Below are 227990 nucleotides of genomic sequence, written 5' to 3'. Positions count from 1 at the left end.
ATCGCCACGTACAACGGTCATGTGCGGGCCATTGCCGACCGGTACGGCTGTCCGGTGCTCGACCTGTGGTCCCTGAAGACCGTTCAGGACCGCCGGGCCTGGGACCATGACCGGCTCCACCTGTCTCCCGAGGGGCACACGCGTGTGGCGCTCCGCGCCGGCCAGGTACTCGACCTGGAGGTCCCGGCGGACCCGGACCAGCCCTGGCCCCCGCTCCCGCCCCGCGGCACGCTCGACATCCGCCGCGACGACGTCCAGTGGGCCCGCGAGTACCTGGTGCCCTGGATCGGGCGGCGCCTGCGGGGCGAGTCGTCGGGGGACCATGTCACGGCCAAGGGCGCGCTGTCCCCGGACGACATCAAGATGCGGATCGAATCGGTGGCTTGAGAGCGGTTCGCGAGCGACCCGTATGCGGTTCGCGGGTGACGTGCAGATGTGGGCCGTACCAACGTGTGATCGGTGCGGCCCACGCCTACGCCGGCGTCAGCGTGTCGACGCCGTCAACGCCTCCCGCTCCAGCCCCAGTTCCCGGGCGAGCGCCTCGTCCACCCACTCCTGGGCACGCGCGCGTGAGACCGCGCCGCGGTACGACGTCATCTGCACGGCGAGCCCGTCGAGGAGGGCCGTCAGGCGCAGGGCCGCGCCCATCGGGTCCGGGCAGTGGAACTCGTCCGCGGCCACACCCTCCGCGATGACCTCGGCGAGGGCCGCCTTCCACTGTCGGTCGAGGTCCCGCGTGACCTCCTGCAGCGCGGGTTCGCGCAGCGCCGCCGCCCAGCCCTCGATCCACAGCCGCCAGCCCTTGGCCTGGCCGGTCGGCGCGTACCAGCGCACGGCCGCCCGCAGTCGGCGCAGCGCTGTCGTACGACGTCCGAGGACCCGTCGCAGGCGGGCCAGGTCGTCCTGGGCCGCGTGCGTGAACGCGGCGGCGACCAGCTTCTCCTTCGTGGCGAAGTGATAGAGCACCAGCGCGTTGCTCACCCCGAGCGCCGCGGCCACGTCGGCGATCCTGACCGCCGCAACGCCCCGCGCCTCTATCTGCTCCACGGCGGCACGCAGCAACTCCTCACGCCGCTCCGCCACGCTCAACCGCACTCTTGCCACCCGGCCACCCTAAAGCCTTGCCGCCGGCAGCTCCCGGGCCACGGTCGAGTCGGGCCCCGGGGTCTTTGCCGTCACCGGAGTTGGCCGAACCGCTCGGCGATCACCGGCAACCGGTCCTCAGCGATGGCGTGCGCGGCGGCCCGAGGTGTCGTCCCGTCGGCCTCCGCGCGGGCCAGGGTGAGGTCGGTCAGGGCGCGCATCGAGCGTCGCGTGTGGGCGAACGCCTCGTCCGCGTCCGGGCCGACGTCGCCGAACAGCGTCCACCACCACCAGGCGTTCGTGGCCGAGTTGACCACGACGTCCGGCAGCACGGTGACGCCCCGCGCGGCCAGCAGCAGCTCCGCCTCCGGCCGTACGGGCATGTTGGCCGCCTCGGCGATCCAGCGAGCGGTGATCCGCCCCTGGTTGGCGGCGTCGATCACATAGGAGACGGCTGCGGGGACCAGCACCTCCGTCTCGGCCGACAGCCAGGCGTCGCCCGGCAGTTCGCGGTCGCCGGGCCGCAGCGCCGCGCGGTCGACCGTGCCGTAGGCGTCCCGTGCCGCCAGCAGTGCCTCGATGTCGAGGCCCGCAGGGTTGGCGATCGTGCCCTTGATGTCGGCGACGGCCACGACGGTGAGCCCCGCGCGCCTGAGGAAGCGCGCCGTGGCCCCGCCCATGGTCCCGAGCCCCTGCACGGCGGCCCGCGTCCGCCAGTACGGCACACCGGCCCGGTCCAGGGCGGTGAGCACCGCCTCGGCGACTCCGCAGCCGCCGACCAGCTCGTCGAGCCCGATGCCGTCCACCTCGACCGCGAACGCGTCCGCGAGCCGCGTACGGGCGCCGGCCTCGTCGCGGAGCAGCGGATACACGGCCTGGACGGACGACACGAGCCCCGCCTCGGCGGCCGCCCGGTCCACCACGTCCTGGGAGAGCCCGAGGTCCTCGCCCGTGGTCCAGAGGTTCTCGATGTAGGGCCGCATGGTCCGCAGATAGCGCACCAGAACCCCGTACGCCTCCGGATCGCGCGGATCGCAGTCGATGCCGCCCTTGGCGCCGCCCAGGGGGATGTACCGGGCCTCGGGGTCGTAGTGCAGGGCTTCCTTCATGCTCATGCCGCGGGCGAGCCCGGTGACCTCGTCGAGCGTGCAGCCCGGCCGCATGCGCAGCCCACCGCTGGACACGCCGCGCACCAGCCGGTCGATGACCAGGAAGCCCTGACGGCCGGTGACGTGGTCGGTCCAGGTGAGCGACAGCAAGGGCGTGGTCATGAGGTCTCCGGGGTGGGGGAGGGGAGCGAGCGAGGGCCGCGTGCCGCGCGCGGCTACTGAACGATGGGTCAGTATCCGAGGATGGGTGAGGACATGTCAATGTGGGGCGCCCGGGATTAGGGACAGGGGCGTCCGGGGTTGTCGGAGGGGCCGACCATAATGGAATTTCTCACCGACTCCACCTGGAGGTACCGTGGCCGGTTTCCGTTTCCCGAGCTCCGGGCTGCGTGCCCTGCGGCCCGAGGCCTTCGGGGTGGACCCGAGCGGTGAGCGCATGGCGCGCATCCGCAGATCACCGCACTTCCGGGACGGGGTCTTCCAGAACCCCGGGGGCGCCGCCCGCACCAGACCGTCCGGTTCGATGCTGGAGTTCGCCAAGGTCTTCTTCGACCGGGACACCCGGCCCCACCGCGTCCCCAAGGGCACGGTGCCGGTGCACCCCACCAGCTATGCCGACCTGGCCAAACCGCCCGTCGACGGGCTGCGCCTGACCTGGATGGGGCACTCCAGCGTCCTCGCGGAGATCGACGGCCACCGGGTGCTCTTCGACCCCGTGTGGGGCGAGCGCTGCTCCCCCTTCCCCTTCGCCGGGCCCAAGCGGCTGCACCCCGTGCCGCTGCCGCTCGCCCAGCTCGGGCCTGTCGACGTCGTCGTCATCTCCCACGACCACTACGACCACCTCGACCTGCCCACGATCAAGGCACTGGTCGGCACGGACACGCTCTTCGCCGTACCGCTCGGCGTCGGCGCCCACCTCGAACACTGGGGCGTCTCGGCCGACAGGGTGCGTGAGCTGGACTGGCACGAGACGACGAAGGTCGGCGGCCTCAGCCTGACGGCCACCCCCGCACGCCACTTCTGCGGCCGGGGGCTGCGCAACACGCAGCACACGCTCTGGGCGTCCTGGGTCGTAGCCTCGGACGAGCACCGGATCTACCACAGCGGGGACACCGGCTACTTCGACGGTTTCACGGACATCGGCGCCGAGCACGGCCCGTTCGACGCGACGATGATCCAGATCGGCGCCTACTCGGACTTCTGGCCCGACATCCACATGACGCCGGACGAGGGCGTCCGCGCCCACCTCGACCTTCAGGGCGGGGACCCGACCGTGGGCGTCATGCTGCCGATCCACTGGGGCACCTTCAACCTGGCGCCGCACGCATGGGCGGAGCCGGGAGAGTGGACGATGCGGGCCACGCACAAGGCGGGGGTCACGATGGCGGCGCCGCGCTGCGGTGAGCCGTTCGAACCGGCCTCGATGCCGCCCCTGACGCCGTGGTGGCGCGAGGTGGCCGAGACGCCCACCGAGGGATGGCCGACGTGGCCGCCGGTCGTGTCGGGGCCGGACGGGGCGCCGGTCGCGTCGGAGTCGGACGGGGCGCCGGTCGCGTCGGAGTCGGACGGGGCGCCGGTCGTCTAGCGCGGCTTCTGTCCAGGGCCGGCTGCCCTGTCGCAGCGCCCGCCGCACTGCAGCGCCCGCCACGGTGCCGGGCGCTGCAGTGGCGTCCGGCCAGATGGCGCGGGCGGTCAATGGCTCCGTGCGCTCTTGCGGGACGGTTCGCGCGGGGCGTGCGTGAGTGCGGTGGGGCGCCTGCGGAGCTTCGCGCGCCGCTACTGCCCGTGACGCTCTGGGGGGTGGACGGGCGGGCGCGCGGGGTGCTGAATCGTCCCGGCCAGGGGTCGGGCGCGGGCAAGGGTGTGGGGACCGGGTGTCGGCGCGGCGTGCGGCGTACGCGGTGCCCCCGCAGCCCGGCTTTTCAGCGTGACCACTTCTGACCAGGTCCGATCGTTCGATATCCGCTTATGGGCGAACGGTGGGGCCGGTTATCGGTCTGTCGTACGAGACCTCATACCAGAGCGGGACGCTGCCTGCGTGACTTTGTCAACTGCCCACCGCACTTGATGCGGAGGCGACTACTGTCAGTGTCCGTCGGGCGACGCGGAGCCGAATTCGTCGGTTCGGTCGACCGACATTGCGATGGCGCACGCCCCGGGCCGCGCAGACCGCGCGCATCCCAGGCCCCGACCGACGGACCAGTACGAGGACCCCGATGTCTCATCTCCGCGCCCCGGCCGCACGCGCTGACCGCCGTGAGGGCGGACGGCACGGGCGCCCGGCCGCCCGCACCGCAACCGCGCTGCCCGAGACCCACATACGGCCCCAACTGCTGCGTCTGGCCGTGCTTCCGCCGGTCGCGGTGACCCTCAGCGCCCTCGCGGCCGTGCTGTTCGTCGTGCGGTCCACCGGAGTAAGACCGAGCCTCACCCTGTGGGGCGTGCTCGCCGGAGCGGTCTCGGTGACCCTGGCGGGCATCCTGATCGCCGCGGTGGCCGCCAACCGCACCGCCAGGTCCGTGAACGACCGCATCGGCGCACTGCGCCGCAGGAGCGCGCGCGGCGAGGCCGATCTACGGGCCCTCGTCGAGACCCTGCGGCGTGGCGAGGCACCGCCGAAGCGCAGGCAGCGCAGCGGACCGCCCGACGGCGCCGACGACTTCGAACTGCTCGCCGCCGATCTGGCCCGCGCCCAGGACGGGGCCGTCACCGCCGTCGTCCAGGCCTCCCAGCTCTCCAGCCAGGCGGGCAGCGAACAGAAGCTCGAGGTCTTCGTCAACCTCGCCCGGCGTCTTCAGTCCCTCGTGCACCGCGAGATCTCCATCCTCGACGAGCTGGAGAACGAGATCGAGGACCCCGATCTGCTCAAGGGCCTCTTCCACGTGGACCACCTCGCCACCCGCATCCGCCGCCACGCCGAGAACCTCGCCGTGCTCGGCGGAGCCGTCTCCCGACGGCAGTGGAGCAACCCGGTCTCCATGACCGAGGTGCTGCGCTCCGCCATCGCCGAGGTGGAGCAGTACTCGCGGGTCAAGCTCGTGCCGCCGATCGACGGCACCCTGCGCGGGCACGCCGTCGCCGACGTCATCCATCTGCTGGCCGAACTGGTCGAGAACGCCACGGTGTTCTCCGCCCCGCACACCCAAGTGCTGCTCCGCGCCAACCTCGTGACCTCGGGGCTGGCCGTCGAGGTCGAGGACCGCGGGCTCGGCATGCCGGTCGGCGAGCAGAACCGGATGAACGCCCTGCTCGCCGACCCCGACCAGGTCAACGTCGCCAGCCTGCTGGCGGACGGGCGCATCGGGCTGTTCGTCGTCTCGCAGCTCGCCAAGCGGCACGGCATCCATGTGCGCCTGCAGACCAACATCTACGGCGGTGTCCAGGCCGTACTCGTCGTGCCGCAGGGGTTGTTGGGGGCGGAACCGGGGGCTCGCGGCGTCGCGGAGCGGGCGCCGGAACCGCAGGGAGTGGCGGGCACATCCGTACCGCCGCATGCCCCGTCGCCGGCACGCCCGCAGCAGCCGCGTCCGCCAGAGCCGCCGGTGCCACCGCAGCGGTACGGGCAGCATGCGTCGGCCGCGTCGGAGGGCGGGCACCGAGGTGCGGCCGAGGCATCGACGGGCGCTACGCGTCGGCAGCAGCCGCACGCCGCCGGGATGGGCGCGGACTCCGGAACCAACGGCACCGGGCCGGCACCGCTGCCCGTACGCGGCGCACATGAGGAGCGGGCCAACCCCGCGGAGGCCATGCCCGGCATCAGGCACGACGAACGTGGCCGCGTCGAGGAGAACGCGGCCGCGCCTCTGGCCCCCCGCACCGGACCCGTCCGCGGCACCATGGGCAAGCCCCAACTGCCCCGACGCCGCGCCCAGGAACACATCGCCCCGCAACTGCGTGACGGCCCCACACCGCGCCAGGAGTCCGACCAGCTCGCCGGACACGACCCGGGGCTGATGGCGGCCTTCCAACGGGGGGTCGGGCTCGCGGAGACGCAGCAGCACATGGAGTCGGCCCACATGGAGTCGGCCCACGTGGAGGCACCGCACATGGAGTCGGCCCATACCGCCGCCACGCAGGGCACCACTTCCTCCTACACCCCCTCGCCGCACCAGGCCTCCGACACGACGTCGTCCGACCCGGACCCCACAACCGGGGCTCACACGTCCCCCGAGCCCACCCGCCTGGAGTCCGTGCGCCCGGTGCCGATCCACCTGGAGCCGACGAGTCTCGACGCGGGGCGCCCGCAGTCCACACACCTGCGCCCGCCGGGCCTGGATGGACTGCACGCAGACATGACACCCATGACCCCCCGTCCCTCCATGGATGTATCACCCATGGACCCGGCCCACCCCACCGAGAGGCAGCCCGGGTCCGCGCCCGGCGCCGACCACACCCCCTGGCACGACGGGAGCGCACCAGCCGGATGACCACGTTCATGACCAGTTCGACGTCCGCCTGGAAGTCCACCCCCACCCCCAGCGCTCCCGCTGACCTTCGTACCTCAAGGAGTCGATCCATCATGGCGAGCGAAGCGCAGACCGCCCATGTGTCCGATCTCGACTGGCTGATGAGCGGCCTCGTGCAGCGCGTACCGCACACCACCAGTGCGGTCCTCCTCTCCTGCGACGGGCTCGTGAAATCGGTTCACGGTCTCGACCCGGACAGTGCGGACCACATGGCCGCCCTCGCGTCCGGCCTGTACTCCCTCGGCCGTAGCGCCGGCGTCCGCTTCGGCGACGGCGGAGAGGTGCGCCAGGTCGTCGTCGAGCTCGACTCGACCCTGCTCTTCGTGACGACGGCCGGTTCCGGCACCTGTCTCGCCGTGCTGGCCGGCCGCGAGGCCGACGCGGCCGTGCTGGGGTACGAGATGGCGATGCTCGTCAAGAGTGTCCGCCCCTACCTGGTCACCGCTCCCCGGCAGCACTCCGTCGAACCCTCGGCGTTGAGGCCTTGAACGTGACGGCGGCCGGTGACGGGCCCTGGCTCGACGACGCGGCCGGACGGCTGGTGCGCCCTTTCACCGTCAGCAACGGCCGCACCCGGCCCACCATCGCGCTCGACCTGATGTCGCAGGTCATGGCCACCGGGGCGACCCCCCTCGGCTACCTCGGCCCCGAGCACGAGCAGGCGCTCGACCTGTGCCGCGGCCCGGTGTCGGTCGCCGAGGTCGCCGCCCATCTGAAGCTGCCGGCGGTGGTCACCAAGGTGCTGCTGTCGGACCTCGTCGACTGCGGGGCGGTCACCACCAAGCCCCCCGAGTTCCACCACAACCCGACTGACCGGGCCCTTCTGGAGGCAGTGCTCGATGGACTACGACGACAGCTCTGACCCCTTCCCCACCGCGCTGAAGATCTTGGTGGCGGGAGGGTTCGGGGTAGGGAAGACGACCTTCGTCGGCGCGGTGAGCGAGATCGCGCCGCTCAGTACGGAGGAGCTGCTCACCACGGTCAGCGCCGCGACCGACAGCCTTGAAGGGATCGAGAACAAGGTCGAGACGACGGTGGCCATGGACTTCGGCCGCATCACGCTCGATCCGGAACACGTCCTGTATCTCTTCGGCACGCCCGGACAGGAGCGGTTCTGGTTCATGTGGGACGAACTCTCCGAGGGTGCGCTCGGCGCGGTCATCCTCGCCGACACCCGGCGACTGGAGGAATGCTTTGCCGCCGTCGACTTCTTCGAACAGCGGGGCCTCGGATTCATCGTCGCGATCAACGAGTTCGACGGCGGCTACCGGTACGACCCGGAGGAGGTCCGAGCCGCGATCGACCTCGACCCGCAGGTCCCCGTCGTCCGTTGCGACGCCCGGATCTCCAGCTCCGGTGTCCAGACCCTGCTGACCCTGGTCCGGCACCTCATCGCTCACGCGCCGGCACCCGCGCCGAGCCACGGCGCCCACATGTGACAGCCGCACACACCAGCACGGAGCCGCATATGACGTACGCCCACAGCGACGGAATCCGCCCATGAGCTACGGCCCACCCCATCCGGTCGCTCGCCTGCTGCTCACCCCCGAGGACAAGGAGGCCCCCGCCCGCGCGCAGCGGCTGCTTCGTATGGGCCTGGGGGAACACCCCGATCCGGCCCTTGACGTCTTCGCGGACCATCTGGCCGAGCACACCGGGGCGCCGTACGCCATGGTCAACTTCCTCGGCGAGAACCGTCAGTTCTTCGCCGGCCTGCATGTGCGGCATGCCCTGAACCTCGCCCGCGCCGACGAGAGCAAGCCCCAGCTGGGCCGCCATCTGGAGCGCGACCATGGGTTCTGCCCCCATGTGGTCGTCCGACGCAAGGCGCTGGTCCTGGAGGACGTCCGCGACTACCCGCGATTCGCCGGGAACCCGATCGTGGACGAGTTCGGCATCCGCTCCTATCTGGGCGCCCCGCTCATCGACAGCACGGGGATGGTGATCGGTACGGTGTGCGTCGTCGACGTGGAGCCGCGGCCCTGGGGGAGAGCCGGACTGGACACCATCAAGGCGTCGGCGGCGGACCTGGTCACCCGGCTGGAGCGGCGGGAGGCCGACGGGCTCCCGCTGCTGTGACTGCTCAAGGTCCGGGAGCGGCGGCTAGAAACCCCGCCACACGTTGTCGAACGCGGCGTCCTCGATCGCCCGCCGCTGCCGTACGGCCTCCAGCTCCACGACCGCGTTGCCGACGGCGGCCAGCACGGTCGTGACCGTCTCGTCGGTGAGGTCGTCAGCGGCGTCGTCCGGCATGTCGTACACCCCGGCGGCGGCAGCCAGGGCCACGAGGACGGGATCGCCCGACGCCCAGCGCTCCTCGGCCTGCTGCCGGGCCGCCGAGTCGACCGGCACCGATCGCCCGGCCCGCAGCGAGATCCGGTGGCCCCGGGGCCGGGCCGTGAGCCCCAGGCTCTCCAGTTCCGCGCCATAGGCCGAGGACAGTCCGCGCCCCCGGCGCCACAGCCAGTCCTCGACCGACTCGTACGGCTCCTGCCGTACGAGTGACGAGGCGGCCTCGTCCAGCAGCCGGTCGCCCGTCGGGGCCTGCGCGCTCGGCGTGATGCGTTCGTCGTCGAGGAGGAGAGCCCCGGCATCGAGGAGGTCGAACACTTCGGCCGCCGCGAGAGCGAGCGACAGTTCGCCCTGCCCCACGGGGTGGTCGGATGCCATGTCCAGCGCGACGATCGCGAGGTCACGTGCGGTGTTCATGAGCGACTCCAGGTCAGTCGGCCGAGTACGGGCGTGAGCACCGGGACCGGCCGCGACGGCGGTCCGGGGCACTACCTCGATTGTCACCGCCCGGAGGGCGTCAGGGGGCGCGAGTGGCGGGTGTGAAGGAAAGCTGTGACGCTGCTTAAGAAATCCTCGATGGACCGTGGCGCCGCCGTACGGCAGATTGCTAGGCGATTCCACCCCCCTCCCCGGCCGCGGGTGCCTTCGGCATGTCCGAGACCGGGACTCACCGTCAGGAGCCGTTGCGTGAAGGCGCTGGTCAAGGAGAAGGCGGAGCCCGGGCTGTGGCTCGCGGACGTCCCGGAGCCGGCCGTCGGACCGGGCGACGTACTGATCAAGGTGCTGCGCACCGGCATCTGCGGCACCGATCTGCACATCCGGTCCTGGGACGGCTGGGCGCAGCAGGCGATCCGCACCCCGCTCGTGCTCGGGCACGAGTTCGTCGGCGAGGTCGTGGAGACCGGCCGCGACGTCACCGACATCGCCATCGGCGACCGGGTCAGCGGTGAGGGCCACCTGGTGTGCGGCAAGTGCCGCAACTGCCTGGCCGGCCGCCGCCATCTGTGTCGTGCCACGGTCGGCCTCGGCGTCGGACGCGACGGCGCCTTCGCCGAGTACGTCGCCCTGCCCGCCACCAACGTGTGGGTGCACCGCGCACCCGTCGACCTCGACGTGGCCGCGATCTTCGACCCGTTCGGCAACGCCGTGCACACCGCGCTGTCGTTCCCGCTGGTCGGTGAGGACGTCCTGATCACCGGTGCGGGCCCCATCGGCCTGATGGCGGCGGCCGTGGCCCGGCACGCGGGTGCGCGCAATGTCGTGATCACCGACGTGAGCGAGGAACGGCTGGAGCTGGCCCGCAAGGTGGGCGTGAGTCTCGCGCTGAACGTGGCGGAGGAGAGCATCGCCGACGGACAGCGCGAACTCGGGCTGCGCGAGGGCTTCGACATCGGCCTGGAGATGTCCGGCCGGCCCGAGGCCATGCGCGACATGATCGCCAACATGACGCACGGCGGCCGTATCGCCATGCTCGGCCTGCCCGCGCAGGAGTTCCCGGTCGACTGGGCCCGCATCGTCACCTCGATGATCACCATCAAGGGCATCTACGGCCGTGAGATGTTCGAGACCTGGTACGCCATGTCCGTTCTGCTGGAGGGCGGCCTCGACCTGGCCCCCGTGATCACCGGCCGGTACGGCTATCGCGACTTCGAGGCGGCGTTCGCCGACGCGGCGAGCGGCCGCGGCGGCAAGGTCATCCTCGACTGGACCTCGTAACTCCCTTTCGGCGACGGCATTTTAGGAGAGCTTTCCCCATGTTCGACTCCGTGCGCGACGACCTGCGCGCCACCCTCGACGAGATCCGCGCCGCCGGCCTGCACAAGCCCGAGCGCGTCATCGACACCCCGCAGTCCGCGACCGTGAACGTCGCCGCGGGCGGCCGTCCCGGCGAGGTCCTCAACTTCTGCGCCAACAACTACCTCGGCCTCGCCGACCACCCCGAGGTGATCGCCGCCGCCCACGAGGCCCTCGACCGCTGGGGCTACGGCATGGCGTCTGTGCGCTTCATCTGCGGCACGCAGGAGGTGCACAAGGAACTGGAGGCACGGCTCTCCGCGTTCCTCGGCCAGGAGGACACGATCCTGTACTCCTCCTGCTTCGACGCCAACGGCGGCGTCTTCGAGACGATCCTCGGCCCGGAGGACGCCGTGATCTCCGACGCCCTCAACCACGCGTCGATCATCGACGGCATCCGGCTGTCCAAGGCCCGCCGCTTCCGGTACGCCAACCGCGATCTGGCCGACCTCGAGCGGCAGTTGAAGGACGCGTCGGACGCCCGGCGCCGGCTGATCGTCACCGACGGCGTCTTCTCCATGGACGGCTATGTGGCACCGCTGCGCGAGATCTGCGACCTCGCCGACCGCTACGACGCCATGGTCATGGTCGACGACTCGCACGCGGTCGGCTTCGTCGGCCCCGGTGGCCGCGGCACGCCCGAGCTGCACGGCGTCATGGACCGCGTCGACATCATCACCGGCACCCTCGGCAAGGCCCTCGGCGGCGCGTCCGGCGGCTACGTCGCGGCCCGCGCCGAGATCGTCGCCCTGCTGCGCCAGCGCTCACGCCCGTACCTCTTCTCCAACACCCTGGCCCCCGTGATCGCGGCGGCCTCCCTCAAGGTCCTCGACCTGCTGGAGTCCGCGGACGACCTGCGCGTCCGGCTCGCCGAGAACACGGCACTGTTCCGGCGCCGGATGACGGAGGAGGGCTTCGAGATCCTCCCCGGCGACCACGCCATCGCGCCCGTGATGATCGGCGACGCGTCCGAGGCCGGCCGGCTGGCGGAGCTGCTGCTGGAACGCGGCGTGTACGTGATCGGCTTCTCGTACCCGGTCGTGCCCCAGGGGCAGGCCCGCATCCGCGTCCAGCTGTCCGCCGCGCACTCGACGGACGACGTCAACCGTGCCGTGGACGCCTTCGTCGCCGCCCGGGCGGAACTGGAAGGCTGACGTCCGGTCCACTCCGGACCTTGCGATAATCGATCTCATGATCGAAGCGCGGCGGCTCCACATCCTCCGTGCGGTGGCCGACCACCGCACCGTGACGGCGGCTGCCGCCGCGCTGTATCTCACGCCCTCCGCGGTCTCCCAGCAGCTCGCGGCCCTGGAGCAGGAGACCGGCCACCGTCTGGTCGAGCGCGGCGCGAAGGGCGTTCGGCTGACCCCGGCCGGCGAGATTCTGCTCAGCCACACCAACGCCGTCCTGGCCCAGCTGGAGCGCGCGGAGGCCGAGCTCGCGGCGTACAGCTCGGGCGCGGCCGGCACGGTCACGGTCGCCTCCTTCGCAACCGGCATCGCCCTGGTCGTCGCGCCCGCGGTGGCCCGCCTCGCAGGGACGGCCCCCGGCATCCGCATCCGCGTCCAGGACGCCGAGGGCGACGCCAGCCTGCCGATGGTGCTGGACCGGCAGGTCGACATCGCGGTGGCCGTCGAGTACCGGGGGGCGCCGCCCGCCGACGACCCCCGCCTCGCCCACGTACCGCTGTACGCCGAGCCCTTCGACGCGGTCGTCCCGGTGAGCCACCGGTTGGCCGACGCGGCCGAGGTCCCGCTCGCGGAGCTGGCGAAGGACCCGTGGATCGGCCAGTACCCCGGCAATCCCTGCCACGACGTGGTCGTCCTGGCCTGCGAGAACGCCGGCTTCCAGCCCCGCCTCGAACACTCCTCGGACGACTTCCGCGCGGTCGTCGCCCTCGCCTCGGCCGACGCGGGCGTCGCTCTAGTACCGCGCTCGGCGCTGCGCGGCATGGACCTCACGGGGGTCGTCGTACGGCCCGTGGACGGCGTGGCGCCCACGCGCCGGGTGTTCGCGGCGGTGCGCCGGGGCGCGGAGGAGCACCCGTTGATCAGGCCGGTGCTGGACGCGCTCGGGGAGGTCGCGGGGGAGTGAGGCTCCCGTAACACTGCCGTTTCATATCTGGGATAGCGTCCCGGATATGAAACGAGAGACTTCCGGCGGTGGTGCAGCCCAGGACATCCAGGACACCTCCTTGGACGCGGTCGACGCCCGCCTCGGCGCCCGTCTGGCCGAGCTTCGGGCCGAACGCGACTGGTCGCTCGGCGAGTTGGCGGAGCGCAGCGGCATCAGCCGCTCCACCCTCTCCCGCGCCGAGCGGGCGGAGATCAGCCCCACCGCCGCGCTGCTGAACCGCCTGTGCCACGTCTACGGCCGGACCATGTCCCAGCTGCTCAGCGAGGTCGAGTCCGAGCCCGCGCTGCTGGTGCGGGCGGCCGAGCAGGCGAGGTGGGAGGACCGTTCCTCCGGGTTCGTACGACGGTCCGTGTCGCCGCCGCACGCCGGGCTGCGCGCCGAACTCGTCGAGGGCCGGCTCACCGAGGGCGCCGACATCGCGTACGACCGGCCACCCGTACCGGGACTGGAGCAGCACATCTGGGTGCTGGAGGGGGCCCTCGACGTGACGGTTCGGGAGGCGGAGCACCATCTCGCCGCCGGGGACTGTCTGCGGATGCGGGTGTGGGGGTCCACGCGGTTCCGGTGCGCGGGGCCCGGAGCGGTGCGGTACGTGCTGGCGGTGGTGCTGCCGTGATCGTGACGCGCCTGGACGAAGGCCAACTGCTGGCCCAGGTCGGGGACTTGGCCGACCTGCTGGTGGACACCGTGGCGGACGGTGCATCCGTCGGGTTCCTGGCCCCCCTTGACCGTACGGCTGCCATGGGCTGGTGGAAGGAGCGCGCGGCCGCCGTGGCCGCCGGGCAGTGGGAGGCGTGGGTGGCACGCGAGGGCGAGCGAACCGTGGGCACGGTCAGCCTGGCCTTCCCCGACAAGCCCAACAGCCGCCACCGGGCCGAGCTGGTCAAGCTGATGGTGCACCGGGACGCGCGGGGCCACGGCCTCGGCCGCAGACTCCTGACGACCGCGGAAGAGGCGGCGATCCGGGCCGGGATCACCCTCCTCCACCTGGACACCGAGACCGACAGCCTCGCCGAGCGGCTGTACGGCGCGGCCGGCTGGACCCGGGCCGGGGTGATCCCGGACTACGCGGCGAACCCGGACGGAGCGCTGCGGCCGACGACGATCTACTTCAAACACCTCTGACCGATCGCCCCGTTGTCAGTGCCGCGTGGAACACTCGCCGACGTTGATCGACCACGAGGGCGATCATCGGCATCGGAAGCGGCCGAACAAGCAGTACATCAAGGGGGATTGCCTGTCATGGGCGTCAGCATTTCGTTCATCAGCGCGACGACGGAGGAGCTGGACAAGGCGGCGAAGGACCCGAATTGGGCAGACGAATACATCTTTGAGTTGTACGGCGAGAACTCCCCGATGCCGGACCGTCCCTACGGAGGCCCGGACAAGGCGTTCGGCGGGCTCCAGTTCCTGTTCGACCAGGCTGAGGTGGGACTGGAGTTCCTGATGGACGGGTTCCAGATCCGGGACGACGGCACCCTGTTCGGATGGGACGCGGAGCAGATCGACAGCGTGGCACGGGAGCTGCGGGCGACCCCGTGGGAACGGCTGGCGGGCCACTACGACCCGGACCGGATGGCGCAGGAGAATGCGTACCCCAACATGTGGAAGTTCGACCCCGAGGGTCAGCTGGAATGGCTGGAGGGGGCCTACGAGGAGCTTGTCGCGTTCTTCGGCGCGGCGGCCGATCGAGGCCTCGGAGCGTTCATGACCTTCAGCTTCTAAAGAGCCCATCCGTCGGGCCGACCCCTCCCACCAGGTGGTTGTCAGTCGCTGCCGCTACCGTGCCTGTCATGCCGGATGCCGAAGACGTACGCCGTATCGCCCTGTCCCTGCCGGATACGACGGAGAAGATCGCCTGGAGCATGCCCACGTTCCGGGTCGCGGGCAAGATGTTCGCCACGCTGCCCGAGGACGAGACGTCCATCGCCGTGCGCTGCCCCAAGGAAGAGCGCGACGAACTGGTGCTGGCCGAGCCGGACAAGTTCTGGATCGCCGACCACGAGGCGCAGTTCGCCTGGGTGAGGGCTTGGCTCTCCGCCCTGGACGACGAGGACGAACTGCGCGACATCCTCGCCGACTCCTGGCGCCAGGCGGCACCGTCGAGCCTGCTGGAAGCGCACCCCGAGTTGGGGCCGCCGACCGGAGAGTGAGACCAGTGAGGCAGTGTCCGTGCCCCATGTCATGACCGGAAGGCGCAAGCGGATGAAAGGGCGGGCCGGATCACACCCGGTGTGGTCGCGGGACTTCGGCCTGTTCTTCGTCGCCCGGGCCGTCGCCCAACTCGGCGACACCATGCTGCCGGTGGCCCTCGCCGCGGGCCTGCTGCAGCACGGGTACGGCGCCGGAGCCGTCGGCCTCGCCCTGGCCGCGACGTCTGCCGCGTTCGCCGGGCTCATCGTCTTCGGCGGGGTCATCGCCGACCGCTTCAGCACCCGCAGGCTGATGATCGGCGCCGACCTGGTCCGCCTCGGCACCCAGTCCCTGGCCGCCGTGCTGTTCTTCACCGGGCATGTCGTGCTGTGGCAGATCTGCGCGATCGGCTTCGTCAACGGCGCGGCGGGCGCCGTGTTCCAGCCCGGCGTCGCCGGCACAGTGCCCCGGCTCGCCGCCGACGTCCAGGGTGCGAACGGCGCCATACGCGTCGCCGAGGCCGTGGCCCAACTCGCCGGACCCGCCCTTGCCGGTGTGCTCGTCGGTTTCGCGTCACCCGGCGGCGTGTTCGCGGCCCACGCGACCACATACGCGGTGAGCGCCCTGTGCCTCCTGCTGCTCCGCCTGCCCCCACTGGTCCGCCCACCCGGCGACCGCCCAGGCCGCGGAACCAGAGCCTTCCGGGCGGATCTGGCGGAAGGCTGGCGGGAGTTCAGATCCCGCACCTGGCTCTGGGGCGTCATCGTCATCTGGTGCGTCTACATGATCGCCGTATGGGGCCCGACCGTCCCGCTCGTGGCGACGGAGGTCGTCCAGCAGCACGGTCCGCGCGCCTACGGCCTGATCAACTCCGCCCTCGGTGCGGGGACAGTGGTGGGCGGCCTGCTCGCGCTGCGGCTGCGCCCGCGCCGCATGCTCCGCGCCGGCGCGATCGCGCTCTTCGCCTTCGCCGGCTTCCCCATGACGGTCGGCGCCGGCCTCGGCGTTGCGGCCATGGCGGCCGGAGCCGCTGTCGCCGGGGCGGGCATGGCCTTCTGGAGCGTGATGTGGGCGACCAGCGTCCAGACGCAGGTCCCGGCCGACGTCCTCAACCGCATCCACGCGTACGACGTGGCAGGCTCCCTGGCGATGATGCCGGTCGGCCAGGCCCTCGCGGGCCCGGCCGCGGCGACCATCGGCACGGACCACGTGCTCCTGGTCGCCGGAGGCATGAGCCTGGTCGTCGTGGCCGCCCTGCTCACCGTGCGTCCGATCCGTGACCTGGTGCGGGCCGACACCCCGACGACGGTGGGACCGGCACTGTCTCCGGCCCCGGCCGCGACAGGCGAGGGCGTGTGCCCCGAGCGGATCTGAAGCGGCCGGGCGCGCGGAAACGAGTGCGCGACCACCGACCCGAGTGCGGTATTGTTTCCATGCGCGTTCGGCCGGGGGAAACCCCAGGTCAGACGGCACCGGGACGTGGCGCAGCTTGGTAGCGCACTTGACTGGGGGTCAAGGGGTCGCAGGTTCAAATCCTGTCGTCCCGACGGTGCGAAGGGTCTTCGCAGGCGAGAGCCTGCGAGGGCCCTTTTTCGCTGGGTTCCCGGTGGCAAGGCCGGGCACTCAGCCGGCGGCGGCCCCGAACCACCTCGGCAGATGGCCGAGCAGCTCCTGCTGATCTTCGCCGGCCCAGGCCACATGGCCGTCCGGCCGCAGCAGCACCGCGGGCACGTCCAGTTCCTCGCAGGCGTCGACGACGTGGTCGACCCGATCCGACCAGCCCGCCACCGAGAGCCGTCCCGTCCGGTCGAGCAGGAGTCCGCGGCCGCCGCGCATCAGCTCAAAGAGGCGGCCCTGCTCCAGCTTCACGTCCCGCAGCCGTCGGCCGAGCAGTGCGTGGCCGTCGCCGAAGTCGTAGTGGACGCCGATCGCGGTGATCTTCTCGATCAGGTAGCGGTTCACCTCCTCGAAGTCCATCAGCTGCGACACCAGCCGGCGCACCGACTGCGGACCCGGTTCGGTGGACATCAGGTGCATCTGCGCCCGGGTGTTGTCCAGCACGTCGGCCGCCACCGGGTGCCGTTCGCTGTGGTAACTGTCCAGCAGCCCCTCCGGTGCCCAGCCGCCCAGCTCGGCGGCCAGCTTCCAGCCGAGGTTGAACGCGTCCTGAATGCCCAAATTGAGGCCCTGACCGCCGGTCGGCGGGTGGATGTGCGCCGCGTCGCCGGCCAGCAGCACACGGCCCGACCGATAGCGCTCGGCCTGCCGGGTGGCGTCGCCGAAGCGGGACAGCCAGCGCGGTGAGTGCACGCCGAAGTCGGTGCCGGCGACCGCCCGCAGCTGTTGCCGGACCTCCTCGAAGGCCGGCGGGACCGACCGGTCCTCGGTCAGCCCCTCGGCGGGCACGACGACGCGGTACACCCCGTCCCCGAGAGGCATGAAGCCGAACCGCTTCTGGGTCTTGCGGACTTGGGTCATCACGGAGACCAGAGTCTCCTGGGGTACGGCCACCTCCATCTCGCCCAGCAGCGTCTCCACCGTGGCGGGCTCGCCCGGGAATCCGATGCCGAGCAGCTTGCGCACCGTGCTGCGGCCGCCGTCACAGCCGACGAGGTAGCGCGAACGCAGCCGGGTGCCGTCGGCCGGCTCGACGGTCACACCGTCGTCGTCCTGGCTCAGGCCGACCAGCTCGCAGCCGCGCCGGATCTCGGCGCCGGCCTCGGTCGCGTGCTCGGCCAGCAGACGGTCGGTGATGGTCTGCGGGATCCCGAGGGTGTACGGATGCGCGGTGTCCAGCCCGTCGGGCCAGGGCTTGTCGATGCCGGCGAAGAAGCCGCCGACCTGGTACTGCCGCCCGTGTGCGAGGAACCGTTCCAGCAGACCGCGCTGGTCCATCACCTCGATGCTGCGCATGTGCAGCCCGAGCGAGCGGACCACCCTGGTCGGCTCCGCCTCCTTCTCCAGCACGAGCACGTGCACGCCGTGCAGCCGCAGCTCGGCGGCCAGCATCATGCCGGTCGGTCCGCCGCCCACAATGATCACGTCGATCATCACAACACTCATTTCCGCAGGTACTGGCTTCGGCCGGAGATTCTGCGGTGGGCGCCCGCCGGGTCAGATCACGCAGCCCACATGCGCCAGCGCCTGCTTGAGCAGCACCCCGTGGCCGCCCGGCATCTCGCTCTGCACCGCCGGGGACAGTGCCTCCTGAGGGCTGAACCAGACCAGGTCGAGCGCGTCCTGGCGGGGGCGGCAGTCGCCGGTGACCGGGACGACGTAGGCGAGCGAGACAGCGTGCTGGCGCGGGTCGTGGTACGGCGTGACGCCGTGCGTCGGGAAGTACTCCGCGACGGTGAAGGGCTGGAGGGAGGTCGGGACCCGGGGGAGGGCCACCGGGCCGAGGTCCTTCTCCAGATGCCGCAGGAGGGCGTCGCGAACGCGCTCGTGGTGCAGCACGCGGCCGGAGACGAGGGTCCGGCTGACCGTTCCGTCCGGTCCGATGCGCAGCAGCAGGCCGATGCTGGTGACCTCGCCGCTGTCGTCGACCCGCACCGGCACGGCCTCGACGTACAGGATCGGCATGCGCGCGCGTGCCATCTCCAGCTCGTCGGAGGACAGCCAGCCGGGCGTGGTATCGGTCATGTCAGACATTGCTTGATCATACTTTCCGGGAATTGCGAACGCTCAGTCGCGATGCGGGCGGGGCTCGTGGGCGGGGTCGGGGTCGGGGGCGGGAAGTCCGTAGAGGCGGCGGGCGTTGTCGCCGGCTGCCCACGCCGCGATCCGCAGCGCGTCCGGCAGGCTCAGTTCGTCGGCGTCCACCCGGTCCTGGAGCAGTTCGCCCAGGCCGCGACGGAAGGCCAGCGCGCCGAGCTGGTAGAACTCCGCCAGACCATACGCGTCGGAGCTGTACAGCAGTTTGCGGAACGGGGTGATCTCCATCGCCTCCGCCAGGATCGCCCGGGACCGCGCGGGGCCGACGTGGTGCAGGGTGAGGCCCACGTCGAGATACACCTCCTCGAAGACAGCCGCCAGAAAGGCGGCCTGGCGCTGGTAGGGCCAGCAGTGCAGGAGCAGCACGGGAATGGTGCCCTTGATCAGGTGCAGCCAGTCCGTCAGATACGTCGGATCCACGCGGTGCAGTCGGATCTCGTTGTCGCCGAACCCGGTGTGGAGCTGCAGCGGGCGCCCCAGGTCGACCGCCGTCCACAGCAGATGGCGTACCAGGACCGGGTCGGCCAGCCGGCCGCCGTTCTCCAGCCACTGCCGGGCCGCCGCACTGACCAGCGCGTCCGAGGGGCGCGCCGGGTCCAGGTCGAAGCCGGTCCGGTAGGCGGCCACCGACTTCACGGCCACGACGCCCGGACGCCGTACGGCTTCCTCGGCGGCCGTACGGAAGGCGGTGGCGTAGGCGTCCGGTTCCACTCCGTGTGCCGCCACCGCCTCGGCGACCGCCTCCAGCCGTACGACCTCGTACGCGGTCGCGTCGGCGGTCTCCGCCAGCTCCCTGGGCGTGGTGAGTGGCTGCGGCGTGTAGCCCGTGTCGACGCAGAACACCTCCGTTCCGGCGGCGGCCAGCAGCCGCCGGTCCACCTCGCGCCGGCCCAGCTCCGCACGCCGGGCCAGATACGCGTCGGCGGACGCGTGCCGCGGCAGATCCAGCAGGGGTGCGCAGTGGCGGCGTACGGCCACGCCGGCCGGGGTGTCGAAGGAGGAGATGCCGGGCCAGGGCTCGCCCTCGGTGAGCAGGGACTCGAAGCCGTGCCGGTCCAGGTCGGCGGTGACGATCCCGTGGCAGTGGTGGTCCACCAGCGGCAGCGCCGCGAGCGCCTCGTGGACCGGCCCTGTCCCTGTGGCGCCCACGTCAGTACTTCCAGCGGTACGCCGCCGCGACCTGGTCGTCGTCCAGCCCGGCGACGGCATCGACCTCGCCTCGCCGTACGGCGATCACGGCGTCGGCGAGGACCGGGCCCAGCGCGGCCCGCAGCGGCTCGTCCGTACAAAACTCCTCCACAGCCTCCACGAGCGACGTCGGCAGCCTGCGGACACCTCGGGCCGCCGCGTCCTGAGCGCCCAGATGTGCCGGATCGCCGGTGATCTCCTGCGGCAGTCGCGCGCCGGACGTCAGTCCGTCCAGCCCGGCGGCGATCAGGCAGCCGATGGCGAGGTACGGGTTGGCGGCCAGGTCCACCGGCTTGACCTCCAGGTTGGCCGCCTCGGCGCGATGGCCTGCCATGCCGGTGACGACACGCAGCCCGGCCTCTCGTGTCTCCCGGCCCCACGCGGTGAACACCCCGGCCCACTGCGAGGGCCTGAGCCGCAGCCGGCTCGCCGGGCTCGGCGCGGTCACGACCGTGAGGGCGGGGAGGTGGGCGAGGATGCCGGCCGCGAAGGACTCGGCCTCGGGCCGCATGCCGTGGCGGCGGTCACCGCCCGCATGCAGATTGCCCCCCTCGCGCCAGGCGGAGAGGTGGACATGGCCGCCGTTGCCGACACCCTGCCCGAGGACCGCCGGGGCGAAGGACACCGCGAGCCCGTGGCGCCGCGCCACCGCCCGGATGGTCTGCCGCACCAGCACGCTGCGGTCGGCCGCCGCCACCGGGTCGAGCGCGGCCACCGACAGCTCGAACTGCCCCGCCGCGTACTCCGGATGGAACTGGTCGACCTCCACGCCCTGCCGCGCCAGCGCCGCCAGCAGCTCGGCGGCGCAGTCGCTCAACTCGACCTGGCGGGCGGCGCTGTATGCCGGCCCTGAGACCGCCGGCACGAACTCACCCTCGGGGCCCGGGGGTTGGGCGACCGCCCACTCGATCTCGATGCTCGCCTTGAAGGTGACGTCGTGCTGCTCGGCGGCCTCCAGGACCGTCCGCCGCAGGAATGTACGGCTGCACGCGGGATGCCGCTCGCCCTCCTGGGTGATCCGGTCGACCGGCGCCCACGCCCAGCCCGGCTGCGCGGACAACTCCACCAGCAGGTCGAGGTCGGGGTAGAGGCGCAGGTCGCCGTCCGGGGAGCCGAGGACATCCGTGGTGACGATGGAGTCGTCCGCCAGGAAGGTGTCGAACACCGGCGACATCCCGACGCCCCAGGCCGCCGCGGAGGCGAGCTTCGCCGTCGGGATCGTCTTCACCCGGGCGATGCCCGCCGTGTCGACGTAGGCCAGGACGATCCCGTGCACGCCCCGCCCGGACAGCTCCTCGCTCAGCGCGCCCGCCCGCTCGACGTCACCCGGACGCCCGCCCGGGACGGGATCGGCAAGGGTGGTCATACGGTCTCCTCGACGAGCTCGGCCGGTCGGTTCGGTCCGTTCCGGTCCGTGCCGATCCGGTCCGGTCGGCACGTGTGGTGCACCTGCTGGGCGTCAGGGTTTCACGGCGACCGCGCCGTACTGCGGCACCGCGGCGGGAGCGTCGGGGGCGCGCCACTGCGAGCAGGACACCATGCCCGGCTCCAGCAGCTCCAGCCCTTCGAAGAAGGCGGCGATGTCCGTGCCGCTGCGGGCCGTGATCGGCGGCGTGGCGTTCTCGTTCCAGAACTTCATCGCCGGGATCTGGCCCTCGCCGCCGAGTTCGGAGTCGAACGTCGGGTGCGTCAGGACCAGATGGCTGCCGGAGGGAACCGCGGCCAGGAGGCGCCGTACGATCTCGCGGGCCTTGTCGTAGTCCAGGACGAAGTTGAGGATGCCCAGCATCATCACCGCGACCGGTTTGGTGAAGTCCAGGGTCTGCGAGGCGCGTTCGACGATGGCGTCGGGATCGTGCACATCGGCGTCGATGTAGGCGGTGACGCCCTCGTGGGTGCCGGTCAGCAGCGTGCGGGCGTGCACGAGCACGATCGGGTCGTTGTCGACGTACACGATCCGTGAGTCGGGGGCGACGCGCTGGGCGATCTCGTGGGTGTTGTCCGCCGTCGGCAGTCCTGTTCCGATGTCCAGGAACTGCCGCACGCCCTGCTCCTCGGCCACAAAACGCACTGCCCGGCCGAGGAAGTCGCGGTCCGCGCGGGCGATGTCGCGGATGATCGGGAACATCCCCGCGACCTGCTCGCCGACCTGCTGGTCGACCTCGTAGTTGTCCTTGCCGTCGATCCAGTAGTTCCACACGCGCGCGTTGTGCGCCACACCGGTGTTCAGCCTCGCCGACCCGCCCGGCGGGGTGTGGCCATCACTCACGACTCGTCCTCTCCTCGCACGCACGACCGAAACCGGCCATCGCCGCCATTGTGCCGCTCCGTTGATCACGCTGTCCCGGGAATCGGCAGAGCCGGGAGGGCTGTTGGAGGCGGCGGTTCGGAGTCGGGTCGCGGGAGCGCGGCGGGCGCGAGGGAGGCGCCGGGTGTGTTACTCGATCTCGCTGGGGCTCGCGGCCGGCGACTTCCCGGCCAGGACGTCCTTCAGACGCTGGGTGCCGAGCTTGACCGCCTGCTCCACGGAGTCGTGCTCGTTCCCGTCGAGGCCGCCCGCCGTGACGGTGATCGCGTCGTTGCCGACACGTACGGCGGCGACGTCCAGGGTCAGCGTGGCCTGCTCGCCGCCGGTCGTGCCCTGCACCGTCACGCGCAGGCCCTCACGGGCGTCACCCACATTGGGCAGCGAGGTCTCGATGACCTGGACGGTGCGCTCCTCGCCGTTCTCGGTCATCGTGAACTGGTCGCACTCGTTCGGCAGCTTCGCCATCCAGTTCAAGGAGTCCTGCGGGTCGCTGCGGTCGTAGGACGCGACCTGGTACAGCAGCCGCGAGTCGTCCTGCGTGAAGCCGCGCAGCGCGTTCGCTCCCGACGGCCTGCCCAGCAGGTCGTCGTCGTAGAGCGAGTCCATGAGCCGCTGGCAGTCGGCGGCGTCGGCCTTGGCGGTGAGGAAGTCCGAGACGTCCACCGTTCCGATGAGCAGGCTGTCGTGCCAGTTCTCGGCCTCGGTGTCCTTGACCTGGGTCCAGTCGTCCTCGATGTCCGCCTCGGTGATCAGCGCGGTCTGCGCGCCGGACTCGGTGAGGGCGGCGCCCCCGGTGGGAGAACCCGTCGTGGTGGGCGAGCCGGTCGTGGTGGGGGAGCCGGTCGGCTGCTTCCTGGCGGCGGGGGACGCGGTGACACCGGAGGCCCGCGAGCCGTCTTTGTCGCCGTCGTCCGAGCAGGCGGCGGTGGCCAACAGCGTGCCTGCCGCCAGGGCCGAGGAGAGGACGCGGACGAGTCGGGACGTACGACGGGTCATCGGGGTGCCTCCTGAGAACGTGACGAGTGTCCTCAGCGCACCATCGGAGCCCTCGGCACACCACCGGCACCGGCCCGTTCGAGTGACCGCCCCCGGGAGCGCACCGAGGCCTCCCTTGAGCCATTGCAGTACCGCGCATGCTCCGCGCACTGTTCAATGAGAGCGAACAGTCCTGCCTGAGAGAGGAGCCCTCATGCCCCCCGCCGCCGTCCCGCCGGTAGGCACCCGCATCCGGCAGGCCCGCCTGGCGCGGGGGACGAGCCTGCGGGCGCTCGCCCGGGAGGTCGGGGTGTCGGCGAGCCTGATCTCGCAGATCGAGAACGGCAAGAGCCAGCCGTCGGTCAGCACCCTCTACGCCATCACCACGGCCCTCGGCATCTCCATCGAAGCCCTCTTCGAGGCGGGCGAGGTGACAACTGCCTCCCCGGCGGTGGCAGCCCCCGGCACCGTCCTGCACGCCCTCGCCGCCTTCGCCGCCGACCCCGGCCGCCGGATCGGCCCGCTGGTCACGCCGGACGAGCGGGAGGTGCTGGAACTGGACTCGGGTGTCGTGTGGGAGCGTCTCGGCCATGTTCCCGGCAGCGATGTCGACTTCCTGCTCGTGACGTACCGTCCCGGCGGGGCCTCCTCCAGCTCCGGTGGCCTGATGCGCCACACCGGCACCGAATACGGCTGCCTGACCTCGGGCGAACTGATCCTCACCCTCGGTTTCGACGAGTACACGCTGCGTCCCGGCGACGCCGTCTGCTTCGAGTCGACGACCCCGCACCGCTACCGCAATGATGGGGACGTACCGGCTACGGGCATCTGGTTCGTGTCCAGTGTTGTTCAGTGACACTTGACACTCACCGCGTACAGTCGTTGACTCCCAAGCGGGGGTGGTCGCCATGGCGATCCGCACTTTCGGACCCAATGCCGTTGACTGGGAAGAACGCGTCGACCTCGACCGGCTGCGCAAACAGCGGCTGGCCCGCCTGCGCGAGACCCTGAACCGCTCCGATCTCGGCGCGGTGCTCAGCTTCGACTTCGCCAACATCCGCTACATGACGGCCACGCACATCGGCACCTGGGCGATGGACAAGCTGATCCGCTTCGCCCTGCTGGTGCGCGGCGGCGAGCCGATCGTCTGGGACTTCGGCTCCGCAGCCCGGCACCACCAGCTCTACAACCCGTGGCTCGACTACAGCGACGGCAAGGAAGGCAGCCCGCCCACCGGCGCCCGCGCCGGCATCTCCACACTGCGCGGCGCCTTCCACCCGCACGCCGGGGTCGCAGCGGACGTCGCCGCGAAGATCGCCACCGAGCTGCGCGCCCACGGTCTGGCCGACGAGCCGCTCGGCATCGACGTCGTCGAGATGCCGGTCCTCACCGCCCTGCGCGCCGAGGGCATCGAGGTCGTCGACGGACAGCAGGTCTTCCTGGAGGCCCGCCGCATCAAGACACCGGACGAGATCGCCCTGCTCACCCAGGCCTGCGCGATGGTCGACGCCGCGTACGAGGAGCTGTACGGCTACTTGCGTCCCGGCGTGCGCGAGAACGAGTGCGTCGGGGTGGTGAGCAAGGTGCTGTACGACCTCGGCAGCGAATACGTCGAGGGCGTCAACGCGATCTCCGGCGAGCGCTGCTCACCCCACCCGCACGTCTACAGCGACCGCCTGATCCGTCCCGGCGACCCCGCCTTCTTCGACATCCTGCACAGCCACCTCGGCTACCGCACCTGCTACTACCGCACCTTCGCCGTCGGCAGCGCCTCCCGCGCCCAGCGCGACGCCTATGTGCGCTGCCGTGAGTACATGGACCAGGCCATCGACCTCGTCCGCCCGGGCGCCACCACCGCCGACATCGTGCAGGTCTGGCCGCGCGCCGAGGAGTTCGGCTTCGCCGACGAGACCGCCGCGTTCGCCCTCCAGTACGGCCACGGCGTCGGACTGTCGATCTGGGAGAAGCCGATCTTCAGCCGGCTGGTGTCCCTGGACCACCCCGAGGTCCTCGAGGAGGGCATGGTGTTCGCGCTGGAGACCTACTGGCCCGCCGCCGACGGCTGGTCCGCCGCCCGCATCGAGGAGGAAGTGGTCGTCACCGCCGAGGGCTGCGAGGTCATCACGAAGTTCCCGGCGGAGGAACTGCTGGTGGCGGGCCGCAAGTACTGGACGGTCGGCGGCGAGCTGAACACCCGGCGCGAGTCGCAGTCCCACCTCAACACGTCACGCGACTCCTCTCGCAGCACATCCTTTGACGACGGGGCGCGCTGATGGAACCGGCCGAACTCCTCGCCGCCTACGAGCGGATGACCGTCATCCGCCGCACGGAGAAGGCCGCCCACGACCTGTTCCTGCGGGGCCTGGTCAAGGGCACCACCCACCTCGCCGCCGGGCACGAGGCCATCGCCGTGGGCGCGAGCGCCGCCCTGCGCCCCGACGACTATGTCTTCGCCACCTACCGCGGACACCATCACGCGCTGGCGCGCGGCGCCACTCCCGAGGAGTGCCTCGCCGAACTCATGAGCCGGGCCACGGGGTTGTGCGGGGCCAAGGGCGGCTCCATGCACCTCACCAAGGCGTCCACGGGCATGCTGGGTTCGTACGCCATCGTCGGCTCCCACCTCCCGATGGCGGCCGGCGCCGCCTGGTCGGCCCGGCTGCGCGGCACCGATCAGATCGCGGTCGCCTTCTTCGGCGACGGCGCCACCAACATCGGCGCCTTCCACGAGGCACTCAACCTGGCCGCCGTATGGAATCTGCCGGTGCTGTTCGTCTGCGAGAACAACCTCTACATGGAGTACACGCCGATCGCCGACGTGACGGCGGTGCCCCGGCCCGCCGCCGACCGGGCGCCCGCCTACGGCATCCCGGGCGAGGTGGTGGACGGCAATGACGTCCTCGCGGTCGAGGAGGCGGTGGCCCGGTTCGCGGCTCGGGCCCGGGCAGGAGACGGGCCCGCGCTGCTGGAGGCGCTGACGTACCGCCACTTCGGACACAGCCGCTCCGATCCGGCCACCTACCGCCCGGCCGAGGAGGTCGAACGCTGGCTGAAGCACGACCCGTTGGACCTGGCGCGGGGCCGGCTCGTCGAGATGGGGGTGTCGGAGGCGGTGATCGAGGAGGCGGACGACCGGGCAACCTCCCTCGTCCATAAGGCGGTCGAGGCCGCGAAGGCGGCGCCCGCGCCCGATCCGGACGAGGCGCTCACCGACGTATGGGCGGACGGGGGTGCGGCGTGGCGGACGTGATCAGTTATCGGGAGGCGGTCGCCGAGGGCATCGCGCGGGAGATGCGGCGCGATCCGTCCGTCGTGTGTCTGGGCGAGGACATCGGTGCGGCGGGCGGGGTGTTCAAGACGACCGTCGGACTGTTCGAGGAGTTCGGACCCGAGCGGGTGTGGGACACGCCGATCTCCGAACAGGCCATCGTGGGGGCCGCCATGGGTGCCGCGATGACCGGGATGCGGCCCGTCGCCGAGATCATGTTCTCCGACTTCCTGGCCTGCTGCTGGGACTATCTCGCCAACGAGATCCCCAAGGTGCGGTACATGACGGGCGGCCAGGTCACCGTCCCGCTCGTGGTGCGCACGGCCAACGGCGGCGGGCTCGGCTTCGGCGCGCAGCACTCCCAGGCCACCGAGAACTGGGCGCTCACCGTGCCCGGTCTGAAGATCGCCGCACCGGCGACCCCCGCCGACGTGATCGGCATGACGGCGGCCGCGATCCGCAGCGACGACCCGGTCGTCTTCTTCGAGCACAAGGCGCTGCTCGCCGCCAAGGGCGCGCCCGCACCCCCGGACCACGTCGTCGAGCTGGGCCGCGCCGAAGTCGTCCGCGAGGGCGCCGACGTGACCCTCGTCGCCCTCGCCTCGATGGTGCCGCTCGCGCTGCAGGCCGCCCACCTGCTGTCCGGCGAGGGCATCGAGGCGGAGGTCATCGACCTGCGCTGTCTGGTGCCGCTGGACATGAGCACCGTGCTCGCGTCGCTCGGGCGGACCTCCCGGCTCGTCACCGTCGAGGAGAACCCGTACCAGGGCGGCTGGGGCGCGACGGTCGTCTCCGTCGTCGCGGACGAGGGGTTCGGCCTGCTGGACGCCCCGGTCAGGCGGGTGGCGGGGGAGTGCGTCCCGCTGCCGTTCGCCGACGCGCTGGAGGATCGGGTGATCCCCACCGTCGACAAGGTCGTCACGACCGTGAGGACCCTCACCGCCTATTGAACGTCCCGTCCGAAACACCGCATGGGAGGAAGAGCGATGCCCGATCGGATACTCCTGCGAGCCGGTCACGTGCTGTCGATGGACCCCGCTGTCGGGGACCTCCCCCAGGGGGACGTCCTCATCGAGGACGGAAAGATCACGGCGGTGGAGCCGGACATCAGCGCCGACGCGGACGTGCTCGACATGACCGGCCGTATCGTGATCCCCGGCTTCGTCGACACCCACCGCCACACCTGGGAGGCGTCGATCCGCAATGTCGCCCCCGACGCCACCCTGGACGACTACTTCGTCGACATCCTCGACTCCTTCGCGCCGCTCTACACCCCCGAGGACGTGTACGCGGCCAACCTCGCGGGATCGCTGGAGTGCCTCAACGCCGGCATCACGACCCTCGTCGACTGGTCCCACATCAACAACACACCCGCGCATCCGGACGCCGCGATCCAGGCGCTCAAGGAGACCGGCATCCGCGCGCAGTACGCGTACGGCAGCGCCAACACCTCACTCGCCGACTACTGGTTCGACAGCAAGATCGCGATCCCGGGCGACGACGTACGACGCATCCGCAGCGCCTACTTCTCCTCCGACGACGGTCTGCTGACCATGGGACTGGCCACCCGCGGCCCCGGATTCTGTACGAACGACGTCGTCACCGCCGAGTGGGCCCTCGCCCGCGAGCTGGGCATCCCGATCACCGTGCACGTGGCGATGGGCCGCCTGGCGGGCCGTTTCGGCATGGTCAAGCAACTCCAGGGCCTGGGGCTGCTCGGCCCCGACACCACCTATGTGCACTGCTGCTACTTGAGCGAGGAGGAGTGGCAGCTGGTCGCCGACAGCGGCGGCACGGTGTCGATCGCGCCGCAGGTCGAGGAGCAGATGGGGCACGGCTGGCCGCCCGTGATGAAGGCCATCGAGTACGGACTGCGGCCCTCTCTCAGCATCGACGTCGTCACCACCGTGCCCGGCGACATGTTCACCCAGATCCGCGCGGCCTTCGGTGCCGAGCGCGCCCGTGTCAACGCCGACTGCTGGAAGGCCAACCTGCCGGTCCCCGAAACCATGTTGACGGCACGTCAGGTGCTGGAGACAGCGACACGCAACGGCGCCCACGTCGCGGGCGTCGAGGACCGCGCCGGCTCCCTGACCCCCGGCAAGCGCGCCGACGTCGTCGCGATCGACGCCACCGCGCTGAACGTCGCCCCGGTGCACGACGCGGCTGCCGCGGTGACGCTGTCGGCGGACGTCTCCAACGTCGACACGGTCATCGTCGACGGCGTGATCCACAAGCGTGCCGGCCGGCTCGTGGCCGACGTCGACCGGGCCCGCCGACTGGTCCAGGAGTCCCGCGACCGGCTCCTGGCCGCGAAGGAGGCGAAGAGCGCCGCATGACCCGACACCTGGTGCGCCGGGCCGCCGACGTCCCGGTGCCGCCCTACGACGAACTCGGCTACCGGCGGCGGGAGTTGGTCGGCGAGGGCGACGGCAGCGTGCACACCGGCTTCGGCCTGAGCGAGATACGGCCCGACGGCCGGGTCGGCGCGCATGTGCACTCGTACGAGGAGAGCTTCCATGCGCTCGACGGGGCAGTGATCCTCGACGTCCCCGACGGGTCGTACCTCCTCGAAGAGGGCGACTACGGCGTCCTCCCGACCGGCGTCCCGCACGCCTGGCGCGGCGCCGGGGACACCGCCGGACGCTGGGCCGACATGCTCGCGCCGGTGCCGCGGGCCCGCTACGGCCACGACACCCAGGCGGTGCCCGCGCTGCCGGACCGCGACCCCGTCCGCATCGACGTCCGCGACCCGCGCACCCGGTCCTTCGGCCACTTCGAGCCCGCGCAGATGGACCCCGGCAAGCAGGCCCAGGACCTGCTCGCGGTGTCGGCGAGCATGCGCACCGCCCTGCTCGTGTACAGCGGGATCACCGTGAAGATGATGGTCGACAGCGATCTCGGCGCGGTCGCCTCGACCATGTTCATGGTGCAGTACGCCCCGGACGGGACGGCCGGCACCCACGACCATCCCTTCGAGGAGACGTACCTGTTTCTGGAGGGGGTCGCGCACGCCACCTTCGACGGCGAGCGGTACCGGCTCGGGCCCGGCGACCTCGCGTGGGCGGGCGCCGGTTGTGTGCACGGGTTCGCCAACGCGGGGGCGGGGCCGCTGCGTTGGCTGGAGACGCAGGCGCCGCAGCCGCCGCCGCGGCACTCCTACCGGTTCACGCGGGACTGGGAGTATCTGAGGGAGGCGCTGGGATCATGAGCAGTGTGCTCGTCGTGGGCGGCACCTCCGGGATCGGCCGCGAGTTCGCCCGCTCCCGCGCTGAGCGGGGTGACGAGGTGGCCCTGACCGGCCGCGACGCCCATCGCGCCGACACGGTGGCCAAGGACATCGGCGCTGCTCAGGGCCTCGCCCTGGATCTGTCGCAGCCCCGGGAGATCGCCGCCGCACTGGCCGGCGTCGGGCGCCTGGACCACCTGGTGATCGCGGGCGTCTCCCGGGACGACAACCGGGTCACCGAATACGACATCGACGCCGCCCTGCGTCTCGTCACGCTCAAACTCGTCGGCTACACCGAGGTCGTGCACGCCCTGCGTGCTCGGCTGCACGACGACAGCGCGATCGTGCTGTTCGGCGGACAGGCCAAGGAGCGCCCGTACGTCGGCGCGACGACGGTGGCGACCGTCAACGCCGGCGTCGGCGGGCTGGTGAACACCCTTGCCGTCGAGCTGGCGCCCGTACGGGTCAACGCCGTGCATCCCGGGGTCGTGGGGGACAGCCCGTACTGGCTGGCCAAGCCCGGGGAGGTGCTGGCGGGGCTGCGCGCCAGAACGCCCACGGCGCGGCTCGCCACGATGGCGGACGTCGTGGACGCGGTGGACTTCCTGCTGCGCAACCGGTCGGTCAACGCGGTCGAACTCGCGGTGGACGGAGGGTGGTTGCTCGGGTGAGCGGATTCGAACCGAGGGCTGGGTCGGGGCCTATTGTCGTCAGGGCTTCAGGCCGACCGCGCCGTACAGCGACACGGGGATTTCGTTGGCCCCGAGCTCGCCCGCGCCCGGCCGCCAGTCCGACAGGGAGACGATCCCCGGCTCCAGCAGCTCAAGTCCCTTGAAGAAGCGGCTCATTTCGGCGTGCGAACGCGCCACGAGCGTCACCCCGCTCGCGTTGTAGGCCTCGATGCCCCGGCGGACGTTCTCCGGTTCGAAGTCCGCCGTCATCGCCGACAGCACCAGACAGCTGCCCGGTGCCAGCGCGCCGACCAGCGTGTCCACGAGCCGGTGTGCGCCGTCGTCGTCCGCGATGAAGTGCAGCAGCGCGATCAGGGACAGGGCGACGGGCCGGTCGAGGTCGAGGACGGAGGCGGCCTGTTCGAGAATCCGCTCCGGCTCGCGCGCGTCGGCCTGCACATAGTCGGTCGCACCCTCGGGAGTGCCGCGCAGCAGGGCCTGCGCGTGAGCGAGCACGATCGGGTCGTTGTCGACGTACACCACCCGTGCGTCCGGCACGACGGACTGGGCGATCTGGTGCAGGTTGGGCTCGGTCGGGATCCCGGAGCCGATGTCGAGGAACTGCCGGATGCCCGTCTCCTCGACGACCGCACGGGTGGCCCGCTGCATGAACCGGCGGTTGGCCCGCGCATGCCGCGGAGCATCGCCCTGCATCGCGGTGATCCGGCGCCCGAGCTCCTCGTCGACCGGGTAGTTGTCCTTGCCGCCGAGGAACCAGTCGTACACCCGGGCCGGATGCGGTCTGCTCGTGTCGATACGAGATACGGCCGACTGGGTCCCCGACTCGGTTCCCGACTCGGTCCCCGTCACCAGTCCTCCTGTGCTCGACAACGTGTGCTGCGAGCAGTCTTCCACGATCATGCGGCCCCGCGGAGACTGTCTTCGGCCACCTCCTTGTCGAGCGAGGCTCGCACCAACGCGGCGGCGAGCACGGCCGGTTCGGCGTTCCCGGCCAGGTCGGCCACCCGTTCCGGGTCCTTGGGGAGACCGAGCCGCTCGGCGCCCGAGAGTGCCTTGGCGTCCAGGTAGGGCGCCACTTCCGGCCAGACCCGCTGGGCCTCGCGCAGGAAGATGTCGGCGCCGGCCGGGCCCATGCCGGGGAACTCCCGCAGCAGGCTGCGCAGTTCGGCGACGTCACCGTCCCCCTCCTTGCGCAGCCGCCGCAGGTCGCCGCCCCACCGGTCGTTCAACAGCTCGGCGCCTTCGCCGAGTTGGGTGGCCGTGCGCTCGTCGTAGCGCCGGTAGCCGCCCCGGCCCAGCGCATCGACCCGCTCCTGCCAGTCCGCGCCGGCCATCCGGCGAGGATCGCGCAGCCCCGCCTCATACAGGGCGCGGGCGGTGTCGACGGCCATCGAGCCGCGGATGCGGGCACTGAGCAGGTGTGCGAGAACCAGCAGCCGGTACAGCGGCTGCGGGGTGTTCCGCAGCGGGATGCCGGCCTCCTCGGCGAACGTCTGCCCGTGCGCGCGGACGAGTTCCCGTACGACCCGCTTGTGGTTGCTCATGGCCTCAGCGGGTCGTGTCCGATGGTCATCAACTGATGCCGACGGCGGGTCTGTTCGGGCTCGGGCTCATTCTCGATGTCCGCCTCTTCGGTGACGGTGTCCACGACGTCGTACATGATCTGGACATCGTCGTCCGTGAGGTCCGTGCGCCGTTTCTGGAGGATCGCGAGGACGTGCTGCCCGGTCGGCGTGCCCGCCTGGTCCGGCAGCGGCTCGGTCTCCTCGTCCGCGTCACTGACCCGCAGCCAGGTGGCCAGCTCCTGTGAGGTCATGTTCACGACGCGGTGGAACTCCTGCCACAGCACGTCGAGTTCGAGGGCGTCGGTCACGGTGTGCCCCTTCTTTCCAGGGTTCGTCTGTGTGCGATGGGCGGATCGCGAGGTCACTCGTCGCGTGGCCAGTTCTCGGCGTCGAACATCCAGCGCTGCTTCTCCAGCTCGCTCGTGATGCCGATCAGCAGGTCCTGCGTCACCGGGTCCGGCTCCGCGGTCGCGTCGATTCGGGCGCGCAGCCGCTCTATGGCCGCCGCCAGGGAGTCCACGATGAGCTGGACGACCTCGTTGTCGCGCACCCAGCCCTCCTTGGGGCCGGGCAGTGTGTAGGCCGCGGCGATGGTCTCCGGCCGGCCGTCGGGCGGCAGGCCGAGTGCCGCGGAGCGTTCGGCGACCGTGTCGGCGAACGAGCGGGCCACCGAGACGACCTCGTCGAGCTGCAGATGGATCGACCGGAACCGCGGGCCCACGATGTTCCAGTGCACCTGCTTACCGATCAGCGAGAGTCCCAGAAGATCGATGAGCGTGCCCTGCAGGGCCTCCCCGGCGACCCGGCGAGCCGGTTCGGGAAGCGTGCTCTTGACGACAGTCATACCGAGCTCCTCCATTTCTGGCGTGGTCGTGGCCAGTACGGAGCGGTGCGACGCAGGCGCGACGCTGGTACCGCCCCATGCGGGCGCGGGTGCCCAGGGCGAACCGGTGCAAAACGCGTCGCGTCTCAGCGTGCGAGCACAGCGTCCAGGAAGTGGACCAGGTCCGTGAAGACGTCCGCCCTGTTCGTCTCGTTGAACACCTCGTGCCGGGCTTCCGGATAGATGTGCTCGGCAGGGAGCGCCTCGCCCCCGCGCAACTCCTCGATGCCGACGCGGCTGCCGGCGAGCGGGACCAGCCGGTCGTCGGCGCCGTGCAGCCACAGCAGCGGCAGGCCTCCGATGTCGCCGCCCTTGGACACGGTGTCCAGCATCCGCGCGAACGCGTCCACCGTCGGCCGCTTCATCGGGCCGTGCCAGACCAGCGGATCCGCCACGTACGCCGCGCCCACCCCGGGATCGCGGGAGAGCGCGGCCGGGCTGATGGGCGTGTCGGGGATCTCGTCGAGGGCGAGCAGCCGGCGGGGCAGCTCCCAGTCGCCGATCACGGGCCCGGACAGCACCAGGGCGGCGAGCCCGTCCCCGTGGAGCTGGGCATAGCGGGCCGCGATCAGACCGCCCATGGAGTGCCCGACCATGACGACCGGCACATCCGGATGCGCGGTCCGGGCCAGTGCGGCGACCGCGTGCACATCGGCCACCACGTCCTCGAAGTCCTCGATCACGACACGCTCACCCGCCGACCTGCCGTGCCCGACGTGATCGGGCCCGAAGACGGCCGCACCGTGCCTGACCAGGACGTCCGCCACCTCGGCGTACCGGCCGACATGCTCGCCGTAGCCGTGGATCACGAGGGCGAGGCAGCGGGGCCGGTCGCGGCCCGGCCACTCGCGTACGACGATCGATCCCCGGCTGCCGTCGAGTACGTGCTCGCGGGCGTCGGCCATGGCTCCTCCGGCTGCATCGGTGGCGGTTTCCAGGGGATCTTCCCAGCGGGCGGCAACCCGGTCTATAGTCCAAAACTAGCGGTGCTAATTAACAGGGTGCCGATCCATACGGCCCGGTCAGGAGTCCTGTCGTGCGTCCCGTCCACTTCGCGGCCGCCCGCCGCACCCCCATCGGAAAACTGCGCGGAGCGCTGTCGTCGGTACGGCCCGACGACCTCGCCGCGACCGTGATCCGGGGCCTCGTCGCCGAGGTGCCCGCACTCGACCCGGCGCGCATCGACGACGTCTACTGGGGCGCCGCCAACCAGGCGGGCGAGGACAACCGCAACGTGGCCCGGATGGCCGCGCTCCTCGCCGGGCTGCCCGAGTCGGTCCCCGGCGCCACGGTCAACCGCCTGTGCGCGTCCGGCCTGGAGGCGGTGACGTCGGCCGCCCGGACCATCGCGGCGGGCGAGGCCGACATCGTGCTCGCCGGCGGCTCCGAGTCGATGAGCCGCGCCCCCTTCGTCCTGCCCCGCCCCGACGAGGCGCTGCCCCACCGCATCGAGACCGTCGACACCCGGCTCGGCTGGCGCCTGGTCAACCCGGCGATGAAGGAGCTGCACGGCCTGCTGTCCATGGGCCAGACGGCCGAGGAGGTCGCCGCGCGGTACGGCATCCCGCGCGAACGGCAGGACGACTTCGCGCTGCGCAGCCACCAACGGGCCGCCGAGGCCCGCAAGAACGGCCACTTCGACGACGAACTCCTGCCGGTCGAGCGCCCGGACGGCGTGCTGGTCGACAGCGACGAGTGCATCCGCGAGGACACGTCGTACGAGAAGCTGGCCCGGCTGAAGCCGGCCTTCCGGCAGGGCGGCACGGTCACCGCGGGCAACGCCTCACCGATGAACGACGGCGCGGCAGCACTGCTCCTCGTCAGCGAGGAAGCCCTCAACGAACTCGGCCTTGAGTCCCTGGGCCGCTATGTCGCCGGCGGTTCGGCGGGCGTCCACCCCGACGTGATGGGCATCGGCCCGGTCCCCGCCACCCGCAAGGTCCTGGCCCGCGCCGACTGGACGATCGGCGACATCCAGGAGGCCGAGTTCAACGAGGCGTTCGCGGCGCAGGCCCTCGCGTGCGTCGACGAGCTCGGCATCGAACCCGAGCTGGTCAACGCGAGCGGCGGCGCGATCGCGCTGGGGCATCCGCTGGGCTGCTCGGGCGCGCGGATCCTCACGACGCTGCTGCACCGGATGCGGCGGACGGGGGCCGAGCGGGGGCTGGCGACCATGTGTGTCGGCGTCGGGCAGGGAAGTGCGGTGCTGGTGGAGAGGCATTAGCAATCTCCCAACTGGCGAGACGGTCCTTACCAGTACCTGTTGTCTGCACATACCATCGGTCTCCGCATGGACACGATGACGCTTTGGCACATAACAGGCTGGGAGTTCGCCGCGCTCGCCTTCGCGGCCCTGCTCGTCGGCTTCTCCAAGACGGCGGTGAGCGGGGCCAACACGGTCAGCCTCGCGATCTTCGCCGCCGTACTCCCCGCCCGCGCCTCCACCGGTGTGCTGCTGCCGATCCTGATCGCCGGGGACGTCCTCGCCGTCCTCACCTACCGACGGCACGCCCACTGGCCCACGCTGTGGCGGCTGTTCCCCGCGGTCGCGGCCGGCGTCGTCTTCGGCACAGTGTTCCTCGTCTGGGCCGACGACGGCCTCGTCCGTACCTCGATCGGCGCGATCCTGCTGATGATGGCGGGCGTGACGGTGTGGCGCCGCCGTACGGCCGAGCAGGAGGCGGAGCCGGACTCGGTCACCAGCCGGGCCGGCCGGGTCAAGGCCCGCTCGTACGGCGTCCTCGGCGGCTTCACCACGATGGTCGCCAACGCGGGCGGCCCGGTGATGTCGATGTACCTCCTGTCGGCCGGCTTCCGCAAGCTCGGCTTCCTGGGGACGTCCGCCTTCTTCTTCCTGATCGTCAACGTCTCCAAGGTGCCCTTCAGCGCCGGACTCGGCCTGATCGACGGCTCCTCGCTCCTGCTCGACGCGGCGCTGGTGCTCTTCGTCGTGCCGGGTGCGTTCCTCGGCAAATGGGCGGTGAACCGGATCAACCAGCGGCTGTTCGAGCAACTGGTGATCGCGGCGACGGTCGTCGGCGGCCTCCAGCTACTGCTGCGCTGACCCCCGCAGTTCCCTCAGCAGCGCGGGCAGATCGGCGAAGGAGTCGATCACGTCGTCGGGCGTGCCGCTCGCGGCCCGGTGCGTTTCCGGCAGATACTTCCCCGTCCTGACCAGCACGCCCCGCACCCCGGCCCGCTGCGCGGCCAGCACATCGGACTCCACGTCGTCCCCGACCATCACCGCCTCGCCCGCGCCGACCCCCACATGCGCAAGGGCCGCCTCGAAGAACGCGGCGGACGGCTTCCCCGTGATCTCCGCCTCGACCCGCGCCGCCTTCTCCAGGCCGACCAGGAACGCGCCGGTGTCCAGCTGCAACCCGTCATCGGTACGCCAGTAGAGATTCCGGTGCATGGCCACCAGCCGCGCCCCGCGCTGCAGATGCCCGAAGGCCCGGTTCAGCGCCGCATAGCCGAACTCGGGCCCGGCGCCCCCGACGACCACGACGTCCGGAACGGACCGGTCGTCCGAGCCCGCGCCTTCGCTCCCGTCCTCGTCATCTCCGACGAGAGCGACTCCCTCCAGGTCCTCCCCGATGTCCCCGCTGTTCAGCAGCACACACCGCGCCCCCGGACAGTGCTCCGCCAGATACGCGGCGGTGACGGCGGGCGCGGTCAGGATGTCCTCGGCGGACACCGGGAACCCGGCGTCCGCCAGCGTCCGCGCGATCGACGCCCGGGTCCGCGAGGTCGTGTTCGTGACCAGCGCGACGCCGAGCCCGGCCTCGCGGATCTCCCGCAGCGCCTCGACGGCACCCGGCAGCACCTGCCACGAGACGGTGAGGACCCCGTCGATGTCGATCAGGGCGGCACGCAGGGACTCCACGCCACGTACGGATTCCATGCCAGGACCATAGCCATCGATCCTCCCGGTTCAGGTCAGGGCGCGATCCCGACACCCTCGATCCTGCTCCACGCCCGCTCCTGCGCCGACGTCATGACGGGCCACCGCAGGCCGCCCGGACGCGGCTCGACGCGCGTGGCGTACGGGGCGGGGCGGAACGCCGGGTCGTAGAAGCAGCCGGTGCCGTACGTGCGGTCGAACGCCGCGCACGACGCCGCCACGGACCCGGCCGCCGGCTTCTTGCCGCTGCGCACCCACTTGTCCAGGGCGGCAATGGAGTTGGCGTACTCGGCGTCGCTCAGCTCACTGTGCTCGGCCTCCCGCGTGAACGTCTGCACCAAGTGCCCATCCCGCCGGGCCCCGTGCAGCGTGGCCCGGTAGGCGGCCTCGTGCTCGATGAACGCCGTCGGGTCGTCGATCGCGTGCATCGTCAGCACCGGGATCGAGACCTTGCCCGTGAGATCGCTGTCGTAGGACAGATCGCGTACGGCCGTGGGGTCGGGGGCGAAACGCTCGACACCGGCGTTGAGCGCCTCGTCGTCATGCGAACCGGAGTACCGGACGCCCTGGTTGCCGAACGGGTTCCGGTCCCCGAGGCGGTCGTGCACGATGTCCCGGAACGTGAAGGTCGCGAACCTCAGGTGCGACTCCAGCGTGCGCTCCGGGATCCGGGTCACGGCGAGGATGTCGTCGAGGTTGCGCTGCTGGAGCACGGTGCGCTCCTCGGGCGCCGACGCGTAGCCCGTGCACTCCTGCAGGCGGGCGCGCAGCCCGGCGCTGGTCATGGTCGAGCCGGCGCGCAGGCCCTGCCACAGGGGGTACTGCGGCTCGGTCGGGCGCGGGTGGTTGCCGCAGTAGTACTGGTAGACGACGCGCAGGTCGACGCGGTAGTCGTAGCCGCGCGAGCCCCCGCCGAGGACGCCGTTGGTGAGCAGCGCCCCGTCGTACGCCCCGCGCCGGTTGCCGTACGTCTCCACGACCTTCGCGGCGACGTTCCCGCCCCACGACTGGCCGTGCACGAACGTCCGCCGGGGCTTGCCGAACTCACCGACGAACAGTCGGCGCACGCTCTCCGTGTCCGCGGCGGCCATCCGCGTCCCGTAGCCGCCGCGGCGGTACGACGAACCCGCCCAGGCGTAGCCCTCCTTCACCATCACCGACCAGCGGCCCAGATCGTCGAGACTGCGGCCGGGGTCGGACTCCGCACCGAGGTCGGGGCCGCCGTGTGCGTGCACGACGAGGGAGCCGTTCCAGTCGTTGGGCACGGCTATCGCGTAGTAGGCGCCGTTGGGATCCCGGCCGGTGTAACAGGTGGCCTTGTCGGCGACGGCCGCGGGACAGTCGGCGCGAGCCGGGCCCGCCGTCCCGCCCGTCTCTCCCCGCGCGTTCGACGCGCCGACGAGGAGGCCGGCGGCGAGGGCGCCTGCCAGCAGGGCGGTCAGCGTCGTACGCCGGTGGGAGGTCGATGGGACAGACCTGCGGATCACTGCGTTGGTTCTCGTCCAGTCCAAGACGCTGCTCCTCGTTCCTCGTCGGCGCGTCGTCGAGCCGTGCGCCGCGATGCTAGGGAGCGGCGGGGCGAGGAACCACGGGTCTGATCGTTGTGTTCATAGTGTTCGCGCTGTACGCGCCGTTCGTGGTGCTCAGGGCGCCGGCATCGCAGCGGCCGGCACGACGTACGCTCGCCCCATGTCCCCCCGCCACGTCCTGATCCTCGGCGGCACCACCGAGGCCCGCGAGCTCGCCGCCGCGCTGACGGCGCACCCCGGCGTCCGCGTCACCACCTCGCTCGCGGGGCGCGTGGCACGGCCGGGCGCGGTCGCGGGGGACGTACGCGTCGGGGGCTTCGGCGGCGAGGAGGGGCTGGCCGACTGGCTGCGCGCCGAGCACGTGAGCACCGTCGTCGACGCCACGCACCCGTTCGCCGAGTCGATCACCGCGAACGCGGTCCGCGCCGCCACGGCGACCGGCGTACCGTCGCTGGTCCTGCGCCGGCCCGGCTGGCGCCCCGGCCCCGGGGACCGCTGGCACGAGGTCGCGTCACTGGACGAGGCCGCGGCCCTCCTGCCCGGCCTCGCTCACCGCGTCCTCCTCACCACCGGCCGCCTGGGCCTCGCGGTCTTCGCCCACCTCACGGACCTGCATTTCGTCGTGCGCTCCGTCGACCCGCCCGAGCCACCGATGCCCCCGCACACCGAAGTACTCCTGTCCCGCGGCCCGTTCACGCTCGCCGAAGAGTCGGCCCTCCTGCGCGACCACCGCATCGACACCCTCGTCACGAAGGACAGCGGCGGCACGGCAACCGCGGCCAAACTCACAGCCGCCCGCCAGCTCGCCCTACCCGTCGTGCTCGTACGCCGCCCGCCGCTCCCGGAGGGCGTGGAGACGGTGCCGGATGTGGCGGGGGCTCTGGAGCGGCTCGGCCTCAGCCCCTGACGACGGAGGCGCGGAGACGGTCGATGGCGCGCAGGACCTCGTCGCGGTTCTTCGCGCGCTTGATCCAGGCGGGCAGCCGTCCGATGTAGGTCATCTTCCGCCCGTGCTCGTACCAGGGCGGCCGTTCCCGCAGCGAAGCCGCCACGAACCGCCTCAGCAGATCCAGATGTTCGAGGTTGTAGGCCCACACCACGCCGTGCCTGGTCTCGGTCCGCAGCCACAGATCCGGCCGGTCACATCGCCCGTCGGCACGACACGAGAGCTGAGCCAGGCCGCAGGACCGGCAGACCAGACGGCGCTGAGGGGGCGTCGTGCCGTGAGCGTCGGGTGTCACGATCGACCGACGCTCGTAGTGTGCGATTCCCTCGCAGCGAGGGCAGCGCACCAGGACCGAGCCAGCGAACTGGTACAGCTCGGCGAGAGGGTCGCGGAAACGCGCTGGTGCGGACATACGGCGAGTATCACGGCGGACTCCCGCGCGCCGCATCCGCATTTCGGCGCGGCGGGCTGAGGCCGTTGGCCGGCCGTGGTCCCAGTGGCACGGGGGCGTAACGCCTACTGCCCCTTCGGATTCCGGCGCAACAAGTACGTGTCCATGATCCAACCCTTGCGCTCCCGTGCCTCCGCGCGCAGGCTCTCGATGCGTGGTGCGGTCTCGGCGATCGGGCCCGAGGCGAGGATCTCGTCCGGGGTGCCGATGTAGGCGCCCCAGTAGATGTCGATGTCCTGGTCGGCGTACTGCCGGAAGGTCTGGTGGGCGTCGAGCATCACGACGACGTCGTCCACGCCGTCGGGGAAGCCTTCGGCAAGGCGCCGGCCGGTGGTGATCTGCACGGGGCGGGCGACCCGGTTGAGTCCCGTCCGGTGGCGGGCGACCAGTGCGGAGACGCTGCTGATGCCGGGGACGACGTCGTACTCGAAGGCCACGGCGCCCTTGTCCAGGACCTCCTCCAGGATCCCGAGCGTGCTGTCGTACAGCGCGGGGTCGCCCCACACCAGGAACGCCCCGGTCTCGTCCTCGCCCAGCTCCTCGGCGATCAGCTGCTCGTAGATCCCGGCGCGCGCACTGCGCCAGTCCCCGACGGCGGGGGAGTACGCGGTGCCACCGGCGGACCGGTCCCGCTCGGGGTCCCGGGCCTCGACCACCCGGTACGTCCCCTCCGGTATGTGCGCGTCCAGCATGTCCCGGCGCAACTGCGTGAGGTCCGACTTCACCTCGCCCTTGTCGAGGATGAAGAACACGTCCGTACTCCGCAGCGCCCTGACCGCCTGCAACGTCAGCTGCTCAGGGTCGCCCGCGCCGATACCGATGACATGAATCTTTCGCACACCCCGAGTCTGCCCCACGCCACTGACACCACCGACACCGCGTCCGGGCCGACGGGGGGAGGCCCGCAGACACCGACCGGCCCCTACACCCCGCCCCGCAGCCTCGGCGCCCGCCCCCGCGCGTCCACGGCCTCCCCGCTCTCCTCCACGCCCCGCGCCAGCTCCCGCGCCCACGCGCTCAGCCCCGCGAGATCCACCCCGTACGGCGTCCGCTCCCCGGCTCCGGACGCCCACTCCTCCACGGCCCCGGCGCCCCGCCGCAGCAGCCGCGGCCCGCCCGTCACGTTCCCCCGCGCCGAGTGCGTGAGCCCCACCGCGAGCTGCGCCAGCCCCCGCCACAGCGCCCGCTCTCCCTCCGGCCCCGCCTTCCACGCGTCCTCGAACACCTCATGCGCATGGAACGGCTTCCCCGCGTCCAGCAGCTCCTGCGCCTCGGCGACGGTCTGCTCCGGCGTGCGTACGACGCCCTCGGGCTGGCGGTCGACGCCGTCCGCGTCGTACGGCAGGGGGCGCCCGAGACCGTCCCGGGGCCGTGCGTTACGTGCCCGCCCCTCGCTGTCCCGGTCCCGCGCTTCGGCCTGGTGTCCTGACGATGTGCTGCCCATACACCGATTGTCCATCGCCCGGCCTCTCGCCGGATGCCCCCCTTCGGCGCACTCGTCCCCGTACGGTAAAGTGCTGTCCGCGCGATCACGTGGTTCACCGCGTGAGAGGCACCGGGACGTGGCGCAGCTTGGTAGCGCACTTGACTGGGGGTCAAGGGGTCGCAGGTTCAAATCCTGTCGTCCCGACGGTGCGAAGGGTCTTCGCAGGTGAGAGCCTGTGGGGGCCCTTTCTCGTGTGCCCGGTCGAAGGTCAACGGGACCGGGTGCACGCGCTGTTCGGAACGTAGGCTCGCGCCGAGAGATCTTCCACAGCGAAGGGGCCCGGCATGACCACCGTCTTCTCCCGCATCATCGACGGAGAGCTTCCCGCCCGGTTCGTCTGGCAGGACCCGCACGCGACGGCGTTCCTGTCCATCGCGCCGCTGACGCCCGGCCACACCCTCGTTGTGCCCCGGCGTGAGGTCGACCAATGGACGCAGGTCGACGGTGACCTGCTGTCCCACTGCATGCAGGTGGCCCAGGCCGTCGGCCAGGGCGTGCAGCGGGCCTGGGACGCTCCGCGGGCAGGGCTGCTCATCGCCGGATTCGAGGTGCCTCACCTGCACATTCATGTGGCGCCCATGTGGGGTCTTGGCGACCTGAACTTCGCCCACGCCAAGCCGGAGGAGGACATGTCGGCACTGGACGAGGCGGCCGACAAACTCCGCACGGCCCTGAGCGACCTCGGCTTCGAGCATGCCGTGCCGCCGGGGGCCTGAACAGGCCCGACAGCGGCGGACAAGGGCCCCGGACGGAGTGCTCGGGGCTGGTAGGCTCCCGCTGCCGATCATGAACATGGTCATTTCGGTGAACGGGGAAACGGGAACGGGGAACCGGGAACGGAGCGGGGGCAATGCGGACGATTCCCATGACAGCGGCGCTGGCGTGTCTGTTCACCGCAGCCGCGCTCACCGGGTGCGGGGCCGGTGACGGCGGCGCGGAGAAGTCGGGGGCGGAGCTTCTCGACGAGGCCAACAACGCGATGCGCGACCTGCGTCACGTGACCGTCGAGATGACCAACACCGCGGACAGCGGCAAGGTGACGATGCGCCTGAGGACCGATCTGAAGAACCGGTGCACGGCGAAGACCACCTGGAGCGACAAGGGCAGCCTCGAACAGATCAGGATCGGTGAGACGGACTACGTCCGCCCGGACGCGACGTACCTCGAGAACTGGCGCGGCAGGCCGGTCGCCGACGTCCGTCCGAAACAGTGGGCGAAGGTACCCGCGGACGAGGCGCAGCCGGGCGACGGACTGGCCGCGTGCACCTGGCCCTTCGAGTCCTTCGGCAAGGTGAGGAAGGGCGAGGCGACCCGCGTCGGCGACCGGGAAGCGATCGCACTGCACGTCACGGACAAGGCCGACAAGGAAGGGACGTACACCTTCTACGTGGCCACCGGGGGCGAGCCCCACCTGCTGAAGACCGTCTACAAGGGCGGCGGGAACGTCACCACCACGTCGTTCAGCGCCTTCGACGAGCCGGTGGACGTCCGGCCTCCCGCGTCGGCGCAGGTCCTGGACAAGGGGGGTGTCGCGGGCTGACGCCCGGATGTCCCGCCCCCCTCACGTTCCCGCGCGACGTACGCCATGCCGGGGTGGTAGAAGCGGGCCATGACCAACTCGCTCATCCACCCGGCCGGTGCCCGATGACCGCCGGCATCGACACCCCCGACCGCCGTGGCCGCACCGGACTCGACCGGGCGGGCCGGGACCTGACCGGCAATCCCCGCATCAAGGTGCGGGACGTGCGACTCCTGTCCAGCCACTGGTACGTCGAGCGCGCGACGACCTTCGACTTCCAGCACGCCGACGGCACCTGGAGCACTCAGCAGCGCGAGACGCACGACCGCGGCAACGGCGCGACCATGCTGCTGTACGACGCCGAACGCGAAACCGTCCTGCTCACCCGCCAGTTCCGCTTCCCGGTGTACGTCAACGGCCACCCCGACGGCATGCTCGTCGAGACGCCGGGCGGGCTGCTCGACGACGATGACGAACACCCGGAGATCGCGGTACGGCGCGAGGTCGTGGAGGAGACCGGGCACACCATCGGCGAGGTCCGGCACGTCTTCGACGTCTACATGAGCCCCGGCTCGGTCACCGAGCGCGTCAGTTTCTACGCCGCCGCCTACGGCCCCTCGACCCGCACCCACGAGGGCGGTGGCCTGGACGAGGAGGGCGAGGACATCGAGATCGTCGAGCTGCCCTTCCGCCGGGCCCTGGAGATGATCCGCGGCGGGGAGATCGCCGACGCCAAGACGATCATGCTGCTGCAATGGGCGGCACTGGACGGCCCGTTCGCCGAGTGACGCCCAGGAACGCCAAGTGCGCGCCCACGCCCTTGACTTGAAGTGCGCTTCAAGATGAACACTCCCGTTCGTGCCCCGAATTCCGGGCGCACGAACGGGAGGGAAGTCATCCATGAAGTACCGCACCATAGGCATCGCCCCGAACACCCGCCGCGAGGTGAGCGTCCTCGCGCTCGGTGCGATGCTGTTCGGCTCCCGCACCGACGAGGAGACCTCCTTCGCCGTCCTCGACCGCTATGTCGAGGCGGGCGGAACCTTCATCGACACCTCCGACAACTACGCCTTCTGGGAGGACGGCGGTCAGGGCGGACAGAGCGAGGAACTGCTCGGCCGGTGGCGCCGCAGCCGAGACGTCGGCGACGAGATCGTCATCGCCACCAAGCTCGGGGCGCGGCCGCTGGCCCCGGGCACCGGCTACGTCGACAACGCGGAAGGCCTGTCGGCGAAGGTGATCCGCGAGTCCGCCGAACGCAGCCGCGACCGGCTCGGCGTGGCCAGGCTGGACCTGCTCTACGCCCACATCGAGGACCAGCAGGTCCCCCTCCAGGAGACCGTCGAGGGGTTCGCCGAACTGGTCGCCGAGGGCACGGTCGGTCTGCTCGGCGTCAGCAACCACGCCACCTGGCGCGTCGAGCGGGCCCGCGCCCTCGCCGCCGCGGCGGGCCTGCCCGGCTACGAGGTGCTCCAGTACGCCCACAGCCACCTGCGGCCCCGCCTCGACGTCCCCGAGGGCCTGTTCCCCGACGGCAGCCTCGGCCACGCCGGCCCCGACCTGCTCAGCTACCTGCGCGCCGAGCCGGGCCTCACGCTGGTCGCCTACTCGCCGCTGCTGAAGGGGGCCTACACCCGCCCGGACGTCGCGCTGCCCGGCGACTTCGACCACCCGGGCACCCCGGCCCGTCTGAAGGTGCTCCGCGAGGTCGCGCAGGAGACCGGCGCCACCGTCAACCAGGTCGTCCTGGCCTGGCAGATCGGCGCCGAGCTGCCGATCGTCCCGCTGGTCGGAGCGTCCTCCGTGGCCCAGCTGGAGGAGAGCCTGGCCGCCGTGGACCTGGAGCTGACCGCCGACCACCGGGCCCGGCTCGACGGGGCCCACTGACCCCTCCCGGAGTACGCTCCGAAGAGGAGCCGAAGGAGAGTGGCCATGCCTCTGTTCCCCACCGAGCGGCACGTCCGTACGACCCCCGAAGGCCTCCTGTGGGAGCCCAGCGAGCGCTGGGTGCGAGGCCTCAAGGGCGACGTCACCGTCGTCGACAGCCGGCACCCCGTCCTGGTCTGGGAGCCCGATCTGCCCGTGCCGTGCTACGCGTTCCCACGCGAGGAGGTCCGCACGGACCTCCTCCGCCCCGCCAAGAACCCGCAGCCGGGCAAGCACACCGGCTCGCAGATCTTCTACGACCTCGAGGTCGACGGCGAGCCGGTGGAGAACGCGGCGTGGACCTTCCCCGCCGCCGACCTCGCCGGACACATCGCCTTCGAGTGGTTCTGGCGCTGGGGCACCGGCCTCGACCACTGGTACGAGGAGGAGGAAGAGATCTTCATCCACCCTCGTGACCCGCACAAACGGGTGGACGCCATGCCCAGCGGCCGCCATGTCCAGGTCAAGATCGGCGGCACGGTCGTCGCGGACACCCACCGCCCGGTGCTGCTGTTCGAGACCAGCCTGCCGACGCGGTACTACGTGCCCCGCGAGGATGTCCGGCTCGACCTGTTCGAGCCCACCGACCACAGCACCGGGTGCCCGTACAAGGGCACGGCCCAGTACTGGAACTGGCGCGGCGAGGGCGAGGTCCCGCGGAACATCCTCTGGAGTTACGCCGAGCCGCTGGCCGCGGTGGCGCCCGTCAAGGGGCTCCTGGCGTTCTACAACGAGGCGGTGGAGATCACCGTGGACGGCGAGCGGCTGGAACGGCCGGTCACGCCGTTCACCGCGAGCCTCAAGGCCTGACCAGCAGCTGGAAGTCGAACGCGTACCGGGACGCACGGTAGATGTGCGTCCCGTACTCGACCGCCCGGCCCGTGTCGTCGTACGCCGTGCGCTGCATGGTCAGCAGCGCGGCGCCCTCCTTCTCGTCGAGCCGCCCGGCCTCCTCGGCGGTGGCGCAGCGGGCGCCGATGGTCTGGCGGGCGCTGTGCAGGGTGATGCCGACGGCCCGCATCATCCGGTACAGGCCGGTCGACTCCAGCCGGGCCGTGTCGAGGTCGAGCAGGCTCGCGGGCAGGTAGTTGCAGAGGATCGCGACCGGCTGGCCGTGTGTGCAGCGCAGCCGTTCCAGGACCGTGACCTCGGCGCCCTCCGCGAGGCCGAGTGCGGCGGCGACGTCGGCGGCCGCCGGGACGCGCTCGTTGCGGACGACCTGCGTCGTCGGACCCTGCCCGGCCGCCTCCAGATCGTCGTAGAGGCTGCTGAGCTCCAGCGGGCGCTTCACCTGGCTGTGCACCACCTGGGTGCCCACCCCGCGTCGCCGGACCAGCAGCCCCTTGTCGACGAGCGACTGGATGGCCTGCCGGACGGTGGGCCGGGACAGGCCCAGCCGCACCGACAGGTCCACCTCGTTGCCCAGGAGGTTGCCCGGTGCGAGGGCTCCGTGCTCGATAGCCGCCTCCAGTTGCTGGGCGAGCTGGTAGTACAGCGGCACGGGACTGCCCCGGTCGAGGGCGAAGTCCAGCGAGGCCAGCGCGGAGCCGGACCCGGCACGTGCCGAGCCGCGGGGCTTCGCCATGGGACACCCTCCCTGTCGCGTTGTCAGGAATTGCTGGGGAAACCGAGGTTGATGCCGCCGTCGGACGGGTCCGGCCAGCGCGTGGTGATGACCTTGCCCTGGGTGTAGAAGGCGATGCCGTCGTTGCCGTAGACGTGCAGATCGCCGAAGAGCGAGTCCTTCCAGCCACCGAAGGAGTGGTAGCCGACCGGCACCGGGATCGGCACGTTCACACCGACCATGCCCGCCTTGACCTCCAGCTGGAAGCGGCGGGCCGCGCCGCCGTCCCGGGTGAAGATCGCGGTGCCGTTGCCCCAGCGGGAGTCGTTGATCAGCTTGATGGCCTCTTCGTACGTCTCCGCACGCACCACCGCCAGCACGGGTCCGAAGATCTCGTCCCGGTACGCGTCCGCCGTCAGCGGCACCCGGTCCAGCAGCGAGACCCCGAGGAAGAAGCCGTTCTCGTGGCCCTCGACCGAGTAGCCGGTGCCGTCGACGACGACCTCGGCGCCCTGCTCGGCGGCCGAAGCGACATAGGACGCCACCTTGTCGCGGTGCTCACGCGTGATCAGCGGGCCCATCTCGGAGGCGGGGTCGTCGCCGGGGCCGATGCGCAGGTTCTTCGCCCGCTCGGCGATCTTCCCGACCAGCTCGTCGCCCGTGTCGCCGACCGCGACCACGACCGACACGGCCATGCAGCGCTCGCCCGCGGAGCCGTATGCGGCGTTGATCGCCTGGTCGGCGGCGAAGTCGAGGTCGGCGTCGGGCAGGACGAGCATGTGGTTCTTGGCGCCACCGAGGGCCTGCACGCGCTTGCCGTGCTCAACCGCCTTGAGCTGGATGTACTTCGCGATCGGCGTCGAGCCGACGAAGGACACCGCCTCGATGTCCGGGTGCTCCAACAGCCGGTCCACGGCGACCTTGTCGCCCTGCACGACGTTCAGCACACCCTCCGGCAGCCCGGCCTCGGTGGCGAGCTCGGCCAGCCGGTACGACGCCGACGGGTCCTTCTCGCTCGGCTTCAGCACGAAGGTGTTGCCGCACGCGATGGCCAGCGGGAACATCCACATCGGCACCATGGCCGGGAAGTTGAACGGCGTGATGCCGGCGACCACGCCCAGCGGCTGCCGGATCGAGGCCACGTCCACCCGGTTCGACACCTGCGTCGACAGCTCGCCCTTCAGCTGCACGCTGATCCCGCAGGCCAGCTCCACGATCTCCAGACCGCGCGCGACCTCGCCGAGCGCGTCGGAGTGCACCTTGCCGTGCTCGGCGGTGATCAGCTCGGCGATCTCGTCGCGGTGGGCGTCCAGCAGTTCGCGGTACTTGAACAGGATCGCGGTGCGCTTGGCCAGGGAGGACTGACCCCAGCTCTCGAACGCGGTCTTGGCGGAGGCGACGGCGGCGTCCACCTCGTCGACGGTCGCGCACGCGACCTGCTTCTCCTGGGCGCCGGTGGCCGGGTTGTAGACGGGTGCGAAGCGGCCGGAGCCGGCCTCCACGGGCTTGCCGTCGATCCAGTGGGTGATGGTCTTCATGGTGCGCAAGGGCCTTTCAAGTGCGGTTCGTGTGCGGGGAGTTCAGAGGTGGCGGCGGCGGTCGGTGACGTGCTGGTCGTACCGTGCGCGGGCTTCGACGGCGGCCTCGCGGGAGGCGACCTCGGCCACGGGCACGTCCCACCAGGCCTCGGCGCCCGGCGCGTTCGGGTTCCTGATGTCGGTCTCGACGTACACGCAGGTCGGCCGGTCGGAGGCGCGGGCGGTGGCCAGCGCCTCGCGCAGCTCGCCCACCGTCTTGGCGCGCAGCACGTCCATGCCGAGGCTGGCCGCGTTCGCGGCGAGGTCGACCGGGAGCGGGGCGCCGGTGAAGGTGCCGTCGGCGGCCCGGTAGCGGTAGTCGGTGCCGAAGCGCTCGCCGCCGACCTCGTTCGACAGCCCGCCGATGGAGGCGTAACCGTGGTTCTGGATCAGGACGATGTTGACCGGCAGGCCCTCCTGGACCGCGGTCACGATCTCCGTCGGCATCATCAGATAGGTGCCGTCGCCGACCAGCGACCACACGGCCGTGTCCGGGGCGGCCTGCTGGATGCCGATCCCGGCCGGGATCTCGTAGCCCATGCAGGAGTAGCCGTACTCCAGGTGGTACTGGCGCGGCGAGCGGGACCGCCACAGCTTGTGCAGGTCGCCCGGCAGTGAACCGGCCGCGTTGACGACCACGTCGTCGTCCCCGACGACCCCGTCCAGCGCGCCCAGCACCTGGGTCTGCGTCGGTACGGCGCTCTCGTCGTCGGCGCGGTAGGCGCCCTCGACGACGGCGTCCCAACGCTCCTTGCCGGCGCCGTACTCGGCCTCGTACGCGCTGTCCACGCGGTGGCCGGAAAGGGCCTCCGTCAGGGCCGTGAGGCCGGCCCGCGCGTCGCACACCAGCGTCCGTGCGGCCAGCTTGTGCGCGTCGAAGCCGGTGATGTTGAGGTTCAGGAAACGCACGTCCGGGTTCTGGAAGAGCGTGCCGGAGGCGGTGGTGAAGTCGGTGTATCGCGTGCCCACGCCGATCACCAGGTCGGCGCCGCTGGCGATGTCGTCGCTGACCGAGGTCCCGGTGTGGCCGATGCCGCCGAGGTCGGCGGGGTGGTCGTACCGCAGCGAGCCCTTGCCGGCCTGGGTGGAGGCGACCGGGATGCCGGTGGCCTCCACGAAGGCCTTCAGGGCCGCCTCGGCCTCGCTGTGGTGGACGCCGCCGCCCGCGACGATCAACGGGCGCTCGGCGGCCCGGATCGCCGCCACGGCCGCCGTCAGCTCGACCGGGTCGGGCGCGGGACGCCGTACGTACCAGACGCGTTCGGCGAAGAACTCCGCCGGCCATTCGTACGCCTCCGCCTGGACGTCCTGGGGGAGGGCCAGCGTGACCGCGCCGGTCTCGGCCGGGTCGGCGAGGACGCGCATGGCGTTCAGCGCGGACGGGATCAGGGCCTCGGGGCGGGTGACCCGGTCGAAGTAACGGGAGACCGGGCGGAGGGTGTCGTTGACCGACACGTCCGCCTCGGTCGGGTGCTCCAGCTGCTGGAGCAGCGGGTCGGGGGCGTGGGAGGCGAAGTAGTCGCCGGGGAGCAGGAGGACGGGCAGACGGTTGATCGTCGCCAGGGCCGCACCCGTCACGAGGTTCGTCGCGCCCGGTCCGATCGACGTCGTCACCGCCTGCGCGGAGAGCCGGTTGAGCTGCCGGGCGTGGCCGACGGCCGCGTGCACCATGGACTGCTCGTTGCGGCCCTGGTGGTACGGCATGACGGCCTCGCCCGCCTGGAGCAGGGCCTGGCCGATGCCGGCCACGTTGCCGTGGCCGAAGATGCCCCAGGTGCCGGCGATCAGCCGGTGCCGTACGCCGTCGCGCTCGGTGTACTGCACGGACAGGAACCGCACCAGCGCCTGGGCGACGGTCAGGCGGATCGTGGGCTGGCTCATCTCGGGGGACCTCACTGGGACTCAGCGGTGTAGAGGGGCAGACGGGGGTCGACGGGCTGGTCCGGCCAGGTGCCGCGGATCCAGGCGTGGTCGGGGTGGTCGCAGATCAGCCAGGCGCGCTCGGCCTCGGGGCCCGCCATGACGTTGAGGTAGTACATGTGGTGGCCGGGCACGGCCATGGACGGCCCGTGCCAGCCGTCGGGGATCAGCACCACGTCGCCGCCGCGCACCTCCGCCAGGACGTCGGTGTTCCGGCCGTGTCCGGACGGGGAGACGCGCTGGTAGCCGAGGCCGGGGGTGCCCTCGTGGCCGGCGAACTCGAAGTAGTAGATCTCTTCGAGGACCGACTCCTCGCCGGGCCGGTGCTCGTCGTGCTTGTGCGGCGGGAAGGACGACCAGTTGCCGCCCGGCGTGATGACCTCGACCGCGATGAGCTTGTCGCACTCGAAGACCCCGGCCGCACCGAAGTTGTTCACCTGGCGGCTGCTGTTGCCCGTGCCGCGCAGCTCCACCGGCACCGACGACCCCGGACCGTAGCGGGCGGGCAGCCGCCGGGAGCACCGTGCGCCGGTCAGCGCGAACCGTCCGCCGGTGGGCGACGAGACGGTCGTACTGGCGTCGCGCGGCACATAGGCGAAGTCGGTGACGGCGCTGAACACGCTGTCACGGCCGGTGAGTTGAAACGTGTCATGGCCGAAGTCGTCGGTGGCCTCGACCGTGCAGCCGCCGTTCAGCGGCAGCACGATCCACTCGCTGTCGCCGGTGTCGAAGCTGTGCGAGCCGCCGGGCGGCAGCTCCAGGATCCGCAGGCTGGAGTAGCCCCAGCCGGCCTTCTCGGGCGTGACGTCCACGACGTACGGGCCGCCGAGCGCCTTTCCCGCGGGAAGGTGATACGTCATCGTGTTCCTCCGGGTCACAACAGGCCGACGGCCGTGTCCACCGCCGTCTCCACGCTGCCCTCGGCCGGGTAGAGCAGCGAGCGGCCGACGACCATGCCCTGGACGGTCGGGAGCCGGAGCGCCTTGCGCCAGCGCTCGTAGGCACCCTCCTGGTCGTCCCCGACCTCGCCGCCGAGCAGGACGACGGGCAGTGTGGACGTCTGAAGAACTTCGGCCATGTCGTCGGGGTCATGGGTGACGGGCAGTTTCAGCCATGTGTACGCCGAGGTCCCGCCCAGTCCCGACGCGATGGCGATCGACTTGGTGACGGCCTCGGCGGACAGGTCGTTGCGTACCTTGCCGTCGATCCGCCGGGATATGAAGGGCTCGACGAACAGCGGCAGTTGGAGCGCGGCCATGGCGTCGATGGCGCGGGCCGTGGCCTCCAGGGTGGTGAGCGAGCCCGGGTCGTCGTAGTCGATGCGGACCAGCAGCTTGCCCGCGTCGAAGCGCAGCCGGGCGATGTCCTCGGCGCGGTGGCCGGTGAAGCGGTCGTCCATCTCGAAGGACGCTCCGGCCAGGCCGCCGCGGTTCATGGAGCCCATGACAACCTTGTCGTCGAGGACGCCGAGCAGAAGCAGGTCCTCCAGGATGTCGGCGGTGGCCAGCACCCCGTCCACGCCGGGCCGGGACAGCGCGGTGCAGAGACGTTCCAGCAGATCGGCCCTGTCGGCCATGGCGAGCCGGTGGCCGCCGACGCCCAGGGCGCCGCGTGCCGGATGGTCGGCGGCCACGATCATCAGGCGGCCGCTGTCGCCCATCAACGGGCGGCGCACCCGGTTTGCCGCCGCCTCCGCGATCGCCTCGGGGTGCCGGGCTCTGACCGCGGTGAGGTCGGGGATGGTGATGCTCAAGGAAGGCTCCGTTCGGGGATGGCTCGGTCGGCCGTCATGACGCCTGGGCGAGGAGGCTCTCGACCTCGGACTCGGTGGGCATCGCGGAGGAGCAGGCGAGGCGGGAGGCGACGAGGGCACCCGCGGCGTTGGCGTACCGCATGGTCTCGGCCAGGTCCCACCCGGACAGCAGCCCGTGGACCAGTGAGCCGCCGAAGGCGTCGCCCGCGCCGAGGCCGTTGGCCACCTCGACCGGCACCGGGGGCACCTCTGCCCGAGTGCCGTCCCGGTGGACCGCAAGCACGCCCTTGGGGCCCTGCTTGACCACCGCCAGCTCCACGCCGGCCGCCAGCAGGGCCTCGGCGCAGGCGTGCGGCTCGCGGACGCCGGTGGCGATCTCGCACTCGTCGAGGTTGCCGACCGCGACCGTCGTGTGCCGAAGGGCCTCGGCGTAGTACGGGCGGGCCTCGTCCGGGTCGCGCCAGAACATCGGCCGCCAGTCGAGGTCGAAGACCGTCGTGCCCGCCTTGTCGCGCGCCTTGAGGGCGGCGAGGGTGGCCGAGCGGCTCGGCTCCTCGCTCAGACCGGTGCCGGTGATCCAGAACACCCGGGCCGAGCGGATGGCCCAGTAGTCGAGTTCGTCGGAGTGTATCTCCAGGTCAGGGGCCTTAGGCTGCCGGTAGAAATACAGCGGGAAGTCGTCCGGCGGGAAGATCTCGCAGAACGTCACCGGCGTCGGATACGCCGCGACGGGCGTCACCCAGCGGTCGTCGACACCGAAGTCCTTCAGGGCTTCGTGCAGGTAGGCGCCGAACGGGTCGTCGCCGGTGCGCGTGATCACGGCGGTGTCCCGACCGAGCCGAGCGGCGGCCACCGCGACGTTCGCGGCGGAGCCTCCGAGGAATTTGCCGAACGTCTCCACCTGCGCAAGAGGTAGGCCAGACTGCAGGGGGTAGAGATCGACTCCTATCCTTCCCATCGTGATCAAGTCGAAGGACTTGGCTGACTCGGCCATGCGCGACGCTCCTACAGCTGGACTGGGGGTGCGGGTCCCATCGGGCCTGCCGCCCCCCAGATGTAGGTCGTGGAGGCCGACGCTGTCAATAGTTTGTACTTACATTCGGACCTGAGCGTGAAATGATGTCTTAACAAAGTATTGACAGCGGGCGCATCCAGGGATTGGATCCCGTGTCAGCGAACCCGCCGTGTTCCACGACAGACGACCCGGACTTCCCAAGGGTCCGGGTCTCGGATCCAGTGATCATCCCTTTCCCCCCGTCGCACACCCGTCGCACAGTGAGGTGCTGGAAAGATGGACCGCTACTACCCCCGCTCCCGCAAGCTGGCCCCCATGGTGGCTCTGGCTGCCGCGGCTGCGCTGACCCTCGCAGGCTGCTCCAGCAGCTCCGGTGGCAAGCAGGCCGAGGAGGGTGGGGAAAACGCTTCTGCGGGCAAGGCCACCACTCCCCGTATGACCGTCGCCCTGGTGACGCACCAGGCGCCCGGTGACACCTTCTGGGACATCGTCCGCAAGGGCGCCGAAGCGGCCGCCGCGAAGGACAACATCAAGCTGGTCTACTCCGCCGACCCGAACGCGGGCAACCAGGCCAACCTGGTGCAGAACGCGATCGACCAGAAGGTCGACGGCATCGCGATCACCCTCGCCAAGCCGGACGCCATGAAGGACGTCGTCAGCAAGGCGAAGGCCGCGAACATTCCTGTCGTCGGTCTCAACTCCGGTGTGAGCGACTGGCAGAAGCTCGGCCTGATGGAGTTCTTCGGCCAGGACGAGACGGTGGCCGGCGAGGCGCTCGGCAAGCGCCTGAACGAGGAGGGCGCCAAGAAGGCCGTCTGTGTCATCCAGGAACAGGGCAACATCGGCCTCACCCAGCGCTGTGACGGAGTGAAGAAGACGTTCGAGGGCACGATCGAGACCCTGAACGTCAACGGCACGGACATGCCGTCCGTGAAGTCCACGATCACCGCCAAGCTCAAGACGGACAGCGACATCGACTACGTCGTCGCCCTCGGCGCCCCGTTCGCGCTGACGGCCGCGCAGTCGGTGGACGAGACGGGCAGCAAGGCGAAGGTCGCCACCTTCGACCTCAACAAGCAGCTGACCGGAGCGATCAGCAAGGGCGACATCGAGTTCGCCGTCGACCAGCAGCCCTACCTCCAGGGCTACCTGGCCATCGACTCGCTGTGGCTCTACAAGAACAACGGCAACTACATGGGCGGCGGCGAGGCACCGGTGCTGACCGGACCTGCCTTCGTCGACAAGACGAATGTCGAGACGATCGACAAGTTCGCCGCGAAGGGCACCCGGTGATGAGCATGACCCGACAGGCTGAGCCGGCGGTGACCACACCGCCGGCCTCCGGCCCCGGCAAGGAATCCGACGGGCGGACCAAGGAGCGCCCCCTGGCGCTGCGCCTCCTCGCCCGTCCCGAGGTCGGTGTCTTCCTCGGCGCCGTCGCGGTGCTGATCTTCTTCCTCATCACGGCCCCGGCCGTGCGTGACGGCAGCTCGATGGCGAACATCCTGTATCAGTCGTCGACGATCGGGATCATGGCCCTGCCGGTCGCGCTGCTGATGATCGGCGGCGAGTTCGACCTGTCCGCCGGTGTCGCTGTGATCACCTCGGCCCTGACCGCGAGCATGGTCGCCTACCAGCTCAGCATGAACGTCTGGGTCGGTGTGATCGTCGCCCTGATCGTGTCCCTCGCGGTCGGTCTGTTCAACGGCTGGCTGCTGGTCAAGACCGGTCTGCCGAGCTTCCTGGTCACCCTCGGCACATTCCTGATCCTCCAGGGCGTGAACCTCGCGGTCACCAAGCTGATCACCGGCAACGTCGCGACCGACGACATCAGCGACATGGACGGCTTCGACCAGGCCAAGGCGCTCTTCGCCTCGTCGTTCGACGTCGGCGGGGTCAACGTGAAGATCACCGTGGTGTGGTGGCTGGTCTTCGCGGCGCTGGCCACGTGGGTGCTGCTGCGGACCAAGTACGGCAACTGGATCTTCGCGGTCGGCGGCAACAAGGCGTCCTCCCGGGCCGTCGGTGTGCCGGTGACGTTCACGAAGATCTCGCTGTTCATGCTGGTCGGCTTCGGCGCCTGGTTCGTCGGCATGCACCAGCTGTTCTCGTTCAACACCGTGCAGTCCGGTGAGGGTGTCGGTATTGAGCTGATCTACATCGCCGCCGCGGTGATCGGTGGCTGTCTGCTGACCGGTGGCGCCGGTTCCGCGATCGGCCCGGTCTTCGGCGCGTTCATGTTCGGCCTGGTGCAGCAGGGCATCGTCTACGCCGGCTGGAACCCCGACTGGTTCAAGGCCTTCCTCGGCGTGATGCTCCTCGGCGCCGTCCTCATCAATCTGTGGGTCCAGCGCACGGCGACCCGGAGGTGACCCGAATGACAAGCAACGAAACCGGCACCCACGGTGCCGTCCTGCAGGACAAGACCCCGCAGAAGGACGCCCCGGTCGTCGAACTGCGCAACGCAGGCAAGTCCTACGGCAACATCCGCGCCCTGCACGGCGTCGACCTGAAGGTGTTCCCGAGCCAGGTCACCTGTGTTCTCGGTGACAACGGCGCGGGCAAGTCGACCCTCATCAAAATCATCTCCGGGCTGCACCAGCACACCGAGGGCGAGTTCCTCGTCGACGGTGAACCGGTGCGCTTCTCCACTCCCCGCGAGGCGTTGGACAGGGGCATCGCGACGGTCTACCAGGACCTCGCCGTCGTCCCCCTGATGCCGGTCTGGCGCAACTTCTTCCTCGGTTCCGAGCTCACCAAGGGCCCCTGGCCCGTACGCCGTCTCGACATCGACAGGATGAAGAAGACCGCCGACCAGGAACTGCGCAACATGGGCATCGTCCTCGACGACCTGGAACAGCCCATCGGCACCCTCTCCGGCGGCCAGCGCCAGTGCGTGGCCATCGCCCGCGCCGTCTACTTCGGCGCCCGCGTCCTCATCCTGGACGAGCCCACCGCCGCCCTCGGCGTCAAGCAGTCCGGCGTCGTGCTGAAGTACATCGCCGCCGCCCGCGACCGCGGACTCGGCGTCATCTTCATCACCCACAACCCCCACCACGCCTACATGGTCGGTGACCACTTCAGCGTCCTGCGCCTCGGAACGATGGAGCTCAACGCCTCCCGCGACGACGTCAGCCTCGAAGAACTCACCAACCACATGGCCGGCGGCACCGAACTCGCCGCCCTCAAGCACGAACTGGCCCAGGTCCGCGGCGTCGACGTCGAGGAACTCCCCGAAGCCGCAGACCTCACCGCGCCCGTGGCATCCTCCGAAGGGAAGTCCTGACATGCCCCCTGTGCTGGACCGCATCCGGGTCGGCTCGGCCCCCGACTCCTGGGGCGTCTGGTTCCCCGACGACCCCGTCCAGGTGCCCTGGGAACGCTTCCTCGACGAGGTCACCGAGGCCGGCTACGAGTGGATCGAGCTGGGCCCGTACGGCTATCTGCCGACCGACCCGGCCCGCCTCACCGACGAGGTGAACAAGCGCAACCTCAAGGTGTCCGCAGGCACGATCTTCACCGGCCTGCACCGCGGCCCCGCCGTCTGGGAGTCCACCTGGGAGCACGTCAGCCAGGTCGCCGGTCTCACCCAGGCCATGGGCGCCAAGCACCTGGTCGTCATCCCGTCCTTCTGGCGGGACGACAAGACCGCCGAGATCCTGGAGCCGCCGGAGCTCACCGGCGAGCAGTGGGCCCACCTGACCAAGGGCATGGAGCGGCTCGGTCACGAGGTGAAGGAGCAGTTCGGCCTCGACATCGTCGTGCACCCGCACGCAGACACCCACATCGACACCGAGGCCCACGTCGAGCGCTTCCTCGACTCGACCGACTCCGACCTGGTCAACCTCTGCCTGGACACCGGCCACTACGCCTACTGCGGTGGCGACAGCGTCAAGCTGATAGAGACCTACGGCGAGCGCATCGGCTATCTGCACCTCAAGCAGGTCGACCCGGAGATCCTCGCGGACGTGGTGAAGAACGAGATCCCGTTCGGACCCGCCGTCCAGCGCGGCGTGATGTGCGAACCCCCGGCGGGCGTACCGGAGTTGGGCCCGGTCCTGACGGCCGCGCAGAAGCTGAACGTGGACCTGTTCGCGATCGTCGAGCAGGACATGTACCCGTGCGAGCCGGACAAGCCCCTGCCCATCGCGGTCCGTACCCGCAAGTTCCTGAGGTCCTGCGGCGCCTGACGACCCGAAAGGACGGCCGATCACCATGACTCAGCGTCCGCACACGCTCGGAGTCGCAGTCATCGGTACCGGAAAGATGGGCGCGGACCACGTCCGCCGTGTCCAGGAGGTCATCAGCGGGGCACGGGTGACCGCAGTCGTGGACGTCGACGCGGAACGCGCCAAAACGGTGGCCGCCCGCGTCGACGGCTGCACCGCCCACACCGACCCGGCCGCCGCGATGGCGTCGGCCGACGTCGACGCGGTGATCATCGCCTCGCCGGGGCCCGCCCACGAAGCGGCACTCCTCACGGCCTTCGAGCACGATCTGCCGGTGCTGTGCGAGAAACCCCTCACCCCGGACGCCGCGTCCGCGCTGCGCGTCCTGAAGGCCGAGCAGGAGCTGGGCCGCCGCCGGGTCCAGGTCGGCTTCATGCGGCGCTACGACGCCGAGTACACGAAGCTCAAGGCCCTGCTGGAGACAGGCCAGTTGGGCCGTCCCCTGATGCTCCACAACCGGCACCGCAATGTCGCCAGCCCGCCCGGCTGGACGTCCGAGATGCTGATCAACGACTCGGTGACGCACGAGATGGACGTGACCCGCTGGCTGCTCGGCCACGAGATCACGGCCGTCACCGTGCTGGCCCCGACCCCGTCCGCCAACGCGCCGGACGGCATCCGCGACCCGCAGTTCGTCGTCTTCGAGACCGACGGCGGGGCGATCGTCGACGTCGAGATCTTCGTCAACTGCGGCTTCGGCTACCAGGTCCAGGCCGAGGTCGTCTGCGAGCGCGGCACCGCCCGCGTCGGCGACGGCCACGCCATGGTCACCAACGCCGCCGGCCGTTGGGGCGGCATCATCGCCCAGGACTACATCGAGCGGTTCGCGGACGCCTACGACCGTGAGGTGCAGGCCTGGGTCGACGCCACCCGGCGCGGTGAGGTCACCGGGCCCAGCGCGTGGGACGGGTACGCCGTGGCCGCGGTGTGCGAGGCGGCCGTACGGGCGCTGGAGGAGGGCGGCCGGGTCCCGGTGGACCTCGTCGAACGGCCCGCGCTGTACCGCTGACAACGAACCGAAGGGCCGGGGAACCTCCCCGGCCCTTCGTTCGGTCTCCGTACTCAGCGCACGAGCGCGCTGCGCGGCCGCAGCTCGAACCCCGCCGCCCGGTAGGCCTCGTCGATCAGAGACATCGTCGCCAGCGCGTCGTCCGCGTCCAGCGCGAGCGGGGCGTCCCGGCGGATGTGCGCGGCGAGCGCCTCCAGTTGGTAGGTGTACGACGAGCGCGTGCCCTGCCGCTCCGTCCGCTCGCCCTGCGCCGTACGCACCACGACCCGGTCGTCGCGGTGCGGCAGCACGAAGTTCGGCGCGAACGCCTCGCCGCGCGAGCCGACGATCCGGCAGCTCATCTCCAGCTCGCCGTACGCCATGTGACACCGCGCGGACGCGGTCGCCCCGCCGGGGAACTCCAGCTCGGCGTCCAGCCACTCGTCGACGCCCGGAGCCCCGGCCCGCTCCCCGCCGCGCGCGGAGACGAGGCGCGGCGCACCGCCGGCCCAGGGCGCGAGCATCCGCACCGCGTGCAGGCTGTAGCAGCCGAGGTCCATCACGGCGCCGCCCGCGAGGGGCAGCGACCAGCGCGGGTCCGGGTCGCCCGGTGCCGGGATCGCGACGAGCGTCTCCACCCGCTGCAACTCGCCCAGTTCGCCGCTCTCCACGATCTCGTGCAGGCGCCGGGTGACCGGGTGGAAGAGGTAGTGGAACGCCTCCATGAAGACGCTTCCGGCCTTGGTGACCGCTTCCCGTACCTCGGCCGCCTCCTCGGCGTTGCTCGCCGACGGTTTCTCCGTCAGGACGTGCTTGCCGGCCGCGAGCGCGGCGAGATTCCAGGGCCCGTGCAGGCCGTTGGCGAGCGGGTTGTAGACGACCTCGACCTCGGGGTCGGCGAGCAGGTCGGCGTAGGAGTCCACCACCCGCTCCACGTCGTGCTCGTCGGCGAACGCCGAGGCGCGGGCCCGGTCGCGCGCGGCCACCGCCACGAGGCGGTGGCCGGTCGTCCGGGCCGGACCGACGAGGGAGAGCTCGGTGATGCGTGCCGCGCCCAGCACCCCGATGCGCAGCGGTTCCCGGCCCGAATCGTTCATCCCTGCCGTACCTCCTCGATCGTCACCGGACGGTGCTCGTGCAGCGACAGTGTGCAGGCGTCGGCGATCCAGCCCGCCTCCAGGGCGTCCTCGATCGTGCACGGCGAGGGCCGGGTACCCGCCACGACTTCGGTGAACGCGGTGAGTTCGGCGCGGTACGCGGCGCTGAAGCGGTCCATGAAGAAGTCGTGCGGCGTGCCCGCCGGGAAGGTCACGCCCGGCTCGACCGAGCGCAGCGGCAGCTTGTCCTCCAGGCCGACCGCGATGGAGTCCGTGAAGCCGTGGACCTCCATGCGGACGTCGTGACCCCGGGCGTTGTGGCGGGAGTTGGAGACGACCGCGATCGTGCCGTCGTCCAGGGTGAGGATCGCGCCGGTGGTGTCGGCGTCCCCCGCCTCCTTGATGTAGTCGGCGCCCTTGTTGCCGCCGACGGCGTACACCTCCCTCACCTCGCGGCCGGTCACCCAGCGGATGATGTCGAAGTCGTGCACCGAGCAGTCCCGGAAGATGCCACCGGAGGCGGCGATGTACGCGGCGGGCGGCGGCGCCGGGTCCAGCGTGGTCGAGCGGACCGTGTGCAGCTTGCCGAGCTCACCGTTCTGCACGGCGGCGCGGGCGTTGACGAATCCGGCGTCGAAGCGCCGGTTGTAGCCGATCTGGATCGGCACGTCCCTGCCCCGGACGGCGTTGAGCACCTCGACGCCCTCGGCCATGGTCCTGGCGACCGGCTTCTCGCAGAAGACGGGGATGCCGGCCTCGACCCCGGCCAGGATCAGCGCGGGGTGGGCGTCCGTCGCCGCCGCGACGACGATGCCGTCCACGCCGGCGGCCAGCAGGGCCTCGGGCGAGTCCACGACCTCGGCGCCGAACCGCTCCGCGGCGGCCTTGGCGGCGTCCGCGAACGGGTCGGTGACGACGAGGGAGTCGACCGCGTCGAGTCCGGAGAGGGTCTCGGCGTGGAAGGCGCCGATGCGGCCGAGGCCGAGGATTCCAATACGCATGGTTCTGCTTCCTTGGGTACGGGGCTTGCGGGGGGAGAGGCCGGAGCGCTGACGAAGATCTAGTCGAGGCCGCCCAGGACGTTCTGGTCCCAGTCGATCACCGATCCCGTGACCACCCCGGACCGCTCCGACAGCAGGAACACCACGAAGTCGGCGATCTCGTCCGGTTGTCCGAGCTTCCCCATCGGCAGCCCGGCGGCAGCCGACTCGCGCCAGCCGTCGTCGGCACCGTGGAAGGCCTTCTGCGTGGCGTCCTCGCCCTCGGTGGCCGTCCAGCCGATGTTCAGGCCGTTGATGCGGACCCGGTCCCAGCGGTGGGCGTGCGCGGCGTTGCGGGTCAGGCCGATCAGGCCGGCCTTGGCGGAGACGTACGGGGCGAGGAACGGCTGCCCGCCGTGTGCCGAGGACGTGATGATGTTGACGATCGTGCCGGGCGCCTTGCGGGCGACCATGTCCTGGACGGCGGCCTGCATGGCGAAGAACGGCGCCTTGAGGTTGATCGCGATGTGCTGGTCGAACAGCTCGGGCGTGGTGTCGAGCAACGTGCCGCGGGACGTCAGCCCCGCCGAGTTGACCAGGCAGTCGACCCGGCCGTACGCGTCGACGACCTCGGCGACGGAGGCTTTCGCCTGCTCGGCGTCCGACAGGTCGGCCCGCACGAACAGGGCCTTGCCCCCGGCGGCGGCCAACTCGGCCACCAGGGCTTCACCGAGTTCGGTGCGCCGCCCAGTGACGGCCACGACCGCCCCCTCGCGCACGGCGGCACGCGCGATGGCGGCGCCCACGCCCTGGCTTCCGCCGTTGACGAGGACGACCTTGTCGTCGAGAAGTCCCATGGCTTTTTCGGGTCCTTTCAGCTCTGGCGCCGCTCGGCGCCGGCCCGCAGCTCGTCCCGCAGAGCCTCGGGAGTCCATGCCTCGCGCAGCGCGCGCCGTACGACGTCCGCCTGGGAGGGCGGGGCCAGGCCGTCGACCGGCGGGTCACTGTCGAGGTTCGTGGGGAAGGGGTAGCCCTCGGCGCTCGCGGCGATGACGTTCGCCGTCCACGCCTCGTCCACGCCCGCGCGCGTCAGCAGCACGGGGTAGACGGCGTTCGCGACGGCCTCGCGGTCCACCGTCTCCATCGCCCGGCCGAACGCGGCGGACACCTGGAGGAGGTTCGCCATCCGCCTGATGTCCGCCGACCGGTTGGTGCCGGCCGCGTGGAACAGCGCCGGGTTGAAGAAGGCCGCGTCGCCCTTGGCGAGGGGAAGCTGGACGTGGTGCGCCTCGAAGTACTCCTGGAACTCGGGCAGTCGCCAGGCCAGGTAGCCCGGCTCGTACCTCTGCGAGTACGGCAGGTACATCGTCGGCCCGGACTGCACCGGCATGTCGCAGTGCGCGACGGCGCCCTGGAGGGTGAGCACGGGGGAGAGGACATGGACATGGGCCGGGAAGGCGGCCGCGACCTCGTTGGAGAGGAAGCCCAAGTGGTAGTCGCGGTGCACGGTCTGCGCCGCGCCGCCCGGGTTGACGACGTTCACCTGCGAGGTCACCTGGTAGCCGGGGCCGAGCCAGGCGCGGGAGACCAGCGCGAGGATGTCGTTGGCGTAGTAGTCGGCGAACGCCTCGGGGTCGTAGAGGGCCGCCTTCTCCAGCGCGTTCCAGACCCGGTCGTTGGCGCCCGGCTTGGCGAAGTGGTCCCCGGCGTTCGCGCCCGAGGCGCGCTGCTCGGCGATCAGGGCGTCGAACACGGCGCTCAGCCGGTCGACGATCCCGGGGTCCGGGAAGGCGCCTTTGAACACCACGATGCCCGGCCCGTCGGTGAGGGCGCGCACCAGCTCGGCCCGCACCGCCCTGGTGTCCTCTGCCTTGCGGAGGCGGTCGCTGTCGTAGATCAGGACGTTGCGCTCCACGAAGGAGGCGTATGGGTGGTCGGCGAGGTCCGTGGTCCGCTCGACCACCTCACGGAAGTCGGCGAGGTCGCAGTCGTGCTCGGACAGCCAGGCCCGGCGGTGTACGGGGGTGAAGGACATCGGCGTCCTCTCGGTGACAGGGGCGACTCAGCGATGCCATTCTTGTCATGACAATCCCCTCGAACAACCAGCAGGCGACCATCAAAAACCCCTCAAGGAGCCGTCGCATGGGCCACCCGTTCCCGATCCGCGAGATCGCACGTCAGGCGGGACTGAGCGAGGCCACGGTCGACCGGGTTCTGAACGGGCGGGGAGGGGTGCGGGAGAGCACCGCGCGCGAGGTCAGCCAGGCGATAGCCGACCTGGACCGGCAGCGCACACAGGTCCGGCTGGTGGGCCGTACCTTCATGATCGACATAGTGATGCAGACGCCGGAGCGGTTCTCGACGGCCGTACGGGCCGCCCTGGAGGCCGAGCTGCCGGCACTGCATCCGGCCGTCGTGCGTTCGCGTTTCCACTTCCGGGAGACGGGCCCGGTGGAGGAGCTGACGAGGACCCTGGACCGGATAGGCCGGCGCGGTTCGCAGGGTGTGATCCTGAAGGCCCCGGACGTTCCCGAGATCACCGCCGCCGTCGGGCGGCTCACGGAGTCCGGCATCCCCGTGGTGACCCTCGTGACGGACCTGCCGTCCACGCCGCGCCTCGCGTACGTCGGCATAGACAACCGGGCCGCCGGGGCGACCGCCGCCTACCTCATGGGCCAGTGGCTCGGCGACCGTCCCGGCCATGTCCTCACCAGCCTCAGCAGCGGCTTCTTCCGCAACGAGGAGGAGCGGGAGATGGGCTTCCGCAGCGCCATGCGTGCCCGGCACCCCCAGCGCACGCTGGTCGAACTCGCCGAGGGGCAGGGCCTGGACGCCACCCAGTACGACCTGGTGCGGGCTGCCCTGGAGCGCGACCCGGAAATCCGCGCGGTCTACTCGATCGGCGGCGGCAACATCGCCACCCTGCGGGCCTTCGAGGACCTCGGCCGACAGTGCGCGGTGTTCGTCGCGCACGACCTCGACCACGACAACACCCACCTGCTGCGCCAGCACCGCCTGTCCGCCGTCCTCCATCACGACCTGCGCCAGGACATGCGCGAGGCCTGCCACATCGTCATGCGGGCCCACGGCGCGCTGCCGCCCGCGGGGCCCGCGCTGCCGTCGGCAATCCAGGTGGTGACCCCGTACAACATGCCCGCGCCCATCGGATGACGATCGCGGCCGTGCCCCTGGCGTGTACGCCCGCTCGACGCGCCCTGGCTCCCTACCGTCGTGCGCATGTGGAAATCGCACCCCGACGGTGGGCCCGAACGGCTGCTGGCGCTCGCCGACGGCGTGTTCGCCATCGCCATCACCCTGCTCGTCCTCGACCTCACCGTGCCGCGGGAGCTGACCGAGCGGCAGTACCACGACGCGTTGCGCGACGTGATCCCGGACTTCGGCGCCTACGCCCTCAGCGTGGTGGTGCTGGGCAGCTTCTGGCGCGACCACCGCAGCATCTTCCGCACCGTGCGCGAGGTAGACGGACAGCTCATCACCCTGTCCGTCTTCGGCCTCGGCATCGCGGCGCTGCTGCCGTTCCCCACCAGACTGATCTCCGAGTACGGGCGTGACCCCGTCTCGGTGGCGATCTACGCCGGGTCGGTCGCGGCGCTCGGCGCCGCCCACCTCGCCCTGGTCGCCGTCCTGGCCCGGCGCCCGTGGCTGCGCGGCGACGTCAGCCCCGTGGGCGGCTTCGGGCTCTACGCCCTCGATCTCGCCGTGACGGTGACGGTGTTCCTCCTCACCATTCCGCTCACGCTGGTCGCCGGGGCCGCCGCCGTGTGGTGGTGGCTCGTCCTGGTTCCGCTCAAGTTCTCCCTCGGCCGGCGCGCCCGCCGGCGCGACGACTCCTGACCGCCCGGGCTACGCGTCCAAGGACACCCACGCGCGGCTCTCGGCCGAGCGCGCCATCGCATCCAGTACGGCGGCGCTGTGCACCGCGTCCTGAAGGGTGGCCCCGTGCGGGGCGCCCTCGGCGACCGAGCGCAGGAAGCGGTACGCCTCGATGACCTTCAGGTCGTCGTAGCCCATGGCGTTCGCAGCGCCCGGCTGGAAGGCGCCGAACTCGCCGTCGCCCGGGCCGACGTACACCGTGCTGACCGGCTGGTCCTGGTAGGTCGTGCCGCGGCTGATGCCGAGTTCGTTCATCCGGCGGAAGTCCCAGAAGACCGCGCCCTTGGTGCCGTGCACCTCGAAGCCGTAGTTGTTCTGCTCGCCGACCGAGACCCGGCAGGCCTCCAGCACGCCGCGGGCGCCGGAGGCGAAGCGCAGCAGGCAGTTGGCGTAGTCCTCGTTCTCGACCGGACCGAGCTCGCCCCCGGTAGCGCGGCTGTGGCCGGCCGTCGCGCCGGTGGGGCGGGCCCGCTCCGGGAGGAAGATCGCCGTGTCGGCGGTCAGGGACGCGATGTCGCCGAGCAGATGGCGGGCCAGGTCGGCGCCGTGCGAAGCCAGGTCGCCCAGTACCCCGCTGCCGCCGCGCTCCTTCTCGTACCGCCAGGTCAGGGCGCCCTCGGGGTGGGCGGCGTAGTCGCTGAAGAGGCGGAGTCGGACGTGGGTGACGGTGCCGATCTCGCCGGACGCGATGAGGTCGCGGGCCGCCTCCACGCCCGGCGCGTTGCGGTAGTTGAAGCCGACCGCGCCCTGGACGCCGGCTTTGGCGACGGCGTCGGCGACCGCCTGGGCGTCCGCGACGGTCAGGCCCACCGGCTTCTCGATCCAGATGTGCTTGCCGGCCTCCGCCATCGCGACGCCGATCTCGCGGTGCAGGAAGTTCGGCGCGGTGATGCTGACGGCCCGCACACGCGGGTCTGTGGCCACCTCGCGCCAGTCACGGGTCGTCGACGTGAACCCGAACTGAGCGGCTGCCTCCTCGGCCCGCCCCGGCACCTCCTCGGCGACGGTCACGAGCTGCGGACGCAGGGCCAGCTGCGGGTAGTGGTGCGGGACACGGGCGTACGCCTGGGTGTGCACCCGCCCCATCCAGCCGAATCCGATGACGGCGACACCGAGCGTATCCACCATTGCAGCCCCTCGTCGGACTTGTTTTGGACCGGTCCATCTACTGTCCGAATCACCTTGAGTGCGGTTCGGCGCCGGTGTCAACCCTTTCCCGGTCCCTTTGACAAGGTGAGCACCGCATGGAACGGTCCATGTTCATGAGGGCGCCGACGATCCGTGATGTGGCCGACCGGGCCGGCGTCTCCAAATCGCTCGTCTCGCTGGTGCTGCGCGGTTCGGACCAGGTGCGCCCGGAGAAGCGGGAGGCCGTCCTACGGGCCGTGCGCGAGCTCGGCTACCGTCCGAACGCCGCCGCGCGCAGCCTCAGCGAGCAGCGCACCCGCACGGTCGGCGTCCTCCTGAACGACCTGCGCAACCCCTGGTTCGTCGACATGCTCGACGGGCTGAACTCGCTCCTGCACGACAACGGCCTGCACATGCTGCTCGCCGACGCCCGGCTCAACCGCCGTACCGGACAGGACCCGACCGGTCCCTTCCTGGACCTCGGGGTCGACGGCCTGATCGTCGTCGGCACGCTGCCCGACCCTGCCGCGCTCGGAACAGTCGCCGAGCGCCTCCCGGTGGTGGTGGCGGGCGCGCGGGAGCCGCGGCTGCCCGGCGTGGACGTCGTCGCCAACGACGACGAACGGGGCGCCCGCCTGGTCACCGAGCACCTCATCGGCCTCGGACACCGGCGCATCGCTCACATCACGGGGTACGGCGCGGTCGGTGAGCTGCGCCGGCGCAGCTTCGAGGCGACCATGCGCGAGCACGGCCTCGCGACCGAGGCGGTCGTCGAGCCGAGCGACATGACCGAGGAGGGCGGCTACCGCACGACGGTCCGTCTGCTGAGCCGGGCGGACCGGCCGACGGCCGTCTTCGCCGTCAACGACATCGCCGCCATCGGCGCCCTCTCGGCGGCCGACGAGTCGGGCCTGCGGGTGCCGCGCGACCTGTCCGTCGTCGGCTACGACAACACGAGCATCGCCCGCCTGCGCCATGTCTGGCTCACCAGCGTCGACAACGCCAGCCACGAGGTCGGCCGGCGCGCGGCCCGCTGTCTGCTCGAACGGTTCGAGGGCGGTGGGGGAGCGGGCGAAGTCCGCCTCGCGGCACCGACGTTGGAGATCCGGGGTTCGACGGCGCCCCCGCTCACTGATTGATCGCGTACGCCTTGCGCAGCGTCTCGTGCACCGTCCAGGTCGTACGGTCGCCCTCGCGCAGTACGGCCATGTCGCCGGGTCCCACCGTCAGCGTCGGCCCGCCCTCGAACTCGATGGTGGCCGACCCGCTGATGACGACGAACAACTCGTCGGCCTCCGTGTCGGTGACCACGCCGGGCGTGATCTGCCAGATGCCCCGGATCTGACGTCCGTCCTCCGACTCCCAGACCACCTTGCCGGTCACCTCGGGCGTGCCGGAGACGATCTGCCCGGGGTCGAGGGGCTCGGGTTCGAGCTCGGCGTCGGGGATGTGCAGTACGAAGCTGTGCGTCATGCGGCGACCCTAACCGGGGTGAGCGGGGCGGGGGCGTGGACAGGGTGTGGGGTGTCGGCGGCGCCGGGCGGACACTCCGTCGTCACCGCGGCCCCCCCCGACTGCGCTCGGCCGCCCTTGCGCTCAATACGGCGGACAAAATTGTTGACAATTATGTTTGGCTAGATTTACGTTCGACAGGCACTCACTCAGGGAGGGCACATGCCGAAGGAAGCCCGTCCGAGCACCGGAGAGCAGGCCAAGCAGCATGCGCTCGCGCAGCTGCGGCAGGCGATCCTGCACGGCGAGATGGCACCGGCACAGCGGCTGGTGGAGAACGAACTCGCCGAGCAGTTCGGTGTGACACGGGCCAGCATCCGCGCGGCACTCATCGATCTGGAGGCACAGGGACTGGTCGAGCGGATCCGCAACCGCGGCTCGCGGGTGCGGGTGGTGACCGTGGAGGAAGCGGTCGCCATCACCGAGTGCCGCATGGTCCTGGAGGGGCTGTGCGCGGCCAAGGCGGCCGTCGCGGCCGGCGACGAGCAGCTGACCCGACTGGCGGACCTCGGAGCGGCGATGACCAAGGCCGTGGCCGACGGCGAGCCGATGACGTACTCGGAGCTGAATCAGGAACTGCACGCCAGAATCCGGGAGTTCTCCGGCCAGCGCACGGCCGTGGAACTGCTGGAGCGGCTCAACGCACAACTGGTGCGCCACCGCTTCCAGTTGGCGCTCAGGCCGGGGCGTCCCCAGCACTCCCTGAACGAGCACCTGGCCATGATCGAGGCGATCCGGTCCAGGGACCCGCAGGCGGCCGAGGCGGCCGTCCGCGCCCACCTCACCAGCGTGATCGAGGCGCTGCGCGACTGAGTCGTACACGTCGCAGCGCGACGGCGCGTCAGGGGCGGGCGCACACCTGTCACCCAAGGAGAAGACCCGTAATGACGCACGCCGATGCGCCCCCGACCGCAGCACGCTCGACCCTCGTCATCACCGCTCATGCCGGCGACTTCGTGTGGCGGGCGGGCGGAGCCATCGCCCTGGCCGCCTCCCGCGGCGAGAAGATCACCATCGCCTGTCTGACCTTCGGCGAGCGCGGCGAGTCCGCCAAGGCCTGGCGCGAGGGCAGGAAGCTGGAGGAGATCAAGGCGATACGCCGGGGCGAGGCCGAGCGTGCCGCCGCCACCCTCGGCGCCGAGGTCCGCTTCTTCGACGCCGGCGACTATCCGCTGCTCGCCACCGCCGAGCTGACCGACCGGCTTGTCGCCGTCCACCGCGAGACGCAGCCCGACGTGGTGCTCACCCACCCGGCCGAGGACCCGTACAACGGCGACCACCCGGCCGCCAACCGCATGGCCCTCGAGGCCCGGATCCTCGCGCAGGCCATCGGCTACCCGGGGGACGGCGACATCATCGGCGCGCCGCCGGTCTTCTACTTCGAGCCGCACCAGCCCGAGATGAGTGGCTTTCGCCCCGAGGTCCTCCTCGACATCACCGAGGTGTGGGAGACCAAGCGCGCGGCGATGGAGTGCCTCGGCGCCCAGCAGCACCTGTGGGACTACTACACCGACCTCGCCGTCCGCCGCGGCGTCCAGCTCAGGCGCAACGCGGGACCCAACCTGGGCCTGGCCCACCGGACCATGGCCGAGGCCTACATGCGCCCCTTCCCGCAGATCGCGAAGGAGCTGGCATGAGCGGCGTGATCGTCACCGACCCGCCCAGGGCGGAGCGCAGGGACGTCGACGCGCTGGCCGGCTTCGGCGTGGCGACCGTGAGCGAGGCGATGGGCCGAACCGGCCTGCTGGGACCGGGGGTTCGACCCGTCCAGCAGGGCGTACGGGTCGCCGGCACGGCCGTCACTGTGCTGAGCTGGCCCGGCGACAACCTCATGATCCACGCCGCCGTGGAGCAGTGCGGCGAGGGCGACATCCTGGTCGTCACGACGACCTCCCCCTGCACGGACGGTTTGTTCGGAGAGCTGTTCGCGACCGCCCTCCAGCAGCGCGGCGTGCGTGGTGTCGTGCTCAACACGGGCATCCGTGACACCCAGGAGCTGCGGGACATGGGCTTCGCCGCCTGGTCCCGGGCGGTGTCCTCACAGGGCACGGTCAAGGCCACCGGCGGCTCCGTGAACGTGCCGATCGCCATCGACGGCCAGGTCGTCCGCCCGGGCGACGTGATCCTCGCCGACGACGACGGCGTCGTGGTCGTACCCCGCGAGCGCGCCGGGGAGACGGCGGTGCGGGCCGAGGCACGCGAGGCCAAGGAGGCCGCGACCCGCGCCGCCTTCCTGGGCGGCCAACTGGGCCTGGACCGCTATGGGTTGAGGGAGACGCTCGTACGGCTCGGCGTGACGTACAAGTCCCATGACGAGTACGTCCGTGGGGAGGCACAGCCGTGACCGGGCAGGTGGAGGTCCGCTGCATGCTGATGCGCGGCGGCACATCCAAGGGCGCCTACTTCCTGGCCACGGACCTGCCCGCCGACCCCGGCGCTCGCGACGAGCTGCTGTTGCGCATCATGGGCAGCCCCGACGAGCGGCAGATCGACGGCCTGGGCGGCGCGCACCCGCTCACGAGCAAGGTCGCCGTGGTGTCGCCGTCGTCGGCCCCGAGAGCCGATGTCGACTACCTCTTTCTCCAAGTGGCCGTCATCAAGCCCGAGGTGAGTGCCCGTCAGAACTGCGGGAACATCCTCGCGGGCATCGGGCCGTTCGCCGTCGAACGCGGTCTCGTCGCAGCGGGGGAGGAGCGGACCTCGGTACGCATCCGCATGGTCAACACCGGCGACTTCGCCACAGTGACCTTCCCGACTCCTGGTGGCCGCGTGGACTACACGGGGGATGCCGAGATCTCGGGCGTCCCCGGCACGGCAGCCCCCGTGGTGATCGAATTCCCGCCCGGTACACGGCAGTTGCTCCCCACCGGGAACGCCCGTGACGAGGTCGACGGCATCCCCGTGACCTGTGTGGACAACGGCATGCCGACCGTCCTCGTCCGGGCCGCCGCGCTCAAGGTCACCGGCTACGAGACGCCCAAGGAGCTGGAGGAGGACCTGGCTCTCGCCGCCCGCCTGAGGAAACTCCGCTCGGCGGCAGGCAAGTTGATGGGCCTCGGTGACGTCTCGGACGCCACCGTCCCCAAGGTCACGCTCCTCGCCCCGCCCCGCCACGGCGGCACGGTCACCACCCGCACCTTCATCCCGGTCCGCTGCCACACGTCGATCGGCGTGCTCGGCGCGGCCGGTGTCGCCGCCGGACTGCGCCTCGAAGGAGGCGTCGGCGCTGAGCTCGCGGAACTGTCTCCCGAGGGCGACCGGGTCCGCATCGAACACCCCACGGGCTTCCTGGACATCGAGAGCAGCCTCGGCACCGACTCGGCGGGCCTGCCCACGGCCCGCCGTACGGCCGTTGTCCGCACCGCCCGCAAGATCCTCGACGGCACCGTCCTCCCCCGGCCCGCCGAGCCGGCCCCACTCCCCGAACCCACCCCCGGAGGCCCCCGATGACCCCGCCGCTCGGCGACATCGCCCACATCGGCCACGCCCAGCTGTTCACCCCGGACCTGGACGCCAGCGTCGCCTTCTGCACCGACTACCTGGGCCTCACCGTCAGCGGGCAGGACGGCGACACCGTCTACCTGCGGACCTACGACGACTACGAGCACCACAGCCTGGTCCTCACCGCCCGCGAACAGCCGGGCCTCGGCCGGCTCGCCCTGCGCACCTCCAGCGAGGAGGCCCTGCACCGCCGTATCAAGGCGATCGAGGCGGCGGGCGGCTCCGGCAAGTGGGCCGAGGACGAGCCCGGCATCGGCAGGCTGTACCTGACCACCGACCCCGACGGCCACGAACACGCCCTCTACTGGGAGAGCGAGCACTACCGGGCACCGGCGGAGCTGAAGCCCGCGCTGAAGAACCAGCCGCAGGCCAAGCCCAACCGGGGCGTGGGCGTACGGCGGCTGGACCACGTCAACTTCCTGGCCGCCGACGTGCTCGCCAACGCCGAGTTCCAGGAACAGGTGCTGGGCGCCCGGCCCACCGAGCAGATCCGGCTCGACTCCGGGAAGGTCGCGGCCCGTTGGCTGACCTTCACCGACAAGTCGTACGACGTCGTCTACACCTCGGACTGGACCGGCTCCACCGGCCGGCTGCACCACATCGCCTTCGCGGCCGATACCCGCGAGGACATCCTGCGCGCCGCCGACCTCGCCGTCGACACCGGCGTGTTCATCGAGACGGGCCCGCACAAGCACGCCATCCAGCAGACGTTCTTCCTGTACGTCTACGAGCCCGGCGGCAACCGCATCGAGCTGTGCAACCCGCTCACGCGGCTGGTGCTGGCCCCGGACTGGCCGCTGATCACCTGGACCGAGGCCGAGCGGGCCAAGGGACAGGCGTGGGGCCTGAAGACGATCGAGTCCTTCCACACCCACGGGACGCCGCCGGTCGCCTGAGAAGGCGCTCCGCTCCGCGCCTGGCGCTTTCTTAAGCAACCCTGGATTGTCGCTGAGATTGTTGACAAAACTGTTGACTATCTCACTCTCCGCTCCTTAGCGTCTGGCGCACAACGCACGAGAGGAAAACAAGGATGTCCTCCTCCCCCTCCCCAGCCGCTCGCGTCGGCAGACTGGCCGTCCTCGCCGTCGGCCTGTGCTGGCTGGCCGTCCTCTTCGACGGCCTGGACATGTTCATCTACGGCTCGGTGCTGCCCCACATGCTGGAGCAGAAGGCCCTCGGCCTCACCCCGGACCAGGCCGGTGACCTGGGCAGTTACGCCACTTTCGGCATGCTGGTCGGGGCCCTGGCCGCGGGCACGGTCGCCGACCGGATCGGCCGCAAGAAGCTGATGGTCGCCTGCGTCGCGCTGTTCTCGCTGGCCTCCGGGCTGTGCGCGACGGCGGGCAGCGTCGGGGTGTTCGGCCTCGGCCGCACGCTCGCCGGCATCGGCCTGGGCGGTCTGCTGCCGACCGCGATCAGCATGGTCTCCGACTACGCCCCGCGCGGCCGCGGTGCTCTCACCATCGGCATGCTGATGACCGCCCACCACGCCGGCGGCATCCTCTCCGCCTATGTCGCCCTCTGGGTCGTCGAACCCCTGGGCTGGCGGGCCGCGTTCTGGTTCTGCGTGCTCCCCCTGCTGTTCGTGCCGGTCCTGGTCAGGTTCCTGCCGGAGTCGCTGAGCTTCCTGGTCGCCAAGGGCCGCAGCGAGGAGGCCGGCGACCTGGCCCGGCGCTACGAGGTCGCACTGCCGGCCGCTCCCGCCGCCCCCTCCGCCGACAATCAGGCCGCCGCAGGCCGCTTCAACTCCCTGGCCGGCCTGTTCCGCGGCGGTGAGTGGAGCCAGACCCTGCTGTACTGGTCGGCCTCCTTCGGCGGGCTCCTCCTCGTCTATGGCGTCGCCACCTGGCTGCCCACCCTGATGCGAGGTGAGGGCTACAACCTCGGCTCCGCACTGACCTTCGTGGTCCTGTTCAACCTCGGCGGCATCGTCGGCATGCTCGTCGCCGGCCGCGCCTCCGACCGGTTCGGCGCCCCGCGGATCTCGGCGATCTGGTTCGCGCTGACCGCCGCCGGTGTCTTCCTGCTCAGCGTGCACATGCCGCTGGCGCTCACCTTCGGGGTGGTGTTCCTCACCGGAGTGTTCCTGAACAGCGCGCAGACCATGATCTACGCGACCGTCTCGATCCGCTCCCGCCCCGAGAACCGCGCCACCGCCGTCGGCTGGACCTCCGGCATGGGCCGCTTCGGCGCCGTCTTCGGGCCATGGCTGGGCGGCCAGTTGCTCGCCGCGAACAAGGGCGACTGGGGTTTCACCGCGTTCGCCCTGGCCGGCCTGTCGTCCATGGCCTTCATCGGGATCGCCGCACTGCGCGGCTCGAAACGGACCACTGGGAGTGACAGCGAGCAGAAACTCGTAGGAGCACACTGACCGCCCGTCATATGTACTGACGAACCATATGTACAGATGAGCCGAACTGGGTTATACGACGGTCTCGCGTATTGTTGCGTCATATGCCCGTAGTGATGGAGGGCACCTCTCGGTGCGCCCGGGGCTGTTGAGTTGTTCGGTAAAGGGGGAGCAGGGACGTGACGGCACTTCTCGCGCTGGCAGCCGTCGTCGCGTTCATGGCCAAGGCGGGCCTGCCGTGGTGGGTGGTCGTGGCCGTGGCCCTGCTGATGTCGGGGTTCGGCATGGGGAGGTCCGGGGGCCCGGGGCGAGGGTCCCGGACCACCCCGACATCCGGCCCGGCGGCTCAGCCCATCTGGCCCTCGGCCGACCGGAGTTCGGTTGTCGTGCCGGTGGTCCCGGTGAACGTGCGCGTCCCGTCCCCGGACGCGTACCGCGTGCCGGTGGCGAGCGCCGGGACCCGCGCGGGCGCGGAGAGGCAACCAGTGGTCGCCAACGGGCAGAGCGGGCTGGGCTCTTAAGCCCGCGCCCCGCCGCCCCGCGGTTCCGTCAGACCTCGACGGCCTCCCGGATCCGCCGCGTGATGATCGTGTAAACGTCCCGCGCCTTCTGGTCGTCGGTCCCGTCGTACCCGTGATCGGCGCCGCGCACCTCATGGTGGTCGACCAGCGCACCGACGCCCCGGAGCCGCTCCGCGTAACGCACGCCCTCGGCCCGGAGCAGGTCGTGTTCGGCGGTGATCACCAGCGCGGGCGCGATGCCTTTCAGATCCGCGGTGTCCGAAGGGTGCGCCGGGGACACGAGGGGATCGAGGCGCCGCCGGACATCCGGGACGTACGACGTGTCGAAGACGTCGCCCATCCAGGGCCGCAGCATCGGCTCGGCGATTGCGGCGCGCTTGTTCCGGACGCCCGTCGCCAGGTCGAGCGGCGGATAGTGCAGCACCTGGAGCGCGATCGACGGCCCGCCCTCCTCGAAGGCCTGCCGCGCCACGGCCGCCGCGAGCCCGCCGCCGGCGCTCTGCCCGCCCACGGTGAGCCGTCCGCCGTCCCACCCCTCCTCGGTGCCGTGCGCCGCGACCCACCGAACGATCTCGTAGGCCTGCCGGGGCGGCGCCGGGAACGGATGCTGCGGCGCGACGACATAGTCCACGTTGATCACGACCGCCCCCGCCTCGGCGGCGAGGAACCGGCACAGCGGATCGTCCAGCTCGGTCAGTGTCATGACGTAGCCGCCACCGTGGAAGTTGACGTGCACGGGCGGGGCCGGCTCGTCATGGGCGGGCAGATATACCGTGGCCCGGGCGGGAGCGATCGATGTGGGGATCGTCAACTCCCGTATCCTGCGCGGACATTCGGGGAAGCGGGCGTGCGAGGCGGCGGCCGAGCCCCGGCCGCTGGAACGCCGGTCCGCCATGACGGTCACCCGCTGCATGACCTTGGCGACGAGGCCGGCCACCGCAGGCCGGGTCAGGAGGGACATATGGCTTCCGTTCGGTCGCGGCCCGTGGGCCTGCCCCGCAGTGGACCGGCCCTCCTTGAGTTAGGCAATTATAGATGGCGGCAATAATTGGTCAAGAGGTCGGACCGGCTGGGCGGGGCAGCCCATGAGGTAGGGTTGACCTGCATGATCACGCGGTTCGCCGCGGGGCAGGCATCGGGACGTGGCGCAGCTTGGTAGCGCACTTGACTGGGGGTCAAGGGGTCGCAGGTTCAAATCCTGTCGTCCCGACTGGAGACAGTCACAGGTCAGGGCCGGTTTCGGAGGCATCCGAAACCGGCCCTGACCATTTCGCGAGCGCGGTGCGCCCAGCACAATCCTGCGCAGGACGTGGAGTTGGACTCCGGCGTCGGCGAACCAGGTGGGCGCACTTCCTGGGGGTGTTTCACCGGGACTGTTGCGGACGGCGTGCGGCGGTGGACCCGCGGGGGCCAAGGGGGCGGCGTGCGACCGACAGTGGGCAGTGGGCAGTGGGGCCGCGATCCGCGGAGTCGGCTCGGTCCGCCCGACCTGGCCGGCTCGGTCTGTCCAGGCATTGCTCGGCTCGGTCATCCCGGCCCAGTTGGGGCCTGCCTCGGCCGTCTTGGTCTTGGCTTGATCTAGCCTGGCGCGACCTGGCATGGCTCGTCCGACGCTCGGTCCGGCCCGGACCCGGGCTCGGCTTGGTCCAGGCAGCTTCGGTGCGGCCCAGCTGGGGGCTGCCTCAGTTGCCTTGGTCCGGCTTGGCTCGATCTCGCCTGGTCCGACCGGGGTATGGCTCGTTCCGGCTCGGTCCGGCCCGGACCCGGGCTTGCCTCAGTTCAGGCAGCCTCGGTTCAGAATAGCTAGGGCCCTCGGCCGCCTTGGTCCGGCTGGCTCGATCCAGCCTGGTTTGACCCCGGGCTTGGCTCGGCCAACCTCGGCCCAGCCCAGCCCAGCCCAGCCCAGCCCAGCCCAGCCCAGCCGGCCCAGGGCCCGCCGCACTGCGGCACCCCCGTGCGGCCGCCGCCGTCGAGGCCCAGCCCCACCGCCCCTTCAGCGAGCCACCAACAGCCCCCGCCCCCGCAGCACCCGCCGCTCCAGCGGGCTGAAGATCAGCAGGTCGATGGCGATTCCGACGAGGAGGATCAGGAAGATGGCCAGGAACACCTGAGGCATGCTGCTGTTGTTGCGGCCGTTCTCCAGCAACTGGCCGAGGCCGACTCCGAGATCGGGGGAGGAGGCGATGATTTCGGCGGCCATCAGTGACCGCCAGGAGAACGCCCAGCCCTGCTTCAGGCCGGCGAGATAGCCCGGGAGCGCCCCCGGCATCACGATGTGCCAGGCCTCGCGCAGCCCGGTCGCGCCCAGGGTCCTTCCGGCGCGCAGGAACAGCGGGGGGATCTGGTCGATGCCCGCGACGAGGCCGTTGGCGATGGACGGGACCGCGCCGAGCAGGATCACGGCGTACATCATCGAGTTGTTGAGGCCCAGCCAGAGCACGGCCGGCGGCACCCAGGCCACCGACGGCAGCGACTGAAGGCCCGACAGGATGGGGCCGATGGCCGCCCGGACGAACCTCACCCGGGCGACCAGCAGACCGAGCGGCGTACCGATGGCGAGAGCGAGGAGGAATCCGATGAGGCCGCGAGAGACGGATGTCCAGATGTAGTCGAGCAACGTGCCCTGGAGCCAGGCCTCGCGGACCTCGCCCCACACGTCGGACGGCGAGGCCAGCTTGTAGTCGGGGGCGACCTCGGCCCACACCAGCAACTGCCAGACCACCAGCACCAATGCGACAGCGGTGACGGGCGGCAGCACCTTGCGGACCAGGGTCTCGCGCAACGGCGTACGGTCCACCCGCACCGCATCCAGCGCGTCGAGACCGGCCTCAAGTCCCGCCAGATCACTGGGATCCTGCGGCGCCCCGGCGGTCTCGGGGCCGTCCTTGGTGACGTCGACCTTGATGTCGACGCGGTTGTCAGTGCCGGCCATGGCGGCGGATCTCCCCACGCAGTTCTTCGGTGATCTCGACGGACAGCTCGGCGACCGCCGTGTCCTCGATGCGTCGCGGGTGCGGGATGTCGACCGTCCACTCCCGCGCGATCCGGCCGGGCCGCGAGGACAGCAGCACCACACGCTGGGCCAGGCGGACCGCCTCGCGCACGTTGTGCGTGACGAACAGGACGGACACGCCCGTCTCGCGCCAGATGCGGGTGAGCTCGTCGTGCAGGACGTCACGGGTGATGGCGTCGAGTGCGGCGAACGGCTCGTCCATCAGCAGCAGCCGGCTGTCCTGGGCCAGCGCCCGGGCCAGGGCAACCCGCTGCCGCATCCCGCCCGACAGCTCGTGCACCCGCTTGCCGTACGCGCCCTTCAACCGGACGAGTTCGAGCAGCCGCTCCGCCTCGGGGCGGCGTTCCGCCTTGGCGACCCCGCGCAGCTTGAGCGCGAGCTCGATGTTCTTGCCGGCGGTCAGCCAGGGGAACAGCGCGTGTTCCTGGAACATCAGGGCGGGCCGGCCGTCCGTGCCGATCGAACCGGCGGACGGCCGATCCAGCCCCGCGACCAGGTTCAGCAGCGTCGACTTGCCGCAGCCGGAAGCCCCCAGGAGGGTGACGAACTCGCCGGGCGCGACATCGAGGGTGATGTCGTCGAGGACGAGTTGCTGCCCGGCGGGGCCGGCGAAGGACTTCGAGATATGCTCGACACGGGCGGCATACGTCACCGCCGCGGCGTCCTCGGCGACCTTCGCGGTCGTGGCCGTCAGGGTGGCCATGGTCGTCACCTCCTGGGAACTGGGCGGACGCGGTGGTTACTTGGCGCCGAGACCGGCGTCGTCGACCTCGTCCTTGCCGTCGGCCTTGAGGACCTTGTTGAGCGGCGTGAGGTCGTAGATGCCCTTCAGGTCGGGCTCCTCCAGCAGGCCGGCCTTCACCGCGTGCTCCGCCTCGCTGTCGAGGGTCGCGGCCAGCGGGTCGTCGAGGAAGGTGATCGACTTCCACGCCGGGTCGATGACCTCGGCGGGCAGGGCCTTGCCGGAGAGCTCCTCCAGGGCCTTGTTCGCGGAGGCCTTGGCCTTGTCCGGGTTGGCGTTGATCCACTCGTTGGTCTTCACCGAACCGCGCAGCAAGGCCTCGACGACGTCCGGGTGCTCCTTGAGGAACTCCTGCCGCACGATGATGTTCGTGATCACGAACTTCTTGTCCGGCCACAGGTCGGCCTCGTCGAGCAGCACCTTGCCGCCCTCGGCGACCAGCTTGGACGCGGTCGGCTCCGGCACCCACGCGCCGTCGATCGAGCCGGACTTGTAGGCGTCAGGCGTGATCTTGTTGTCGGTGCGGACGACCGAGACGTCACCCTTGCCGCTCTCCGCGTCGACCTTCCAGCCCTGCTCGGAGATCCAGTTGAGCAGCGCCACGTCCTGCGTGTTGCCGAGCTGCGGCGTGGCGATCTTCTTGCCCTTGACGTCCTTGAGGGACTTGATCTTCTCCGGGTTGACGACGAGCTTCACCCCGCCGGAGGCCGAGCCGGAGATGATCCGCAGGTTCTTCCCGGCCGCCTTGGTGTAGCCGTTGATCGCGGGGGACGGGCCGATCCAGCCGATGTCGATGGAGCCGGAGTTCAGCGCCTCGATCTCCGAAGGCCCGGCGTTGAACGTCGAGGGCTTGATCGTGGTGCCGCCGAGCTCCTTCTGGAACAGGCCCTCCTGGACGCCCACCAGCGCGGTGGCGTGCGTGAGGTTGGGGAAGTAGCCGATCTTCACCTCGTCGACGGAGAGCTTCTTGGCGTCCGCCGCGACCTCGGCCTGCTTGCCGTCGTCGGTGGAGTCGGCGCCGTAGCCGCAGGCGGTCAGCAGCAGAGGGAGCGCCGCTATGGCGGCGAAGGTGCGCAGGGTGGTGAGCGGTCTTGCGGCAGACACGGAGGTGTCCTCTCGGAATGAGTGACAGGGGAGTGCGGGAGTACGTCGGAGAACGGCGGCGCTTGCGCGGAGCACGGGCACGCTCCGCGAACGGCTTCAGACGAGCCGACAGATGGCGCTGGACGTACGCGCGAAATCGATGTGGCGACGCGAGGTCAGAAGGGGCCGGACGAGGCTTGCGTGAACGCGCACAGTCATGGCCACCCCCACTCCACCGATTCCTAGTTTTCCTACCTGGTTGATGGGGATCGTGGCAGAAGGTGGCGCTCACCCCAAGAGGGATTTCACATAGTGGACCTTGCCATCTCTCCCTTTGGGAACTGCGAGCTCAGGGGCGCACAGCAGCGCACGCGCCACCGCGTCGTTCTGGCGGAAGGCGGGGGCGTTCGTGCGCGGGCGGGCGAACGCGGCGACGGCCCGGCTGTTGGTGGGGGCGCCGAGGGCGATACGGCGTGGGTGCGTGCGGCCGAGGGACGGGTCGAGGACGTGGCCGTCCGCGGCGGAGACGGCCAGCAGGCCGGACTGGTGGGTGTGCGTGGGGTCGGCGATGACCTCCTCGGTGAGGGCGCCCGCCCGGTGCAGGTCACGCAGGAGGGGGTACTCGGTGCGGTCGAGGGAGGCGCGGGGCAGATACGCCTCGATCAGGGCGGTCGCGTGGAGCGTGTACCCGGGGACGGTGGCGCCGGCCGCGGTGAAGGTGCCGGTCGCCTCGTCGGTGCCGATCCGGATGCCGGCGCCCAGGAAGCGGACGACCCCGGCCCGGGACAGCGCGAGCAGCTGGCGCAGCCGGAAGCCGGGCGGCCCGGAGGCCAGGAAGCTGAAGAACCCGTGCCACCAGCCGTCGAGCTGCTCGGCGACGGACCGAGCGGTCAGCCGTCCGCCGGCCAGCAGGCGGGGCAGCTGCTCGTAGATGGAGAGCAGCGCGAGGAACGCCCAGAGGTCGGCACTGAACTCCGGGTCCTCACGGCGGGCGACGTCCCGGGCGATCCGCTCCCGCAAGTGCGCCTGGACGGCGTCCGGCGCGGGGAAGGCGAGACCGTCCAGGGGGTGGTCAAGTGTCTCGAAGTCCAGCTGGTCCGCCGGGTCGGGTACGGCCGCGGCGACGAGGTCGGCCATGTCGTCGGCGTACCAGTCCAGACGGTCGTAGGCGGCGACGAAGTCCGGCCAGGGGACGGCGGTGCGCTCCGGGTGAGCGTGGAAGAGCTCGTGGTAGTGGCCGAAGCCGATCTCCTTGGCCATCAGCGGCCACACATCGCGCCGCAGATCCAGCGGGCGCCCCTCGGCGAGCAGCGCGTCGACCGCTTCGGGACCGAAGTGCCGGGGCATCGGTGGCCTGGGTCCCTGGAGCTGGTAGCGGGTCTTGGAGTGGTACGGCACTCCCCGCCGCGATCCGACGTGGAGTACGGGCTCGCGGCCCGACGGCAGGTAGGTCAGGCTGCCGTCGGTCTCGGTGCGGTACGTGCCGCCGCGGCCCTCGGTGAGCAGGGCCATCAGGTCGATGAAGGCGAGCCCGAAGCCACGCAGGACGACGTGCTCGCCGGGCCGCAGTGCGGACAGGTCGGCGTCGGCGGAGAACTCGGGCGGCAGGTGGAAGCGGCCGTGGCGGCGGGCGAAGGCGGCGTGGGCGCGGTGTTCCGCGGCGGGGGTGGAGCCGATGTGTCCCTGGGCCAGGACCACCAGGTCGGCGGCGAGGGGTGTGGCGCGGTCGGCCAGGTGCACGTGCTGCGGGCCGTCCGGGGGACGGGTGACCGCGGTCGCGGTCGTGCGGTGCCACTCGACCGTGACGGTGGGCGGCAGCTGGGCCAGCGCCCTGCGGAACGCCAGAAGCACGTCGGTCGCGTCGCCGGCGAGCGGCCGTACGGTGATCGCGCCCCGCCGCGAGCGCAGCGAATGGGGGTCCCCCGGCCGAAAGCTGGGGAGGGTCCCCGATGACACTGAAGTCGGGCAGCACGGTCGCCCCCAGTCCCTCGGCGACCATCAGGTTGCCCATCTCGGCGCCGTCGGTGGAGTAGGAGAAGGACACCACCAGCGGTTCGGCGAGCAGGCTGTCCGCGTCCACCGCCTCCAGGGCGGCCGGCGGACTGTCCGGACGCACGCACACCACCGGCCGGCCGCGCAGCGGTTCAGTGGGCTCGGGGTAGTTCACCAGCCCCAGACCGAACGCACCCTCCAGCAGCCCACGCTGGATCTCGGGCTGCTGCGCGCCGACCAGTTCGACCCGGGTGGCCGGGTGCGAGGCCCGGAACTCCCGCACCGTCGGATTGACCAGCGAGACGGTGGCCGTGTCGACGGTGCCGAGCCGGACCATCCGGCTGATGCGGTGCTGGTCGCCAGCCGCGCCGCGCAGCCGGTCGACCGCGGCCTGCACGCTCATGACCCGGGCCGCGCGCCGCGTTCAAGGGAAACCCCGTCACAACCTCGTGAATACCGACTCTCAGAATGTGGAATCCCAACCGGGCATTCTTGACCTGCCTGAGTACCCGCTGCTTTGATCGATGGCATGAAGCGACAGGACCTCACGCGGCGACGCCATGTCGACCTCGCGCGTGTCTCCAGCTCCTGCTGTCGCTGTCGGGTCTGAGCGCACCGAGGGAATCCCCTCGCACTCGCGCCGCTCTCTTCGCGCATTTCACTGCCGGCCGATTTCCGCGGTGATTTCGGCTTTCCCCGGGACGGCGATTCCGCACGCCTGAATCCCGATCACTGAACACGTTTCCCTGCCACGCACGCGCCCATTTCGCGTGCGCAGTCATGCCAGGAGTTCCCCATGCCCGTATGGCCCGGATCCGACCCCCTGCGCTTCGCCTACTGGGTGCCGAACGTCAGCGGCGGCCTGGTCACCAGCACCATCGAGCAGCGCACCGACTGGGGCTACGACTACAACCGCGAGCTCGCCGTCCTCGCCGAGAACAACGGCTTCGACTACGCCCTCAGCCAGGTCCGCTACATGGCCGGCTACGGCGCCGAGTTCCAGCACGAGTCGACCAGCTTCAGCCTCGCCCTGCTCCTCGCCACCCAGCGCCTGAAGGTCATCGCCGCCGTACACCCCGGTCTGTGGAACCCCGGCGTCCTCGCCAAACTCGGTGCCACCGCCGACCACCTGTCGAACGGCCGCTTCGCCGTCAACGTCGTCAGCGGCTGGTTCAAGGGCGAGTTCACCGCCCTCGGCGAACCCTGGCTGGAGCACGACGAGCGCTACCGGCGCGCCGAGGAGTTCATCAGCGCGCTGCGCAGGATCTGGACCGAGGACCACGCCGAACTCGCCGGGGACTTCTACCGGGTACGCGACTTCACCCTCAAGCCCAAGCCGCTCAACACCCCCGAGCGGCCGCACCCGGAGATCTTCCAGGGCGGCAATTCCACCGCCGCCCGCGCCATGGCCGGCCGTGTCTCCGACTGGTACTTCAGCAACGGCAAGGACTTCGACGGCGTCACCGAGCAGATCAACGACGTCCGCGCCTCCGCCGCCCGAGCGGGCCGCAGCGCACCGAAGTTCGGGCTCAACGGCTTCCTCATCGCCCGCGACACCGAGGCCGAGGCCCGCGAGACGCTCCGCGAGATCGTCGCCAAGGCCAACACCGAGGCCGTCCACGGCTTCCGCGACGCCGTCCAGCAGGCCGGTCCGTCCACCGCCGACGGCAAGGGCATGTGGCAGGACTCCAGCTTCGAGGACCTGGTCCAGTACAACGACGGCTTCCGCACGGGTCTGATCGGCACGCCCGAGCAGATCGCCGAGCGGATCGTCGCCTACAAGCGGCTCGGCGTCGACCTCTTCCTCCTCGGCTTCCTGCACTACCTGGAAGAGGTCGAGTACTTCGGCAAGCGGGTGTTGCCCCTCGTCCGCGAACTGGAGGCCCAGGAGGCCGAGTCGGAGCCCGTCGCCGCCGCCCACGCCTGACCGCCACCCGCATCCGCGCCCCCACCCGAGACGAAAAGGTTCCCATGAGCACCGCCGCACCGGCCGACTGGAAGACCGCCCCCGCCCCGAAGGACACCGAGGGCTGGCTCGCCCGTGCCGCCGAGGTCGCCGCAGTCCTCGCCACCGACGCCGCCGCCCGCGACAAGGCCGCCGCCACCCCGTACGCCGAGGTCCAGCTGCTGAAGGACGCCGGCCTGGTCACCCTCCTCGGCCCCGTCGAGCACGGCGGCGCGGGCCAGGACTGGCCCACCGCCTACCGCGTCGTCCGCGAGGTCGCCAAGGCGGACGGCTCCATCGGCCAGCTGCTCGGCTACCACTACCTGTGGAACTGGGCCGCCCGCCTGGTCGCCACCCGCGAACAGTGGGAGCACGTGGCGGCCGAGGCCGCCCGCAACCAGTGGTTCTTCGGAGGCGCGGTCAACCCGCGCGACGAGGACGTGGTGGTGAAGGACGAGGGCGACACCCTCACCTTCAGCGGCCGCAAGTCCTTCTCCACCGGCAGCAAGGTCTCCGACGTCACCGTGCTCGAAGGCGTCCTGGAGGGCACCGACGACCACGTGTTCGCCATCGTCCCGTCCGACAGCGAGGGCCTGACCTTCCACGACGACTGGGACAACATCGGCCAGCGCCTCACCGAGAGCGGCGGCGTCACTCTCGACGCCGTACGCGTCCCCTGGTCGGCCGCCGCGGGCTATGCGGGCAAGACGTTCCGGCCGCGCGTCTACAACACCCTGAACGTGCCGACCATCCAGCTCGTCTTCGTCAGCTTCTACCTCGGCATCGCCGCAGGCGCCCTGGAGACCGCCGCCGGCTACACCCGGACCAAGTCCCGCGCCTGGCTGCACGGCGGCCACGAGCACGCCGTCGACGAGCCGTACGTCATCGACACCTATGGCGACCTCACCGCCAAGCTGTGGGCCGCCGAAGCGCTGACCGACGCCGTGGCTGCCGAGGGGCAGAAGCTGCACGACGACCCCGACGCGGTCACCGAACAGGCCCGCGGCGGGTTCGAGGTGCGGGTGGCCGCGGTGAAGGCCCGCGCCACCGATGTGGCCCTGGAGGTCACCAACCGCATCTTCGAGGTGACCGGCGCCCGCGCCACCGCCTCCGCCGAGGGCCTGGACCGCTTCTGGCGCAACGTCCGCACTCACACCCTCCACGATCCCGTCGCCTACAAGCGCCGCGAGATCGGCCGCCACGTCCTCACCGGCGAACTGCCGCAGCCCACCTGGTACTCCTGAAAGGTCCTCCCATGGCCACCATCCTCTCCGTCTCCGGCAGCCCCTCCGCCGCCTCCCGCACCGCGCGCCTGCTGCGTCACCTGGACGACCGGCTGATCGCCCAGGGCCACGACGTGATCCCGCTCGACGTCCGCGCGCTCCCGCCGGAGGCCCTGCTGCACGCCCAGTTCCGGCACCCGGCGATCGTCGAGGCCACCGCCCTCTTCGAGCAGGCGGACGGCATCGTGATCGGCACTCCCGTCTACAAGGCCGCCTACTCCGGCCTGCTGAAGTCGCTGCTCGACCTGCTCCCGCAGTACGCGCTGGCGGGCAAGACGGTCCTGCCGCTGGCCACCGGCGGCACCACCGCCCACGTCCTGGCCATCGACTACGCCCTGCGCCCGGTCCTGAACTCCATGGGCCCCGCTCACATCACGCCGGGCTGGTTCACGCTCGACAAGGAGATCACCGTCGCCGACGACGGCACCCTGACCGTCGCGCCCGGCGCCGCCGAGGCCCTGGCCCAGGTCACCGACCAGTTCTCGCTCGCCCTCGGTGGCCGTCCGACGGTCCTGGCGGCCACCGGATGACCGCGGCGACCGTGGTCGCCGGCGACGCCGAGGCCCTCGGCGTCGCCGCCGAATTGGCCGCGGACTTCCGCAAGGACGCCGCCGAGCGGGACGCGCGGCGCCGGCTTCCGCACCCGGAACTGGAGCGGCTGTCCGCCTCCGGGCTGCTGGGTGTGACGGTGCCCGCGGAGTTCGGCGGCGCGGACGTCCGTACGGAGACCCTCGCCGAGATCTTCCGGCTGGTGGCCTCGGCCGACGCCAGCCTCGCCCAGATCCCGCAGAGCCACTTCGTGTACGTGGGCGTGCTGCGCCGGCAGGGGACGCGGGAGCAGCAGGAGTTCCTCTTCGGCGAGGTACTGGCGGGAAAGCGGTTCGGCAACGCCCAGTCCGAGGCGGGCACCAGCCACGTCCAGGACATCCGTACCCGGCTCAGGCGCCGCCCGGACGGTTCGTACGTCCTCGACGGCGTCAAGCACTACTCGACCGGCGCCCTGTTCGCCGACTGGATCCCCGTCCTCGCCCGCGCCGACGACGACAACCTGCACGTGGCGTACGTGCCGCGGGACGCACCCGGCCTCACGGTCGTGGACGACTGGGACGGCATGGGCCAGCGCACCACCGCCAGCGGCACCGTCCGCCTGGATTCGGTGCCCGTGCCCGCCGCCCACGTGGTGCCGCACCACCTCACCTTCCGGGGGCCCCAACTCCACGGGGCAGTGGCCCAGTTGCTGCACGCTGCCATCGATGCGGGGATCGCCTCCGGAGCGCTGGCCGAGGCCGTGGAGTTCGTCCGCACGAAGAGCCGCCCCTGGTTCGAGAGCGTCGACGAAGGCCACGCCACCGCAGCCGACGACCCGCTGCTGATCCAGCGCTTCGGCGAACTGGCGATCCGGGTGCGGGCCGCCGACGCGCTGCTCGTCACCGCGGCACGCTCCGTGGACGCCGCCCGCGCCGACCTGACCGACGACTCGGCAGCCGAGGCCTCCATCGCCGTGGCAGCCGCCAAGGTGACGGCGGCGGAGGCGGCCCTGGAGGTCGGCAGTGCCCTCTTCGAGGTGGCCGGCACCCGCTCCGCCCTCGACTCCCTTGGCCTGCACCGCCACTGGCGCGACGCCCGCACCCACACCCTGCACGATCCGGCCCGCTGGAAGGTCCAGTACATCGGCCGCTACGTGCTGAACGGCACCAGGCCGCCCCGGCACGGCCTGCTCTGACGGCCGTTCCCCTCAACCGCCTCCCCGATCGGAGCCCCGCGTGTCCCTGACCTTCCACTGGTTCCTGCCCACCAACGGCGACAGCCGCCACGTCGTCGGCGGCGGCCACGGCACCCCCGCGACGGCATCCGGCCGGGACCGGCCGCCGACGGTCGCCTACCTCAGCCAGATCGCCCGCGCGGCAGAGGATCTGGGCTTCGTCGGCGCGCTCACCCCCACCGGCGCCTGGTGCGAGGACGCCTGGCTCACCACCGCCATGGTCAGCCGGCACACTGAGCGCCTGAAGTTCCTGGTCGCGTTCCGGCCCGGCTTCGTCTCGCCGACCCTCGCGGCGCAGATGGCGGCCACCTTCCAGCGCCAGTCCGGCGGACGGCTCCTGCTGAACGTCGTCACGGGCGGCGAGACCCACGAGCAGCGCGCCTACGGCGACTTCCTCGACAAGGACGACCGGTACCGCCGTACCGGTGAATTCCTGCAGATCGTGCGGGAGTTGTGGGAGGGCAAGACCGTCGACCTGGTCGGCGAGCACCTCCAGGTCGAGGACGCGAGGCTGGCCCGGGTGCCCGACCCGGTCCCCGAGGTGTACTTCGGCGGCTCCTCACCGATCGCCGGGGAGATCGCCGCCCGGCACGTCGACGTCTACCTCACCTGGGGAGAGCCGCCGGCCGCCGTCGCCGAGAAGATCGCCTGGATCCGGGCGCTGGCCGAGAAGGAGGGCCGCGGCGTCCGCTTCGGCATCCGTCTGCACGTCATCACCCGGGACACCGCCGGGCAGGCGTGGGCGGAGGCCGGGCGGCTGCTGGCCGGATTCGACACGGAGACCGTGCGGGCCGTACAGGCCGGCCTCGCCCGCAGCGAGTCCGAGGGACAGCGGCGCATGCTCGCCCTGCACGGCGGCGGCAGTGACGACCTGGAGATCTACCCGAACCTGTGGGCCGGTATCGGGCTGGTGCGTGGCGGGGCGGGCACCGCGCTCGTCGGCAGTCACGACGAGGTCGCCGAGCGGATCGCCGAGTACCACCGGCTGGGCATCGACGAGTTCGTGCTCTCCGGCTATCCGCACCTGGAGGAGGCGTACTCGTTCGGCGAGGGCGTGTTGCCGCGACTGGAGGCGCAAGGGCTGTGGAGCCACCCGTTCCGCAGCGCGACGGCACCTCGCCCCGAGGCTCAGATCCCCTTCGCTGAGCGGTAATCGGCCACGAGGGGCATATATTCCCTAGATTTCCTATCGAATTACTAGGGAAGTGTTGACCCTGGTCGGTGGAGCGAGTGAGGATGACGCTGACCCGGTCGGCCGGGCAGCCAGACACCGCGTTCTCTTCGGCCATGAAGGAAGTCCGCCATGACAACCGAAACAGGAACGAGGTGTGTCGACTGGCTGCACACGGCCCGTGAGCTGGCGGACGACCTCGCCACGGACGCGGTCGAGCGCGAGCAGGCCGGCAAGCCACCCCTCGACGAGGTCGCCCGGCTGCGCGAATCGGGCATGCTCACGCTGCTCGTACCGGCCGAACGCGGCGGAGGCGGCGCGGACTGGCGCACCGCCTACACCGTCGTCCGGACCATCGCCGCTGCCGACGGGGCCATCGGCCACCTGTTGGGCAGCCACTACTTCCTGTCCTTCTGCGTCCGGTTCTTCGCCGGCCCCGACCGCGCCGCGCGGATCGAGCGGGCCTTCACGGCGGGGGAGTGGTACTGGGGCGGCGGTATCGCCTCGCAGGAACCGCCGCTCATGCTGACCCCCACGGCCAACGGCTATCTGCTGGACGGCCATCAGCGGTACGGCTCCGGAGTCGGGGTCGCCGACCGGCTGGTGGTCCGCGCCGCCGTGCCCGGCATCGGCGAGCCCCTCGCCGTCCTGGTCGACCCCGCGCACCCGGGCCTCGTGAGCGGCAGCGGCGGCGACACCTTCGGCCGGCGGCTGGCAGCCGCCGGCGATGTCGGGTTCGACGCCGTGCCGGTCGTGGCCGACGACGTGCTCGGCTCCCTCTCCTCCGACGAGGGCGCTCTGTCACCCTTCGCCGGCCTCGCCGCACCGACCGCACGGCTGGTCTCCGCCCACTTCTGCCTCGGCGTCGCCGAGGGGCTGCTCGGCGAAGTCCGCGAGCACGGACGGGCGGTGCGGTCCCCCTGGCAGCCGTTCTCCCCGCAACCCTGGCCGGGGCACCCGCCACAGGACCCGTACGTGCTGACGGCCTTCGGTGAGCTCGCCGTTGGCGCACGTGCCGCCTCGGCCCTCGCGGACCAGGCGGTGGACGCCCTGAACCGCGGTCTGGCGCGGGGCGAGGACCTCGACGACGAGGAGTGCGCGGAGATCGCCGTCCTCGCGAGCGCTGCCGAGGCCGCCGCCTCCCGGGCCGCGCAGGAGATCACCGCCCGGGCCCTGGACGCCGTCGGCGCGCCCGCCGCCTTCGCCCGGCACGGCCTGGACCGCTTCTGGCGCGACACCCGCACGCACACCCTGCGTGAGCCGATCGCCCACAGACTGCGCGAGGTCGGGGACTACTTCCTCAACGGGGCGCACCCGCCGTTCAGCCTTCCCGCCTGACCCGACGGGTCGGCCGGTGGGGACGAGCGCGGCAGTGATGGATAATCTCAGCATGCGGATCTCGGCGAGGGCGGACTATGCGGTGCGGGCGGCGTTGGAGCTGGCCGCGGCCGGTGACGACACCTCGCTCAAGGCCGAAGCGATCGCGGCGGCCCAGGGCATCCCGCACAAGTTCCTGGAGGGCATCCTCGGGGACCTGCGTCGCGGCGGACTCGTGGTCAGTCAGCGCGGCGGCAAAGGCGGCTACCGGCTCGCCCGTCCGGCCGACTCGATCCCCATCGCGGACGTGATCCGCGTGGCCGACGGCCCCCTGGTCTCGGTGCGCGGCGTACGCCCGCCGGACCTCTCCTACATCGGCCCCGCGGAGTCCCTGCTGCCGCTGTGGATCGCCGTACGCGCGAACGTCCGCAAGATCCTCGGCGAGGTCACTCTGGCCCACGTGGCAGCGGCCAAGCTGCCTGACGACGTCCTGAGCCTCGCGGACGACCCCGATGCCTGGACGAACCCCTGACCGGCGTCCCACAGCTCGTCGGCGGCGCTCGCATCAGTCAGCCGGCTTCTCCCACACCGACACATGCTTGCCGCTCTCGCTCGTGAACGGCTCGCGCGTCCAGTTCTCCCACCGGTCGCGCAGCCGCAGACCGGCGAGCCGGGCCATCAGGTCCAGCTCGGCCGGCCAGACGTACCGGAACGGGATGGACCAGTGCTCGGCACGGCCGTCCACGATGGTGACGTAGTTGGAGCTCATCGCCTGAGTGGCGACGTCGTAGGTGTCGAACGCCCACTGGGTGTCGCTGATGTGGAACGGTACGGCGCTCTGCCCGGGCGGCAGCCTGCGCAGAGCGGGCATGCCCACCTCCACCACGAAGCAGCCACCGGGCCGCAGATGGGCGGCGGCGTTGCGGAAGCAGTCGACCTGGGCGTCCTGGGTCGTCAGATTGCCGATCGTGTTGAACACGAGGTAGGCGAGCGCGAACTCGCCCGCCACCCGCGTCGTCGCGAAGTCCCCGATCGTCACCTCGACGGCGTCACCGCCGGGCTTCGCACGCAGCCGGTCCACCATGGCGCGGGACAGGTCGATGCCGTGCACCGGGACCCCGCGGCCGGCGAGCGGCAGCGCGATCCGGCCGGTGCCGATGCCGAGTTCGAGCGCCGGGCCGTCGCCGGCGAGTCCGGCCAGCAGGTCGACCGCGGGGCTCACCACGTCGGCGCGGAACATGTCCGCCACTGACGTGTCGTAGGTGGCCGCGATGTTCTCTCCGAAGTAGCCGTCTTCATCGATCACACCGGGACGGTACTGCCGACCGCCGTCGCGAGGCACGTGAATTTCGCCGTCGGCCGTCGCTCGATCGGGGTGCTGGCACCACCGTGAACCGGGGGGCTGGGACGACTGCCCTCGGCACCTTCACCGCCTAGCTTCGTGGCAGGAGGAAGCCAGGAATTCCAAGGGACTTGGGGGAGCGGTCATGGGGGCAATGAGCAGGAGGAACGTGCTGCGCGGCGGCCTGGTCGCCACGACGGCGGGGGTCGTGGCGCCCGGGACGGTCGCGGGAGCGGTCGCGGCTGCGGACGAGGTGTCCTGCCCCCCGCCGCCCGGACCGGCGATGGTCGGGCAAGGTGATCCGCGGTACCGGTCCCTGGCGTCCCGGGGGTACAACCGACGGTTCGTGGGCGAGCCGGAGCACGTCTGGGTGGTCGGTACGACCGCGCACGTCGTCCGGGCCGTGCAGCAGGCGGTCGACAGCGGCCGCCGGATCACGGTCCGCAGCGGCGGCCACGGGTTCGAGAACTTCGTCGCCGACCCGGCCGTGGAGGTGGTCGTCGACATGTCCGCCATGACAGGTGTCTCCTACGACCCCGGCCGCCGAGCCTTCGCCGTCGAGGCCGGCGCCCTGCTGGGTGAGGTGTACCGGAGGCTGTATCTGGGCTGGGGAGTGACGGTTCCGGCCGGCTGGTGTGCCGACGTGGGCGTCGGCGGCCATGTCCTGGGCGGTGGCTACGGTCCGCTGTCCCGGCTGATGGGGCTGTCCGTCGATCACCTCCACGCGGTCGAGGTGGTCGTCGTGGACCGGGCGGGCAGGGCACGCAGTGTGGTGGCCACCCGCGAACTCTCCGATCCCCACCGGGACTTGTGGTGGGCGCACACCGGCGGCGGACCCGGCACCTTCGGCATCGTCACCCGCTACTGGTTCCGCACCCCCGGCGCCGCCGGCGACGACCCGTCCGGCCTGCTGCCCGCGCCGCCGTCGAGCGTGCTGAGCTTCTCGGTCACCTGGGACTGGCGGAAGCTGGACAGGACGTCCTTCGCCCGGCTGGTCCGCAACCACGGGGAGTGGGCCGAGAAGCACAGCGCCCCGGACTCGCCGTACCTCGCCCTCTACAGCGAACTCGCGCTCACCCGCCGCCCGTCGGGGACGGTCCTCATGATCGGGCAGGTGGCAGCGGACTCCGGCGCCGAGCGGATGCTGGACGAGCACCTCGCCGCGATCAACCGGGGCGTGCCGGTCCAGCCCGTGCGCAGCGTCCGGAACCAGGCCCGGTTGGCAGCCGCCCTGGCCGGCTCGCCGGGCGACCCCGGCCCCCTCTACCGGCTGAAGGTCAAGTCCGGCTACCTGCGCCGCCGTTTCAGCGACCGGCAGATCGACGCCCTGCACCACCACCTCACCCGCTCCGACTACGACCACCCGGCCGGCAGCGTGAGCCTCTACACCCACGGCGGCAAGGTCAACGCCGTGGCGCCGGACGCGACCGCGACCCCCCACCGCGACGCGATCATCAAGATGTTCTTCGTCAACGGATGGGAGGACGCCCGGGACGACGCCCGGCACATCGGCTGGCTGCGCGAGCTGTACGAGGACCTGTACGCCGACACCGGCGGCGCCCCGGCGGCGGCCGACGGCGCATTCATCAACTACCCGGACACCGACCTCGCCGACCCCGCCCGGAACACCGGCGCTCCCTGGCAGACTCTGTACTTCGGCGACAACCACCGCAGCCTCCAGCGCGTCAAGGCGAAGTGGGACCCCCGCGACGTCTTCCGCCACGCCCTGTCGGTACGCGCGGCGTGAACGTGACTGCTCAATCCGCGGACGCCGTCTTGACGTGGGCCGCGCGCGGACCGACACTCTCATCAGGTTGCCTAGTGAATTGGTAGGGAAGCATGGGGCGTCCTGAGTCGGTCACCGGTCGAGTGAGCCGTACGCCCCTTCTCACATCCCGCCGTCACATCGACCTGCTCCGCGTCTGCAGCGCGATCTGACCCCCTGAGCCGAGCCTCCACGTCGCTTCCGTACGTGTACGTCCACACGCCTGCCCCGGGGAGAGTCATGTCCGTCACACCGCTGGCCGCCCATCCGTCCGCACCGGCCGCTCCCGCCTTCCGGGGCCGGATCGGCCGGGACGAGCGCAGCGGCCACTACGCCGTGCCGCGTCGCTACCGCCTCCACCTGACGACCGCCTGTGCGGACGGCCTGCGCATCGCCGTCGCCCACAGCCTGCTGGGCCTCGACGACGTGTGTCCGGCGACCTTCCTGCCCGCGATTCCCGACTGCACCGACGGCGGGCACGCAGCGCTGCGTCCGCTGTACGACGCCAGCGTCCACCGGTACGCCGGACCGGCCCTCGCGCCGGTCCTCAGCGACGACTGGTCCGGGCGCATCGTGAGCACACACGCCCCCGACATCACCCGCGACCTCGCCCGGCGCTTCGGCGGCTGTCACCTGGAGCTGTACCCGTGCGGCGCGGAGTCGGAGATCGAGGCAGTCGAGCGGATGTGCGCGCAGGACATCGAGGAGGCCGCACAGGCCGCGGGGGCGGCCGGCGCCGAGCGGGCGGAGCGTGACGAGGCGCTCGGGACGCTGCTGCGTGCGCTGGGCGCGCTGGACCGGTGGCTGGACGGGCGCGCATACCTGATTCGCGATCAGATCACGGCCGCCGACGTCGAGTTGTGGGTCACCCTCGTCCAACTCGACACCGTGCACCGGCACCACCTGGACGCCGCAGCGGTGCAGCGCGTCGCCGCGCACGCCACCCTGTGGGCCTACGCCCGCCGGCTCGCCGCGCACCCGGCCTTCGGCGCCCATCTCGACCTCGACGCCATCTCCCGCCGCCACCACGCCCGTTGCCGGGGCCTGGAGGACGCCGGAGCGGCCGTCCAGATCCTGGACTGGGCGGCCCACGCGGTAGCCGGAACCGGGGCGCGAGCGCAGTTCGAGCGGCAGTGAGCCGGTCCGCGCAGTGGACCGCCGTTGACATCCTTTCGGGCAACTGTCCTGATTCCACGCGGACCGGGTGCGGTCGTACGAACTGCTGGCGCGGGAGTGGCGTCGTAGGTGAATCGGCCGGCCCGGCGTGCGGGAGACCGCCGGCGGTGCTTCCCCTGGTTGCCACCCCCCCAGAGCCAGCCTGGTTCTTCTGGTCCAGCACGTCACCGCCAACGGCCGCCGCCTCGCCCGTCAGTGCGGTCGGACTCCGTCCACGCCCAACCCCTGCTCGCCAACGTCCTCAACCCGAAGGCGGCCTCCATCTACTTGACCCTCGTTCCCCAGTTCATCGAAGCCGATGACTCCTTCGACGGTCAGATCCTTACACCGGCCACCGCCCACGCGTTGCTGATGACGCTCTGGCTCCTCGCCTGGACCGTGCTCATCCGGCGTGCCTCACGCACCCTGCAGAAACCCCGCTTCAAACGCACGGCCGCCAAGATCACGGCCGTGGTGTTTCTCGCCCTCGGCATGCGAACCGCCGCAACGTAGGCAGCGGCCCCCTGAGTGCAGGGTGAGGTCAGCCCGTGCGCAAGCTGTGCCCAGACGTCGGCGTGGGCGGGACGTCACCCTCCCCCGAAGGTGGCGTCCCGCCCACTTCCCCGGCGCCGGACTGTGGACTCTCACGTCCGAGCGCGTCAGCCGATCCGTGCCGTCACCAGCACATGACCGCTGTCTCTCCCGAACCCCAGCTGGAGTAGAGGCGCACTCTGACGTGATAGCGGCGGCCCTTGACGAGGCGGGCCCTGACGGTGGCGTTGTCCGGGGTGCCGCCGTCGTCCTGGGCGGTGAGGTACCGGGGTTCGCCGTCCCGTTCCTCGAAGACCACGACGACGGTGTCGCTGTCGCCGAAGGTGCCCACCGTGTACTCGCGGGTCTCCGGCGGCTCGACGACGAAGTCGGCCTGCTCCGCCGGACCCAGCCGCAGCGGCACCGAACGGAACGGCACCAGCTCCCGCGGCCCCGGCGTCTCGGCCGGCGGGTACCAGCGCTGGACGAACTCCCTGTCGGCCTTGGACAGCACACCCGGCGGGTTCAGACCCGCGCGGAACTGCTCCGGCTCCAGGATGAGCCCGGCCGAGAAGGGATACTCCATGATCGAGTGCGGATCCCAGGCGGAGCCGTTGACCTCGTTCGGATCGAGCTTGCGCAGGATGTTGAAGAACGTCCGGTCCCGGCTCCAGAAGTTCGGCGGGCCCGCCAGATCCGCGTACACGGCCTCGTCGTCCCAGTGGATGCCGGCGAACGGGCTCTGGTGCTCGTGCAGCATGCCGAGCGCGTGCCCGATCTCGTGCAGGGCCGTTCCGCGTTCCCCGGGCACGGTCAGGTCCCAGCCGAAGTTCATGGTGCGTTCGTTGAGGCCGACCCGGAGCGAGTCCTTGCCCACGGTCGACCAGGAGCCGTCGCCGAGCTGGAACCCGATGCGCAGCTCGGCCTCCGACCGGTCGCCCACCTCCACGAACGACAGCCCGATGCCGAGGCCCTGCCACTCCTCGAAGCACTCGCGCACGACGTCCTGCTGCTCCTTGCTGCCGACCCACGACACGCGCCGGGTCTCGCCGGTCTCCGGATCGGGGATCACGGACCCGTCCGAGTCCCGGTCGAAGAAGCAGTAGTGCAGCACGGTGCCGTTGACCCACATCCGGCGTCCGCCGATGAGCGCACTGAGCCGCTCGGCGGCCAGCCCCGGGGCGAAGGCGGGGGCCGACTGCTGCGCGAGGGAGCAGTAGCGAGCGGTCATGCGGACAGCCTGCCGTCGGCCCGCCCCGGGCGCCTGAGTCGAGGGCTACTCAAGTACCCCTGTATCAAGGGCGAGTCACCGCGCTCCTATTGCCGTGACGAACTTCGAACGTGACGCGAAGACCCTGGAGTTGCCCTGGTCGTTCACCGGCCGGGAGGACGAGATCGAGCTGGTGCGGGGCTCCTTGACCGCCGGCCGCCAGGGCCTCGTGATCACCGGTCCGGCGGGCTGCGGCAAGACCCGCCTCGTCACCGAGGCCGTCCGCGGCACCGAATGCGCCCGGGTGGCCGGCACTCCCGGGACGCGCCGGATCCGCTTCGCCGCGTTCGCGCACCTCGTACCGGAGTCGGCCTCCCTGCACGGGGCCTTCCAGCACCTGTCCGGCGTACGGCTGCTCCTGGTCGACGACGCGCACCTGCTCGACGACGCCTCCGCCGCCCTCGTCCACCAGTTGGCGGTGCACGGACGCACCCGTCTCCTGGTCGTCACCACCGACGGCGCCCCGGTCCCGGGCGCGGTCTCCCGGCTGTGGACCGGCGAACTCCTGCCCCGCCTCACCCTGGAGCCGCTGCCCCGCGAGGAGACCGCCCAGCTGCTGGCGGCCGGAACCGCGGTCGGCGGCGGTGGCCTCGAACCCCTCACCGTGAACCGGCTGCACCGCCTGTGCCGGGGGGACCTGCGGCTGCTGCGCGCCCTGGTGGGCGCGGTGCGCGAGCGCAAACTGCTCAGCCGGGTCGCCGACTCGGGCCCGGACTCGGACTCCGACGAGTGGGCGTGGCGCGGCCCGGTGCCGGTCACCGCTACGGTGCGCGAGCACACCGGACAGATCCTCGACCGTGCCTGCTCCGAAGAGCGCGAGATCCTCGAACGCCTGGCCTTCGCCGAGCCGTTGCCCCTGGATCTGGAACCGGCTCCAGAAACGAGTCCGGAACAAAGTCCGGAACAAGGTCCGGAACAGGGGCGGGAACAGGGCTCGGAGCCGTACCGACTCGATCTTCGCGCCCTCGAACGCCTGGAGGCCGACTCCCTGGTCCACGTCGACGACCGGGGCGCGGTCCGCCTCGCCCACCCCCTGCACGGCCCGGTGCTGCGGGCCGCGGTCGGCCGGCTGCGGGCGAGGCGGCTGTCCAGTACGCCGGATCGGTGCCGGCCCGCCCTCGACGCCGAGCAGGCCGCACTGACCGACGCCATCGAACGAGCTGACGTACGGGCGCTGCCGACGCCGGTGGGGGAATGGCTGGTCGCGGAGGGCGTACCGGTGCCGTCCGGGTACGCGGCCGTGCGCGCCGGGTTCGCGCGGTTGCGCGGCGAGTTGCGTGAGGCGGCGGCATGGGCGCGGGAGGGCCTGCTCGACGGCCGTGACGATCCGTCCTGCCGTCTCGAACTCGCCCTCGCCGCGGCCCAGTCGGGCGATCCGACGGCCGCGCACAAGATCCTGGGTGGCCGCCCCCACGGGGGTGGGGCGGTCATCCGGCCGACAGCGGCCCGCGGCCACGCCGACGGGACCGTCGAGGCGAGGGGCGGCGACCTCGACGGGAGTGTCCAGGCACTCTCCGGCGATGCGTACGACGCCGTCCGCCTCGGCGACCCGGAGCGCGCCGCGGGCCGCCTGACCGGCGTCTTCGCCGAGCACGCCGCCGCGCTCGACCGTGGCGACGGCCCCGCCCTTGACCGAGTGGCCCAGGAGCTGGAGCAGCGCGGCTTCCTGCTGTTCGCGGCCGAGGCGCACGCCCATGCCGTACGGGCCCACCGCGACCCGCGTGCCGCCCGCACCGCACGCACGCGTGCCGTCGCCCTGGTCCGCCGCTGCCAGGGCGCCCGCACCCCGGCCCTGTCCGGCCTGGTCCTCGGCGAACTGACCACCCGGCAGCGGCAGATCGTCACCCTCGCCGCAACCGGCCTGAGCAACCGCCAGATCGCCGAGAAACTGACGCTCTCCGTCCGCACGGTCGGCAACCACCTGTACAGCGCCTACGCCCGCCTCGGCGCCAGCGACCGAGGCGCCCTGCCATGGCTGGTGGAACTACCGGACGCGCAGCCGGCGTAAGGCAGTTGTTCAGGAGGGAGTTGTTCGGGCCGTACCGGGATCACGCTGTATCGGGATCAGGCCAAAGCCGGATCAGGCCGCTCCGAAGGCCGAGAACGCCCACCCCGTCGCCTGATGCAGCGCGTCCCCCGGCAGGGCCGCCCGCGCGTCGCGCAGCGCCTCCGCCAGGGAGAGCCCCTGGCTCAGCCCCTTGTGCAGGGCGAGCATCAGCGGCACCACCGCGGCGTCGTTGACCGGCGCGCTGCTCGCCACCACGCCCGCCGTGCCCAGCGGCAGCAGGGCGGTGACCAGGCCGAGCAGTTCGTCGGCGCCGACGGAGGCGAAGCGGGCGGTGTCGCAGCAGGACAGGATGATCCGGTACGGGCTGCGGTCCAGGCGCTCGAAGTCATGGACGATGAGCGGACCGTCGGCCATCCGCAGGTCGGAGAAGAGCGGGCTGTCCGCACGGAACGTGCCGTGCGCCGCGATGTGCGCCAGCTCGGCCCCGTCGAGCTCTTCGAGGACACGCGGTACGCGCGCGTCCGCGTACTCCAGGACGACCGATCCGCCGTACCGGCCGGCCAGGTGCGGCACCTCCGCGCCACCGGTCGCCAGTCCCGGACCGCGTACCAGCACATGCCGGCCGGCGGGCGGCGGTTCGGTCTCCCGGGCGCGCAGCCAACTGCTCGCCGACGGCGACACGCTGAGCACCCGCTCCCGCAGCGACGGCAGCAGCGCCCACGGCACACGGTGCAGCCTGGCCGGCGGCACGACCACCACGGGGCCGTCGCCCAGATGGGCCGCGGCCGGCCCGAGCAGCAGCTCCTCCAGATGCCGTCCGGCAGCCTCCACCACCGGAAGCCGCCCCTCCGCACCCGGGTGGGCCAGCCGCCGCAGCCCGGCCTGGACGTGCTCGGCCTCCCTCTCCGCCTCGGCCAGGAGCCCGGCCTCGTACCGACGTACCCGACCCTGCCCGCACAGCAGCACCTGAACGCGCCCGTCCAGCACGGCGAGTTCGACCAGCCGTACGTCGTCGCCCAGCCGCTCCAGCAGCCGGACCGGGTCGAAGCGGTGGCCGTCGCCGGGGGTGTCGCCGCGCATGTGAAGGGTCCGGGAGCGTATCTCCCGCTCCAGACGCCGCTGTTCGCGCTCCAGTGCCGGCACGGGACGCGCCTCCATGCGGGCGGCCTCCGCGCGGGCCGCGATCTCCCGGAACGCAGTGAGGTTGCTCTGCAGCTCCGGGTCCGCCGGCGGCCGGGTCGGTGGGGTGGACAGGGCGGTGGCCCGCCAGCGCTCGCTCCACACCAGCAGCCGGCGTGGACTGCCGGAGTCGAGGCTGGCCTGCTGGGCCAGCGCGGCCAGCTCCGCGCCCTGCTCGGTGGCGCGGGCACGCAACTCCGAGGCGCCCAGCGTCATCCGGTGCGCATCGAGCACGTCCAGGCCCCGCCGGCAGGCCTCCAGGACGCCGCGCCCCGACCCGGCCGCCCGGGCCCGCAGCGCCTGCGCCGCCCAACCCGTCATCCGCGCCAGCGGCGGCCCGCTGTGCCTGCTGCGGGCGGCCACCGCCAAATGCTGCTCGGCGTCGGCCCGCCAGCCCAGGCCGAGCGCGATCCGGCCGGCGAGCAGCGAGGCCTCCGGCGCGGCCGGCGCGCCGAACGACGCCAGCCGTTCGGCGACCGCCGCCGTGTCGGCCACCAGCCGCCCCGAACTGCGCCCGGCGGCCACCCGTGCCTCTATCAGCACCAGCCGGGCATGCGTCTCCCACCAGCCGCGGCGCTGCCCCGCGAACAGCCGTACGGCCATGTCGGCGCGCGCGATCGCGGTGTGCGCCTGGCCCGCCAGCCGGGCGGCGCGCGCGGCGGCCAGCAGGAGCTCGGCCTTGCGGGTGGACTGACCGCCGATGCCGTCGAGCACGGCGATCGCCGCGTCGGCCTCGGTCAGCGCCTCCCGGGCCAGGCCGGCGGCCATGAGCACCTCGCAGCGGCGGATGTTGAGCATGAAGGTCGGCGTGCCGAGCTTGGCGTACCGCTCCTCGGCCTCGTCGAGCAGCCGCAGCGCGGCCGGGATGTCGCCCGCCCGGAACGCCGCGAGACCCCGGCTCTCCACCGCGTCGGCCTTGTCGTGCTCCTGGCCCGTGGTGTCCCACAGTGCCTCGGCCGCGGTGAAGTCGGCATCCGCCCGGTCCACCGCGCCGACCGCCAGATGCACGGTCGCACGCAGGGTCAGCGCCCGCGCCGTCCAGATGACGTCCTCCATCTGCCGCAGCACGGGTATCGCCTTGCGCACGTCATCCAACGCCTCCCGGTGATGGCCCAGCACCCAGCGGGCGTAGGCCCGGCGGAACAGCACGCGCGCGCGTGTGTGCCCGCTGCCGCGCACGACGCCGCGCTCCAGCGCGGCCAGCCCCTGCTGAGTGCGCCCCGCGTGCACCAGCGCGACCCCGAGCGCGGCCAGGACGTCCGCCTCCCGGTCGGCCGACTCCGCGCGCGCCGCGAGGTCCCGGGCACGCCGCAGGTGGTACAGGGCGATGCGCATGTCGCCCCAGTCCCGCTGCCAGATGCCGATCACCTGGTGGGCGACGGAGGCGTGCAACGGCGTCGGATCGGCGTCGAGCACCCCTTCCGCCCTCGCCAGGGCGTCGTTGGGGGCGGCGAACACCATCGGCAGCAGTTCGAGAACCGATTCGCTTCCCGCTGTCACTCCACGGATGGTAGTTGCCCCAGGACCGTGCCACACAGGTTTGGCGCTGTATCAATCAGTGACCGCACGGCTCTGATTGACGACCGTCGCCTCAGTGGGAGGACACGCCATGGCACCACAGCGATTCCACGAGCAGTTCGAGCACATCCAACGCTCCATGCCCGACGTCCCCCTCGCGATGGGACCGGACGACTCCGCCGAGTTCATCTACGAGAAGGGCTACGTCCTGGTCCGCGACGGCGAGGACGCCCGCCTCGTCGAGGACACCGTACGCGCGCACTTCACCGCCGAGCCCGACCTCGTGCAGGACAACGTGCGGCGCATGAGCCCGCAGACGAACCGCTCGGGCATCACCCGCATCCAGGTCGGCGACCCCGGCGAGGGCGACCGCGCCGGCGACCGCCCGGTCGCGCACGCCCTGCGTGCCCTGCGCGAGACGGAGGGCCGGGCCGGACGCCGCCTGGTCAGCCGCAACCACCTGGTCTCGATCGCCGTCAACTCCTGCCCCGGCGACGAGCCCGTGCCCGTCCCGGCCACCGAGCAGCTCAACCCCGCGGTGGCCGAGGGCGCCCACGACCCGGACACCGCCGTCGGTGTCCTCGTCATCGACACCGGCCTCATGAACGACTTCCGGTCCGCCCCGCTGCTCGCCCACACCGACGGCGACGCGCAGCTCAAGGAGTGCGACGACGACGGCATCCTCCAGCAGTACGTCGGCCACGGCACGTTCATCGCGGGCCTCGTCGCCGCCGTCGCGCCCAACACGAACGTCACGGTTCGCAACTCCCTCAACGACGCCGGCGCCATCCTGGAGTCCGAGTTCGGCGAGAAGCTCTTCGATGCCGTCGACGCGGGCGGCTGGCCCGACATCCTCAGCCTCTCCGCCGGCACCTCCAACGGCCGCACCGACGGCCTGCTCGGCGTCGAGGCCTTCATGCAGGAACTGCGCGGCCGGCGCACCCTGCTCGTCGCCGCGGCCGGCAACAACGGCAGTGCCACGCCCTTCTGGCCCGCCGCCTACGCCGACCTGCCCGACTACCAGGACACCGTGCTGTCGGTCGGCGCGCTGCGCGGCGACGGCGAGTTCGGCGCCTGCTTCAGCAACCACGGCTCCTGGGTCAAGGTGTACGCCCCCGGCGAGCGCCTCACCAGCGTCCTCACCGGCTTCGACACGCCCGTGCCGTACGTGTACCAGCACTCCACCTACGACGCCTGCCGGTACGGCTTCGGCTACTCCTGCTCCTGCGTCTCCCCGCGCCACACCGGCCTGTTGAGCGAGACGGGCGGGAGCAGCGGCACCAAGCCCGACCAGGTGATGTTCGAGGGGTTCGCGCACTGGAGCGGCACCTCGTTCGCCACTCCCGTCGTCGCCGCGATGATCGCCACCCACATGAGTTCGCAGCAGGAGAACGACCCGCGGGTCGCCCGGTACAAGATGCTCGCGGCGAACACCGGGTTCGCGGAGGTGCGGGGGGCGCATGTACCCGCGCTTCGCCCCCCGACCTGGCGCCCTGTCCCCGTCGCACCGCCGGCTCCTCGCTCATGAGGGTCGGAACCGCCCCCTCCGCGGCGTACGATGACTTGCCGTACACGAGGGGTGGGGCTGTGGACCGTGCAGATGTCGGTGCGTTGGTCCAGTCCGCCGTCGACGGCGACGCGGCGGCCTGGAAGGCGCTCGTGGAAGGAATGAGCCCACTGGTGTGGTCCGTCGTGCGCGCGCACCGGCTCAACGACGCCGATGCCCACGAGGTGTACCAGACCGTGTGGTTCCGTTTCGCCCAGCACCTCGGGCGCATCCGTGAACCCGAGAAGGCCGGGTCCTGGCTCGCGAGCACCGCACGGCACGAATGCCTGAAGGTGCTCAAGAGCTTAAGGCGGCTGACCGTGACGAGCGATCCGCAGCTGCTGGACCGGGTCAGCGAGGAGCGTACGCCCGAACAGTCGCTCCTGGACTCCGAGGAGGCCGCCGCCGAGTCCGAGCGCATCCGCTGGATGTGGCAGGAGTTCGAGGAACTCGGCGACCGCTGCCGCCAGTTGCTGCGCGTGCTGATGGCCTCGCCGCCGCCCAGCTACCAGGAGGTGTCCGCCGCACTGGGCATCGCCGTGGGCAGCATCGGGCCGCTGCGCCAGCGCTGTCTGCGCCGACTGAGGGCCCGACTCGACGCACGGGGAGCGTTGTGAACGACGACATGCACGACGAAGCGACCGGCGAGGAGCCCGTCGACCACAACGGGTCCGGCGACGACGGGTTCGACATCGAACTGCTGGAGGAGGAACTCCGCCAGGCCGCCGCCATCCTGGACCCCGTGCCGGCCCAGCTGCGGCAGCTCGCCGTCGAGGCCTTCGCACTGCACGACCTCGACGCCCGGATCGCCGAGTTGACCTTCGACTCGGTGGTGGACGCCATTCCGGTCAGGGGGGCCACGGACGTGCCGCGGATGCTGACGTTCCGCGCGGGCGAGGTGACCGTCGACGTGGAGGTGACCGCGCAGGGGCTGATGGGGCAGGTACTGCCGCCCCAGCAGGCACGGATCGAGGTGCTGGGCGGCCCGCAGACGGCCATCCCGGTGGAGGCCGACGACATGGGCCGTTTCACCAGCGACACACCGCCGAACGGCCCCTTCGCGCTGCGGCTGCGGACGGGCGCGGAGGTCGTGGTCACGGAGTGGCTGCGGGCCTGACCCGCCGGGTCAGCGTGCGGCGGCGTCCACCAGCGCCGCCAGTGCCGCCGAGAGCCGGGTGAGTCCCGCACCTGCGGGGCCGCCCGGCTCGGTCATGTACGTGTCCCGGCGAATCTCGATCATCAGGGCGCCGACCCGGGGCTCGCTGCCGTAGAAGTCCAGCGGTACGTACGTACCGCTGAACGGACTGTCCAGCCCCGTCTCCCCGCACGGCGCGAACGCCTCCCGGGCGGCGTCGAGCAGTCCGGGCGGCGTGTGGTACGAGTCAGTGCCCAGGCAGACGGGCGGTCGCGGGCCCTCGCCGTGCAGTTCGTAGGGGAGCCGGGCGGTCGGATAGGAGTGCACGTCGATGATCACGGCCCGGCCGGTGGCGGCGAGCCGGTCGGCCACGGCTTCCGTCATCGCCTTCGCGTACGGCCGGAAGTACCGCTCGACCAGCGGTTCCGGGTCTGTGCCGGCGGGCCGCAGCTCCGCGCGATGCGTGGTCCGGGTGTAGACGGCACCCATGCCCACGGCCAGCATCTCCTCCCGCTCGTCCGGGAACCGCTCCGGATCGACGACCAGCCGGGACAACCGGTTGACGAACCGCCAGGGCGTGAGCGACGCCCGTTCGGCCGCCGCCTCGGCGAGCTCCGCGGTGTGCGCGTCGGTGATGTGGTCGAGCTCGCGCTCCAGCGCCCGGTCGTCCAGCACGATCGAGGTCCGCGCGTCGGCCGGGATCTGCCGCGCGGAGTGCGGTACGTGCAGGATCACGGGGGAGTCGGCGGCGCCGGGCAGCAGCTCGAAGGAAGCAGGCATGGGTCTCTCAAGGTGTTCTGGTCAGGGGTTGCCGGGTGATCCGGCGGGGTGCGGGCATGGAGACCTGCTGCACCTTGACGTCGACGAGGGAGTGCCGGCAGTCGTACGCCGGTGCCGTGTCCACGAGCAGGAGGTAGGTGATCGTCGTGCCGCGGCCGATGAGGCCGGGTCCGATGCGCAGCAGCGAACCGCACACCTCCGTCTGCGGGGCACGGGCCGCGCCGGGGCCGGCCTCGGTGCGCAGCACTTCCAGACAGGGCACGCCCAGGTCGACCTGGAACGGGTCCCCCCGGTCGAACGCTTCGCTGGGGATGTCCCACCGCCCGGGGTTGGTCAGCACCAGCCGAACCACGTGTGGATCGGTGAGCAAGGCACCGTTCCACCGGATCTCCAGGCTCCCGTACATGACCTGCTGCACCAACGGCTGGTGGCTCACGGTGTAGTTGAGCCGCCGCTTGGGATGGGTGGAGCGGAACGCCGTCCACATCGCGAGGAACCCGACGAGTACGGTCCCGGCTACGCCGGCCGCCGTCCAGAAGGTCTCCCCGGTGTAAAAGGCACCGGACGCGACGGGCGGGAGAGAGGCGACCTCGTTCATGGGCAGCCCGACGCGCCAAGGGGCACTCCTCCGCCGAGGAAGGCCTGCCACTCGTGCGGTGTGAACACGAGTGCCGGTCCCGGAGCGATCTTGGAGTCCCGGACCGCGACGAGGCCGGCGACTGCCGCGACCTCGACACACGCTCCGTTGCCCGAACTGCGGCTGCTCCTGCGCCAGTCGGCCCCGTCCAGTTCGACCCGCGACAGCCTCCGTCCGTCGTGCGCGCTCATGACCCCTGCATCTCCCTTGCGATCCGCTCCAGCGTGGTGGGTGTCTCCTGCGGGTCGGGAGCGGCGGCCCGCACGAGGTCGAAGGTCTGGATGAAGGTGCGGACATCGCGTTCCTTCTCCAAGTACACGTTTCCGGCGATGGAGTTGACGTAGACGACGGTGGGCTCGCGCGGCCCGAACTCCAGCAGCGAGAAGGTCCCGGCGAGGGCCGCGTGGGCGCCCTTCGCGGTCGGCATGATCTGGATGGTGACGTTCGGCAGCTCGGTCGCCCTGGCCAGGTGCTCCAGCTGGTCCACCATGGCCTCGGTGCCGCCGACGGGCCGCCGCAGCGCGCTCTCCTCCACCACCACCCACAGCTCCAGCGGCTCGGGAGTCCTGGTCAGCAGCGCCTGCCGCTCCTTGCGGAAGCGCACCAACTGGTCCACCTCGTACGGCTCGTTGGGCCGGACGGCGGCGATCACGGCACGGGCGTAGTCCGCGGTCTGCAACAGGCCGTGCACGAAAGTGGGTTCATAGCTGCGCAGGACACTGGCGTCCGCCTCCAGGCCCGCGTAGGTGGCCATGCCGGAGGGCAGCACCTCGTTGTAGTGCGCCCACCAGCCCTGCTGCTGGGCGCCCTTGTGGATCAGCATGACGGCCTCGGTGAGCTCCGGCTCGGTCACGCCGTACCATTGGAGCAGATCGCGGACGTCCCGGGCCTTGATGGGGGCCTGTCCGGTCTCCACCCTGCTGATCTTGGACATCGAGCACTCCAGGTGCGCCGCGACGTCCTCGATCCGCTTGCCCGCGTGTTCGCGCAGGCGGCGGAGTTCGGCGCCGAGCTGGCGCCGCCGTAGCGTGGGTCCGCCGGCCGTGGCCATTGCCTCACCCCTCGCGTCTGTTGCGCCGGGCAAGTGCGTCCGGCCGTCAATTTCCTTGTACCTGAGGATAGTTGAGATCATGCACATGGCTCACGCAATTGCGTGAGAGAAATCGCCTGACTTCGGAACACCCTCGTCAACGACTCCGGAAAGAGCCCCCGGACATGACTCCGCCCCGGCCGGGCGGTGCACCGGTCGGGGCGGAGACGGCGAGGCCCGCAGGCCCGATGGGTCAGCTCAGCGAGGCGAGCGCCTCGTTCCAGGTGGCCGACGGGCGCATGACCGCGGCGGCCTTGGCCGGGTCGGGCTGGTAGTAGCCGCCGATCTCGGCCGGCTTGCCCTGGACGGCGTTCAGCTCGTCGACGATCTTCTGCTCGTTGGCGGTGAGCGTCTCGGCGAGCGGGGCGAAGGCCTTCGCCAGGTCCGCGTCGTCGGTCTGCTTGGCCAGCTCCTGCGCCCAGTACAGGGACAGGAAGAAGTGGCTGCCGCGGTTGTCGATGCCGCCGACGCGACGGGTCGGGGACTTGTCCTCGTTGAGGAAGGTCGCCGTGGCGCGGTCGAGGGTGTCGGCGAGGACCTGCGCGCGGGTGTTGCCCGTGGCCGTCGCGTACTGCTCCAGGGACGGCACCAGCGCGAAGAACTCACCGAGGGAGTCCCAGCGCAGGTAGTCCTCCTTGACCAGTTGCTGGACGTGCTTCGGTGCGGAGCCGCCGGCGCCCGTCTCGAACAGGCCGCCGCCCGCCATCAGCGGGACGACCGACAGCATCTTGGCGCTGGTGCCCAGCTCCAGGATCGGGAAGAGGTCCGTGAGGTAGTCGCGCAGGACGTTGCCGGTCACCGAGATGGTGTTCTCGCCGCGGCGGATGCGCTCCACCGACAGCTTGGTGGCGTCGACCGGGGCGAGGATGCGGATGTCCAGGCCCTCGGTGTCGTGCTCCGGCAGGTACGCGTTGACCTTGGCGATCAGGTTGGCGTCGTGCGCGCGGGTCTCGTCCAGCCAGAAGACGGCCGGGTCGCCGGTGGCGCGGGCGCGGGTGACGGCCAGCTTCACCCAGTCCTTGATCGGGGCGTCCTTGGTCTGGCAGGCGCGGAAGATGTCACCGGCGGAGACCGCCTGCTCGATCACCACGTCGCCGGCCTGGTCGACCAGGCGGATCGTACCGGCGGCCTTGGCCTCGAAGGTCTTGTCGTGGGAGCCGTACTCCTCGGCCTTCTGCGCCATCAGGCCGACGTTCGGGACCGAGCCCATGGTCGACGGGTCGTAGGCGCCGTTCGCACGGCAGTCGTCGATCACGGCCTGGTAGACGCCGGCGTAGGAGGAGTCCGGCAGCACGGCCAGGGTGTCGGCCTCCTGACCGTCCGGGCCCCACATGTGGCCGGAGGTGCGGATCATGGCCGGCATCGAGGCGTCGACGATCACGTCGGACGGCACGTGCAGGTTGGTGATGCCCTTGTCGGAGTCGACCATGGCCAGCTCCGGGCCCTCGGCGATCTCCGCCTCGAAGGACGCCTTGATCTCGGCGCCGTTCGGCAGCGCGTCCAGGCCCTTGAGGATGCCGCCCAGACCGTCGTTCGGGGACAGACCGGCGGCGGCGAGGGCCGCGCCGTACTGCTCGAAGGTCTTCGGGAAGAAGGCGCGCACCACGTGGCCGAAGACGATCGGGTCGGAGACCTTCATCATCGTGGCCTTGAGGTGCACGGAGAACAGCACGCCCTGGGCCTTGGCCTCGGCGATCTGCGCGGTGAGGAACTCACGCAGCTCGGCCACGTGCATCACGGAGGCGTCGACGACCTCACCGGCGAGGACCGGTACGGACTCGCGCAGGACGGTGGTCGTGCCGTCCTCCGCGACGTGCTCGATCCTGAGCGTGCCTGCCTCGGAGATCACGACGGACTTCTCGGTGGAGCGGAAGTCGTTGCGGCCCATGGTCGCCACGTTCGTCTTGGACTCGGCGGACCAGGCGCCCATGCGGTGCGGGTGGGCCTTGGCGTAGTTCTTGACCGAGGCGGGGGCGCGCCGGTCGGAGTTGCCCTCACGCAGGACCGGGTTCACGGCGGAGCCCTTGACCTTGTCGTAGCGGGCCTGGATCTCCCGCTCCTCGTCGGTCTTCGGGTCGTCCGGGTAGTTCGGCAGCGCGTAGCCCTGGCCCTGGAGCTCGGCGATCGCGGCCTTGAGCTGCGGGATCGACGCCGAGATGTTCGGCAGCTTGATGATGTTGGCCGTCGGCGTCTTGGCGAGCTCTCCGAGCTCGGCCAGGGCGTCCGGGATGCGCTGGTCCTCGGTCAGGTGCTCCGGGAACACCGCGATGATGCGGCCGGCCAGCGAGATGTCCCGCGTCTCCACGGCGACACCCGCCTGCGAGGCGTAAGCCTGGACCACCGGCAGGAACGAATACGTCGCCAGGGCGGGGGCCTCGTCAGTGTGCGTATAGATGATGGTCGAGTCAGTCACCGGGTGCTCCGCTCCACGTCTGCAACATTGCTCGACATCAAGATATCTCGTGACCGACCCGTACTCGACAGGGGTCCGCACTGAGGTGCGGGATATCTGCCGCGATCTCGAATCCGCGCAACCGGACCGACCGCCTCCGTGCAACCGGATCGCCGGTCCCACAGTCATGTAAGGCGATCACCACCGATCCGGCGGCCGGCCATGACCATCCGGCCGCCCGAGCGAAAGCGGACCATGAGATATCGCAGCAGAGTGACGGCCCCCGCGGCCGCCCTGATCGGCACGGCAGCGGCCCTGGCCGCCGCCCCCTCCGCCCACGCGACGCCGACGCTGACGGGGGCGTCGGCCGCCAAGACCTCCGGCACCCCGGGCCCCGAGACCCTCGGTGACCCGGTCTACCCGGCCCTCGGCAACGACGGCTACCGCGTCGGCGCCTACCACCTCGACTTCTCCTACGACGCCACGACCCGCCTGGTCGACGCCACCGCGACCCTGAAGATCCGCACCACCCAGGCCCTGAGCCGCTTCTCCCTCGACTCCCTGGGCCTCGACATCCGCTCCGTCCGCGTCGACGGCCGCAAGGCGGCCTTCGAGCAGGTCGACGAGAAACTGCGCATCACGCCCGCACGGACCCTGCCGGCCAAGTGCCGGGTCACCGTCTGCGTCGAGTACGCGGCGGACCCTCGTCGTATTCCGCAGCCGCACACCGGCTGGGTCGACACGCCCGACGGGTTCGCCGTGTGCTGCCAGCCGAACTTGGCCCGCACCGTCTTTCCCTGCAACGACCACCCGTCCGACAAGGCCGACTTCTCCTTCCGCCTCGTCGTCCCGAACGGGCTGAGCGGCGTGGCGACCGGCCGGCTCGTGCGCACCCAGCGTCTGGACGGCGACCGTACGGCTTACACGTACCGCTCCCGCGAGCCCATGGCCACGGAGCTGATCCAGATAACGGTCGGCGACTACGTGGTGAAGCAGCGGCAGGGCCCGAACGGCCTCCCGCTGCGGGACGTCGTCCCGACCGCACGCGCCGAGGCGCTGGAGCCGGCACTGGCGCTCACGCCGGGGATCGTGGCATGGCTGGAGACGCGGCTCGGGGCGTACCCGTTCGAGACGTACGGACTACTGCCCTGCAACTCCGACGACCCGAACGCCTTCGACTTCACGGGCCTGGAGACCCAGACCCTCACCATCTACAAGCCGAACTACCTGCTCCAGGCGGAGCCGAAGATCGGCTCGCACATGATGCACGAGCTGGTCCACTCCTACTTCGGCAACAGTGTCAGCCCCGCCACCTGGGCCGACCTGTGGATCAACGAGGGCCACGCCGACTTCTACGGGCTGCTCTACCGCTACGAGCGCGGCTGGGCCGACTCCCTCGGCCTCACCTCGATGGAAGCGCGGATGAAGGACACCTACGCGCGCGGCGACCAGTGGCGCCACGACTCGGGGCCGGTCGCGGCGCCGAACGCGGTGAACCTCTTCGACAGCCAGCGCTACCTGGGCGGCGTCCTGGTCCTGTATGCGCTGCGCAACCTCGTCGGCGAGCAGGCCTTCAACGCCCTTGAGCGTGCCTTCCTCGACCGGTTCCGCAACTCCTCGGCGTCCACGGAGGACTACATCGCCGTGGCCTCCGAGGTCTCCGGCCAGGATCTGACCGGATTCCTTCGGGACTGGTTGTACGGCACGAAGACGCCGCGGATGCCGGGGCACCCGGACTGGACGGTCACCCCGGTGAACCCGGCCCTCGCCGCGCCGCACAGCCGCAAGGGCAGCCGGTCCCACGACAACTCGGCCACCCTCTAGGCACGTCCGAGCAGGTCAGTCGAGGCGGACGGGGGTCACCTCGTCCGCCTCTCCGGGGAGGCGCGGATGCGGTATCGACTGCTGCGGTATCGACACCGCCCCCTGCTGGATCGCCACCGTCCGGGTGGGCGCCGGAATGCGGATACCCTCCGTGCGGTAGCGCTTGTGCAGGCGCTTGATGAACTCGTGCTTGATCCGGTACTGGTCGCTGAACTCGCCGACGCCCAGGATGACCGTGAAGCCGATCCGGGAGTCGCCGAAGGTGTGGAAGCGGATGATCGGCTCGTGGTCCGGGAGGGCGCCCTCGACCTCGGCCATCACCTCGGCGATGACCTCGTTGGTCACCCGCTCGACGTGGTCCAGGTCGCTGTCGTAGGCGACGCCGACCTGGAGCAGAATCGTCAACTCCTGCTCCGGCCGCATGAAGTTGGTCATGTTCGTCTTGGCGAGCTCCCCGTTGGGGATGACGATCAGGTTGTTGGAGAGCGCGCGCACGGTCGTCTGGCGCCAGTTGATGTCCTCGACGTAGCCCTCCTCGCCGCTGCTCAGCCGGATGTAGTCGCCGGGCTGGACGGTCTTGGAGGCGAGGATGTGGATGCCCGCGAAGAGGTTGGCGAGCGTGTCCTGCAAGGCCAGCGCGACCGCAAGACCGCCCACGCCCAGGGCGGTGAGCAGGGGCGCTATGGAGATGCCCAGGGTCTGGAGCACCACCAGGAAGCCGATGGCCAGGATCAGCACCCGGGTGATGTTGACGAAGATCGTGGCCGAGCCCGCGACACCGGGGCGGGACTGGGTGACCGTCCGCATCAGCCCGGCGATCCCGCGGGCCACCGACAGCGTCACGACGAAGATGAGCAGCACGGTCAGGATCTGATTGACGTTGTGCTGGACCGTCTTCGTCAGCGGCAGCGCGGCGCCCGCGGAGGCCGCGCCGCCGAGGAACGCCGCCCACGGCACCACGGTGCGCAGGGTGTCCACGATGAGGTCGTCGCCGCTCCAGCGGGTGCGGTCGGCGTGCTTGCCCAGCCAGCGCAGCAGCATCCGCAGCAGGACGGCCGCCAGCAGCCCCGCCGCCAGCGCTATCCCCGCGATGACCAGGTCGTCCACAGTGAGCGCGCGCTTCACCGGTCACCCCCGAGGAGAAATGCTGCGGCGAACCCCTTCGCCGACGGCCGGATGTGAAGTCTCGTCACGTTGTCACCTGCTCGATTCCGCGATGTGCCGTCGCACCGGCCACCCCATCCCCCGAGACCGGCGCGAGGGCTCATCCTGCCGTATCGGGTACATGTGTTCGCACCGGGAGCGTCGGCCGGACGGCCTCATCGGCCGCTTTCGGGCATTCTCCCTCGAACTTCCGGCACCCCGAGGGCGGAACGACCGCCTCCGCAGGCGCGCTTGATGCGCGAGCGTCGCTCAGGGGGCGCTCCACGCCGCGCACGCTCCCGGGGCGACGGCCACGGGATGGGGTAGCGGATGCGGTACGGATGCCTCAGCGGTGAACCCCGTCACATGTCCGAGAACGACCCGTGGCGCCCCGCACCGGAGGCGAAACGGGACGCGCCCTCCAGGCTCTGCGTCAACACGCCCATGCCGTGCCGGAGTTCGGCACGCATCGCGGCCGGCTCGGCCAGCCCCTCCTGGTCGAGCACGGAGGCGCGGTCGGCGCGCAGGCAGGCCTGCGGGAACCGCGCGATCGCGGCGGCCAGTTCCTCGGCCTCGGCGCGGGAGCGTCCGCTCGGCACCACACGGTTGGCGAGCCCCATCTCGTACGCCTCGCCGGCCGGCACCGGACGTCCGGTCAGGATCATGTCCATGGCGCGGCTCGTGCCGATCAGCCGGGGCAGCCGTACCGTGCCGCCGTCGATCAGCGGTACGCCCCAGCGGCGGCAGAACACCCCGAAGACAGCGTCCTCCTCGGCGACCCGCAGATCGCACCACAACGCCAGTTCGAGACCTCCGGCCACGGCGTGTCCCGCGACCGCGGCGATCACCGGCTTGGACAGCCGCAGCCTGGTCGGCCCCATCGGGCCGTCCCCGTCCTCCGCGACCTCGTTGCCCTGGCCGCTGCCGAGCGCCTTGAGGTCGGCGCCCGCGCAGAACGTGCCACCCTCGCCCCACAGCACCGCCACCCGCGCCTCGTCGTCCGCGTCGAACTCCCGGAAGGCGTCGGCGAGATCGGCGGCCGTGGGCCCGTCGACCGCGTTGCGGACCTCCGGACGGGAGAGGACGACGGTGGTGACGTGCCCCTGACGCTCGACGCGGACCGGCATGGCGGGGGTCCTTTCCGTGGGTCGGACCCCGTACGTTACTGACTGGTCACATGACCTTCCACCGGAACCGATCGGTCGGACCGCCTTGATCGGACCGTCTTGATCGGGCCGCCTGCATCGGGCGGCCTTGATCAGATGACCTTGAAGCGCACGAGCGCCCCCAGCGTCAGTGCCCCAGGCAGCAGCGGCAGCCACACCGTGATGATCCGGTACGCCAGCACGACCGCCGTCGCCACCGCAACCGGGCCGCCCGCCGCCACCAGCGCCACTATCAGTGCCGCCTCGACCGAGCCGAGCCCGCCCGGCGTCGGCACCAGGGCGACGGCGACGGTCGCCGCGAGATAGGCGAGCGCCATGTGGGCCGGCGGCACGTCGAGCCCCAGGGCGAGCCCGACCAGGACCAGGCCGGACGCCTGCAGGGCGGGGAAGGCCAGCGAACCGCCCCACAGTGCCAGTGCCCGGGACGGACGGGTGTGCACCGAGCGCGCTTCGTCCAGTGCGGTGCGCAGGAACGAGAACACGGCGGTGCGCAGCCGGCGTACGAGTGCGAAGACGGCCACGATCACGACCGCCGCCGCACCGATGATCAGCAGCAGCGGGCCCCACGCCCCCTCCGGCAGGAGCGGCCCGAGTTGCAGCGCGTGCGGGAAGGCGATCAGCAGGGCGGCCAGCAGGCCTACACGGGCCACGCTCTCCGCGAGCAGATACAGGGCCAGCGCGGCCGAGGAACGGGCGAGCGGCAGCCCGCACACCGTCATGAAGCGCAGGTTGACCGCGCTCGCGCCCAGCCCCGTGGGCAGCAGGTGGTTGGCGGAGCCCGCCGCGAACTGCGTGACGAGCAGCCGCAGTCTGGGCAGCCGGTCGATCACGGCGCCCTGCCGCGTGACGGCTGCCGCGACCCAGGTGAGGCAGGTGGCGCAGGCCGCGGCGAGCAGCCACGGCCACTTGGCCGTCGCCAGATGACCGATGCCCTCGGCGAGCACGGAGCGGTGCTGCACCGCGACCACGATGACGAGGGCGAGCGGAAGCAGGACCAGTATCCGGCGGACCGGGAGACGTCTGAGCAGGCGGCCCGCGGGAAGTCGTACGGCTGTCACATTCGGAGAGGTTCTCCACGCTGTGACAACTGCGGGTAGCGACAGCGGGGACGGCGCCTTACGGACCGGCTGCGGACGGACTTCGAGGTTGACCTCAACATTGCTTGAGGTTCTACGTTCTCTCGCATGAGCATGGAGACCACAGCCTGGACCCAGCTGCACAGCGTCATGAACGCCGAGCAGGAACGCCGCCCCTTCGCCCGCGCCACGCTGCGCCGCATCGCCGCCTTCGCCCGCCCGCACCGCCGCCGGATCGCGTTCTTCGTCGTGCTCGGGGTGATGACCGCGCTGCTCGCCGTCGCGACCCCCGTACTCGCCGGACGCGTCGTCGACGCGATCGTGACGGGCGGCGACGAGCGCACCGTCGTCCGCCTGGCCCTGCTGATCGCCCTGATCGCTGTCGCGGAGGCGGTGCTCGGGATCATCGCCAGGCGCCTGTCGGCGACGCTCGGCGAGGGCCTCATCCTCGATCTGCGTACGGCTGTGTTCGATCATGTGCAGCGCATGCCGGTCGCGTTCTTCACACGTACTCGTACGGGAGCGCTGGTCTCCCGTCTCAACAACGACGTCATCGGCGCCCAACGCGCCTTCAGCAACACGCTGTCCGGCGTGGTCAGCAACCTCGTCACCCTGCTGCTCACCCTCGCCGTCATGCTCACCCTGTCCTGGCAGATCACCCTGCTCGCCCTCGTCCTGCTTCCCGTCTTCGTGATCCCGGCCCGCCGCATGGGCCACCGCATGGCCCGCATGCAGCGGGAGGCCGCCGCACTCAACGCCGCGATGGGCACCCGCATGACCGAGCGCTTCTCGGCGCCCGGCGCCACACTGATCAAGCTCTTCGGGCGCCCGGGGGAGGAGTCGGAGGAGTTCACGGCGAGGGCCCGCAGGGTGGCCGACATCGGCGTACGGACGGCCGTCGCCCAGTCGGTGTTCATCACCGCGCTCACCCTGGTGTCGGCCCTGGCCCTCGCCCTGGTCTACGGCCTCGGCGGCTGGTTCGCCCTGCGCGGCACCCTGGAGCCGGGCGCCGTCGTCTCACTGGCGCTGCTGCTGACCCGTATGTACGCGCCGCTCACCGCGCTCGCCGGCGCCCGCGTCGAGGTCATGAGCGCCCTGGTCAGCTTCGAGCGCGTCTTCGAGGTGCTCGACCTGAAGCCGCTGATCGAGGAGAAGCCGGACGCGAAGGAGGTCCCCGAGGGCCCGGTGTCGGTGGAGTTCGAGAACGTCCGCTTCGGCTACCCGTCCGCCGACAAGGTCTCCCTCGCCTCCCTGGAGGAGGTCGCGACCCTCGACACGCGCGGCGGCGCCGAGGTGCTGCACGGCATCTCCTTCCGCGCCGAACCCGGCCAGACGGTCGCCCTCGTCGGCTCGTCCGGCGCGGGCAAGTCGACCGTCGCCCAACTCCTCCCGCGGCTGTACGACGTCGACGAGGGCACCGTACGCGTGGCCGGCACCGACGTCCGCGACCTCAGCGCCGAGTCCTTGCGCGCCACCCTCGGCATGGTGACCCAGGACGGCCACCTCTTCCACGACACCGTCCGCGCCAACCTGCTGCTGGCCCGCCCCACCGCCACCGACGCCGAACTCTGGGACGCCCTGCGCCGCTCCCGCCTCGACGAGCTCGTACGGTCCCTGCCCGACGGCCTCGACACGGTGGTCGGCGAGCGCGGCTACCGGCTCTCCGGCGGCGAGCGCCAGCGGATGACCATCGCCCGGCTGTTGCTGGCCCGCCAGCGCGTCGTCATCCTGGACGAGGCCACCGCCCACCTCGACAACACCTCCGAGGCCGCCGTCCAGGAGGCGCTCACCGAGGCGCTGGAGGGCAGGACCGCGGTCGTGATCGCCCACCGGCTGTCCACCGTGCGGGCGGCGGACCTGATCCTGGTCGTCGAGGCGGGTCGGATCGTAGAACGCGGCACGCACGACGAGCTGCTGGCGGCGGGCGGACGCTACGCCGAGCTGCACCGGACACAGTTCGAGCAGCTGGATTCGGCCAAGGTCGACGGCCGTACCCATCAGGAACACACAAACCTCGACAGCATCATTGCTTCCACTGTGTTCACAACCTAGTGTGCGTTGGGTTTCCGAACAGCACCGCACATGATCTGACGCTCCCTCAAGCCGCGCAGCGCCGCACTGTCGTCCCGAGGAAGGCCGCCGTCGATGCCGCTCACCCCCGTGCCCCCCACCGGCCCGTCCCGCACGCCGGGCGTACCGGTCAGCCGCCGCCGTCTCCTGGAGGGAGGAGCCGCCCTGCTCGGGGTGCTCGCCGTCGCCGGATCGTCCGCCACGGTGCACGCGGCCGACGGGGCCGGAGCGGCGGCCGGCACCCCGGAGTGGAACGGCCACATCGACGTCTTCCGGATCGGCACCCAGCCGCCGCACACCACCCTCATGCCGTACGCGGACGTGAGGCAGGCGCTGGACGCCGACCGCACCCGCTCGCCGTACCGGCTGAGCCTCGACGGCAAGTGGAAGTTCGCCTACGTCGACCGCCCCGACGACCGGGACCCCGACTTCCACCGCACCGACGTCGACGACAGCGACTGGGACAGCATCCCCGTCCCGTCCGTCTGGCAGATGCACGGCTACGACCGCCCGATCTTCGTCAACATCACCTACCCCTGGTGGGGCCCGAACGGCCTGGGCGAGGAGGCGCAGCCCCCGGCCGTGCCGACCCGCTTCAACCCGGTCGGGCAGTACCGCCGTACCTTCACCGTGCCGCGCGGCTGGTCGGGGCGCCGCACCTTCCTGCACTTCGAGGGCGTGAAGTCCGCGCACTACGTGTGGATCAACGGGGAGTTGGTGGGGTACGCCGAGGACTCCTTCACCCCCGCCGAGTACGACATCACCCCGTACCTCAAGCCCAGCACCAACCAGATCGCCGTCGAGGTCTACCGCTTCTCCGACGGCGACTGGCTGGAGGACCAGGACATGATCCGGCTGAGCGGCATCTTCCGCTCGGTCTACCTCTACTCCACGCCCGAAGTCCGCCTGCGCGACTTCAAGCTGGACACCCCGCTCAGCGACGACTACACGGCCGCCGAGCTGTCCGTCACCGCCAACGTGCGCTCCTACGGCGGGACGGCCGAGGGCGGCTACTCCGTGGAGACGCAGCTGTACGACTCCCGCGGCCACGCCGTGTGGTCCAGGCCGCTCCAGCAGGCCGTCGACCTCGCGTCCGCCCCCGCGGGTGAGGACGTGACCGTCCGGGCGAGCAGAGCCGTGCCCGAGCCGAAGCTGTGGTCCGCCGAGCACCCGAACCTCTACACAGCCGTGCTGCGGCTGCGCGATCCGGCCGGCCAGGTGATCGAGACCCTGTCGCACCGCGTCGGCCTGCGTGAGTTCGCGCTCAGGGACGGCCTGATGCGGATCAACGGCAAACCGGTGTCCTTCCGCGGCGCGAACCGGCACGAGATGCATCCCGACAGCGGCATGGCACTCACCCGCGCGCACATGGTCAAGGACATCGAGATCATCAAGCGGATGAACATGAACTCGATCCGCACCTCGCACTACCCCAACAACCCGCTCTGGTACGAACTCGCGGACGAGTACGGCCTCTACCTCGTCGACGAGACCAACCTCGAAACCCACGGCATCCGCGGCGAGTACCCCGGCGACCATGCCGACTGGACCAAGGCATGCGTCGCGCGCGCCCAGGCCATGGTCCACCGCGACAAGAACCACCCCTCGGTCGTCATCTGGTCGCTCGGCAACGAAGCCGGAGGCGGCAGCACCTTCGTCGCCATGCACGACTGGATCAAGTCCTACGACACCACGCGCGTGATCCAGTACGAGGGCGACGACCGGCCGACGATCAGCGACATCCGCTCCGAGATGTACGACAGCCCGTCCCGCGTCGAGCAGCGCGCGAAGGACACCGCCGACACCCGGCCGTACGTCATGATCGAGTACGCGCACGCGATGGGGAACTCGAACGGCAACTTCAAGGAGTACTGGGACATCGTCCGCCGCTACGACGTCCTCCAGGGCGGCTGGATCTGGGACTTCGTCGACCAGTCGCTGAACTGGCCCGTGCCGACGCGCAAGTTCCTCACCGAGGCCGGGCCGGGCGCCCTGCGCGGTGAGATCCTCACCGCGAGCGGCACCTTCGACCGGGCCAAGGGCGTCTCCGGGGCCACCGTATTCCCCCGCGACGAGCGCCTCGACCTCACCGGCTCGCTCACCCTGGAAGCCTGGGTCACCCCGCACCACACCGGCTACCACCAGCCGATCATCGCCAAGGGCGACACCCAGTACGCCCTCAAGCAGTCGGACGACACCCTGGAGTTCTTCATCCACGGCGACGGCCAGTGGATCACCGCCAACTGGGCCCTCCCGGCCGACTGGACCGGCCGCGAGCACCACATCGCCGGAGTCTTCGACGCGGACACGGGCGCGCTGACCCTCCGCGTCGACGGCGAGGTGAAGTCCACCCGCACCACCACGCGCAGGCCCGCCACCACCACCGCGCCCCTCGCCCTCGCCACCGACGTGGACAACCCCACACGGGAGTTCAGCGGCACGATCCGCCGAGCACGCGTGTACGCCCGCGCGCTCAGCGCCGCCGAACTCGGCCGCGACAGCCGGGGTCCCGGTGACGAGGGCGTGCGTTTCTGGTTCGACGCGGCCACCGTCGGCCTCACCGAGAAGCGGCCCCGCGCGAAGACCTTCTTCCCGTACGGGGGCGACTGGGGCGACAACCCCAACGACGGCACCTCCAACGCCGACGGCATCGTCACCGCCGACCGCCGCCACACCGGCAAGGCGGCCGAGATCAAGCAGATCTACCAGGCGGTCAACGCGGCCCCGGCGTCCGGTGACTCACTGACAGCCGGCGCCGCCATCACCCTCACCAACGAGTACCTGTTCACCAACACCCGCGAGTTCGACGGCCGTTGGGAGCTCGTCGCCGACGGCGAGGTGGTGATGCGCGGCAGGCTGAGCCGCGCCCAGCTGGACGTCCCGCCGCTCGGCAGCAAGGACATCACGGTGCCGGTGAAGCTGCCGGACGACCCCGCGCCGGGCACCGAGTACTTCCTCCAACTCTCCTTCACCACCAAGGAATCCACCCCGTGGGCGAAGGCGGGCTTCGAGGTGGCAAAGCAGCAACTCGCCATCAACGCAGACATCCCGGCCGTGACGCCCGTGCCCCTGGCGAACGTGCCGGCCCTCCGCCACGAGGAGGGGGACAAGGTCCTCACCGTCAGGGGAGAGGGCTTCTCGGTCACCGTCGACAAGACCAGCGGCGTCATCACGTCGTACGAGTCCCGCGGCACACGACTCCTCACCTCCGGCCCGGTGCCGAACTTCTGGCGGGCACCCACCGAGAACGACCGCGGCAACGGCCAGCACACCCGCAACCAGACCTGGCGCGACGCGGGCGAGAACCGCAAGGTGACGGACGTGACGGTGCGCGCCCTGCGCGACAAGGCAGTGGAGATCAAGGTCAGCGGCACACTGCCGACTTCCGTCGAGTCGACGTACACCACCACCTACACGGTGTTCGGCAACGGCGAGATCAAGGTCGACAACACCCTGCACCCGGGCGCCGCGTCCCTGCCGTACATCCCGGAGGTCGGCACGCTGCTGTGCCTGCCCGGACGTTTCGAGCGGCTGCGCTACTACGGCCGCGGGCCGGAGGAGAACTACGTCGACCGCCGCGACGCCACCGACGTGGGCGTGTACGCCGGAACCGTCTCCGAGCAGTGGACCCCGTACATCCGCCCGCAGGAGAACGGCAACAAGACCGACGTCCGCTGGATCGCCCTGACCGACGCCAGGGGCACCGGCCTGCTCGTCTCCGGCGAACCCCTGCTGGAGGTCAACGCCTCGCACTTCACCCCGGAGGACCTGTCGTCCGGCGTCCGCCACGACTACCAGCTCACCCCGCGCGACGAGGTCGTCCTGCGCGTGAATCACCGTCAGATGGGCCTGGGCGGCGACAACAGCTGGGGCGCGCACACCCACGACCAGTACAAGCTGTTCCCGAGCCGCGACTACTCCTACACCTACCGGCTGCGCCCGCTGACGGACGTCAACGAGGCGATGGCGGCGTCCCGCAGGCCTACCGCGGTGGAGTGACCCGACGCGACCTCGGCCCCCGATCGCAGTGTGATCCACCTGTAACACCCGCAGGCGCAACCGGTGATGTTGTATTGAGCGTCGGGCTGTAGTGCGATGCTGAGCCGAGGGCACTCGGGGCTAGAGAAACAGGGGACGAAACCGTCATGGAGAACTTGCGGCCCGGCGATCCCACACAGGTCGGGGACTACCGGTTGCTCCGACGGCTCGGAGCCGGGGGCATGGGGCGGGTGTTCCTCGGCCGGTCGCAGCGGGGGCGCACGGTCGCCGTGAAGCTGGTCCATGCGCAGTTGGCGTACGACGCCGAGTTCCGCCGCCGGTTCCGCGCGGAGGTGGCCGCGGCGCGGCAGGTGGGCGGGGAGTGGACGGCCCCGGTCCTGGATGCCGACACCGAGGCGGACACGCCCTGGGTCGCGACCGGGTACGTCGCCGGTCCCACCTTGCACGAGGCGGTGACCGAGATGGGCGGGCCGCTGCCGGAGCAGTCGGTGTGGCACCTTGCCTCCGGTCTGGCCCGTGCGCTGCAGAGCATCCACGGCTGCGGGCTGGTGCACCGGGACCTCAAGCCGTCGAACGTCATGCTGACGGTCAACGGCCCCCGGGTGATCGACTTCGGCGTCGCCCGCGCGGCGGAGGCCAGTGTGCTGACCCGCACCGGTGCGATGGTCGGCTCTCCGGGGTACATGTCGCCCGAGCAGATCCTGGGCAGCGAGATCACCGGACTGAGCGACGTGTTCAGTCTCGGCCTGGTGCTGGCGTTCGCCGCCACGGGCCGACAGGCATTCGGCGGCACGGACAGCGGCGCCCACGCGATCATGCTGCGGGTGACCGAGGACGAACCGGACCTGGAGGGGATGCCCGAGCCGCTGGCCGACTTCGTGGGGCGGTGCCTCGCCAAGCAGCCCGAGCACCGGATTCCGCTGGCGGAGATCGTGGCGACGGCAGAGGCGGCCACGGCGGATGCCCCCTCGGACGCGTGGCTTCCGGGCGCCCTGATGGCGGAGCTCGGCCGGCATGCCGCCGCCCTCCTCGACCTCGAGGACGCGCCGCCGCCGACCCGGGTCGACAACCCGGCCCCGGGTCGTGTGGGGGACGACGTGCACGCTCTGCCGACCATGCACGGCGGGCGCGTCCCTGCCCCGCCGCCGGGCACTCCGACGCCGGTACCGATGCCCCCCGTACCCACGCCGACGCCGTCCCCGATGCCGCCGATGCCGACGCCGACGCCACGGACAACGGTGACCACACCGCCGATGCCGCCGGTACCGGGCGGCTTCCCGCCGGGCGGCAGCCGAGCGAGCCGGGTCGGCCCCGTGCTGCTCGCTTTTGCCGCCGTCGTCGTGATCGCCATCGTTCTGTCCGTGGTGCTACCCGGCCTCGGAGGAAAAGGGGACCGAGCCAACTCCGGGGCGTCCGGGGCGGGTTCCTCCACGAACTCCCCGAAGGCGTCCCCGGCCGACTACAAGGGCAAGTGGACCGGGAACGTGCGCGAGTCGGACGGCAGCCTCTACTCGATCCAGGTGAACTACAAGGGCGGGAAGATCGGCGACCAGGTGGCCACCGTCGAGTACCCGTCACTGGCGTGCAGCGGCCGATGGATCCTCACCATGGACACCGGGCATTCGGTGCAGGTCCGAGAGGAGATCACCAAGGAGAGCAGCCCGATGAACTGCGTCGACGAGGTCGATCTCATCCTGACGCCCTCGGGCGACGGCGCTCTGCGCTACGAGGTGACGAGCGTGGAGGACACCGGAACGCTGCAGCGCAGCAAGTGAACCGACACAGATCAGGAGGTCAGTCCGGGAGGGGCAGCGGCGGAAGCTGCTGGTACTCGGACCGGCCACGGTTGAGCACGGAGATCGTCGCGGCGGTCAGCCACGGCACGGTCGGCCCGGCCAGCCGCATCGGCTCCCACTGCTGGTAGTCGGTGAACAGTGCCCACTGTTCGAGCACCGGAAGAAAGCTGATGATCTCGTGGTGCCGAACCGTCACCCAACGGTTCTCCGCCGCGACATGCAGCAGCATGCGGCGGTCGGTGAGTATCGCGCGGCAGGAGGAGAAGTCGCGCCACTGCGCCTGAGCCATCGCCTGCGCCCGGTTGCGGGCGCTGTTGTTGGAGAGCGCGTCTCCGACCAGCCCGGCGGCGACGAACATCGGTGACCCGAAGTAGAAGCCCGAGCGCTGGTTGTAGGTGACGTTCGTGCCGTAAAAGCGCGAGTAGTCCGCCGCCACGTCGCCGTATGCGATCTCACCCTGTTCGAGCAGCACACCTGGAGTGGCGATCGGGGCCAACTCCCCTCCGCCGCGCAGGTGTCGGTGGAGAGAACATGCGGCTTCCCATCCCTGCTGGTGAAGGGCGCGCAAGTGATCGTCAGCTGAATTCCGTTGTGGCACTGCCTCTAGCCCCCACTGCGACACAGAACGGGTGGATCACCGTCCGCTCCCATAATGCCAGGTGGGGATGGATCGGGACCCGAGTATCGCGTGCTGAGCGCAGGACCTTCACGGGTGGGCATGAGGTCGGCTGAGACGCGGCGGGCACATTTTCCCACGTACGCCTTACCTGCGCTCCCGATGCCGGTGGGTCGAGGCGAGGGCGTTTACCTCGCCTTCTCCGGGTCACGCGCCATATGGGAAAAAAGTGTCGGCTGGGACCGTCTATGCCGCGTCCGTACGGGAGTCGCGACCTGGCCGCCGGTACACCAGGAAAGGGACGACTCATGACGGAGATCCGACCCGCCACCACCTCCGATTCCGGCGCGCCGGTGGAGAGCGACGAACACTCGCTCACCGTGGGCCCCGGGGGGCCGATCCTGCTGCAGGACGCCTATTTGATCGAGCAGATGGCGCAGTTCAACAGGGAGCGGATACCCGAACGGCAGCCGCATGCCAAGGGAAGCGGCGCCTTCGGTCACTTCGAGGTGACACACGATGTCAGTGCGTACACGAAGGCGGCCCTCTTCCAGCCCGGTACGCGCACCGACCTGGTCATCCGCTTCTCCACCGTCGCCGGCGAGCGCGGCAGCCCGGACACCTGGCGTGACCCGCGCGGCTTCGCGGTGAAGTTCTACACCAGCGAGGGCAACTACGACATGGTCGGCAACAACACGCCGGTCTTCTTCGTGAAGGATCCGATGAAGTTCCAGCACTTCATCCGGTCCCAGAAGCGCCGCGCGGACAACAACCTGCGCGACCACGACATGCAGTGGGACTTCTGGACCCTCTCCCCGGAGTCCGCCCACCAGGTCACATGGCTGATGGGCGACCGCGGCATCCCGCGGACCTGGCGCCACATGAACGGCTACACCTCCCACACCTACATGTGGATCAACGCAGCCGGCGAACGCTTCTGGGTGAAGTACACCTTCAAGACCGACCAGGGCATCGAGTTCTTCACCCAGCACGAGGCCGACCAGATGGCCGCGGCCGACACGGACTACCACACCCGGGATCTCTTCGAGCACATCCGGGACGGTGACTACCCCAGCTGGACCCTGTACGTGCAGGTGATGCCGTACGAGGATGCCGCGGGCTACCGCTTCAACCCGTTCGACCTCACCAAGGTGTGGCCGCACGGCGACTACCCGCTCATCCCGGTCGGTCGCATGACGCTCGACCGCAACCCCACCGACAACCACGCGCAGATCGAACAGGCGGCGTTCCAACCCAACAACTTCGTCCCCGGCATCGGTCCGAGCCCGGACCGCATGCTGCTGGCCCGTCTGTTCTCCTACGCGGACGCCCACCGCCATCGGATCGGCGGCAACTACCAGCAGCTTCCGGTGAACGCCCCCGTCGTCGACGTCCACACCTACTCGAAGGACGGGGCGATGGCCTACCGGAACACCACCGACCCGGTGTACGCCCCGAACTCCAAGGGCGGCCCCGCGGCGGACACCGAGCACTACGGATCCCCGCCCAGCTGGACGGCCGACGGCGAGATCACCCGGGCCGCCTACGTCTCCCACCCCGAGGACGACGACTGGGGCCAGCCCGGCACCATGGTGCGCGAGGTCCTGGACGACGCCGCCCGCGACCGCCTGGTCGACAACGTCGTCGGACACCTCCTCAACGGAGTGAGCGAACCCGTCCTCGAGCGAGCCTTCGCGTACTGGTCGAAGATCGACGAGACCATCGGCAAGCGCATCGCCGACGGCGTACGGGCCAAGGCCGACGAGAAGGACCCCAAGGCCGCCGAACAGGGCAACCCGGCACGGAGCTCCATGCAGCACAAGGCCTGAAAGGCCCCATCGGGCCCCACGACAAGGACGGCTGACGCCGACGGCCCGGCGGGAGAGCGCTCCGGCTCTCTCTCGCCGGGCACGGCTGTGCCGTGATCCGGAGGCCCGCCGCTCACTCCCCGGCCATCCGAGAGACGTGGACGCGCCGGAGGCTGAGCAGTTCGGCGACGGCCTCCAACCAGCGGGCGGCGTCCTCGTCGCCGTCCACCCCGCCGACGGCGGTGGCCGCAGACTCCAGCCACGCGCGCACCATGGAGACCGCTTCATCGCCCGGCACCGGCTCGCGCAGCTCGGCCGCGTACCGGACGCCCCCGCGGCGTACCACCTTGGCGAGGAAGGCCACCGCCCGCGGCTGGATGCCGATGCGGTCCAGCAGGACGGCGGCGCCCACCGCGCCGTCGCCGAACAGGGCGGTGCGGTGCGGTCCGGCGAAGGAGAGGCCGTAACGCAGCATCGCCGGGATGTCCGACTGCGCAAGCTCGTCGTCGGTCCGGCCGGGGGGCGGGGTGTGCGGGGTCTGCGGTGCGGAGGTCATGGCTTGCTCACGGTGACGGTGTAGGTGTGGATGGTGGCCCGGTACTTCTTGTCGGGGGTGGGGCTGCCGCTCGGGACAGGGGACGGCGTGACGGGACCGCCGGCATCGCCGCCGCCGGCGCAGGCACCGTGCGGGCACTGGATGAGCCGGATCTTCGTCGTGCCGGGACCGACGGCCTTGAAGTCGAAGAAGTCCGTTCCGCTCCCGCTGCCGACGGCGTCGTCGTCGGCTTCGATGTCCTCCCGCTTGTCCGTCTTCCGGACGACGTCGGGGTCGGGCTCCGGCGACGTCAGGTACCACCATTCCCCCATCGCGGTGTCGACCGGGACGGACAGCGTGAACTCCTCACCCTGATCCACCTGTATGTCCTTCTCACCCAGCTCGTAGGTGTCCGGTCCGGTGAGGCCGCAGCCCGCGAGCAGGGTCATCAGCAGGGCGGGAAGGGCGAGTCGGCGCAGGGCGCTGGTCATGACGCTCACTTATCGGTCGGCGGGCAGGTGGATGGCGTATGCGTCGGGCATGCGGGAGTCGGATGCCTTGTTCATGTGGCCGTTGACGAAGTCGTCCTCGCTGACCCAGGTCGTCTGGCCCCACGGGTTGTAGATCTGGAGCATGTCGCCCTCCTGGCCGATCACCATCATCTGGTGTCCGTGCCGGCCGTCCTTGTCGTACCCCTCCACTTCGATGGGGACGGGTCTGCCCTCGGCAACGGACTTCTCGATGTCCGGCAGCACGTCACGACGCTCGTCCGCACCGCGAACCTGCTGGTACTCGTACTTACTGCCGGTGTGCGGGCTGATCTCGTCGTTGGCGATCTCGTTCTGCCCGTCGCTGTCCATTCCATCCGGAACGTCGGACCACCAGTGCGTGTTGTCGCCGTCGCCTTCCTCGTGCAGGCGCAGCTGTTCGTCGTGGAGACGGTCGCGGAAGGCGTCGGGGTCGTTCTCCTGCCCGGACGGTCCGCCGGTCAGCTCCAGGGCGTAGACGGGATCGACCATGGCACGGGCGGTCACGGTGCTGGACGGCACACAGGTGTTGCCCTCCTGGGACCACTTCTCGTCGCCGAACCACTGGTAGTCGGTGTTCTTGTTCGACCCGTCCGCGTTGACCCCCTCGTTCACCTTGCTGTCGCCGGCCGTGACGATCGGGCTGAGGTGCTGCTGAAGCCAGGCCGGGTCCCTGCCGTGGATTTTGTCGCGGAACTGGCCGACCTCGTCCACGTCGTAGCCCGCGGCCAGTGCCTTGACCAGATACGCCCGCTCCTGCGGCGTCCTGGCATCCGCGAGCATGCGCTCGAAGCGGGCCTCGTCCCGCGCGTTCATCTTCTCCATGAAACGGCCGGAGCGTTCGAGGTCCCCCGCGGTGAGGAGTTCGTTCTGTTCCCGCGGCCCGCCGAACACGCCGGCGTCGGCGAGGACGAGGCGGTCGGCGGCGGAGATGTTGTCGGTGTGCATCTGCCCGGCACGGGCCTCGGCCGCGTACTTGTTCAGTTCCCGCGCAGCCGTCCGCGCCGCGTCGTCCGCCTCCTGCGCGGCGGCGTAGCGCAAGTTGGCCCCCGTTCCCGCGATGTCCTGGGCCCGTTCGCGGTCGGCTTCCTCGGCGTCCTTCTCGACCATGTCGTCGAAGAAGCCGTCCTCGCCGCCGAGTATCGTGCGGGCCTTGTGCAACTGCTCGCGGCCGTCGGCGTCCTTGGACTGGGCGGAGGTGAGCGCGTCAGAGAGCTCGTAGAGGGCCTTGGACGCCTTGCGGAACGCCTCGGCCATCTGCTCGGCGGAACGGCTGGCCGCCGCCACCACCTCGGCCGCCTTGGCGCCGGTGCTGCCCACCCATACCGACGGAAGCCCTGACGCGGCGACCTTCTCGACCCGGTGCTGCACGTCCGCGGCGTCGTCGGCCTGGCTCTTGTAGCGCTGGGCGATGGCGTCCAGGGTGCTCGGGGAACCGACTGGCGCGGAGACACCGAGGAGGTTGCCGATGGCCTCCAGGACCTCGTTCTTGCTGCCGGCCGTCGCGAGGTCTCCCGTGTAGCGGTCGATCTTTTCCTTGCGGTCGGTGGTGGATTCGCCTGCGTCAGCCATGTGGTGAGAGCCCCGTTGTCCTTGCTCAGGTGTCAGGTGGAAACACACACGCCGGCCGGGCGCGCGCGGTCGCCGGTGTGTCGGTCTGTGTGGCGTGCGCCGGTCCGTCAGTCGAAGTCGGCGAGGCTCGGCGGAGGCCCGCCCGGCGTGGGCTGCGTGCCGATGGGCGGCGCGCCGAGGGTGGCGGGGCGCGCCCCCGGGGTGAGGCCCGTGCTCATCCCCGGCTGGGCGGCGGCGGGTGCGGGCATGGTCGTCAGGCCGCCGTTCGCGCCCGCCGAGTGCAGCGCGACGATGGTTTCGTGGTCGGCGCCCTCGTAGTTCCGCTGGGAGATGCCGACCTTGTCGGCGAGTTCGTGCAGCGCGGCTTCCAGCGTCTTCGCCTCGGCCTGCCAGGCGGCGGCGAAGTTGTCGTATGCGGGGCCGGAGTCGGAGCCGCCGAGAGCGTCCGGTGCGTAGCACATGGGGTCTTCCACGGCCTTGCGTATGGCGCCGACGTCGTCGCCCGCCCGGTCGAGCTTTCCGGCTTCGCCGTCCATGCCGCTCGCGTGGATCCTGTAGCCGTCCGAGCCCGTACTGGACATGCTCCGCGCCCCCTGATCCGAACGGCCGAACACTCCCGTGCGGTCCATGCCTTCTGGCCGGTGATGATACCTGATCTTGTGTCATGAGCACGTGGCCTCGGAGGTCGCTGTCCGGGCCGACGGACCGGGTTTGCGCCTCGGCGTCATACGCGAGCGTTCGGCTCTGCTTGCCGCGTCGACCGGTGAACGCCCGGCGGCATCGCCGTCGCCGGGGGCATGCCTGATCCACCCGTCGCCCTGGGGCGTGGCGGACCGCCGGCGTGTACACCCGAACCTGCGGGCACCAGTGGCGAAGGTCACGGAGGCCGGCGAAGGCTGATGCGTAGGCTGGTCGCCGCCGTCGTGGTGACAGTCCTGGGTGAGCGGAAAGACCCAGGGTGTGGCCCGTCGGTGTCTCGGGAAAGTCGGCAACTGGTCAGCACGAGTCCCCGCCATCCTGCGAACGCCGGCCGACCCCGCGACTCGTCATAAGGTAAGGAAACAGCCCTTGACCTGCAATAACGCAGGCAGGGAGCCTAGGTCCGGGAGTACCTCCATGCTGCGAACCATGTTCAAGTCCAAGATCCACCGCGCCACCGTCACCCAGGCCGACCTGCACTACGTGGGATCGGTGACCATCGACGCCGACCTGCTCGACGCCGCCGACCTGCTGCCCGGTGAGCTCGTCCACATCGTCGACATCACCAACGGCGCCCGCCTGGAGACCTACGTCATCGAGGGCGAGCGCGGGTCCGGGGTCATCGGGATCAACGGCGCCGCCGCCCATCTCGTCCACCCCGGCGACCTGGTGATCATCATCAGCTACGCTCAGCTGACCGACGCCGAGGCACGGGAGTTCGAGCCGCGGGTCGTGCACGTGGACGGCGCCAACCGGATCGTGGCCCTGGGCGCGGACCCGTCCGAGCCGGTGCCGGGCTCGGACCAGGAGCGCAGCCCCCAGGCCGTGCCGGTGGCCTGACCGCACTCATCCTCAGCCTGACGACGGACCAGGAGCGTGCCATGAGCGACATCGAGATCCGTGACGACCGGGCGGCGGGCCGCCTGGAGGCCCTCCTGGGCGACGAAGTCACCGGCCGCATCGAGTACTTCGTCCTCGAATCCCCGGCGCGCGCCCTGGTCCCCGTCCACACCGTCGTGGAGCCGGCCCACGAGGGGAAGGGCATCGCGGGCTCCCTGGCACGCGAGCTGTACGGCATGGCGGCGCGCGAGGAAGCCGTCGTCGCGCCGCTGTGCCCGTACGTCGTGACGTGGGCCGAGCGTCACCCCGACGAGGCCCCTGCGGCCGACCCGGGGCTGCTGGAGGCGGCGATGGACTGGCTGCGGGAGCACCCCGAGCGCTTCTGACGCCCACCTGGGCGCCCCGGTCGAGGCGGGGGAGTGACTGACGGCGCGGCCCTCGGGTACGCGGGGGAGTAGTCCAGAGCCGACGCGCACCGATTGGCCGGAGGACGCCATGACGAACCCGTATCCGGACCCCGTCCCGCCGGGACCGACCCCGGGCCCGGAGCCACAGCCTCCCGACCCCCATCCGGTACCGCCCCCGGAGCCCTCGCCGGCTCCCGAGCCGCCTCCGGCCCCGGGCCCGACCCCGCCATCACCGCCGACCCCGCCCGCACCCCCGGACCCGTCCCCGTCTCCGATCCCCCCGGGCCCGGAGCCGGTACCGAGCCCGGAACCGGGCCCGCCACTCAGCTGAGCCGGGCAGGAGAAAGCGGTGGGCGCTTCTCAATGCCGCCCACCGCTTTCTCCTGAGGGGCCGGGGCCCTGTCGATCTGCGGCTCCGCCGCGTGGGCGCGACCAGCCCTCACACACCCGCACCCGCCATACGACCGCCCCTACCGAGCTACTGGGCGGAAACCTCCGAGCGGTCCCCACCCCACAGCGTGTGGAACGACCCGTCCCGGTCGGTCCGCCGATACGTGTGCGCCCCGAAGAAGTCCCGCTGCCCCTGCGTGAGCGCCGCAGGCAGCCGCTCGGCACGCAGCGCGTCGTAGTACGCCAGCGCCGCAGCGAACCCCGGCGTGGGCACACCCTGCCGCGTGGCCGCGATGATCACCTCACGCCAGTCGTCCTGCGCCGCGGCGATCTCCTGCGCGAACGTGTCGTCGGACAGCAGGCTCGGCAGGTCGGCCCGGGCGTCGTACGCCGAGCGGATCCGGTCCAGGAACGCCGCGCGGATGATGCAGCCGCCGCGCCAGATCGCGGAGACGGCGCCCAGGTCGATGTCCCAGTCGTACTCGGCGCGAGCCGCGTCGATCTCGTGGAAGCCCTGCGTGTACGACACGATCTTCGACGCGTACAGCGCCTGCTCCACCCGGTCGGCGAACGCCCCCGCCTCCGCCTCGCTGAGCGGCGACGCCTTCGGGCCCACCAGCTCCCGCGAAGCGTCCCGCAGCGCCGCGTGCCCGGACAGGGAGCGGGCGAAGACCGCCTCCGCGATGCCGGAGACCGGTACGCCCAGGTCCAGGGCGATCTGGACCGTCCAGCGGCCGGTGCCCTTCTGCTCGGCCTGGTCGACGACCACGTCCACGAACGGCTTGCCCGTCGCCGCGTCCACGTGCGACAGCACCTCGGCGGTGATCTCGATCAGGTAGGAGTCCAGCCGGCCCTCGTTCCAGGTGCGGAAGATGTCCGCGATCTGCGCGGGCTCGTACCCGGCGACATCCCGCAGCAGCTGGTACGCCTCGCCGATGAGCTGCATGTCGGCGTACTCGATGCCGTTGTGCACCATCTTCACGAAGTGCCCGGCGCCGTCGGGGCCGACGTGCGTCACGCAGGGCGCGCCGTCCTTCGCCTTCGCGGAGATCTTCTCCAGCATCGGGCCCAGCGAGTCGTACGACTCCTTCGGGCCGCCCGGCATGATGCTCGGGCCGTGCAGCGCGCCCTCCTCGCCACCGGAGACACCCATGCCGACGAAGTGAATGCCCTGCTCACGCAGGTCGCGCTCACGGCGCCGGGTGTCGGCGAAGTGCGCGTTGCCCCCGTCGATGATCATGTCACCGGGCTCCAGCAGCGGCGCGAACTCCTGGATCACCGCGTCGGTCGGCTCACCGGCCTTCACCATGATCACAAGGCGCCGCGGCCGCTCCAGCGCCGCCACGAAATCCTTCGCGGTCTCGGCCGCGATGAAGTCGCCCTCGCTCCCGAATTCCTCCACCAGCGCGTGCGTGCGCGCCGACGTCCGGTTGTGAACCGCGACCGTATAGCCGTTGCGGGCGAAATTACGGGCGAGGTTGCGGCCCATGACCGCGAGACCCGTGACGCCGATCTGCGCCGAAGTGCTCATGCGTTGGCTCCTAGTGATCTCGATACAGCAGCGGTACGGGTACCGCTCATGCCCGCCAGTATTGCCCCTCGTCCATCCTGACGTGCCGGTACTCCGACCGCACATCCGGGTGGCGCGATGTCGCGCAGGCAGATACGGACGGAAGGCACCGGCGCACTCAGTCGTCCCGGAGCGCCGGGCAACGCGCGCCGGTCGCGCGCCACTTGGCGTGAAGAGGCGGCTGATTTGCTGTCTTGTCATGGCTCGTTCGCAGCGCTTACTTTTGCCCCTCCTGACGCATGTCAATGGGGGGCTCCTTCATGGCCGTACGCGGCCGGCACCGCCGGTACCAGCCGAACAGGATCAACCGCGCCTCACTCACCGTCACCGCGGGCGGCGCCGGTATCGCGCTCCCGCTGATCGGCACCGGTGCCGCGCAGGCGGCCGACGTGAGCACCTGGAACAAGGTCGCCGCGTGCGAGTCGACCAGCCGGTGGGACGTCAACACCGGCAACGGCTACTACGGCGGGCTCCAGTTCGCCCAGTCGACATGGGAGGCGTACGGCGGCCCGCGGTACGCGGCGCGTGCGGATCTGGCCACCAAGGACCAGCAGATCGCCGTCGCGGAGAAGGTGCTGGACGGGCAGGGGCCCGGCGCCTGGCCGGTGTGCTCGGTACGGGCCGGGCTGACGCGGGGCGGCGACACGCCCGACATCCACCCCGCCGGCAGCGGCAGGAAGACCTCGGTGCAGGACGTCCAGCCGCAGACACCGCCGCAGTCACGGGCGGGCACCGCCGAGATGTACACCGTCGTGCACGGCGACACCCTCTCGGGGATCGCCGAGTCGGAGCAGGTCAAGGGCGGCTGGCGGGGCCTGTACGCCGCGAACCGGAAGGCCGTCGGCGCGGACCCCGACCTGATCCTGCCGGGCCAGCGGCTCGCACTGCGCGGCAAGGCCGCCACGACGACGCCCCCGAAGACGGACCGGCCGACGGCCACCCCGAAGTCCTCGCCCGGGAAGACATCTTCGGAGAAGACCACTCCGAAACGGGAAGAGCAGGCGACGACGACCAGTCGCTCCATGGTCTCCCCGGTGAGCGCCCCGTCGGGCACCCCGTACCGCAAGGCGGGTTCGGCCTGGTCGAAGGGCTACCACACCGGCCTCGACTTCCCCGTGCCGACCGGGACGTCCGTGAAGTCCGTCGGCGCCGGGCAGGTCGTGAGCGCCGGGTGGGAAGGCTCCTTCGGCTACCAGGTCGTCATCCGGCACTCCGACGGCCGCTACACCCAGTACGCGCACCTGTCGGCCATCTCCGTCAAGGACGGACAGTCGGTGGGCGCCGGGCAGCGCATCGGCCGCTCCGGGTCCACGGGCAACAGCACGGGCCCGCATCTGCACTTCGAGGTGCGGACGGGGCCCGGCTTCGGCGCGGACATCGACCCGGTGGCCTATCTCCGGGCCGGAGGCGTCAGGATTTGACGCGGATGCGGTGCCGGTCCAGGACCGGCGTCGGGACGTACGGGCCGCCGTAGAACGGACCGTAGAGGTAATGGGGCCCGCTCTCGGCCTGCGGCGACTCGTCCTCGTACGCGCCTTCCGCGATCTGGGCCGGTACGAGGATGTCCTCGATCCCGTCCGGTACGCGGATCTCGGATCCGTCCGCTTCGAGGAGCTCCTTCTCCGGTACGAGGACACCCTCGTGCGGCATCGCCGCGACCTGCTCCGGAACGCCGGCGAGCAGCTCCCCGGCGGGCACCGGAGCCGCGTCCGGCTCGGGCAGCGCGGCGGAGCCGGCCGGCGAGGTCTGCGCCTCGGGCAGAGCCGCCGAGTCAGCGGTCTCCGTACGCGCGATCCGCTCCGTGGTCAGCAGGATCAGGCCACCCGCCGCGACCACACCGCAGCCCAGGGCGAGCACGGTGCCCGTGGTGCCGTACCGGAAGGTCTCGCCGAACATCGTGATGCCGACCGCGGCCGCCACCACCGGGTTCACGACCGTCAGCGTGGCCAGCGGCGCCGCGAGGCCCGCGCCGCGGTAGGCGGCCTGGGACAACAGCAGACCGGCCGTTGCGAAGACGCCTATCGTCGCCAGGGCGGGCACGTCGGCCGCCGACACCCCGCCGTTCCAGTCGACCGCGACGATCTTCGTGAACACCGAGGACATGCCGAACGCTATGCCGGAAGCGATCGCGAGCAGCATGCTGCGCACCGCCGGATGCCGGTGGGCCGCCCGCCCCGCGATCATCAGCGTCACGACGACGGTGCCGGTCACGAGAGCGACGACCACCCGCTCGGCCGTGGCCAGCGACTGCGACTCCGAGGCGCCGACCAGGGACAGCAGTCCGGCGAGACCCACGGTCGCCATGATGGCGCCCCGCCAGGCCGTCGACCCGGCCTTGCGGCCCACGAACAGCGCCGCCATCGGCAGCGCGAACACGATCGTCAGGGCGCCCAGCGGCTGCACCAGACTCAGCGGACCGAAAGCCAGCGCCACCACGTGCAGCAGACCACCGAGGCCGTTCAGCGCGACCGCCGCCCACCAGCCCGGCCGACGCATCGGCGCGAACTGCTGTCCCGGAGAGGACACCGCGACACGCTCCTGTACGATCGCCCCGCCCGCGTACGCGACGGCGGAGACGAGCGACAGAAGCACGGACAACGCGAGGGCGCTCATGAGCTGGTCCTCTGCGTGAGGCGGGGCCGCTGACCCCGGCGCGGCGAACGGTCGGCTTTCATAATCAACACGATGCCGCGAAAACCTCTTCCCGTCGTCGTACCAGAGCACGCACTGTGTCGTACTACCGATGGAGTACGACGCCTGCGGAGTCATCCCCAAGACGGGTGACCCCGGGCGGAGACCCCCAGGTGATAACCCCGACGGGCCCTGGTACTACTGCCCTTCGTGGATCTCGACCCCCATCTCGCCGCGCTCCGGCCCCTCGGTGCCTTCTTCGTACTACGCACCCCCGGGGAAGCAGCCCGGCCGCTCCCGACCCTGGCGGAGACCTACCGGGAAACCTCGTCAAGGACCGAAGGGGACCCGCTGGACTTCCGCGTCCGGAAGGTCGCGAACGCCCTGCGCGCCCCCGAGTTGCGGATCGCCGCCTCCGTGGCCCAGCAGGGCCTCGCGGCCCGGCTCTGGTCGGTGACCCTCGGCTGCGCCGCCCTGTACGGCCGCATCCCCGACCTCGACCCCGGCCTGCTGCACTGGGACCCCGACGGCAGCGCCCCGGACGACCTGTGGCTCACCGAGGCGCACCCGCTCCCCGCGGACCCGGCGACCGTCGCGGACGTCGTCCTGCACCGCCACCTCCAGCCGCTCACCGAAGCCGTGCACGCCCGCTACCGGGTGGCCGCCGGGCTGCTGTGGGGCAACGCGGGATCCGCCCTCGCGGGCGCCGCCCGGCAACTGGACCAGTGGGCACGCACAGGCGGCCGTACGGACACCGCAGCCCGGGCCCACGCTCTGACCGCGGAGCTTTTCGGCCATCCCCTCCTCGCCGGCACCGGCACCCTCTCCGGGACCGCGTTCCGGCGCCGCAGCTGCTGCCTCTACTACCGCGTGCCGGGCGGCGGAGTGTGCGGTGACTGTTGCTTCACACGAGCCCCGCGCTCTTCCCCACGCGCCCCATCTGGGTGACCATGAAAGGGCAACAAGCCGCTGAGAACAGGGGGTTCCGGGTGCGTGTGGGACTGCTGACCCGGGAGTACCCGCCGGACGTGTACGGCGGCGCGGGTGTCCATGTCGAGTTCCTCGCCCGGGAGCTGCGGGACCTCGTCGACCTCGAAGTGCACTGCTGGGGCGAGGGCCGCGCGGTGGGCGTGCTGCGCCACCGCCCCTGGTCGGCGCTCGACACCTCGAACGACGCGCTGCGCACCTTCTCCGTGGACCTCGCCATGGCCGCCGGCCTCGAAGGCCGCGACCTCGTCCACTCCCACACCTGGTACGCCAACCTCGGCGGCCACCTCGCCAAGCTCCTGTACGGCATCCCGCACGTGATGACCGCCCACTCGCTGGAGCCGCTGCGCCCCTGGAAGGCCGAACAACTCGGCGGCGGATACGCCCTGTCGAGCTGGGCCGAGCGCACCGCGATCGAGGCCGCCGACGCGGTGATCGCCGTATCCGGAGCCATGCGTGAGGACATCCTCAGCTGCTACCCGGCGCTCGACCCGGCCCGGGTCCACGTCGTGCACAACGGCATCGACACCACCCTGTACCGGCCCGACCACGGCACCGACGTCCTCAACCGGTTCGGCCTCGACCCCGACCGCCCCTACGTCCTGTTCGTCGGCCGCATCACCCGCCAGAAGGGCGTGCCCCATCTGCTGCGCGCCGTACGGGACATCCACCCGGCCGCGCAGGTCGTGCTGTGCGCCGGGGCCCCGGACACCCCCGAGATCGACCGGGAGTTCCGCGATCTCTACCAGGAGCTGAGCCGGGTCCGCGAGGGCGTGCACTGGATCCCGCAGATGCTGCCCCGCCCGGAAGTGATCCAACTCCTCACACACGCCGCCGTGTTCGTCTGCCCCTCGGTGTACGAACCCCTCGGCATCGTCAACCTGGAGGCGATGGCCTGCGGAACTCCCGTGGTGGCCTCCCAGGTCGGCGGCATCCCCGAAGTCGTCGACGACGGCAAGACGGGCCTGCTCGTCCCGCTCGACGACGACTTCGAGGCGGGCCTCGCGCGGGCGCTGGACTCGCTCATCGGCGACCCGGGGACCGCCGCGCGGATGGGGGAGGCCGGACGGGAGCGCGCGGTGGGGGAGTTCGGCTGGGACGCGGTGGCACGCCGGACGGCCCGGCTCTACGGGGAGATCCTCAAACAGGCTTAGCGCACGGTGCTCAGGGGCAGGCTGGGAGCAACCAGGGTGAGGGGAGCGGCCATGCGTCGATGGGGGTACCCCCGGTCGAGCGAAGCCGAGACTGGGGGAGGACCTTCGGTGCTCGGAATCGTGCTGGCTGGCGGTGAGGGTAAACGCCTGATGCCCCTGACCGCGGACCGCGCGAAACCGGCGGTCACCTTCGGTGGCACGTACCGTCTCGTCGACTTCGTCCTCTCCAACCTCGTCAACGCCGACATCCTGCGCATCTGCGTCCTCACCCAGTACAAGTCGCACTCCCTGGACCGCCACGTCACCACCACCTGGCGGATGTCCAGCCTGCTCGGCAACTACGTCACCCCGGTCCCGGCCCAGCAGCGGCTCGGCCCGCGCTGGTACCTGGGCAGCGCGGACGCGATCCTGCAGTCCCTCAACCTGGTCTACGACGAACGCCCCGAGTACGTCGCGGTGTTCGGCGCCGACCACGTGTACCGCATGGACCCGCGCCAGATGCTCGCGCAGCACATCGAGTCCGGCGCCGGCGTGACGGTGGCCGGCATACGCGTACCGCGGAGCGAGTCGTCGTCCTTCGGCGTGATCAGCCCCGGCTCGGACGGCCTGAGCGTGGAGCGCTTCCTGGAGAAGCCCGCCGACCCGCCCGGCCTCCCGGACGACCCGGAGTGCGTGTTCGCCTCGATGGGCAACTACATCTTCACCACCAAGGTCCTCATCGAGGCGCTCCAGCGGGACGCCGAGGACGAGAACTCCGTGCACGACATGGGCGGTTCGATCCTGCCCCAGCTCACCGACCGGGGCGAGGCCCAGCTCTACGACTTCAGCGCCAACCACGTCCCCGGCGAGACCAACCGCGACCGGGGCTACTGGCGGGACGTCGGCACCCTGGACGCCTACTACGACGCCCACATGGACCTCATCGCCGAGCGCCCCGCGTTCAACCTCTACAACCGCAGCTGGCCCATCTACACCCACTCCAACCAGCTCTCCCCGGCCCGCTTCAACGCGGGCGGCATGGCCAGCGAGTCCATCATCAGCGCAGGCTGCCTGATCCGCGGCCAGGTCACGCGGTCCGTGCTCTCGCCGGGCGTGGTGGTCGACCCGGGGGCGGTGGTGCAGGGGGCGGTGCTGCACGACAACGTGCGCATAGGGCGGGGCGCGGTGGTGCGGGGCGCCGTACTCGACAAGAACGTCGAGGTGCCGCCGGGCGCGACGATCGGCGTCAATCCGGAGCGGGACTCCGACCTGTACACCGTCTCCAAGGGTGGCGTGATTGCGCTGGGGAAGGGGCAGCGGGTCCCCTAGCTACTGCGCGGGACGCAGCGGCGGCGTCGCCCGGCGTACGACGACACCGGCAGACGGGCTCCCGAGGATGGTGACAACCGTCCGGAAGGAGCCGACGCCATGTCCCGCATCCTGCCCGTTCTCACCGCTGCCCTGGTCGCCTTACCCGTTCTGGCCGTCGCCCCGGCGCACGCGGCGACCGGAGCCCAACGCCTCTCCACCGACAGCCCGTTCGCCGACTGCGCGCCGGGCGCGCTGGACCCCAGAATGGCCGACGGCGCCATCGAGCCGCAGCTCGCCGTCGACCCGCACGACCCGCGCCGACTCGCCGCCGCGTGGCCGCAGGACCGGCAACGTGGTGTGGTCCTCGCCGTCAGCGACGACCGCGGCCGCTCCTGGACCCGGACCGTCGTCCCCGGCCTGACCCGGTGCTCGGGCGGCACGTACGACTACGTGGACGGCCCTGCCGTGACCTTCACCGGGGACGGGGCGCTGCTGGTGACCGGCGGTCTCTTCATGGCCGACGGCTCGGCGAGCGCGGCCCTGTCCGTGCGCTCGGCCGACGACGGCCGGACCTGGACCCGTCCCGCGGTCGTCGTCGAGGCGACGGACCCGGACCAGGGCGGACACGGGGGCGGTACGGCCGTGACCGACCCGCGCGACCCGGAGGTGCTGTACGTCGTCACCCCGCGCTTCCCCGCCCAGAGCCGCACCCGCAACGACGCCTGGATCAGCCGCAGCACCGACGGCGGACGCAGCTGGGCGGCACCCGTGCTGGTGGCGGACGCGGGAGACGGCCATCTGATCTCGGGGCACCGGCTGAGCGTGCTCGACGACGGCACGCTGGTCGACGTGTACAGCAGGGTCAGGTTCGGCGAGGGCCCGATCACCAGCCGGCTCACCCTGCAGGCCGTACGCTCCACCGACGGCGGCCGTACCTGGTCCGCACCGGTGAAGGTGGCCGACCAGCGCACAAGGTGGCTGTTCCAGGACCCCGAGTCCGGCGAGCAGGTCTCCCACACCACCAGCCTGCTTTCGGACACCGCCGTCGACCGGCGCACCGGCCGGATCTACGCGGCCTGGCAGGACTCGCGGTTCAGCGGTGGCGGCGCGGACGCGGTTGCCCTGGTGGCGTCGGACGACGGCGGCCGTACCTGGTCCGAGCCGGTGAAGGTGAACCGCACGCCCGCATCCGTCCCCGTGCCGAACCAGCAGGCCTTCACGGTGACGCCGGCCGTCGGCCGTGACGGCACGGTCGCCGTGGCCCATTCCGACTTCCGCCACAACGACGAGGGCACCCCCCTGCTCACCGACCGCTGGCTGGCCCGCTGCCACCCGAAGCCGGTCGACTGCGGATCCGGCAGGGCGACTTGGCGGGAGACCCGGCTGACCCCGACCTCGTTCGACATGCGCAAGGCCCCGCGCATCCCCGACGAAGCCAGCCCCCGTGGCTACTTCCTGGGTGAGCAGATGGGGCTGGCCGCGACCGGGCACGGCTTCACCGCCGTATGGGCGAAGCCGGACGCACCCGGCCGGGCGGCGGTGTACGCGTCCGTCGTGCGGTGACCGAGGGGAGAAGGGATCCGTGACGCCTCCCGGGTGACAACCACAGGATGCCCGGTGCCGCTACCTGTGCTGGAGTGACCTCATATGCACCATGAGTCCCGCCCCTTTCACAGGGGCGGGACTTAATCTGCCGTTAACTGAGCGTAGCTTGATCGTACTTGACTGTAATCGCCAGAGAGCGATTGACTGCTGGTCCACCCTTCGTCGACGCGAGGCAAGCCATTGACTTCTGACCTGCTCGCACCTCTCGACCTGGCGTTCTGGAACATCGAGTCCGCCGAACACCCCATGCACCTGGGCGCCCTCGGCGTCTTCACGGCGCACTCGCCCACCGCCGGCGCCCACGCGGCCGACCTGCTCGCCGCCCGCGCCGCCGCCGTGCCCGGACTGCGGATGCGGATCCGCGACGCATGGCAGCCGCAGGGCCTGCTGCGGCCGTTCTCCTTCGGAGGCGCCACCCGCGAGCCCGCGCCCGACTTCGACCCGCTCGACCACGTCCGGCTGCACGCCCCGACCGCCGACTTCCAGGAGGTCGCGGGCCGGCTGATGGAGCGCCCGCTGGAGCGCGGCCGGCCGCCGTGGGAGGCGCATGTGCTGCCGGGCGAGGACGGCGTGTCGTTCGCGGTGCTGTTCAAGTTCCACCACGCCCTCGCCGACGGCCTGCGGGCGCTGACCCTCGCCGCCGCCGTTCTGGATCCCATGGACATGCCCGCACGCAAGCCTCGTCCCGAGGCGCCCCGCAGCGGCCGCGTTCCGGATGTGCGCAAGCTGCCGGGTCTGGTGCGCGGCGCCCTGTCCGACGTGGGGCGCGCCCTCGACATCGGTGCCTCGGTCGCCGTGTCGACGCTGGCGATGCGCTCGTCGGACGCCCTGACCGCCGAGCCGAGCGGCACCCGCCGCACCGCCGGGGTGGTCATCGACATCGACGACGTGCACGTGGTCCGCAAGGCCGTCGGCGGCACCGTCAACGACGTCCTGATCGCGGTCGTCGCGGGCGCCCTGCGCCGCTGGCTCGACGAGCGCGGCGACGGCAGCGAGGGCGTCGCGCCCCGCGCCCTGATCCCCGTCTCCAAACGCCGCCCGCGCACCGCGCACCCGCAGGGCAACCGGCTCTCCGGCTACTTGATACGGCTCCCCGTCGACGACCCCGACCCGCTGCGCCGCCTCGACACGGTCCGCGCCGCCATGGACCGCAACAAGGACCTCGGCCCCAACCGGGGCGCGGGCGCCGTCGCCCTGCTCGCCGACCACGTACCGGCGCTCGGCCACCGGATCGGCGGACCGCTGGCCGGGCAGGCCGCCCGGCTCTGGTTCGACATCCTCGTCACCAGCGTGCCGCTGCCGGGCATCCCGCTGAAGCTCGGCGGCCACCCCGTCACCGAGGTCTTCCCCTTCGCCCCGCTGGCCCGCGGCCAGTCCCTGGCGATCGCGATCTCGACGTACCGCGGACAGGTCCACTACGGCCTCGTCGCCGACGCCAAGGCCGTACCGGACCTCGACGTGCTCGCCAAGGCCGTGTCCGAGGAGGTGCAGTCGGTGATCACCGCCTGCGGCCCCTGAGCCCTGCCGCCGCGGGCCCGCTTCGCCGGATTTTGGAGGACCGGCCCGGCGCTCCGTAGAATTCCCCGTTCGAAAGCGGGCGCGGTCGGCGCGCCGCTCCGGTGATCAGGGAAACGGCAGCGCGATGACGGTGACAGAGGAAGGCCCGGCGACCACGGACGAGGTCGTGCACGAGCCCGGTGACCAGGTCGTGTACGGCCCCGGCATCGACCCGGAGCGGCTCGCCGTGTGCCTGAGCGTGCTGGACGAGCTCGACAAGCTGGAGGTCGACCACCCCGACGCGATCGCCGTGCGCCGGGCCACCGCCGGCGTCTACCGCACCGTCAAGCAGCGCCGCCGCCAGGAGCGCCGGGCCGCCAAGACCGCCCACGACAAGGCGGTCACGGAGGCCACGGCGACCGGCTCCGCCCAGCGCATCGACGACGAGACCGAAGGCATCCTGCCGTCGTCGGCGACCGAGGAGGGCAGGATCGCCGGGATACTCCAGCGCCCGCGCTCCTGCTACACCTGCAAGACCCGGTACGTGGAAGTCGACTACTTCTACCACCAGCTCTGTCCCGACTGCGCCGCCCTTAACCGGACCAAGCGCGACGTCCGCGCCGACCTCAGCGGCAAGCGAGCCCTGCTCACCGGCGGCCGCGCCAAGATCGGCATGTACATCGCGCTGCGGCTGCTGCGGGACGGCGCGCACACGACGATCACCACGCGCTTCCCGAAGGACGCCATCCGCCGTTTCAAGGCCATGGACGACTCCGCGGACTGGATGCACCGCCTGGAGGTCGTCGGTATCGACCTGCGCGACCCCGCCCAGGCCGTCGCCCTCGCCGACCAGGTCGCCGAGGCGGGCGCCCTCGACATCCTCGTCAACAACGCGACGCAGACCGTGCGCCGACTGCCCTCCGCCTACGCCGCCCTGGTCGACGGCGAGAGCGCCCCGCTGCCCGCCGGTGAACTGCCAGCCCACCACGTCATCGGCGCCTTCGGCTCCGGCGCGGTCGACGGACTGGCCTCCCTGCCCGCCGGAATCTCCGGCATCGACGCGCAGCAGGTCGCCGACCTCGCCCTGGTCGCGGGCAACGCCAGCGTCGCCCGGCATCTCGACGGCACCGCCATCGACGCCGGCGGCCTGGTTCCCGACGTCGTGGACAGCAACACCTGGGTGCAGACCATCGAGCAGATCTCCCCGGTGGAGCTCCTCGAAACCCAGCTGTGCAACTACACGGCGCCGTTCATCCTGATCAGCAAGCTGCGGCCGGCCATGGCGGACGCGGCGCGGAAGGCGACCAGCGGACGCGCGTACATCGTGAACGTCTCCGCGATGGAAGGCGTCTTCGGGCGCGGCTACAAGGGCGCGGGGCACCCGAACACGAACGCCGCCAAGGCCGCCATGAACATGGTCACGCGGACCAGCGCGCAGGAGATGTTCCAGAGCGACGGCATCCTCATGACCTCGGTCGACACCGGCTGGATCACCGACGAGCGCCCGCACTTCGACAAGCTGCGCCTCGCCGAGGAGGGCTTCCACGCGCCGCTGGACCTGGTCGACGGCGCGGCTCGGGTCTACGACCCGGTCGTGCGGGGCGAGGCGGGCGAGGACGTGTACGGGGTCTTCCTGAAGGACTACGCGCCCGGCAAGTGGTGAGCGGTCACCGGGGCCGGCCGGTGCGCTGCTCGCACACTCGTGCCGCCGTCCACCAGTAGGTCGGCTCCCGTTATCCACCGTGCCGCGTCCGACGCCAGCCACAGCACCGCCTGTGCGACGTCGTCAGGCTCCCCGATGCGGCCCAGTGGCAGCCCGCTCGCGACCTCCCGCTCGCCCGGCTCCCACACGAACCGCGCCATCTCGGTCCGTACGAGGCCGGGGGAGACGGAGTTCACCCGTACCCCCGGGCCCAGCTCGCCCGCGAGCTGCTGCGTGAGGTGCAGGAGCGCCGCCTTGCTGGTGCCGTAGGCCCCGACGCCGGGGCCCACGTGCCCGGCGCCCTCCGTGCAGATGTTGATCACCGACCCGCCGTGCTCCCGCATCCAGGCGCGCCACGCGCACTGCACCAACCGCAGCGCGGCCTCGACGTTCACGGTGAAGGCCGCGCGCCAGGCGTCCGGGTCGGCGTCCATGAGCGGCCCGAACGGCTGGTTGGTCGCCGCGTTGTTGACGAGGATGTCCAGCCTGCCGAACGCGTGCAGGGTGGCCCGCGTGACCTCCCGCAGATGCGCGGGGTCCGCCACGCTCCCGGCCAGCCCGATGCCGCCCAGCTCGGCGGCCGTCCTGCGCACCTCGTCCGCGTCCCGCGCGGTCACGCAGACCCGCGCCCCGGCCGCGGCCAGGTGCCGGGCGACGGCGAGTCCGATGCCACGCGTGCCGCCGGTGACCATGGCGGCCCTGCCCTCCAGACCGTGCGACGACGTCATCGCCGTACGGTCTCATGACGGGTCGTCAGTCAACAGCCCCGAGCGGCGAGTGCCGAGCCGCCACCAGTTCCAGCACCGTGCGCCAGTCCTCCAGGACCCCCGCGTCGAACTCGGCGCTGCGGCCCTCCTCGTCGGCCTGGCGCAGGCGCACCAGGTCGTCGTCGGCGGAGTTGAAGGCCCGGCACTGGTCGCGTACGAGGCGGGAGACCCGTTCGCCGAGGAGGGGCCGCACCGCGTCGGCGGCGCAGTCGGAGTGGCGGGTCACGTCGGCCGGGCCCAGCAGCGGGCCGATGGCATGAACGAGCCCCGCGACCTGGAGTTCCTTGTCGGCGGGGCGTGCGCGGCGCAGCAGTGCGGCTGTCTGCAGCGCGTGTTGGTGGAGATCGACTCGGATGCTCCCGAGGCCCGGGGTGTCCCGGGTGCCCCGGCAGGCGTACAGCAGATCCATCAGCTCTTCGACACTGCGCAGCTCCATGCGCCAGTCCTCCCGCCGGACAAGCCGTTGCCGTACGTCAGCAGATCATGGCCGCCTTGCGATTCGGCCAACGGGACTTGAACTGCGTGGCGTGCCGGGAGTGGAGCTGGGCAGCGTGCGGGTGTTGAGCCGAACGAGTGACTTGTAAATCTCGCATTTCATGACAAGTAGGGATGAAGTCGGCAGGCGAAAACCGGTCGACTCCGGATAGTTACAGCTTGTTTGCAGCCCCATCGAGCGGGCACCCGCTCATTTGGTTAATCTGTAGCGGACGGACAGCACTACAGGGTCCCAACCCACACCCATGGTCCGTCCCGGGACAAGCCGGTGCACAACGGCCTGCTCTCAGCACCAGTTACCGGCGCCACCGCGTCCGAGCCGACTTTGAGTATGACCCGAGCGGGCGTCAGGTATCCGGACCGCAGACTGGGCCGGCCCGCCCCGAGGGTGATCCGACACATAAGGAGTGCGCGGTGACACCTGAGAAGACGAATCGCGAACAGCGCCCCAAGGAACGCACGGAGCGCGCGGGCCGCCGGTCGAACGAGATCGGCAGTCTCGATGTGTGGGCCAGGTCCGCCCCCATCCGCCTGGCGGGCTACGAGGACGACCTCGCCGAGCCCCACATCCTGCCCAGCGTCGACTGACGACCGACGTCGACCGAAGGGGCAGAACCCTTCGCGATCGCCGACCGCATGGGCGTGCGAGACTCACGCCCATGCTGATCAGAGAAGCCGCGGCCGACGACTGGCCGCGGATTTGGTCTTTCTGGCACCGGATCGTGGCCGCCGGTGAGACCTACGCATGGGATCCGGACACCTCCGAGGACGACGCCCGGGCCTTGTGGCTGAGCCCCGCCAAACGCGTCTACGTCGTCGAGGACGACGCCGGAGCCGTCGTCGCCTCCGCCTACGTCACCCCCAACTACGGTGGCCCCGCGGCCCGTATCGCCAACGCCGGCTTCATGGTCGACCCCGATCAGGGCGGCCGCGGCATCGGCCGCCTCCTCGCCGAGCACATCCTGGCCGCGGCCAAGGCCGACGGCTATCGGGGCATGGTCTTCAACGCCGTTGTCGAGACCAACCCGGCCGTGCGCCTGTGGACCTCGCTCGGCTTCACGATTCTCGGCACGGTTCCGGACGCGTTCGACCATCCCCGGCATGGCCGGGTGGGGCTGCACATCATGTACAGGGCGCTTTAGCGAGCGAACCGAGCTCCCCCCTACTTGCCTAAAGGCTTTAGGTAAGTGCATACTCGCTTATGGCAAGCGAGGGGGTTGTTATGGCACGCGTAGGGCTGACCACGGAACGTCTGGTCCGGGCAGGCGCCGAGCTCGCCGACGAGGGCGGCTTCGAGCAGGTGACCGTGTCCGAGCTGGCCCGGCGGTTCGACGTCAAGGTCGCGAGCCTGTACTCGCACGTGAGGAACTCAGCCGACCTCAAGACGCGGATCGCCCTGTTCGCGCTGGAGGAGCTGGCCGACCGGGCCGCCGACGCCATCGCGGGGCGGGCCGGCAAGGACGCCCTGGTCGCCTTCGCGAACGTATACCGCGACTACGAGCGCGAGCACCCCGGCCGCTCCGCCGCCGCGCGGATGAGGCTCGACCCCGAGAAGGCCGCCGCAAGCGCGGGGGTCCGGCACGCGCAGATGACGCGGGCGATCCTGCGCGGCTACGACCTGACGGAGCCGGACGCGACACACGCCGTACGGCTGCTGGGCAGCGTCTTCCACGGCTACTCCAGCCTGGAGACGGCAGGCGGCTTCAGCCACAGCGCCCCCGACTCCGCGGAGACCTGGACCCGGATCCTCGACGCCCTCGACGCCCTGCTGCGCAACTGGCCGACCGCGCCCGCCCCTGATCGACAGGCCGAGGACACCGGCCCGGAACAAGGACGCTGAGGACATGGACACCCCGCACGACTGGATCACCACGCCCGTCACCGCCGAACTTCTGCGCGGCGCCCTCGACGTCGAACGCACCGAGCACGGCGTGCTGCCGCACCGGCTGCCCGCGTGGGCACGCGCCCAGAACACCGACGAGCAGCTGGCCATGGCCGAGTCACAGCCCTCCGGAGTACGGCTGGCATTCCGCACCCGTGCCACCGCCGTCGAACTGGAGGCACTGCGCACCAAGCGCTGCTACGTGGGTGCCCCGCCCCGCCCGGACGGCGTGTACGACCTGATCGTAGACGGCCGCCCCGCCGGGCAGGGCAGCGTGACCGGCGGCAACGTTGTGACCGTCGACATGATGGCCGGGACCGCCGAGGACCGGCGCGGCCCGGCCGGCACCGTCCGCTTCACCGGGCTGCCCGACGGCGACAAGGACGTCGAGATCTGGCTGCCGCACAACGAGACCACCGAACTGATCGCCCTGCGCACGGACGCCCCCGTCGAGCCCGCGCGCGATCCGGGCCGCAAGATCTGGCTGCACCACGGCAGTTCGATCAGTCACGGCTCCGACGCGGCGAGCCCCACCGGCATCTGGCCCGCGCTCGCGGCCACCCTCGGCGGCGTGGAGCTGATCAACCTGGGGCTGGCCGGCAGCGCTCTGCTCGACCCGTTCACCGCCCGCGCCATACGGGACGCCACGGCCGACGTCATCAGCGTCAAGATCGGTATCAACCTGGTCAACATGGACCTGATGCGGCTGCGCGCCTTCGGCCCCGCGGTCCACGGCTTCCTCGACACCATCCGTGAAGGGCACCCGACGACACCACTGCTGGTCGTGTCGCCGATCCTGTGCCCGATCCACGAGGACACACCGGGACCCTGCGCCCCCGACTTCAGCGGCCTCAGCCGAGGCCAACTCAAGTTCGTCGCCATGGGAGACCCGGCGGAACGCGCGAGCGGCAAGCTGACGCTGGGCGTGATCCGGGACGAGCTGTCCCGCATCGTGAAGCAGCGGGCGGCCGACGATCCGAACCTGCACCACCTCGACGGCCGCGACCTCTACGGCGAGGCCGACTCCGCCGAGCTGCCCCTGCCCGACGACCTCCACCCCGACGCCACCACCCACCGCCGCATCGGCGAACGCTTCGCGCAGTGGGCCTTCACCGGCGACGGGCCCTTCGCGGCGGCGGCCTCACAGCGTGGCGCCGAATAGCCGTCCGGCCGTCCATCGGTACACGACCTAATCGAGCGGCGCCGTCCGCTGCCACGGACGCAGCTCCTGGATCCGCTCCGCCAGCGCCAGCAGCTCCGCCTCCGCCCCGGGACGCCCCACCAGCTGTATGGCGCAGGGGGCGCCGGAGGGCAGTGTGCCGAACGGAATCGACATGGCGGGCCAGCCGGTGAGGTTCCACGGCGGGGTCAGCGGCGAGTAGTTGGTGTTGGCCATGATGTTGCGCAGCCAGCCCCGCTCGTGCCAGGGCTCGGACTTGGGGGAGCGGCGGGCCAGGGCCGGGGTGAGCAGGACGTCGTACTCGGCGAAGAACGGCTCAAGCCGCCGGCGCAGCTGCTGTCGGCTCTCGCCGACCCGCACCCGGTTGACGAAGCGCTTGCCGACAGCGGCGTGGACCCGGGTCCGGCGGGTGAGCTGCCGCGGGTCGAGGCCCTGCGCGTCCACCGCCGTGCCCGCCGTCCAGTGGGTCAGGGAAGTGACCCCCAGCGACATGGGATACGGCGGGTCGGCGCGCCGTACCTGGTGACCCGCCTTGATCAGCAGCCCGGCGGCGTCGCGTGCGGCGGTCGCGTACGGCTTGCTGATGGTGACCCCGGCGAGCGGGCTGCGCAGGGACACGGCGATCCTGTGCGTGCCGGGCGCCCCAGAGCCCACGATCTCGGTGTCCGCCAGGACCGACAGCATCAGGCGCGCGTCCTCGACCGTCGTGGCCAGCGGGCCGTTCTCCGACATGCCGAACCAGTCGCCGTCACTGACGCCGGCCGGGACCACTCCGGTGCCGGGCTTGATGGTGACCAGGCCGCAGTTGGCCGCCGGTATGCGCAGGGAGCCCATGCCGTCGTTGCCGAGGGCGATCGGCACCATGCCCGCGGCGACCGCGGCAGCGCTGCCGCCGGACGACCCGCCTGCCGTGCGCGAGGTGTCCCACGGGTTGCGGGCGGTGCCGTGCACGCCCTCCGTGGTGCCGAAGACACACAGCTCCGGCACGTTCGTCAGCCCCACGACCACCGCGCCGGCGGCCCGCAGCCGGGCCACGGTGACGTGGTCGTCGCCGGCCGGGGTGTCCGGAGTGGCCGCGGAGCCGATGCGCTTGGACTCGCCGCGCACCGCGAGGTTGTCCTTGACGGCCACCGGCACGCCCGCCAGGGGCAGTTCGGCGAGATCGGCGCGCGAGCCCACCTCGTCGGCCTCGGCGAGCGCCGCCTCGACCCGGACCGCCCGGAAGGCGCCGACGCGGCCGTCCAGCCGCTCGATACGGGCCAGGTGCTCGGCCACCACCTCACGGGGTGTGGCCTGCTTCTCGCGTACGGCGGCGGCGATCTCGGCGGCGGTCCGGCCGACCCAGTTGGTCACGGGCGCTCCTCGGGGCTTACTCGCGAGTATGTAGGAGCACTCTGCCCGGCGGCGGGCCCGGCGTCGAGGGGTCGCCGGGCTTGGATATTCGGGACGCTCTTCTTGGACTTTTCACAGCGACTCTCCTCAGTACCACCCCGCTGACCTGCGCGTCATCCGATCAATCAGCCAACTCGGCACCACTCGCATCCCATTGACAGCCCCTGGGGCCCGTCCAATCATCAGACATCCGATGAATGGGGGTGCCTCATGAGGAGACGCTGGCGATCGTCCGGTGTCCTCGCGGCGCTGATGCTGTTGCTCGCGGCGCCGGTGCCGGCGCTCGCGGAGGGCGACCAGGAGACGCCGGTCACGGTGCCGGCCCTGGCCGACTGGACGCCGTCATCCGGTGGTTACACGTACGGGCGCTCCGCCCGTCTGGTGGCCGACAGCGAGGGCGAACGGCGGGTCGCGGGCACCCTGGCCGACGACCTGAACGACGCCGGACACGGCAGGGTTCCCGTGGTGCGCGGCGGCGCCCGGCCCGGTGACATCGTTATCGACGTCCAGCCCTCCCGGGCCTCCCTCGGCGCGGAGGGCTACCAACTCCGCGCGGACAAGCGGCTCTCGGTCACCGCGGCGACCGAGACCGGCGCCTTCTACGGCACCCGCACCCTCCTCCAGCTCCTCGCCCGGGGCGACCGGATCCCGGCCGGCCACACGGTCGACATTCCGCGCTACAAGGAGCGGGGCGTGGGCGTCTGCGCCTGCTACATCAACATCTCCATGCCATGGCTGGAGAACCTGGTCCGCGAGATGGCGTACCACAAGCTCAACCAGCTGCTCCTCGAAGTGAAAGTGAAGAGCGAAGCCCACCCCGAGGCCAACACCTGGGGCTACTACACCAAGGACGAGATCCGCCGCCTGGTCGCCCTCGGCAAGCGGTACCACGTCGAGATCATCCCCGAGATCAACTCCCCGGGGCACATGGACCCGTGGATCGAGAACCGCCCGGATCTCCAGCTCACCGACTCCGACGGCAACAAGCAGCCCTCGCGCCTCGACATCACCCGGCCGGAGTCCTTCGCCTACTACACGAGCCTGATCGACGAGTACGCCGAGGTCTTCCCCGCCACTTCCTGGCACATGGGAGCCGACGAGTACATGCTCGGCTCCGACTTCGCCAAGTACCCGCAGATCCTGAAGTACGCGCAGGACAGGTACGGCCCGGACGCCACGCCGCAGGACGCCTTCATCGACTTCGTGAACCGCGTGCATGCCTACGCGGGGGACAAGGGCAAGAAGCTGCGCATCTGGAACGACGGGCTCACCGGTGCCAACACCGTCCCGGTGACCGCCGGAACGACGGTCGAGCACTGGCTGAACGTGGCGGTGAAGCCAAGTCAACTCCTCGACCGGGGCTATCCGTTGATGAACGCGGCCTACGCCCTCTACCTGGTCCGCGGCGGCTTCCACAGCGACACCGAGGCGCTGTACGACCAGAGCTGGGACCCGCGCAGCTTCGAGGGGGAGAAGCTGGCCTCCCGTGACGGGATCACCGGCGCGAAGATCAGCCTGTGGCCCGACAACGGACGCGGCGAGACCGAGAACGAGGTCGCCGCCGCCCTGTGGCCCGCGCTTCGGCACATCGCCCAGGCAACGTGGGGCGACCCCGATCCCGACGCCACCTACGCCGAGTTCACGGCACGCGGCACGGCCGTCGGGCACGCGCCGGGGTGGCGGGACCTGACGCGGGTGCCGGTCGCGGACGGGTCGTACACCTTCCGGACACCCGGCCGGTCGTTCGACGCCGAAGTGAAGCGCACCGCCGACGGCTACATGACCGTGCGGACCGCGCAGGGCTGCCTCGAGGTGCGCGGCGGGAAGCTCACGCTGAACGTGCCGCTGCAGCCCGGAGTGGAGGCGGCGCCTCAAGCGTGCGATGCGCAAAGCACCCTGCAGCGCTGGCAGTTGGAAGCCGTGGCAGGTGGCTACCGGCTCGTCAACGCCATCACGCGGATGGCGCTGAGCGTGACGGAGGACGCCCGGCTCGTGCAGTACCCGCCGGACCGGCGCACGCCCGCCGTCTGGCACCTGACCTGAGGATCTGACCCTGACCCGAGGAGCCGTCCATGGCCGTTTCCCGACGTGTCTTCGTCGCGACAGCCGCTGTCCTCGCCGCGACCGGCACGACAAGACCCGCCCTCGCGGCACCCGCGGCCGCTTCGAGCGACGCCCGCTACCGCATCCCCGTCAGCCCCGACGACACCGAGGCCGACCTGGTCCGCAAGGCCTCCCAAGTCCGCCCCACCGCACGGCAGATCGCCTGGCAGCGGCTGGAGCGCACCGCGTTCCTGCACTTCGGCGTGAACACCTTCACCGGTCTGGAGTGGGGCACCGGCGACGAGGACCCGGACGTCTTCCAGCCGACCGGCCTCGACACCGACCAGTGGGCCCGCGCCCTGCGTGACGGCGGCTTCCGGCTCGCCATCCTCACCGTCAAGCACCATGACGGCTTCGTGCTCCACCCGTCCCGCTACACCGACCACTCGGTGGCATCGAGCAGCTGGCGCGAAGGCCGGGGCGACGTGCTGCGTTCCTTCGCCGACTCCATGCGCCGGTACGGCATCAAGGTCGGCGTCTACATCTCACCGGCCGACGAGAACCAGTACCTCCACGGCGTGTACGCCAACGGCAGCGCCCGCACCGACCACACCATCCCGACCCCCGTCGAGGCCGACGACCGCACGCCGGCGGCGTCACGCACGTACACCCTCCCGGCCACCGACTACGGCGCCCACATGCTCAACCAGCTCTATGAGGTGCTCACGGAATACGGCCCGATCGACGAGGTCTGGTTCGACGGCGCGCAGGGCCGCATCCCGCCGGACAAGGTGGAGAAGTACGACTGGGACAGCTGGTACACCCTCGTCCGCTCGCTCGCGCCCGACGCCGCGATCGCCGTGTCCGGCCCGGACGTGCGGTGGGTCGGAAACGAGGGCGGGCTGGCCCGGGAGGACGAGTGGAGCGTCGTACCGGTACAGGAGAAGGACTACGGCCGGACGGACTACGCCCTCGCGTACGACGCCCCCGACATGGGCAGCCGTGCGGCACTGGTGCAGGCCCGGCCCGTCGCCGACCACCTCCAGTGGTGGCCGGCCGAGTGCGACGTCTCCATCCGGGACGGCTGGTTCTTCCACGCCGACCAACAGCCGAAGAGCGTCGAGCAGTTGACGGACATCTACTTCCGGTCCGTGGGCCGCAACTCGGTGCTCCTGCTCAACATCCCGCCGGACACGGACGGCCTGCTGCCCGCCGCTGACGTGGCACGGCTGCGGGAGTTCCGCGAGCGGGTGGACCGCGAGCTGCCGGAGGACCTGGCGCGCCACGGCCGTACGACCGCGTCGCCGGGCCGGGTCACCGTCGACCTCGGCCGCGAGCGGGAGGCGGACCGGATCCGGCTGGCGGAGGACATCCGGTACGGGCAGCAGGTGGAGAGCTTCGTCGTCGAGGTGCAGCGGGAGGGTGCCTGGACGGAGGTGACCCGGGCCGGCGCGATCGGCGCGAGCCGGATCCTGCTGCTGGCGGCTCCGGTGCGGGCCCGGCGGTGGCGGGTACGGGTGACCGGCTCGCGGGCCGCGGTGCGCATCGCGGAGTTCGGGCTGTACCGGTCACGGGTCTGAAATTCGGTTGACCGAGGCGGGGCCGTGCGGGCTGGATGGGGTGCATGGCCGACATTCAGGGCACGTACGACGACCTGTTCACCGCGGTGCCGAACGCGCTGGCCGCGATGCTGGACGCGGGGGACGCGGGCGGCTCCGTCGCGGTCTTCGTGGACGGCGAACCGGTCGTGGACGTCTGGGGCGGGTTCGCGGACGCCGACCGCACCGTCCCGTGGGAGCGCGACACGATCGTCAACGTCTGGTCGGTGACCAAGACGATGACGGCCCTGTGCGCCCTCGTCCTGGCCGACCGCGGCGAGCTCGACCCGGACGCACCGGTCTCCCGCTACTGGCCAAAGTTCGCGGCGGCGGGCAAGGAGAAGGTGCTCGTACGGCACCTGCTCTCGCACACCGCCGGTCTGCCCGACTGGGACGGGCCGGTCGAGGAGCTGTACGACTGGCCCGCCGCCACAGCACGGCTCGCCACGCGGGCCCCTCGGTGGGAGCCGGGCAGCGCGGCCGGCTACCACTCGCTCACGCAGGGATTCCTGGTGGGCGAGGTCGTACGGCGGATCACCGGCCGCAGCGTGGGCGAGTTCCTCGCCGAGGAGGTGACCGGGCCGCTGGGCGCGGACTTCCACATCGGGCTGGCCGCCGAGCACGACCATCGGGTCGCGCCCGCGATTCCGCCCACCGGACAGGCCGAGGACTACGCGGCGAGCGCCGCCGCGGGCCCCTCGGGTTCCGAGGCGGGCACCGGCGTCCGCGTCCGCGACGGCAACAGCCTGGCCTGGCGCCGCGCCCAGATCCCCGCGGCGAGCGGCTTCGGCAACGCACGTTCCGTGGCCCTCGTACAGTCCCTGCCGGCCTGTGGGGGAGAGGTGAACGGGGTCCGGCTGCTGTCCCGGGCCGGTTGCGAGCGCGCTTGGGAGGAGCAGTTCGCCGGCGACGACCGCGTCCTCGGCATGCCCATGCGGTGGGGCCTCGGGTACGGCCTGTTCGGCACCACGTACGGCTGGGGCGGCTGGGGCGGCTCCCTCGTGATGATCGAGCCCGACAGCCGGCTGGCGGTGGCGTACGTGACGCAGCAGATGCGCGAGCCTGCCAAGGACACCCGGGGGCTGGAGATCGTGGCGGCCGCGTATGAGGGGCTCCAGGGGCTGCGCTGATGACGTCCGGCGAGCTCGGCGAGCAGGACTACCTCCGGGAGATAGAGCGCCTCGCCGGCCGTGTCCGTGCGGCGGCGTCCGACGAAGGCTGGCTCTCGTACCTGGAGGATCCGCAGGATTCGACACCTCTGCAACGCAGCGTGAACGCCCTCGCGCGGGCTCTGCGGCACTACCACTTCAACGGTGACGGCTGTCTGGAGGAGGACCGGCCGCTTGTCCGGCTCGTCGGTGCCACTGTGCTGAAACCCGGGATCATGCCGGCCGGGGTGGAGGAGACGTACGAGGAGGTGTGCGCGCGGATAGGCGTGGAGCCCAGGCCGGAGGGCTGGGCCCTGTGGAACACCTGGAGCGACGGAGACCTGAAGGTGACCATGGTGGTGGCCGCCGTCGAGACGACCGAGGGGCTGCTCGCGAACTGGGCACGTGGCAGACCCGTCGATCCCGTGACACCGCTGCCGTCCCAGGTCGCCCTCATCCGGCACGGATGGATCGGACCGATGACCTTCTCACCTCGCGGCGTCAGCCGGACCGGCCTCGGCGGCCTGCCGTTGACCTAGGCCGTGTCCGCAAAGTCCGGCCTGCCTCGCGACGCCTGGCACGCTCCCCCACTGTCGGCTTCGCCCGGTGCGGCGGGAGGGTCACCCCACCCGCCGCACCGGGCGTAGGCCCAAGTACGTCCAGTACGTGGGCCTACGCCCGGCACGCCGAGAGCACGCACCAGACGCCGCCGGGCCCGCCCTCCGGGCGAACGACGGGACTTCGCGGACACGACCCAGGACGTGGGGTCACGCGCCCCGCGCCACCCCCGTGCTCCCCCGCTCGATCAGCCGAGGCACCGGCACCCGCACCGCCCGCGCCGACCCCCCGTCCAGCAGAGCGGTCAACTCACGGGCCGCCGTGCGGCCGAACTCCACGCTGTCCCGGGACAGGGCCGACAGCCAGGGCTTGACCATGCGGCACAGGGCGGAGTCCTCCCAGGACACCACCGAGACGTCGGCCGGTACGGAGAAGCAGAGTTCGGCCGCGGCGGCGGCGCCGGCGACGGCCATCACGTCGTTGTCGTAGATCAGCGCGGTCGGGGGAGCCGGGTCCTCCAGGACCCTGCGGGTGACCGCCGCGCCCTCGGCGTCGGAGTAGTCGGTGGTCACCGACTTCACCTCGGTCAGGCCGCGCCGCCCGGCCTCGGCGCGCAGGGTGCGGATGCGGCGTTCGGTGTGGGCGAGGCCGGGCAGGCCGGCGATGTGCACGATCCGCCGGTGGCCGAGGGCGTACAGGCCGTCCACGACCGAAGCCATCGCGCCCGCGTCGTCCGCCCAGACCGTGGAGAGGCCGGGATGGCGGTCGTCGGGGGCGCCGCCGATCACCACGGCGGGCAGGCCGAGTTCGTCGAGGAGGCCGGGGCGGGGATCGTCGGTGCGCGAATCGACGACGAGGACGCCGTCCACGCGGTGCTCGGCCCACCAGCGGCGGTACACCGCGCACTCGTCGGCGACGTCCTCCACGACCTGGAACAGCAGCCCGAGATGCCGCTCCGCCAGCACCTCCTGGATGCCCGAGACCAGTTGGAGGAAGAACGAGTCCACCCCCAACGTGTCGGCCGGACGCGCCAGCACGAAACCGACCGTCGCCGCGCCCTCCCCGGACAGTGCCCTCGCCGCCGTACTGGGCCGCCAGCCCAGCTCCTCGGCGACCCGCCGTACCCGGTCGCGGGTCTCCTCCGACACGCCGGGCCGGCCGTTCAGCGCGAAGGAGACCGCGCTCTGCGAGACCCCCGCGTGCCGCGCTATGTCCTTCATCGTCGGCCGACGGGCCGGTGACCGCTTGCCTGACATGGCGATTCCCCATTCCGCCGACACATTCCCACGGCTCATTCCCGGAGCAGTATGCACTAATGCGGTTCAGGTCCGTGAACCTAATACGGTTCAGCTCGTTGATCCTAATGCGCATTAGTCACTAATGAAATTAGCTCCGCAAGAGCCATTGACGGGCCCGTGGAGCGGCGTGCAGGGTCTGCCTCGTCGACCAACCCGCCCGCAAAGGAGGACGGTTCACGGTGCCCGTTTCCCGTAGTACCCGCAGAGCCCTCGCCGCCGTTTTCGCCGCCTGTGTCGTCCTGCCGCTCAGTGCCTGCGGCTCGTCAGGGGGCGACAGCGGCACAGCCGACGCCTCCGGCAAGGTCGAGGGCGACATCACCTTCCAGACCTGGAACCTCCGCGCCAACTTCAAGACCTACTTCGAGGGCCTGATCGCCGACTTCGAGAAGAAGCACCCCGGCACCGACGTGAAGTGGATCGACCAGCCGGCCGAGGGCTACGCCGACAAGATCAGCGCGGACGCCGCAGGCGGCACGCTCCCGGATGTCGTCAACGTCTCGCCTGACCTGGTCGCCCCGCTCGCCAAGGCGGGCCTCGCGCTCGACCTGGACAAGGCGGCCTCCCAGTACAAGAAGGAGTATCTGGAGGGGGCCTGGGCCAGCCATCGGATACCGGGCATGACCGGCACGTACGCCTTCCCCTGGTACCTCAACACCGGCCCGCTCTTCTACAACAAGTCCCTCTTCAAGGAGGCCGGACTCGACGCCGAGCAGCCGCCGAAGACGTACGACGAGGTCTTCGACGCCGCCCTGAAGATGGCGGACAAGACCGACGGCAAGGTCGCCACCCTCGCCAACGTGCCCACCATCGAGGACTTCGGCCGCTACGGCGTCGAGCTCATGAACGAGGAAGGCGCCGCCTTCACCTTCAATGACGCGAAGGGCGTCGAACTCCTCACCAAATACAAGGAGTTGTACGACGCCAAGGCCCTCGACCCGCAGGCGCTGACCGCCACCCCCGAGTCGTCCGGCAAGAAGTTCCTGACCGGTGCCGTCGCCATGAACCCAGGCAGCGCACTGGACCTCGGCAACTTCAAGAAGCAGGCGCCGAACCTGTACGAGAACATCGGGATCACGGACCAGATCACCAGCACCGGCCACGTCAACATGTACGTGATGGGCGTGATGGTCAACGCGCGGACGAAGCGTGCGCCCGCCGCGGTCGCCTTCGCCCACTACGTCACCGACGCCGCGCACCAGATGTCGTTCGCCAAGCAGGTCGCGATCTTCCCCAGCACCGCGGGCTCCCTCGACGACCCGTACTTCACCAAGGAGGACGGCACCGACGAGACGCGTGTGCGGGTCGCCGCCGCCAAGTCGCTGAAGAACGCCGTCAATTACACGCCCGTGCTGTTCAGCGAGCAGATGAAGACCGAGCTGCGCAACGAGGTGGCCAAGGCGCTGCAGGGCAAGGAGAGCCCGAAGGAAGCTCTTGACAACGCTGTCGAGGCCTGTAACCGGCTCCTTCAGCAGCAGGGCTGAGCCGTCATGGCGAGCTCGGCTGTCCCTCGTGTCTCCCGGGTGCGACGCCAACTGCCCACCAGTCCCTGGCTGTTCGCCGCCCCCGGCCTGCTGATCATCGGCGCCTTCATCCTGTACCCGTTCGTCTCCACGCTGGTCAACGCCTTCACCGACCGCCGCACGCTGATCCCGGGCGAGTTCGTGGGCCTCGCCAACTTCCGCGAGCTGCTCGGCGACGACATGTTCTGGATCGGCCTGCGCAACAGCACGCTCTACGTCGTCGGAGTCGTCCCCGCCCTCGTCGTCCTGCCCCTGCTGCTCGCGCTGCTGGTGCAGAAGAACATCCCCGGCATCACCTTCTTCCGGTCCGCCTTCTACACCCCGGTCGTCGCCTCGATCGTCGTGGTCGGACTGATCTGGGTGTGGCTGCTCGACGAGCGGGGTCTGGTGAACTCGCTCCTCGAGACGATCGGCGTCGGCCGGGTCGGCTTTCTCAGCGACCAGTGGCTGCTCCTGCTGAGCGCCATGGCCGTGACGGTCTGGAAGGGCCTCGGCTACTACATGATCATTTACTTGGCCGCGCTCGCCAACGTGCCCCGCGAACTGCACGAGGCCGCCGCCGTGGACGGAGCGGGCGCGATCCGCCGGTTCCTCACGGTCACCGTGCCCGCCGTCCGCTCCACCATGGTTCTGGTCGGGGCGCTGTCGTCGGTCGCCGCGTTCAAGGTGTTCTCCGAGGTGTACCTGATGGCCGGCCCGAGCGGCGGCCCGGCGGGCGAGGACACCACCCTCGTCATGCTCGTCCAGCGCACCGGCACCGGCCTGACCGGCCGCGTCGGCTACGCCTCCGCCATCTCGGTCGTCGTGTTCGTCGTCACCGTCGCCCTGATGCTGCTGGTGCTGCGCGCGGACCGGAAGGACGAATCATGACCGTCCTGGAGAAGGTACGGCCCGCGGCGAAGGCGAAGGCGAAGACCAAGCCGTCGGCCGACGCTCGCGAACTCCGCGTCACCGACGAGCACGGCCGCCGCGTCCGCGTATGGGAACTCGCCCTGCGCTATCTGCTGCTGCTCGGCGTGCTCGCCCTCACCGTCGGCCCGTTCCTCTGGCAGCTGTCGACCTCGCTCAAGGGCCCCACCGAGGACATCTTCAGCTCCCCGCCGAAGTTCCTGCCCGGCGATCCCACCCTGCACAACTACGAGCGGGTCGCCGAGACCATCCCCGTCTGGGACTACGCCCTCAACTCGCTGAAGGTCGCCACCGCCAACGTCGTGACCAACTGCGTCGGCGCGGCACTCGCCGGCTACGCCCTCGCCCGGCTGCGCTACCGGGGCCGCCGCGCGGCCACGCTCGCGTTCATCCTCGCGATGCTCGTGCCCGTGGAGGGCATCATCATCGCCCAGTTCACGACCATGCGGGAACTCGGCCTCAACAACACCCTCATCGGCGTCGTACTGCCCGGCTGCATCAGCGCCCTGAACGTCCTGCTGATGCGCAACGCCTTCCTCAACCTGCCGTACGAGATCGAGGAGGCGGCCTACGTCGACGGTGCCAACGTCTGGCAGCGGTTCCTGCGCATCGCGGTGCCTTCGGTGAAGGGGACTCTTGCCGTCGTCGCGATCTTCGCCTTCATGGGGGCCTGGGACGACTTCCTGTGGCCGCTCATCGTGCTGAGCGACCCCTCCAAGTTCACGCTGACCATCGGGCTCAACTATCTGCACGGCACCTTCGCCAACGACGAACGTCTCGTCGCCGCGGGCACGATCATCGCCGTGGCGCCGCTGATCGCCCTCTTCGCCTGTCTCCAGCGGTACTTCTTCCGGGGTGTCGGGGAGGGCGCCGTCAAGGGCTGACCCGCTGAGCCGGCCATTCGTACCTCCGCCGCACCTCGTCGCACCTCCGTCACAAGGACACCCATGCCTTCAGCCGTGCGCTTCGGCGTCAACTACACCCCAAGCGTCGGGTGGTTCCACCACTGGCTCGACTTCGACCTCGACTCCGTACGCGCCGACCTCGACTCCATCGCCGCGCTGGACCTCGACCACGTCCGGGTGTTCCCGCTGTGGCCGTACTTCCAGCCGAACCGCACCCTGATCCGTGGCCGCGCCGTCGAGCAGCTGGTCCAGCTCGTCGACGCCGCCGCGGAACGCGGCCTCGACGTCAACGTGGACGGTCTGCAAGGCCACTTGAGCAGCTTCGACTTCCTGCCCGCCTGGACCAGGACGTGGCACCGCCGGAACCTCTTCACCGACCCGGACGTCCTCGACGGCCAGGCCGCCTACCTGCGCACCCTCGCCGCCGCCCTCGACGACCGCCCCAACTTTCTCGGCATGACCCTCGGCAACGAGGTCAACCAGTTCTCGGCGAGCCCGCATCCCGACCCCGACCGGGCGACCGAGGACGAGATCGACCGCTGGCTGACGCGCATGCTCGCCGCCTGCGAGGAGGGCGCCCCCGGGCGGCTGCACCTGCACGCCGAGTACGACGCCACCTGGTACCAGGACGACCAGCCGTTCACACCCGCGCAGGCCGCCCGGCACGGTGCCGTCACGGCCGTGCACTCCTGGGTCTTCAACGGCACCGCCCAGCGCCACGGCCGTGTCTCCGTCCCGACCGAGCACCACGCCGCCTACCTCGTCGAGCTGAGCAAGGCCTGGGCCGTCGATCCGCGCCGTCCCGTCTGGCTCCAGGAGGTCGGCGCGCCCGCGCCCCTCGTCCCGCCCGAGCACGCCGCCGCCTTCACCGAGGCGACCGTCGCGAACGCCCTGGACTGCCCCGACCTGTGGGGGATCACCTGGTGGTGCTCGCACGACGTGTCCCGTGAGCTGGCCGACTTCCCCGAGCTGGAATACGGGCTCGGTCTGCTGACCAACGACCGGAAACCGAAGGACACCGCCCGGGTGCTTGAGCGGGCGGCCCAGGAGGCGCCACGGCCGCCCGAGCCGCGTACGACGGCGCTGATCGTGCCCGCCGACCCGTCCACCCGCTCACTCTGCGCGCCGGGCGGCGCGGTCTTCGACGCCTATTTCCGGCTGGTCGCCGACGGCGTCCGCCCCACCACCGTCCTCGACGTGCGTGCCGCCGACCAGGAACACCTGGCGGCGCGCGGCATCACCGAGGTCGTCGCACCCGATCAGGTACTCCCCACCCCACAAGGAGGCACCCGCTCGTGAAACCCACCAGACGCACCGTCCTCGTCGCCGCCGCCACGGCCGCGATGCTCCCCTCGTCACCGGCGGTGGCGGCACCGCGGCCCAAGGCCCCCGCGCTCCAGCCGTACGCCTCCTACTGGTACCCGGACTCGCTGCCCTCCGGCACCCCGGGCACCGGTATCACCTGGCGAAGCCTGAAGTCCTGGCGTCCGGCCGACGACACGGACCTCGCGTTCAACGCGGCGACCGTGCCGCTCGCCCCGCGCTTCACGCCGACGCCGGCGAACCCGACCGCCCGCGCGGGCCAGGCCCGTATCCAGTCCCTGGTGTCCTTCGGTCCCACCGCAGGCAACCCCTCGCAGGGCGCGGCCACCGCCGACTACTACGCCCTCACCCACTGGGCGTACATCGACGAGCTGGTCTTCTGGGGCGGCTCGTCGGGGGAGGGGCTGATCCTCGCGCCGAACGCGCCGATCGTCGACGCCGCTCACCGGCACGGGGTGCCCGTCCTCGGCAACATATTCCTGCCGCCCGTCGCCTACGGCGGGCAACTGCAGTGGACCCGAGACCTGGTGCAGAAGGACGCGGCCGGGCGGTATCCGCTCGCCGAACGGCTGGTCGCGGTCGCGGACGCGTACGGGTTCGACGGGTGGTTCGTGAACGCGGAGACCAGCGGCGGGAACACCGCGCTGGGTTCGGCGATGCTGGGCTTCATGCGCGAGCTGAAGACCCTCGCCAGGGCCAAGGGCCAGCGCGTGACCTGGTACGACTCGATGACCCTGAACGGGTCCGTGAGCTGGCAGGGCGCTCTCAACTCCCAGAACGAGGCGTTCTTCCAGGCGGCCGACGACATGTTCGTCGACTTCCGGTGGACGGCGGCGAAGCTGACCTCGTCCGGACAGCGGGCCGGGCAACTGGGGCGCAGCCGCTACGAGTTGTGGGCGGGTGTCGATGTCGAGTCGAACGGCTGGAACTCGTCCGTGAACTGGGACGCGATCGTGCCCCGCGACAAGGCGCACGTCGTGTCGGTCGGCTTCTACCGGCCCGAGTGGACACGCAACCACCTGCCCGCGGACGGCCGCGGTCCGGGAGCGTTCCACGCCGCCGACGACCGGTTCTGGACCGGACGTTCGCTGGATCCGTCCAGGCCGGACGGCACGGACGGCTGGCGAGCACCTGCCGTGTCGGTCGCCGACCGGTCGACGGTCACGGCGCTGCCGTTCGCGAGCGTGTTCAACACCGGGCACGGGCTGCGGTGGTACGAGGACGGGAAGGTGACGTCGGACAAGCCGTGGAACCATCTGGGCCTCCAGGACCGGCTGCCGTCCCGGCGCTGGGTCGTGCACACCGACGGACAGCGCCCCGCCGTGACGTTCGACTTCGAGGACGCGTGGCGCGGCGGGAGCAGTGTGCTCGTCGACGGTGAACTGGGCGGGCCGGCGGTCCTGGACGCGTACGCGACCCGTCTGCCGATCACCGCCGACACGGTTGTCGAACTGACCCACCGGACCGACGCGGGCAGCGTCAAGGTCGAGCTGGCGGTGGCCACGGCCGAGCCGAGCAGTCCGGGCGCGACACCGCCGTACACGTACTTCCCCGTGGACTCGGACAGCACGTGGCGGACCTCGACCGTACGGCTCGCAGGCCTGACCGGCACCGCGCACGCGATCGGCGTCCGGCTCACCGCGACGGGCGGGGCCGTGAAGTGGCGGCTGGGCGGGATCGCGGTCCGGGAGGCCGCCGCCACGCCGGCGGCGCCGACCGGTTTCCGGATCACCGCGGCGTCCGGCGCAGACCTGCGCCTCGCCTGGAACCCCGGCCCCGGCGACGTACGCCACCACACCCTGCACCGCGTGCTCCCCGACGGCACCCGGCGCTTCCTCGGCGGCACCTGCCAGCCGGCCTTCTTCGTCGCCGGGCTGCAACCCCAACAGGGAGAGCAGACCACACGGTTGGAACTGCGTGCCGTAGGGGAGCTCTACACCTCGTCGGCTCCCGTGACCGTGACGCACACCTGGTAACCGCCCTCACCCTTGGAGCACCCCGCATGCATGACGACCGCAGCCTGGTCGAAGCCCGCCTCAAGCGCGTCCTCGACGAGCGCATCCGACCCGCCGTGTACCCCGAGTCCGTGCCGCTGGACGTCGCGGTGTGGCATGCGCCCGGCGAACCGGTGCCGGTCGCCGAGGGACTCGCGGCCGAACCCGAGCCGATAGAGGTGGGAGCGCGGTGGGGTGCTCCCTGGGGCACCAGCTGGTTCCGGGTCACCGGAACCGTGCCCGAGGCGTGGGCCGGGCGGACGGTCGAGGCACTCCTCGACCTCGGGTTCGACGAGAACATGCCCGGCTTCCAGTGCGAGGGCCTCGTCCACCGGCCCGACGGCACCCCGGTGAAGGGCCTCAACCCGCGCAACCAGTGGGTGCGCATCGGTGCCCCCGTCGAGGGCGGGGAACAGGTGCGGCTGCACATCGAGGCGGCCTCCAACCCGGTCATCCTGGACTACCACCCCTTCCTGCCCACGCAGTTGGGCGACAAGGACACCGCCGGCAGCGAACCCCAGTACACGCTCGCCCGCATGGACCTCGCCGTCCTCGACGAGAACGTCTGGCAGCTGGTCATCGACCTGGAGGTGCTCGGCGAGCTGATGGCCGAACTGCCGGTGGACTCGGCGCGCCGCTGGGACATCCTGCGGGCGGTGGACCAGGCCCTCGACTCGATCGACCTCCAGGACGTGGGCGGCACGGCGGCGCGGGCGCGGGAACGGCTGGCCGGTGTCCTGGCCACGCCCGCCGTGCCGTCCGCCCACCGCATCAGCGCCGTCGGGCACGCGCACATCGACTCCGCATGGCTGTGGCCGCTGCGCGAGACCGTGCGCAAGGTGGCCCGTACGACCTCCAACATGACCGCGCTGATCGAGGACGAGCCCGACTTCGTCTTCGCCATGTCGCAGGCCCAGCAGTGGGCGTGGGTGAAGGAGCACCGGCCCGAGGTGTGGGCGCGGGTGAAGAAGGCGGTGGCGGACGGACGGTTCGTGCCGGCCGGCGGGATGTGGGTCGAGTCGGACACCAACATGCCCGGCTCCGAGGCGATGGCCCGGCAGTTCGTGCACGGCAAGCGGTTCTTCCTCGACGAGTTCGGCGTCGAGAACGACGAGGCGTGGCTGCCGGACACGTTCGGCTTCGCCGCCGGACTGCCGCAGATCATCAGGGCCGCGGGCTCCAAGTGGCTGCTGACCCAGAAGATCTCCTGGTCGCAGACGAACAAGTTCCCGCATCACACCTTCCAGTGGGAGGGCATCGACGGCACCCGGATCTTCACCCACTTCCCGCCGGTCGACACCTACAACTGCTCCATGAAGGGCAGTGAGATCGCCCACGCGGCCCGCAACTTCAAGGACAAGGGCGTCGCCCGGCACTCCCTCGCCCCGACGGGCTGGGGCGACGGAGGCGGCGGCACCACCCGCGAGATGGTCGCGAAGGCCGCGCGGCTGCGGGACCTCGAAGGCTCGGCGACCGTGGTCTGGGAGACCCCGGCGGAGTTCTTCGAGAAGGCCGAGGCCGAGTACGCGAACCCACCGGTCTGGGTCGGCGAGCTCTACCTCGAACTCCACCGCGCCACCCTCACCAGCCAGGCAAGGACGAAGCAGGGCAACCGCCGCAGCGAACACCTTCTGCGCGAGGCTGAACTGTGGGCCGCGACTGCCGCCGTACGCACCGGATCCCCTTACCCGTACGAGGAGTTGGACCGCATCTGGAAGACGGTGCTGCTGCACCAGTTCCACGACATCCTGCCCGGCTCCTCCATCGCGTGGGTGCACCGCGAGGCACGCGCCACGTACGAGCGCCTCGCGGGCGAGCTGACCGCGATCATCGAGTCGGCCCAGCGCGCCCTGGCGGGCGAGGGCGAGACCGAGCTCGTCTTCAACTCCGCCCCGCACCCGCGCGAGGGCGTACCGGCGGGCGGCGCACGACCCCCGGCGACCGAGGGCCACACGGCGCTCGCGCTCCGTCCGGACGGCGGTTTCGTCCTCGACAACGGCCTGCTGCGCGTCGAGATCGACGCACGGGGCCTGGTCGTGTCGGCGTACGACCTCGACGCCGACCGCGAGACGATCGCGCCGGGCGCGGCCGCGGCCCTGCTCCAGCTGCACCCCGACTTCCCGAACATGTGGGACGCCTGGGACGTCGACGAGTTCTACCGCAACACCGTCACCGACCTCACCGACCTCGACGAGATCGCCCCCGCGGGGGAGGGCGTGCGCATCGTGCGGTCCTTCGGCGACTCCCGCGTCACCCAACTGCTCTCCCTCGCGCCCGGGGAGCGGCGGCTGATGGTGGACACCGAGGTGGACTGGCACGAGACGGAGAAGTTCCTGAAGCTCGCCTTCCCGCTCGACGTGCACGCCGAAAGGTACGCGTCCGAGACGCAGTTCGGGCATTACCACCGGCCCACGCACACCAACACCTCCTGGGAGGCGGCCAAGTTCGAGGCCTGCAACCACCGGTTCGTGCACCTGGAGGAGCCGGGCTGGGGCGTTGCCGTCGTCAACGACTCGACGTACGGCCACGACGTGACCCGCGCGGTCTGCACCGACGGCGACCGCGGCACGACCACCACGGTCCGGGTGTCCCTCCTGCGCGCCCCGCGCTTCCCGGACCCCGAGACCGACCAGGGCGTCCACCGCTTCCGCCACGCCCTGGTGCCGGGCGCGGACATCGGGGACGCGGTGCGCGAGGGCTGGCGGATCAACCTCCCGGAGCGTTCGGTCACCGGCGCGCGGGAGGTGGCGCCGCTGGTGACAGTGGACGAGGACGCGGTCGTCATCACGGCCGTCAAGCTGGCCGACGACGGCAGCGCAGATGTGGTGGTACGGCTCCACGAGGCCCACGGCGGCCGGGTACGGGCCACACTGACGGCGGACTTCGACGTCGCGGACGTCGTGGCGACGGACCTGCTGGAACGCCCGCTGCCTCAGACACCGTCGTACGACGGCCGTCGCGTCGCCCTGCGGCTGCGGCCCTTCGAACTGGTGACATTGCGGCTGCGGCGGACTGCGGCCCACTGACGAGTGAACGGCGGCGCGGCATCGCGTGGCGAGCGGCAACCGGCCTCAGAATCAAGGCGATTCGGCGTCCCATGTGCGCCTTGGAGGCACTCTTGAAGCTCGTCACGCGAGCCCAGCTGGGCTGGCCCGCATCCGCCGCACCCACGCAGACATCGACCAAGGGCGTGAAAGTCCACTACGAAGGCGCGCCGGTCAGCCTGCAGCTCCTCGAAGACCACGATCTCTGCATCGCCAAGTGGAAGAAGATCCGAGTCGACCACCTGGCGAACAAGAAGGAGAACTACTCGGACATCGCCTACAACTACGGCGCCTGCCCGCACGGTCATCTCCTGGAGGGCCGGGGCCTCGGCAAACGCACCGGGGCGAACGGGAACCAGGACCTGAACCGCGGCCACTACGCGATCATGGGCCTGGTCGGCGACGAGGGGCTCACCAAGCCGACGGACGCGATGCTCGGCGCGATCCGCGACGGGATCGAGCTGCTGCGGAAGCACGGTGCCGGCATCGAGATCAAGGGGCACCGGGACGGCCTCGCCACGGAGTGTCCGGGCCGGCACCTGTACGCGTGGGTGAAGGAGGGTGCGCCGCGGCCGGGTGGTTCGCCGCCCGATCCCGCACCGAGGCCGGTGGTCGACGTGTCGAAGGTGGTCGCCGCGGCGCTGAACGACCCGGCCGCGCCGGGCGCACCGGTGTCGTACCCCGGAGTCAAGATCGTGGAGCAGGCGCTCGTCGCCGAGGGCCTCCTCGGACCGAGCCTCGCGGACGGCCACTTCGGCACGTCGACCGTGGCGGCCTACGCCGCCTGGCAGCGCCGCTGCGGCCTCACCGGCGATGACGCCGACGGCATCCCCGGCCGGGCGTCACTGGAGACGCTCGGCCGGGAGCACGGTTTCGACGTGAAGCCGTAGCGAACGGCGCGGGCGCGTCCGGGCGGCGATCAGCCGCCCAGCTGCATGCGCAGCCACTGCTCCACTTCGCCCACGTGTGCGGCCGCCGCGGCCCTGGCCGCCTCCGGATCGTGGGCCACCAGGGCGCGGTGGATCGCGGCGTGTTCGCGTCGGGTGCGGGTGAAGGCGCCCTCCTCCTGGTAGCCGCGCCAGACGCGGGCCCTGAAGGTACGGGAGGACAGTCCCTCCAGGATCGCGGCCATGGTGTCGTTGCCGGCGGCGGCCGCGATCACGCGGTGGAAGGCCAGGTCGTGGGCGAGGATCTCCTCGGGGTCCTCCGTGGCGTTCATCGCCGTCAGATGCTTCTCGACCTCGGCGAGCTGGTCCGGTGTGATGCGCGCCGCCGCCAGCGCGGTCGCCGTCGACTCCAGGATGCGGCGCACCTCAAGCAGCTCCACGAGACGCGGGCCCCGGGAGAGGTCGGCGACCACGCCGAACGTCTCCAGCAGGTCGCCGGCCTCCAACTGGGTGACGTAGATGCCCGAACCGTGCCGGGCCTCCAGCACCCCCAGCACCGTCAGTGCGCGGATCGCCTCGCGCATCGAGCTGCGGGAGATGCCGAGCTGGACCGCCAGATCGCGTTCGGTCGGCAGGCGCTGGCCGGGCTCCAGCCGGCCCTCGGCGATCATCGCCTTGATCTGCTCCAGGGCGCGCTGCGTCACGGTGCCCTTCTGTGGGGCCGTCTCGTCTTCCACGCCGTTCCTCCCGTCGCCCGAGGCGCCTGAGCGGGCCCGGTGAGCCGCAGTGTAATCACCAGGTTGGTCCGACCACTACGGCTGGAAACATCGAAAAACTGCCTCCCGAGGGTGTTGCGTCGGCGAAGTGGTCTGATAAATATGCGGGCATCTGCTCGAACACGCTCAACGAGGAGCCGCCAGATGCACGGCCAGATGCACGGCACGACAGCGCGGAAGCAGAACAGTTCGCGGAGGGGCAAAGCGGTGGCCGCAGTCGCCGGCGCCTGTCTCGTGCTCGCCGCGTGCGGCAGCACCAAGGACACCGGCGCCGCGAGCGCCGAAGGCGGCGGCAGCGGCAAGGTCGGGGTGATCCTGCCCCTGCTGACCTCGCCGTTCTGGCAGTCGTACAACGACTATGTGCCCAAGATGGCCGACTCCGAAGGCGTCGAGGCGCTCAAGACGGTCAACTCCAACAGTGACCCCTCCCAGCAGATCACCGACATCAACAACCAGCTCAACCAGGGCGTGAAGGGCCTCGTCGTCGCCCCGCTGGACAGCGCGGCCATCGAAGCGGGCCTCGACCAGGCGGAGCGCAAGGGCGTGCCGGTGGTCGCCGTCGACGTGGCGCCCGACAAGGGCAAGGTCGCGATGGTGGTGCGCGCCGACAACGTGGCCTACGGCGAGAAGGCCTGCCAGTACCTCGGCGAGCAGATCCCCTCCGGCAAGGTCGTACAGATCATGGGCGACCTCGCCTCGGTCAACGGCCGTGACCGCTCGGAGGCGTTCCGCGCCTGCGTGAAGAAGAACTTCCCCAAGCTGAAGGTCCTGGAGATACCGGCCAAGTGGGAGTCGGACACCGCGGCCTCCAAGCTGGACACCCTCCTGAACGCCAACCCCGACATCAAGGGCATCTACATGCAGGCCGGCGGCGTCTACCTCGCGCCGACCATCCAGACCCTCAAGTCCAAGGGGATGCTGAAGAAGGCCGGCCAGTCGGGCCACATCACCATCGTCTCCAACGACGGCATCCCGCAGGAGTTCGACGCCATCCGCAAGGGCGAGATCGACGCGACCGTCTCCCAGCCCGCCGACCTGTACGCCAAGTACGGCATGTACTACATCAAGGCCGCGATGGCGGGGAAGACCTTCAAGCCCGGCCCGACGGACCACGACTCGACCATTGTCGAACTCCCCAGCGGCATCCTGGAGGACCAGCTGCCCGCCCCGCTGGTCACCAAGGACAACGTCGAAGACCCCAAGCTCTGGGGCAACACGGTCAAATGAGTACGCCCGTGATCACACCCCTCGTCGAGGCGCGCGACATCGTCAAGCGCTACGGGCCCACCACCGCCCTCGCCGACGGCCGGCTCAGCGTCGTGCCCGGCGAGTCCCACGCCCTCGTCGGCCGCAACGGCGCCGGCAAGTCGACCCTGGTCAACATCCTCACCGGCCTCCAGGCGGCCGACGAGGGCGAGGTCCGCTTCGACGGAGAGCCCGCGCCCGCGCCGGCGGACCGGGATGCCTGGCGCCGCAAGGTGGCCTGCGTCTACCAGAAGCCCACCGTCGTCCCGGAGCTGACGGTCGCCGAGAACCTGTTCATCAACCGCCAGCCCCTTAAGCGCGGCTTCATCAGCTGGCGCAAGCTGCGCGCCGAGGCCGCCCGGCTCCTCGCCACCTGGGACGTCCACGTCGACCCCTGGGCCCGCACCGCCGACCTCAAGGTCGAGGACCGTCAAATGGTCGAGATCGCCCGGGCGTTGAGCTTCGGCGCCCGCTTCATCATCCTCGACGAGCCCACCGCCCAGCTCGACAACCGCGAGATCGAGCGGCTGTTCACACGGATGCGGGCGCTCCAGGACTCCGGCGTCACCTTCCTGTTCATCTCGCACCACCTCCAGGAGGTGTACGAGGTCTGCCAGACCGTCACGGTCCTGCGGGACGCCCGCTGGATCACCACCGCACCGGTCGCCGAACTCCCGCGCCGGGCGCTGGTGGAGGCCATGGCGGGGGAGTCGCTGGAGACCATCGCCGAACAGGCCGTGGACCCGAGGGACGTCGATCACGACGCCCCCGTCCTGCTCGAAGCCCGCGGGCTCACCTCGCCGGCGTACCGGAACATCGACCTCACCGTCCGCCGCGGCGAGGTCGTCGGACTCGCCGGGATCAGCGGCAGCGGCAAGATCCAGCTTGCCGAGTCCTTCGCGGGACTGCACACCCCGACCGGCGGGAGTGCCCGACTGGACGGTGAGAGGCTCCCGTTCGGCGATGTGCAGGCCGCCCTCAAGGCGGGCGTCGCCTGTGTGCCGCGCGACCGGCACGACCAGGGCCTGGTCGCCGGCATGACCATCGGCGACAACGCCACCATGAGCGTCCTCGACCGGCTCGGCCGCTTCGGCTTCGTCGGGACCGACCGCAAGCGCGGCTTTGCCCACGCCCTCATCGACCGTCTCGACATCCACACCGAGGGCCCCGACCAGCCCGTCTCCGACCTGTCCGGTGGCAACGCGCAGAAGGTCGTCATGGCCCGCGCCCTCGCCTCCGACCCCCGTCTGCTCGTGCTGATCAACCCCACCGCGGGCGTCGACGTGAAATCCAAGGAATCCCTGCTCGCCCGCATGGACAGCGCCCGCGAGGACGGCACCTCCGTACTCGTCGTCTCCGACGAACTCGACGACCTGCGCCGCTGCGACCGCGTCCTCGTCCTGTTCCACGGCCGTGTCGTCGCCGAGCACCCGGCGGGCTGGCGCGACCACGAGCTGATCGCCTCCATCGAAGGAGTGGCCGACAATGGCTGACACCAAGGCCCCACCGGCCCTGCCCGTCAAGGTGCCGGACGCCCGTGCCGCCAGGACGGTCCTGCTCCGCCGTGCCCGCGAACTCGCCCTGGTACCGGCCCTGTTGCTCCTCCTGGTGCTCGGCGCGGTCGTGAACGACTCGTTCCTCACCGAACGCAACCTGATCTCGATCCTCGGCGCCTCCGCCGCCCTTGCGATGGTCGTGCTGGCCGAGTCGCTGGTCCTCATCACCGGCAAGTTCGACCTGTCGCTGGAGTCGGTGGTCGGCATCGCACCCGCCGTCGGAGCGCTCCTCGTGCTGCCCGCCGCCCAGTCCGGCTGGGGCACCGAACTCCCCGCCGCACTCTCCCTGTTGGCGGTCCTCGTGGTCGGCGCGGCCGTCGGGGCCTTCAACGGCGTCCTGGTCGTCAAGTTCAAGCTCAACGCGTTCATCGTGACGCTCGCGATGCTGATCGTCCTGCGCGGACTGATGGTCGGCGCGACCAAGGGCAAGACGCTGTTCGGCATGCCCGACAGCTTCTACTCCCTCGCCACCACGACCTTCATCGGCATCCCGATGTCGGTGTGGCTCGCGGCGGCCGCCTTCGCGATCACCGGGTTCGTGCTGAAGTACCACCGCATCGGGCGCGCCCTGTACGCCATCGGCGGCAACGCGGACGCCGCCCGCGCGGCCGGCATCCGGGTCGAGCGCGTGATGCTCGGCGTGTTCGTCGTGGCGGGCACGCTCGCGGCCGTCGGCGGGATCATCCAGACCGGCTACGTCGGGGCGATCAGCGCCAACCAGGGCAACAACATGATCTTCAAGGTGTTCGCGGCCGCGGTGATCGGCGGCATCAGCCTCGACGGCGGCCGGGGCACCATGTTCGGCGCCCTGACCGGCGTACTCCTCCTGGGTGTCGTCCAGAACCTGCTCACCCTCGCCCAGGTCCCGTCGTTCTGGATCCAGGCCATCTACGGCGGAATCATCCTGGTCGCCCTCATGATCGCCCGCGTGACGACGGGCCGTGCGCAGGACTGACCCGGCGCCGTCCCCACCATCGACCGAAAGGCCCTCTGTGTCCCCGACCCCCGGTCCCCCCGTCCGCGTGACCGCGCTCGACACCTACGACATCCGCTTCCCCACCTCGCGCGCGCTCGACGGCTCCGACGCGATGAACCCGGACCCGGACTACTCGGCCGCCTACGTCGTGCTGCGCACCGACGGGACGGACGGGCACGCGGGGCACGGATTCACCTTCACCATCGGGCGGGGCAACGAGGTCCAGGTCGCCGCGATCGAGGCGCTGCGCGGACACGTCGTGGGCCGGCCCGTCGAGGAACTGTGCGCCGACCCGGGGACCCTCAACCGCGACCTGATCGGTGACAGCCAGCTGCGCTGGCTCGGACCCGAGAAGGGCGTGATGCACATGGCGATCGGCGCCGTCATGAACGCCGTGTGGGACCTGGCCGCCAAGCGCGCCGACAAGCCCCTGTGGCGCCTGCTCGCCGACGCCGACCCGGAGTGGATCGTCCGCCAGATCGACTTCCGGTACCTCACCGACGCGCTCACCCCCGAGGAGGCGCTGGCCATCCTGCGCCGGGGCCGGGAGGGAACCGAGGAGCGCACGGCCCGGCTGCTGGAGCGCGGCTACCCCGCCTACACCACCTCCGCCGGCTGGCTCGGGTACGACGACGACAAGCTAGGCCGCCTCGCCGCCCAGGCCGTCGCCGACGGCTTCCGGCAGATCAAGCTGAAGGTCGGCGCCGATCTGGAGGACGACGTACGGCGCTGCCGTGTCGCCCGCTCCGTCGTCGGGCCGGACGTCCGTATGGCGATCGACGCCAACCAGCGCTGGGACGTGGCCGAGGCGATCCGCTGGACCAAGGCCCTCGCGGAGTTCGACCCGTACTGGATCGAGGAGCCCACCAGCCCCGACGACGTCCTCGGCCACGCGGCGGTCCGCGAGGCCGTCGCCCCGGTGAAGGTGGCCACCGGCGAGCACGTGCAGAACAGGGTCGTCTTCAAGCAGCTCCTCCAGGCCGGCGCCCTGGACGTCGTCCAGATCGACGCCGCCCGCGTCGGCGGCGTCAACGAGAACCTCGCCATCCTGCTGCTCGCCGCCAAGTTCGGCGTCCCGGTCTGCCCGCACGCGGGCGGCGTCGGCCTGTGCGAACTCGTCCAGCACCTGTCGATGTACGACTACGTGGCCGTCACCGGCACCACCGAGGACCGCGTCATCGAGTACGTCGACCATCTGCACGACCACTTCCTCGACCCGGTGGTCATCAGGGAAGGTCACTACACGGCACCCACCGCGCCGGGCTTCTCCGCCGCCATGCGGCCCGATTCGATCGAGCGCTACACGTTCCCGGACGGCGCCTTCTGGGCCGCCGACCTCCAGACGCAGAAGAAGGGGCACGCGGCATGAGCGACTTCGACGGTCTCAAGGCGCTGGTGACGGGAGGCGCCTCCGGCATCGGCCGGGCCACGGCCGAACTCCTCGCCGCGCGTGGCGCCCAGGTCGCCGTACTGGACCTGGACCCGGCCTCCGTCGAGAAGCCACTGCTCGCCTTCCGCGCCGACGTCACCGACGACGTGTCCGTACGCGAGGCCGTGGCGGCCGCCGTGGCCGGCCTCGGCGGACTGGACGTGGTGGTCAACAACGCCGGCATCGGCGCCCAGGGCACCGTCGAGGACAACGACGACGCCGAGTGGCACCGGGTCCTCGACGTCAACGTCGTCGGCATGGTCCGGGTGGCCCGCGCCGCTCTGCCTCATCTGCGGGAGTCCTCGCACGCGGCGATCGTCAACACCTGCTCCATCGCCGCCACGGCCGGGCTGCCGCAGCGTGCGCTGTACAGCGCGACCAAGGGCGCCGTGTACTCGCTCACCCTCGCCATGGCCGCCGACCACGTCCGCGAGGGCATCCGCGTCAACTGCGTCAACCCCGGCACGGTCGACACCCCCTGGGTCGGCCGCCTGCTCGACGCGGCCGCCGACCCCGCCGCCGAACGCACCGCGCTGGAGGCCCGTCAGCCCACCGGCCGCCTCGTCTCGGCCGCCGACGTCGCGGGCGCCGTCGCCTACCTGGCGAGCCCGCTCTCCGGCGCCACCACCGGTACCGCCCTCGCCGTCGACGGCGGCATGCAGGGCCTGCGCCTGCGGCCGGTGAGCCAGTGAGCATCCCCCGGGGACTCGGCTTCGGAGCCGCCGTCATCGGCAACCTCTACACCCAGGTCACCGACGAGCAGGCGCATGAGGCGGTGTCCGCCGCCTGGCAGCGCGGCATCCGCTACTACGACACCGCACCCCACTACGGCCTCGGGCTGTCCGAACGCCGCCTCGGCGCCGCCCTGCGCGAGCACCCGCGGGAGGAGTACACGGTCTCCACCAAGGTGGGCCGCCGCCTGGAACCCCAGGCCGATGCAGGCGACGACCTGGCGAACGGCTTCGCCGTCCCCGCCACGAAACGCCGCGTCTGGGACTTCAGCGCGGACGGCGTACGACGCACCCTGGACGCCGGCCTGGAACGGCTCGGTCTCGACCGTGTCGACATCGTCTACCTCCACGACCCCGACGACCACGCCGAGCAGGCCTTCCGGGAGGGCTACCCGGCCCTGGAGAAGCTCCGCTCTCAGGGCGTGGTCGGCGCGATCGGCGCGGGCATGAACCAGGCGGAGATGCTCACCCGCTTCGTCCACGACACGGATGTCGACGTGGTGCTGTGCGCGGGCCGCTACACGCTGCTCGACCAGAGCGCGCTCACGGACCTGCTGCCCGCAGCCGTGGAGCGAGGCGTGTCCGTGGTGATCGGCGGTGCCTTCAACTCGGGTCTGCTCGCGGATCCCAAGCCGGGGGCGACCTACAACTACGCCGAGGCACCGGCCGACCTGCTGGACCGGGCCGTACGCATGAAGGAGGTCGCGCGGCGCCACGGCATCACCCTGCGCGCCGCCGCGCTGGCGTTCTGCATGGCCCATCCGGCGGTGGCGAGCGTTCTGGTGGGCGCCCGCTCGGCCGATGAAGTCCACGACTGCGTCGATCAGTTCGCCACACCGGTCCCCGCGGCCTTCTGGCAGGAGCTGCGGGACACAGGCCTCCTGGTCAACGAGGTGCCGTCATGAGAGTCGCCCTGCACACCAAGGTCCGCGCGGACCGCGTCGCCGAGTACGAGGCCGCTCACCGGGAGGTGCCGGCCGAGCTCACGGACGCGATCCGTGCCGCCGGTGCCACCTCCTGGACGATCTGGCGCAGTGGCACCGACCTTTTCCACGTCCTGGAGTGCGAGGACTACGGCCGCCTGCTCGCCGAGCTGGCGAAACTGCCGGCCAACGTGGCCTGGCAGGCCCGGATGGCCGAGCTGCTGGACGTCGTGCACGACTACTCCGACGAGGGCGCGGACGCCGGGCTGCCCGTCGTGTGGGAGCTGCCGTGACGACCGTCGACGCCCACCACCACGTCTGGGACCTGTCGGTGCGCGACCAGGACTGGATCGCGGGACCCGAACTCCAGCCACTGAGAAGGAACTTCACGGTCGACGACCTCGCCCCCGAGGCCCGGGCCGCCGGAGTCGACCGTACCGTTCTCGTCCAGACGGTCACGGTCGCCGAGGAGACCCCGGAGTTCCTCGCCCTGGCCGCCGAGCACGAGCTGATCGCGGGCGTCGTCGGCTGGACCGACCTCACCCGCCCGGACGTCGCCGAGGAACTGGCCCGGCTGCGGGAGCTGCCCGGCGGCCGGTACCTGAAGGGCATCCGCCACCAGGTGCAGGGCGAGCCCGATCCGGAGTGGCTGCTGCGTGCGGACGTACGGCGCGGACTGGCCGCCGTGGCCGAGGCGGGGCTGGCCTACGACCTCGTGGTGCTGCCCCACCAGCTGCCCGCCTGCGCCAGGGCAGCCGCCTCCCTGCCCGAACTCACCTTCGTCCTGGACCACTTGGGCAAGCCGCCCATCGCGTCCGGCGAGCGCGCGCCCTGGACGTCCGACGTCCGCGCCCTCGCCGCACTCCCGAACACCGTCTGCAAGCTCTCCGGCATGGTCACCGAGGCCGACCTGGTCTCCTGGACCGTCGACGACCTGCGCCCGTACGCCGATGTGGTGCTGGAGGCCTTCGGCCCGCAGCGGCTGATGTTCGGCTCCGACTGGCCGGTGTCCACACTGGCGGCGCCGTACGGCCAAGTGCTCGCCACAGCACAGGAGTTGACGGGCCCGGACGATCGCGCGCACATCTTCGAAGCGACCGCCACCCGCGTCTACGACCTCTGAGCCACGCCAGCCAGGCGCGTCGGCGGCAGATACTCCCGTACGAAGGTCCGCTCCCAGCACGCGCCCGTCTCCCGCAGCTCGCGCCAGGTCGTGTAGCGGTAGCGGAAAAGGCGGGCGCGGACATGGCGGGGCGGCACGTCCGGCGGGAACGGCGAGCGGCGCAGCAGCTTCAGCGTGTCGCGGTCGTTCTCCAGCAGCCGCTCCACCAGTGCGCCGAACCACGAACCGGCGTATGCGGGCGACAGCGCGGCGAACCACATCAGCCAGTCCAGCCGTAGGTGGTACGGCGCGAACTGCCGAGGCCAGCGCCGCGGATCACCCGGCTTGCCCTTGAACTCGTACTCCCGCCAGTCCGAGTCCTCTCGCGGTACGTCGTCGGCGGTGCCCTCGATCACCACCTCGTACCGGACCCTGCTGACACTGCCGAACGCGCCGTAGGTGTTGACCAGGTGGAGCGGGTCGAAGGAGCGGTTCATGATCTGGCGGCGGGAGATCATGTTCGCGACCGGGTGGTAGCTCAGGCCGGCGAGGAGCACGGCGACCACGAGGACCACGATCACGTACCACAGCGGCGCGTCGGGCACGGACGGCGGATCGCTCGGGAAGCGCACCGCCGACAGGGCCAGCACGATGGTGATCCAGTTCAGCCAGGAGAAGTTGCCTGACAGAACCAGCCACAGCTGGGTGACGATCATCAGCGCCGCGGCGGCCGTGGCGATCGGCTGAGGGGTGAAGAGGAGGACCGGCACCACGAGCTGGGTGACGTGATTGGCGGCCACCTCGACCCGGTGCACAGGCCTCGGCAGATGGTGGAAGAACCAGCTCAGCGGTCCCGGCATCGGCTGGGTCTCGTGGTGGTGGTCCAGGCAGGTCAGCTTCCGCCAGCAGGCGTCGCCGCGCATCTTGATCAGGCCCGCGCCGAACTCGACGCGGAACAGGATCCAGCGCAGCAGGAACAGCACCACGACCGGCGGCGCCACCTCGTCGTTGCCCAGGAAGACGGCCAGGAAGCCGACCTCCAGCAGCAACGACTCCCAGCCGAACGAGTACCAGGTCTGGCCGACGTTCACGATCGACAGATACAGCGCCCACGGGACCAGCCACAGCAGCATGGCGCCCCACAGCGGCACCACGGAGTCCAGCCCGGCGAGCAGCGCCACCGACACCGCACAGCCCGACCAGGCACAGGCCGCGAAGAACCGGTCCGAGTAGTGGAGTTGGAACAGGCTCGGGGCGGTCCTGAAGGGCACCCGCTCGACGAAGCGGGGCACGGGCAGCATGCCGCGCTCGCCCATGAGCGCGCGGAACTGCAGTGCCGCCGTCAGGAACGCGACGAGATACACACCGGCCAGAGCCCGCTGGAAGACCAGCCGGCTAGTCCAGTAGTCCGGTGCGGTGAACCAGTCCACAGCCGTGCCCCTCCTCTCTCCATTGTCGCGTCGGGCGACCCTTGTGACTCTCCGTATACCACCTCTCCGCTTGCGTAACCCGAGTGAGTGAAGCAGACAATTAGGGACGAAATTGCTGATCTCCGATGACCGGCGGGAGGACGTGGTGCGGACACCCACCCGAACCCTCGTCACGGCCTGCGCGCTCTCGGCGGCGCTCGTCGCCGCCGGCTGCGGTGTCGCCGGCGACGAGGATGCGGACACGGGCGGCAAGCTCTTCCTCCAGCCCGTCGCCGACCAGGGGCCGGACCCCTTCACCGACTCCACGGTCACGTCGACCGTCACCCCGTCGCCCATCACCCGGACGCCGAGGCCGGCGCACTCGGGACGGACCGGGCTCCAGCCCCTGTCCGGCGAGACACCCGGCCTGTACGGCGGCACCCAGGGCGCCGGAAGCTGTGACGTCCGGCGGCAGATCGACAAGCTCACCTCCGACCGTGCCAAGGCCCGCGTCTTCGCCCAGGCGGCGGGCATTCCCCAGGCGTCGATCCCCGCCTATCTGCGCGGGCTGACCTCGGTCGTCCTTCGTGCCGACACCCGGGTCACCAACCACGGGTTCCGCGACGGCATGGGAACCGGCTACCAGTCCGTCCTCCAGGCGGGCACCGCCGTCCTCGTCGACCACCACGGTGTGCCCCGCGTCCGCTGCGCCTGCGGCAACCCGCTCGCCCCGCCCGTCCACCCGCACGGCACCCCGGGCACCAGCGGCCGGGCCTGGTCCGGGTACCGGCCGAGCCAGGTGGTCGTGGTGGCCCCGACGATCCGGATGATCACCAACATCACGATCATCGACGTCGTCGACAACACCTGGATCGAACGGCCGATCGGTCACCAAGGCCACCACCGCGACCACGCCGTTCGGCCGCCGAAGCCGGTGGTTCCGACTCCGCACGACAGCGGCCCGCGCGGTGACGTCAGCGTGTTCCCCGAGGACGGGAGTGCGCCGCCGTCCGATGGGCGTACCTCCCCGCCCGAGCCGCCGACCGACTGCGTGACCCCGACGGCCACCGCCGCGCCCGGGACCAGTGACGGCAGGCCGGCCAGGGCCCCGTCGGACACGCCCAGCACCCTCCCCGCCGACTGTCCGACCGCCACTGCCACAGCGACGCCCCCGACGACCGAGCCCGGCCGCACGCCCGCACCGCCGGAGCCGCCCGGCTCGACCGAGCCGTCCGACGCGCCCAGCCCCTCCGGCTCCCGCACGCAGCCGGGGACCTCCACCGGGTCCCCGGAGGAAGTCGGACCCCAGGCCGTCCCGGACGCCCCCGACGCCCCCGACGGCGCTGGGCTGATCCCCGACGCCCCCGACAGCACCGACGCGCCCGTCCTCCCCGGCGCCTCCGACCGGACGAACGGCAGCATCTTCGGCAGCCCGACCGACGTCTTCAACGGCTGACAGAGGCCGGAACATGGTCATGGAATCGGGCAGGGCAGTTCCGTCGCCCCGGTCGAAGAATCCGGCAAATCCTGGCAAGGTGGCCCCATGGTTGATCGGGGAGCGAGCGCCCTGTCACTCCCGGACGACTGGCCCGCCCACCCGGATCCGATCCTGGCGCTCAATCGCATGGGCAGCTTCGACTGGGATTTGGACTCCGGGGTGTTCCACATGGACGCCCAGGCCCACGAGGTCTTCGACGTGCGCCCCGACGAATACGACGGCAAGCCCGAGAGCCTGGCGATCCGGGTGCCGCGCCCCGAGGCCTTTCGACTGGACGGCCTGGTCTCCAAGGCCCTGAAGGACGGCAGCGAGAACTACGGCGCCTACTTCCGCATCCGCTGCCGCGACGGCACCCTGCGCTGGACCCACACCCAGGGCTACATCCGCCGCGACGAGACGGGCCGCCCCCGCCGCATCATCGGCATCGTCCGGGACGCCACCGAAGAACTCGCCGAGAGCGAGGAGCGGCGCGAGCAGGCGGCCGAGTACGAGGCGCGTCGTCAGCAGACCAGCGTCGTCCAGGTCACCACGGCCGCCCTCGCCCACGCCCGCACCGTCCAGGACGTCATCGACGTCCTCAAGGACACCCACGGCATCACCCACTTGGGCGCCACCAGCCTGGTCATGGGCCTGGTCGAGGCCGGACGCATCCGGCTGGTCGCCGAGGGGCCCGCGGGCAGCTTCGTGCCCGGCACCATGGTCACCCGGATCGACGAGCAGTACCCGATGAGTGAGGTCGTACGGACCCTCAGCCCGCGTTTCATCGAGTCGCCGGAGGAGTTCGCGGAGCGCTATCCGATCCTCTGGCCGAACATCACGGACCTGAACATCACGGCCGCCGCCTACATGCCGTTGATCGCACAGGCCCGGCCGATCGGCGCCATCGGACTGCTCTACAGCGACCGGAGCGGCTTCACCACCGAGGAGCGCAACGTGCTCGTCGCCCTCGGCAGCAGCATCGCGCAGAGCCTTCAGCGGGCCATGTTCTACGAGCAGGAGAAGGACCTCGCCACCGGCCTCCAGCAGGCCATGCTGCCCCGCACCATCCCCAGCGTGCCCGGCGCCGACGTCGCCGTCCGCTACCGTTCCGCCTCGCTCGGCCGGGACATCGGCGGCGACTGGTACGACCTGATCCCGCTGCCGGGCGGCCGGGTCGGCGCCGTCATCGGCGACGTCCAGGGCCACGACACCCATGCCGCCGCCGTCATGGGGCAGTTGCGCATCGTCCTGCGCGCCTACGCCGCCGAGGGACACACCCCGGCCACGGTGATGGCCCGCGCCTCGGTGTTCCTGCACGAACTGGACACCGACCGCTTCGCGACCTGCCTGTACGCGGAGGCCGACCTGTCCACCGGAGTCGTGCAGGTGGTCAGGGCCGGCCATATCGACCCCTTGCTGCGGGAACCGGGAGGCGCCTGCCGGCGCGTCGCGGTGGAGGGCGGGCTGCCGCTCGGCCTGTCGGCGGAGTTCGGGCGGCTCGAATACCCGGTCGGCACCATCGAGCTGGACTCCGACCACACCCTCCTGCTGTGCACCGACGGCCTGGTCGAACAGCCCGGCGCCGACCTCGACGACGGCATGCAGACCCTGACCGCGCTCATCGCGGCCGGCCCGAACGACGTACGGGATCTCGCCGACCTCCTCATCGACGTCGCCGAGGAACGCGGCGGTGACGACGACGTGGCCCTGCTCCTGCTGCGCCGCCGGGTCCTGGACGCCCCGCAGGCCGGAGGCCGCCTTCAGCAGCATGTCGCCCCCGGTGACCCCGAGGCCCTCACCGGCGCCCGGCACATGATCCGCGCCGCCGTGCGCGCCTGGGGCGCCGAGGACCGGGCCGACGAGATCGAGCTGGTCGCCGACGAGCTGATCACCAACGCCCTGATGCACACCGAGGGCGCGGCCGTCGTGACCCTGCGGGTCCTCGCCGGCTCCGACCGCCGGCTGCGGGTCGAGGTCGAGGACTCCTCCAGTGCCCTGCCGCGCCGCCGCGAGGCGGGGGAGTCGGGCGTCTCCGGCCGGGGTCTGCTCCTCGTCGACCTGCTCACGGACGTGTGGGGCGTGGAGGCGCGCGGCGGCGGCAAAGCGGTGTGGTGCGAGTTCGTGGTGCCGGAGCGGAGCTGAGCCTGTCGGTGCCGGATGGCACTCTGGACGTATGCCGGAACTCCCCGAGGTCGAAGCGCTCAAGGACTTCCTGACCGAGAACCTGGTCGGCCACGAGGTCGTGAGGGTGCTGCCCGTCGCGATCAGCGTCCTGAAGACGTACAACCCGCCGGTCACCGCCGTCGAGGGGCACGAGGTCACCGCGGTGCACCGCTACGGCAAGTTCCTCGACCTGGTCACGGCCGACGGCCCCCACCTGGTGACCCACCTCGCCCGCGCGGGCTGGCTCCACTGGAAGGACGAGCTCCCCAGCGGGATGCCCCGCCCCGGCAAGGGTCCGCTCGCGCTGCGCGTGGCCCTGGAGACAGGCGCGGGCTTCGACCTCACGGAAGCCGGAACCCAAAAGCGCCTCGCGGTGTATGTCGTGGGCGACCCCCAGGAGGTCCCGGGCATCGCGCGCCTCGGCCCGGACCCGCTCGCCGACGACTTCGACGAGACGCGCTTCGCGGCCCTGCTCAAGGACGAACGCCGCCAACTCAAGGGCGCCCTGCGCGACCAGAGCCTGATCGCCGGGGTGGGCAACGCCTACAGCGACGAGATCCTGCACGCGGCGAAGATGTCCCCGTTCAAGCTGGCGGCCTCCCTGACACCCGAGGAGACGGGCGCGCTGTACGAAGCCCTGCGGACGACCCTCACCGAGGCGGTCGAGCGCTCGCGCGGGGTGGCGGCCGGCCGGCTGAAGGCCGAGAAGAAGAGCGGCCTGCGTGTCCACGGCCGCACCGGCGAGCCCTGCCCGGTGTGCGGCGACACCATCCGCGAGGTCTCCTTCAGCGACTCCTCGCTCCAGTACTGCCCGACCTGCCAGACGGGCGGGAAACCGCTGGCGGACCGCCGACTGTCGCGCCTGCTGAAGTAGCCGGAAGGGAACAGGCCGCAGCGAAGTGCATTCAGACAGCGGAACTACGGCTCACGGGGCTTGAGCGTCACCAGGTGCTCCCCGTCCGCCGTTCTCACCTCGTAGCGGGCGATCTCGTCCATGTGCATCGCCGAGGCCCCCGTCATGGTGTTCTCCGCGGTGTCGTGGTCACCGGCGTGCCAGCTGGTGACGGTCTCCTCCGTGCCGTCCCGGCCGACGGCGATCAGATGACAGGGGCGCGACCCCGCGCCGTCCTTCACCTTCAGCTCCACCTGGCTGCCGTAGCCCTCGTTCTCGGTGGTGACCTGCGCCCACACACCCGAACGGGCGTCGGTCGCCTCGACCACCTGTGCGGCACTGTCGTCGCCGCTCGCGATCATCGCGACTCCGGGTCCGGCCAGGGCGATCACCACCGATGCCGCCACGGCGTACATCGTGCGCCGGCGCCGGGCGCGGTGGCGGACCGCCACCGTTTCGAGCAGCCGGTTCAGCATCTGCGGGCCCGGCTTGGCCATGGGGTGCACGAACTGGGGCGTGGACCGCCGGTACAGCATCAACTGGCGGGTGATGGGCCCGAACTCGGTCACGTGTGCCGCACAGCGGGGGCACTCCATGAGGTGGTCCTCGAAGCGGAAAGCCTCCGCCTCGTTCAGCACGCCGAGCGCGTACGCGGCGACGTCGCGATGCCTCTCCAGGGACCTCATGCCGAATCCTCGTGCCGTTGGGTGTGGGGTGTGTTACTCCTTGCGCCCACTGGTACGCACCAGGCAGTCGAATCACTCAAGGCCGCTACCGAATCGCAACCAAAGGATTCGTAGCGGCCGGGGCCGAGGATTGGTCCGAGAAGAAAACAACTTAAAAAAGATGGATGGCGAGGTGCCCGAGCGGCAGTCCGAGCTGCCACGCCGGCGTCCACACCTTCGGCCCGTCGTCCTCACCGACCAGCGCTCCGCCGCCCGGTACCGCGTTCAGATCGGGCGCGAGCAGCTCGGTCTCCTGCAGCCAGCGCCAGGCTGCCTCCGCCAGCTCCAGGTCGGGCGCGGGCCCACCCGACTCGACGGCCTCGGCCGCCAGGCCCGCCATGCGCTCGCGCACCCACTCCTGCCACGGCTGGTCGTAGGCCGTGAGCGACAGCCAGGTCTCCAGCTGGGTGACGACCCGGATGCCGGAGAGCTCGCCGTCGGTGTCGGACAGGTAGATGGTGAGCGCCAGGGCATCGCGCCCGGCGCGGAACTCGAAGGACGTCGGCGGCATGAGATCGCCGGTCCGCAGCAGCTCGTCGGCGATGTACTCGGCGTACAACCACGCCATGGGGACGGTCAGTTCACCGCCACCGGTGCCGTCCGTGCTCTCTTGACCTCTGTGCAGCATCCCTTCCTGCCTTCCTCCGGTGAGTGCGTCGCCCTACCCCGGGGCCCTGGGCCTCTGCCCAATCCGGAACACGGATGAGGACAGCCGATTACTCAACCGGGGTGTTCAGCAAGGCGCTTTACGGAGGTTTGACTAAGCCATTGGTTTCACCGCAGGTCGGCCGCGTATCCCGGAAGCACCCGGCGCAGGGCCCGCAGCGCGTAGTACGCGCGGGACTTCACCGTACCGGGCGGGATTCCGAGGGTCTGAGCGGCTTCCGCAACACTCGCCCCTTGGAAGTACACCAGCACCAGAACTTCACGGTGCTCCGGAGTGAGTGTCTTCACAGCATCGCGCACATCGAGCATCTCCGCGGCCCGCTCGGCGTGATCGGACATCACCCGTGCGTTCTCCAGGATCGCGTCGCCGACCTCCGGCGGCCGGGCCTGCCGAGCCCGCCGCGCGTCGATCGCGAGCCGCCGCCCGACGGTCATCAGCCACGGCCGCACGGAGTCGAAGTCGTCCGCGCGCAGGGCCTCGGGATGCTGCCAGGCGCGCACCAGCGTCTCCTGGACGAGGTCCTCGGCACGCTGCCGGTCGCCGTCGCAGAGCCGGAGCAGGAGCGCGAAGAGGGGCCGGCCGTGCTCGCGCTGCAGCGCTGCGAGCTCGTGCTCGGCGGTCGTCCCGTTCGTGAGGGTGATTCCGGCCGTCATGGCCGTATGGCATCGCAGGTGCCTGTTGCGGGACAGGGCACGCACACGGATCTGCGGCGGACGGTCGATCGCGTCGGCGAACGGTTCGGTGAACGGTTCCTTCCGCCTATGGGGCGCGCGCCGGACGGCCTAATGAAAGTGGCCGGATTGTTTGCGGGCGGGTATGGCTTCGTACCTATTGATGCGTATATACGACCACGAGGGGTGAGCCGATGATCGCACGCAGTCGAGTTGTGGCCCTCGCTGCGACCGCCGTTCTCGCCGCGGGCGCCGCCTGCCAGGCCCACAGCCGGGACGCTCCGGGGAACCCGGGTCCCGCCGTCAAGGAGCCCCGTGGCTTCACGCTCGTGGCCTCCGGCGACGTCCTCCCGCACAGCGCGATCATCGAACGCGCCCGCTTCGACTCGGGCGGCTCCGGATACGACTTCCGCCCGATGCTCGCCGGCGTCGAACCCGTGGTCTCGCGCGCCGACCTGGCGCTGTGTCACATGGAGACCGTCTACGGCGAGAACGGCGAGTACACCGGCTACCCCCGGTTCAAGTCCCCGCCGGAGGTCGCCCGGGGCCTCGCCGCCACCGGTTACGACGGCTGCTCCACCGCCTCCGACCACAGCCTCGACGACGGCGCCGCCGGCATCCTGCGCACCCTGAACGCCCTCGACCGGGCGAAGGTGCGGCACGCGGGAACGGCGCGCACCGAGGCCGAGGCGCGCACGGTGACCGTGCTGCGCGCGGGGGCGGCCAAGGTCGCGCACCTCGCGTACACCTACGGCGTCAACGGTTTCCCGCTTCCGTCGGGGCAGCCGTGGGCCGTCAACATGATGGACCAGACCAAGATCCTCACGGATGCCCGCGCTGCCCGGAAGGCGGGCGCCGACGTGGTCGTCGTATCGCTGCACTGGGGCACCGAATGGCAGGACGCGCCCGACAGCCAGCAACTGGCCCTGTCCCGCGAGCTCACGGCCGCCCGCACCGGCGGGCGCCCCGACATCGACCTGATCCTCGGCACCCACGCCTATGTGCCGCAGGCGTACGAGAAGGTCAACGGCACCTGGGTGGTCTACGGCATGGGCAACCAGATCGCCGGCGCGATGTACAACGACCGGGGCGTGCAGGACCCGCGCGGCAACCAGTCCACCCTCGCCCGCTTCACCTTCAAGCCGCCGGCCCGCAAGGGTGCTCGCTGGCAGGTGGCCAAGGCCGAGTTCGTGCCCCAGCTGTTCGACATCGACGCCGGCCGCGTGATCGACCTCAATCGGGCGCTCGCCAAGGGCGCCGACGTGCGCGGCGTGCGGGACCGGATCCGGGACGTCGTGCTGAGCCGTGGGGCGGGGAAGGACGGGCTGGTGATGGCGGAGTAGGAGGGGCGGGCTCAGTCGATGTCGACGTGGTCGAAGGTCCGCACCATCTCCGTAAGCACCCGCACGCACGCCCGCACCTCGGCGTCGGTCAGACTCCCGCCCACCTGCCGGTTGAGGGTGTGCTCCCGGGCGAGGACGGCCGCGATGACGTCCCTGCCCTCCTCGGTCAGCCGGATCAGCGACGACCGCTGGTGCGCGGGGTTCGGGATGAGCTCCACCCAGCCGCGGGCCGCCGCGTCGTTGACCATGCGCTGCACGAACTGCCGGCTCAGTGCCTGGGCCCGGCCCATCTGCGGCACCGTCATGGGCCCGTGCTGCCGGAGCAGATTGAGGACCGCCCGTACCCCGGCGGACACCCCCTCCACCGGTTCGCCCTGTTCGACCTTGCGTGCGGCGAACCGGTAGAGGGGGCCCACCAGGTCGAAGACCTCGGTGAGGCGGCGGCCGAGTTCGTCGGGAGGGAGCGGGAGGGGTGCGTCGGCGTGAGTCACGCGTCCATCATGACACCTCGGTTGTCAAAGCCCTGAAAAGATGACACCTTGGTTGTCATGACAGTTGCTTCGGAACTGACCACCTTCACGTCCGCCGACGGCGACCTCGCCTACCTCGACAGCGGTTCAGGGGACCTCGTGCTCCTCCTCCACTCCGGGTACGTCGACCACCGGGTCTTCCACCGTCAGATCCCGGCCCTCGCCGGCGAGTACCGGGTGGTCGCCCTGGACACACGCGGCCACGGGGCCTCCGCCAACGCGTCCATGCCCTTCCGCTGGGCCGACGACGTGGCCGCCCTGCTGCGCCACCTCGATGCCGGGCCCGCGGTTCTCGTCGGCGTCTCGATGGGCGGGCTGGCCGCCACCAACACGGTGCTGGAGCACCCGGAACTCATCCGTGCGGTGGTCACCTGCGGCGCCGCGACCGGAGAGTTCCAGTACACGGACGACTGGACCCGCGCGCTCCAGGCCGAGATGGCGAGCAAGCTGGCCGCGGGGGATGTCGAAGGCTGGCTCGACGCCTTCGTGAAGGTCGTGCCCGGCGAGCACCGCAGCCTGGCCGACGTCGACCAGGACATCCTGCGCCTGATGCGGGACATGGCCGGCAACACGCTTTCGAAGCACACGCCCGGCGAGAAGGACTGGTTCGTGCCCGTGACCGACACCTTCGCCCGGGCATCGGAGATCGCCGTCCCGCTGCTCACCCTCAACGGCGGCCTGGAACCCGCCGACATGCTCGCCGCGGCCGAGCGGCTCGCCGCCACCGTCCGTGACGGCCGTGCCGAGGTCATCGAAGGCGTCGGCCACTACCCGAACCTGGAGAAGCCGGAGATCTTCAACCGGATCCTGTCCGAGTTCCTGCACACCCTCTGACGCGCCCTCATCCGGCGGCGCGGCAACTCAGATCGTTCGCCGACGGCGAGTCCGGCGCGAGCCGCGGCCACGAGCCCCAACGCCGCGCCGGATCGTCGTACCCGGGCGACGAGCTCTCGTCCCGCCGCCCCTCGGTCACTGCGGCCTGTACGGCTCCTACGGCACCACCGTCACCGGCCACCGCCCCGCCTTGACCAACCGCACCGCGACGGAACCGACGATCCGGTGCCCGGCCTGCTCCGAGGCGCCCACCACCACGGCGTCCGCCTTCAGGTCGTCCGCCGCCTTCACCAGGCCGTTGTAGGGGTCGCCGGGGAAGGTGTGGAACTCCCAGCGGATGTCGAATATCCCCTTCACCCGCTCGGTCGCGTCCCTGATCTGGGCGATCAGGTCCTCGGCGATCTCGTCGGTGGTCTCCGCAACCGGCGCCCCGAGGGCCGCGCCCGCCGACATCACCGGCTGCACGTACACGACGGCGAGCAGCGCGTGCTGCCGTCGGGCCAGGCCACCGGCGTAGGCCGCGGCGCGGAGCGAGGAGTCGGAGCCGTCCACCCCGACCACGATGACCTTGGGCCCGTCAGTGCCCCGCTCGAACTGGTGCGAGTGCTGTTCCGTCACGGCACGGAGGCTATCGGAAGCCGCTGGTCCCGCCGTCGGGCAGGCCGCTCGACGGGCGAGGAGGCCGCGGGCTTCCTAGAGTCGGAGCATGAGTGCCACCGTGGAGGTCACCCGCGAGAAGGGTGCCACGGGCCCGATACGGTCGCCCCGGAACGGCTTCCTGCACAGGGTGCCGCAAGGATTCGCGGCCTTCTTCGGCGCCCTGGGACTGCTCTGCGCCCTACTGGCCGTCATCCCGCCGCTGCGCACCGCGCTCCGCCCGGTCGTGCGCGGCCTCGACCAGATCATCGTCCCCGTCAGCGCCAACCTCGCCTACGCCGTCTTCCTCTTCCTGCTCGCCGCCGCGACAGCGGCCCGCAAGAAGATCGCCTGGTGGCTGGTGGTCGTCTACCTCGGGCTGCTGGTCCTGAGCGACCTGCTCGGCACGATCTTCGGCGACTACGCCGACTCCGTCCCCTCCCTGATCGTCTGCGCCCTCGCCCTGGGCCTGCTGATCGTCGCCCGCAAGGAGTTCTACGCCGCCTCCCGCCGCGCCGCCGTACGCCGGGCCCTCGGTGTCCTGGTCGCCGGGCTGGCCGTCGGAATCCTCATCGGCTGGGGGCTGGTCGAACTGTTCCCCGGCACGCTGCCGCAGAGTCAGCGCCTGGCGTGGGCCGCCGACCGGGTCTGCGGCGGCCTCGTCTCCGGCGCCTCCTACGACGGACGCCCGCCCCGCCCGCTGTTCTTCGTGCTCGGACTGTTCGGCGCGCTCGCCCTGCTGAACGCCGCCGCCACCCTGTTCCGCTCGCAGCGCATGGAGGCCGCCCTCCACGACGACGAGGAGGCCCGCATCCGCGCCCTCCTCAAGGCCTACGGCGGCCAGGACTCCCTCGGCTACTTCGCCACCCGGCGCGACAAGGCCGTCGTCTTCTCGCCCAGCGGCAAGGCCGCCGTCACCTATCGCGTCGAGGCCGGCGTGTGCCTCGCCAGCGGAGACCCGGTCGGCGACCGGGAGGCCTGGCCGCGCGCCATCGCCGCATGGCTGGAGGCGGCCCGCCGGCACGCCTGGGCGCCCGCCGCGATGGGCGCCTCCGAGGACGGGGCCAAGGCCTACGCGCGCGCCGGGCTCGGCGCCCTCCAACTCGGCGACGAGGCGATCCTTCAGGTGTCCGACTTCGACCTCGACGGCCGCGACATGCGGGTCACCCGGCAGGCCGTGCACCGGGTCCGCCGCACCGGCGCCCACTGCCGCATCCGCCGCCACTCCACCCTCACCGAGGCGGAGATGGAGGAGCTGATCGCCAAGGCCGACGCCTGGCGCGACACCGAGACCGAACGCGGCTTCTCCATGGCCCTGGACCGCCTCGGCGACCCGGCCGACGGTGACTGCCTCTTCGTGGAGGCCCTCGGCGAGGACGGCGAGCTGCTCGCGCTGCTCTCCTTCGTGCCCTGGGGCAGGGACGGCATCTCCCTGGACCTGATGCGCCGGGACCGCGGCGCTCCCAACGGCGTCATGGAGTTCATGATCGCCGACCTGTGCGCGGCGGCACCGAAGATGGGCATCCGCAGAATCTCCCTGAACTTCGCCGTGTTCCGCTCCGTCTTCGAAGAAGGCGCCCGCATCGGCGCCGGACCCGTGCTGCGGCTGTGGCGCCGCCTGCTGCTGTTCTTCTCCAAGTGGTGGCAGCTGGAGGCCCTGTACCGCTCCAACGCCAAATACCAGCCGCAGTGGTTCCCACGGTTCATCTGCTACGGGGAGGCCGCCTCCCTCGCCCGCATCGGCACGGCGTCCGCCATCGCCGAGGGCTTCGTCTCCGTACCGTCGCTGCACCAACTCCGCAGAAAGGGGCACCCGCGAGGCGGACCGCGGCCCGCGACCACCGAAGGACTGCCCTCGCTGGCGGCGCTCGGCCTCGACGGAGGGGACGAGGCCGGGGCGGCCGGGCCGGATGCGGGCCTGCCCGAGCAGGTCCGCATCCGGCACCACACCCTCGACCGGCTGCGCGCCGACGGCGTCGACCCCTACCCGGTCGGCATCCCGGTCCGCACCCACGCACTGGCCCACGTCCACAAGGGCGAACAGGTCACCGTCGCCGGCCGGATCATGCTCGTCCGCGACTTCGGCGGCATCGTCTTCGCCGTGCTGCGCGACTGGTCGGGCGACCATCAGCTCGCCCTCACCCGCAAGGACTCCGGCGCCGCCCTCAAACGCTTCACCGCCGACACCGACATCGGCGACCTCATCAGCGCCACCGGCCTGGCCGGCGCCAGCGACAAGGGCGAACCGACCGTCTTCGTCACCTCCTGGCAGCTCATCGGCAAGTGCCTGCGCCCGCTGCCCGACAAACGCCGCGGCCTCGCCGACCCCGAGGCCAAGGTCCGCATGCGCTACCTCGACCTGGTCTCCAGCCCCGCCGCCCGCGACGTGGTCCGGGCCCGCTCCACCGCCATCCAGGCGGTGCGCCAGGGCCTGCTGCAACGCGGCTTCCTGGAGGTCGAGACGCCGGTGCTGCAGCAGATCCACGGCGGCGCCAACGCCCGCCCGTTCACCACCCACATCAACGCCTACGACCTCGACCTCTATCTGCGCATCGCCCCCGAGCTCTATCTCAAGCGGCTGTGCGTCGGCGGCGTGGAGAAGGTCTTCGAGATGGGCCGCACCTTCCGCAACGAGGGCGTCGACTACAAGCACAACCCCGAGTTCACGATTCTGGAGGCCTACCAGGCGTACGCCGACTACGACGTGATGCTCGACCTCGTCCGCGAACTGATCCAGGGGGCCGCCACCGCCGCCTTCGGCTCGCCGGTCGCCCGCAAGGACGGCACGGAGCACGACATCTCGGGGCAGTGGCCGGTCAAGACGGTGTACGGCGCGATCTCCGAGGCGCTGGGGGAGGAGATCGACCCTGACACGGAACTCCTCCGGCTGCACCGGTACTGCGATCGCGTGGGCGTGCCGTACACGGCAGACGACGGCCAAGGCGACGTCGTTCTGGAGATGTACGAGCGGCTCGTCGAGGAGAAGACCCAGCTGCCGACCTTCTACAAGGACTTCCCGACCGACGTCTCCCCGCTGACCCGCCAGCACCGCACCGACCCGCGTCTCGCCGAGCGCTGGGACCTCGTCGCCTTCGGCACCGAACTCGGCACCGCCTACTCCGAACTCACCGACCCCGTCGAGCAGCGCCGCCGCCTCACCGCCCAGTCCCTGCTCGCCGCCGGGGGAGACCCCGAGGCGATGGAACTGGACGAGGACTTCCTCGACGCCCTCGAGTACGCCATGCCGCCCACCGGAGGCCTCGGCATCGGCGTGGACCGCCTGGTCATGTTCCTCACCGGTCTGACGATCCGTGAGACCCTGCCGTTCCCCCTCGTCCGCCGCCGCTGACGGCGCCTCGCAGACCTGAGGGCTGCGCCGGCCGGGTGTTTTCGTACGGCCGTACCGGTGTCGCACTGGTGCGTCGGTCGCTCATCGGGCGACGGATGAGTCATGACGAAGGATCAGGTGCCCCCACGTCTGCTCACGCGTCGCCGCGCGCTGCTCGCCGGTGCCGCCGCCGTCGGAGCCGCCGGCACAGCCGGAGTGTTCGCGAAGGTCGCGGGCGACACCGACAAGCCGGTCCGCACCGCCGCCCCGGCCGCGGGCGCACAGGCGCGCCCCGCGCTCAAGCCCTCCAGCTACCGCCTCCAGCCCCTGACGGGGTACGGCCCGCCCCGCGTGGCGCCCCGCCGGACCCTCATCCGGCGCGAACCCCTGCTCAGCGTGTCCGGACAGGGCCGCACCATGGTGCTGACCTTCGACGACGGCCCCGACCCCCGCTACACGCCACACATCCTGGACACCCTGCGCGAGTACGACGTCCGCGCGATGTTCTTCGTGTGCGGCGAGATGGTCGCCGAGAACGGGGACCTCCTCGCCCGGATGGCCGACGAGGGCCATGTCGTCGGCAACCACACCTGGTCCCACCCGCTGCTCACCCGTCTCAGCAGTCGCCGGATCCGCGAGGAGATGGAACGCACCAGCGACGTCATCGAAGACACCTACGGCGAACGCCCCGTCTGGTTCCGCGCCCCCTACGGCGCCTGGAACCGCACCGCCTTCCGGCTCGGCGCCGAGCTGGGCATGGACCCGCTGGCCTGGACCGTCGACACCCTCGACTGGACCGCCCCCGGCACCCGCACGATCGTCGACCGGGTCGAGAACGGCGCCGCCCCCGGCGTCGTGGTGCTCTCGCACGACGCCGGAGGCGACCGCTCCCAGAGCGTCCGGGCGCTGCGCGCCTATCTGCCGCAGCTGCTGGACTCCGGGTATTTCGTCACCGTCCCGGAACGGCATTACGCGTGACCGCTTTCGCCGGCCGGGCGAGGGTGCTCAGCGCACCTCGACCAGGCTGGCGAAAGCGACGACGTTCCCGTCGTAACCGTTCTGCTGGGAGAAACCGCCGCCGCAGGTGATGACCCGCAATTCGGCACTCCCCTTAGAGGCGTAGACCCGGTCGCCGGGAAAGTTGTTCTTCTCGAACACCTCGATGCCGTAGATCTCGAAAACGGCCGTCTTTCCGTCCTTGCGGACGATCTCGACGCGATTTCCCTTCTGCAGGCCCCCGAGTCCGTAGAACACGGCGGGGCCCTGGCTGTTGTCGACATGGCCGACGACCACCGCGGTGCCCTTCTCGCCCGGAGACACCGAACCGGTGAACCAGCCCGCCAGGTTGGGGTCCTCCGGCGGTGGCGCGCCGACCCAGCCGTCCACGTCCAGACCGACCGGGATCATCGGCGCGTCCACCTGGATGCCGGGAATCCTGACGCGGTCCGGCAGGGCGTACGGCAGCGGCTGCGTGGCCCCGGCGAAGAGGCCACCGGGCACCCGGGTGTCAGGGGCGGCCGCCGAGGCCGGCTGCGGAGGCCCCTCGTCGAACTCACCCGAGCCGTTGCGAACGAGCGCGAGGCCGGTCAGCAGAACCAGCGCTATCACTCCCCAAGGAGCACGCTTCTTCCGCCGCTCCTCCTCTTCGGCGAGTTCGGCCAGTTCGGCCAGCTCGGACGCAGACATTCGACTACCCCTCTCGACGCGGCCGTCGCCCCGTCATTCGCGCATATCTGAACGCTAAGTCCCGCGTGCGAAAGCGGCGACGGGGCAGATACGAACGGGTGGCCCGCCCCCATCGGTGCGCCATCCGAGTTGCCGCGCACAGGAAAATTCTGACGGTGCGTGACCTGCGGCAATTCAGCTTGTGGGGTTATCCGTCGGCGTGTCGTCTCACCAGGACGGACCATCGCCGAAATGCGGCCCGGGGCACGGCATCTGAGGGTCTTTCTGGGAGGCGCTTTCTCGCCGATCGACCGGGGACGGTTCCCGGGGCGTCTTCCGCGGAGGATCACATGCGTACCACTCGTGCCATGGCGGCCGCTGCCACCGCGGTAGCCGCTCTCAGCCTTGCCGCCCCCGCGGCCGTCGCGCGGGACGGCATGCCGTCCGGACCGAGCAACATCGTCGTCCTGCCCAACGTCATCGCCCGCGGCGGGCAGATCACCATCACGGTCGACAACTGCCCGAGAGGCGGCACCGCGACCTCGGACGCCTTCCGGCCCACTCACCTGAGCACGGTGCGCGGGAGCAACACGGCCAGGGGCACGGCCACCGTCAACAGGAACGCGCGGCCGGGTTCCCACAGCGTCACGGTCACCTGCGACTCCAGGACGCTGACCAACCCGACCGCCTTCACCGTCATCGGGGGCGTCCAGGGCGGTCTCGGCGGCAGCAGCTCCACCGGCGCGACGCCGACCGACATGGCCATCGGCGGCGGGCTCATCGCCGTGGCCCTCGTCGGTGGCGGCGTGTTCTGGATGCGGCGCCGCGCGGAGAAGCGGATCTGACCCGCGGGCCCGTCGGAGCGGGATCACACGCCCACAGGCCTTCGCCCCGGCCCCCTTGCGGGGTTCCGGGGCGAAGGCCTGTGCGGGTGCCCCAGCAACGGTGATGTCAGGTGCCGTCGTCGTCCGTGCGGCGTCGGGAGAGGTGGTAGGCCGTGCCGAGCGCGGCCGTGATGAGGGCGGCGCCCAGGGCGACCTCCTTGAGGTCCAGCCCGGCGAGAGTGCCGCCCCCGCCCGCGTGGGCGCCCTTCTGCGGGTGATCCGGCCGCAGCGGTTCCGGCCGGCCGCCCGCGATGGTGAGGTCGACCGTCTGCCAGAACGTGCCGCAGTAGAAGGACACCTCGTACACCGCACCGGGCCTCACGTCCCGGTCGACCGTGGCCCTGGCCGTCGTCCGCCCCCGGGGGATGGTGATCGTGTCGAAGACCGCGGACGCCACGGTCACGCCCTGCTCGCAGCCGGTCGCGCGCAGCCTGACCTGTCCGCCGGGGGCGACGGTGGTGGGCACGACCCTGGCCCAGAAACCGGAGTTGTCGACGCTCGCGTGGGCGGCGGGGGCGGTCATGGAGAGGGCGCCGAGGCCCAGCAGGGCGGCCGAAGCGACACGTATCGCGCGCATGGTGGGTCCTCCGGGTTCCCCGAGGAGCAGCTGCGGACCTTCTTCCGCTCGCGCCGGAAATGCACCTCGATGTGCGAAACGCTAGGAAGGGGCGTGCACCTGCGCGATCGCTGTCGTGCGAATGGGGCAAGGCTGTGAGCCGCCCGGGGGACGTTCGTTCCCGCGACCGGGGGACGTGCCCGGCGTGGCGGCCCTGCCCGGCTCGGCGCCGCTGCTCCGCCGCCGTCCCCCGGCGCTCCGTCAGGTGAGGACCTGTCAGTCCTTGGCCTGTGGGAACAGTTCGAGGAACGGTTCCGCCGACGCCGTGACGCCACGGCTGTACGGCGCGTCGAAGTCCCAGATGAGGAAAAGCAGGAAGGCGATCAGGGCGGAGAACAGCCCGGCGAGGACCAGTTCGCGGGGTGTGCGCCGGATCTGCAGCGCGAAGATCATCCCGATGGTGACGACGCCGCCGGCGATCAGCCCGAACCACACCACGCCCGGCATCGTCTCCCCGGTCGAGTTCGCGCGGGCGTTGCGCGCCTGGTCGGCCGCGGTCACCTGGTCGAGGAGCGGCTGGTAGGCCTGCGCCTCGAAGTCCGTCCTCGGCTCGTAGTCGGTGACATCCTCGCGGACGCGCTGCAGCAGCTCGGTGCCGCGCTCGGTCATCCGCCCGTCGTCGGCCATCGTCTTCCACTCGGTGGTCACGACGTGTCCGACATAGGCGTTGACATCCTCCCGAATGCGGTTGCGGATGTCGGCCGGATAAATCCGCACCCGTTCCGAGATCTCGTGCAGCGCCACGGCCTCCGCCTGGACGTGGTCCTGGGCGGCGCTACGGCCCTCCCACACGCCCGCGATGGCAAGGCCCAGGACGATGGCGTACACCACACCGATCCACATCGTCATGTACTCGATGACGTCCGGGGTCTCGGAGGGATCCTCGTCGTCCGGCGCGGTGCGGTGCCGGACGAAGGTGATGAGGACCACCACGGCGCAGGCGGCCAGCATCGCGAGGGTGAGAACAAGCCATTCCGGCAAGGGATGCCTCCAGGGTCAGCGCGGACGCAGTGCGGCGACGGCGACGATCGCCGGTGCCGCGATGAGCAGGACGAAAATGAGCGGCGACGGGGCGCTGTGCGCCGGCCGCCGGTGTTGGGTGGCCCGATAGGGCGGGTAGTGCACCGGCGCGACGGACGGACTCGGGGTGGGCTTGGCCGACGGCTTCGGTGTGGGCGTCGGGGCCGGTGGGGGCGGCGGCGTGGGCGTGGGGGTCGGCCGCGGACGGGGCGGCGCCGGCTGAGGAGCCGGGGGCGCCGGGGGAGGCGGGGGCGGTGGAGGCGGCGGCTTGGGCTTCGGGGTGGGCGTGGGTTTCGGCGGTGGCGTGGGCGTGGGGTCCGGAGAGGGCGACGGCGTGGGCGTCGGGGTGGGAGTCGGTGTCGGCGTCGGCGACGGGCACTGCGGGGGAGTGGGCCAGGTGAGGCTCCCTGCGACCGCCACCGCCCTCGCACCGTCCGGGCCGGTGTCGGCATACGCGCAGGCGGTGGCCCCCGCCACGCCGGCCGGCGCCGACACCAGCAGCCAGGTCAGCGTCAGCACCGTCAACGCCCGTGTGGTGAGCGTGGATTGGATCGGTTCGAGTCCATGCACGACGAAGATCCTGAGGCCAGCGCGCGTAGAGACAGGCCCAAGAGTGAGAGGAATGCCCCGAACGGGCGACGGATGCCCCACGAAAGGTTTGATCAGCGGACGGAGGCGTAACCGCCGACGCGCACGCGCGTGCGACGGGAGGCGGTTTTCACAGCTTCCGGAAAGAAATTTGTGCGCCGGTTGAACACGAGAGTGGCTTTCGTGCGTACCTCTTGTCGTGCGGCGGCGCAGCAGGGCGCTGCAACACCCTTGTGAGTTTGGGGAGTTGACGATGAAGACCTCGTGGCGGAGCGCCTCGCTCGTGGTGAGCGCCGTTGCAGTGCTGGCGCTGACGACGGCCTGTGGGCAGGAAACGGCCCCGCCGGCGAGCCAGAACGTCGGTGCCACGGCCGCGGCCGGTGATTACGGAACCGCCGGCACGGGCCTTGGAAACGGCACCGGTTACGACTCGGGCGCGGCGGGCCAGGAGAGCGCAGCCGCCAAGCCGTCCTCCGCCGGTGAGCTGGCCGTTTCCACCAACCAGGAACTCGGCAAGGTGCTGACCGACAGCTCCGGTCTGACGCTGTACCGCTTCGACAAGGACACCGCCGAGCCGCCCAAGTCGAGCTGCGACGGCGACTGCGCCAAGAAGTGGCCGCCGGTCCCCGCGGACGATGCCACGGCCGGCGCCGGCATCGACAAGGCGCTGCTCGGCTCGGTCACCCGGACCGACGGCACCAAGCAGCTGACGGTCGACGGCTGGCCGGCGTACCGCTTTGCGAAGGACACCAACGCCGGTGACGTCAACGGTCAGGGCGTCGGCGGCACTTGGTACGCGCTCGCGCCCGACGGCAAGAAGGCGCAGGGCGGTGCGGGTGCCGAGGCGGGCGATCTGCCCGGTCTGTCCACCCGCGAGGACTCGAAGCTCGGCGAGATCGTCATCGACAAGAACGGCCACACGGTCTACCGCTTCATGAAGGACTCGCCCTGGCCGATGAAGACGGCGTGCACCGGCGAGTGCCTGGAGAAGTGGCCGGTCATCGCGCCGGTCGACGCCGAGGACACCGAGGGCATCGATCTGAAGGGGTCCGGTCCCAGGGGCCAGGGCTACGTGGTCTTCGACCGGCCCGACGGGATCAAGCAGCAGACCATCGACTGCGTACCGATCTACACCTTCGCCGGTGACAAGAAGCCCGGCGACACCAACGGTCAGGGCGTCGGCGGCACTTGGTTCGCCATCCGCCCCGACGGCAAGCCGGTCGGCGCGTCCGAGCAGTAAAAAGATCACACCTCCCCAGGGTTGATCGCCTCACCCAGTCGAGTTCCGACCACGGGAGGGAGGGAGAGACAGCGAGAGTGCCGGACGAACGGACGGCGCGCGCGACCCACCGGTCCGCCCCCTGATGCCATGCGCAGGGGGCGGACCGGTTTGCCGTCATTCACCATGATTCTTCACCCTCTTTCGCCATGGTTCGGAACTCTGTGGAATGCTTCGGATGCTTTCGTAGCGGGTGCGTGGGGCATCAATACGGCACGTGCCACAGGCAGTGACCGGGAACGGATGGTCAATTTCCGTTTCCGCTCGCTCCTTTGGCGGGCGATCAGTAGCCTCAGCTCGAACACCGGATCGCCTACGCCTTGGAGAGATAGATGGAGCGTCCCGCCTGGGCCCCTCGGAGCATCGACATCTCGGTACCCAGTGTCTCGCGGATCTACGACTACTACCTGGGCGGTTCGCACAACTTCGAGGTCGACCGGGACGCCGCCCGCAAGGCCATGGAGTTCATGCCGGGGCTCCCCAAGATCATGCAGGCCAACCGGGCGTTCATGCGCCGCGCGGTGCGCTTCGCGGTCGACCAGGGCATCACCCAGTTCCTGGACATCGGCTCCGGAATCCCGACGTTCGGCAACGTCCACGAGGTGGCCCAGGCCGCCGTCCCCGGTGCCCGCGTGGTGTACGTCGACCACGACCCGGTCGCCGTCGCCCACAGTCAGGCGGTCCTCGACGGCAACGACGCAGCGGACGTCGTCGCCGCGGACCTGCTCAAGCCGCAGGAGATCCTGGGCAGTTCCGAGGTCGAGCGCCTCATCGACCTGAACCGGCCAGTGGCGCTGCTGCTCGTTGCCATACTGCACTTCGTGGAGGACGAGGACGACCCGTACGCCGTCGTGGCCGAGCTGCGTGACGCGCTCCCGCCCGGCAGCATGCTGGTGCTCACGCATGCCTCGTACGAGGGAATCCCGCTGCCCGAGGAGCGGGCCAAGGGCACGGTGGACGTGTACAAGGACATTCGCAACCCGCTGATCATGCGCTCGCGCGAGGCCATCGCGCGGTTCTTCGAGGGGTACGACATGGTGGAACCCGGACTGGTGCCGATGCCGCTCTGGCGGCCGGACACCGCACCGGACGACGAGGATCCGTATGCCTTCTCCGGCTTCGCCGGCGTGGGACGTACGGCGTGAGCGCGGGGCCGGACGGGCCGGAGGACAGACTGCGCCGGTTCGCGACGATCTGGAGCCGGGCGGTCTTCCCGGTGACCTCGACGTCGTCGACCCGGCCGGAGTTCGAGGAGCAACTGCTGCCGCTGGCCCGGCGGTTGAGCGAGGCGCTCAGGGCCAGGACCTTCGAGGCCGACGAGGGCAAGGCGGTCGGCGCCGCGCTCGTCTGCGCGCACTGCACCGACCCCGAGGCGCTCAGCCGTTCGCTGGACTGCGTCGACGCCTACCTCGTGCTGTACTGCGGCACCGACGGCGACCAGGAGGACCAGCGGGCCCGCTCGGCGCGGCTCCAGCACGCCATGGCCGCCGGGTTCGCCCAGGCACTGCGTGAGCGGACGCTGGCGGAGCAGGAGGCGATCTCCGCAGCCGCCCTCAAGGCGCAGGGCGTGGTGGCGCAGGCCCTGCACGCGACCGAGGCCCGCTTCCGCGCGGTCTTCGAGGGTGCCGCCATAGGTATCGGCATCGCCGACCTGGACGGCAACGTCCTGCAGGTCAACGGCGCGCTGCTGCGGATGTTCGGCCTGTCCGAGCAGTCCATGCAGGGCCGCAGGGTCATGGAGTGGACCCACCCCGAGGACGCGCCGCAGACCTGGAAGCTCTACGAAGAACTCGTCCGCGGAGAGCGCGAGCACTACCACGTCGAGAAGGCGTTCTACCGCCCCGACGGCACGGTCCTGTGGACCAACCTCACGGTCTCCCTGCTGCGTGACGCCGACGGCGAACCGCAGTACCAGCTGGCCCTGATGGAGGACACCACCGAGCGCCGCCTGCTCAATCTGCGGCTGCGCTACGAGGCCACCCACGACGCGCTCACCGGACTGCCCAACCGCACCTTCTTCTTCGAGCGCCTGGAGAAGGCACTGGGCGCCGGGGAAGGCCAGCGGTTCGGCCTGTGCTACCTCGACCTGGACGGCTTCAAGACCGTCAACGACAGCCTCGGCCACGCCGCCGGCGACCGGCTGCTCGTCGAGGTCGCCGACCGGCTGCAGTCCTGCGCCACCGCGCCCGGCGAGATGGTCGCGCGGCTCGGCGGCGACGAGTTCGTGGCGCTGACCACCGGCCCCGACACCGAGCGCGAGGTCGACGAGCTCGCCGCCCGGATCATGAACGCGCTGATCGCGCCGATCAGCGTCGACGGCCGGGAGCTGACCGTGCGCGGCAGCATCGGCATCGTTGAAGGCCCGGCCGGGGAGCGCGGCCCGGCGGAGGTGCTGCGCAGCGCCGACATCACGATGTACCGGGCCAAGTCGGCGGGCGGCAACCGCTTCGAGCTCGCCGACGAGGAGGCCGACGCCCGCGCCATCACCCGGCACGGGCTGACCACGGCGCTGCCGACGGCCCTGGACCGGGGCGAGTTCTTCATCGAGTACCAGCCGCTGGTCCACCTCGGCGACGGCAGTGTGCGCGGCGCCGAGGCGCTGGTGCGCTGGCTGCATCCGCAGCACGGCGTCCTCGGTCCTGACCGTTTCATCCCGCTCGCCGAGCACACCGGGCTCATCGTTCCGCTCGGCCGCTGGGTCCTGGAACAGTCGGTGCGCCAGGCACGCGAGTGGCGGGAACGCCACGTCGACGCGGGCCCGCTCCGTATCAACGTGAACCTCTCGCCCTGCCAACTCACCCACCCCGGGCTGGTGCAGGACACGGTGGACATCCTGGAGCGCGCGGGGGTGGCACCCGACGCCCTCTGCCTGGAAGTCACCGAGTCGGCCCTCATCGGCGCCGACGACGACCTGCTCAAGCCGCTTCGCCGACTGGCCGAGATGGGCGTCGACATCGCCCTGGACGACTTCGGCACGGGCTACTCCAACCTCGCCAACCTGCGCCGGCTCCCGGTGAGCATCCTCAAGCTGGACCGCTCCTTCACACAGAGCATGCAGCAGTTCCCGGCCGACCCCGTCGACCTCAAGATCGTCGAGGGAATCGTCTCCCTGGCCCACAGCCTGAGCCTGGCCGTGACCGTGGAGGGCGTGGAAACCGGCGCCCAGGCCGAACAACTTCGCATACTCGGCTGCGACACGGCCCAGGGCTGGTACTACGCCCGCCCGGGCCCACCGGACCGACTCCACGAACTGGCCCTGGTGGACGCGTCGGGCTGAGCCGACGGGGCCGGGCCGGACGGGATGGCGGCCCGCTGGGCCTGTCCCGGGCCGGCGGTATGGGCGGGCCGTGGGTTCTTGCCCGGCCCTGGAGGGCGGGCTGAAGGCCGTTCGGCGTGTGGTGTGGGGCGGGTTGGCTCTGTTCCGGACCGGTGGGAGGAGTGGGCTGTGGGCCGCTTCCCGGGTCGTGAGGGCTGACTCCCGTTCGGCGTGTGGTGTGGGGCGGGCTGGGCCTGTTCTGGATCGGTGGGAGGGGTGGGCTGTGGGCCGCTCCCCGGGTCGTGAGGGCTGACTCCCGTTCGGCGTGTGGTGTGGGGCGGGCTGGGCCTGTTCTGGATCGGTGGGAGGGGTGGGCTGTGGGCCGCTTGCCGGGTCGTGAGGGCTGACTCCCGTTCGGCGTGTGGTGTGGGGCGGGCTGGGCCTGTTCTGGATCGGTGGGAGGGGTGGGCTGTGGGTCTTTTCTCGGGCCGTGAGGGCGGGCTGAAGCCTCTTCCATGACCGGGGCGGGGCGGGTTGGGTCTGTTCCGGACCGGTGGGTTGGGCGGACTGTGAGCCGTGGCCCGGACCGGCGGGAGGGCGGACTGCGGTGCCGGTGCCCCGGACCGGCGAGAAGCGCGCTGGACCCCTTCCGGGACCGGAGAAGGGAACTGCCCACGCCGCCCATCACACCGCGCGAGGGTGATGTCCTGGGGGTGGGTGTGAGGGGGCCGCTGCAGGCGGGGCGCGTCGCGGAGCCCGGCGTTCCTTGGGCCGTGCGGCCGTAGATGCCGGCGTGTCCGGGCCGGGGCCCACGTCGGGCACGCCAAGTGGGCGATCCGGGCGGCGCGTCCCGTTCGGTCGGATAGCGTGAAGGGCGCCGACTGCGGCACCGCGCGCCGCTTCCGTCGGCGGGCAGAGCGGATGGGGCGGAGAGGCAGGACAGGCCATGCCCGACAGGCCGATCGATCTGGATCTGCGCAAGCTGCGCTATTTCGTGGCCGTGGCCGAGCGCCGGCACTTCGGGCAGGCGGCGGTCGCCCTGCACGTCACCCAGCCCGCGCTGTCCCGTCAGGTACGCCAGCTGGAGCACGAGCTCCGCGTCGAGCTGTTCACCCGCAGCACGCGCGAGGTCTCGCTCACCCCGGCCGGGGAGCAGTTCCTGCGCGACGCCAAGGCGCTGCTCGCCGCCGCGGAGGCCGCCCAGGAGCGGGCCCGCCGCATCGGCGCCGGTGACGACGCGCTGGTCGTCGGGTTCATGCTGGGCACGGATGTGAGCCTGGCGCTGAACGCGTTCTCCGCGCGCTTCCCCCGTGTCTCCATCGAACTGGTCCGGCTGCGCTGGTGGAGCCAGGCGCGTGCCCTCCTCGACGGCAGTGTCGACGTCGGGTTCGTCCGGCCGCCGCTGGAGGCCGACGGCGTGGACCTCCTCGCCCTGTACGCCGAGCATCTCGCCGCCGTCCTGCCGATCGATCATCCACGGGCCCGGGACGCCAAGGTCGACCTCGCGGCCCTGACCGACGCCCCCGTCCTGGAGTACGCCGAGGCGGCCGAGGCCTGGTCGGCCGTATGGAACGCCGACCCACGCCCCGACGGCACCCGGCCCGGCCACGGCCCCGCCTTCCACGACATGGAGGAGTTGCTGGGCTACGTCCGCGGCGGGCGCGGAATCGCCTTCGTGCCGAGTTCCGTCGCGGCCGCGTTCCCCCGGTCCGACATCGCGTACGTCCCCGTCGCGGACGTACCCCCGGGCCAGGTGTCCCTCGCCTGGAACGGCTCGCGCCCCTCGCACCTCGTGACGAGCTTCGTCGACACCGTCCACGCCGCCGTGCGGGCCCGAGGCACGACGTAGACCTGCGCCGATGCCTCCTCGGCATCAATCGAGCCGTAACAAGCATTGGACGGGATCACAGCGGGCTCGGAGACTCGGAAGTACCAGGAACCCAACTGGAGTACTTCCCCCCGACACCCTTGGAGCCCGCGATGCGTGCTGCCGTCGCCACCGGCGCGAACCTTCCGCTCGCCCTCGACACCCTCGACGTCCCCCAGCCCGCCCCCGGCGAGGTCCTGGTCAAGGTCACCGCCTGTGGCGTCTGCTTCTCCGACCTGAACCTGCTGCGCGGCGAATACCCCTTCGCCCGGTTCCCCGTCATCCCCGGCCATGAGATCACCGGAGTCGTGACGGCCGTCGGCGAGGGCGTGACCTTCCCCGCGGTCGGCACCACGGTCGGCGCCCAGTTCCTGTACGACTCCTGCGAGCACTGCGACTACTGCGTGCGCGGCGACCAGATCCTGTGCCCCCGCAAGCGGATCACCGGCGTCGTGGCCGACGGCGGCTACGCCGAGTACGCCCTGCTCAAGGCCAACTTCGTCACCCCGCTGCCGGAGGGCCTGGATCCCGTTGCCGCCGCGCCGCTGATGTGCGCCGGCCTCACCGCCTTCAACGGCCTGCGGCAGGGCGGCGCGAAGGCCGGTTCCAGGGTCGCCGTCGTCGGTCTGGGCGGAGTGGGCACCCTGGCCGTGCGCTACGCCGCCGCCATGGGCGCGCGGGTCGCCGTGGTGGGCCGCTCCCGGCGCGGCGAGGACCAGGCCAAGACCCTGGGCGCCGAACTGTTCGTCGCCACCGACGAGTCCGACCCGGCCGAGGCACTCAAGGCGTGGGACGGCGGTGCCGACCTGGTGCTCAACGCAGCCCCGTCCACCGCCGCGGCCGGAGCCACCCTGGGCGGCCTCGCCCCCGACGGCACCCTGCTGCTCCTCGGCTACGGCTCCGAGCCGCTGACGCTGCCCACCCCGCCCATGGTCCTCAACCGCCTGCACGTGGCCGCGTCCCCCTCCGGCTCGCCCCGCGACCTGCGCGACACCCTCGCCTTCTCGCTGGCCCACGGCATCCTGCCCGAGGTCACCCCGATCACCCTGGACCGGGCCCCGGCGGTTCTCGACGCCATGGCGGAGGGCTCCGCCCACGGTCGCAGCGTCATCACCTTCGCCTGACCGACCGGACCCGCCCAGCGCTGGACCGGGCCTCCGGCCGCGATCAGAACCACCCCTTTACGTTTCCGCACGCCACCAAGGAGTTCGCCATGCCCTACGTCGTCCTTGTCACGGGTGCCTCCAGCGGCTTCGGCGCCCTGACCGCCCGCGCCCTCGCCGATGCCGGACACACCGTCTACGCCGGGATGCGGCAGACCACCGGCCGCAACGCCCCCGCCGTCGCGGACGCGCAGACCTACGCCGACCGGCACGGCGTGGTGCTGCGTGCCGTCGAACTCGACGTCTCCGCCCAGGAGTCCGTGGACGCCGCCGTCGCGCAGGTCACCGCCGAGGCCGGACGGATCGACGTCGTCGTCCACAACGCCGGGCACATGGTCCTCGGCCCGACGGAGGCGTTCACGCCGGAGCAGATCGCCGAGATCTACGACACCAACGTGCTGTCCACGCAGCGCGTCAACCGGGCCGTGCTGCCGCAGATGCGGGACAGGCGCGACGGTCTGCTGCTGTGGGTGGGGTCGTCCAGCACCTACGGCGGCACCCCGCCCTACCTCGGCCCCTACTTCGGCGCGAAGGCCGCGATGGACCACCTGGCCAAGAGCTACGCGGTCGAGCTGAGCCGCTTCGGCATCGACACCTCCATCGTGGTCCCGGGTTCCTTCACCTCGGGCACCAACCACTTCGCCCACGCGATGCACCCCGAGGACACCGCCACCGCGGAGGCGTACGACACCTTCTACGCGGGGCTGATGGACGACGTCGGCAAGGCCCTGGCCGCGCTGGCACCCGCCGACGCCGATGTCATGGAGGTGGCCCGAGCCATCGTCCGCATCGTCGGCACACCGAAGGGCGAGCGCCCCTTCCGCGTCACCATCGACCCGGCCGACGACGGCTCGGAGCGGGTCAGCGACGTCGCCGACGGTGTCCGTGCCGACTTCTACGAGCGCATCGGCATGACGGACCTGCTCACACCCCACACGGCCGGCTGACCCTCACCGCTCCAGCAGCATCCGCTGCAACTCACGCGCGGCCCGCGGCGGAGCCACGTCGCTGCGATGGGCCAGGGCGATCGTCCGGTGCAGGCCGGGCCGGGCCAGCGGGGTGACCCGTAGCCCCCGGCCCGACCGGGCCGCCACCATGCGCGGTACGACGGCCACTCCCAGCCCCGCCCGCACGAACCCCAGCACCGCGTCCATCTCCCCGCCCTCGACCGCGAAGTCCGGCTCGAAGCCCTCGGCACGGCAGGCGGCCACCGTCAGCTCACGCAGGTCGTAGCCGTGCCGGAACATCACCAGGCGCTCGCCCTCCAGGTCGGCGATGCGCACGGTGCGCCGCCCACCGCCCGGCCGGGGCGCCTCCGGCGAGGAGACGACCACCAGGTCCTCGCGCAGCAGCTCCACCGTGGTCAGCGCGGGGGAGGCCGTCGGCAGGGGCAGGACCACCAGGGCCAGGTCGAGGGCACCACGGGCCAGCTCCCGGATCAGGTCGTGCGAGCCGCCTTCCTCGATCAGCAGCTGGATGCCGGGGTAGCGGTCGTGGAAGGCGCGCAGCACGTCCGGGAGCAGGCCAGTGCACAGGCTCGGCGTCGCCCCCAGCCGGACCCGCCCCTGGCGCAGCTGCACCAGTTCCTGCACCTCGTACCGTGCGGTGTCCGCGTCGGCCAGGATGCGCCGGGCGAGCGGCAGCAGGGCCTCCCCGGCGTCCGTCAGCGTGATGTTGCCGCGCGCCCGCAGGAACAGATCCGCCCCCAACTCCCGCTCCAGCGACTTGATCTGCTGCGACAGCGAGGGCTGGGCGACATGCACCAGGTCGGCGGCCCGGGTGAAGTGCCGGGTCTCGGCGACCGCCACGAAGTACTGGAGCTGCTGGAACTGCATCCAGCCAGCATAGGGCCTGCCTATCGAAACGAGCCGGACCATGTCTTGGACCGATGGGGTGGTGCGGCCGTAGCGTCCTGTTCCATGGCTCTGGCAACGCGGACGGACCGACGGCCGTCCATGGCACGCACAGTGTGGGACTCCACCGTCGGCAAGAAGACCGTGATGGCGGTCAGCGGACTGATCATGCTGGCGTACCTGGTCGTCCACATGATCGGAAACCTGAAGATCTTCTTCGGGGCGAGCGAGTTCAACCACTACGCGCACTGGCTGCGCACCGTCGGCGAGCCGTTCATGCACTACGAGTGGACGCTCTGGCTCATCCGCGTCGTGCTGGTCGTCGCCGTCGTCGCCCACGCCACGTCCGCGTACCAGCTCAGCCGCCGCGACATCAAGGCACGCCCCAGCAAGTACGTGCACAAGAAGCCGCGCGCCTCCTACGCCACCCGCACCATGCGCTGGGGCGGCATCATCCTCGGCCTCTTCATCGTCTGGCACGTCCTCGACCTGACGACCGGCACCGTGCACTCCGGCGGCTTCCAGGAGGGCCACGCGTACCAGAACGTGGTGGACACCTTCTCCACCTGGTACGGCAACGTGATCTACATCGTCGCGATGCTCGCGCTCGGCCTGCACATCCGGCACGGCTTCTGGAGTGCCGCCCAGACCCTCGGCGCCGGCAGCCGCACCCGCGACCGCGCCCTGAAGGCCACGGCCGACATCCTCGCGCTGCTGCTCACGGTCGGTTTCATCGCCGTACCCGTGGGCGTCATGACCGGATTGGTGAGCTGACATGTCTACCTACGCCGAGTACACGACCGGCGAACCGGTCGTCGACGCCAAAGCCCCCGCCGGGCCCGTCAGCGAGCGCTGGGACAAGCGCCGCTTCGAGGCCAAGCTGGTCAACCCCGCCAACCGGCGCAAGCACACCGTGATCGTGGTGGGGACGGGCCTGGCCGGCGGCTCCGCGGGCGCCACCCTCGCCGAACAGGGCTACCACGTCGTCCAGTTCTGCTACCAGGACTCCCCGCGCCGCGCCCACTCCATCGCCGCGCAGGGCGGCATCAACGCCGCGAAGAACTACCGCAACGACGGCGACTCCGTGCACCGCCTGTTCTACGACACGGTGAAGGGCGGCGACTTCCGCGCCCGGGAGTCCAACGTCCACCGGCTCGCCCAGATCTCCGTCGAGATCATCGACCAGTGCGTGGCTCAGGGCGTGCCGTTCGCCCGCGAGTACGGCGGCCTGCTCGACACCCGCTCCTTCGGCGGCGTCCAGGTGTCGCGGACGTTCTACGCCCGCGGCCAGACGGGCCAGCAGCTGCTGCTCGGCGCATATCAGGCGCTGAGCAGGCAGATCGCCGCGGGGAACGTCGAGATGCACCCGCGGACCGAGATGCTCGACCTGATCGTCGTCGACGGCAAGGCACGCGGGATCGTCGCCCGGGATCTCATCACCGGCCGCATCGACACCTACTTCGCGGACGCCGTCGTACTCGCGAGCGGCGGTTACGGCAACGTCTTCTACCTGTCGACGAACGCCATGAACTCCAACGCCACCGCGATCTGGCGGGCCCACCGGCGCGGCGCCTACTTCGCCAACCCCTGTTTCACGCAGATCCACCCGACGTGCATCCCGCGCACCGGCGACCACCAGTCCAAGCTGACGCTGATGAGCGAGTCGCTGCGCAACGACGGCCGGATCTGGGTGCCGAAGGCCAAGGGCGACGACCGTCCCGCAAACAAGATCCCGGAGGACGAGCGCGACTACTACCTGGAGCGCATCTACCCGTCCTTCGGCAACCTCGTGCCCCGCGACATCGCCTCCCGCGCAGCGAAGAACGTCTGCGACGAGGGCAGGGGAGTGGGCCCCGCCGGACAGGGCGTCTACCTGGACTTCGCCGACGCAATCGAGCGGATGGGCCGCAAGGCCGTCGAGGCCAAGTACGGCAACCTCTTCGACATGTACCAGCGGATCACCGACGAGGATCCGTACGCGGTGCCGATGCGTATCTACCCGGCCGTGCACTACACGATGGGCGGCCTGTGGGTCGACTACGACCTGCAGACCACCGTCCCCGGCCTGTTCGCCATCGGCGAGGCCAACTTCTCCGACCACGGCGCGAACCGGCTCGGTGCCTCGGCCCTGATGCAGGGGCTGGCCGACGGCTACTTCGTGCTGCCGGCCACCATCAACGACTACCTCGCCCGCAACCCGCACCACGAGGCGGTCACCGACGAGCACCCCGTCGTGCAGGAGGTGCTGGCGGACACCCAGGACCGGCTCAACCTGCTACTGGCCGTGGACGGCGACCGTACGCCGGACTCCTTCCACCGTGAACTCGGCGAGCTGATGTGGGAGTTCTGCGGGATGGCCCGCACGGACTCCGGACTGCGCAAGGCCCTGGAGCGCATCCCGCAGATCCGCGAGGAGTTCTGGCGGCGGATCAAGGTGCCGGGCACCGGCGAGGAGTTCAACCAGTCGCTGGAGAAGGCCAACCGCGTCGTCGACTACCTGGAGCTCGCCGAGCTCATGTGCCTCGACGCGCTGGACCGCAGCGAGTCCTGCGGCGGCCACTTCCGCGAGGAGTCGCAGACGCCGGACGGCGAGGCGGCCCGCAAGGACGACGAGTTCGCCTACGCGGCGGCCTGGGAGTTCACCGACACGGGCAACGCTCCCGTGCTGCACAAGGAAGACCTGGTCTTCGAGTACGTCCACCCCACCCAGCGGAGCTACGCATGAAGCTCACCCTGCGCGTCTGGCGGCAGCGCAACGCCGCCGCCGAAGGCGCCATGTCCACGTACGAGGTGGACGGCATCTCCTCCGACATGTCATTCCTGGAGATGCTCGACACCCTCAACGAGGAACTCATCCTCCGCGGTGAGGACCCGGTCGCCTTCGACCACGACTGCCGTGAGGGCATCTGCGGCGCCTGCTCGCTCGTCATCAACGGTGACGCGCACGGCCCCGAGCGGACCACCTCCTGCCAGCTGCACATGCGGTCCTTCAAGGACGGCGACACGATCGACATCGAGCCGTGGCGGGCGTCGGCGTTCCCGGTCATCAAGGACCTGGTCGTCGACCGGTCCGCGTTCGACCGGATCATCCAGGCGGGCGGGTACGTCACCGCCCCGACGGGTGCCGCGCCGGAAGCCCACGCCACACCCGTGCCCAAACCGGACGCCGACCTCGCCTTCGAGCACGCCGAGTGCATCGGCTGCGGGGCGTGTGTGGCCGCGTGTCCCAACGGGGCGGCGATGCTGTTCACCTCCGCCAAGGTCAACCACCTGAACGTACTGCCGCAGGGGGCGCCCGAGCGCGAGACCCGTGTCCTGGACATGGTGGCGCAGATGGACGACGAGGGCTTCGGCGGGTGCACTCTCACCGGAGAGTGTGCCACCGCCTGCCCCAAGGGCATCCCCCTGATGTCCATCACGAGCATGAACAAGGAGTGGCTGCGGGCCACGCGGAAGGTGAAGCGGTAGGGCGCGGCGCCCAACAGACGTTCGCCGAAAGGTGCGGACGGGCGGGGTCGGGAGTGGTGCTCTCCGGCCCCGTCTCGCGTTTCCGCGCCCCTCAGGTGAACAGCACTGGATCGCCCGGCTGACCGGCCGGGCACCGGAACATGGACGGCCGGTACCGGCTCACGCCGTTCAACATTCGCACATCCACTCTCCTGGCACAGGTCACGCATACGCCAACCGGCATAGGAAGAACAGGGGCGGCACATCGCACCGCTCCCACCGAGCTCCGCTCGCCGTCCCCGGCCCGTGACCAGGAGTAAGCCATGACCGGCGTACTGACCGTCGACCGTCCCCCGCAGCCCACGGCACCCACCCGCTACACCGTCGGCCTCGCCCGCGACGAGGAGGACGTGCGCGCCGCCCAGCGGCTGCGGCACGACGTCTTCGCCGGTGAGATGGGGGCCCAGCTGACCACCCCGCAGCCGGGCCACGACATCGACGCCTTCGACGCGTACTGCGACCACCTGCTCGTCCGTGAGGAGGTGTCCGGCCAGGTCGTCGGCACCTACCGACTGCTCCCGCCGGAGCGGGCCGCGGTCGCGGGCCGGCTGTACTCCGAGGGCGAGTTCGACCTGAGCCGCATCGACGGCCTGCGTCCGAACCTGGTCGAGGTCGGCCGCTCCTGCGTGCACCCCGACCACCGCGACGGCGCCGTCATCAGCCTCATCTGGGCCGGCATCGCCCGCTACATGGTCGACCGCGGCCACGAGTGGCTGGCCGGCTGCTGCTCGATCCCGCTGGCCGACGGCGGCAAGCTCGCGGCGGCCACCTGGGACCGGGTGCAGGACAAGCACCTCGCCCCTGAGGAGTACCGGGTGCGACCGCTGCGGCCCTGGCAGCCCACCGAGCCCGCGCCCGCCGCCCGCATGGAACTCCCGGCCCTCCTGCGCGGCTACATCCGCCTCGGCGCCTGGGTCTGCGGCGAGCCCGCGCACGACCCGGAGTTCGGGGTCGCCGACATGTACGTGCTGCTGTCGATGCGCCGGGTCAACTCGCGCTACCTGCGCCACTTCCTCTCCCTCGTCCCGGCGTGACGGACGTGGCGGCCATGAGCACCCCCTCCCTCGGTGCCGTCGGAATCCCCGCGGCGACCGCTGCCAAGGCCCAGGCGGCCGGCGTACCGGCCGCACTCGCCCATCCCGTCGAGGTGGCGACCCTCTGGCGGCCCAGCGCCCCCTGCACCCCCCAGGGGTGCGTGGACGCGACGGGACCGGCCAGAGCCGTGCCCCTTGCCGTCCTGCGGATCGCGGCGGTCCTGCTCCTGCTGATCATCGGGTTCCTGCTCAGCCCGCTCGGGGGGCGGATACCCGGCGGACTGGTCCGGCGCTGGTCCCGCTGGGTCGTCCGGGCCGCCGGCGTCCGGGTACGGATCGACGGCGGCGCCGCGCCCGACGGCGGGCTGCTGCTCGTCGCCAACCACGTCTCCTGGCTGGACATCCCGCTGCTCGCCGCCGTCCGTCCGGCCCGGATGCTCGCCAAGTCGGAGATCAGGGACTGGCCGGTGGCGGGGTGGATGACCGCCCGCAGCGGTGCCCTGTTCATCGACCGGGACCGGATCCGCGCCCTGCCCGGCACGGTGGCCCGGATCACCGAGGCGTTGCGGGCCGGCGACGCGGTCGCCGTCTTCCCCGAGGGCAGCACGTGGTGCGGCCGCACACAGGGCTACTTCCGCCGGGCCGCGTTCCAGGCAGCCCTCGACGCGGGCGTCCCGGTCCAGCCGGTCCGCCTGCGCTACCGGGCGGCCCAGGGCACGCCCAGCACGGCGGCCGCGTTCGTCGGCGCGGACTCGCTCCTCACCTCGGTGTGGCGGGTCGTGCGGGCACGCGAGCTGGTCGCGGAGGCGGAGGTGCGGGAGCCGATGGCACCGGGCAGCCACCCGGACCGCCGCTCTCTGGCCCGGGCGGCCGAGGTGTCCGTACTACTGAGGGCGCATCAGCCGGAGGTCCTCGCCCCAGGCGTCCAGCACCGCCCCGTGGCCCTCGCGGCGGGCCGAGGCCTCCACGCGGGCGAACAGCCCTCGCTGGACCGCCACGTCGCCGGTCGCGGAGATACGGTCCACAGCTCCCAGCAGGGCGTCGCCGTCCCAGCCCGGCAGCGGATGACGGGCAAGCTCCCAGCGTAGGTACTTGTTGTACGGGCGGGGGCGCCGATCGAGGGCGAAGAGCAGCTCCAGCAAGTGCCCCACGCTGTCGGTGGCGTCGAGCCGGGCGGCGAGCGGCTCACCGACACGGTCGTTCACCGAGCGGTAAAGGGAGTTGGCGTAGGCGTCCAGCCGACTGCCCGCGGCCCGGAACGCCTCGTCGGCGTTGAGCCGTGCCTTGGCGGCGAGGATCTCAGCGATCCCCCCGAAGTCCGCGATCCCTCCGGCGGGCCGGTCGAGTACGATCCGCGCCCGGGCGAGGGCATAGCGCTCGTGCCCCGGCATTCCGGCTGCCCGGAACTCGGCGAGGGAGACGATCACCAGATCCAGTCGCGACGTGCGGTGACCGGTGAAGCGACGGAGGTCCGTCGCCGCGCCGTCCGCGAGGACGACGTACAGATCGTGGTCGGAGTGCTCGGTGGCCATGCCGTCATGGGCCCGCGAGCCCTTGAGGACGAGGCCGACGACAGCGGGGTCGGCCATGGCGAGCGCGACGAACGCGTCGTAGGTCAGGCACTGCTGCGCGGTCATGCGTGAATCTCCGGTGGGTCGGCGACGGGTATGCCTGCCGGGGGCGGCCACAAAAGGTCCGGGCGCCCACACGGTCCGCGTCGGCACACGCCGACGCGCGGAGGATCAACGCACGGGGTCACTCTACGACTCTCAAGTGCCGTGTCGCCAAAGGCGGTTACGGCATGACACGGGCCAGATACGGAGCTGTGGCGCTCCCCTCCGCCCGAGCCACGCCCACCGGCGGCCCCGCCGCCACGATCCGTCCGCCCGCGTCACCCCCGCCCGGCCCCAGGTCGATCACCCAGTCCGCGCCCGCCACGACGGACATGTCGTGCTCGACCACGACCACGGTGTGCCCGGCGTCGACGAGCCCGTGCAGCTGGCGCATCAGCACCTCGACGTCGGCCGGGTGGAGTCCGGTCGTGGGCTCGTCGAGGAGGTAGAGCGTGTGGCCGCGCCGTCCGCGCTGCAACTCGCTCGCCAGCTTGATGCGCTGGGCCTCGCCGCCGGACAGCTCGGTGGCGGGCTGCCCGAGACGCAGATAGCCGAGGCCCACGTCGAGCAGGGCGCCGAGACTGCGGGCCACTGCCGGGGTGTCCGCGAAGAACTCCGCCGCCCCCTCGACCGTGAGGTCCAGCACCTGCGCGATGTTCCGCCCCCGGTACGCAACTTGGAGCGTCTCGGGGTTGTAGCGGGCCCCGCCGCAGTCGGGGCACGGCGCGTACGTGCTCGGCAGGAACAGCAGCTCCACGCTGACGAACCCCTCGCCCTGACAGGTCTCGCACCGTCCTCCCGCGACATTGAAGGAGAACCGCCCGACGCCGTAACCACGGGCCCGTGCCTCGTCGGTGGCCGCGAACACCTTGCGTACGACGTCGAAGAGACCGGTGTAGGTGGCGAGGTTGGAGCGCGGGGTGCGGCCGATCGGCTTCTGGTCGACCGAGACCAGGCGGCCCACACCCGCCAGTTCCTCGGTGATCTCGCCGATGAGCGTGGACTTGCCCGAACCCGAGACGCCGGTGACGGCTGTGAACACGCCGAGCGGGAACTCGGCGGTCACCCCGCGCAGGTTGTGCCGGGTGACCGGACCTACCTTCAACTGGCCGTGCGATGCACGCACTTGGCGCGCGGCGGCAGGCGAGCCGTCGAACAGGAACCGCGCCGTGGCCGACTCCGTGACCCCCGCCAGCTCCGCCACCGGCCCGCTGTGCAGCACCTGCCCGCCGTGCTCGCCCGCCTGCGGTCCCACGTCGACCAGCCAGTCCGCGCCGCGCATGACGTCGAGATGATGCTCGACCACGAACACCGTGTTCCCGGCCGCCTTCAGCCGCGCCAGCACCGTCAGCAGCGCCTCGGTGTCCGCCGGATGCAGCCCCGCGGACGGCTCGTCGAGGACGTACACGACACCGAACAGCCCGGACCGCAGTTGCGTCGCGAGCCGCAGGCGCTGCAGTTCGCCCGCCGAGAGCGTGGGCGTGGCGCGGTCAAGACTCAGATAGCCGAGGCCGAGCTCGACGACGGGCCCGATACGGGACTTGAGGTCCTCGGTGAGGACACGGGCCGCCTCCGAGGAGCCACCTTCCAGCAATCCCGCCAGCTCCGTGAGCGGCAGTGCGGCCACATCGGCGATCGTCCGGCCGCCGAAGGTCACCGCCAGCGCCTCGGGACGCAGCCTGCTGCCGCCGCACGCCGGACAGGGCGCTGCGGCGAGGAAACGCTCCGCCTTCGTCCTGAGGGTCGGGCTCTTGGAGTCGGCGAAGGTCTTCATGACGTACCGGCGGGCGCTCATGTACGTGCCCTGGTACGGGCGTTGGATGCGGTCGGCGTCGCGCACCGGGTGCACGGTGACGACCGGCTGCTCGTCGGTGAACAGGATCCACTCCCGCTGCTCGGCGGGCAGCTCGCGCCAGGGCCGGTCGACGTCGTGGCCGAGCGCGTCGAGGATGTCGCGCAGGTTCTTGCCCTGCCAGGCACCGGGCCACGCCGCGATCGCGCCCTCCCGGATGGACAGCCCCGGATCGGGGACCAGCAACTCCTCGGTCGTACGGTGCACTTGCCCGAGCCCGTGGCACTGCGGGCACGCCCCGGCCGCCGTATTCGGTGAGAAGGAGTCCGAGTCGAGCCGCTCGGCGCCCGGCGGGTAGTCGCCCGCCCGGGAGTACAGCATCCGCAGGGAGTTGGAGAGGTTGGTGACCGTGCCGACGGAGGAGCGGGACGTCGGCGCCGAGCGGCGCTGCTGGAGGGACACGGCGGGCGGCAGCCCGGTGATCTCGCCGACCTTCGGCGCGCCGACCTGGTGGATCAGCCTGCGCGCGTACGGCGCCACCGACTCGAAGTAGCGGCGCTGGGCCTCCGCGTAGATCGTGCCGAAGGCGAGCGAGGACTTCCCCGACCCGGACACACCGGTGAACACCGCCAGCACGTCCCGTGGGATGTCGACGTCCACGCCCCTGAGGTTGTGCTCACGGGCGCCGCGGACGCGGACGTAGGGGTCGTGCGGGGAAGGCATGGGTGAGGGCTCCGGAAGGTGTGCGTCGGCGTCGTGGGCAAACTCCGCAATTCTAAACGAACGGGGCGCTCGGGCCGTATGAGCCACCTGCTGTTCACGATGCCGTCGGCTCGCCCACACCGGCCCCCCATACCGTCTCGCCAGTCTCTCTTCCTACCGAGGAGTATCGTGAGCGCCTCAGCTCTGAGCACTCTCACCGCCGCGCTGCTGATGGTCACGGGCGCGTCCGCCCCGCAGCCGGTCTCCGTCTCCGCCCGCGTGGAGACCCCCGCCGTCCACGACGACACGGCGGGCGGCAACGCCGACGCCGACGACCCGGCCGTCTGGGTCGACCCCCGCGACGCGGGCCGCAGCCTCGTGATCAGCACCCTGAAGGAGGCCGGCCTCGACGTCTACGGCCTCGACGGCAAGCGGCTCCAGCACATCGCCGCGCCCGCGGCACCCGGCGAGGACGCCGCCCCCGGCCGCTTCAACAACGTCGACGTCGTGTACGGCTTCGAACTGGGCGGCAAGAAGACCGACCTCGCTCTGGTCAGCGACCGCGGCCGGGACCGAGTCCGGGCCTACGCGATCGACCGGGCCGCGGTGGCGGCGGGCAGGCCCCCGCTGAAGGACGTGACCGCGGTCGGCGTCGCGCCGGTCTTCTCCGCGAGCGAGCCGGAGGTCGACGACCAGCGCACCGCCTACGGGCTGGCCGCCTTCAGCGACGACGACAACGCCTACGTGGCCGTGTCGCGCCGCTCGGAGACCCGCGTACGGCTGCTGCAGCTGGAGGACCGCGACGGCCGCGTCGGCTACCAGGCCGAGGACACCCTCGACCTGCCCGGCTCCTTCACACTGCCGAACGGCAAGAGCTGGACGCCGTGCGCCGACCCCGGCGACCACGCGCAGGTCGAGGGCATGGTCGTCGACCAGGAGGAGCACGTCCTGTACGCCGCCCAGGAGGACGTCGGGCTGTGGCGGGTCGACCTCGACGACGAGGAGTTCGGCCGCCCCGAGCTGATCGACCGGGTGCGGGAGTACGGCACTCCGTGGACGTACGACGCCGAGGAAGAGGAGTGCGTCATCGACACCGCGGGCGACCCCGGCTTCGGCGGTGAGCACCTGAGCGCCGACGCCGAGGGCGCCACGATCTACCACGCCGCCGACGGCAAGGGATACCTGCTCGCCTCCAGCCAGGGCGACAACACCTTCGCCGTGTACGAGCGCCAGGGCCGCAACGCCTACCTCGGCTCCTTCACCGTCACGGACAGCGCCGCCACCGACGGGGTGCAGCACTCCGACGGCGCCGCCGTGGTCAACGTGCCGCTCGGCCGCTCGTTCCCCAAGGGGCTGCTCGTCACCCACGACGGCGAGGCCGCGCCCGCCGACGGGGACCGGGAGGGCACCAACTTCAAGTTCACGCGGTGGGACTCGGTGGCGACCGCGTTCCCGAAGCCGCTGACGATCGACACCAAGTCGTTCGACCCGCGCGACACGGACTGACGCCCCGGCCGGCGGCTCGCGCGGATCACGCAGAGATGATCCGGGCGAGCCGCCGGTAGGAGTCCACCAGCGCCGCACGGTCGTACGTGCTCGTCGTGACCAGCACCTCCTGTGCCTCGGTCTCCTTCAGCACCGTCTCCAGCTCGTGCGCGACCTGCTCCTCGGTGCCCGCGATGTGCCCGGCGAGGCCGCCCTCGTAGAAGCCGCGCTCCTTGTCGGTCATGGCCAGCGCCTCGACGCGCTCGGCGGGAGCCAGCGGCGGGAACGTGCCGTGCGTGCGGGAGTACGCCATGGCCCAGGCCTCCGGCACGAGCAGCCGCCGGGCCTCCTCGGGCGTGCCGGCCACCGCGATCGAGCCGGAGATGACGACGTACGGCTCACCGGCCCACGCGGAGGGCTGGAAGCGGTCGCGGTAGTGATCGATCCCGCGCCGCATCTTCTCCCGGTTCCGCAGATCACCGATGACCATCGGCAGCCCGGCGCGGGCCGCGATGTCCGCGCCCTCGCCCATCGCCAGCACGAACGGCGGCACGGTGAGTCCCTCGGCGGGGCGCGCGTGCACGCCGGTCGGCGAGGTGCCGCGGAACCAGTCGAGCAGCTCCCCGATCTGCGCCGCGAAGTCCTCGGCGTCCCCCTTGTCCCGCCCGAGCGCCTTGCGGACACCGTCCGTGAATCCGACCGACCGCCCGAGCCCCATGTCGATACGGCCGGGGAAGAGGGACTCCAGCACCCCGAACTGCTCGGCCACGACCAGGGGTTGGTGGTTGGGCAGCATCACCCCGCCGGTGCCGACCCTGATGGTGCGGGTGGCGGACGCCACAGCGGCGGCCAGGACGGTCGGCGCGGACCCCGCCACGCCCGGCACGCCGTGGTGCTCCGAGACCCAGACGCGGTGGTAGCCCAGCTCCTCCAGCTCCCGCGCCAGCCGTACGGTGTCACGCAGCGCTTCTCCGGTCGGGTGGCCCTCGCGGGTGCGGGAGCGGTCGAGGACGGAGAAGCGGGCCTGGGCGATCGCGGAGCTCATACCGGGTTCAACACCTGGGAGCCCGCAGGATTCCTCACGGTGCGACGTTGTGGTTCAGACGGAACAGGTTGCCCGGGTCGTGGCGCCGTTTCAGATCCCTGAGACGGTCGTAGTTCGTCCGGTAGTTGGCCCGTACGCGGTCCTGGTCGTCGCCGTCCATGAAGTTCACGTAGCCGCCGCCCATGGAGTGCGGTTCGAGCGCCCGGTGGAAGGCGTGCACCCAGGCCTTGCGGTCCTCGCATTCCTGCCGGGTGGTGAGCGTGGGGCTGAGCGCGATCGAGTAGTCGGCGTCCCGGTAGGAGAAGGCGGTCTCCTCCGGTCCGACACGTTGGCAGGCCCCGTCGATGGGGAAGACGACCGTGACGCTCTGGATCGAGGGCGTGGTGGCGCCGTACTCGACGAGGGCGTCGACGGCTCCCTCCGGCAGGCCCTTCGTGAAGCTGCCCTTCCAGTAGTGGTAGAGCCCGGCGGGCACCAAGTCGTCGAAGAGGGTGTTGATCACGGGGTAGGGCATGCGCTCCAGGTGCCGGCCCAGCACCGGCCCGAGTGCGGCGACCCGGTCCCGGATCCGGTCGTCCTCGTCCTGCGGGCCGCTCCAGCAGGCGACCACGCCGCACATCGGCTGCCCGTGCCGGCGCTCGGGCAGGAACGGCACCGGCGGTCCGAGCCCCACGACGAGGACGGCTCCGAGGCGTTCGTCCGCCTCGGCGACCAGTTCCCGGTACCGGCGGATCACGTCGGCGTCGAGCGGGAAGAACGTGGGCCCGCCCAGGATGTCGGCGACGGGGTGCAGCCGGAACGCGAAGGACGTGACGACGCCGAAGTTCCCGCCGCCTCCGCGCACCGCCCACATCAGATCGCTGTGCTGGTCGTCCGTGCAGGTCAGGAAGGATCCGTCGGCCGTCACCAGATCCACCGAGACGAGGTTGTCGCAGGCCAGACCGCAGCGCCGGGCCAGGTGGCCCATGCCGCCGCCGGTCGTCAGACCGCCCACGCCGGTCGTGGAGACGACCCCGCCGGTGGTGGCCAGCCCGAACGCGTGCGTGGCGTGATCGACGTCCGCCCAGGTGCAGCCGCCCTCCACCCACGCCGTGCGGGCGCCGGGATCGACGCGGACCCCGCGCATCCGGCCCAGGTCGAGGACGACCCCGTCGTCACACGTGCCGTGGCCGGGGACGCTGTGACTTCCGCCGCGCACGGCGAGCGGCAGGCCCTGCTCACGGGCGAAGTCCACCGTGGCGACGACGTCGCCCGCGTCGACGGCCCGCACGATGACGGCCGGCCGCTTGTCGTGCATGGCGTTGTAGACCTTGCGTGCCTCGTCGTAGGCCGGGTCGCCGGGCACGACGACGTCGCCGCGCAGCCGGTCCGTCAGCCGGTGGTCGAGGGTCGCTGTGGAGGTGGTCATGGCGGCCGCTCTCCGTTCCTGTGCCGGGAGGGATACACCACCGGTGTACGCGCGCGCAGGGGCCGTGCTCATCGCCGGAATCGCCCATCCAGGGGGAGCGGGGCATGGGCGGAACGGCCCATACGTGTCACGCGATGCCGTGCCGGTACGCGTACCCCGTCGCCGCCGCCCGCGAGGACACCTCGAGCTTGGCGAAGATGTTGTTCAGATGCCGGGCGACGGTGTGCTCACTGATCACCAGCTCCGTCGCGACGGCCCGGTTCGTGCGGCCCGCCGCGACCAGTCGCAGCACCTGGATCTCCCGCTCGGTGAGCCCACCGGGCCGCCCCGGGCGCACATCGGCGAGCAGAGCGGCCGCCCGGAGCGCGTCCGGTACGGCGCCGAGCTGCCGGAACACCTGCTCGGCTGCCCGCAGTTCCATCCGGGCACCCTCACCGTCCCCGGCGGCCCGGTCGGCGGCGGCCAGCGTCATCCGCACCTGGGCGGCCTCGTACGGCACCCGCAGCTCCAGCCAGAGCGTCAGCGCCAGGCGCAGCCGGGGCAGTGCCCGGTCGAGGTCCCGGGCCGCGAAGGCCACCGCGCCGGACGCCGTGGCGGCGCTCGCGTGCAGGAGAGTCGTCTGCGAACCGCACCGCCGCTGCCAGTCGCGGGCCAGGGAGCCCAGCTCCTCGGCTGCCGTGCGTGCCTCGGCCGTCCGGCCCAGCGCCAGGCACACCTCCACCTGGGCAGCCAGCAGTCCGCTCCGCGTGATACCGCCCGCCTCGACCGTGCCCGCAAGCCGCAGGGCGGCAGCCGCGGCGTCGGCCTTGCCCTGGGCCTGCCGCAGCAGGGCGAGGCCGGGCTGTGGGTCGCGGCCGAGCTCATGGGCGCGGCCGTACGACCGCTCGGCCGCCGTGAGCTCGCCGCGCCGGCGGTGGATCTGGCCGACCACGTAGACCGCCTCGGCGGCCATCCGCGCCTCGTACGGCAGCAGTTCCTCGCAGGTCCGCTCGGCCTCGGTCAGCGCTTCGTCCCAGCTGCCCCGCAGCTCCAGCACCTCGACCCGGTGCACCCGGCACAGTCCCCGGAAGTTGTTCTCGGCCGGCATCGCCGCGCACCACCGCATGGCCGCGTCGGTCCATTCGGCGGCGCGGCCCAGATCGACGCAGGCCATGGACTGCTGCAGGCCCAGGCAGTAGACCCAGCCGGTGAAGAAGGAGCTGAGCTCACCCGCCATGGCCGAGCACATCGCCTCGTCCAGCAGATCGAGCCCCTCGCGGACGCGCCCCTGGGCCACCAGCACACCCGCCTGCGCCTGGATGCCCATGGCGAGCAGATCCGGGCTGCCGCGGCGCCGCGCCATCCCTGCCATGCGCCGGGCGGCAGCCATCGCCTCGTCGAACGCGCCGCGCCGCTGAGCGTCCTCCGCGTCGACCCAGGCGAGGTAGCACTGCTCGACACACTCCGGCTCACCACCCAGGTGCCGCCGGGCCCGGCCCAGCCAGCCGGCGGCCACGGCCGTACGTCCCGCCAGTTGGTGCTCGTAGAACAGCAGCCACGCCGAGTGGCCCGCCTGCCGGGCGGCCCCCGCCGTGACATATCCGGAGTAGGCCCGCGTCCGCCCGGCGATCGACTCGTCGACACGGCCGGTCCACCAGGCGGCGTCGGCGAACGCGGCGCAGTCGTCGGGGGTGAGCAGGCCGGCGTCCAAGCTGCTCAGCAACCGGTGTGCCTCGGCCCACGCCTCACGCGCGGCGGCATCCCTGGCCTGCCGCAAGGTGTCCGCGGCCGCCCTGTCCATCGTCCGCTCGGTCACCAGCGGCTCCCTTCTCGCGCTCTGCGAGCAGGACCGGCCCTCCACCAGGATAGGCAGGACGGCGGCGGGGGAGTCGGCCTACGTCCACCCTGGTCAGCCCTCGGGGCGCAGCAGCCCGCGCTCGTACGCCTTCACCAGGTGCTGCGGCACGAGGTGGCTGACGCCCGCGATGGTGACGGGCACGAGCTGCGGTGTGTTCGCCTTCCACTGGGCGCGGCGGTGGCGGGTGTTGCTGCGGGACATCTTCCGCTTGGGGACAGCCATGACGGACCTCCTCGGTGGGTGAACACCGAGGAGGCTATATGAAAATGGATCCCATTAACAATTGCGTCCGCCGGTCATGCCCGCGCGGGAGCGCTGCTCCTGGGAGTCACTCGCTGGCGCCCACCAGCATCCGTACCTCGAACTCCTCGTAGGCGGCGTCGTCCCGGGGTTGTCGGCGGTGGCTCAGCACCGTGCCGAGCCAGCCGAGGAAGAAGCCCGCGGGGATGGAGACGATGCCGGGGTTCTGGAGCGGGAACCAGGCGAAGTCCGAGTCCGGGTAGAAGGAGCCGGGGCTGGCGGAGACCACCGGGGAGAACAGCACCAGCAGGACCGAGCACACCAGGCCGCCCCAGAGGCTGAGCAGCGCCCCCTGGCCCGTGAAGCGGCGCCAGAAGAGGGTGTACACGATCGTCGGCAGGATCGCGGACGCCGCCATCGCGAAGGCGAGGAAGGCGAGCGTCGCTGTGTTGGCGCCCCAGGAGACGAGGGCGAGCATCATGGCGAGGACGCCGATGACGACCGCGGACAGCCGGGCGACCATCAGCTCCTCGGTCTCGCTCGCACGCCCCTTGCGGATCACCTCGCCGTACAGGTCGTGGGCGAGGGACGAGGCGGCGGCGAGGGTGAGGCCGGCCGCGACCGCGAGCAGCGTGACGAACGCGAGGCAGGACAGCAGCGCGGTGAGGATGCCGCCGCCCAGGGCGTTTGCGAGGAGAAGGACGGCCGAGTCGCCCTTGTGGTCCGTCTCCGCGATGGTCTCCCGGCCGACGATGGCGGTGGCGCCGAGGCCGAGCACGCCGGCCGCGAGGCAGACCAGACCGACCAGGCCCACCGCCCATACGACGGAGGAGCGCAGTACGTCGATCCTGCGCGGCGCGAGCAGGCGCATCAGCACGTGAGGGAGTGCGGCGAGGCCCAGGACGATCGCCAGTTCCAGGCTGAAGAAGTCGAGCTTGCTGGTGGTGCTGACGCCGTAGCGCAGTCCGGGTTCGAGGAACTGGGTGCCGGTGCCGCTGTGGTTCGCGGCCGCGGACAGCAGGGCGCCCGGGTTCCAGTCGTAGTGGTTGAGCACCATGACGGCGGTGACCGTCACGCCCGCCACCAGCATCACCGCCTTGATGATCTGAATGACGGTGGCGCCGGGCGCGCCGCCGATCGCGGCGTACACGATGACGACCGTGCCGATCACGATCACGCACAGGGTCCGTGTCGCGGCGCTGGGTTCGCCCGTGAACTGGGTCAACAAGGCGATGCTGCCGACGAGTTGGGCGACGAGGTAGAGCGTCGTGATGGCGAGGGTGCAGATCGCGACGGCGATCCTGACCGGGCGTTGCATCCGGGGCAGTCGCAGGGCCAGTGTGTCACCAAGGGTGAACTTGCCCGCCCGGCGCAGGGGTTCGGCGATGAGCAGCAGCACCATCATCCAGGCGACGACGGTGCCGCCGAGATACAGCAGGCCGTCGTAGCCGTTGAGCGCGACCAGTCCGGTGCTGCCGAGCAGGGTCGCGGCCGACAGGTAGTCGCCGCACATCGCGAGGCCGTTGCGCAGCGGGGACATGGTGCGGTTGCCGAGGTAGAACTCGCTGATCTCGTCCCGCTGAGGGGCTGTCAGTAGCGCCATGAACAGCGTGACCACGACCACCGTGAGGAACAGCACGAACGTCAGGTTGAGGCTGAACCTGTCGACGATGCCTGCGGACACGGTCACCACGCGCGGTGCCCCCCGGCCTCGCCGTGCGGCGCCGCGGCGCGGGGTGATCCCAGCTCCTGCTGCCGCAGGCGCGAGGCCAGGCCACGGGCCAGCGGGTCGACCCGGGTGCGCATGTGCCGTACATAGCACCAGGCCGTCACACCCATCACGACGAACTGGCCGAGACCCAGCGCGAGGCCGAGGGTGAGGTTGCCGGTCAGACGTTGGTTCATCAGGGCCGGAGCGGTGTGCGACAGCAGTACGTACAGCAGGAATCCGCCGACCGACAGGATCGTCGCGCGCACGCCGAACCTGCGCTGGGCGCGGCGAAGTGAGTGGAATTCGGCGTCTTCGGATATGCGTTTGTACGGTACGGGACCATTGACCGGAGAATTGGATGTGAGGGAATTGTCGTGCCATGGTGAAAACTCGGGCACAGGCGCACCTTCTTCGCTGCGGCATGCCGAACACACTGGGGCGTGCGGGCCTGATGGGGACGGGTGGCGGTTGGCGAAAGCCAGAAGCCGGAGTATGACAGCGCTCTCTTTGAGCAATCAACCGGCGACGTGAATTGCCGCCCCGCGGTGGCGCATTCGGCCCTCTTGTTTTTCCGGCGATCAGGTGAAGCGCGCGGATAACGGCTTTCGGTGAATTAGTCCGGACCATGCCTTCGGGTCGGACCGTTTCACATCAGGGCCCCGGATTAGAGTGAGGGACGTGACCGACAGCAACGACCGCCCCGTCGCCGTGTTCGACCTGGACAACACCCTCGCCGACACGGCGCACCGTCAGCACTTCCTGGAGCGCAAGCCGCGTGACTGGGACGGCTTCTTCGCGGCCGCCCCGCACGACCCGCCCCTAGCGGAAGGTGTCGCGCTGGCGCTTGAGAGCGCGCAGGAGTGCGAGGTCCGCTATCTGACCGGGCGGCCCGAGCGCTGCCGGCGTGACACACTCGACTGGCTCGCCGCGCACGGGCTGCCCGAGGGACGCGTGTACATGCGGCGCGACGACGACCGGCGGCCCGCCCGGCGCACCAAGCTGGAGACCCTGCGCCGCCTCGCCCGGACCCACGAGATCCGGGTCCTGGTGGACGACGACGAGTTGGTCTGCGAGGACGCCGAACGGGCCGGATTCACCGTCGTACGGGCACGCTGGTCCGCCCCCTCCGCGGCGCTGAAAGTGGCGCAGGAGCGGGAGGGGCGGACCTGAGGGGAGGCGCCGGGCCTGCTACCCGGCCTCGTCCAGGCGGAAGCCGACCTTCATGGTCACCTGCCAGTGCGCGATCTGCCCGTCGTCGAGCTGGCCGCGCACCTCGGTCACCTCGAACCAGTCCAGGTTGCGCAGCGTCTGTGAGGCACGCTCGATGCCGTTGCGGATGGCCTGGTCCACGCCCTCCGGCGAGGTGCCGACGATATCCGTGACCCGGTAGGTGTGGTTCGACATGTGGGTGCTCCTCTCACACGCGTCACTCCACGGTGCCCCAAGGAGGGGCATCGCGCGAGCCGTCCGTCACCGCGCCACGCTGAGTGACAGCGCGAAGCGACCCTCGACGTCCGTCCACCAGTGCGCCAGCTCCAGCCCGGCCGCCGAGAGTTCCGCGCGGACACCCTCCTTCCGGAACTTCGCCGACACCTCGGTGCGCATGTCCTCGCCCGCCGCGAAGTCGACGGCGAGGCCCAGCGCGGGCACCTTCACCGTCTGCGCCGTACGGGAACGCAGCCGCATCTCGATCCACTCCTGGTGCGCGTCCCACACCGCGACGTGGTCGAAGGCGGCCGGATCGAAGTCGGCGCCCAACTCGCGGTCGATCACCGCCAGGACGTTCTTGTTGAACGCGGCCGTCACCCCGGCCGCGTCGTCGTACGCCTCGACCAGGACCCTCTCGTCCTTGACCAGATCCGTGCCGAGCAGCAGCGCGTCACCCGGGGAGAGCAGGGACCGCGCCGAGGCGAGGAACGCGGCACGCTCGGCCGGCAGCAGATTGCCGATCGTGCCGCCGAGGAACGCCACCAGCCGGGGCCCCGGCGTGTCCGGCAGCGCCAGGCCGCCGGTGAAGTCGGCGATCAGCGCGTGCACGTCCAGCTCCGGGCGCTCCTTGATGAGGGCATGCCCGGCCAGGGTGAGCGCGCTCTCGCTGACGTCGACGGGGACGTAGGTGTGCAGTCCCGTCAGCGCGTCGATCAGGTACCGCGTCTTCTCCGAGGAGCCGGAGCCCAGTTCGACCAGCGTGCGGGCACCGGTGGCCGCGGCGATCTCGCCGGCCCGGTCGACGAGGATCTCCCGCTCGGCGCGCGTCGGGTAGTACTCGGGCAACTCGGTGATCTTCTCGAACAGTTCGCTGCCCTGCGCGTCGTAGAACCACTTCGGCGGCAGCGTCTTGGGCGTGCTCGTCAGGCCCTTGAGGACGTCGGCGCGCAGTGCGGCGTCGGTGGCGTCCTCGGGCAGGGTGCGAGTGAGAAGGAACGGACTCACGTGCGGGGCTCCTTCGGTGGTGCGGAGGGTTGCGGGGGGTCGCTCGGATCCTTCAGCGGGGTGAGCAGCACGTCGGTGCCGCTCGCCACCAGGAGGGTCCGGTCGGGGACCTCCTGCCAGTGCGGATCGTCGTCGTAGGGCTCGGAGGCCACGACGGTGCCGTCGCCGGGCCGGGTCAGATGGAAGAGGGTGTCGCCCCAGGCGGTCGCGGCGATGGTCTCACCGTTGGTGAGCAGCAGGTTGAGCCGGGAACCGGGGGCCGCCTCGGCGACCTCCAGGACCGTGTCGGCCAGCGCCTGCCCCTCGTCGTCGCCGCCGCGCAACCGCGCCAGGACCAGCGCCCATACGAGCGCCGAGTCGTTGCGGGCCTCCATCGACAGCACGTCCAGCGCGGGCAGGGTCGGGACGAGCGGCGCGAGCGAGCCCGGCCAGCCCTTCACCGCGCCGTTGTGGCTGAACAGCCAGGGACCCGCGGCGAACGGCGCCGCCGCGGCCTCCTGATCGGCGCCCGGCAGCGTCGCGTCCCGTACGGCGGCCAGCAGCGCGCCGCTGCGTACGACCCGGGCCAGATCGGCGAAGGACGGATCCGCCCAGATGGGCCCGGCCCGGCGGTACCGCGCCGGCACCGGGTCGCCCTCCGCGTACCAACCGACCCCGAAACCATCGGCGTTGACGGTCCCGTACCGCTGCCGCCGAGGCGCCCACGACTGGCGGTACAGGCCGTGCGGGGGGTCCACCAGGAGTGTGCCGAGCGGCTCCTCGGGGCCCAGATAGGCCAGGTGACGGCACATCAGGCGTCCCCCGCGGACCGGGCCGTACGGAACCCGGAGAAGATCTGCCGACGGATCGGATAGTCCCAGTTGCGGAAGGTGCCCCGGCAGGCCACCGCGTCCACGGCGAACGCGCCGCCGCGCAGCACCTTGTACTCCGGCCCGAAGAACACCTCCGAGTACTCCTTGTACGGGAACGCCTGGAAGCCCGGGTACGGCAGGAAGTCGCTCGCCGTCCACTCCCACACATCCCCGATCAACTGCCGTACACCGAGCGGAGATTCGCCCTCCGGATAGCTGCCGGCGGGCGCGGGGCGCAGATGCCGCTGACCGAGGTTGGCGTGCTCCGGTCCGGGATCGTCGTCGCCCCACGGGTAGCGCATCGAGCGGTCCCCGGCCGGGTCGTGGCGGGCGGCCTTCTCCCACTCGGCCTCGGTGGGCAGCCGGCGCCCGGCCCAGCGGGCGTAGGCGTCCGCCTCGTACCAGCACACGTGCAGGACGGGCTCGTCGGGCGGCACCACCTCCGTGACGCCGAAGCGGCGGCGGAGCCACTGCTTGCCGTCCTGGCGCCAGAACAGCGGCGCGTGGATCGAGTTCCCGCGGATGTGCGCCCAGCCCTCCGGCGTCCACCAGCGGTCGTCGTCGTAGCCGCCGTCCTCGATGAACGCCTTGTACGCGGCGTTCGTCACAGGTGTGGTGTCGATGTAGAACGGCGGCACCTCGCGCCGGTGCGCCGGGCGTTCGTTGTCCAGCGCCCACGGCTCGGTCGAGGTGCCCATCGTGAACGGGCCGCCGGGGACCAGGACTTCCGACGGTCCCGTCAGCAGGGGCGCCGGTTCCGGGTCCGGCGCCGTCAGGGCCTGTGGGCCCTTGCGGAGCTGATGGGTGATCAGCATCGTCTCGTCGTGCTGCTGCTCGTGCTGCGCGATCATCCCGAAGGCGAAGGCCGCCTCGGTCAGCCGCGTCCCGTGGAACGCGGTGCTCTCCAGCAGGTCCAGGACCCGTCCGCGCACCTCGGAGGCGTAGTGACGGGCCTCGGTCGGCGGCAGCAGCGGCAGGGTGGGGCGGGCGGCGCGAGGGTGCTCGAAGGCGTCGTAGATGCCGTCGATCTCGGGCCGCATCGCCTCCCGCCCGGCGACCGTCCGGAGCAGCCACTGCTCCTCCTGGTTGCCGATGTGCGCGAGGTCCCACACCAGCGGGGACATCAGCGGCGAGTGCTGGGCGGTGAGGTCGGGGTCCTCGACACAGGACGTCAGCAGGGTCGTCCGGGCACGGGCGGTGGTGAGGGTGGTCAGTGCCCGCTCCCGGAGCGTGTCGGCGTCGTGGGCGGGGTCGGTCATGTCCGGTTGTCCTTCCCGTGCAGGGTGCGGTCCGTGCCGTAGAGCTCGTCCAGCAGGTCGTCGGCGGGGCAGCGGCCCTTGCTGACATAGCGGTCCCGGTACGCCGCGACGGTGTCCGTGACCTCGGTCGTGGCCCCCAGGCGGGGCAGGGCCTCCAGCGCTGCCGCGAAGCAGGTGTCCGCCACCTCCTGCAACTCCGGGTCGGCGAGGCCCGAGCGGGCCGCGTCGAGCCACAGCGGATTGTGCGGGGCGGGCAGCGACAGGCCGCGCTCGGCCAGCGGCTTCACCGCGCGGTAGGCGGTCTCGGCGGCCTCGGGGTCGTCGAAGAGAGCCGTGGCCACGGCGAGCGGCACGATCCACCCGTCCTCGCCCGGCTGCGCGTCGATCATGCGCAGTTCCAGATGGCCCCGCGGTCTGACCGGCGGGAACAGTGTCGTCAGGTGATAGTCGAGGTCCTCCTGCGTCGGCGGCCTCGGCGCTCCCGACCTGGTCCACTCCCGGAACGTCAGCCCGTCCGGGACGTCCCACGGGCCACCGTCCCGCCGCACGCACATCACCGGCGCGTCCAGGACGTGCCGCGCCCAGGCGACCCGCGGGTCGCCGTCCAGCGGAGGTGCGCCCGCGCGGCCCGGGCCTATCTCCATCCACAGCAGCTGCCGGGTGGACAGCCAGCCCGTGGGCTCGTTCCCGGCCAGTGGGGAGTTGGCGAAGGCGGCGACCAGAACCGCGCCCAGCTGGTGTGCCAGCCACCAGCGCCGTCCGTGCCCGAGCGGGCCGGGCTCCTCGTATCCGGAGTCCAGGCACACCTGAACGGAAGCCGAGGTGCACATCATGGCGCGGCCGGCCGGGCCTGCCCGGTCCAGGTACGCCTCCATGGCGTCATAGCGCGGCTGGCGCAGGAAACGGCGGGGCGAGTGCCAGGGATCATTGCCCATGCCGACCAGACCGAGGCTGTGCTCGCGCAGCACCGCGCGGGCGGCGTCGAGGTCGGCGGAGACGGTACCGATGCACTCCATCAGCGAGGCGGCGGGCGGGGAGCTCAGCTCCAGCTGACCGCCGGGTTCGACGGTGAGCGCCGACCTCAGGGGCACGGTCCGTAGTGCGGCGTAGGCCGCTTCGAGTCGTTCGGGTGTCACGGGGAGCTGCGGGCCGCGCAGCTCATGGACGAGCCATTCCACTTCGACCCCGAGGGCGCGGGGCGGGCCCGTCTTGAAGCAGATGCCCCTGACCAGGGCCTCCACCTCGGCTTCGGTGACTGCGGAGCGCGGCTGCTCCGTACAGTCGCTCACCGAATCTGACATGTCGTGGATCCTCCTGAGAGTCCAGATGCCACCCGGCCCGGACCTTGTGGGCGGGCCGGCACACTCGTCCCACCCAAGACCCTCGCGTCGCTTCGCACAAGGGCGCGAACCGGCATGTTCCGGGTGCGTAATCTTTGCTCTCCGGGCGTTGGCGGGGGCTTTCCCCAGCGTTCTCGGTCGGCTGTCGGCCCGGGAAATTCTGTTGCACCGCATGACCAGCATCGCTCAGGATGCCTGCATGAGCACGACGGGGGAGATCGCGTGCAGCCGACGCGGTCGCACGGTCATGGCGCGCACGGGGGTGGCGCCATGAGCGCGCGCCTGCGCGGCATCGCGCAGCAGACGCAAGAGATCGTGGCGGCGGGGAGGTACCGCGCGCCGGACGGCTGCGAGGTGTCCCTCGCGGCGGCGATCGAGGCGGCGCGGGAGGGCACCCGGATGTACGGGCCGGACCCGGTGCCGGTGCCGGTTCCTCAGGACCCTGAAGGGGAGACGTTCTTCGAGGTCACGGGCGAGAGCAGCCTGGAGGCGGCCCGTCGCCTCGGGGCCTGGACAGCCGTACTGAACTTCGCCTCGGCCCGCAACCCCGGAGGCGGCTATCTGAACGGCGCCCAGGCCCAGGAGGAAGCCCTGTGCCGCGCCTCGGCGCTGTACACCGCCTTGCTCGGCGCCCGCGCGTTCTATGACCACCATCGGGCCCACCGCGACCCGTTCTACACCGACCGTGTCATCCACTCACCCGGCGTGCCCGTCTTCCGCGACGACCGCGGCAGCCTGCTGGACGCCCCGTACCTGGCGGGCTTCCTGACAGCCGCCGCACCGAACGCGGGCGTCATCCGGCGTACGGCCCCGCAGCGCACGGCCGAGTTGCCGGGCGCCCTCGCGACCCGGGCCGAGCGGGTGCTGGAGACGGCCCTGGTGCACGGGTACCGACGCCTGGTGCTCGGTGCCTGGGGCTGCGGAGTGTTCCAGAACGACCCGGCGCAGGTGGCAGGCGCGTTCCGGGGGCTGCTCACGCCCGGCGGGCGGTTCGCCGGGGCCTTCGAGCACGTGGTGTTCGGCATCCTGGACCGCACGCCGGACAGCCCGGTGCGAGCCGCGTTCGTCCGGGCGTTCCCCGAGGGGCAGCTCCAGCGGTAGCGCTCAGGTCCAGCCGTAGCGCTCGTGCAGCCGGTGCCTGACCAGGTTGAACCGCCCGCGGTCCAGGGCGCACGCCTCCCGGCGCATGCCCTGTTCGTGCAGGCGGAGGATGCGGTCCACGTCGACCCAGGAGTCGCGCCCCGTCCGGTCCCACGGCCCGCTGCCGATGGCGACCCACTCACGGTCCCCGTCGTGCCGCTTGCTGGACAGCTGCACCGCGAGGAACGTCCCGCCGGGCTCCCGGGCCACCACGAGCACCGGCCGGTCCTTGCCCCGCCCGTCGTTCTCCTCGAAGGGCACCCAGGTCCAGACGATCTCCCCGGGGTCGGGGTCGCCGTCGTGCGCGGGGGAGTACTCGGTGCGCACCTTGCCGACCTTGCGGGGATCGGCCTCGGTCGTGGCGGAGGGGCCGAACCGGCCCGGGACGTATCCATCGGTGGAGATGCTCACGGGGGCACCCTAGAGGCTGCCCCCGCGAACACGTCCGCCGGGTCACTTCTCGCACCGGGTCACTTCTCGCGACTGGTCACTTCTCGTCCAGGCACCTTCTGGGCGAGCCCGTTGAGCGAAGAACCCTCGTTCGGCACCTGCCCGTTCTGGTTCATCGACGCGAGCAGCCGGCGGGCCAGCCCCAGTCCCGTACCGCCCATGGTGAGCGCCTTGGCGAACATGTCCGCCATGCCGTCGGCGCCGTTGAGCAGCACCATGTTGTCGACGCTGCCGAAGGCGGACGCGCCGGCCCGGACGATCTCCGGCCAGTTCTCGGCGAGTTGCTGCGCGACCACGGCCTCCTGGTTCTCGGCGAGGGCGGCGGCCCGGGCCTTGATGGCCTCCGCCTCCGCGAGCCCTTTGGCCTTGGCCGCTTCGGCCTGCGCGAGGCCCTTGGCCTGTGCGGCGGCGGCCTCCGCCTCGCCGGTGGCGCGAGTCGCGGCGGCCGTCGCCGTGCCGCGCGCCTTGGTCGCCTCGGCCTCGGCGCCGGCCGCCGTCTTGACCCGGGTCGCCTCGGCGGCGGCTGCCAGCTCCGTCTCCTTCGCCTTGGCCTGCGCCGCCGAGATCCGCGCGTCGCGCTCGGCCTCGGCCAGGGTGCGCTTCTCGTAGGCCTGCGCGTCGGCGGGTTTGCGGACGTCGGCCTGGAGCTGCTGTTCCCGCCGGTGCGCCTCCAGTTCGGCGACGCGGGTCTCCTGGACGACGACCTCCTGCCGGGCCGCCGCGTCGGCGAGCGGACCGGCCTGCCGGGCCTTGGCGCCCGCCTTGTCGCGCTCGGCCTGGTATCCGGCCTGGAGGATCTCGCTGTCCCGGGTCGCCTCGGCCATCCGCGCGTAACTCTGCTGCTCCGCCTCGGTGGCGAGCCGGTTCGCCTCGGCCTGCGCGATCCGCGCGTCCCGCTGCACGGCCGCCGCGTGCGGCATGGCCAGGTTCTGGATGTACCCGGTGGGGTCCTCGATCTCGTGGATTTGCAGCGAGTCGACGATGAGCCCGAGCTTCTCCATCTCGGTACCGCACGCGGCCCGCGTCTGCCCGGTCAGCTTCTCCCGGTCGCGGATCATGTCCTCCACGGTCAACCCGCCCACGATGGACCGCAGATGACCGGCGAAGACGTTGTGCACCCGCTCCGACATCAGCTTCTGCTGGTCCAGGAAACGACGGGCCGCGTTGGCGATCGACACGAAGTCGTCGCCCACCTTGAATATGACCACGCCCCGCACCTTCAGCGGAATGCCCTGGTGCGTCACACAGTCCACCTGCAACTCGGTCTCGTTCAGGTCGAGCGACAGCTTGCGCACCGCCTGCACCCCGGGCAGCACCAGCGTGCCCCGCCCGGTGACGATCCGAAAGCCCATGCCCTCCTCTAGGCCCTCGGTGCGGTGCTTGGAACCGGAGATGACCAGCGCCTCGTTGGGTTCGGCGACCCGCCACATCATCTTGAACAGACCGATCAGAACGAGGACGGCGGCTACCGCCACCCCCGCAACGACGCCGACAACCATCGGCATACGCCCCCTTTGGATGGTGCCCTTTCGGCACCGAACGAATGGGAGTGTGCGCCTGTGCGCCACGCAGGTACAGGGGTTGACGCATCCTTGCCGCAACCTTGACGCAGACGGCTCTCACCTGCGAAGGAGCGGGCTCAACTGTCGTATGCAGCCTGGACGTAGACGGTCCGCGGCGGCTGGTACTCCACCACCATCACCACCGTGCCGCGTTCGATACGGTCGCTGCCGGTGGCCGGATAGGCGAGGAAGTGCTCGGCGCCGCCGCGCACCCGCACGATCACCTCGCCGACGAGCCCGGGTCCCACCGTGCCGGTGACCCGCCCCATGAGCCCGACCATCGACGCATCGTCCATTGTCACAGGGTAGGTCCTGCGTCCGCTCAGACGACCGGGGCGGGAACGGTCTCGCCCTGCTGCGGCGGCCACAGCTCGTGCCAGCGCAGCTCCGCCTCCAACTGCGCGGCCAGCGAGATCAGCAGGGGCTCGCTGTTCGCCGGCCCGAGCAACTGGGCGCCTACGGGCAGACCGTCCACGAACCCGGCCGGGACGTTCACACCGGGCCAGCCCAGCACGTTCCACGGCCACGCGTAGGGACATGCGGCGATCATGGCCCGGTCGGTGGCGAAACCGCCGAGTTCGAGCATCGCGCCGATACGGGGCGGGGGAGCGGCCGTTGTGGGCGCGAGGACCACGTCGTACGACTCGTAGAACGCGCCGATACGACGGTGCAGCACCGCCTCCGCGCGCCGGGCCGCCCGCAGCGGGACCCCGCCGAGGAGCCGGCCCAGCCGGGCGGCGTCCCGGGTGCGCCGGTCGAGCAGCGCGGGGAAGGGCGCCGCGCTCGCCCACTCGGCGATGCCCACCGTCGCACGCGGGATGAAGGTCAGCCCGATCTGGCCGTACGGCGGATCGGCCTCCTCGACGTAGTGCCCCAACGCGCTCAGTTTCTCGGCGAGTCGGACGACCCTGGCCCGTACCTCCGGCTGCAGCCGGGCGGGCAGAGCGGTGAACGGCGGCTTCAGGGAGAGCGCGATGCGCAGCCGTCCGGGTTCGCGGCCGACCGCCTCCGAGGCGTCCACCGCGGGCGGGCGGTGCGGGTCGAGGTCGTGGTTGCCGGCGGCGGCGTCCAGCAGGAGGGCCGCGTCGGCCACCGTACGGGCGAGGGTGCCGTTGACCGTGATGCCCTGGAAGGACTCGCCGCGCGGCCAGGTGGAGACACGTCCGCGCTGCGGCTTGATGCCGATCAGATGCGTCCACGATGCCGGGATCCGCACCGAACCGGCGCCGTCCGAGCCGAGCGCGGCGGGCACCAGACCGGCGGCCACGGCGGCCGCCGAACCGCCGGACGAGCCCCCCGGCGTGTGGTCCGAGTGCCACGGGTTGCGGGTCGCGCCGAAGGCCGGTCCCTCGGTGAACGGCCACTGCCCCAGCTCGCAGGTGTTCGTCTTGCCCACGATCACCGCCCCGGCCGCGCGCAGCCGCCGTACCGCCTCACCGTCCTCGGCGACCGGAGGGAACTCGCCGCAGCAGCCGAACGCGGTCGGCTCGCCCGCCACGTCCATGTCGTCCTTCACCGCGACCGGTACGCCCAGCAGGGGTCGACGTCCGCCGGCGGCGAGTTCCGCGTCGGCGGCCTTCGCCTCGGCGAGGGCGGCCTCGCCCCGGACCACCCGGAAGGCGTTGAGGGACCCCTGGGTCGCCTCGATCCGCGCGAGCGCCTCCGCGACGAGCGTCTGCGACGTCACCTCCCCGTCGGCCAGCGCACGGGCGGACTCGGCGAGGCCTACGGCACGGTCGGGTGTCATACGGGCACCTCCGGGACGACGTTGTCTACCGAACAGTAACCTCCGGGGCCCGCCGGTGGAACGACTTCGGAAACGGGGGGAGTCCGATTGGGGGAGCGCCGACGGAGTACAGGCTTCCCACAGGCCTCTCCCGCTTCGTGCGCGAAGCATTGACGAGGCCTGGTCCCACCTCTACCGTCTGATCGCCTCACCGAACTGTGTTCGGTATTTCGCACACAGGTGTAGGCCGTGTGAGCCCCTGAGCCCCTGAATCCCTGAACGTCATGGAGAGCCGCCGTGACCCCACCGCCGTCCAGACCGTCCCGCCGCACCCTGCTGCGCGCGATGGCCGTCCTGCCCGCCTCGGCCCTCGCGCTGGGTGAAGCTCCCGGACTGCTCGGTACCGCCCTGGCCGCCGCACCGCCGAGCGGCACGGCCACCCGGTACACGATCGTGCCGTTCCTGAACAGCAACGACGGGACCGTGAACGTCTACCAGTCGGACGACGCCACCGACTTCCGTCTGGCGAAGGCCTCCGCCTACACGCCGCCGAGCAACCGCATTCGCGACGCGAGCATCATCAAGCACACCAACGGCTACTACTACGTCACCTACACGACCCACACCTGGCAGGACACCAGCACCACCATCGGCTTCGCCCGCAGCACCGACCGGCTCAACTGGACGTTCCTGTACGACTACACCGTCCCGATCGCGGGCCTCTCCCGCGCGTGGGCGCCGGAGTGGTTCGTCGACAGCGACGGCAGCGTGAACGTCATCGTGTCCTGCTCGACCACCAACGACGAGTGGATCTTCACGCCGTATCTGCTGAGGGCCACGAACTCCGCTCTCACGGCGTGGAGTTCACCGGTGGCACTGTCCGGCATCGGCGCGAACCACATCGACACGTTCATCGTGAAGCTGGGCTCGACCTACCACGCCTTCACCAAGAACGAGACGACGAAGTACATCGAGTACGCCACGGCGTCGAGCCTCACCGGCCCCTACACGATCTCCCGCACCGGCGACTGGGCGGGCTGGGGCAGCTACCGCGAGGGCCCCGCACTCGTCCAGCTCGACAACGGCGGCTGGCGGCTCTTCTTCGACGGCTACGGTGACGGCACGTACTACTACAGCGACAGCTACGACACCTTCGCGACCTGGTCGGACCCGGCCGCCCTGCCCGCCGTCTCCGGAACGGCCCGCCACTTCACGGTCATCAAGGAGACCGTCTCGGGCGGCCCGGCCCTGGCGAAGAACGTCACCCGTTCCTTCCAGTCGGCCAACTACACCACCCGCTACTGGCAGGCACAGTCCTCCCTGCTCGACCTCCCGGTGGTCAGCGGCTCCAGCACGACCGCCGAGAAGCAGTCATCGACCTTCACGGTGGTGCCCGGCCTGGCCGACGCGAACGGCTGCTCCTTCCGGGACTCGTCCGGCAAGTACCTCCGCCACTGGGACTTCCGAGCCCGCTTCGACACCAACGACGGCACGTCGACGTTCGCGAGAGACGCCACGTTCGTTGCCCGCACGGGCACATCGAGCGGCTCGCTCCGCTTCGAGTCGTACAACTACCCCGGGTACTACCTGCGCCACTACAGCTATCAGCTGCGGGTGGAACGGGCGGACGGGACGGAGCTGTTCCGGCAGGACAGTTCGTTCGTGCCGGTGACGGCTTGGGTCTGACCTGCACCCCTACTCGGTCAGGGGCGGGGTGCGGGGGGTGTCCAGGCTGCTTCGGCTGCCTGCGCGGTGGGATGGGTGGCGAAGACCTGGTCCAGACCGACCATGCTGAAGATACGGCTGATGGGGTGGGGGACTGCTGCCAGGACGATGCCGGCGTGCGCGGCGGCGGCGTGGTTGCGGGCGGCGATGAGGGCGGTGATGCCGCTGGAGTCGCAGAAGGTGATGCCGGTCAGGTCGATGACCAGTTGCCGGCCCGGCTCAAGAGTCAGGTGGGGCAGCAGGTCGCGCACCTGGGTGCAACTGTCGTAGTCGAGTTCGCCGTTCAGTTCCATGACGGGCCCGGCGGTGGTGGTTCGGGTGTGGATGGCGAGGTGGCTCACTGCTGCTCTTCACTGGTGAGTCGGGGCACGCTGATGGCCAGGACGGCGGTGTCGTCG

209 protein-coding genes, 3 tRNA genes and 2 pseudogenes (2 of these 214 only partly in view) are annotated in these 227990 nt (G+C 71.1%); 124 read left to right on the top strand and 90 right to left on the bottom strand.

From position 1 onward, the window contains the following. Positions 1–387: the 3' portion of an SGNH/GDSL hydrolase family protein gene (locus ACZ7L5_RS12175; protein WP_471516751.1), read on the top strand. The gene continues 399 nt to the left of window position 1, outside the view; only the last 387 of its 786 coding nucleotides appear in the window; its start codon lies beyond the left edge, outside the window; the stop codon is at positions 385–387. Between the two features lie 96 nt (positions 388–483). Here the strand turns inward: ACZ7L5_RS12175 and ACZ7L5_RS12170 are convergent, their stop codons facing one another. Both ACZ7L5_RS12170 and ACZ7L5_RS12165 read right to left on the bottom strand, forming a co-directional pair. Further along, entirely contained in the window at positions 484–1104 is a 621-nt protein-coding gene (locus ACZ7L5_RS12170) for a TetR/AcrR family transcriptional regulator (RefSeq protein ID WP_471516525.1), read from the bottom strand. Positions 1105–1175: 71 nt separating this feature from the next. Continuing rightward, positions 1176–2354 carry a Glu/Leu/Phe/Val dehydrogenase dimerization domain-containing protein gene (locus ACZ7L5_RS12165; protein ID WP_471516524.1) on the bottom strand — a complete coding sequence of 393 codons (1179 nt, stop codon included), beginning with the start codon at positions 2352–2354 and terminating at the stop codon, positions 1176–1178. 193 nt (positions 2355–2547) lie between these two features. Here ACZ7L5_RS12165 and ACZ7L5_RS12160 point away from each other — a divergent pair, with 193 nt between their 5' ends. The 6 genes from ACZ7L5_RS12160 (at position 2548) to ACZ7L5_RS12135 (ending at position 8737) form a co-directional block, all read left to right on the top strand. Further along, positions 2548–3777, top strand: a complete 1230-nt coding sequence (locus ACZ7L5_RS12160; protein ID WP_471516523.1) for an MBL fold metallo-hydrolase — start codon at positions 2548–2550, stop codon at positions 3775–3777. A 631-nt stretch (positions 3778–4408) separates the two neighbouring features. Beyond that, positions 4409–6619 (top strand): sensor histidine kinase, encoded by a 2211-nt coding sequence (locus ACZ7L5_RS12155; protein ID WP_471516522.1) that lies wholly within the window; start codon positions 4409–4411, stop codon positions 6617–6619. Positions 6620–6711: 92 nt separating this feature from the next. Beyond that, positions 6712–7146, top strand: a complete 435-nt coding sequence (locus tag ACZ7L5_RS12150) for a roadblock/LC7 domain-containing protein (protein ID WP_328877892.1) — start codon at positions 6712–6714, stop codon at positions 7144–7146. Between the two features lie 2 nt (positions 7147–7148). After that, entirely contained in the window at positions 7149–7520 is a 372-nt protein-coding gene (locus ACZ7L5_RS12145; RefSeq protein ID WP_328430358.1) for a DUF742 domain-containing protein, read from the top strand. Next, the gene (locus tag ACZ7L5_RS12140) at positions 7498–8097 is read left to right on the top strand and encodes a GTP-binding protein (protein ID WP_328420849.1); all 600 of its coding nucleotides are present in this window, start codon (positions 7498–7500) and stop codon (positions 8095–8097) included. The genes ACZ7L5_RS12145 and ACZ7L5_RS12140 overlap by 23 nt, the downstream gene beginning before the upstream one ends. A gap of 61 nt (positions 8098–8158) precedes the next feature. Next, on the top strand, positions 8159–8737 hold the full coding sequence (locus ACZ7L5_RS12135; RefSeq protein WP_471516521.1) for a GAF domain-containing protein: 579 nt from the start codon (positions 8159–8161) through the stop codon (positions 8735–8737). A gap of 24 nt (positions 8738–8761) precedes the next feature. Here ACZ7L5_RS12135 and ACZ7L5_RS12130 read toward each other — a convergent pair whose 3' ends face one another. Next, the gene (locus tag ACZ7L5_RS12130) at positions 8762–9367 is read right to left on the bottom strand and encodes a GPP34 family phosphoprotein (RefSeq protein WP_471516520.1); all 606 of its coding nucleotides are present in this window, start codon (positions 9365–9367) and stop codon (positions 8762–8764) included. Between the two features lie 270 nt (positions 9368–9637). Here ACZ7L5_RS12130 and tdh point away from each other — a divergent pair, with 270 nt between their 5' ends. The 9 genes from tdh to ACZ7L5_RS12085 all read left to right on the top strand — a co-directional run bounded on the left by tdh (position 9638) and on the right by ACZ7L5_RS12085 (position 16560). Further along, the gene (gene tdh, locus ACZ7L5_RS12125) at positions 9638–10666 is read left to right on the top strand and encodes an L-threonine 3-dehydrogenase (protein ID WP_365053310.1); all 1029 of its coding nucleotides are present in this window, start codon (positions 9638–9640) and stop codon (positions 10664–10666) included. 38 nt (positions 10667–10704) lie between these two features. Beyond that, positions 10705–11898, top strand: coding sequence for a glycine C-acetyltransferase (locus ACZ7L5_RS12120; RefSeq protein ID WP_471516519.1), 1194 nt, complete (start codon positions 10705–10707; stop codon positions 11896–11898). A 37-nt stretch (positions 11899–11935) separates the two neighbouring features. Beyond that, positions 11936–12838 carry a LysR family transcriptional regulator gene (locus ACZ7L5_RS12115; RefSeq protein WP_328877887.1) on the top strand — a complete coding sequence of 301 codons (903 nt, stop codon included), beginning with the start codon at positions 11936–11938 and terminating at the stop codon, positions 12836–12838. A 46-nt stretch (positions 12839–12884) separates the two neighbouring features. Beyond that, positions 12885–13496, top strand: coding sequence for a helix-turn-helix domain-containing protein (locus ACZ7L5_RS12110; RefSeq protein WP_471516518.1), 612 nt, complete (start codon positions 12885–12887; stop codon positions 13494–13496). Further along, a complete protein-coding gene (locus tag ACZ7L5_RS12105) occupies positions 13493–14005 on the top strand; it encodes a GNAT family N-acetyltransferase (RefSeq protein ID WP_471516517.1) in 513 nt (170 codons plus the stop codon). The genes ACZ7L5_RS12110 and ACZ7L5_RS12105 overlap by 4 nt, the downstream gene beginning before the upstream one ends. A gap of 117 nt (positions 14006–14122) precedes the next feature. Continuing rightward, positions 14123–14605, top strand: coding sequence for a DUF1877 family protein (locus tag ACZ7L5_RS12100; protein ID WP_471516516.1), 483 nt, complete (start codon positions 14123–14125; stop codon positions 14603–14605). A gap of 68 nt (positions 14606–14673) precedes the next feature. Next, entirely contained in the window at positions 14674–15033 is a 360-nt protein-coding gene (locus tag ACZ7L5_RS12095; RefSeq protein WP_328877883.1) for an MmcQ/YjbR family DNA-binding protein, read from the top strand. 31 nt (positions 15034–15064) lie between these two features. Beyond that, positions 15065–16387: an MFS transporter gene (locus ACZ7L5_RS12090; RefSeq protein WP_471516515.1), complete on the top strand. Its 1323-nt coding sequence runs from the start codon at positions 15065–15067 to the stop codon at positions 16385–16387. 99 nt (positions 16388–16486) lie between these two features. Then, positions 16487–16560 (top strand) — tRNA-Pro (locus ACZ7L5_RS12085). 76 nt (positions 16561–16636) lie between these two features. On the opposite strand, the gene rox is transcribed toward ACZ7L5_RS12085, so the two are convergent. The 6 genes from rox to ACZ7L5_RS12055 form a co-directional block, all read right to left on the bottom strand. After that, entirely contained in the window at positions 16637–18064 is a 1428-nt protein-coding gene (rox, locus tag ACZ7L5_RS12080) for a rifampin monooxygenase (RefSeq protein ID WP_471516514.1), read from the bottom strand. A gap of 63 nt (positions 18065–18127) precedes the next feature. Next, positions 18128–18655: an NUDIX hydrolase family protein gene (locus ACZ7L5_RS12075; RefSeq protein WP_328884253.1), complete on the bottom strand. Its 528-nt coding sequence runs from the start codon at positions 18653–18655 to the stop codon at positions 18128–18130. Positions 18656–18697: 42 nt separating this feature from the next. Then, the gene (locus ACZ7L5_RS12070; protein WP_471516513.1) at positions 18698–19876 is read right to left on the bottom strand and encodes an amidohydrolase family protein; all 1179 of its coding nucleotides are present in this window, start codon (positions 19874–19876) and stop codon (positions 18698–18700) included. 1 nt (position 19877) lies between these two features. Then, positions 19878–21281: a type I glutamate--ammonia ligase gene (locus ACZ7L5_RS12065; protein WP_471516512.1), complete on the bottom strand. Its 1404-nt coding sequence runs from the start codon at positions 21279–21281 to the stop codon at positions 19878–19880. A 93-nt stretch (positions 21282–21374) separates the two neighbouring features. Beyond that, positions 21375–22184 (bottom strand): SAM-dependent methyltransferase, encoded by an 810-nt coding sequence (locus tag ACZ7L5_RS12060; protein WP_471516511.1) that lies wholly within the window; start codon positions 22182–22184, stop codon positions 21375–21377. A gap of 168 nt (positions 22185–22352) precedes the next feature. Next, on the bottom strand, positions 22353–23219 hold the full coding sequence (locus tag ACZ7L5_RS12055; RefSeq protein WP_471516510.1) for a hypothetical protein: 867 nt from the start codon (positions 23217–23219) through the stop codon (positions 22353–22355). Positions 23220–23412: 193 nt separating this feature from the next. Here ACZ7L5_RS12055 and ACZ7L5_RS12050 point away from each other — a divergent pair, with 193 nt between their 5' ends. From ACZ7L5_RS12050 to ACZ7L5_RS12020, 7 genes are read left to right on the top strand one after another with little or no spacing between them, the layout of a single operon-like run. Beyond that, a complete protein-coding gene (locus ACZ7L5_RS12050; RefSeq protein ID WP_328877876.1) occupies positions 23413–24054 on the top strand; it encodes a helix-turn-helix domain-containing protein in 642 nt (213 codons plus the stop codon). 52 nt (positions 24055–24106) lie between these two features. Further along, positions 24107–25471, top strand: a complete 1365-nt coding sequence (locus ACZ7L5_RS12045) for a M24 family metallopeptidase (RefSeq protein WP_471516509.1) — start codon at positions 24107–24109, stop codon at positions 25469–25471. Beyond that, entirely contained in the window at positions 25471–26448 is a 978-nt protein-coding gene (locus ACZ7L5_RS12040; RefSeq protein ID WP_471516508.1) for a thiamine pyrophosphate-dependent dehydrogenase E1 component subunit alpha, read from the top strand. The genes ACZ7L5_RS12045 and ACZ7L5_RS12040 overlap by 1 nt, the downstream gene beginning before the upstream one ends. Next, a complete protein-coding gene (locus tag ACZ7L5_RS12035; RefSeq protein ID WP_471516507.1) occupies positions 26436–27416 on the top strand; it encodes an alpha-ketoacid dehydrogenase subunit beta in 981 nt (326 codons plus the stop codon). Before ACZ7L5_RS12040 ends, ACZ7L5_RS12035 begins: the two co-directional genes overlap by 13 nt. A gap of 36 nt (positions 27417–27452) precedes the next feature. Further along, positions 27453–28805 carry an amidohydrolase family protein gene (locus ACZ7L5_RS12030; protein ID WP_471516506.1) on the top strand — a complete coding sequence of 451 codons (1353 nt, stop codon included), beginning with the start codon at positions 27453–27455 and terminating at the stop codon, positions 28803–28805. Then, a complete protein-coding gene (locus ACZ7L5_RS12025; RefSeq protein ID WP_471516505.1) occupies positions 28802–29677 on the top strand; it encodes a cupin domain-containing protein in 876 nt (291 codons plus the stop codon). The genes ACZ7L5_RS12030 and ACZ7L5_RS12025 overlap by 4 nt, the downstream gene beginning before the upstream one ends. Further along, positions 29674–30366 carry an SDR family oxidoreductase gene (locus ACZ7L5_RS12020; protein WP_471516504.1) on the top strand — a complete coding sequence of 231 codons (693 nt, stop codon included), beginning with the start codon at positions 29674–29676 and terminating at the stop codon, positions 30364–30366. The genes ACZ7L5_RS12025 and ACZ7L5_RS12020 overlap by 4 nt, the downstream gene beginning before the upstream one ends. A gap of 39 nt (positions 30367–30405) precedes the next feature. Here ACZ7L5_RS12020 and ACZ7L5_RS12015 read toward each other — a convergent pair whose 3' ends face one another. The 5 genes from ACZ7L5_RS12015 to ACZ7L5_RS11995 all read right to left on the bottom strand — a co-directional run bounded on the left by ACZ7L5_RS12015 (position 30406) and on the right by ACZ7L5_RS11995 (position 33740). Next, entirely contained in the window at positions 30406–31236 is an 831-nt protein-coding gene (locus ACZ7L5_RS12015) for an SAM-dependent methyltransferase (protein WP_471516503.1), read from the bottom strand. A gap of 47 nt (positions 31237–31283) precedes the next feature. Continuing rightward, complete coding sequence (locus ACZ7L5_RS12010) at positions 31284–31931, bottom strand: HhH-GDP family DNA glycosylase (RefSeq protein ID WP_471516502.1); 648 nt, start codon at positions 31929–31931, stop codon at positions 31284–31286. Next, on the bottom strand, positions 31928–32260 hold the full coding sequence (locus ACZ7L5_RS12005) for a DUF3140 domain-containing protein (protein ID WP_328877867.1): 333 nt from the start codon (positions 32258–32260) through the stop codon (positions 31928–31930). Before ACZ7L5_RS12005 ends, ACZ7L5_RS12010 begins: the two co-directional genes overlap by 4 nt. A 53-nt stretch (positions 32261–32313) precedes the next feature. Continuing rightward, entirely contained in the window at positions 32314–32796 is a 483-nt protein-coding gene (locus ACZ7L5_RS12000) for a Dps family protein (protein ID WP_471516501.1), read from the bottom strand. 125 nt (positions 32797–32921) lie between these two features. Continuing rightward, a complete protein-coding gene (locus ACZ7L5_RS11995; RefSeq protein WP_471516500.1) occupies positions 32922–33740 on the bottom strand; it encodes an alpha/beta fold hydrolase in 819 nt (272 codons plus the stop codon). A gap of 131 nt (positions 33741–33871) precedes the next feature. On the opposite strand from ACZ7L5_RS11995, the gene ACZ7L5_RS11990 reads away from it, so the two are divergent. Further along, positions 33872–35059 (top strand): thiolase family protein, encoded by a 1188-nt coding sequence (locus ACZ7L5_RS11990; RefSeq protein ID WP_471516499.1) that lies wholly within the window; start codon positions 33872–33874, stop codon positions 35057–35059. A gap of 66 nt (positions 35060–35125) precedes the next feature. Continuing rightward, the gene (locus ACZ7L5_RS11985) at positions 35126–35899 is read left to right on the top strand and encodes a sulfite exporter TauE/SafE family protein (protein WP_471516498.1); all 774 of its coding nucleotides are present in this window, start codon (positions 35126–35128) and stop codon (positions 35897–35899) included. Here ACZ7L5_RS11985 and ACZ7L5_RS11980 read toward each other — a convergent pair. Both ACZ7L5_RS11980 and ACZ7L5_RS11975 read right to left on the bottom strand, forming a co-directional pair. Further along, on the bottom strand, positions 35885–36739 hold the full coding sequence (locus tag ACZ7L5_RS11980) for an HAD-IIA family hydrolase (protein ID WP_471516497.1): 855 nt from the start codon (positions 36737–36739) through the stop codon (positions 35885–35887). The genes ACZ7L5_RS11985 and ACZ7L5_RS11980 overlap by 15 nt on opposite strands. A 35-nt stretch (positions 36740–36774) precedes the next feature. Beyond that, positions 36775–38250 (bottom strand): hypothetical protein, encoded by a 1476-nt coding sequence (locus ACZ7L5_RS11975; protein ID WP_471516496.1) that lies wholly within the window; start codon positions 38248–38250, stop codon positions 36775–36777. Between the two features lie 178 nt (positions 38251–38428). Between ACZ7L5_RS11975 and ACZ7L5_RS11970 the strand changes: the two genes are divergently transcribed. Next, a complete protein-coding gene (locus ACZ7L5_RS11970) occupies positions 38429–39175 on the top strand; it encodes a cobalt-precorrin-6A reductase (RefSeq protein WP_471516495.1) in 747 nt (248 codons plus the stop codon). Here ACZ7L5_RS11970 and ACZ7L5_RS11965 read toward each other — a convergent pair. From ACZ7L5_RS11965 to ACZ7L5_RS11955, 3 genes are all read right to left on the bottom strand, one after another. After that, the gene (locus ACZ7L5_RS11965) at positions 39165–39626 is read right to left on the bottom strand and encodes a hypothetical protein (RefSeq protein ID WP_471516494.1); all 462 of its coding nucleotides are present in this window, start codon (positions 39624–39626) and stop codon (positions 39165–39167) included. The genes ACZ7L5_RS11970 and ACZ7L5_RS11965 overlap by 11 nt on opposite strands. Positions 39627–39730: 104 nt before the next feature. Next, positions 39731–40504, bottom strand: a complete 774-nt coding sequence (cobF, locus tag ACZ7L5_RS11960) for a precorrin-6A synthase (deacetylating) (protein WP_362383216.1) — start codon at positions 40502–40504, stop codon at positions 39731–39733. Positions 40505–40587: 83 nt separating this feature from the next. After that, on the bottom strand, positions 40588–41109 hold the full coding sequence (locus ACZ7L5_RS11955) for a DUF309 domain-containing protein (RefSeq protein WP_471516493.1): 522 nt from the start codon (positions 41107–41109) through the stop codon (positions 40588–40590). 112 nt (positions 41110–41221) lie between these two features. On the opposite strand from ACZ7L5_RS11955, the gene ACZ7L5_RS11950 reads away from it, so the two are divergent. From ACZ7L5_RS11950 to ACZ7L5_RS11925, 6 genes are all read left to right on the top strand, one after another. Next, a tRNA-Pro gene (locus tag ACZ7L5_RS11950) sits at positions 41222–41295 on the top strand. Between the two features lie 140 nt (positions 41296–41435). Next, positions 41436–41867, top strand: coding sequence for an HIT family protein (locus tag ACZ7L5_RS11945; protein WP_328877858.1), 432 nt, complete (start codon positions 41436–41438; stop codon positions 41865–41867). Positions 41868–42001: 134 nt separating this feature from the next. Next, the gene (locus ACZ7L5_RS11940) at positions 42002–42691 is read left to right on the top strand and encodes a hypothetical protein (protein WP_471516492.1); all 690 of its coding nucleotides are present in this window, start codon (positions 42002–42004) and stop codon (positions 42689–42691) included. Positions 42692–42795: 104 nt separating this feature from the next. After that, positions 42796–43458 (top strand): NUDIX domain-containing protein, encoded by a 663-nt coding sequence (locus ACZ7L5_RS11935; protein ID WP_471516491.1) that lies wholly within the window; start codon positions 42796–42798, stop codon positions 43456–43458. A 112-nt stretch (positions 43459–43570) separates the two neighbouring features. Beyond that, the gene (locus tag ACZ7L5_RS11930; protein WP_471516490.1) at positions 43571–44557 is read left to right on the top strand and encodes an aldo/keto reductase; all 987 of its coding nucleotides are present in this window, start codon (positions 43571–43573) and stop codon (positions 44555–44557) included. 45 nt (positions 44558–44602) lie between these two features. Beyond that, positions 44603–45406 carry a DUF427 domain-containing protein gene (locus tag ACZ7L5_RS11925; protein ID WP_471516489.1) on the top strand — a complete coding sequence of 268 codons (804 nt, stop codon included), beginning with the start codon at positions 44603–44605 and terminating at the stop codon, positions 45404–45406. On the opposite strand, the gene ACZ7L5_RS11920 is transcribed toward ACZ7L5_RS11925, so the two are convergent. The 6 genes from ACZ7L5_RS11920 to iolC are packed head-to-tail and all read right to left on the bottom strand — an operon-like array spanning position 45396 to position 52404. Next, positions 45396–46181: a GntR family transcriptional regulator gene (locus ACZ7L5_RS11920; protein WP_471516488.1), complete on the bottom strand. Its 786-nt coding sequence runs from the start codon at positions 46179–46181 to the stop codon at positions 45396–45398. The genes ACZ7L5_RS11925 and ACZ7L5_RS11920 overlap by 11 nt on opposite strands. Before the next feature lie 23 nt (positions 46182–46204). Further along, complete coding sequence (locus tag ACZ7L5_RS11915; protein WP_471516487.1) at positions 46205–47698, bottom strand: CoA-acylating methylmalonate-semialdehyde dehydrogenase; 1494 nt, start codon at positions 47696–47698, stop codon at positions 46205–46207. A 42-nt stretch (positions 47699–47740) separates the two neighbouring features. Continuing rightward, on the bottom strand, positions 47741–49618 hold the full coding sequence (iolD, locus tag ACZ7L5_RS11910; RefSeq protein WP_471516486.1) for a 3D-(3,5/4)-trihydroxycyclohexane-1,2-dione acylhydrolase (decyclizing): 1878 nt from the start codon (positions 49616–49618) through the stop codon (positions 47741–47743). 11 nt (positions 49619–49629) lie between these two features. Continuing rightward, positions 49630–50517, bottom strand: coding sequence for a 5-deoxy-glucuronate isomerase (iolB, locus tag ACZ7L5_RS11905; RefSeq protein ID WP_471516485.1), 888 nt, complete (start codon positions 50515–50517; stop codon positions 49630–49632). A gap of 14 nt (positions 50518–50531) precedes the next feature. After that, positions 50532–51410: a Cgl0159 family (beta/alpha)8-fold protein gene (locus ACZ7L5_RS11900; protein WP_471516484.1), complete on the bottom strand. Its 879-nt coding sequence runs from the start codon at positions 51408–51410 to the stop codon at positions 50532–50534. Between the two features lie 34 nt (positions 51411–51444). After that, on the bottom strand, positions 51445–52404 hold the full coding sequence (iolC, locus tag ACZ7L5_RS11895; RefSeq protein WP_363034357.1) for a 5-dehydro-2-deoxygluconokinase: 960 nt from the start codon (positions 52402–52404) through the stop codon (positions 51445–51447). Between the two features lie 297 nt (positions 52405–52701). On the opposite strand from iolC, the gene ACZ7L5_RS11890 reads away from it, so the two are divergent. Genes ACZ7L5_RS11890 through ACZ7L5_RS11870 form a run of 5 tightly spaced genes read left to right on the top strand, consistent with a single transcriptional unit; the run spans position 52702 to position 57663 of the window. Continuing rightward, complete coding sequence (locus ACZ7L5_RS11890) at positions 52702–53718, top strand: sugar ABC transporter substrate-binding protein (RefSeq protein WP_362383238.1); 1017 nt, start codon at positions 52702–52704, stop codon at positions 53716–53718. Further along, positions 53718–54797 carry an ABC transporter permease gene (locus tag ACZ7L5_RS11885; protein ID WP_471516483.1) on the top strand — a complete coding sequence of 360 codons (1080 nt, stop codon included), beginning with the start codon at positions 53718–53720 and terminating at the stop codon, positions 54795–54797. Before ACZ7L5_RS11890 ends, ACZ7L5_RS11885 begins: the two co-directional genes overlap by 1 nt. A gap of 5 nt (positions 54798–54802) precedes the next feature. Then, positions 54803–55711, top strand: a complete 909-nt coding sequence (locus ACZ7L5_RS11880; protein ID WP_471516482.1) for an ATP-binding cassette domain-containing protein — start codon at positions 54803–54805, stop codon at positions 55709–55711. A gap of 1 nt (position 55712) precedes the next feature. Further along, positions 55713–56615 carry a sugar phosphate isomerase/epimerase family protein gene (locus ACZ7L5_RS11875; protein WP_363034350.1) on the top strand — a complete coding sequence of 301 codons (903 nt, stop codon included), beginning with the start codon at positions 55713–55715 and terminating at the stop codon, positions 56613–56615. Positions 56616–56640: 25 nt separating this feature from the next. Further along, positions 56641–57663, top strand: coding sequence for a Gfo/Idh/MocA family protein (locus tag ACZ7L5_RS11870; protein WP_471516481.1), 1023 nt, complete (start codon positions 56641–56643; stop codon positions 57661–57663). A 53-nt stretch (positions 57664–57716) separates the two neighbouring features. Here the strand turns inward: ACZ7L5_RS11870 and ACZ7L5_RS11865 are convergent, their stop codons facing one another. The 4 genes from ACZ7L5_RS11865 to ACZ7L5_RS11850 are packed head-to-tail and all read right to left on the bottom strand — an operon-like array spanning position 57717 to position 61754. Further along, positions 57717–58739 (bottom strand): Gfo/Idh/MocA family protein, encoded by a 1023-nt coding sequence (locus tag ACZ7L5_RS11865; RefSeq protein WP_471516480.1) that lies wholly within the window; start codon positions 58737–58739, stop codon positions 57717–57719. Then, on the bottom strand, positions 58736–59740 hold the full coding sequence (locus tag ACZ7L5_RS11860) for a Gfo/Idh/MocA family protein (protein WP_471516479.1): 1005 nt from the start codon (positions 59738–59740) through the stop codon (positions 58736–58738). Before ACZ7L5_RS11860 ends, ACZ7L5_RS11865 begins: the two co-directional genes overlap by 4 nt. A gap of 59 nt (positions 59741–59799) precedes the next feature. Continuing rightward, positions 59800–60576 (bottom strand): SDR family oxidoreductase, encoded by a 777-nt coding sequence (locus ACZ7L5_RS11855; RefSeq protein WP_471516478.1) that lies wholly within the window; start codon positions 60574–60576, stop codon positions 59800–59802. A 17-nt stretch (positions 60577–60593) separates the two neighbouring features. After that, positions 60594–61754 (bottom strand): phytanoyl-CoA dioxygenase family protein, encoded by a 1161-nt coding sequence (locus ACZ7L5_RS11850; RefSeq protein WP_471516477.1) that lies wholly within the window; start codon positions 61752–61754, stop codon positions 60594–60596. A 107-nt stretch (positions 61755–61861) separates the two neighbouring features. Here ACZ7L5_RS11850 and ACZ7L5_RS11845 point away from each other — a divergent pair, with 107 nt between their 5' ends. Further along, positions 61862–62890, top strand: a complete 1029-nt coding sequence (locus ACZ7L5_RS11845; RefSeq protein ID WP_471516476.1) for a LacI family DNA-binding transcriptional regulator — start codon at positions 61862–61864, stop codon at positions 62888–62890. Positions 62891–62956: 66 nt separating this feature from the next. Further along, complete coding sequence (locus tag ACZ7L5_RS11840) at positions 62957–63574, top strand: TMEM175 family protein (RefSeq protein WP_471516475.1); 618 nt, start codon at positions 62957–62959, stop codon at positions 63572–63574. Between the two features lie 9 nt (positions 63575–63583). On the opposite strand, the gene ACZ7L5_RS11835 is transcribed toward ACZ7L5_RS11840, so the two are convergent. Further along, positions 63584–64741 carry a Gfo/Idh/MocA family protein gene (locus ACZ7L5_RS11835; RefSeq protein ID WP_471516474.1) on the bottom strand — a complete coding sequence of 386 codons (1158 nt, stop codon included), beginning with the start codon at positions 64739–64741 and terminating at the stop codon, positions 63584–63586. Positions 64742–64875: 134 nt separating this feature from the next. Here ACZ7L5_RS11835 and ACZ7L5_RS11830 point away from each other — a divergent pair, with 134 nt between their 5' ends. Continuing rightward, positions 64876–65880, top strand: coding sequence for a LacI family DNA-binding transcriptional regulator (locus ACZ7L5_RS11830; RefSeq protein WP_471516750.1), 1005 nt, complete (start codon positions 64876–64878; stop codon positions 65878–65880). Here ACZ7L5_RS11830 and ACZ7L5_RS11825 read toward each other — a convergent pair. Beyond that, positions 65870–66214: a cupin domain-containing protein gene (locus ACZ7L5_RS11825; protein ID WP_363046118.1), complete on the bottom strand. Its 345-nt coding sequence runs from the start codon at positions 66212–66214 to the stop codon at positions 65870–65872. The two genes, ACZ7L5_RS11830 and ACZ7L5_RS11825, sit on opposite strands and share 11 nt — an antisense overlap. A gap of 201 nt (positions 66215–66415) precedes the next feature. Here ACZ7L5_RS11825 and ACZ7L5_RS11820 point away from each other — a divergent pair, with 201 nt between their 5' ends. The 7 genes from ACZ7L5_RS11820 (at position 66416) to ACZ7L5_RS11790 (ending at position 72625) form a co-directional block, all read left to right on the top strand. Beyond that, entirely contained in the window at positions 66416–67066 is a 651-nt protein-coding gene (locus ACZ7L5_RS11820) for a GntR family transcriptional regulator (protein WP_471516473.1), read from the top strand. Between the two features lie 71 nt (positions 67067–67137). Beyond that, positions 67138–67890, top strand: a complete 753-nt coding sequence (locus tag ACZ7L5_RS11815; protein ID WP_471516472.1) for a PIG-L deacetylase family protein — start codon at positions 67138–67140, stop codon at positions 67888–67890. Beyond that, positions 67887–68597 (top strand): 4-carboxy-4-hydroxy-2-oxoadipate aldolase/oxaloacetate decarboxylase, encoded by a 711-nt coding sequence (locus ACZ7L5_RS11810; protein ID WP_471516471.1) that lies wholly within the window; start codon positions 67887–67889, stop codon positions 68595–68597. The genes ACZ7L5_RS11815 and ACZ7L5_RS11810 overlap by 4 nt, the downstream gene beginning before the upstream one ends. After that, complete coding sequence (locus tag ACZ7L5_RS11805; protein WP_471516470.1) at positions 68594–69703, top strand: 4-oxalomesaconate tautomerase; 1110 nt, start codon at positions 68594–68596, stop codon at positions 69701–69703. The genes ACZ7L5_RS11810 and ACZ7L5_RS11805 overlap by 4 nt, the downstream gene beginning before the upstream one ends. Next, on the top strand, positions 69700–70650 hold the full coding sequence (locus tag ACZ7L5_RS11800) for a VOC family protein (protein WP_471516469.1): 951 nt from the start codon (positions 69700–69702) through the stop codon (positions 70648–70650). Before ACZ7L5_RS11805 ends, ACZ7L5_RS11800 begins: the two co-directional genes overlap by 4 nt. A gap of 134 nt (positions 70651–70784) precedes the next feature. Beyond that, entirely contained in the window at positions 70785–72125 is a 1341-nt protein-coding gene (locus ACZ7L5_RS11795) for an MFS transporter (protein WP_471516468.1), read from the top strand. A gap of 158 nt (positions 72126–72283) precedes the next feature. Further along, the gene (locus ACZ7L5_RS11790) at positions 72284–72625 is read left to right on the top strand and encodes a hypothetical protein (RefSeq protein WP_471516467.1); all 342 of its coding nucleotides are present in this window, start codon (positions 72284–72286) and stop codon (positions 72623–72625) included. A gap of 28 nt (positions 72626–72653) precedes the next feature. Here ACZ7L5_RS11790 and ACZ7L5_RS11785 read toward each other — a convergent pair whose 3' ends face one another. Then, the gene (locus ACZ7L5_RS11785) at positions 72654–73586 is read right to left on the bottom strand and encodes an alpha/beta hydrolase (RefSeq protein WP_471516466.1); all 933 of its coding nucleotides are present in this window, start codon (positions 73584–73586) and stop codon (positions 72654–72656) included. 175 nt (positions 73587–73761) lie between these two features. Here ACZ7L5_RS11785 and ACZ7L5_RS11780 point away from each other — a divergent pair. Continuing rightward, positions 73762–73835, top strand: a tRNA-Pro gene (locus ACZ7L5_RS11780). A 783-nt stretch (positions 73836–74618) separates the two neighbouring features. Here ACZ7L5_RS11780 and ACZ7L5_RS11775 read toward each other — a convergent pair. From ACZ7L5_RS11775 to ACZ7L5_RS11755, 5 genes and pseudogenes are all read right to left on the bottom strand, one after another. Next, entirely contained in the window at positions 74619–75557 is a 939-nt protein-coding gene (locus ACZ7L5_RS11775; RefSeq protein ID WP_471516465.1) for an ABC transporter permease, read from the bottom strand. After that, entirely contained in the window at positions 75544–76341 is a 798-nt protein-coding gene (locus ACZ7L5_RS11770; protein ID WP_471516464.1) for an ABC transporter ATP-binding protein, read from the bottom strand. The genes ACZ7L5_RS11775 and ACZ7L5_RS11770 overlap by 14 nt, the downstream gene beginning before the upstream one ends. A gap of 36 nt (positions 76342–76377) precedes the next feature. After that, positions 76378–77484 carry an ABC transporter substrate-binding protein gene (locus tag ACZ7L5_RS11765; RefSeq protein WP_471516463.1) on the bottom strand — a complete coding sequence of 369 codons (1107 nt, stop codon included), beginning with the start codon at positions 77482–77484 and terminating at the stop codon, positions 76378–76380. Between the two features lie 96 nt (positions 77485–77580). Continuing rightward, entirely contained in the window at positions 77581–77682 is a 102-nt protein-coding gene (locus tag ACZ7L5_RS11760) for a putative leader peptide (RefSeq protein ID WP_471516462.1), read from the bottom strand. 69 nt (positions 77683–77751) lie between these two features. Beyond that, positions 77752–79861: pseudogene (locus tag ACZ7L5_RS11755) on the bottom strand (LysR substrate-binding domain-containing protein); the annotation flags it as partial. 123 nt (positions 79862–79984) lie between these two features. On the opposite strand from ACZ7L5_RS11755, the gene ACZ7L5_RS11750 reads away from it, so the two are divergent. The 8 genes from ACZ7L5_RS11750 to ACZ7L5_RS11715 all read left to right on the top strand — a co-directional run bounded on the left by ACZ7L5_RS11750 (position 79985) and on the right by ACZ7L5_RS11715 (position 87465). Beyond that, positions 79985–80065, top strand: a complete 81-nt coding sequence (locus tag ACZ7L5_RS11750) for a putative leader peptide (RefSeq protein WP_351078001.1) — start codon at positions 79985–79987, stop codon at positions 80063–80065. 186 nt (positions 80066–80251) lie between these two features. Continuing rightward, the gene (gene sfnG / locus ACZ7L5_RS11745; protein WP_471516461.1) at positions 80252–81382 is read left to right on the top strand and encodes a dimethylsulfone monooxygenase SfnG; all 1131 of its coding nucleotides are present in this window, start codon (positions 80252–80254) and stop codon (positions 81380–81382) included. A 44-nt stretch (positions 81383–81426) separates the two neighbouring features. Further along, on the top strand, positions 81427–82644 hold the full coding sequence (locus ACZ7L5_RS11740) for an acyl-CoA dehydrogenase family protein (RefSeq protein ID WP_471516460.1): 1218 nt from the start codon (positions 81427–81429) through the stop codon (positions 82642–82644). Between the two features lie 11 nt (positions 82645–82655). After that, positions 82656–83213, top strand: coding sequence for an NADPH-dependent FMN reductase (gene ssuE / locus ACZ7L5_RS11735; RefSeq protein WP_471516459.1), 558 nt, complete (start codon positions 82656–82658; stop codon positions 83211–83213). Then, entirely contained in the window at positions 83210–84406 is a 1197-nt protein-coding gene (locus ACZ7L5_RS11730) for an SfnB family sulfur acquisition oxidoreductase (protein ID WP_471516458.1), read from the top strand. Before ssuE ends, ACZ7L5_RS11730 begins: the two co-directional genes overlap by 4 nt. Before the next feature lie 40 nt (positions 84407–84446). Continuing rightward, complete coding sequence (locus ACZ7L5_RS11725) at positions 84447–85598, top strand: LLM class flavin-dependent oxidoreductase (RefSeq protein WP_471516457.1); 1152 nt, start codon at positions 84447–84449, stop codon at positions 85596–85598. Between the two features lie 150 nt (positions 85599–85748). Next, positions 85749–86954 (top strand): acyl-CoA dehydrogenase family protein, encoded by a 1206-nt coding sequence (locus ACZ7L5_RS11720; protein ID WP_471516456.1) that lies wholly within the window; start codon positions 85749–85751, stop codon positions 86952–86954. 52 nt (positions 86955–87006) lie between these two features. Next, entirely contained in the window at positions 87007–87465 is a 459-nt protein-coding gene (locus ACZ7L5_RS11715) for an RrF2 family transcriptional regulator (RefSeq protein ID WP_328877811.1), read from the top strand. A 33-nt stretch (positions 87466–87498) separates the two neighbouring features. Here ACZ7L5_RS11715 and ACZ7L5_RS11710 read toward each other — a convergent pair whose 3' ends face one another. Next, positions 87499–88239: a class I SAM-dependent DNA methyltransferase gene (locus tag ACZ7L5_RS11710; protein ID WP_471516455.1), complete on the bottom strand. Its 741-nt coding sequence runs from the start codon at positions 88237–88239 to the stop codon at positions 87499–87501. Positions 88240–88429: 190 nt separating this feature from the next. On the opposite strand from ACZ7L5_RS11710, the gene ACZ7L5_RS11705 reads away from it, so the two are divergent. The 4 genes from ACZ7L5_RS11705 to ACZ7L5_RS11690 all read left to right on the top strand — a co-directional run bounded on the left by ACZ7L5_RS11705 (position 88430) and on the right by ACZ7L5_RS11690 (position 91708). Then, complete coding sequence (locus ACZ7L5_RS11705; protein ID WP_471516454.1) at positions 88430–90022, top strand: FAD-binding oxidoreductase; 1593 nt, start codon at positions 88430–88432, stop codon at positions 90020–90022. Between the two features lie 92 nt (positions 90023–90114). Continuing rightward, positions 90115–90213, top strand: a complete 99-nt coding sequence (locus ACZ7L5_RS11700; protein ID WP_328877807.1) for a putative leader peptide — start codon at positions 90115–90117, stop codon at positions 90211–90213. Positions 90214–90280: 67 nt separating this feature from the next. Further along, a complete protein-coding gene (locus ACZ7L5_RS11695; RefSeq protein ID WP_471516453.1) occupies positions 90281–91177 on the top strand; it encodes a glutathione S-transferase C-terminal domain-containing protein in 897 nt (298 codons plus the stop codon). 234 nt (positions 91178–91411) lie between these two features. Further along, positions 91412–91708, top strand: a complete 297-nt coding sequence (locus ACZ7L5_RS11690; RefSeq protein ID WP_471516452.1) for a LysE family translocator — start codon at positions 91412–91414, stop codon at positions 91706–91708. A gap of 163 nt (positions 91709–91871) precedes the next feature. Here the strand turns inward: ACZ7L5_RS11690 and absR1 are convergent, their stop codons facing one another. Beyond that, a complete protein-coding gene (gene absR1 / locus ACZ7L5_RS11685; RefSeq protein ID WP_471516451.1) occupies positions 91872–92957 on the bottom strand; it encodes a beta-glucuronidase AbsR1 in 1086 nt (361 codons plus the stop codon). 94 nt (positions 92958–93051) lie between these two features. On the opposite strand from absR1, the gene ACZ7L5_RS11680 reads away from it, so the two are divergent. Beyond that, positions 93052–95004, top strand: coding sequence for a LuxR C-terminal-related transcriptional regulator (locus ACZ7L5_RS11680; RefSeq protein WP_471516450.1), 1953 nt, complete (start codon positions 93052–93054; stop codon positions 95002–95004). A 72-nt stretch (positions 95005–95076) separates the two neighbouring features. Here ACZ7L5_RS11680 and ACZ7L5_RS11675 read toward each other — a convergent pair whose 3' ends face one another. Next, positions 95077–97644, bottom strand: coding sequence for a CHAT domain-containing protein (locus ACZ7L5_RS11675; protein ID WP_471516749.1), 2568 nt, complete (start codon positions 97642–97644; stop codon positions 95077–95079). A gap of 148 nt (positions 97645–97792) precedes the next feature. Here ACZ7L5_RS11675 and ACZ7L5_RS11670 point away from each other — a divergent pair, with 148 nt between their 5' ends. From ACZ7L5_RS11670 to ACZ7L5_RS11660, 3 genes are read left to right on the top strand one after another with little or no spacing between them, the layout of a single operon-like run. Continuing rightward, complete coding sequence (locus tag ACZ7L5_RS11670) at positions 97793–99229, top strand: S8/S53 family peptidase (protein WP_471516449.1); 1437 nt, start codon at positions 97793–97795, stop codon at positions 99227–99229. A 59-nt stretch (positions 99230–99288) separates the two neighbouring features. After that, entirely contained in the window at positions 99289–99864 is a 576-nt protein-coding gene (locus ACZ7L5_RS11665) for an RNA polymerase sigma factor (protein ID WP_328877796.1), read from the top strand. Positions 99865–99872: 8 nt separating this feature from the next. After that, positions 99873–100364: a hypothetical protein gene (locus ACZ7L5_RS11660; RefSeq protein WP_471516748.1), complete on the top strand. Its 492-nt coding sequence runs from the start codon at positions 99873–99875 to the stop codon at positions 100362–100364. A 9-nt stretch (positions 100365–100373) separates the two neighbouring features. Here ACZ7L5_RS11660 and ACZ7L5_RS11655 read toward each other — a convergent pair whose 3' ends face one another. From ACZ7L5_RS11655 to ACZ7L5_RS11635, 5 genes are all read right to left on the bottom strand, one after another. Beyond that, positions 100374–101162: an N-formylglutamate amidohydrolase gene (locus ACZ7L5_RS11655; protein WP_471516448.1), complete on the bottom strand. Its 789-nt coding sequence runs from the start codon at positions 101160–101162 to the stop codon at positions 100374–100376. A gap of 7 nt (positions 101163–101169) precedes the next feature. Continuing rightward, entirely contained in the window at positions 101170–101760 is a 591-nt protein-coding gene (locus tag ACZ7L5_RS11650; RefSeq protein WP_471516447.1) for a hypothetical protein, read from the bottom strand. After that, positions 101757–101990: a DUF397 domain-containing protein gene (locus tag ACZ7L5_RS11645; protein ID WP_471516446.1), complete on the bottom strand. Its 234-nt coding sequence runs from the start codon at positions 101988–101990 to the stop codon at positions 101757–101759. The genes ACZ7L5_RS11650 and ACZ7L5_RS11645 overlap by 4 nt, the downstream gene beginning before the upstream one ends. Then, positions 101987–102850 carry a helix-turn-helix domain-containing protein gene (locus tag ACZ7L5_RS11640; RefSeq protein ID WP_471516445.1) on the bottom strand — a complete coding sequence of 288 codons (864 nt, stop codon included), beginning with the start codon at positions 102848–102850 and terminating at the stop codon, positions 101987–101989. The genes ACZ7L5_RS11645 and ACZ7L5_RS11640 overlap by 4 nt, the downstream gene beginning before the upstream one ends. A gap of 232 nt (positions 102851–103082) precedes the next feature. Beyond that, on the bottom strand, positions 103083–105302 hold the full coding sequence (locus ACZ7L5_RS11635) for an NADP-dependent isocitrate dehydrogenase (RefSeq protein WP_471516444.1): 2220 nt from the start codon (positions 105300–105302) through the stop codon (positions 103083–103085). A 234-nt stretch (positions 105303–105536) separates the two neighbouring features. Between ACZ7L5_RS11635 and ACZ7L5_RS11630 the strand changes: the two genes are divergently transcribed. Next, positions 105537–107105 (top strand): M1 family metallopeptidase, encoded by a 1569-nt coding sequence (locus tag ACZ7L5_RS11630; RefSeq protein ID WP_471516443.1) that lies wholly within the window; start codon positions 105537–105539, stop codon positions 107103–107105. A 15-nt stretch (positions 107106–107120) separates the two neighbouring features. Here the strand turns inward: ACZ7L5_RS11630 and ACZ7L5_RS11625 are convergent, their stop codons facing one another. From ACZ7L5_RS11625 to ACZ7L5_RS11615, 3 genes are all read right to left on the bottom strand, one after another. Continuing rightward, the gene (locus ACZ7L5_RS11625; protein WP_471516442.1) at positions 107121–108230 is read right to left on the bottom strand and encodes a mechanosensitive ion channel family protein; all 1110 of its coding nucleotides are present in this window, start codon (positions 108228–108230) and stop codon (positions 107121–107123) included. Between the two features lie 380 nt (positions 108231–108610). Continuing rightward, on the bottom strand, positions 108611–109375 hold the full coding sequence (locus ACZ7L5_RS11620) for a crotonase/enoyl-CoA hydratase family protein (protein ID WP_471516441.1): 765 nt from the start codon (positions 109373–109375) through the stop codon (positions 108611–108613). A gap of 131 nt (positions 109376–109506) precedes the next feature. Continuing rightward, positions 109507–110472 (bottom strand): lysylphosphatidylglycerol synthase transmembrane domain-containing protein, encoded by a 966-nt coding sequence (locus ACZ7L5_RS11615; RefSeq protein WP_471516440.1) that lies wholly within the window; start codon positions 110470–110472, stop codon positions 109507–109509. A gap of 126 nt (positions 110473–110598) precedes the next feature. Here ACZ7L5_RS11615 and ACZ7L5_RS11610 point away from each other — a divergent pair, with 126 nt between their 5' ends. The 3 genes from ACZ7L5_RS11610 (at position 110599) to ACZ7L5_RS11600 (ending at position 118334) form a co-directional block, all read left to right on the top strand. Then, on the top strand, positions 110599–112542 hold the full coding sequence (locus ACZ7L5_RS11610; RefSeq protein ID WP_471516439.1) for an ABC transporter ATP-binding protein: 1944 nt from the start codon (positions 110599–110601) through the stop codon (positions 112540–112542). Between the two features lie 93 nt (positions 112543–112635). Continuing rightward, the gene (locus ACZ7L5_RS11605) at positions 112636–116559 is read left to right on the top strand and encodes a glycoside hydrolase family 2 TIM barrel-domain containing protein (protein WP_471516438.1); all 3924 of its coding nucleotides are present in this window, start codon (positions 112636–112638) and stop codon (positions 116557–116559) included. Positions 116560–116705: 146 nt separating this feature from the next. After that, positions 116706–118334, top strand: coding sequence for a serine/threonine-protein kinase (locus ACZ7L5_RS11600; protein WP_471516437.1), 1629 nt, complete (start codon positions 116706–116708; stop codon positions 118332–118334). A gap of 19 nt (positions 118335–118353) precedes the next feature. Here ACZ7L5_RS11600 and ACZ7L5_RS11595 read toward each other — a convergent pair whose 3' ends face one another. Then, positions 118354–118851 (bottom strand): hypothetical protein, encoded by a 498-nt coding sequence (locus ACZ7L5_RS11595; RefSeq protein ID WP_328877784.1) that lies wholly within the window; start codon positions 118849–118851, stop codon positions 118354–118356. A 428-nt stretch (positions 118852–119279) separates the two neighbouring features. Here ACZ7L5_RS11595 and ACZ7L5_RS11590 point away from each other — a divergent pair, with 428 nt between their 5' ends. Next, positions 119280–120800, top strand: a complete 1521-nt coding sequence (locus ACZ7L5_RS11590) for a catalase (protein ID WP_328877783.1) — start codon at positions 119280–119282, stop codon at positions 120798–120800. 112 nt (positions 120801–120912) lie between these two features. Here ACZ7L5_RS11590 and ACZ7L5_RS11585 read toward each other — a convergent pair whose 3' ends face one another. The 4 genes from ACZ7L5_RS11585 to ACZ7L5_RS11570 all read right to left on the bottom strand — a co-directional run bounded on the left by ACZ7L5_RS11585 (position 120913) and on the right by ACZ7L5_RS11570 (position 123994). Then, positions 120913–121335 carry a hypothetical protein gene (locus ACZ7L5_RS11585; RefSeq protein ID WP_471516436.1) on the bottom strand — a complete coding sequence of 141 codons (423 nt, stop codon included), beginning with the start codon at positions 121333–121335 and terminating at the stop codon, positions 120913–120915. Further along, on the bottom strand, positions 121332–121805 hold the full coding sequence (locus tag ACZ7L5_RS11580; RefSeq protein ID WP_471516434.1) for a protease inhibitor I42 family protein: 474 nt from the start codon (positions 121803–121805) through the stop codon (positions 121332–121334). The genes ACZ7L5_RS11585 and ACZ7L5_RS11580 overlap by 4 nt, the downstream gene beginning before the upstream one ends. A gap of 9 nt (positions 121806–121814) precedes the next feature. Continuing rightward, positions 121815–123413, bottom strand: a complete 1599-nt coding sequence (locus tag ACZ7L5_RS11575; protein ID WP_471516432.1) for a peptidoglycan-binding protein — start codon at positions 123411–123413, stop codon at positions 121815–121817. Between the two features lie 107 nt (positions 123414–123520). Further along, a complete protein-coding gene (locus ACZ7L5_RS11570) occupies positions 123521–123994 on the bottom strand; it encodes a WXG100 family type VII secretion target (protein ID WP_471516430.1) in 474 nt (157 codons plus the stop codon). Positions 123995–124529: 535 nt separating this feature from the next. Here ACZ7L5_RS11570 and panD point away from each other — a divergent pair. Further along, the gene (gene panD, locus ACZ7L5_RS11565) at positions 124530–124952 is read left to right on the top strand and encodes an aspartate 1-decarboxylase (RefSeq protein ID WP_471516428.1); all 423 of its coding nucleotides are present in this window, start codon (positions 124530–124532) and stop codon (positions 124950–124952) included. A 41-nt stretch (positions 124953–124993) separates the two neighbouring features. Further along, positions 124994–125338 (top strand): GNAT family N-acetyltransferase, encoded by a 345-nt coding sequence (locus ACZ7L5_RS11560; protein ID WP_471516426.1) that lies wholly within the window; start codon positions 124994–124996, stop codon positions 125336–125338. A 499-nt stretch (positions 125339–125837) separates the two neighbouring features. Here ACZ7L5_RS11560 and gndA read toward each other — a convergent pair whose 3' ends face one another. Next, positions 125838–127280: an NADP-dependent phosphogluconate dehydrogenase gene (gene gndA / locus ACZ7L5_RS11555; protein WP_471516424.1), complete on the bottom strand. Its 1443-nt coding sequence runs from the start codon at positions 127278–127280 to the stop codon at positions 125838–125840. A 299-nt stretch (positions 127281–127579) separates the two neighbouring features. On the opposite strand from gndA, the gene ACZ7L5_RS11550 reads away from it, so the two are divergent. Beyond that, complete coding sequence (locus ACZ7L5_RS11550) at positions 127580–128740, top strand: transglycosylase family protein (RefSeq protein ID WP_471516422.1); 1161 nt, start codon at positions 127580–127582, stop codon at positions 128738–128740. On the opposite strand, the gene ACZ7L5_RS11545 is transcribed toward ACZ7L5_RS11550, so the two are convergent. Then, positions 128730–129932, bottom strand: a complete 1203-nt coding sequence (locus ACZ7L5_RS11545) for a DMT family transporter (protein WP_471516420.1) — start codon at positions 129930–129932, stop codon at positions 128730–128732. The two genes, ACZ7L5_RS11550 and ACZ7L5_RS11545, sit on opposite strands and share 11 nt — an antisense overlap. 228 nt (positions 129933–130160) lie before the next feature. Here ACZ7L5_RS11545 and ACZ7L5_RS11540 point away from each other — a divergent pair, with 228 nt between their 5' ends. The 6 genes from ACZ7L5_RS11540 to ACZ7L5_RS11515 all read left to right on the top strand — a co-directional run bounded on the left by ACZ7L5_RS11540 (position 130161) and on the right by ACZ7L5_RS11515 (position 138146). Then, positions 130161–130898: a (2Fe-2S)-binding protein gene (locus ACZ7L5_RS11540; protein WP_471516418.1), complete on the top strand. Its 738-nt coding sequence runs from the start codon at positions 130161–130163 to the stop codon at positions 130896–130898. Positions 130899–130939: 41 nt separating this feature from the next. Continuing rightward, positions 130940–132091 (top strand): glycogen synthase, encoded by a 1152-nt coding sequence (glgA, locus tag ACZ7L5_RS11535; RefSeq protein ID WP_471516416.1) that lies wholly within the window; start codon positions 130940–130942, stop codon positions 132089–132091. 51 nt (positions 132092–132142) lie between these two features. Further along, a complete protein-coding gene (gene glgC / locus ACZ7L5_RS11530; RefSeq protein WP_471516414.1) occupies positions 132143–133399 on the top strand; it encodes a glucose-1-phosphate adenylyltransferase in 1257 nt (418 codons plus the stop codon). Positions 133400–133498: 99 nt separating this feature from the next. Next, on the top strand, positions 133499–134944 hold the full coding sequence (locus tag ACZ7L5_RS11525) for a sialidase family protein (protein ID WP_471516412.1): 1446 nt from the start codon (positions 133499–133501) through the stop codon (positions 134942–134944). Positions 134945–135166: 222 nt separating this feature from the next. Then, positions 135167–136504, top strand: coding sequence for a wax ester/triacylglycerol synthase family O-acyltransferase (locus ACZ7L5_RS11520; RefSeq protein WP_471516410.1), 1338 nt, complete (start codon positions 135167–135169; stop codon positions 136502–136504). A gap of 124 nt (positions 136505–136628) precedes the next feature. Next, positions 136629–138146 (top strand): SDR family NAD(P)-dependent oxidoreductase, encoded by a 1518-nt coding sequence (locus tag ACZ7L5_RS11515; RefSeq protein WP_467477332.1) that lies wholly within the window; start codon positions 136629–136631, stop codon positions 138144–138146. Here ACZ7L5_RS11515 and ACZ7L5_RS11510 read toward each other — a convergent pair. Further along, positions 138125–138913, bottom strand: coding sequence for an SDR family oxidoreductase (locus ACZ7L5_RS11510; RefSeq protein ID WP_471516407.1), 789 nt, complete (start codon positions 138911–138913; stop codon positions 138125–138127). The genes ACZ7L5_RS11515 and ACZ7L5_RS11510 overlap by 22 nt on opposite strands. A gap of 25 nt (positions 138914–138938) precedes the next feature. Further along, positions 138939–139388, bottom strand: a complete 450-nt coding sequence (locus ACZ7L5_RS11505) for a hypothetical protein (protein WP_328877768.1) — start codon at positions 139386–139388, stop codon at positions 138939–138941. Positions 139389–139861: 473 nt separating this feature from the next. Between ACZ7L5_RS11505 and ACZ7L5_RS11500 the strand changes: the two genes are divergently transcribed. The 4 genes from ACZ7L5_RS11500 to ACZ7L5_RS11485 all read left to right on the top strand — a co-directional run bounded on the left by ACZ7L5_RS11500 (position 139862) and on the right by ACZ7L5_RS11485 (position 142491). Beyond that, on the top strand, positions 139862–140035 hold the full coding sequence (locus tag ACZ7L5_RS11500) for a hypothetical protein (protein ID WP_328420641.1): 174 nt from the start codon (positions 139862–139864) through the stop codon (positions 140033–140035). A gap of 71 nt (positions 140036–140106) precedes the next feature. After that, the gene (locus tag ACZ7L5_RS11495; protein WP_471516405.1) at positions 140107–140589 is read left to right on the top strand and encodes a GNAT family N-acetyltransferase; all 483 of its coding nucleotides are present in this window, start codon (positions 140107–140109) and stop codon (positions 140587–140589) included. Positions 140590–140669: 80 nt separating this feature from the next. After that, positions 140670–141287 (top strand): TetR/AcrR family transcriptional regulator, encoded by a 618-nt coding sequence (locus tag ACZ7L5_RS11490; RefSeq protein WP_471516403.1) that lies wholly within the window; start codon positions 140670–140672, stop codon positions 141285–141287. A 4-nt stretch (positions 141288–141291) separates the two neighbouring features. Beyond that, entirely contained in the window at positions 141292–142491 is a 1200-nt protein-coding gene (locus ACZ7L5_RS11485) for a GDSL-type esterase/lipase family protein (protein WP_471516401.1), read from the top strand. A 27-nt stretch (positions 142492–142518) separates the two neighbouring features. On the opposite strand, the gene ACZ7L5_RS11480 is transcribed toward ACZ7L5_RS11485, so the two are convergent. Then, positions 142519–143862 carry an amidase gene (locus ACZ7L5_RS11480; protein ID WP_471516399.1) on the bottom strand — a complete coding sequence of 448 codons (1344 nt, stop codon included), beginning with the start codon at positions 143860–143862 and terminating at the stop codon, positions 142519–142521. Positions 143863–144111: 249 nt separating this feature from the next. Here ACZ7L5_RS11480 and ACZ7L5_RS11475 point away from each other — a divergent pair, with 249 nt between their 5' ends. From ACZ7L5_RS11475 to ACZ7L5_RS11460, 4 genes are read left to right on the top strand one after another with little or no spacing between them, the layout of a single operon-like run. Beyond that, positions 144112–145944, top strand: coding sequence for a family 20 glycosylhydrolase (locus ACZ7L5_RS11475; protein ID WP_471516397.1), 1833 nt, complete (start codon positions 144112–144114; stop codon positions 145942–145944). Between the two features lie 29 nt (positions 145945–145973). Next, on the top strand, positions 145974–147524 hold the full coding sequence (locus tag ACZ7L5_RS11470) for an alpha-L-fucosidase (RefSeq protein ID WP_471516395.1): 1551 nt from the start codon (positions 145974–145976) through the stop codon (positions 147522–147524). 44 nt (positions 147525–147568) lie between these two features. Next, positions 147569–148672, top strand: a complete 1104-nt coding sequence (locus ACZ7L5_RS11465) for a serine hydrolase domain-containing protein (protein ID WP_471516393.1) — start codon at positions 147569–147571, stop codon at positions 148670–148672. After that, the gene (locus ACZ7L5_RS11460; RefSeq protein WP_471516391.1) at positions 148672–149229 is read left to right on the top strand and encodes a hypothetical protein; all 558 of its coding nucleotides are present in this window, start codon (positions 148672–148674) and stop codon (positions 149227–149229) included. The genes ACZ7L5_RS11465 and ACZ7L5_RS11460 overlap by 1 nt, the downstream gene beginning before the upstream one ends. A gap of 228 nt (positions 149230–149457) precedes the next feature. Here ACZ7L5_RS11460 and ACZ7L5_RS11455 read toward each other — a convergent pair whose 3' ends face one another. After that, positions 149458–150504, bottom strand: a complete 1047-nt coding sequence (locus tag ACZ7L5_RS11455; RefSeq protein WP_471516388.1) for a LacI family DNA-binding transcriptional regulator — start codon at positions 150502–150504, stop codon at positions 149458–149460. 221 nt (positions 150505–150725) lie between these two features. Between ACZ7L5_RS11455 and ACZ7L5_RS11450 the strand changes: the two genes are divergently transcribed. The 7 genes from ACZ7L5_RS11450 (at position 150726) to ACZ7L5_RS11420 (ending at position 161131) form a co-directional block, all read left to right on the top strand. Beyond that, the gene (locus ACZ7L5_RS11450) at positions 150726–152027 is read left to right on the top strand and encodes an ABC transporter substrate-binding protein (RefSeq protein ID WP_471516386.1); all 1302 of its coding nucleotides are present in this window, start codon (positions 150726–150728) and stop codon (positions 152025–152027) included. 6 nt (positions 152028–152033) lie between these two features. Continuing rightward, positions 152034–152936, top strand: coding sequence for a carbohydrate ABC transporter permease (locus ACZ7L5_RS11445; RefSeq protein WP_365052955.1), 903 nt, complete (start codon positions 152034–152036; stop codon positions 152934–152936). Further along, on the top strand, positions 152933–153859 hold the full coding sequence (locus tag ACZ7L5_RS11440) for a carbohydrate ABC transporter permease (RefSeq protein WP_471516383.1): 927 nt from the start codon (positions 152933–152935) through the stop codon (positions 153857–153859). Before ACZ7L5_RS11445 ends, ACZ7L5_RS11440 begins: the two co-directional genes overlap by 4 nt. A 63-nt stretch (positions 153860–153922) precedes the next feature. After that, the gene (locus ACZ7L5_RS11435; protein ID WP_471516381.1) at positions 153923–155179 is read left to right on the top strand and encodes a glycoside hydrolase 5 family protein; all 1257 of its coding nucleotides are present in this window, start codon (positions 153923–153925) and stop codon (positions 155177–155179) included. Continuing rightward, the gene (locus ACZ7L5_RS11430) at positions 155176–157179 is read left to right on the top strand and encodes an endo-beta-N-acetylglucosaminidase (protein ID WP_471516379.1); all 2004 of its coding nucleotides are present in this window, start codon (positions 155176–155178) and stop codon (positions 157177–157179) included. The genes ACZ7L5_RS11435 and ACZ7L5_RS11430 overlap by 4 nt, the downstream gene beginning before the upstream one ends. 26 nt (positions 157180–157205) lie before the next feature. Then, on the top strand, positions 157206–160223 hold the full coding sequence (locus ACZ7L5_RS11425) for an alpha-mannosidase (RefSeq protein WP_471516377.1): 3018 nt from the start codon (positions 157206–157208) through the stop codon (positions 160221–160223). An 80-nt stretch (positions 160224–160303) separates the two neighbouring features. Further along, positions 160304–161131 (top strand): peptidoglycan recognition protein family protein, encoded by an 828-nt coding sequence (locus ACZ7L5_RS11420; RefSeq protein WP_471516375.1) that lies wholly within the window; start codon positions 160304–160306, stop codon positions 161129–161131. A 29-nt stretch (positions 161132–161160) separates the two neighbouring features. Here ACZ7L5_RS11420 and ACZ7L5_RS11415 read toward each other — a convergent pair whose 3' ends face one another. Then, positions 161161–161865, bottom strand: a complete 705-nt coding sequence (locus tag ACZ7L5_RS11415) for a FadR/GntR family transcriptional regulator (protein WP_362383436.1) — start codon at positions 161863–161865, stop codon at positions 161161–161163. A gap of 195 nt (positions 161866–162060) precedes the next feature. Between ACZ7L5_RS11415 and ACZ7L5_RS11410 the strand changes: the two genes are divergently transcribed. Genes ACZ7L5_RS11410 through ACZ7L5_RS11375 form a run of 8 tightly spaced genes read left to right on the top strand, consistent with a single transcriptional unit; the run spans position 162061 to position 169887 of the window. Beyond that, positions 162061–163131 carry a sugar ABC transporter substrate-binding protein gene (locus ACZ7L5_RS11410; RefSeq protein ID WP_471516747.1) on the top strand — a complete coding sequence of 357 codons (1071 nt, stop codon included), beginning with the start codon at positions 162061–162063 and terminating at the stop codon, positions 163129–163131. Next, positions 163128–164642, top strand: a complete 1515-nt coding sequence (locus ACZ7L5_RS11405) for a sugar ABC transporter ATP-binding protein (RefSeq protein ID WP_471516373.1) — start codon at positions 163128–163130, stop codon at positions 164640–164642. The genes ACZ7L5_RS11410 and ACZ7L5_RS11405 overlap by 4 nt, the downstream gene beginning before the upstream one ends. Next, positions 164635–165660, top strand: a complete 1026-nt coding sequence (locus tag ACZ7L5_RS11400) for an ABC transporter permease (protein WP_471516371.1) — start codon at positions 164635–164637, stop codon at positions 165658–165660. The genes ACZ7L5_RS11405 and ACZ7L5_RS11400 overlap by 8 nt, the downstream gene beginning before the upstream one ends. A gap of 37 nt (positions 165661–165697) precedes the next feature. Beyond that, positions 165698–167050 (top strand): L-fuconate dehydratase, encoded by a 1353-nt coding sequence (locus tag ACZ7L5_RS11395; RefSeq protein ID WP_471516369.1) that lies wholly within the window; start codon positions 165698–165700, stop codon positions 167048–167050. After that, positions 167047–167802, top strand: coding sequence for an SDR family NAD(P)-dependent oxidoreductase (locus ACZ7L5_RS11390; RefSeq protein WP_471516367.1), 756 nt, complete (start codon positions 167047–167049; stop codon positions 167800–167802). The genes ACZ7L5_RS11395 and ACZ7L5_RS11390 overlap by 4 nt, the downstream gene beginning before the upstream one ends. Then, the gene (locus ACZ7L5_RS11385) at positions 167799–168746 is read left to right on the top strand and encodes an aldo/keto reductase (RefSeq protein ID WP_471516365.1); all 948 of its coding nucleotides are present in this window, start codon (positions 167799–167801) and stop codon (positions 168744–168746) included. Before ACZ7L5_RS11390 ends, ACZ7L5_RS11385 begins: the two co-directional genes overlap by 4 nt. After that, complete coding sequence (locus ACZ7L5_RS11380) at positions 168743–169057, top strand: L-rhamnose mutarotase (RefSeq protein ID WP_471516363.1); 315 nt, start codon at positions 168743–168745, stop codon at positions 169055–169057. The genes ACZ7L5_RS11385 and ACZ7L5_RS11380 overlap by 4 nt, the downstream gene beginning before the upstream one ends. Beyond that, the gene (locus ACZ7L5_RS11375) at positions 169054–169887 is read left to right on the top strand and encodes an amidohydrolase family protein (RefSeq protein WP_471516361.1); all 834 of its coding nucleotides are present in this window, start codon (positions 169054–169056) and stop codon (positions 169885–169887) included. The genes ACZ7L5_RS11380 and ACZ7L5_RS11375 overlap by 4 nt, the downstream gene beginning before the upstream one ends. Here ACZ7L5_RS11375 and ACZ7L5_RS11370 read toward each other — a convergent pair. Further along, on the bottom strand, positions 169875–171296 hold the full coding sequence (locus tag ACZ7L5_RS11370; RefSeq protein WP_471516359.1) for a lipase maturation factor family protein: 1422 nt from the start codon (positions 171294–171296) through the stop codon (positions 169875–169877). The genes ACZ7L5_RS11375 and ACZ7L5_RS11370 overlap by 13 nt on opposite strands. A 112-nt stretch (positions 171297–171408) precedes the next feature. On the opposite strand from ACZ7L5_RS11370, the gene ACZ7L5_RS11365 reads away from it, so the two are divergent. The 3 genes from ACZ7L5_RS11365 to ACZ7L5_RS11355 all read left to right on the top strand — a co-directional run bounded on the left by ACZ7L5_RS11365 (position 171409) and on the right by ACZ7L5_RS11355 (position 175789). Beyond that, entirely contained in the window at positions 171409–172731 is a 1323-nt protein-coding gene (locus ACZ7L5_RS11365) for a DUF6777 domain-containing protein (protein WP_471516358.1), read from the top strand. Positions 172732–172818: 87 nt separating this feature from the next. Continuing rightward, on the top strand, positions 172819–174894 hold the full coding sequence (locus ACZ7L5_RS11360; RefSeq protein ID WP_471516356.1) for a SpoIIE family protein phosphatase: 2076 nt from the start codon (positions 172819–172821) through the stop codon (positions 174892–174894). A gap of 31 nt (positions 174895–174925) precedes the next feature. Further along, positions 174926–175789: an Fpg/Nei family DNA glycosylase gene (locus ACZ7L5_RS11355; RefSeq protein ID WP_384184005.1), complete on the top strand. Its 864-nt coding sequence runs from the start codon at positions 174926–174928 to the stop codon at positions 175787–175789. Positions 175790–175833: 44 nt separating this feature from the next. On the opposite strand, the gene ACZ7L5_RS11350 is transcribed toward ACZ7L5_RS11355, so the two are convergent. The 3 genes from ACZ7L5_RS11350 to ACZ7L5_RS11340 all read right to left on the bottom strand — a co-directional run bounded on the left by ACZ7L5_RS11350 (position 175834) and on the right by ACZ7L5_RS11340 (position 177852). After that, entirely contained in the window at positions 175834–176493 is a 660-nt protein-coding gene (locus ACZ7L5_RS11350; protein ID WP_365052908.1) for a zf-HC2 domain-containing protein, read from the bottom strand. A 151-nt stretch (positions 176494–176644) separates the two neighbouring features. Next, a complete protein-coding gene (locus tag ACZ7L5_RS11345; protein WP_328877739.1) occupies positions 176645–177160 on the bottom strand; it encodes a hypothetical protein in 516 nt (171 codons plus the stop codon). A gap of 146 nt (positions 177161–177306) precedes the next feature. After that, entirely contained in the window at positions 177307–177852 is a 546-nt protein-coding gene (locus ACZ7L5_RS11340) for a sigma-70 family RNA polymerase sigma factor (protein ID WP_467477374.1), read from the bottom strand. 212 nt (positions 177853–178064) lie between these two features. On the opposite strand from ACZ7L5_RS11340, the gene ACZ7L5_RS11335 reads away from it, so the two are divergent. Beyond that, on the top strand, positions 178065–179213 hold the full coding sequence (locus ACZ7L5_RS11335) for a CapA family protein (RefSeq protein ID WP_328877737.1): 1149 nt from the start codon (positions 178065–178067) through the stop codon (positions 179211–179213). Positions 179214–179224: 11 nt separating this feature from the next. Here the strand turns inward: ACZ7L5_RS11335 and ACZ7L5_RS11330 are convergent, their stop codons facing one another. Beyond that, positions 179225–179704, bottom strand: a complete 480-nt coding sequence (locus tag ACZ7L5_RS11330; protein WP_362383465.1) for a MarR family winged helix-turn-helix transcriptional regulator — start codon at positions 179702–179704, stop codon at positions 179225–179227. A gap of 57 nt (positions 179705–179761) precedes the next feature. Here ACZ7L5_RS11330 and ACZ7L5_RS11325 point away from each other — a divergent pair, with 57 nt between their 5' ends. Beyond that, positions 179762–180577, top strand: a complete 816-nt coding sequence (locus tag ACZ7L5_RS11325; RefSeq protein ID WP_471516351.1) for an alpha/beta fold hydrolase — start codon at positions 179762–179764, stop codon at positions 180575–180577. Between the two features lie 156 nt (positions 180578–180733). Here the strand turns inward: ACZ7L5_RS11325 and ACZ7L5_RS11320 are convergent, their stop codons facing one another. Further along, positions 180734–181195 (bottom strand): universal stress protein, encoded by a 462-nt coding sequence (locus ACZ7L5_RS11320; protein WP_471516349.1) that lies wholly within the window; start codon positions 181193–181195, stop codon positions 180734–180736. 88 nt (positions 181196–181283) lie between these two features. Here ACZ7L5_RS11320 and lysX point away from each other — a divergent pair, with 88 nt between their 5' ends. Both lysX and ACZ7L5_RS11310 read left to right on the top strand, forming a co-directional pair. Then, positions 181284–184562, top strand: coding sequence for a bifunctional lysylphosphatidylglycerol synthetase/lysine--tRNA ligase LysX (gene lysX, locus ACZ7L5_RS11315; protein WP_471516347.1), 3279 nt, complete (start codon positions 181284–181286; stop codon positions 184560–184562). Positions 184563–184664: 102 nt separating this feature from the next. After that, positions 184665–185519 (top strand): polysaccharide deacetylase family protein, encoded by an 855-nt coding sequence (locus tag ACZ7L5_RS11310; RefSeq protein WP_471516345.1) that lies wholly within the window; start codon positions 184665–184667, stop codon positions 185517–185519. A gap of 27 nt (positions 185520–185546) precedes the next feature. Here the strand turns inward: ACZ7L5_RS11310 and ACZ7L5_RS11305 are convergent, their stop codons facing one another. After that, positions 185547–186227: a class F sortase gene (locus tag ACZ7L5_RS11305; protein WP_362383473.1), complete on the bottom strand. Its 681-nt coding sequence runs from the start codon at positions 186225–186227 to the stop codon at positions 185547–185549. A gap of 329 nt (positions 186228–186556) precedes the next feature. On the opposite strand from ACZ7L5_RS11305, the gene ACZ7L5_RS11300 reads away from it, so the two are divergent. Further along, positions 186557–187051, top strand: a complete 495-nt coding sequence (locus tag ACZ7L5_RS11300) for a hypothetical protein (protein ID WP_363036702.1) — start codon at positions 186557–186559, stop codon at positions 187049–187051. Positions 187052–187157: 106 nt separating this feature from the next. On the opposite strand, the gene ACZ7L5_RS11295 is transcribed toward ACZ7L5_RS11300, so the two are convergent. The 3 genes from ACZ7L5_RS11295 to ACZ7L5_RS11285 form a co-directional block, all read right to left on the bottom strand. Further along, positions 187158–187667 carry a hypothetical protein gene (locus tag ACZ7L5_RS11295; RefSeq protein WP_471516343.1) on the bottom strand — a complete coding sequence of 170 codons (510 nt, stop codon included), beginning with the start codon at positions 187665–187667 and terminating at the stop codon, positions 187158–187160. A gap of 255 nt (positions 187668–187922) precedes the next feature. Then, positions 187923–188687 carry a bestrophin-like domain gene (locus ACZ7L5_RS11290; RefSeq protein ID WP_471516341.1) on the bottom strand — a complete coding sequence of 255 codons (765 nt, stop codon included), beginning with the start codon at positions 188685–188687 and terminating at the stop codon, positions 187923–187925. Positions 188688–188702: 15 nt separating this feature from the next. Further along, a complete protein-coding gene (locus ACZ7L5_RS11285; protein ID WP_471516339.1) occupies positions 188703–189296 on the bottom strand; it encodes a hypothetical protein in 594 nt (197 codons plus the stop codon). A 271-nt stretch (positions 189297–189567) separates the two neighbouring features. Between ACZ7L5_RS11285 and ACZ7L5_RS11280 the strand changes: the two genes are divergently transcribed. The 6 genes from ACZ7L5_RS11280 (at position 189568) to ACZ7L5_RS11255 (ending at position 197826) form a co-directional block, all read left to right on the top strand. Beyond that, complete coding sequence (locus tag ACZ7L5_RS11280; protein WP_471516337.1) at positions 189568–190554, top strand: SCO0930 family lipoprotein; 987 nt, start codon at positions 189568–189570, stop codon at positions 190552–190554. Between the two features lie 371 nt (positions 190555–190925). Beyond that, positions 190926–191738, top strand: coding sequence for an SAM-dependent methyltransferase (locus ACZ7L5_RS11275; protein WP_471516335.1), 813 nt, complete (start codon positions 190926–190928; stop codon positions 191736–191738). Continuing rightward, positions 191735–193870 carry a putative bifunctional diguanylate cyclase/phosphodiesterase gene (locus ACZ7L5_RS11270; RefSeq protein WP_471516333.1) on the top strand — a complete coding sequence of 712 codons (2136 nt, stop codon included), beginning with the start codon at positions 191735–191737 and terminating at the stop codon, positions 193868–193870. Before ACZ7L5_RS11275 ends, ACZ7L5_RS11270 begins: the two co-directional genes overlap by 4 nt. 925 nt (positions 193871–194795) lie before the next feature. Then, a complete protein-coding gene (locus ACZ7L5_RS11265) occupies positions 194796–195698 on the top strand; it encodes a LysR family transcriptional regulator (protein ID WP_471516331.1) in 903 nt (300 codons plus the stop codon). Positions 195699–195829: 131 nt separating this feature from the next. Continuing rightward, the gene (locus ACZ7L5_RS11260; RefSeq protein ID WP_471516329.1) at positions 195830–196840 is read left to right on the top strand and encodes an alcohol dehydrogenase catalytic domain-containing protein; all 1011 of its coding nucleotides are present in this window, start codon (positions 195830–195832) and stop codon (positions 196838–196840) included. Between the two features lie 89 nt (positions 196841–196929). Beyond that, positions 196930–197826, top strand: a complete 897-nt coding sequence (locus ACZ7L5_RS11255; RefSeq protein ID WP_471516327.1) for an SDR family oxidoreductase — start codon at positions 196930–196932, stop codon at positions 197824–197826. 3 nt (positions 197827–197829) lie between these two features. Here ACZ7L5_RS11255 and ACZ7L5_RS11250 read toward each other — a convergent pair whose 3' ends face one another. After that, positions 197830–198714: a LysR family transcriptional regulator gene (locus ACZ7L5_RS11250; RefSeq protein ID WP_467477392.1), complete on the bottom strand. Its 885-nt coding sequence runs from the start codon at positions 198712–198714 to the stop codon at positions 197830–197832. Positions 198715–198834: 120 nt separating this feature from the next. Here ACZ7L5_RS11250 and ACZ7L5_RS11245 point away from each other — a divergent pair, with 120 nt between their 5' ends. The 5 genes and pseudogenes from ACZ7L5_RS11245 to ACZ7L5_RS11225 all read left to right on the top strand — a co-directional run. Further along, the gene (locus tag ACZ7L5_RS11245) at positions 198835–199506 is read left to right on the top strand and encodes a succinate dehydrogenase (RefSeq protein ID WP_471516324.1); all 672 of its coding nucleotides are present in this window, start codon (positions 198835–198837) and stop codon (positions 199504–199506) included. A gap of 1 nt (position 199507) precedes the next feature. Then, positions 199508–201457 (top strand): fumarate reductase/succinate dehydrogenase flavoprotein subunit, encoded by a 1950-nt coding sequence (locus ACZ7L5_RS11240; protein ID WP_471516322.1) that lies wholly within the window; start codon positions 199508–199510, stop codon positions 201455–201457. Then, positions 201454–202200: a succinate dehydrogenase/fumarate reductase iron-sulfur subunit gene (locus ACZ7L5_RS11235; protein WP_328877717.1), complete on the top strand. Its 747-nt coding sequence runs from the start codon at positions 201454–201456 to the stop codon at positions 202198–202200. The genes ACZ7L5_RS11240 and ACZ7L5_RS11235 overlap by 4 nt, the downstream gene beginning before the upstream one ends. Positions 202201–202502: 302 nt before the next feature. Then, on the top strand, positions 202503–203273 hold the full coding sequence (locus ACZ7L5_RS11230) for a GNAT family N-acetyltransferase (RefSeq protein WP_471516320.1): 771 nt from the start codon (positions 202503–202505) through the stop codon (positions 203271–203273). A gap of 14 nt (positions 203274–203287) precedes the next feature. Further along, positions 203288–203908, top strand: a pseudogene (locus ACZ7L5_RS11225) (lysophospholipid acyltransferase family protein); the annotation flags it as partial. Positions 203909–204157: 249 nt separating this feature from the next. On the opposite strand, the gene ACZ7L5_RS11220 reads toward ACZ7L5_RS11225, so the two are convergent. Together ACZ7L5_RS11220 and ACZ7L5_RS11215 are read right to left on the bottom strand one after the other, a co-directional pair. Next, a complete protein-coding gene (locus tag ACZ7L5_RS11220; protein ID WP_471516318.1) occupies positions 204158–204910 on the bottom strand; it encodes a hypothetical protein in 753 nt (250 codons plus the stop codon). A gap of 157 nt (positions 204911–205067) precedes the next feature. Further along, positions 205068–207401 carry an ATP-binding cassette domain-containing protein gene (locus tag ACZ7L5_RS11215; protein ID WP_471516316.1) on the bottom strand — a complete coding sequence of 778 codons (2334 nt, stop codon included), beginning with the start codon at positions 207399–207401 and terminating at the stop codon, positions 205068–205070. Between the two features lie 168 nt (positions 207402–207569). On the opposite strand from ACZ7L5_RS11215, the gene ACZ7L5_RS11210 reads away from it, so the two are divergent. Beyond that, positions 207570–208886 carry a phytase gene (locus ACZ7L5_RS11210; RefSeq protein ID WP_471516314.1) on the top strand — a complete coding sequence of 439 codons (1317 nt, stop codon included), beginning with the start codon at positions 207570–207572 and terminating at the stop codon, positions 208884–208886. Positions 208887–208911: 25 nt separating this feature from the next. Here the strand turns inward: ACZ7L5_RS11210 and ACZ7L5_RS11205 are convergent, their stop codons facing one another. From ACZ7L5_RS11205 to ACZ7L5_RS11180, 6 genes are all read right to left on the bottom strand, one after another. After that, complete coding sequence (locus ACZ7L5_RS11205) at positions 208912–209910, bottom strand: LLM class flavin-dependent oxidoreductase (RefSeq protein WP_471516312.1); 999 nt, start codon at positions 209908–209910, stop codon at positions 208912–208914. Between the two features lie 34 nt (positions 209911–209944). Continuing rightward, positions 209945–211318, bottom strand: coding sequence for an FAD-binding oxidoreductase (locus ACZ7L5_RS11200; protein ID WP_471516310.1), 1374 nt, complete (start codon positions 211316–211318; stop codon positions 209945–209947). Positions 211319–211445: 127 nt separating this feature from the next. Next, positions 211446–213098 carry a LuxR C-terminal-related transcriptional regulator gene (locus ACZ7L5_RS11195; protein ID WP_471516746.1) on the bottom strand — a complete coding sequence of 551 codons (1653 nt, stop codon included), beginning with the start codon at positions 213096–213098 and terminating at the stop codon, positions 211446–211448. Between the two features lie 108 nt (positions 213099–213206). After that, a complete protein-coding gene (gene rpmF, locus ACZ7L5_RS11190) occupies positions 213207–213377 on the bottom strand; it encodes a 50S ribosomal protein L32 (protein ID WP_328877709.1) in 171 nt (56 codons plus the stop codon). 106 nt (positions 213378–213483) lie between these two features. Then, the gene (locus tag ACZ7L5_RS11185; RefSeq protein WP_471516307.1) at positions 213484–215088 is read right to left on the bottom strand and encodes a solute symporter family protein; all 1605 of its coding nucleotides are present in this window, start codon (positions 215086–215088) and stop codon (positions 213484–213486) included. Further along, positions 215082–215504 (bottom strand): DUF485 domain-containing protein, encoded by a 423-nt coding sequence (locus ACZ7L5_RS11180; protein ID WP_471516305.1) that lies wholly within the window; start codon positions 215502–215504, stop codon positions 215082–215084. Before ACZ7L5_RS11180 ends, ACZ7L5_RS11185 begins: the two co-directional genes overlap by 7 nt. 280 nt (positions 215505–215784) lie before the next feature. Between ACZ7L5_RS11180 and ACZ7L5_RS11175 the strand changes: the two genes are divergently transcribed. Beyond that, positions 215785–216276 (top strand): phosphatase domain-containing protein, encoded by a 492-nt coding sequence (locus ACZ7L5_RS11175; RefSeq protein ID WP_471516303.1) that lies wholly within the window; start codon positions 215785–215787, stop codon positions 216274–216276. 18 nt (positions 216277–216294) lie between these two features. Here the strand turns inward: ACZ7L5_RS11175 and ACZ7L5_RS11170 are convergent, their stop codons facing one another. The 5 genes from ACZ7L5_RS11170 to egtA form a co-directional block, all read right to left on the bottom strand. Further along, positions 216295–216510: a dodecin gene (locus ACZ7L5_RS11170; RefSeq protein ID WP_328877705.1), complete on the bottom strand. Its 216-nt coding sequence runs from the start codon at positions 216508–216510 to the stop codon at positions 216295–216297. 66 nt (positions 216511–216576) lie between these two features. Beyond that, positions 216577–217539, bottom strand: coding sequence for an L-histidine N(alpha)-methyltransferase (gene egtD / locus ACZ7L5_RS11165; protein ID WP_471516301.1), 963 nt, complete (start codon positions 217537–217539; stop codon positions 216577–216579). Further along, positions 217536–218330, bottom strand: a complete 795-nt coding sequence (egtC, locus tag ACZ7L5_RS11160) for an ergothioneine biosynthesis protein EgtC (RefSeq protein ID WP_471516299.1) — start codon at positions 218328–218330, stop codon at positions 217536–217538. The genes egtD and egtC overlap by 4 nt, the downstream gene beginning before the upstream one ends. Next, complete coding sequence (gene egtB, locus ACZ7L5_RS11155) at positions 218330–219649, bottom strand: ergothioneine biosynthesis protein EgtB (RefSeq protein WP_471516296.1); 1320 nt, start codon at positions 219647–219649, stop codon at positions 218330–218332. The genes egtC and egtB overlap by 1 nt, the downstream gene beginning before the upstream one ends. Then, complete coding sequence (egtA, locus tag ACZ7L5_RS11150) at positions 219646–220950, bottom strand: ergothioneine biosynthesis glutamate--cysteine ligase EgtA (protein WP_471516294.1); 1305 nt, start codon at positions 220948–220950, stop codon at positions 219646–219648. Before egtA ends, egtB begins: the two co-directional genes overlap by 4 nt. A 309-nt stretch (positions 220951–221259) precedes the next feature. On the opposite strand from egtA, the gene ACZ7L5_RS11145 reads away from it, so the two are divergent. After that, entirely contained in the window at positions 221260–222090 is an 831-nt protein-coding gene (locus ACZ7L5_RS11145; RefSeq protein ID WP_471516292.1) for a TIGR02452 family protein, read from the top strand. Between the two features lie 3 nt (positions 222091–222093). Here ACZ7L5_RS11145 and ACZ7L5_RS11140 read toward each other — a convergent pair whose 3' ends face one another. The 4 genes from ACZ7L5_RS11140 to ACZ7L5_RS11125 all read right to left on the bottom strand — a co-directional run bounded on the left by ACZ7L5_RS11140 (position 222094) and on the right by ACZ7L5_RS11125 (position 225888). Further along, complete coding sequence (locus ACZ7L5_RS11140) at positions 222094–222540, bottom strand: type II toxin-antitoxin system PemK/MazF family toxin (RefSeq protein WP_471516291.1); 447 nt, start codon at positions 222538–222540, stop codon at positions 222094–222096. A 59-nt stretch (positions 222541–222599) separates the two neighbouring features. Beyond that, a complete protein-coding gene (locus ACZ7L5_RS11135) occupies positions 222600–224084 on the bottom strand; it encodes an SPFH domain-containing protein (RefSeq protein WP_471516289.1) in 1485 nt (494 codons plus the stop codon). A 134-nt stretch (positions 224085–224218) separates the two neighbouring features. Then, entirely contained in the window at positions 224219–224437 is a 219-nt protein-coding gene (locus ACZ7L5_RS11130; protein WP_244363070.1) for a hypothetical protein, read from the bottom strand. A 26-nt stretch (positions 224438–224463) separates the two neighbouring features. Continuing rightward, the gene (locus ACZ7L5_RS11125) at positions 224464–225888 is read right to left on the bottom strand and encodes an amidase (protein ID WP_471516287.1); all 1425 of its coding nucleotides are present in this window, start codon (positions 225886–225888) and stop codon (positions 224464–224466) included. 324 nt (positions 225889–226212) lie between these two features. Between ACZ7L5_RS11125 and ACZ7L5_RS11120 the strand changes: the two genes are divergently transcribed. Continuing rightward, positions 226213–227553 (top strand): glycoside hydrolase family 43 protein, encoded by a 1341-nt coding sequence (locus tag ACZ7L5_RS11120; protein ID WP_471516745.1) that lies wholly within the window; start codon positions 226213–226215, stop codon positions 227551–227553. 17 nt (positions 227554–227570) lie between these two features. Here ACZ7L5_RS11120 and ACZ7L5_RS11115 read toward each other — a convergent pair whose 3' ends face one another. Next, the gene (locus ACZ7L5_RS11115) at positions 227571–227933 is read right to left on the bottom strand and encodes an STAS domain-containing protein (RefSeq protein ID WP_328877695.1); all 363 of its coding nucleotides are present in this window, start codon (positions 227931–227933) and stop codon (positions 227571–227573) included. Further along, positions 227930–227990: the 3' portion of a PP2C family protein-serine/threonine phosphatase gene (locus tag ACZ7L5_RS11110; RefSeq protein ID WP_471516744.1), read on the bottom strand. 1211 nt of this gene lie beyond the right edge of the window; only the last 61 of its 1272 coding nucleotides appear in the window; its start codon lies off the right edge, out of view — the gene reads right to left on this strand; the stop codon is at positions 227930–227932. The genes ACZ7L5_RS11115 and ACZ7L5_RS11110 overlap by 4 nt, the downstream gene beginning before the upstream one ends.

This window comes from Streptomyces sp. NPDC107528, from assembly GCF_055639295.1.
The sequence above is the reverse complement of the archived record's forward strand: the minus strand, read 5'-3'. Positions and strand labels throughout refer to the sequence as shown.

Bases quoted from the DNA above. Each gene is read 5' to 3' on its own strand.
- ACZ7L5_RS12165 (WP_471516524.1), bottom strand. From the start codon at position 2,354: ATGACCACGCCCTTGCTGTCGCTCACCTGGACCGACCACGTCACCGGC.
- ACZ7L5_RS12155 (WP_471516522.1), top strand. From the start codon at position 4,409: ATGTCTCATCTCCGCGCCCCGGCCGCACGCGCTGACCGCCGTGAGGGC.
- ACZ7L5_RS12150 (WP_328877892.1), top strand. From the start codon at position 6,712: ATGGCGAGCGAAGCGCAGACCGCCCATGTGTCCGATCTCGACTGGCTG.
- ACZ7L5_RS12140 (WP_328420849.1), top strand. From the start codon at position 7,498: ATGGACTACGACGACAGCTCTGACCCCTTCCCCACCGCGCTGAAGATC.
- ACZ7L5_RS12135 (WP_471516521.1), top strand. From the start codon at position 8,159: ATGAGCTACGGCCCACCCCATCCGGTCGCTCGCCTGCTGCTCACCCCC.
- ACZ7L5_RS12130 (WP_471516520.1), bottom strand. From the start codon at position 9,367: ATGAACACCGCACGTGACCTCGCGATCGTCGCGCTGGACATGGCATCC.
- ACZ7L5_RS12120 (WP_471516519.1), top strand. From the start codon at position 10,705: ATGTTCGACTCCGTGCGCGACGACCTGCGCGCCACCCTCGACGAGATC.
- ACZ7L5_RS12115 (WP_328877887.1), top strand. From the start codon at position 11,936: ATGATCGAAGCGCGGCGGCTCCACATCCTCCGTGCGGTGGCCGACCAC.
- ACZ7L5_RS12110 (WP_471516518.1), top strand. From the start codon at position 12,885: ATGAAACGAGAGACTTCCGGCGGTGGTGCAGCCCAGGACATCCAGGAC.
- ACZ7L5_RS12100 (WP_471516516.1), top strand. From the start codon at position 14,123: ATGGGCGTCAGCATTTCGTTCATCAGCGCGACGACGGAGGAGCTGGAC.
- ACZ7L5_RS12095 (WP_328877883.1), top strand. From the start codon at position 14,674: ATGCCGGATGCCGAAGACGTACGCCGTATCGCCCTGTCCCTGCCGGAT.
- ACZ7L5_RS12090 (WP_471516515.1), top strand. From the start codon at position 15,065: ATGACCGGAAGGCGCAAGCGGATGAAAGGGCGGGCCGGATCACACCCG.
- rox (WP_471516514.1), bottom strand. From the start codon at position 18,064: ATGATCGACGTGATCATTGTGGGCGGCGGACCGACCGGCATGATGCTG.
- ACZ7L5_RS12075 (WP_328884253.1), bottom strand. From the start codon at position 18,655: ATGACCGATACCACGCCCGGCTGGCTGTCCTCCGACGAGCTGGAGATG.
- ACZ7L5_RS12065 (WP_471516512.1), bottom strand. From the start codon at position 21,281: ATGACCACCCTTGCCGATCCCGTCCCGGGCGGGCGTCCGGGTGACGTC.
- ACZ7L5_RS12055 (WP_471516510.1), bottom strand. From the start codon at position 23,219: ATGACCCGTCGTACGTCCCGACTCGTCCGCGTCCTCTCCTCGGCCCTG.
- ACZ7L5_RS12050 (WP_328877876.1), top strand. From the start codon at position 23,413: ATGCCCCCCGCCGCCGTCCCGCCGGTAGGCACCCGCATCCGGCAGGCC.
- ACZ7L5_RS12045 (WP_471516509.1), top strand. From the start codon at position 24,107: ATGGCGATCCGCACTTTCGGACCCAATGCCGTTGACTGGGAAGAACGC.
- ACZ7L5_RS12040 (WP_471516508.1), top strand. From the start codon at position 25,471: ATGGAACCGGCCGAACTCCTCGCCGCCTACGAGCGGATGACCGTCATC.
- ACZ7L5_RS12030 (WP_471516506.1), top strand. From the start codon at position 27,453: ATGCCCGATCGGATACTCCTGCGAGCCGGTCACGTGCTGTCGATGGAC.
- ACZ7L5_RS12025 (WP_471516505.1), top strand. From the start codon at position 28,802: ATGACCCGACACCTGGTGCGCCGGGCCGCCGACGTCCCGGTGCCGCCC.
- ACZ7L5_RS12020 (WP_471516504.1), top strand. From the start codon at position 29,674: ATGAGCAGTGTGCTCGTCGTGGGCGGCACCTCCGGGATCGGCCGCGAG.
- ACZ7L5_RS12010 (WP_471516502.1), bottom strand. From the start codon at position 31,931: ATGAGCAACCACAAGCGGGTCGTACGGGAACTCGTCCGCGCGCACGGG.
- ACZ7L5_RS12000 (WP_471516501.1), bottom strand. From the start codon at position 32,796: ATGACTGTCGTCAAGAGCACGCTTCCCGAACCGGCTCGCCGGGTCGCC.
- ACZ7L5_RS11995 (WP_471516500.1), bottom strand. From the start codon at position 33,740: ATGGCCGACGCCCGCGAGCACGTACTCGACGGCAGCCGGGGATCGATC.
- ACZ7L5_RS11985 (WP_471516498.1), top strand. From the start codon at position 35,126: ATGGACACGATGACGCTTTGGCACATAACAGGCTGGGAGTTCGCCGCG.
- ACZ7L5_RS11980 (WP_471516497.1), bottom strand. From the start codon at position 36,739: ATGGAATCCGTACGTGGCGTGGAGTCCCTGCGTGCCGCCCTGATCGAC.
- ACZ7L5_RS11970 (WP_471516495.1), top strand. From the start codon at position 38,429: ATGTCCCCCCGCCACGTCCTGATCCTCGGCGGCACCACCGAGGCCCGC.
- ACZ7L5_RS11965 (WP_471516494.1), bottom strand. From the start codon at position 39,626: ATGTCCGCACCAGCGCGTTTCCGCGACCCTCTCGCCGAGCTGTACCAG.
- ACZ7L5_RS11955 (WP_471516493.1), bottom strand. From the start codon at position 41,109: ATGGGCAGCACATCGTCAGGACACCAGGCCGAAGCGCGGGACCGGGAC.
- ACZ7L5_RS11945 (WP_328877858.1), top strand. From the start codon at position 41,436: ATGACCACCGTCTTCTCCCGCATCATCGACGGAGAGCTTCCCGCCCGG.
- ACZ7L5_RS11940 (WP_471516492.1), top strand. From the start codon at position 42,002: ATGCGGACGATTCCCATGACAGCGGCGCTGGCGTGTCTGTTCACCGCA.
- ACZ7L5_RS11935 (WP_471516491.1), top strand. From the start codon at position 42,796: ATGACCGCCGGCATCGACACCCCCGACCGCCGTGGCCGCACCGGACTC.
- ACZ7L5_RS11930 (WP_471516490.1), top strand. From the start codon at position 43,571: ATGAAGTACCGCACCATAGGCATCGCCCCGAACACCCGCCGCGAGGTG.
- ACZ7L5_RS11925 (WP_471516489.1), top strand. From the start codon at position 44,603: ATGCCTCTGTTCCCCACCGAGCGGCACGTCCGTACGACCCCCGAAGGC.
- ACZ7L5_RS11920 (WP_471516488.1), bottom strand. From the start codon at position 46,181: ATGGCGAAGCCCCGCGGCTCGGCACGTGCCGGGTCCGGCTCCGCGCTG.
- ACZ7L5_RS11915 (WP_471516487.1), bottom strand. From the start codon at position 47,698: ATGAAGACCATCACCCACTGGATCGACGGCAAGCCCGTGGAGGCCGGC.
- iolD (WP_471516486.1), bottom strand. From the start codon at position 49,618: ATGAGCCAGCCCACGATCCGCCTGACCGTCGCCCAGGCGCTGGTGCGG.
- iolB (WP_471516485.1), bottom strand. From the start codon at position 50,517: ATGACGTATCACCTTCCCGCGGGAAAGGCGCTCGGCGGCCCGTACGTC.
- iolC (WP_363034357.1), bottom strand. From the start codon at position 52,404: ATGGCCGAGTCAGCCAAGTCCTTCGACTTGATCACGATGGGAAGGATA.
- ACZ7L5_RS11890 (WP_362383238.1), top strand. From the start codon at position 52,702: ATGGACCGCTACTACCCCCGCTCCCGCAAGCTGGCCCCCATGGTGGCT.
- ACZ7L5_RS11885 (WP_471516483.1), top strand. From the start codon at position 53,718: ATGAGCATGACCCGACAGGCTGAGCCGGCGGTGACCACACCGCCGGCC.
- ACZ7L5_RS11880 (WP_471516482.1), top strand. From the start codon at position 54,803: ATGACAAGCAACGAAACCGGCACCCACGGTGCCGTCCTGCAGGACAAG.
- ACZ7L5_RS11875 (WP_363034350.1), top strand. From the start codon at position 55,713: ATGCCCCCTGTGCTGGACCGCATCCGGGTCGGCTCGGCCCCCGACTCC.
- ACZ7L5_RS11870 (WP_471516481.1), top strand. From the start codon at position 56,641: ATGACTCAGCGTCCGCACACGCTCGGAGTCGCAGTCATCGGTACCGGA.
- ACZ7L5_RS11865 (WP_471516480.1), bottom strand. From the start codon at position 58,739: ATGAACGATTCGGGCCGGGAACCGCTGCGCATCGGGGTGCTGGGCGCG.
- ACZ7L5_RS11860 (WP_471516479.1), bottom strand. From the start codon at position 59,740: ATGCGTATTGGAATCCTCGGCCTCGGCCGCATCGGCGCCTTCCACGCC.
- ACZ7L5_RS11855 (WP_471516478.1), bottom strand. From the start codon at position 60,576: ATGGGACTTCTCGACGACAAGGTCGTCCTCGTCAACGGCGGAAGCCAG.
- ACZ7L5_RS11850 (WP_471516477.1), bottom strand. From the start codon at position 61,754: ATGTCCTTCACCCCCGTACACCGCCGGGCCTGGCTGTCCGAGCACGAC.
- ACZ7L5_RS11845 (WP_471516476.1), top strand. From the start codon at position 61,862: ATGGGCCACCCGTTCCCGATCCGCGAGATCGCACGTCAGGCGGGACTG.
- ACZ7L5_RS11840 (WP_471516475.1), top strand. From the start codon at position 62,957: ATGTGGAAATCGCACCCCGACGGTGGGCCCGAACGGCTGCTGGCGCTC.
- ACZ7L5_RS11835 (WP_471516474.1), bottom strand. From the start codon at position 64,741: ATGGTGGATACGCTCGGTGTCGCCGTCATCGGATTCGGCTGGATGGGG.
- ACZ7L5_RS11830 (WP_471516750.1), top strand. From the start codon at position 64,876: ATGAGGGCGCCGACGATCCGTGATGTGGCCGACCGGGCCGGCGTCTCC.
- ACZ7L5_RS11825 (WP_363046118.1), bottom strand. From the start codon at position 66,214: ATGACGCACAGCTTCGTACTGCACATCCCCGACGCCGAGCTCGAACCC.
- ACZ7L5_RS11820 (WP_471516473.1), top strand. From the start codon at position 66,416: ATGCCGAAGGAAGCCCGTCCGAGCACCGGAGAGCAGGCCAAGCAGCAT.
- ACZ7L5_RS11815 (WP_471516472.1), top strand. From the start codon at position 67,138: ATGACGCACGCCGATGCGCCCCCGACCGCAGCACGCTCGACCCTCGTC.
- ACZ7L5_RS11810 (WP_471516471.1), top strand. From the start codon at position 67,887: ATGAGCGGCGTGATCGTCACCGACCCGCCCAGGGCGGAGCGCAGGGAC.
- ACZ7L5_RS11800 (WP_471516469.1), top strand. From the start codon at position 69,700: ATGACCCCGCCGCTCGGCGACATCGCCCACATCGGCCACGCCCAGCTG.
- ACZ7L5_RS11795 (WP_471516468.1), top strand. From the start codon at position 70,785: ATGTCCTCCTCCCCCTCCCCAGCCGCTCGCGTCGGCAGACTGGCCGTC.
- ACZ7L5_RS11785 (WP_471516466.1), bottom strand. From the start codon at position 73,586: ATGTCCCTCCTGACCCGGCCTGCGGTGGCCGGCCTCGTCGCCAAGGTC.
- ACZ7L5_RS11775 (WP_471516465.1), bottom strand. From the start codon at position 75,557: ATGGCCGGCACTGACAACCGCGTCGACATCAAGGTCGACGTCACCAAG.
- ACZ7L5_RS11770 (WP_471516464.1), bottom strand. From the start codon at position 76,341: ATGGCCACCCTGACGGCCACGACCGCGAAGGTCGCCGAGGACGCCGCG.
- ACZ7L5_RS11760 (WP_471516462.1), bottom strand. From the start codon at position 77,682: ATGACTGTGCGCGTTCACGCAAGCCTCGTCCGGCCCCTTCTGACCTCG.
- ACZ7L5_RS11750 (WP_351078001.1), top strand. From the start codon at position 79,985: ATGAAGCGACAGGACCTCACGCGGCGACGCCATGTCGACCTCGCGCGT.
- sfnG (WP_471516461.1), top strand. From the start codon at position 80,252: ATGCCCGTATGGCCCGGATCCGACCCCCTGCGCTTCGCCTACTGGGTG.
- ACZ7L5_RS11740 (WP_471516460.1), top strand. From the start codon at position 81,427: ATGAGCACCGCCGCACCGGCCGACTGGAAGACCGCCCCCGCCCCGAAG.
- ssuE (WP_471516459.1), top strand. From the start codon at position 82,656: ATGGCCACCATCCTCTCCGTCTCCGGCAGCCCCTCCGCCGCCTCCCGC.
- ACZ7L5_RS11730 (WP_471516458.1), top strand. From the start codon at position 83,210: ATGACCGCGGCGACCGTGGTCGCCGGCGACGCCGAGGCCCTCGGCGTC.
- ACZ7L5_RS11720 (WP_471516456.1), top strand. From the start codon at position 85,749: ATGACAACCGAAACAGGAACGAGGTGTGTCGACTGGCTGCACACGGCC.
- ACZ7L5_RS11715 (WP_328877811.1), top strand. From the start codon at position 87,007: ATGCGGATCTCGGCGAGGGCGGACTATGCGGTGCGGGCGGCGTTGGAG.
- ACZ7L5_RS11705 (WP_471516454.1), top strand. From the start codon at position 88,430: ATGAGCAGGAGGAACGTGCTGCGCGGCGGCCTGGTCGCCACGACGGCG.
- ACZ7L5_RS11700 (WP_328877807.1), top strand. From the start codon at position 90,115: ATGGGGCGTCCTGAGTCGGTCACCGGTCGAGTGAGCCGTACGCCCCTT.
- ACZ7L5_RS11695 (WP_471516453.1), top strand. From the start codon at position 90,281: ATGTCCGTCACACCGCTGGCCGCCCATCCGTCCGCACCGGCCGCTCCC.
- absR1 (WP_471516451.1), bottom strand. From the start codon at position 92,957: ATGACCGCTCGCTACTGCTCCCTCGCGCAGCAGTCGGCCCCCGCCTTC.
- ACZ7L5_RS11675 (WP_471516749.1), bottom strand. From the start codon at position 97,644: ATGGTGTTCGCCGCCCCCAACGACGCCCTGGCGAGGGCGGAAGGGGTG.
- ACZ7L5_RS11670 (WP_471516449.1), top strand. From the start codon at position 97,793: ATGGCACCACAGCGATTCCACGAGCAGTTCGAGCACATCCAACGCTCC.
- ACZ7L5_RS11660 (WP_471516748.1), top strand. From the start codon at position 99,873: ATGCACGACGAAGCGACCGGCGAGGAGCCCGTCGACCACAACGGGTCC.
- ACZ7L5_RS11655 (WP_471516448.1), bottom strand. From the start codon at position 101,162: ATGCCTGCTTCCTTCGAGCTGCTGCCCGGCGCCGCCGACTCCCCCGTG.
- ACZ7L5_RS11650 (WP_471516447.1), bottom strand. From the start codon at position 101,760: ATGAACGAGGTCGCCTCTCTCCCGCCCGTCGCGTCCGGTGCCTTTTAC.
- ACZ7L5_RS11645 (WP_471516446.1), bottom strand. From the start codon at position 101,990: ATGAGCGCGCACGACGGACGGAGGCTGTCGCGGGTCGAACTGGACGGG.
- ACZ7L5_RS11640 (WP_471516445.1), bottom strand. From the start codon at position 102,850: ATGGCCACGGCCGGCGGACCCACGCTACGGCGGCGCCAGCTCGGCGCC.
- ACZ7L5_RS11630 (WP_471516443.1), top strand. From the start codon at position 105,537: ATGAGATATCGCAGCAGAGTGACGGCCCCCGCGGCCGCCCTGATCGGC.
- ACZ7L5_RS11620 (WP_471516441.1), bottom strand. From the start codon at position 109,375: ATGCCGGTCCGCGTCGAGCGTCAGGGGCACGTCACCACCGTCGTCCTC.
- ACZ7L5_RS11610 (WP_471516439.1), top strand. From the start codon at position 110,599: ATGAGCATGGAGACCACAGCCTGGACCCAGCTGCACAGCGTCATGAAC.
- ACZ7L5_RS11605 (WP_471516438.1), top strand. From the start codon at position 112,636: ATGCCGCTCACCCCCGTGCCCCCCACCGGCCCGTCCCGCACGCCGGGC.
- ACZ7L5_RS11600 (WP_471516437.1), top strand. From the start codon at position 116,706: ATGGAGAACTTGCGGCCCGGCGATCCCACACAGGTCGGGGACTACCGG.
- ACZ7L5_RS11590 (WP_328877783.1), top strand. From the start codon at position 119,280: ATGACGGAGATCCGACCCGCCACCACCTCCGATTCCGGCGCGCCGGTG.
- ACZ7L5_RS11585 (WP_471516436.1), bottom strand. From the start codon at position 121,335: ATGACCTCCGCACCGCAGACCCCGCACACCCCGCCCCCCGGCCGGACC.
- ACZ7L5_RS11580 (WP_471516434.1), bottom strand. From the start codon at position 121,805: ATGACCAGCGCCCTGCGCCGACTCGCCCTTCCCGCCCTGCTGATGACC.
- ACZ7L5_RS11575 (WP_471516432.1), bottom strand. From the start codon at position 123,413: ATGGCTGACGCAGGCGAATCCACCACCGACCGCAAGGAAAAGATCGAC.
- ACZ7L5_RS11570 (WP_471516430.1), bottom strand. From the start codon at position 123,994: ATGTCCAGTACGGGCTCGGACGGCTACAGGATCCACGCGAGCGGCATG.
- panD (WP_471516428.1), top strand. From the start codon at position 124,530: ATGCTGCGAACCATGTTCAAGTCCAAGATCCACCGCGCCACCGTCACC.
- ACZ7L5_RS11560 (WP_471516426.1), top strand. From the start codon at position 124,994: ATGAGCGACATCGAGATCCGTGACGACCGGGCGGCGGGCCGCCTGGAG.
- gndA (WP_471516424.1), bottom strand. From the start codon at position 127,280: ATGAGCACTTCGGCGCAGATCGGCGTCACGGGTCTCGCGGTCATGGGC.
- ACZ7L5_RS11550 (WP_471516422.1), top strand. From the start codon at position 127,580: ATGGCCGTACGCGGCCGGCACCGCCGGTACCAGCCGAACAGGATCAAC.
- ACZ7L5_RS11545 (WP_471516420.1), bottom strand. From the start codon at position 129,932: ATGAGCGCCCTCGCGTTGTCCGTGCTTCTGTCGCTCGTCTCCGCCGTC.
- glgC (WP_471516414.1), top strand. From the start codon at position 132,143: ATGCGTCGATGGGGGTACCCCCGGTCGAGCGAAGCCGAGACTGGGGGA.
- ACZ7L5_RS11525 (WP_471516412.1), top strand. From the start codon at position 133,499: ATGTCCCGCATCCTGCCCGTTCTCACCGCTGCCCTGGTCGCCTTACCC.
- ACZ7L5_RS11515 (WP_467477332.1), top strand. From the start codon at position 136,629: ATGACGGTGACAGAGGAAGGCCCGGCGACCACGGACGAGGTCGTGCAC.
- ACZ7L5_RS11510 (WP_471516407.1), bottom strand. From the start codon at position 138,913: ATGACGTCGTCGCACGGTCTGGAGGGCAGGGCCGCCATGGTCACCGGC.
- ACZ7L5_RS11505 (WP_328877768.1), bottom strand. From the start codon at position 139,388: ATGGAGCTGCGCAGTGTCGAAGAGCTGATGGATCTGCTGTACGCCTGC.
- ACZ7L5_RS11495 (WP_471516405.1), top strand. From the start codon at position 140,107: ATGCTGATCAGAGAAGCCGCGGCCGACGACTGGCCGCGGATTTGGTCT.
- ACZ7L5_RS11490 (WP_471516403.1), top strand. From the start codon at position 140,670: ATGGCACGCGTAGGGCTGACCACGGAACGTCTGGTCCGGGCAGGCGCC.
- ACZ7L5_RS11485 (WP_471516401.1), top strand. From the start codon at position 141,292: ATGGACACCCCGCACGACTGGATCACCACGCCCGTCACCGCCGAACTT.
- ACZ7L5_RS11475 (WP_471516397.1), top strand. From the start codon at position 144,112: ATGAGGAGACGCTGGCGATCGTCCGGTGTCCTCGCGGCGCTGATGCTG.
- ACZ7L5_RS11470 (WP_471516395.1), top strand. From the start codon at position 145,974: ATGGCCGTTTCCCGACGTGTCTTCGTCGCGACAGCCGCTGTCCTCGCC.
- ACZ7L5_RS11465 (WP_471516393.1), top strand. From the start codon at position 147,569: ATGGCCGACATTCAGGGCACGTACGACGACCTGTTCACCGCGGTGCCG.
- ACZ7L5_RS11460 (WP_471516391.1), top strand. From the start codon at position 148,672: ATGACGTCCGGCGAGCTCGGCGAGCAGGACTACCTCCGGGAGATAGAG.
- ACZ7L5_RS11455 (WP_471516388.1), bottom strand. From the start codon at position 150,504: ATGTCAGGCAAGCGGTCACCGGCCCGTCGGCCGACGATGAAGGACATA.
- ACZ7L5_RS11445 (WP_365052955.1), top strand. From the start codon at position 152,034: ATGGCGAGCTCGGCTGTCCCTCGTGTCTCCCGGGTGCGACGCCAACTG.
- ACZ7L5_RS11440 (WP_471516383.1), top strand. From the start codon at position 152,933: ATGACCGTCCTGGAGAAGGTACGGCCCGCGGCGAAGGCGAAGGCGAAG.
- ACZ7L5_RS11435 (WP_471516381.1), top strand. From the start codon at position 153,923: ATGCCTTCAGCCGTGCGCTTCGGCGTCAACTACACCCCAAGCGTCGGG.
- ACZ7L5_RS11425 (WP_471516377.1), top strand. From the start codon at position 157,206: ATGCATGACGACCGCAGCCTGGTCGAAGCCCGCCTCAAGCGCGTCCTC.
- ACZ7L5_RS11410 (WP_471516747.1), top strand. From the start codon at position 162,061: ATGCACGGCACGACAGCGCGGAAGCAGAACAGTTCGCGGAGGGGCAAA.
- ACZ7L5_RS11405 (WP_471516373.1), top strand. From the start codon at position 163,128: ATGAGTACGCCCGTGATCACACCCCTCGTCGAGGCGCGCGACATCGTC.
- ACZ7L5_RS11400 (WP_471516371.1), top strand. From the start codon at position 164,635: ATGGCTGACACCAAGGCCCCACCGGCCCTGCCCGTCAAGGTGCCGGAC.
- ACZ7L5_RS11390 (WP_471516367.1), top strand. From the start codon at position 167,047: ATGAGCGACTTCGACGGTCTCAAGGCGCTGGTGACGGGAGGCGCCTCC.
- ACZ7L5_RS11380 (WP_471516363.1), top strand. From the start codon at position 168,743: ATGAGAGTCGCCCTGCACACCAAGGTCCGCGCGGACCGCGTCGCCGAG.
- ACZ7L5_RS11360 (WP_471516356.1), top strand. From the start codon at position 172,819: ATGGTTGATCGGGGAGCGAGCGCCCTGTCACTCCCGGACGACTGGCCC.
- ACZ7L5_RS11355 (WP_384184005.1), top strand. From the start codon at position 174,926: ATGCCGGAACTCCCCGAGGTCGAAGCGCTCAAGGACTTCCTGACCGAG.
- ACZ7L5_RS11350 (WP_365052908.1), bottom strand. From the start codon at position 176,493: ATGAGGTCCCTGGAGAGGCATCGCGACGTCGCCGCGTACGCGCTCGGC.
- ACZ7L5_RS11345 (WP_328877739.1), bottom strand. From the start codon at position 177,160: ATGCTGCACAGAGGTCAAGAGAGCACGGACGGCACCGGTGGCGGTGAA.
- ACZ7L5_RS11340 (WP_467477374.1), bottom strand. From the start codon at position 177,852: ATGACGGCCGGAATCACCCTCACGAACGGGACGACCGCCGAGCACGAG.
- ACZ7L5_RS11335 (WP_328877737.1), top strand. From the start codon at position 178,065: ATGATCGCACGCAGTCGAGTTGTGGCCCTCGCTGCGACCGCCGTTCTC.
- ACZ7L5_RS11325 (WP_471516351.1), top strand. From the start codon at position 179,762: ATGACAGTTGCTTCGGAACTGACCACCTTCACGTCCGCCGACGGCGAC.
- lysX (WP_471516347.1), top strand. From the start codon at position 181,284: ATGAGTGCCACCGTGGAGGTCACCCGCGAGAAGGGTGCCACGGGCCCG.
- ACZ7L5_RS11310 (WP_471516345.1), top strand. From the start codon at position 184,665: ATGACGAAGGATCAGGTGCCCCCACGTCTGCTCACGCGTCGCCGCGCG.
- ACZ7L5_RS11305 (WP_362383473.1), bottom strand. From the start codon at position 186,227: ATGTCTGCGTCCGAGCTGGCCGAACTGGCCGAACTCGCCGAAGAGGAG.
- ACZ7L5_RS11300 (WP_363036702.1), top strand. From the start codon at position 186,557: ATGCGTACCACTCGTGCCATGGCGGCCGCTGCCACCGCGGTAGCCGCT.
- ACZ7L5_RS11295 (WP_471516343.1), bottom strand. From the start codon at position 187,667: ATGCGCGCGATACGTGTCGCTTCGGCCGCCCTGCTGGGCCTCGGCGCC.
- ACZ7L5_RS11280 (WP_471516337.1), top strand. From the start codon at position 189,568: ATGAAGACCTCGTGGCGGAGCGCCTCGCTCGTGGTGAGCGCCGTTGCA.
- ACZ7L5_RS11275 (WP_471516335.1), top strand. From the start codon at position 190,926: ATGGAGCGTCCCGCCTGGGCCCCTCGGAGCATCGACATCTCGGTACCC.
- ACZ7L5_RS11265 (WP_471516331.1), top strand. From the start codon at position 194,796: ATGCCCGACAGGCCGATCGATCTGGATCTGCGCAAGCTGCGCTATTTC.
- ACZ7L5_RS11260 (WP_471516329.1), top strand. From the start codon at position 195,830: ATGCGTGCTGCCGTCGCCACCGGCGCGAACCTTCCGCTCGCCCTCGAC.
- ACZ7L5_RS11255 (WP_471516327.1), top strand. From the start codon at position 196,930: ATGCCCTACGTCGTCCTTGTCACGGGTGCCTCCAGCGGCTTCGGCGCC.
- ACZ7L5_RS11250 (WP_467477392.1), bottom strand. From the start codon at position 198,714: ATGCAGTTCCAGCAGCTCCAGTACTTCGTGGCGGTCGCCGAGACCCGG.
- ACZ7L5_RS11245 (WP_471516324.1), top strand. From the start codon at position 198,835: ATGGCACGCACAGTGTGGGACTCCACCGTCGGCAAGAAGACCGTGATG.
- ACZ7L5_RS11240 (WP_471516322.1), top strand. From the start codon at position 199,508: ATGTCTACCTACGCCGAGTACACGACCGGCGAACCGGTCGTCGACGCC.
- ACZ7L5_RS11235 (WP_328877717.1), top strand. From the start codon at position 201,454: ATGAAGCTCACCCTGCGCGTCTGGCGGCAGCGCAACGCCGCCGCCGAA.
- ACZ7L5_RS11230 (WP_471516320.1), top strand. From the start codon at position 202,503: ATGACCGGCGTACTGACCGTCGACCGTCCCCCGCAGCCCACGGCACCC.
- ACZ7L5_RS11220 (WP_471516318.1), bottom strand. From the start codon at position 204,910: ATGACCGCGCAGCAGTGCCTGACCTACGACGCGTTCGTCGCGCTCGCC.
- ACZ7L5_RS11215 (WP_471516316.1), bottom strand. From the start codon at position 207,401: ATGCCTTCCCCGCACGACCCCTACGTCCGCGTCCGCGGCGCCCGTGAG.
- ACZ7L5_RS11205 (WP_471516312.1), bottom strand. From the start codon at position 209,910: ATGAGCTCCGCGATCGCCCAGGCCCGCTTCTCCGTCCTCGACCGCTCC.
- ACZ7L5_RS11200 (WP_471516310.1), bottom strand. From the start codon at position 211,318: ATGACCACCTCCACAGCGACCCTCGACCACCGGCTGACGGACCGGCTG.
- ACZ7L5_RS11195 (WP_471516746.1), bottom strand. From the start codon at position 213,098: ATGGACAGGGCGGCCGCGGACACCTTGCGGCAGGCCAGGGATGCCGCC.
- rpmF (WP_328877709.1), bottom strand. From the start codon at position 213,377: ATGGCTGTCCCCAAGCGGAAGATGTCCCGCAGCAACACCCGCCACCGC.
- ACZ7L5_RS11170 (WP_328877705.1), bottom strand. From the start codon at position 216,510: ATGTCGAACCACACCTACCGGGTCACGGATATCGTCGGCACCTCGCCG.
- egtC (WP_471516299.1), bottom strand. From the start codon at position 218,330: ATGTGCCGTCACCTGGCCTATCTGGGCCCCGAGGAGCCGCTCGGCACA.
- egtB (WP_471516296.1), bottom strand. From the start codon at position 219,649: ATGACCGACCCCGCCCACGACGCCGACACGCTCCGGGAGCGGGCACTG.
- egtA (WP_471516294.1), bottom strand. From the start codon at position 220,950: ATGTCAGATTCGGTGAGCGACTGTACGGAGCAGCCGCGCTCCGCAGTC.
- ACZ7L5_RS11145 (WP_471516292.1), top strand. From the start codon at position 221,260: ATGAGCGCGCGCCTGCGCGGCATCGCGCAGCAGACGCAAGAGATCGTG.
- ACZ7L5_RS11135 (WP_471516289.1), bottom strand. From the start codon at position 224,084: ATGCCGATGGTTGTCGGCGTCGTTGCGGGGGTGGCGGTAGCCGCCGTC.
- ACZ7L5_RS11130 (WP_244363070.1), bottom strand. From the start codon at position 224,437: ATGGACGATGCGTCGATGGTCGGGCTCATGGGGCGGGTCACCGGCACG.
- ACZ7L5_RS11125 (WP_471516287.1), bottom strand. From the start codon at position 225,888: ATGACACCCGACCGTGCCGTAGGCCTCGCCGAGTCCGCCCGTGCGCTG.
- ACZ7L5_RS11120 (WP_471516745.1), top strand. From the start codon at position 226,213: ATGGCCGTCCTGCCCGCCTCGGCCCTCGCGCTGGGTGAAGCTCCCGGA.